Source organism: Serratia sp. 22264 (genome assembly GCF_052045345.1).
Classification (GTDB): Bacteria; Pseudomonadota; Gammaproteobacteria; order Enterobacterales; family Enterobacteriaceae; genus Serratia; species Serratia plymuthica.
Window position 1 is genome coordinate 1,358,266 of record NZ_JBQEOY010000001.1, and the last position, 230,686, is coordinate 1,588,951.

The 230,686-nt window shown below is 56.1% G+C and carries 199 protein-coding genes, 1 pseudogene and 1 riboswitch (2 of these 201 running past the window's edge); of the genes and pseudogenes, 90 read left to right on the plus strand and 110 right to left on the minus strand.

Annotated elements, in window-relative coordinates; all coding sequences use genetic code 11:
* From ACTJJ1_RS06315 to fabD (ACTJJ1_RS06335), 5 genes are all read left to right on the plus strand, one after another.
* Positions 1-2,932, plus strand: the final stretch of a protein-coding gene (locus ACTJJ1_RS06315; RefSeq protein ID WP_440832811.1) for an SDR family NAD(P)-dependent oxidoreductase. 13,190 nt of this gene lie to the left of the window's left edge; the window shows 2,932 of its 16,122 coding nt (coding positions 13,191-16,122); its start codon lies off the left edge, out of view; its stop codon occupies positions 2,930-2,932.
* 69 nt (positions 2,933-3,001) lie between these two features.
* On the plus strand, positions 3,002-3,835 hold the full coding sequence (locus tag ACTJJ1_RS06320; RefSeq protein ID WP_440832813.1) for a hypothetical protein: 834 nt from the start codon (positions 3,002-3,004) through the stop codon (positions 3,833-3,835).
* Between the two features lie 40 nt (positions 3,836-3,875).
* Positions 3,876-5,324: a PfaD family polyunsaturated fatty acid/polyketide biosynthesis protein gene (locus ACTJJ1_RS06325; RefSeq protein WP_409442629.1), complete on the plus strand. Its 1,449-nt coding sequence runs from the start codon at positions 3,876-3,878 to the stop codon at positions 5,322-5,324.
* 18 nt (positions 5,325-5,342) lie between these two features.
* Positions 5,343-7,217, plus strand: coding sequence for an ACP S-malonyltransferase (gene fabD / locus ACTJJ1_RS06330; RefSeq protein ID WP_440832815.1), 1,875 nt, complete (start codon positions 5,343-5,345; stop codon positions 7,215-7,217).
* Positions 7,218-7,261: 44 nt separating this feature from the next.
* Complete coding sequence (gene fabD / locus ACTJJ1_RS06335; RefSeq protein ID WP_440832817.1) at positions 7,262-8,398, plus strand: ACP S-malonyltransferase; 1,137 nt, start codon at positions 7,262-7,264, stop codon at positions 8,396-8,398.
* Positions 8,399-9,048: 650 nt separating this feature from the next.
* On the opposite strand, the gene ACTJJ1_RS06340 is transcribed toward fabD (ACTJJ1_RS06335), so the two are convergent.
* The 3 genes from ACTJJ1_RS06340 to ACTJJ1_RS06350 all read right to left on the minus strand — a co-directional run bounded on the left by ACTJJ1_RS06340 (position 9,049) and on the right by ACTJJ1_RS06350 (position 11,927).
* Complete coding sequence (locus ACTJJ1_RS06340) at positions 9,049-9,657, minus strand: class I SAM-dependent DNA methyltransferase (protein WP_440832819.1); 609 nt, start codon at positions 9,655-9,657, stop codon at positions 9,049-9,051.
* A 182-nt stretch (positions 9,658-9,839) separates the two neighbouring features.
* Positions 9,840-10,793, minus strand: a complete 954-nt coding sequence (locus ACTJJ1_RS06345) for a 2-hydroxyacid dehydrogenase (protein ID WP_440832821.1) — start codon at positions 10,791-10,793, stop codon at positions 9,840-9,842.
* 120 nt (positions 10,794-10,913) lie between these two features.
* Complete coding sequence (locus ACTJJ1_RS06350) at positions 10,914-11,927, minus strand: LacI family DNA-binding transcriptional regulator (protein WP_122289403.1); 1,014 nt, start codon at positions 11,925-11,927, stop codon at positions 10,914-10,916.
* Positions 11,928-12,272: 345 nt separating this feature from the next.
* Between ACTJJ1_RS06350 and ACTJJ1_RS06355 the strand changes: the two genes are divergently transcribed.
* The 3 genes from ACTJJ1_RS06355 to ACTJJ1_RS06365 all read left to right on the plus strand — a co-directional run bounded on the left by ACTJJ1_RS06355 (position 12,273) and on the right by ACTJJ1_RS06365 (position 15,409).
* Positions 12,273-13,196, plus strand: coding sequence for a substrate-binding domain-containing protein (locus tag ACTJJ1_RS06355; protein ID WP_064798828.1), 924 nt, complete (start codon positions 12,273-12,275; stop codon positions 13,194-13,196).
* 82 nt (positions 13,197-13,278) lie between these two features.
* A complete protein-coding gene (locus ACTJJ1_RS06360) occupies positions 13,279-14,457 on the plus strand; it encodes a Gfo/Idh/MocA family protein (RefSeq protein ID WP_006325413.1) in 1,179 nt (392 codons plus the stop codon).
* Positions 14,458-14,467: 10 nt separating this feature from the next.
* Positions 14,468-15,409 carry a sugar phosphate isomerase/epimerase family protein gene (locus ACTJJ1_RS06365; protein ID WP_440832823.1) on the plus strand — a complete coding sequence of 314 codons (942 nt, stop codon included), beginning with the start codon at positions 14,468-14,470 and terminating at the stop codon, positions 15,407-15,409.
* Between the two features lie 125 nt (positions 15,410-15,534).
* Here ACTJJ1_RS06365 and ACTJJ1_RS06370 read toward each other — a convergent pair whose 3' ends face one another.
* Positions 15,535-16,431, minus strand: a complete 897-nt coding sequence (locus ACTJJ1_RS06370; protein WP_004944631.1) for a LysR family transcriptional regulator — start codon at positions 16,429-16,431, stop codon at positions 15,535-15,537.
* Positions 16,432-16,515: 84 nt separating this feature from the next.
* Between ACTJJ1_RS06370 and ACTJJ1_RS06375 the strand changes: the two genes are divergently transcribed.
* A complete protein-coding gene (locus ACTJJ1_RS06375; protein ID WP_062790716.1) occupies positions 16,516-17,301 on the plus strand; it encodes an NAD(P)H-dependent oxidoreductase in 786 nt (261 codons plus the stop codon).
* 43 nt (positions 17,302-17,344) lie between these two features.
* Here the strand turns inward: ACTJJ1_RS06375 and ACTJJ1_RS06380 are convergent, their stop codons facing one another.
* On the minus strand, positions 17,345-17,899 hold the full coding sequence (locus ACTJJ1_RS06380; RefSeq protein WP_037432925.1) for an NAD(P)H-dependent oxidoreductase: 555 nt from the start codon (positions 17,897-17,899) through the stop codon (positions 17,345-17,347).
* Positions 17,900-18,004: 105 nt separating this feature from the next.
* Here ACTJJ1_RS06380 and ACTJJ1_RS06385 point away from each other — a divergent pair, with 105 nt between their 5' ends.
* Positions 18,005-18,373, plus strand: a complete 369-nt coding sequence (locus tag ACTJJ1_RS06385; RefSeq protein ID WP_004944639.1) for a winged helix-turn-helix transcriptional regulator — start codon at positions 18,005-18,007, stop codon at positions 18,371-18,373.
* 115 nt (positions 18,374-18,488) lie between these two features.
* Here the strand turns inward: ACTJJ1_RS06385 and ACTJJ1_RS06390 are convergent, their stop codons facing one another.
* The 6 genes from ACTJJ1_RS06390 to ACTJJ1_RS06415 form a co-directional block, all read right to left on the minus strand.
* Positions 18,489-18,914 (minus strand): WapI family immunity protein, encoded by a 426-nt coding sequence (locus ACTJJ1_RS06390; RefSeq protein ID WP_062790712.1) that lies wholly within the window; start codon positions 18,912-18,914, stop codon positions 18,489-18,491.
* Positions 18,915-18,926: 12 nt separating this feature from the next.
* Positions 18,927-19,601 (minus strand): hypothetical protein, encoded by a 675-nt coding sequence (locus tag ACTJJ1_RS06395; protein WP_440832827.1) that lies wholly within the window; start codon positions 19,599-19,601, stop codon positions 18,927-18,929.
* Between the two features lie 150 nt (positions 19,602-19,751).
* Positions 19,752-20,708: a bifunctional helix-turn-helix transcriptional regulator/GNAT family N-acetyltransferase gene (locus tag ACTJJ1_RS06400; protein WP_440833615.1), complete on the minus strand. Its 957-nt coding sequence runs from the start codon at positions 20,706-20,708 to the stop codon at positions 19,752-19,754.
* 71 nt (positions 20,709-20,779) lie between these two features.
* Positions 20,780-21,970: an MFS transporter gene (locus ACTJJ1_RS06405; protein WP_004944642.1), complete on the minus strand. Its 1,191-nt coding sequence runs from the start codon at positions 21,968-21,970 to the stop codon at positions 20,780-20,782.
* Positions 21,971-22,062: 92 nt separating this feature from the next.
* Positions 22,063-22,533: a cyclophilin-like fold protein gene (locus tag ACTJJ1_RS06410; RefSeq protein ID WP_041416955.1), complete on the minus strand. Its 471-nt coding sequence runs from the start codon at positions 22,531-22,533 to the stop codon at positions 22,063-22,065.
* Between the two features lie 96 nt (positions 22,534-22,629).
* Positions 22,630-23,658, minus strand: coding sequence for an alpha/beta hydrolase (locus ACTJJ1_RS06415; protein WP_020439063.1), 1,029 nt, complete (start codon positions 23,656-23,658; stop codon positions 22,630-22,632).
* Between the two features lie 306 nt (positions 23,659-23,964).
* On the opposite strand from ACTJJ1_RS06415, the gene ACTJJ1_RS06420 reads away from it, so the two are divergent.
* The gene (locus ACTJJ1_RS06420) at positions 23,965-24,855 is read left to right on the plus strand and encodes a LysR family transcriptional regulator (RefSeq protein WP_440832830.1); all 891 of its coding nucleotides are present in this window, start codon (positions 23,965-23,967) and stop codon (positions 24,853-24,855) included.
* Positions 24,856-24,963: 108 nt separating this feature from the next.
* Here ACTJJ1_RS06420 and ACTJJ1_RS06425 read toward each other — a convergent pair whose 3' ends face one another.
* A complete protein-coding gene (locus ACTJJ1_RS06425; RefSeq protein WP_004944649.1) occupies positions 24,964-25,596 on the minus strand; it encodes a helix-turn-helix transcriptional regulator in 633 nt (210 codons plus the stop codon).
* Between the two features lie 681 nt (positions 25,597-26,277).
* Between ACTJJ1_RS06425 and ACTJJ1_RS06430 the strand changes: the two genes are divergently transcribed.
* A complete protein-coding gene (locus ACTJJ1_RS06430) occupies positions 26,278-27,552 on the plus strand; it encodes a Glu/Leu/Phe/Val family dehydrogenase (RefSeq protein ID WP_004944650.1) in 1,275 nt (424 codons plus the stop codon).
* A 190-nt stretch (positions 27,553-27,742) separates the two neighbouring features.
* Here ACTJJ1_RS06430 and ACTJJ1_RS06435 read toward each other — a convergent pair whose 3' ends face one another.
* Both ACTJJ1_RS06435 and ACTJJ1_RS06440 read right to left on the minus strand, forming a co-directional pair.
* Positions 27,743-31,156 (minus strand): hypothetical protein, encoded by a 3,414-nt coding sequence (locus tag ACTJJ1_RS06435; RefSeq protein WP_004944652.1) that lies wholly within the window; start codon positions 31,154-31,156, stop codon positions 27,743-27,745.
* A 13-nt stretch (positions 31,157-31,169) separates the two neighbouring features.
* Positions 31,170-32,873 (minus strand): hypothetical protein, encoded by a 1,704-nt coding sequence (locus tag ACTJJ1_RS06440; RefSeq protein ID WP_004944654.1) that lies wholly within the window; start codon positions 32,871-32,873, stop codon positions 31,170-31,172.
* 730 nt (positions 32,874-33,603) lie between these two features.
* Between ACTJJ1_RS06440 and ACTJJ1_RS06445 the strand changes: the two genes are divergently transcribed.
* Positions 33,604-34,173 carry a DJ-1/PfpI family protein gene (locus tag ACTJJ1_RS06445; protein ID WP_440832833.1) on the plus strand — a complete coding sequence of 190 codons (570 nt, stop codon included), beginning with the start codon at positions 33,604-33,606 and terminating at the stop codon, positions 34,171-34,173.
* Between the two features lie 277 nt (positions 34,174-34,450).
* Here the strand turns inward: ACTJJ1_RS06445 and ACTJJ1_RS06450 are convergent, their stop codons facing one another.
* The 5 genes from ACTJJ1_RS06450 to ACTJJ1_RS06470 form a co-directional block, all read right to left on the minus strand.
* Positions 34,451-34,828, minus strand: coding sequence for a DUF1493 family protein (locus tag ACTJJ1_RS06450; RefSeq protein ID WP_004944660.1), 378 nt, complete (start codon positions 34,826-34,828; stop codon positions 34,451-34,453).
* Between the two features lie 181 nt (positions 34,829-35,009).
* Positions 35,010-36,464 carry an efflux transporter outer membrane subunit gene (locus tag ACTJJ1_RS06455; protein ID WP_440832835.1) on the minus strand — a complete coding sequence of 485 codons (1,455 nt, stop codon included), beginning with the start codon at positions 36,462-36,464 and terminating at the stop codon, positions 35,010-35,012.
* Position 36,465: 1 nt separating this feature from the next.
* Positions 36,466-39,636, minus strand: coding sequence for an efflux RND transporter permease subunit (locus ACTJJ1_RS06460; RefSeq protein WP_440832837.1), 3,171 nt, complete (start codon positions 39,634-39,636; stop codon positions 36,466-36,468).
* A 2-nt stretch (positions 39,637-39,638) separates the two neighbouring features.
* A complete protein-coding gene (locus tag ACTJJ1_RS06465; protein ID WP_440832839.1) occupies positions 39,639-40,793 on the minus strand; it encodes an efflux RND transporter periplasmic adaptor subunit in 1,155 nt (384 codons plus the stop codon).
* Positions 40,794-40,908: 115 nt separating this feature from the next.
* Complete coding sequence (locus ACTJJ1_RS06470; RefSeq protein WP_440832841.1) at positions 40,909-42,423, minus strand: MDR family MFS transporter; 1,515 nt, start codon at positions 42,421-42,423, stop codon at positions 40,909-40,911.
* Between the two features lie 82 nt (positions 42,424-42,505).
* Between ACTJJ1_RS06470 and ACTJJ1_RS06475 the strand changes: the two genes are divergently transcribed.
* On the plus strand, positions 42,506-43,174 hold the full coding sequence (locus ACTJJ1_RS06475; protein WP_440832843.1) for a TetR/AcrR family transcriptional regulator: 669 nt from the start codon (positions 42,506-42,508) through the stop codon (positions 43,172-43,174).
* Positions 43,175-43,335: 161 nt separating this feature from the next.
* Here the strand turns inward: ACTJJ1_RS06475 and ACTJJ1_RS06480 are convergent, their stop codons facing one another.
* Both ACTJJ1_RS06480 and ACTJJ1_RS06485 read right to left on the minus strand, forming a co-directional pair.
* Positions 43,336-43,812, minus strand: coding sequence for a DUF943 family protein (locus tag ACTJJ1_RS06480; RefSeq protein ID WP_440832845.1), 477 nt, complete (start codon positions 43,810-43,812; stop codon positions 43,336-43,338).
* Positions 43,809-44,663, minus strand: a complete 855-nt coding sequence (locus ACTJJ1_RS06485) for a YPO3983 family protein (protein WP_440832847.1) — start codon at positions 44,661-44,663, stop codon at positions 43,809-43,811. The genes ACTJJ1_RS06480 and ACTJJ1_RS06485 overlap by 4 nt, the downstream gene beginning before the upstream one ends.
* Positions 44,664-45,025: 362 nt before the next feature.
* Here ACTJJ1_RS06485 and ACTJJ1_RS06490 point away from each other — a divergent pair, with 362 nt between their 5' ends.
* Complete coding sequence (locus tag ACTJJ1_RS06490; protein ID WP_004944676.1) at positions 45,026-46,075, plus strand: type II asparaginase; 1,050 nt, start codon at positions 45,026-45,028, stop codon at positions 46,073-46,075.
* Positions 46,076-46,137: 62 nt separating this feature from the next.
* Here ACTJJ1_RS06490 and ACTJJ1_RS06495 read toward each other — a convergent pair whose 3' ends face one another.
* On the minus strand, positions 46,138-47,331 hold the full coding sequence (locus ACTJJ1_RS06495; RefSeq protein WP_440832849.1) for a benzoate/H(+) symporter BenE family transporter: 1,194 nt from the start codon (positions 47,329-47,331) through the stop codon (positions 46,138-46,140).
* Positions 47,332-47,629: 298 nt separating this feature from the next.
* Here ACTJJ1_RS06495 and ACTJJ1_RS06500 point away from each other — a divergent pair, with 298 nt between their 5' ends.
* Complete coding sequence (locus tag ACTJJ1_RS06500; RefSeq protein WP_440832851.1) at positions 47,630-49,024, plus strand: PLP-dependent aminotransferase family protein; 1,395 nt, start codon at positions 47,630-47,632, stop codon at positions 49,022-49,024.
* A 32-nt stretch (positions 49,025-49,056) separates the two neighbouring features.
* Here ACTJJ1_RS06500 and ACTJJ1_RS06505 read toward each other — a convergent pair whose 3' ends face one another.
* Entirely contained in the window at positions 49,057-49,626 is a 570-nt protein-coding gene (locus tag ACTJJ1_RS06505) for a helix-turn-helix domain-containing protein (RefSeq protein WP_004944689.1), read from the minus strand.
* 129 nt (positions 49,627-49,755) lie between these two features.
* Between ACTJJ1_RS06505 and ACTJJ1_RS06510 the strand changes: the two genes are divergently transcribed.
* Positions 49,756-50,661 carry a DMT family transporter gene (locus ACTJJ1_RS06510; protein ID WP_325986624.1) on the plus strand — a complete coding sequence of 302 codons (906 nt, stop codon included), beginning with the start codon at positions 49,756-49,758 and terminating at the stop codon, positions 50,659-50,661.
* 8 nt (positions 50,662-50,669) lie between these two features.
* Here the strand turns inward: ACTJJ1_RS06510 and ACTJJ1_RS06515 are convergent, their stop codons facing one another.
* Together ACTJJ1_RS06515 and ACTJJ1_RS06520 are read right to left on the minus strand one after the other, a co-directional pair.
* A complete protein-coding gene (locus tag ACTJJ1_RS06515; protein ID WP_440832854.1) occupies positions 50,670-51,584 on the minus strand; it encodes a LysR family transcriptional regulator in 915 nt (304 codons plus the stop codon).
* 72 nt (positions 51,585-51,656) lie between these two features.
* Entirely contained in the window at positions 51,657-52,781 is a 1,125-nt protein-coding gene (locus ACTJJ1_RS06520; RefSeq protein WP_004944697.1) for an ABC transporter substrate-binding protein, read from the minus strand.
* A gap of 645 nt (positions 52,782-53,426) precedes the next feature.
* Between ACTJJ1_RS06520 and ACTJJ1_RS06525 the strand changes: the two genes are divergently transcribed.
* The 7 genes from ACTJJ1_RS06525 to ACTJJ1_RS06555 are packed head-to-tail and all read left to right on the plus strand — an operon-like array spanning position 53,427 to position 60,803.
* Positions 53,427-54,665 (plus strand): SfnB family sulfur acquisition oxidoreductase, encoded by a 1,239-nt coding sequence (locus tag ACTJJ1_RS06525; RefSeq protein ID WP_004944699.1) that lies wholly within the window; start codon positions 53,427-53,429, stop codon positions 54,663-54,665.
* A gap of 11 nt (positions 54,666-54,676) precedes the next feature.
* Positions 54,677-55,882: an SfnB family sulfur acquisition oxidoreductase gene (locus ACTJJ1_RS06530; RefSeq protein WP_004944701.1), complete on the plus strand. Its 1,206-nt coding sequence runs from the start codon at positions 54,677-54,679 to the stop codon at positions 55,880-55,882.
* Positions 55,882-57,252 carry an LLM class flavin-dependent oxidoreductase gene (locus ACTJJ1_RS06535; RefSeq protein ID WP_062790675.1) on the plus strand — a complete coding sequence of 457 codons (1,371 nt, stop codon included), beginning with the start codon at positions 55,882-55,884 and terminating at the stop codon, positions 57,250-57,252. The genes ACTJJ1_RS06530 and ACTJJ1_RS06535 overlap by 1 nt, the downstream gene beginning before the upstream one ends.
* A gap of 32 nt (positions 57,253-57,284) precedes the next feature.
* The gene (locus tag ACTJJ1_RS06540) at positions 57,285-58,097 is read left to right on the plus strand and encodes a MetQ/NlpA family ABC transporter substrate-binding protein (RefSeq protein ID WP_006325453.1); all 813 of its coding nucleotides are present in this window, start codon (positions 57,285-57,287) and stop codon (positions 58,095-58,097) included.
* A gap of 3 nt (positions 58,098-58,100) precedes the next feature.
* Positions 58,101-59,192 carry a methionine ABC transporter ATP-binding protein gene (locus tag ACTJJ1_RS06545; RefSeq protein ID WP_440832857.1) on the plus strand — a complete coding sequence of 364 codons (1,092 nt, stop codon included), beginning with the start codon at positions 58,101-58,103 and terminating at the stop codon, positions 59,190-59,192.
* Entirely contained in the window at positions 59,176-59,829 is a 654-nt protein-coding gene (locus ACTJJ1_RS06550) for a methionine ABC transporter permease (RefSeq protein ID WP_020453854.1), read from the plus strand. Before ACTJJ1_RS06545 ends, ACTJJ1_RS06550 begins: the two co-directional genes overlap by 17 nt.
* Positions 59,830-59,852: 23 nt before the next feature.
* A complete protein-coding gene (locus tag ACTJJ1_RS06555) occupies positions 59,853-60,803 on the plus strand; it encodes a sulfonate ABC transporter substrate-binding protein (protein WP_122289124.1) in 951 nt (316 codons plus the stop codon).
* A 270-nt stretch (positions 60,804-61,073) separates the two neighbouring features.
* Here the strand turns inward: ACTJJ1_RS06555 and ACTJJ1_RS06560 are convergent, their stop codons facing one another.
* The 4 genes from ACTJJ1_RS06560 to ACTJJ1_RS06575 form a co-directional block, all read right to left on the minus strand.
* Positions 61,074-62,903 (minus strand): family 2A encapsulin nanocompartment cargo protein cysteine desulfurase, encoded by a 1,830-nt coding sequence (locus tag ACTJJ1_RS06560; protein ID WP_440832860.1) that lies wholly within the window; start codon positions 62,901-62,903, stop codon positions 61,074-61,076.
* A complete protein-coding gene (locus tag ACTJJ1_RS06565; RefSeq protein ID WP_004944722.1) occupies positions 62,878-63,810 on the minus strand; it encodes a family 2A encapsulin nanocompartment shell protein in 933 nt (310 codons plus the stop codon). The genes ACTJJ1_RS06560 and ACTJJ1_RS06565 overlap by 26 nt, the downstream gene beginning before the upstream one ends.
* 141 nt (positions 63,811-63,951) lie before the next feature.
* Positions 63,952-64,905, minus strand: coding sequence for a serine O-acetyltransferase EpsC (epsC, locus tag ACTJJ1_RS06570; protein WP_440832862.1), 954 nt, complete (start codon positions 64,903-64,905; stop codon positions 63,952-63,954).
* A gap of 53 nt (positions 64,906-64,958) precedes the next feature.
* Entirely contained in the window at positions 64,959-65,399 is a 441-nt protein-coding gene (locus ACTJJ1_RS06575) for a rhodanese-like domain-containing protein (RefSeq protein ID WP_172458730.1), read from the minus strand.
* A gap of 349 nt (positions 65,400-65,748) precedes the next feature.
* Here ACTJJ1_RS06575 and ACTJJ1_RS06580 point away from each other — a divergent pair, with 349 nt between their 5' ends.
* From ACTJJ1_RS06580 to ACTJJ1_RS06595, 4 genes are all read left to right on the plus strand, one after another.
* Positions 65,749-66,699, plus strand: coding sequence for a 2-hydroxyacid dehydrogenase (locus ACTJJ1_RS06580; RefSeq protein ID WP_440832864.1), 951 nt, complete (start codon positions 65,749-65,751; stop codon positions 66,697-66,699).
* Between the two features lie 191 nt (positions 66,700-66,890).
* Entirely contained in the window at positions 66,891-68,198 is a 1,308-nt protein-coding gene (locus ACTJJ1_RS06585; RefSeq protein WP_037432944.1) for an MFS transporter, read from the plus strand.
* An 88-nt stretch (positions 68,199-68,286) separates the two neighbouring features.
* A complete protein-coding gene (locus ACTJJ1_RS06590; protein WP_004944736.1) occupies positions 68,287-69,021 on the plus strand; it encodes a MurR/RpiR family transcriptional regulator in 735 nt (244 codons plus the stop codon).
* 136 nt (positions 69,022-69,157) lie between these two features.
* Entirely contained in the window at positions 69,158-70,594 is a 1,437-nt protein-coding gene (locus ACTJJ1_RS06595) for a 6-phospho-beta-glucosidase (protein WP_006325472.1), read from the plus strand.
* Between the two features lie 570 nt (positions 70,595-71,164).
* On the opposite strand, the gene ACTJJ1_RS06600 is transcribed toward ACTJJ1_RS06595, so the two are convergent.
* From ACTJJ1_RS06600 to ACTJJ1_RS06610, 3 genes are all read right to left on the minus strand, one after another.
* Complete coding sequence (locus tag ACTJJ1_RS06600) at positions 71,165-72,652, minus strand: PhoPQ-activated pathogenicity-related family protein (protein ID WP_440832867.1); 1,488 nt, start codon at positions 72,650-72,652, stop codon at positions 71,165-71,167.
* A gap of 264 nt (positions 72,653-72,916) precedes the next feature.
* Positions 72,917-73,669 (minus strand): hypothetical protein, encoded by a 753-nt coding sequence (locus tag ACTJJ1_RS06605; RefSeq protein ID WP_440832869.1) that lies wholly within the window; start codon positions 73,667-73,669, stop codon positions 72,917-72,919.
* 31 nt (positions 73,670-73,700) lie between these two features.
* Positions 73,701-74,465 (minus strand): N-acetylmuramoyl-L-alanine amidase, encoded by a 765-nt coding sequence (locus tag ACTJJ1_RS06610; RefSeq protein ID WP_440832871.1) that lies wholly within the window; start codon positions 74,463-74,465, stop codon positions 73,701-73,703.
* Between the two features lie 441 nt (positions 74,466-74,906).
* On the opposite strand from ACTJJ1_RS06610, the gene pcaH reads away from it, so the two are divergent.
* The 3 genes from pcaH to ACTJJ1_RS06625 all read left to right on the plus strand — a co-directional run bounded on the left by pcaH (position 74,907) and on the right by ACTJJ1_RS06625 (position 77,291).
* Positions 74,907-75,635 (plus strand): protocatechuate 3,4-dioxygenase subunit beta, encoded by a 729-nt coding sequence (pcaH, locus tag ACTJJ1_RS06615; protein WP_004944742.1) that lies wholly within the window; start codon positions 74,907-74,909, stop codon positions 75,633-75,635.
* Positions 75,635-76,258 carry a protocatechuate 3,4-dioxygenase subunit alpha gene (pcaG, locus tag ACTJJ1_RS06620; protein WP_006325474.1) on the plus strand — a complete coding sequence of 208 codons (624 nt, stop codon included), beginning with the start codon at positions 75,635-75,637 and terminating at the stop codon, positions 76,256-76,258. Before pcaH ends, pcaG begins: the two co-directional genes overlap by 1 nt.
* Before the next feature lie 97 nt (positions 76,259-76,355).
* The gene (locus ACTJJ1_RS06625) at positions 76,356-77,291 is read left to right on the plus strand and encodes a LysR substrate-binding domain-containing protein (protein ID WP_202290435.1); all 936 of its coding nucleotides are present in this window, start codon (positions 76,356-76,358) and stop codon (positions 77,289-77,291) included.
* Here the strand turns inward: ACTJJ1_RS06625 and pcaC are convergent.
* The 5 genes from pcaC to ACTJJ1_RS06650 form a co-directional block, all read right to left on the minus strand.
* Positions 77,288-77,677, minus strand: coding sequence for a 4-carboxymuconolactone decarboxylase (gene pcaC / locus ACTJJ1_RS06630; protein ID WP_440832874.1), 390 nt, complete (start codon positions 77,675-77,677; stop codon positions 77,288-77,290). The genes ACTJJ1_RS06625 and pcaC overlap by 4 nt on opposite strands.
* A complete protein-coding gene (locus ACTJJ1_RS06635; RefSeq protein WP_202290434.1) occupies positions 77,670-79,034 on the minus strand; it encodes a 3-carboxy-cis,cis-muconate cycloisomerase in 1,365 nt (454 codons plus the stop codon). The genes pcaC and ACTJJ1_RS06635 overlap by 8 nt, the downstream gene beginning before the upstream one ends.
* Positions 79,035-79,178: 144 nt before the next feature.
* Positions 79,179-80,357, minus strand: a complete 1,179-nt coding sequence (locus tag ACTJJ1_RS06640) for a 4-hydroxybenzoate 3-monooxygenase (RefSeq protein ID WP_004944749.1) — start codon at positions 80,355-80,357, stop codon at positions 79,179-79,181.
* A 10-nt stretch (positions 80,358-80,367) separates the two neighbouring features.
* Complete coding sequence (locus ACTJJ1_RS06645) at positions 80,368-81,723, minus strand: MFS transporter (RefSeq protein ID WP_440832876.1); 1,356 nt, start codon at positions 81,721-81,723, stop codon at positions 80,368-80,370.
* Between the two features lie 336 nt (positions 81,724-82,059).
* A complete protein-coding gene (locus ACTJJ1_RS06650; protein WP_375232561.1) occupies positions 82,060-83,421 on the minus strand; it encodes an MFS transporter in 1,362 nt (453 codons plus the stop codon).
* Positions 83,422-83,947: 526 nt separating this feature from the next.
* Here ACTJJ1_RS06650 and ACTJJ1_RS06655 point away from each other — a divergent pair.
* Positions 83,948-84,811, plus strand: coding sequence for a shikimate dehydrogenase (locus tag ACTJJ1_RS06655; protein ID WP_166729098.1), 864 nt, complete (start codon positions 83,948-83,950; stop codon positions 84,809-84,811).
* 38 nt (positions 84,812-84,849) lie between these two features.
* Here the strand turns inward: ACTJJ1_RS06655 and ACTJJ1_RS06660 are convergent, their stop codons facing one another.
* From ACTJJ1_RS06660 to ACTJJ1_RS06670, 3 genes are all read right to left on the minus strand, one after another.
* Complete coding sequence (locus tag ACTJJ1_RS06660) at positions 84,850-86,724, minus strand: bifunctional sugar phosphate isomerase/epimerase/4-hydroxyphenylpyruvate dioxygenase family protein (RefSeq protein ID WP_440832879.1); 1,875 nt, start codon at positions 86,722-86,724, stop codon at positions 84,850-84,852.
* A gap of 183 nt (positions 86,725-86,907) precedes the next feature.
* Entirely contained in the window at positions 86,908-87,786 is an 879-nt protein-coding gene (locus ACTJJ1_RS06665) for an ATP-grasp fold amidoligase family protein (protein WP_421417010.1), read from the minus strand.
* Between the two features lie 29 nt (positions 87,787-87,815).
* The gene (locus ACTJJ1_RS06670; protein ID WP_440832881.1) at positions 87,816-89,141 is read right to left on the minus strand and encodes a lysine N(6)-hydroxylase/L-ornithine N(5)-oxygenase family protein; all 1,326 of its coding nucleotides are present in this window, start codon (positions 89,139-89,141) and stop codon (positions 87,816-87,818) included.
* Between the two features lie 1,144 nt (positions 89,142-90,285).
* Between ACTJJ1_RS06670 and ACTJJ1_RS06675 the strand changes: the two genes are divergently transcribed.
* Both ACTJJ1_RS06675 and ACTJJ1_RS06680 read left to right on the plus strand, forming a co-directional pair.
* On the plus strand, positions 90,286-90,933 hold the full coding sequence (locus ACTJJ1_RS06675; protein ID WP_004944767.1) for a TetR family transcriptional regulator: 648 nt from the start codon (positions 90,286-90,288) through the stop codon (positions 90,931-90,933).
* 21 nt (positions 90,934-90,954) lie between these two features.
* Positions 90,955-91,788, plus strand: coding sequence for an IclR family transcriptional regulator domain-containing protein (locus ACTJJ1_RS06680; RefSeq protein ID WP_020439094.1), 834 nt, complete (start codon positions 90,955-90,957; stop codon positions 91,786-91,788).
* Here ACTJJ1_RS06680 and ACTJJ1_RS06685 read toward each other — a convergent pair.
* The 8 genes from ACTJJ1_RS06685 to ACTJJ1_RS06720 form a co-directional block, all read right to left on the minus strand.
* The gene (locus ACTJJ1_RS06685; RefSeq protein WP_440832883.1) at positions 91,785-93,122 is read right to left on the minus strand and encodes a D-serine ammonia-lyase; all 1,338 of its coding nucleotides are present in this window, start codon (positions 93,120-93,122) and stop codon (positions 91,785-91,787) included. The two genes, ACTJJ1_RS06680 and ACTJJ1_RS06685, sit on opposite strands and share 4 nt — an antisense overlap.
* Positions 93,123-93,257: 135 nt before the next feature.
* Positions 93,258-93,947 (minus strand): VIT1/CCC1 transporter family protein, encoded by a 690-nt coding sequence (locus ACTJJ1_RS06690; protein WP_440832885.1) that lies wholly within the window; start codon positions 93,945-93,947, stop codon positions 93,258-93,260.
* A gap of 28 nt (positions 93,948-93,975) precedes the next feature.
* Positions 93,976-94,446, minus strand: coding sequence for a VOC family protein (locus ACTJJ1_RS06695; RefSeq protein ID WP_004944778.1), 471 nt, complete (start codon positions 94,444-94,446; stop codon positions 93,976-93,978).
* Positions 94,447-94,459: 13 nt separating this feature from the next.
* Positions 94,460-94,813 (minus strand): DUF1428 domain-containing protein, encoded by a 354-nt coding sequence (locus ACTJJ1_RS06700; protein ID WP_006325515.1) that lies wholly within the window; start codon positions 94,811-94,813, stop codon positions 94,460-94,462.
* A 116-nt stretch (positions 94,814-94,929) separates the two neighbouring features.
* On the minus strand, positions 94,930-96,360 hold the full coding sequence (locus ACTJJ1_RS06705; RefSeq protein ID WP_440832887.1) for a diguanylate cyclase: 1,431 nt from the start codon (positions 96,358-96,360) through the stop codon (positions 94,930-94,932).
* A gap of 387 nt (positions 96,361-96,747) precedes the next feature.
* The gene (locus ACTJJ1_RS06710; RefSeq protein WP_004944784.1) at positions 96,748-97,419 is read right to left on the minus strand and encodes a methionine ABC transporter permease; all 672 of its coding nucleotides are present in this window, start codon (positions 97,417-97,419) and stop codon (positions 96,748-96,750) included.
* Positions 97,416-98,396, minus strand: coding sequence for a methionine ABC transporter ATP-binding protein (locus tag ACTJJ1_RS06715; RefSeq protein WP_440832890.1), 981 nt, complete (start codon positions 98,394-98,396; stop codon positions 97,416-97,418). The genes ACTJJ1_RS06710 and ACTJJ1_RS06715 overlap by 4 nt, the downstream gene beginning before the upstream one ends.
* Entirely contained in the window at positions 98,396-99,208 is an 813-nt protein-coding gene (locus tag ACTJJ1_RS06720; RefSeq protein ID WP_004944787.1) for a MetQ/NlpA family ABC transporter substrate-binding protein, read from the minus strand. The genes ACTJJ1_RS06715 and ACTJJ1_RS06720 overlap by 1 nt, the downstream gene beginning before the upstream one ends.
* 246 nt (positions 99,209-99,454) lie before the next feature.
* Between ACTJJ1_RS06720 and ACTJJ1_RS06725 the strand changes: the two genes are divergently transcribed.
* A complete protein-coding gene (locus ACTJJ1_RS06725) occupies positions 99,455-100,966 on the plus strand; it encodes an FGGY-family carbohydrate kinase (RefSeq protein ID WP_440832892.1) in 1,512 nt (503 codons plus the stop codon).
* Positions 100,963-101,991, plus strand: coding sequence for a 2-hydroxyacid dehydrogenase (locus ACTJJ1_RS06730; RefSeq protein ID WP_004944791.1), 1,029 nt, complete (start codon positions 100,963-100,965; stop codon positions 101,989-101,991). Before ACTJJ1_RS06725 ends, ACTJJ1_RS06730 begins: the two co-directional genes overlap by 4 nt.
* On the opposite strand, the gene ACTJJ1_RS06735 is transcribed toward ACTJJ1_RS06730, so the two are convergent.
* The 11 genes from ACTJJ1_RS06735 to ACTJJ1_RS06785 form a co-directional block, all read right to left on the minus strand.
* Positions 101,988-102,932, minus strand: coding sequence for a carbohydrate kinase family protein (locus tag ACTJJ1_RS06735; RefSeq protein ID WP_440832894.1), 945 nt, complete (start codon positions 102,930-102,932; stop codon positions 101,988-101,990). The two genes, ACTJJ1_RS06730 and ACTJJ1_RS06735, sit on opposite strands and share 4 nt — an antisense overlap.
* Positions 102,919-103,902 (minus strand): ABC transporter permease, encoded by a 984-nt coding sequence (locus ACTJJ1_RS06740; protein WP_122289135.1) that lies wholly within the window; start codon positions 103,900-103,902, stop codon positions 102,919-102,921. The genes ACTJJ1_RS06735 and ACTJJ1_RS06740 overlap by 14 nt, the downstream gene beginning before the upstream one ends.
* The gene (locus ACTJJ1_RS06745) at positions 103,899-104,915 is read right to left on the minus strand and encodes an ABC transporter permease (protein WP_122289136.1); all 1,017 of its coding nucleotides are present in this window, start codon (positions 104,913-104,915) and stop codon (positions 103,899-103,901) included. The genes ACTJJ1_RS06740 and ACTJJ1_RS06745 overlap by 4 nt, the downstream gene beginning before the upstream one ends.
* Positions 104,912-106,477, minus strand: coding sequence for a sugar ABC transporter ATP-binding protein (locus ACTJJ1_RS06750; protein WP_440832897.1), 1,566 nt, complete (start codon positions 106,475-106,477; stop codon positions 104,912-104,914). Before ACTJJ1_RS06750 ends, ACTJJ1_RS06745 begins: the two co-directional genes overlap by 4 nt.
* Before the next feature lie 4 nt (positions 106,478-106,481).
* Positions 106,482-107,453 carry a sugar ABC transporter substrate-binding protein gene (locus ACTJJ1_RS06755; RefSeq protein WP_006325526.1) on the minus strand — a complete coding sequence of 324 codons (972 nt, stop codon included), beginning with the start codon at positions 107,451-107,453 and terminating at the stop codon, positions 106,482-106,484.
* Between the two features lie 190 nt (positions 107,454-107,643).
* Positions 107,644-109,317, minus strand: coding sequence for a glycoside hydrolase family 13 protein (locus tag ACTJJ1_RS06760; protein WP_202290422.1), 1,674 nt, complete (start codon positions 109,315-109,317; stop codon positions 107,644-107,646).
* Between the two features lie 16 nt (positions 109,318-109,333).
* Entirely contained in the window at positions 109,334-110,449 is a 1,116-nt protein-coding gene (locus tag ACTJJ1_RS06765; RefSeq protein WP_325986651.1) for an ABC transporter ATP-binding protein, read from the minus strand.
* 61 nt (positions 110,450-110,510) lie between these two features.
* Positions 110,511-111,872 (minus strand): family 4 glycosyl hydrolase, encoded by a 1,362-nt coding sequence (locus ACTJJ1_RS06770; protein ID WP_004944823.1) that lies wholly within the window; start codon positions 111,870-111,872, stop codon positions 110,511-110,513.
* A gap of 32 nt (positions 111,873-111,904) precedes the next feature.
* On the minus strand, positions 111,905-112,750 hold the full coding sequence (locus tag ACTJJ1_RS06775; RefSeq protein ID WP_006325530.1) for a carbohydrate ABC transporter permease: 846 nt from the start codon (positions 112,748-112,750) through the stop codon (positions 111,905-111,907).
* Positions 112,747-113,739 carry a carbohydrate ABC transporter permease gene (locus ACTJJ1_RS06780; RefSeq protein WP_440832901.1) on the minus strand — a complete coding sequence of 331 codons (993 nt, stop codon included), beginning with the start codon at positions 113,737-113,739 and terminating at the stop codon, positions 112,747-112,749. The genes ACTJJ1_RS06775 and ACTJJ1_RS06780 overlap by 4 nt, the downstream gene beginning before the upstream one ends.
* A 42-nt stretch (positions 113,740-113,781) precedes the next feature.
* A complete protein-coding gene (locus tag ACTJJ1_RS06785) occupies positions 113,782-115,047 on the minus strand; it encodes an ABC transporter substrate-binding protein (protein ID WP_440832903.1) in 1,266 nt (421 codons plus the stop codon).
* Between the two features lie 315 nt (positions 115,048-115,362).
* On the opposite strand from ACTJJ1_RS06785, the gene ACTJJ1_RS06790 reads away from it, so the two are divergent.
* On the plus strand, positions 115,363-116,298 hold the full coding sequence (locus ACTJJ1_RS06790) for a LysR family transcriptional regulator (protein WP_006325535.1): 936 nt from the start codon (positions 115,363-115,365) through the stop codon (positions 116,296-116,298).
* Here the strand turns inward: ACTJJ1_RS06790 and ACTJJ1_RS06795 are convergent, their stop codons facing one another.
* Complete coding sequence (locus ACTJJ1_RS06795) at positions 116,299-116,568, minus strand: PTS transporter subunit EIIB (RefSeq protein ID WP_440832905.1); 270 nt, start codon at positions 116,566-116,568, stop codon at positions 116,299-116,301.
* 347 nt (positions 116,569-116,915) lie between these two features.
* On the opposite strand from ACTJJ1_RS06795, the gene ACTJJ1_RS06800 reads away from it, so the two are divergent.
* Positions 116,916-117,089 (plus strand): hypothetical protein, encoded by a 174-nt coding sequence (locus ACTJJ1_RS06800; RefSeq protein WP_004944847.1) that lies wholly within the window; start codon positions 116,916-116,918, stop codon positions 117,087-117,089.
* 56 nt (positions 117,090-117,145) lie between these two features.
* Here the strand turns inward: ACTJJ1_RS06800 and ACTJJ1_RS06805 are convergent, their stop codons facing one another.
* A complete protein-coding gene (locus tag ACTJJ1_RS06805; RefSeq protein WP_440832907.1) occupies positions 117,146-119,569 on the minus strand; it encodes a DUF3772 domain-containing protein in 2,424 nt (807 codons plus the stop codon).
* Positions 119,570-120,078: 509 nt separating this feature from the next.
* On the opposite strand from ACTJJ1_RS06805, the gene ACTJJ1_RS06810 reads away from it, so the two are divergent.
* Entirely contained in the window at positions 120,079-121,806 is a 1,728-nt protein-coding gene (locus ACTJJ1_RS06810; RefSeq protein WP_440832908.1) for an ABC-F family ATP-binding cassette domain-containing protein, read from the plus strand.
* Between the two features lie 68 nt (positions 121,807-121,874).
* Here the strand turns inward: ACTJJ1_RS06810 and ACTJJ1_RS06815 are convergent, their stop codons facing one another.
* Both ACTJJ1_RS06815 and ACTJJ1_RS06820 read right to left on the minus strand, forming a co-directional pair.
* Entirely contained in the window at positions 121,875-122,237 is a 363-nt protein-coding gene (locus ACTJJ1_RS06815) for a cupin domain-containing protein (RefSeq protein WP_440832910.1), read from the minus strand.
* 80 nt (positions 122,238-122,317) lie between these two features.
* Positions 122,318-123,130 carry an AraC family transcriptional regulator gene (locus tag ACTJJ1_RS06820; protein WP_006325544.1) on the minus strand — a complete coding sequence of 271 codons (813 nt, stop codon included), beginning with the start codon at positions 123,128-123,130 and terminating at the stop codon, positions 122,318-122,320.
* Positions 123,131-123,398: 268 nt separating this feature from the next.
* On the opposite strand from ACTJJ1_RS06820, the gene ACTJJ1_RS06825 reads away from it, so the two are divergent.
* Positions 123,399-124,625: a M24 family metallopeptidase gene (locus tag ACTJJ1_RS06825; RefSeq protein WP_440832912.1), complete on the plus strand. Its 1,227-nt coding sequence runs from the start codon at positions 123,399-123,401 to the stop codon at positions 124,623-124,625.
* 41 nt (positions 124,626-124,666) lie between these two features.
* On the opposite strand, the gene ACTJJ1_RS06830 is transcribed toward ACTJJ1_RS06825, so the two are convergent.
* The 6 genes from ACTJJ1_RS06830 to ACTJJ1_RS06855 form a co-directional block, all read right to left on the minus strand.
* Positions 124,667-126,043, minus strand: coding sequence for a cation diffusion facilitator family transporter (locus ACTJJ1_RS06830; protein ID WP_004944862.1), 1,377 nt, complete (start codon positions 126,041-126,043; stop codon positions 124,667-124,669).
* Positions 126,044-126,069: 26 nt separating this feature from the next.
* Positions 126,070-126,249 (minus strand): hypothetical protein, encoded by a 180-nt coding sequence (locus tag ACTJJ1_RS06835; protein WP_006325553.1) that lies wholly within the window; start codon positions 126,247-126,249, stop codon positions 126,070-126,072.
* 112 nt (positions 126,250-126,361) lie between these two features.
* On the minus strand, positions 126,362-126,454 hold the full coding sequence (gene mgtS / locus ACTJJ1_RS06840; RefSeq protein WP_013813036.1) for a protein MgtS: 93 nt from the start codon (positions 126,452-126,454) through the stop codon (positions 126,362-126,364).
* A gap of 143 nt (positions 126,455-126,597) precedes the next feature.
* Positions 126,598-127,617 carry a magnesium transporter gene (locus ACTJJ1_RS06845; protein WP_004944864.1) on the minus strand — a complete coding sequence of 340 codons (1,020 nt, stop codon included), beginning with the start codon at positions 127,615-127,617 and terminating at the stop codon, positions 126,598-126,600.
* Positions 127,618-127,692: 75 nt separating this feature from the next.
* A riboswitch (M-box (ykoK) riboswitch) is annotated at positions 127,693-127,866 on the minus strand.
* A gap of 149 nt (positions 127,867-128,015) precedes the next feature.
* Positions 128,016-129,680 (minus strand): ABC transporter substrate-binding protein, encoded by a 1,665-nt coding sequence (locus tag ACTJJ1_RS06850; RefSeq protein WP_440832915.1) that lies wholly within the window; start codon positions 129,678-129,680, stop codon positions 128,016-128,018.
* 109 nt (positions 129,681-129,789) lie between these two features.
* Positions 129,790-130,185 (minus strand): VOC family protein, encoded by a 396-nt coding sequence (locus ACTJJ1_RS06855; RefSeq protein ID WP_004944868.1) that lies wholly within the window; start codon positions 130,183-130,185, stop codon positions 129,790-129,792.
* Between the two features lie 121 nt (positions 130,186-130,306).
* On the opposite strand from ACTJJ1_RS06855, the gene ACTJJ1_RS06860 reads away from it, so the two are divergent.
* The 5 genes from ACTJJ1_RS06860 to fusA all read left to right on the plus strand — a co-directional run bounded on the left by ACTJJ1_RS06860 (position 130,307) and on the right by fusA (position 137,408).
* Positions 130,307-131,209, plus strand: coding sequence for a LysR substrate-binding domain-containing protein (locus tag ACTJJ1_RS06860; protein ID WP_440832917.1), 903 nt, complete (start codon positions 130,307-130,309; stop codon positions 131,207-131,209).
* A gap of 232 nt (positions 131,210-131,441) precedes the next feature.
* Positions 131,442-132,458 carry an iron ABC transporter substrate-binding protein gene (locus ACTJJ1_RS06865; RefSeq protein ID WP_004944876.1) on the plus strand — a complete coding sequence of 339 codons (1,017 nt, stop codon included), beginning with the start codon at positions 131,442-131,444 and terminating at the stop codon, positions 132,456-132,458.
* 25 nt (positions 132,459-132,483) lie between these two features.
* A complete protein-coding gene (locus ACTJJ1_RS06870) occupies positions 132,484-134,067 on the plus strand; it encodes an ABC transporter permease (RefSeq protein WP_004944879.1) in 1,584 nt (527 codons plus the stop codon).
* Entirely contained in the window at positions 134,064-135,101 is a 1,038-nt protein-coding gene (locus ACTJJ1_RS06875; protein WP_440832920.1) for an ABC transporter ATP-binding protein, read from the plus strand. Before ACTJJ1_RS06870 ends, ACTJJ1_RS06875 begins: the two co-directional genes overlap by 4 nt.
* Positions 135,102-135,302: 201 nt before the next feature.
* Positions 135,303-137,408: an elongation factor G gene (gene fusA, locus ACTJJ1_RS06880; protein ID WP_440832922.1), complete on the plus strand. Its 2,106-nt coding sequence runs from the start codon at positions 135,303-135,305 to the stop codon at positions 137,406-137,408.
* A 39-nt stretch (positions 137,409-137,447) separates the two neighbouring features.
* Here the strand turns inward: fusA and ACTJJ1_RS06885 are convergent, their stop codons facing one another.
* The gene (locus tag ACTJJ1_RS06885) at positions 137,448-138,410 is read right to left on the minus strand and encodes a DMT family transporter (protein ID WP_440832924.1); all 963 of its coding nucleotides are present in this window, start codon (positions 138,408-138,410) and stop codon (positions 137,448-137,450) included.
* Between the two features lie 132 nt (positions 138,411-138,542).
* Positions 138,543-139,205, minus strand: coding sequence for a DUF2239 family protein (locus tag ACTJJ1_RS06890; protein WP_440832926.1), 663 nt, complete (start codon positions 139,203-139,205; stop codon positions 138,543-138,545).
* Positions 139,206-139,506: 301 nt separating this feature from the next.
* Between ACTJJ1_RS06890 and ACTJJ1_RS06895 the strand changes: the two genes are divergently transcribed.
* Positions 139,507-139,929 carry a GIY-YIG nuclease family protein gene (locus ACTJJ1_RS06895; protein WP_259470204.1) on the plus strand — a complete coding sequence of 141 codons (423 nt, stop codon included), beginning with the start codon at positions 139,507-139,509 and terminating at the stop codon, positions 139,927-139,929.
* Complete coding sequence (locus ACTJJ1_RS06900; protein ID WP_440832929.1) at positions 139,929-140,345, plus strand: MarR family winged helix-turn-helix transcriptional regulator; 417 nt, start codon at positions 139,929-139,931, stop codon at positions 140,343-140,345. The genes ACTJJ1_RS06895 and ACTJJ1_RS06900 overlap by 1 nt, the downstream gene beginning before the upstream one ends.
* Positions 140,346-140,810: 465 nt before the next feature.
* Here the strand turns inward: ACTJJ1_RS06900 and ACTJJ1_RS06905 are convergent, their stop codons facing one another.
* Entirely contained in the window at positions 140,811-141,638 is an 828-nt protein-coding gene (locus tag ACTJJ1_RS06905; protein WP_004944894.1) for an AraC family transcriptional regulator, read from the minus strand.
* Positions 141,639-141,873: 235 nt separating this feature from the next.
* Here ACTJJ1_RS06905 and ACTJJ1_RS06910 point away from each other — a divergent pair, with 235 nt between their 5' ends.
* Entirely contained in the window at positions 141,874-143,307 is a 1,434-nt protein-coding gene (locus tag ACTJJ1_RS06910) for an NAD-dependent succinate-semialdehyde dehydrogenase (protein WP_004944896.1), read from the plus strand.
* Between the two features lie 89 nt (positions 143,308-143,396).
* Here the strand turns inward: ACTJJ1_RS06910 and ACTJJ1_RS06915 are convergent, their stop codons facing one another.
* From ACTJJ1_RS06915 to ACTJJ1_RS06925, 3 genes are read right to left on the minus strand one after another with little or no spacing between them, the layout of a single operon-like run.
* Positions 143,397-144,302, minus strand: a complete 906-nt coding sequence (locus tag ACTJJ1_RS06915) for an alpha/beta hydrolase (protein ID WP_440832932.1) — start codon at positions 144,300-144,302, stop codon at positions 143,397-143,399.
* Positions 144,292-145,188, minus strand: coding sequence for an alpha/beta fold hydrolase (locus ACTJJ1_RS06920; protein ID WP_004944901.1), 897 nt, complete (start codon positions 145,186-145,188; stop codon positions 144,292-144,294). Before ACTJJ1_RS06920 ends, ACTJJ1_RS06915 begins: the two co-directional genes overlap by 11 nt.
* A gap of 29 nt (positions 145,189-145,217) precedes the next feature.
* A complete protein-coding gene (locus ACTJJ1_RS06925; protein ID WP_004944905.1) occupies positions 145,218-146,273 on the minus strand; it encodes a sugar phosphate isomerase/epimerase family protein in 1,056 nt (351 codons plus the stop codon).
* 141 nt (positions 146,274-146,414) lie between these two features.
* Between ACTJJ1_RS06925 and ACTJJ1_RS06930 the strand changes: the two genes are divergently transcribed.
* Positions 146,415-147,008, plus strand: a complete 594-nt coding sequence (locus ACTJJ1_RS06930) for a TetR/AcrR family transcriptional regulator (RefSeq protein ID WP_440832935.1) — start codon at positions 146,415-146,417, stop codon at positions 147,006-147,008.
* Here the strand turns inward: ACTJJ1_RS06930 and ACTJJ1_RS06935 are convergent.
* From ACTJJ1_RS06935 to ACTJJ1_RS06945, 3 genes are all read right to left on the minus strand, one after another.
* Entirely contained in the window at positions 147,005-147,310 is a 306-nt protein-coding gene (locus ACTJJ1_RS06935; protein ID WP_004944912.1) for a cupin domain-containing protein, read from the minus strand. The genes ACTJJ1_RS06930 and ACTJJ1_RS06935 overlap by 4 nt on opposite strands.
* 99 nt (positions 147,311-147,409) lie before the next feature.
* Complete coding sequence (locus ACTJJ1_RS06940) at positions 147,410-149,290, minus strand: potassium transporter Kup (protein WP_004944914.1); 1,881 nt, start codon at positions 149,288-149,290, stop codon at positions 147,410-147,412.
* Positions 149,291-149,358: 68 nt separating this feature from the next.
* Positions 149,359-150,270: a LysR substrate-binding domain-containing protein gene (locus ACTJJ1_RS06945; RefSeq protein ID WP_440832938.1), complete on the minus strand. Its 912-nt coding sequence runs from the start codon at positions 150,268-150,270 to the stop codon at positions 149,359-149,361.
* A 170-nt stretch (positions 150,271-150,440) separates the two neighbouring features.
* Between ACTJJ1_RS06945 and ACTJJ1_RS06950 the strand changes: the two genes are divergently transcribed.
* The 9 genes from ACTJJ1_RS06950 (at position 150,441) to ACTJJ1_RS06990 (ending at position 157,893) form a co-directional block, all read left to right on the plus strand.
* Positions 150,441-151,391: a branched-chain amino acid ABC transporter permease gene (locus tag ACTJJ1_RS06950; protein ID WP_004944921.1), complete on the plus strand. Its 951-nt coding sequence runs from the start codon at positions 150,441-150,443 to the stop codon at positions 151,389-151,391.
* Positions 151,392-151,400: 9 nt separating this feature from the next.
* Positions 151,401-152,513 carry an ABC transporter permease subunit gene (locus ACTJJ1_RS06955; RefSeq protein ID WP_122289740.1) on the plus strand — a complete coding sequence of 371 codons (1,113 nt, stop codon included), beginning with the start codon at positions 151,401-151,403 and terminating at the stop codon, positions 152,511-152,513.
* On the plus strand, positions 152,510-153,280 hold the full coding sequence (locus tag ACTJJ1_RS06960) for an ABC transporter ATP-binding protein (RefSeq protein WP_062790563.1): 771 nt from the start codon (positions 152,510-152,512) through the stop codon (positions 153,278-153,280). The genes ACTJJ1_RS06955 and ACTJJ1_RS06960 overlap by 4 nt, the downstream gene beginning before the upstream one ends.
* Complete coding sequence (locus ACTJJ1_RS06965) at positions 153,273-153,986, plus strand: ABC transporter ATP-binding protein (RefSeq protein ID WP_062870964.1); 714 nt, start codon at positions 153,273-153,275, stop codon at positions 153,984-153,986. The genes ACTJJ1_RS06960 and ACTJJ1_RS06965 overlap by 8 nt, the downstream gene beginning before the upstream one ends.
* A gap of 34 nt (positions 153,987-154,020) precedes the next feature.
* Entirely contained in the window at positions 154,021-155,184 is a 1,164-nt protein-coding gene (locus ACTJJ1_RS06970; protein WP_006325586.1) for a branched-chain amino acid ABC transporter substrate-binding protein, read from the plus strand.
* Positions 155,185-155,202: 18 nt separating this feature from the next.
* On the plus strand, positions 155,203-155,694 hold the full coding sequence (locus tag ACTJJ1_RS06975) for an L-2-amino-thiazoline-4-carboxylic acid hydrolase (protein ID WP_020439122.1): 492 nt from the start codon (positions 155,203-155,205) through the stop codon (positions 155,692-155,694).
* Positions 155,691-156,917: a Zn-dependent hydrolase gene (locus ACTJJ1_RS06980; protein ID WP_440832943.1), complete on the plus strand. Its 1,227-nt coding sequence runs from the start codon at positions 155,691-155,693 to the stop codon at positions 156,915-156,917. Before ACTJJ1_RS06975 ends, ACTJJ1_RS06980 begins: the two co-directional genes overlap by 4 nt.
* A gap of 91 nt (positions 156,918-157,008) precedes the next feature.
* Positions 157,009-157,356 carry an ArsR/SmtB family transcription factor gene (locus ACTJJ1_RS06985; RefSeq protein ID WP_004944937.1) on the plus strand — a complete coding sequence of 116 codons (348 nt, stop codon included), beginning with the start codon at positions 157,009-157,011 and terminating at the stop codon, positions 157,354-157,356.
* Positions 157,357-157,359: 3 nt separating this feature from the next.
* Positions 157,360-157,893: an SRPBCC family protein gene (locus ACTJJ1_RS06990; protein WP_004944940.1), complete on the plus strand. Its 534-nt coding sequence runs from the start codon at positions 157,360-157,362 to the stop codon at positions 157,891-157,893.
* Here the strand turns inward: ACTJJ1_RS06990 and ACTJJ1_RS06995 are convergent, their stop codons facing one another.
* Positions 157,894-158,922, minus strand: coding sequence for a transporter (locus tag ACTJJ1_RS06995; RefSeq protein WP_004944943.1), 1,029 nt, complete (start codon positions 158,920-158,922; stop codon positions 157,894-157,896).
* Between the two features lie 204 nt (positions 158,923-159,126).
* On the opposite strand from ACTJJ1_RS06995, the gene ACTJJ1_RS07000 reads away from it, so the two are divergent.
* The 4 genes from ACTJJ1_RS07000 (at position 159,127) to ACTJJ1_RS07015 (ending at position 163,806) form a co-directional block, all read left to right on the plus strand.
* Positions 159,127-160,737, plus strand: coding sequence for an inorganic phosphate transporter (locus ACTJJ1_RS07000; protein ID WP_122288583.1), 1,611 nt, complete (start codon positions 159,127-159,129; stop codon positions 160,735-160,737).
* Positions 160,738-160,763: 26 nt separating this feature from the next.
* Complete coding sequence (gene ppk2 / locus ACTJJ1_RS07005) at positions 160,764-161,678, plus strand: polyphosphate kinase 2 (RefSeq protein WP_440832946.1); 915 nt, start codon at positions 160,764-160,766, stop codon at positions 161,676-161,678.
* A 162-nt stretch (positions 161,679-161,840) separates the two neighbouring features.
* Positions 161,841-162,674 carry a D-alanyl-D-alanine endopeptidase gene (pbpG, locus tag ACTJJ1_RS07010; protein WP_440832948.1) on the plus strand — a complete coding sequence of 278 codons (834 nt, stop codon included), beginning with the start codon at positions 161,841-161,843 and terminating at the stop codon, positions 162,672-162,674.
* Between the two features lie 145 nt (positions 162,675-162,819).
* Positions 162,820-163,806 (plus strand): LLM class flavin-dependent oxidoreductase, encoded by a 987-nt coding sequence (locus tag ACTJJ1_RS07015; RefSeq protein WP_440832950.1) that lies wholly within the window; start codon positions 162,820-162,822, stop codon positions 163,804-163,806.
* A 67-nt stretch (positions 163,807-163,873) separates the two neighbouring features.
* On the opposite strand, the gene ACTJJ1_RS07020 is transcribed toward ACTJJ1_RS07015, so the two are convergent.
* Entirely contained in the window at positions 163,874-165,178 is a 1,305-nt protein-coding gene (locus tag ACTJJ1_RS07020) for an aminotransferase class I/II-fold pyridoxal phosphate-dependent enzyme (RefSeq protein ID WP_440832952.1), read from the minus strand.
* 68 nt (positions 165,179-165,246) lie between these two features.
* On the opposite strand from ACTJJ1_RS07020, the gene ACTJJ1_RS07025 reads away from it, so the two are divergent.
* The 3 genes from ACTJJ1_RS07025 to ACTJJ1_RS07035 are packed head-to-tail and all read left to right on the plus strand — an operon-like array spanning position 165,247 to position 167,054.
* Positions 165,247-165,501, plus strand: a complete 255-nt coding sequence (locus ACTJJ1_RS07025; RefSeq protein ID WP_004944957.1) for a hypothetical protein — start codon at positions 165,247-165,249, stop codon at positions 165,499-165,501.
* The gene (locus ACTJJ1_RS07030; RefSeq protein ID WP_004944960.1) at positions 165,498-166,214 is read left to right on the plus strand and encodes a glutamine amidotransferase; all 717 of its coding nucleotides are present in this window, start codon (positions 165,498-165,500) and stop codon (positions 166,212-166,214) included. The genes ACTJJ1_RS07025 and ACTJJ1_RS07030 overlap by 4 nt, the downstream gene beginning before the upstream one ends.
* Entirely contained in the window at positions 166,215-167,054 is an 840-nt protein-coding gene (locus ACTJJ1_RS07035) for a PfkB family carbohydrate kinase (protein WP_202290403.1), read from the plus strand.
* A 44-nt stretch (positions 167,055-167,098) separates the two neighbouring features.
* Here the strand turns inward: ACTJJ1_RS07035 and ACTJJ1_RS07040 are convergent, their stop codons facing one another.
* The 4 genes from ACTJJ1_RS07040 to ACTJJ1_RS07055 form a co-directional block, all read right to left on the minus strand.
* Positions 167,099-167,812, minus strand: a complete 714-nt coding sequence (locus ACTJJ1_RS07040; RefSeq protein ID WP_004944964.1) for a flagellar brake protein — start codon at positions 167,810-167,812, stop codon at positions 167,099-167,101.
* A gap of 73 nt (positions 167,813-167,885) precedes the next feature.
* Positions 167,886-168,668, minus strand: a complete 783-nt coding sequence (locus tag ACTJJ1_RS07045; protein ID WP_004944967.1) for an N-formylglutamate amidohydrolase — start codon at positions 168,666-168,668, stop codon at positions 167,886-167,888.
* A 97-nt stretch (positions 168,669-168,765) separates the two neighbouring features.
* The gene (gene olsF / locus ACTJJ1_RS07050) at positions 168,766-170,487 is read right to left on the minus strand and encodes an ornithine lipid synthase OlsF (protein ID WP_004944970.1); all 1,722 of its coding nucleotides are present in this window, start codon (positions 170,485-170,487) and stop codon (positions 168,766-168,768) included.
* A 319-nt stretch (positions 170,488-170,806) separates the two neighbouring features.
* Positions 170,807-172,528, minus strand: coding sequence for a lysophospholipid acyltransferase family protein (locus tag ACTJJ1_RS07055; RefSeq protein WP_122288588.1), 1,722 nt, complete (start codon positions 172,526-172,528; stop codon positions 170,807-170,809).
* 1,029 nt (positions 172,529-173,557) lie between these two features.
* Here ACTJJ1_RS07055 and ogt point away from each other — a divergent pair.
* The 3 genes from ogt to uspE all read left to right on the plus strand — a co-directional run bounded on the left by ogt (position 173,558) and on the right by uspE (position 176,302).
* On the plus strand, positions 173,558-174,082 hold the full coding sequence (gene ogt, locus ACTJJ1_RS07060) for a methylated-DNA--[protein]-cysteine S-methyltransferase (protein WP_004944976.1): 525 nt from the start codon (positions 173,558-173,560) through the stop codon (positions 174,080-174,082).
* Positions 174,083-174,448: 366 nt separating this feature from the next.
* Positions 174,449-175,213, plus strand: a complete 765-nt coding sequence (locus tag ACTJJ1_RS07065) for an FNR family transcription factor (RefSeq protein WP_004944979.1) — start codon at positions 174,449-174,451, stop codon at positions 175,211-175,213.
* A gap of 126 nt (positions 175,214-175,339) precedes the next feature.
* Positions 175,340-176,302, plus strand: a complete 963-nt coding sequence (uspE, locus tag ACTJJ1_RS07070; protein ID WP_004944982.1) for a universal stress protein UspE — start codon at positions 175,340-175,342, stop codon at positions 176,300-176,302.
* A 57-nt stretch (positions 176,303-176,359) separates the two neighbouring features.
* Here the strand turns inward: uspE and pntB are convergent, their stop codons facing one another.
* Together pntB and pntA are read right to left on the minus strand one after the other, a co-directional pair.
* Positions 176,360-177,754 carry a Re/Si-specific NAD(P)(+) transhydrogenase subunit beta gene (gene pntB, locus ACTJJ1_RS07075; RefSeq protein ID WP_004944985.1) on the minus strand — a complete coding sequence of 465 codons (1,395 nt, stop codon included), beginning with the start codon at positions 177,752-177,754 and terminating at the stop codon, positions 176,360-176,362.
* 10 nt (positions 177,755-177,764) lie between these two features.
* Positions 177,765-179,294: a Re/Si-specific NAD(P)(+) transhydrogenase subunit alpha gene (gene pntA / locus ACTJJ1_RS07080; protein WP_004944990.1), complete on the minus strand. Its 1,530-nt coding sequence runs from the start codon at positions 179,292-179,294 to the stop codon at positions 177,765-177,767.
* Between the two features lie 586 nt (positions 179,295-179,880).
* Between pntA and ydgH the strand changes: the two genes are divergently transcribed.
* Together ydgH and ACTJJ1_RS07090 are read left to right on the plus strand one after the other, a co-directional pair.
* On the plus strand, positions 179,881-180,831 hold the full coding sequence (gene ydgH / locus ACTJJ1_RS07085; RefSeq protein WP_004944994.1) for a DUF1471 family protein YdgH: 951 nt from the start codon (positions 179,881-179,883) through the stop codon (positions 180,829-180,831).
* A gap of 245 nt (positions 180,832-181,076) precedes the next feature.
* Complete coding sequence (locus ACTJJ1_RS07090; RefSeq protein ID WP_006325624.1) at positions 181,077-182,468, plus strand: amino acid permease; 1,392 nt, start codon at positions 181,077-181,079, stop codon at positions 182,466-182,468.
* Between the two features lie 36 nt (positions 182,469-182,504).
* On the opposite strand, the gene ACTJJ1_RS07095 is transcribed toward ACTJJ1_RS07090, so the two are convergent.
* Positions 182,505-182,912 (minus strand): hypothetical protein, encoded by a 408-nt coding sequence (locus ACTJJ1_RS07095; RefSeq protein WP_062790533.1) that lies wholly within the window; start codon positions 182,910-182,912, stop codon positions 182,505-182,507.
* Positions 182,913-183,042: 130 nt separating this feature from the next.
* Between ACTJJ1_RS07095 and folM the strand changes: the two genes are divergently transcribed.
* From folM to ACTJJ1_RS07115, 4 genes are all read left to right on the plus strand, one after another.
* The gene (gene folM, locus ACTJJ1_RS07100) at positions 183,043-183,765 is read left to right on the plus strand and encodes a dihydromonapterin reductase (RefSeq protein ID WP_440832959.1); all 723 of its coding nucleotides are present in this window, start codon (positions 183,043-183,045) and stop codon (positions 183,763-183,765) included.
* A gap of 73 nt (positions 183,766-183,838) precedes the next feature.
* The gene (gene rstA / locus ACTJJ1_RS07105) at positions 183,839-184,564 is read left to right on the plus strand and encodes a two-component system response regulator RstA (protein ID WP_004945009.1); all 726 of its coding nucleotides are present in this window, start codon (positions 183,839-183,841) and stop codon (positions 184,562-184,564) included.
* Positions 184,561-185,865, plus strand: coding sequence for a two-component system sensor histidine kinase RstB (gene rstB, locus ACTJJ1_RS07110; RefSeq protein WP_004945012.1), 1,305 nt, complete (start codon positions 184,561-184,563; stop codon positions 185,863-185,865). Before rstA ends, rstB begins: the two co-directional genes overlap by 4 nt.
* 63 nt (positions 185,866-185,928) lie before the next feature.
* On the plus strand, positions 185,929-187,428 hold the full coding sequence (locus ACTJJ1_RS07115; protein ID WP_004945014.1) for a carboxypeptidase M32: 1,500 nt from the start codon (positions 185,929-185,931) through the stop codon (positions 187,426-187,428).
* A gap of 173 nt (positions 187,429-187,601) precedes the next feature.
* Here the strand turns inward: ACTJJ1_RS07115 and ACTJJ1_RS07120 are convergent, their stop codons facing one another.
* Positions 187,602-188,507 (minus strand): alpha/beta fold hydrolase, encoded by a 906-nt coding sequence (locus ACTJJ1_RS07120; protein ID WP_440832962.1) that lies wholly within the window; start codon positions 188,505-188,507, stop codon positions 187,602-187,604.
* A gap of 174 nt (positions 188,508-188,681) precedes the next feature.
* Between ACTJJ1_RS07120 and asr the strand changes: the two genes are divergently transcribed.
* Both asr and ACTJJ1_RS07130 read left to right on the plus strand, forming a co-directional pair.
* Positions 188,682-188,975: an acid resistance repetitive basic protein Asr gene (gene asr, locus ACTJJ1_RS07125; RefSeq protein ID WP_004945019.1), complete on the plus strand. Its 294-nt coding sequence runs from the start codon at positions 188,682-188,684 to the stop codon at positions 188,973-188,975.
* Positions 188,976-189,277: 302 nt separating this feature from the next.
* Entirely contained in the window at positions 189,278-190,099 is an 822-nt protein-coding gene (locus ACTJJ1_RS07130) for a trypsin-like serine peptidase (protein ID WP_006325633.1), read from the plus strand.
* A gap of 35 nt (positions 190,100-190,134) precedes the next feature.
* On the opposite strand, the gene hrpA is transcribed toward ACTJJ1_RS07130, so the two are convergent.
* Positions 190,135-194,022, minus strand: coding sequence for an ATP-dependent RNA helicase HrpA (gene hrpA / locus ACTJJ1_RS07135; RefSeq protein WP_440832964.1), 3,888 nt, complete (start codon positions 194,020-194,022; stop codon positions 190,135-190,137).
* A gap of 269 nt (positions 194,023-194,291) precedes the next feature.
* Here hrpA and azoR point away from each other — a divergent pair, with 269 nt between their 5' ends.
* Positions 194,292-194,897: an FMN-dependent NADH-azoreductase gene (gene azoR / locus ACTJJ1_RS07140; protein WP_004945026.1), complete on the plus strand. Its 606-nt coding sequence runs from the start codon at positions 194,292-194,294 to the stop codon at positions 194,895-194,897.
* A 127-nt stretch (positions 194,898-195,024) separates the two neighbouring features.
* Here the strand turns inward: azoR and ACTJJ1_RS07145 are convergent, their stop codons facing one another.
* Genes ACTJJ1_RS07145 through ACTJJ1_RS07155 form a run of 3 tightly spaced genes read right to left on the minus strand, consistent with a single transcriptional unit; the run spans position 195,025 to position 198,169 of the window.
* Complete coding sequence (locus ACTJJ1_RS07145) at positions 195,025-195,348, minus strand: YdbL family protein (RefSeq protein WP_004945028.1); 324 nt, start codon at positions 195,346-195,348, stop codon at positions 195,025-195,027.
* A 14-nt stretch (positions 195,349-195,362) separates the two neighbouring features.
* Positions 195,363-195,560 carry a YnbE family lipoprotein gene (locus ACTJJ1_RS07150; RefSeq protein ID WP_004945033.1) on the minus strand — a complete coding sequence of 66 codons (198 nt, stop codon included), beginning with the start codon at positions 195,558-195,560 and terminating at the stop codon, positions 195,363-195,365.
* Positions 195,557-198,169: a YdbH family protein gene (locus ACTJJ1_RS07155; protein ID WP_440832967.1), complete on the minus strand. Its 2,613-nt coding sequence runs from the start codon at positions 198,167-198,169 to the stop codon at positions 195,557-195,559. Before ACTJJ1_RS07155 ends, ACTJJ1_RS07150 begins: the two co-directional genes overlap by 4 nt.
* A 476-nt stretch (positions 198,170-198,645) precedes the next feature.
* On the opposite strand from ACTJJ1_RS07155, the gene ACTJJ1_RS07160 reads away from it, so the two are divergent.
* Positions 198,646-199,638, plus strand: a complete 993-nt coding sequence (locus ACTJJ1_RS07160) for a 2-hydroxyacid dehydrogenase (RefSeq protein ID WP_004945038.1) — start codon at positions 198,646-198,648, stop codon at positions 199,636-199,638.
* 20 nt (positions 199,639-199,658) lie between these two features.
* On the plus strand, positions 199,659-200,087 hold the full coding sequence (gene hslJ, locus ACTJJ1_RS07165; RefSeq protein WP_440832970.1) for a heat shock protein HslJ: 429 nt from the start codon (positions 199,659-199,661) through the stop codon (positions 200,085-200,087).
* A gap of 44 nt (positions 200,088-200,131) precedes the next feature.
* Here hslJ and ACTJJ1_RS07170 read toward each other — a convergent pair whose 3' ends face one another.
* Positions 200,132-200,392 (minus strand): DUF333 domain-containing protein, encoded by a 261-nt coding sequence (locus ACTJJ1_RS07170; protein ID WP_004945045.1) that lies wholly within the window; start codon positions 200,390-200,392, stop codon positions 200,132-200,134.
* 549 nt (positions 200,393-200,941) lie between these two features.
* Entirely contained in the window at positions 200,942-201,274 is a 333-nt protein-coding gene (locus ACTJJ1_RS07175; protein WP_004945049.1) for an SMR family transporter, read from the minus strand.
* 249 nt (positions 201,275-201,523) lie between these two features.
* On the opposite strand from ACTJJ1_RS07175, the gene nifJ reads away from it, so the two are divergent.
* Complete coding sequence (gene nifJ / locus ACTJJ1_RS07180; RefSeq protein WP_064798854.1) at positions 201,524-205,057, plus strand: pyruvate:ferredoxin (flavodoxin) oxidoreductase; 3,534 nt, start codon at positions 201,524-201,526, stop codon at positions 205,055-205,057.
* Positions 205,058-205,065: 8 nt separating this feature from the next.
* Here the strand turns inward: nifJ and ACTJJ1_RS07185 are convergent, their stop codons facing one another.
* Complete coding sequence (locus tag ACTJJ1_RS07185) at positions 205,066-206,307, minus strand: alginate lyase family protein (protein WP_440832973.1); 1,242 nt, start codon at positions 206,305-206,307, stop codon at positions 205,066-205,068.
* A 70-nt stretch (positions 206,308-206,377) separates the two neighbouring features.
* Positions 206,378-206,980 carry a helix-turn-helix domain-containing protein gene (locus ACTJJ1_RS07190; protein ID WP_006325641.1) on the minus strand — a complete coding sequence of 201 codons (603 nt, stop codon included), beginning with the start codon at positions 206,978-206,980 and terminating at the stop codon, positions 206,378-206,380.
* Positions 206,981-207,023: 43 nt separating this feature from the next.
* On the opposite strand from ACTJJ1_RS07190, the gene ACTJJ1_RS07195 reads away from it, so the two are divergent.
* From ACTJJ1_RS07195 to ACTJJ1_RS07210, 4 genes and pseudogenes are all read left to right on the plus strand, one after another.
* Positions 207,024-207,737, plus strand: a complete 714-nt coding sequence (locus ACTJJ1_RS07195; protein ID WP_004945063.1) for a B3/B4 domain-containing protein — start codon at positions 207,024-207,026, stop codon at positions 207,735-207,737.
* Positions 207,738-207,752: 15 nt separating this feature from the next.
* Positions 207,753-207,898, plus strand: a pseudogene (locus ACTJJ1_RS07200) (tyrosine-type recombinase/integrase); the annotation flags it as partial.
* A 138-nt stretch (positions 207,899-208,036) separates the two neighbouring features.
* The gene (gene ttcA, locus ACTJJ1_RS07205; protein ID WP_004945064.1) at positions 208,037-208,975 is read left to right on the plus strand and encodes a tRNA 2-thiocytidine(32) synthetase TtcA; all 939 of its coding nucleotides are present in this window, start codon (positions 208,037-208,039) and stop codon (positions 208,973-208,975) included.
* A 142-nt stretch (positions 208,976-209,117) separates the two neighbouring features.
* Positions 209,118-209,516, plus strand: a complete 399-nt coding sequence (locus ACTJJ1_RS07210) for a VOC family protein (protein ID WP_004945067.1) — start codon at positions 209,118-209,120, stop codon at positions 209,514-209,516.
* Positions 209,517-209,735: 219 nt separating this feature from the next.
* Here ACTJJ1_RS07210 and zntB read toward each other — a convergent pair whose 3' ends face one another.
* Positions 209,736-210,719: a zinc transporter ZntB gene (zntB, locus tag ACTJJ1_RS07215; RefSeq protein WP_004945070.1), complete on the minus strand. Its 984-nt coding sequence runs from the start codon at positions 210,717-210,719 to the stop codon at positions 209,736-209,738.
* Positions 210,720-210,864: 145 nt separating this feature from the next.
* On the opposite strand from zntB, the gene ACTJJ1_RS07220 reads away from it, so the two are divergent.
* Positions 210,865-211,926 (plus strand): hypothetical protein, encoded by a 1,062-nt coding sequence (locus ACTJJ1_RS07220; RefSeq protein WP_440832976.1) that lies wholly within the window; start codon positions 210,865-210,867, stop codon positions 211,924-211,926.
* A 76-nt stretch (positions 211,927-212,002) separates the two neighbouring features.
* On the opposite strand, the gene ACTJJ1_RS07225 is transcribed toward ACTJJ1_RS07220, so the two are convergent.
* A complete protein-coding gene (locus tag ACTJJ1_RS07225) occupies positions 212,003-213,637 on the minus strand; it encodes a peptide ABC transporter substrate-binding protein (protein WP_004945076.1) in 1,635 nt (544 codons plus the stop codon).
* Positions 213,638-213,795: 158 nt separating this feature from the next.
* Positions 213,796-214,146 (minus strand): hypothetical protein, encoded by a 351-nt coding sequence (locus tag ACTJJ1_RS07230; protein WP_004945080.1) that lies wholly within the window; start codon positions 214,144-214,146, stop codon positions 213,796-213,798.
* Positions 214,147-214,353: 207 nt separating this feature from the next.
* Here ACTJJ1_RS07230 and mpaA point away from each other — a divergent pair, with 207 nt between their 5' ends.
* Positions 214,354-215,061: a murein tripeptide amidase MpaA gene (mpaA, locus tag ACTJJ1_RS07235; RefSeq protein WP_004945083.1), complete on the plus strand. Its 708-nt coding sequence runs from the start codon at positions 214,354-214,356 to the stop codon at positions 215,059-215,061.
* Here the strand turns inward: mpaA and ycjG are convergent.
* The gene (ycjG, locus tag ACTJJ1_RS07240; RefSeq protein ID WP_004945086.1) at positions 215,058-216,038 is read right to left on the minus strand and encodes an L-Ala-D/L-Glu epimerase; all 981 of its coding nucleotides are present in this window, start codon (positions 216,036-216,038) and stop codon (positions 215,058-215,060) included. The genes mpaA and ycjG overlap by 4 nt on opposite strands.
* A 223-nt stretch (positions 216,039-216,261) precedes the next feature.
* Between ycjG and tpx the strand changes: the two genes are divergently transcribed.
* On the plus strand, positions 216,262-216,765 hold the full coding sequence (gene tpx / locus ACTJJ1_RS07245) for a thiol peroxidase (RefSeq protein ID WP_004945089.1): 504 nt from the start codon (positions 216,262-216,264) through the stop codon (positions 216,763-216,765).
* A gap of 63 nt (positions 216,766-216,828) precedes the next feature.
* Here tpx and tyrR read toward each other — a convergent pair whose 3' ends face one another.
* From tyrR to ACTJJ1_RS07260, 3 genes are all read right to left on the minus strand, one after another.
* Positions 216,829-218,400, minus strand: a complete 1,572-nt coding sequence (tyrR, locus tag ACTJJ1_RS07250; RefSeq protein WP_004945094.1) for a transcriptional regulator TyrR — start codon at positions 218,398-218,400, stop codon at positions 216,829-216,831.
* A 330-nt stretch (positions 218,401-218,730) separates the two neighbouring features.
* A complete protein-coding gene (locus tag ACTJJ1_RS07255; protein ID WP_421412524.1) occupies positions 218,731-219,792 on the minus strand; it encodes a TIGR01620 family protein in 1,062 nt (353 codons plus the stop codon).
* Positions 219,789-221,186, minus strand: coding sequence for a YcjX family protein (locus tag ACTJJ1_RS07260; protein WP_004945100.1), 1,398 nt, complete (start codon positions 221,184-221,186; stop codon positions 219,789-219,791). The genes ACTJJ1_RS07255 and ACTJJ1_RS07260 overlap by 4 nt, the downstream gene beginning before the upstream one ends.
* 316 nt (positions 221,187-221,502) lie before the next feature.
* Here ACTJJ1_RS07260 and ACTJJ1_RS07265 point away from each other — a divergent pair, with 316 nt between their 5' ends.
* Positions 221,503-223,347 (plus strand): hypothetical protein, encoded by a 1,845-nt coding sequence (locus ACTJJ1_RS07265; RefSeq protein WP_440832980.1) that lies wholly within the window; start codon positions 221,503-221,505, stop codon positions 223,345-223,347.
* Between the two features lie 13 nt (positions 223,348-223,360).
* Here ACTJJ1_RS07265 and pspD read toward each other — a convergent pair whose 3' ends face one another.
* The 4 genes from pspD to pspA form a co-directional block, all read right to left on the minus strand.
* On the minus strand, positions 223,361-223,624 hold the full coding sequence (pspD, locus tag ACTJJ1_RS07270; RefSeq protein WP_004945107.1) for a phage shock protein PspD: 264 nt from the start codon (positions 223,622-223,624) through the stop codon (positions 223,361-223,363).
* Positions 223,625-223,720: 96 nt separating this feature from the next.
* Entirely contained in the window at positions 223,721-224,080 is a 360-nt protein-coding gene (pspC, locus tag ACTJJ1_RS07275; RefSeq protein ID WP_004945110.1) for an envelope stress response membrane protein PspC, read from the minus strand.
* Positions 224,080-224,307: an envelope stress response membrane protein PspB gene (gene pspB, locus ACTJJ1_RS07280; RefSeq protein ID WP_004945113.1), complete on the minus strand. Its 228-nt coding sequence runs from the start codon at positions 224,305-224,307 to the stop codon at positions 224,080-224,082. The genes pspC and pspB overlap by 1 nt, the downstream gene beginning before the upstream one ends.
* Positions 224,308-224,366: 59 nt before the next feature.
* The gene (gene pspA, locus ACTJJ1_RS07285) at positions 224,367-225,032 is read right to left on the minus strand and encodes a phage shock protein PspA (protein ID WP_004945117.1); all 666 of its coding nucleotides are present in this window, start codon (positions 225,030-225,032) and stop codon (positions 224,367-224,369) included.
* 184 nt (positions 225,033-225,216) lie between these two features.
* On the opposite strand from pspA, the gene pspF reads away from it, so the two are divergent.
* Positions 225,217-226,224, plus strand: coding sequence for a phage shock protein operon transcriptional activator (gene pspF, locus ACTJJ1_RS07290; RefSeq protein WP_122288634.1), 1,008 nt, complete (start codon positions 225,217-225,219; stop codon positions 226,222-226,224).
* A gap of 192 nt (positions 226,225-226,416) precedes the next feature.
* On the opposite strand, the gene zigA is transcribed toward pspF, so the two are convergent.
* Genes zigA through folE2 form a run of 3 tightly spaced genes read right to left on the minus strand, consistent with a single transcriptional unit; the run spans position 226,417 to position 229,096 of the window.
* Complete coding sequence (gene zigA / locus ACTJJ1_RS07295) at positions 226,417-227,604, minus strand: zinc metallochaperone GTPase ZigA (RefSeq protein WP_006325661.1); 1,188 nt, start codon at positions 227,602-227,604, stop codon at positions 226,417-226,419.
* Positions 227,605-227,616: 12 nt separating this feature from the next.
* Positions 227,617-228,177 (minus strand): carbonate dehydratase, encoded by a 561-nt coding sequence (locus ACTJJ1_RS07300; protein ID WP_004945126.1) that lies wholly within the window; start codon positions 228,175-228,177, stop codon positions 227,617-227,619.
* Entirely contained in the window at positions 228,167-229,096 is a 930-nt protein-coding gene (gene folE2, locus ACTJJ1_RS07305) for a GTP cyclohydrolase FolE2 (protein WP_440832985.1), read from the minus strand. The genes ACTJJ1_RS07300 and folE2 overlap by 11 nt, the downstream gene beginning before the upstream one ends.
* Positions 229,097-229,302: 206 nt before the next feature.
* On the opposite strand from folE2, the gene sapA reads away from it, so the two are divergent.
* Positions 229,303-230,686, plus strand: the 5' portion of a protein-coding gene (sapA, locus tag ACTJJ1_RS07310; RefSeq protein WP_004945131.1) for an ABC transporter substrate-binding protein SapA. Its footprint extends 266 nt past the window's final position; the window shows 1,384 of its 1,650 coding nt (coding positions 1-1,384); it begins with the start codon at positions 229,303-229,305; the stop codon falls past the right edge of the window.

Below are 230,686 nucleotides of genomic sequence, written 5' to 3' on the forward strand. Positions count from 1 at the left end.
CCCGGAGAGCATTACGCTGGTGGAAGCCCATGCCGCGGGAATGCCCGCCGCAGATGCGGCGGAAATCGCCGCCCTGAACCAAGTGTTTCGAAGTCAGGAGCGCGCGCGTCAATCCTGCGCGCTGGGCAGCGTTGAAAACAACATTGGCCATGCGTTTCACAGTTCGGGAATGAATCACCTGTTCAAGGTGTTGCTGGCGCTCAAGCACCGGGCGATTCCCGGCACGCCGAATATCGAAGACCGGGAGGCGTTGCCTGCGCTGGAAGACGGCCCGTTTTATATCAATTCGACAACGGTTCCCTGGCAGCCGGAAGCAGGGCAAGCGCGTCGGGCCGCAATCAGTTCATTCGGGGCGACGGGGATCAATGTTCACCTTGTTGTCGCCGAGCCTGATTCAAACGGGGAAGCGCGTGAAGAGGGGGCGGATGGTCGTCTTTCGCCGGCCGCCTCGCGATTGGAAAGCGCCAGGCCTGTGTACATCGCACTGTCGGGAAAGAATGAAAGGGCTCTGCAGCAACGTTGTCGTGAGTTGCAAAAGTTTGTGCAGGCCAGGCCAGAATTGGATCTGCAACAGCTGGCGGCCAACTTGTTGTTGCGGCGAACGCATTTCGCCTACCGCTGCGCCTGCGCGGTTTCTGGCGTCGAAGAATTACGCCATTTTCTGGCTCAGGTGATAGCGGGTGCGGTTTTAACCCCGGCGGACCCAGGTTACCGGGGCAAAGCGGCTCCAGGTGGCCAACGATTGGCTGAGCATGCGGCCTCATCCGCCGTCGCGTGCGTTCGGCAAGCCATCCAGGATCCGAGCGATAACGGGAATTGGTTGAGGTTAGCCCGGCTTTATGTCGATGGCGTAGACTTCATGACCCAGGATTTCCACGCTGGGGCCGATATCGCTCAGGCGTTCTCTTCGGCGGAGAAATTCCCGTTGTCGTTGCCAACCTATCCGTTTGACGCGCGTTTATGCTGGGCCGGCAACGCCGAACCTGCGCCTGTCGGCAAATCATCGGCAGATCTTGCGCCCGAGCAGACGCCAGCGCCGGCGGCCGCCCAGCCGATCGTGCAAAAGCTGCTCGGTATCCTGGCGGAACTGGCTGGCCTCGCCCGTACAGAAATTGATCCAGATGAGCCGATAACGCACTACGGCATCGATTCATTGTTGGGGCTGCGTTTGCTTAACCGGATCAACTCAGCGTTTGTCACGGCGTTCGATGCCGAGCTGCTGACCCGCGGCACGCTTCGGGCGATTGCCGGGGAGATTGCCGCTCATCCGCTCTCCGCGCCGGTGGCGGCGCCGCAAGATGCCGGGAGCGCATCGCACCCAGCCTATATTCAATCGATCTCGCTGGCGATACGACGGGCGTCTGCCTTGACTGCCGATGAGTTGACCTTGGCGCGCGCCGAGTTGGGCCGGCTATTGCAGCAGGGCGTTGGCGTCTGGAAAGACTCAGCCAATCTGCATGTCGAGTTTAACCGCAATGCCCCATGCGCCCGACAGGCGCTGGAACACGCGAATCAGACGGATATTTTGGGGATGTATCTGGAAGAGGGAGTGCGTTACTACCCTACCAGCCACATCCAGGCATTCGTTCTGCATGAAACCGAGGTGAAAAAGCGCGCAACATTTAATATCGGCCAGGGCTTTTGGCTGGATATGCCCATCGATCTGGCGCTGTTGAATCAGGCGTTGAACGACATGGCGCGCCGCCACGCGATTTTGAGAACCGGCGCCGAACTCGTCGGGCAACAGTGGGCGCAGGTCGTGCATGAGGCGTTAACGCTGGAATGCCGGGAAATCTGTTGGCCTCATATCAACGATCGGGCAACGTTTGAACAGATATTCGCGCGATTCCAGCAGTCGGTGAACATAGCGCTGTTCCACGCGGATCGAATGCCGATGTTTGATGTGTATCTTGTCCATAACGGCGCAGATCTGGGCGCGATTTACTTGGCGACGCATCACTTCCATGCCGATGGTTTTACCTTGTTCATGCTGCTGCAAGAGCTCTATCTCCGCTATACCGCGCTGCTCGGCAACACCGAGTTTGTTTGCGATAAATCCACGGCTGAATATGCGCATTTCGCCTTGAGCCAGTTTGGCGAACATCGGGATAGCGCGACTGCATATTGGTTGAGCCAGTTACGCGACAAACGCGCGTCCTTTGCGCTGCGCGATAAATACATCGCACGCCAAGACCAGCCAAACAAAGCCGGGAACGTTGAAAAGGCGGGGGTTTATCATCTGCCAGTCTCGGATGAGATGCTTGGCCGATTGCAGGCATCAAATCGCCGCCATAAGACCACGCTCACACAGCTCGCGACCTGTGCCTTGGCGGTGCTGGCGTATCGCATCACCGGCGTGAACATACCGATCCAGATGGCGTACAACCTCAGAGACCGATATGAATTTGAGCCGGTATACGGTGACTTCTCATCGTCGGTTCCCCTGGTGTTAACGCTTCAACCTCATTTCAACCTGCAACAAGTGTGGCGTATCTATGAAGACGCCATCCTGCAGGTGCAAAAATATAAGCACTTTGATTTTGTCGCCTTGCATCAGCAACTCGCCCCTTCAGAGAGCGCCGCCCACGAACACACCCTGTTGGGCAGCCTGGCGGTCGACAGTAATGATCGGGACAGCTTCGTTGAAGTCACGGCTTTCGCCCGAAAATTGCTGCCGATGTCGCTGGAAGAAAGGGAGCCAGCAGCCCCCTTGTTAATGGGATTGTTGAAGACAAACGGCGTGCTGAGCCTGCCATTCGTCTATGACCGCAGGTATTTCTCGCCGGATCTGATACGGGTGCTTGCTGAGCACGTAGGCTTTTTGTTGACGCTGATGATGGAACAACCGGAATTGAAAGTGGAGGACATTCCCGTTCCCGAAATGCTGATCGATCGTTTATCGCCGGAGGAGGTAGTGGCTTTGGATGTTTAGCGCCAACGAAGGGCGCAAGGAAATGGAAGGCTAACCCGGTTAGCTATAAAACAACTGATGAGGATATCGATGTCATTGCACCTATTTAAAAGAAAGTTCGCCGCCGTCGCGGCTTTTTCTCTGCCATTGATGGCATTCAATACGTATGCAGATACCCCTTTGTCGAAACCAATGGGATTTAGCCAGGTGCTGACCTTTATGGGCTCCGGCGTCATTAATATCACCAAGAGTGAACCTTTCCCCGGGGTGACCGGGTGCCTGGGCACCTTATGCACCAGTGACTATTTCTACACGCATATTATGGGATTTAATGAGCAGCAGGTGGCGCAAAAAAGAGAAGACGCCATCGCTTATTTTAACCAGGAATTCGGCATTGATGTAAAAACGCTGGTCGCACAAAAACGCATTGAATTGAAACCTTATACCGGCAATCCAGATGGCGAGTATCGCTTGTACTCAGTCGCCGGAATGAATTTACCTGCCGCAGGGTGGATTGTGCGTGACGGCGGCTTCTACATTACGGTTCTCGATAAGGGGGGTATTCCGCTGGGCGGGCGCCATAGCGGCGAAACAGCCACGCCAAAAAATCAGATGTATTACGGGAACTACAATATTCTGGCGACCAGCCCCCCGCATCAGCTAAAAGAAATCGTGATTAGTTATGAGTCGAACGAAATGGCGGTGATCTCCCCGGATGGCCTGCGTACAACGTTTAATACCCGCACGCACAATGAGCGCTGGGGGGAAGGCCAGAGCTACGTGAGTTACGAGTTTAAATTGAATGGCGACAAAACGGTTTTGACAAATGGCCGGGAAGTCATGACGTTTGCCAAATATCCGGCGACAAGAGATTTTCCAGACTATCCATCCTTTGCCATGAAAGGGGATGCCTACCCGCATTAAGGCTTTCCTGACTGCCTGAGTAAGTGAATGAGAGGCAATAATGACCTATGTGAAAACTCTGGCGGAACGCCGCCAATACCCGCCTCATTCTGATGCCGGCGAAGGACGGCAGCTGGCTCAGGCTGAGCGGTTGGGAAGTGCGGCGTTCCGCCAGGACTATGGCGTTAAATACGCCTACTCCAGTGGCTCAATGTATCAAGGGATTGCATCCCGCAAGCTGGTCGTGGCGATGGCCCGGGCCAAGATGATGAGTTTCTTCGGTTCGGGTGGGCTGAGCCTGCCGCTTTTGCAAGAGGCCATTTTAGGCATTCAATCTGATCTGAACGGAGAGTCATTCGGCATGAATATGCTCGCTGACTATGAGTTTCCGGAAAAGGAAATGCGTCGGATTGAATTGTTCCTGGCCCATGATATTCGTTTTATTGAAGCCGCTGCTTATATTGCGATTACGCCTGCCTTGGTTCTTTACCGGCTGCGCGGTATTCACTTGGGGAAAGACCAACAGCTGGTCATTCCGCATACGCTGATGGCAAAAGTTTCACGCCCTGAAGTCGCCGAGGTTTTTGCCAATCCGGCGCCGCCTGATTTAGTTGCCGAGCTCTATGCGCAAGGGTTGCTGACGCCGCAAGAGGTGGAGCTGGCGCAACGGGTTCCCATGGCCCAGGATATTTGCGTCGAGTCAGATTCTGCCGGCCATACCGATCAAGGCAATGCGTATGTTCTTTTTCCGGCAATTGCCCGGCTTTGCCGGGATATTTCGGCCCGGCAAGACTATCAGAAACCGCTCAGGGTCGGGGCCGCCGGTGGCATAGGCACGCCGGAAGCCGTGATGGCGGCCTTTATGCTGGGGGCTGATTTTATCATCACCGGTTCGGTGAATCAGTGTTCAGTAGAGGCGGCGACCAGTGACGAAGTGAAAGACCTGCTGCAACACATCAATATTCAGGATACCGACTATGCACCTGCCGGCGATATGTTTGAGCAGGGTGCCAAAGTGCAAGTGCTTAGGCGTGGTGTGTTTTTCCCCGCTCGCGCCAATAAGCTTTACCAGCTTTATCAGCAATATAATTCATTGGATGAGCTGCCGCAGGCGATAAAAAACCAGCTTGAAGGTAAGTACTTTAAACGGCCGCTATCCGCCGTCTGGGAAGACGTGAAGCAATATTATCAAGCTCACCGCCCAGAAATGCTGGAAAAGATAGAAGGGCAGCCGCGGCGTAAAATGGTGGCGGTCTTCCGTTGGTATTTTGCTTACAGCTCGCGGTTGGCGCTAGCCGGCGATCCGGAAAACAAAGTTGACTACCAGGTACATTGCGGGCCGGCGTTGGGCGCCTTCAATCAATGGGTAAAAGGCTCCGCTTATGAAGACTGGCGTAACCGCCACGTGGATGAAATCGGGGAAATATTGATGCAGGAAGCCGCCTCGATGCTGTCGACAAAGATCAGTTTGCTCAAAAGCGATGTTTCACCCTCTTACTCATATTCTTAATCGGATGGCGCGGAATTTATGAAAACAGTCTATACCTTTCCTGGTCAGGGATCGCAATATCGCACGATGGGTTATGACCTCTTCGAACAATTCCCTGAGCTGGTGGCGCAAGCCAATCAGGTTCTCGGGTATGACATTGCCGAACTTTGCATCAAAGATTCGCTGCGCGTTTTAAACCAGACACAGTACACTCAACCGGCGCTCTATACCGTGAATGCGCTCAGCTACCTGGAGCGCAAAGCGCGCGGCGCGGCGCCGCCGGATATCCTGGCCGGGCACAGCCTGGGAGAATATAGCGCGCTGTTTGCCGCCGGCGCTTTTGACTTTATTACCGGACTTAAGCTGGTGCAAAAGCGCGGGCAGCTGATGAGCCTTGCCCCCAAGGGGGCCATGGCCGCCGTGCTGGAAATCAATGTCGCTGATATTGAACGCATCCTGGCCGAAAGCGGTTTTCAGCATGTTGACATCGCCAATATCAACTCCCTTCAGCAATGCATCATATCCGGCGCTTATGATGAAGTGCTGGCGTTAGAGCCTCGTTTTCTCGAGGCCGGCGCACGCTTTGTTCAATTAAATGTCAGTGCGGCGTTCCATTCACTGCTTATGTCGGATATCGAAAGGGAATTCGCCGATTATCTGACGCAGTTTACTTTCCAGCCCTTATCGATTCCCGTTCTGTCAAATGTTACGGCCCGGGCTTATCCCAGGACGGATTATCAGACGCTGCTGACCCGGCAAATATCCAGCCCGGTTCGCTGGTATGAGTCTATATCCTGGTTGCTGGCGCAAGGCTGTGATGACTTTGTCGAAGTGGGCCCCGGCGATGTGTTAACGAAACTGCACCAGCGCATTACCGAAGCGCCAATGCCGATAGCCCAACCTCAAGAGGCAACAATACGGCAGGCGCACCCCAACTGTTCGCCGCCGGCTACGCCGCACAAGTTCGTTTTTATGTTCGCGGGCCAAGGGAGCCAGTACTATCAGATGGGAAGGGCTTTTTATCATTCCGACGGCCATTTTCGCCAGACGATGGATCGCCTTTGCCACAAGGTTTATATGCTCAGCGGTGTGAACCTGCTGGAGCAACTCTACAGCGAACGTGATGTCTCAGCTGAGTTTGACGATATCCGCTATACCCACCCGGCGCTGTTTTGTTTTGGGTACAGCCTGGCTCAGATGTTGATAGCCAGGGGCATCCAACCTGCCGCCGTGGTCGGCCACAGTTTGGGGGAATACATCGCCGCCGTGGTCGCCGGGATGCTCCGGCTGGACGACGCGCTTCGGCTGGTCGTTGAACAGGCGCATTTACTGGAGCAACATGCGCCGGCAGGAGGATTGGCCGTCGTGTTGGCTTCGCCGGACATTTTTCATCGCGCCACAGATGTCTTTTCTCGCTGCACGCTGGCCGGTGTTAATTTCGGCAATAACTTCTTTATCTCAGGTGAACAGAGCGCTGTCGCCAGTGCGATACAGAAGCTGACGGAACAAAATATTTTGTCCTTGTCGCTGCCGGTCAGGTACGCATTCCATTCAGCCTCGATCGATGCGATCAAACCCTCATACCAGAAATTACTGGATAAAACGCCATGCTTCGCGCCAACGATGCCCGTTTATTCCTCGGTACTGGGGCGTTCCGTCGGCGCGATGCAACAAGCTGATGCCCAAGGTTATTTATGGCAAGTCATCCGAGACAAGGTCGATTTTTCCACCCTGGTCAACTCAGTATTTTCCACCTTGAGCGACCACTTTTTTATTGATGCCTCCGCCACTGGCAGCTTGTCCAACTTTTTAAAATATTCGCAGGATTTTACCTGTCGACACGGTTATGTCTTAAACCCGTTCAGTGACGGGATGACGTCGCTTGAAACCCTATTATCGCAGGTGAAGGCGTAACAGGGGTGGTGGCTAATAGATTCAATGAGAAGGAGTGTACGACTATGCCAATTCGAGTTTATATGTTCCCGGGACAGGGCTCCCAGCAGCCAGGGATGGGGCGAGAACTGTTCAGACAGTTCCCTGATTTAACCCGTATTGCCGACGATATATTAGGCTATTCTATCGAGCGCCTCTGTCTTGATGACCCTGATGGCGAGCTTAATAAGACCCAATACACTCAACCTGCCATTTATGTAGTCAATGCATTGTCTTATTACAAGAAACGGCAAGAGACCGGTATCCAACCTGATTTTGTTTTAGGGCATAGCCTGGGGGAGTTCAATGCGTTGCTGGCTGCAGAAGGCTTTGATTTCACCACCGGCCTGAAGCTGGTGAAGAAACGCGGCGAATTAATGGCGCAGGCGGCGGGCGGCGGCATGGCTGCGGTGCTGGGGGTAAGTGAAGCGAAACTGCGGGCATTCTTGACGGAAAAAAAACTGGATACCATTGATTTAGCAAACTTTAATACGCCCTCGCAGATCGTAATTTCTGGTCAACGTGACGATGTCACAAAAGCGTTAACGGAGTTCGAGCAGAGCGGAATGCGGTGTGTTCCTCTGAATACCAGCGGTGCTTTTCACTCCAGGTTGATGCGGGACTCAATGGATAAATTCGAAAGTTACCTGCAAAACTTTCAGTTCTCAGCATTGAAGATCCCTGTCATTGCCAATACAACGGCACGCCCCTATGACGATGACACGCTGTTAACCTGCCTGGCGCAACAAATCGCCAGCCCGGTGCGCTGGACCGCAAGCATTCAATATCTGATGAGCCTGGGCACACCTGAATTTACCGAACTGGGCCACAGCGAAGTGGTCAGTGGCCTGGTCGAAAAAATCAAAGCAGAAACGACAGAAGACGAGTTGCAGGCAATAAGGTTACAACGTCACGGAAATGACGCCATCAAGGAAGTGGCCGATGCGATTGACAGGGTTAAACACAGCGCTACGCTGGCGCCAGCCGAGAAAATTGCTCAATGGAATAGCCGGTTCCCGATCGGGCAAAAGGTTCATTCCACTATTTTGAACGCGGAAGCGGAAACCCGAACCGAGGCTTTGTTGCTGTTCCAACATCGCGCGGCGATATATCTGAAAGGTTACAACGGTTACTTTGAACTCGATGAGCTAAAGCCGCTTTGACGACATGGCGGCAACGTTTACGCGAAAACGGCCGCCGTGAACATTCCACGCGCAAAACAGGCCGTTTTTTAGTGCGTTTTGAGCAAATCTGTAGGTAACGAGGTGCCAAATGCTTTCAGATTTCACGTAGCGCGATCAAAAAAACTGAGGGCTTTAATCCAAAATCGGTGGCATTGCGTATTCTGGCGAAGATGAATGGTCGTTCCGGAGGAACGTGAACGCGTTATTTGCTAACGCGGCCTAACAGAAGAACTTGATAGCCTGGAGTGATGCTGACTGGATTGATAACGAACGAAAGCCGAGATGATCAACGCAGTAACGCAATGGATAGAGAAGAGGCAAGCAGGTTTACCATATCCATTAACATCCACTGGCGTCGGTGACCAGGCACATCGAGCTGGGTAAGTGAGAACATGAATGATCAGTCCTGACAACATAACAAACATGAACCAAAATCTACTATGAACATAACAACAAAAACGCGAACATCATCATAAAAGGTAACTGTCTGATTTGTAGCAGTGGTAGAGGTACTCATGAGTTATTAATCAATGCGTCTAATTTAACATAATATACATTATGCGCACCAAGATAAGGATACGTAGATTCTGAGGTTTTGGCCTTTGTCATGACCTTATCCGCATCTCGCCTCAGATCGTGCTTTGCGCTAGCCATACTGTTCTTCCTCCGCATTCAGGATCTTCGAAAACCATCTTCACAACGCGAAAGCCATTTTCATGCAGCAACTGCCGATACTCTGCTGGCGCCAGGCTCGAATGATACAATGGCTCGCCTTCAAATGTGCCAATCGCTTCGCCATCGCTTGTGCCACTGGTAAACATCAATGCTGCTTTGCTGCCTGCATGCTTGCGGAAAACGTTGAACATCTGACGTTGGTCATTACGAGTAAGATGAAAAAAACTGTCCCAGGCAATCAGCCCGCCAAAGGTTTCATCCAGTGCCAATTCTCGCATATCTGCCACTCGCCACTGCTGATGCGGAAATGTCTTCAAGCATGAGTCGATCATTGATCCTGAGCTATCAATCCCCAGTACGCCAAAACCTTGTCGAATGAAATATTCGGCGATCGGCGTTCCATTACCGCAACCGATATCCAGAAGCCTTGTATTTGTCGGTACCAAATTCAGAAATCTGTCCAACCAGGGGCGTTCAAACAGATCGGTTGTCCGCAACCTTTTCCAGGCTTCGGCATGCTGTTCGTATAGAGTGATGATCTTCGCGGCCGCAGAATGTGTCATTTGCCCTCTTCTTTTTGATCGCGCTACGTGAAATCTGATAAAAGTTGGCATACTTGGGCTTACAGAATGCGTCAATAATTAGTATTCAACACGTCACCTTTTGCTCTTTCAGCCATTTTTGGCCTGCAGATTTCACCAAAATACGTCGTTTAGATGCTGAAAATTAACACGTATGGTTCCCATTAAGTGACATTGTCACCCAGAGTCACCTGCGTAAGCAACGGTTCTGCCAGGAAATGTGCCGACAGATTATCAATAACCAGCTGAACCGTTGCGGCGATGGCCTCGGGAGAGCGCCCGGCGATATGCGGCGTTAAAATAACATTGGTCAACCGCGCAAGTTCCGGCGGTACGGCTGGTTCGCCCTCTACCACATCAAGAGCCGCACCGGCGATGCGTTGACGTTGCAGGGCGTTGATAAGCACCGGGGTATCCACCACGCTACCGCGCGCAATGTTGATCAAAAAGCCGTTTGGGCCCAGAGCGTCAAGCACCTCCGCGTTAACAATGCGGCTGGTTTGCCTGCCGCCAGGGGTTGCGATCACCATAAAATCGGCCCATTCGGCCAGGGCAACCGGGCTTGCACAATAGTGATAAGGCGTGCCGTTACGCGGCTGGCGGTTGTGGTAAGCCACGGGCATCTCAAAGCCCCTGGCCCCGCGCTGGGCAATCTGCATGCCGATATTACCGAGGCCGAGGATCCCCAGTTTTTTGCCGAAAACCATCGGGCGCGGTTGCCGTGCTTGCTTCCATTCCCCCCGGCGAACGGCTGCATCGGCCTGCGGGATCCCGCGGGCAATCGCCATCAGCAACGTTAACGCGTGGTCGGCAACCGAGGCATCATTGGTGCCAGGGCCATGCGTCACGACAATACCCCGCGCCTGTGCGGCCATAAGGTCGATATTTTCGTAGCCCGCACCGAGTGCGCAGATGATTTCAAGCGCCGGCAGCGCGGATATCTCGTTTGCGCTGAGCCCAATGGAACCGTTGGTCAGTACCGCCTGTACATCGACCCTTGGCTTTTGCGCCGTCCATGCCGCTACAGAACTGGCGATATGGACGGTAAAACCAGCCTGTTCGAGGCAGGCATGATGTTCGTGCGCAAGTTCAACCAGTATCAGAAGATGACGTTTCATAGAAAATGTTCCGGCGGCAAGAAAGGCTATCGCCAGAATACCGCGACGGTGCCCGGACCTTAAGCCGGAAAGTGCTGATTATGAATCTGCGCCTCAGTTCGCTGTGTTGAATGGCCACCCTTAGCTTGGCGTAAGCACTTTTTTCAGGTGTGACGCCCTTATGCGCAATTCTCCCTGACGCCACTCGCCTTCTGGCGTGGCGCGTTCATCGATAAGGCGATTCAGCGCTTCCGCGATAAGACGATCAAGCCGCTGGCTGTAACTGGTCAACGCCCAGCCTGGCGCACAGGCCTCGTCGATATCGTCAAAACCCACTACGGCGATTGCGGTTAACGGATCTTGCCTTAAGGCTTCGAGAGCGCCCAACGCGAGGACATCGTTTTCGCAAAATAGTGCATCGACCTGTTCGTTAATTGGGGTTGAATGCATGTAATCGATCATCAGCTGAAAACTGCACTGCCGATCATAATGTCCGGCGGTTAATACCTGATCCAGGTGCAGACCCGCAGCCACCAGCGTGTCTCGGTATCCTTCCATTCGCAGCAAATGGCTGCTGAGGGTGTCAGGTCCTTTCATATAGCCAAATCGCTGATGCCCTTGAGCGATCAACAGGTTGGCGATCTCTCTACCAGCCTGATAACCGTCAATGTTAACAATATCAATGTGTTTCCCTTCGGTGTTGCGGCACACTTGCACCAGGGGGATCTGATGTAAGTCTTTCGCGATCGCAGACCATTCTTCCGTCAGCGATGTGCCCAGAAACAAGATGCCATCTACCTGCAACTGGTCGGCCATGGACATTGCCGCCCGGTAGTTCTCCCCGGCGGTAATGTTAAGCAAAAGTGCCATATACCCCCGGGCTTGCAGTTGTTTCGTCACCACATCGAGCATCATCATCGAATGTGGGTTTTTCAACTCATCAATTGCCACCCCAATAATGTGGGTCTTTTTTTGAGACAAACTGCGCGCCAGGAGATTGGGCCGATAGCCCAGTTCTGTGGCCGCAGCCAATACGCTTTCACGCGCCTGCTCCGAAATGGAAGCGCCGGGGATGAAAGCGCGCGATACCGTCCATTTCGATACCCCCGCCTTTTGGGCAACGTCGCTGGCGGTGGCTTTATGGCGTTTTATCATTGTTTTTGTCATATACCTGTGTCCGAAGGTTGAAAGGTGCATCCTGCATTTGAGCATGGCTTTCTCGATTGTTTTTATTTTTGCACCCGATTGCAATTGCTATTTGCAATCGGGTGCAAAAAGTAACGGTTTTGTGACAAACCGCGCCCTTTCCGCTTTTGCTCTATTGACCAAATGTTGACTCTGTATGAAATTTAACTCGCCGTTCAGGATGGTTCTAAGATATTCGCAGCTTTTTTTTACCCCTGATTGCACCCGGGTGCAGAGGTGGTGAAAAAACAGAACGCGACTGCGCCATTCACTGTGCTTTGCCATAACAACAACCTTCCCTTACAGGATACTACGATGAAAAAAACAAGACTGCTGTTGATGTTATTGAGCTCGATGTTGGCGTGTACCGCTCAAGCAAAAACCAACCAGGTCGGCGTAGCTCTGGCTAATTTCGATTTAAATTTTATTTCGATATTACGGACTCAAATGGCCCAGGAGCTGGAAGCGCAGAAACTGAAAGGACAATTTTCTGATGCCAAAGGTGATGTGGCTTTACAGGTACAGCAAGTCGACGACCTAATCAATCAAGGAGTCGACGCCATCATTCTCAACCCTGTAGATACGCAAGGCGTTAAGTCGATGATCGTCGCCGCCAGACGCGCCAATATTCCCTTGATATTTGTAAACCGTAAACCGGAAGTGAAGCTGGAAGGCGCAACGGCTTACGTGGGTTCGGATGCGGCATTAAGCGGCACCCTCCAGATGGAAACGCTGGCGAAAAAAATGAACTACCGAGGCAATGTGGCAATACTCATGGGCGCCCTATCCAACGAAGAAACACGCGAGAGAACCCGGGCTGCGGAAGCTGTTATCGCCAAATACAAGGAAATGAAAGTGGTGGAAAAGCAAACGGCAAAATGGCAGCGCAACGAGGCTGTTGATGTGGTGTCCGGTTGGTTATTAAACGGCCTGCCTATTGACGCTATTGCCGCCAATAACGATGAAATGGCCATTGGCGCAATCATGGCGCTAAAGCAGGCCAAAAAGACCGGTGTTCTGGTTGCCGGTATTGATGGTACGCCCGACGGCCTGCAATTCATCAAGAATGGTGAAATGGCCGTCACCATTTTCCAGGATGCCAAAGCCCAGGCGACAGGTGCGGTAAAAGTGACAAAGGCTATGTTAGATCACGAAAAAACAGAGGCGTATAACTGGGTGCCTTACGAGATCGTCACCAAAGAAAATTTCCAAAAATTCGCACAGATTAGTCAGAAATAACTCCCGCACCAAAAGCATCAAACGTCCGTTTTTTTAACCTGCACTGCACCCGGGTGCAATAATGATAATTAAAGGAATCAATATGTTAAACGGTGAAAAAAGTATTACCCGCCCCCTGCGTTGGGCCATGATCGGCGGTGGTCGCCTCAGCCAGGTCGGTTACAAGCATCGTTCAGGCGCTCTACGCGATAACACCGCCTATCAACTTGTTGCCTGCGCCTTTGACATTGACGCGGCACGCGGGCGTGATTTTGGCGTCAATCTGGGTGTGCCATCCGAACGCTGTTATGACAACTACCAGCAACTGCTGACAGAAGAAGCCAAAAGAATCGATGGTATTGAGGTAGTGACCATCGCAACGCCCAATGGAACCCATTATGAAATTACCCGGGCGGCACTGAATGCCGGCATCCACGTTATCTGTGAAAAACCCTTGTTCTTCACCACTGCGGAGGCAAAAGAAATCAAAGCGTTGGCGGAAGAAAAAGGGCTCATCGTCGGGGTTACCTACGGGTTCTCCGGCCACCCTTTGCTGATGCAGATGCGGGCAATGATCGCCAAAGGCGACATTGGCGACGTGCGCATGGTTGAGCTGCAGTACACCCATGGTTTCAGCGCGAACGAAAGTGCGGACAAATTCAGCGACGCGCAGAAATGGCGTATTGACCCCAAAATTGCCGGCCCATCCTTTGTGCTGGGCGATATTTCCACCCATACCTTTTACATTTCGCAGCTGGTTTTGCCCGAGATGAAAATCAAGTCCCTGTTATGTGATCGGCAGAGTTTCATCCCCTCCCGCGCCCCTCTTGAAGATAATGCCATGGTGCTTATGCATTATGAAAACGGAGCCGTCGGCCGCATGTGGGCATCGTCTATCAATGCGGGCTCAATGGACAGCCAAAGCATTCGCATCGTGGGGTCGCTGGCCAGCCTGGAATGGAGCGATTACAACCCCGGCGAATTGAAATACGAGGTCCAGGGGCAACCCAACCAAACGCTGCATCATGGCATGCCGTATCTGGATGAAAGCGCGCTGGCTGATGAAAGACTCGGCGCTCTTCATACCGAGGGTCTGGCAGAATCCTGGGCCAACATCTACCTCAAATTCGCTATTGCCATCAGTGCCAGTCAGCGTGGCGACCGGCAAACGCTGGATTCGCTGATCTATCCGGACATCAACGCCGGGCTGGAAGGCGTGCGTTGGATTGAAAACTGTGTTCGTTCTGCCGATAACGGCGCCACCTGGGTTAACTACGAATAAGGAAATAACCATGAGACTTTCATTCTGTACCGACAGCCTTGGCCATCTGCCTTTTGAGCAAATGCTGGACAGGTTGCTGGAGTTGGGTGTGCACGGTGTCGAGATGACCACCGGGGGATGGTCTTCCGCCCCGCATATGCAGACCGACGAACTGTTGACCAACCCTGCCAAACGCCAGTATCTGCTCCAGGCATTGGCCAGTCGCGGCATGGAGATTGCTGCACTTAATGTTTCCGGCAATCCCCTAGACCCTGGCGAACTGGGGCAGCGTCATAAAAGCGACACCGATAAAGCGCTGGAACTTGCCGGCCTGCTGGGCGTAAAAAAGATCGTTATGATGAGCGGTCTGCCGCCGGCGAGTCCTCATGATACGATCCCGAATTGGATCACTTATACCGTCAGTTGGCCACCTACGCTGAAAAACTGCCTGGATTACCAATGGAATGAGGTGGCTATCCCCTATTGGCAAGGGCTTGTACGCCGGGCCAAGGAAAGCGGTGTCGAACGATTTGCTTTGGAGAACTTCAGCTCAATGCTGGTTTGGAACCCAGAAACGCTGTTCCGGCTACGTGATGCCGTCGGCCCGATGGTGGGTCTGAACCTCGACCCCAGTCACCTGATCTGGATGGGGGCGGATCCCATAGCGGCGGCGCGTGCCCTCGGCCCTGCCATCCATCACGTACATGGTAAGGATGTCAGGTTGGAACGTGGACTGGTTGATGTTAACGGGCTACTGGAAACCAAGCCGGTGGAAGATGTTGCCAACCGGGCCTGGAACTACGTAGCCGTCGGTTGTGGGCAGGACCTGCAATGGTGGAAAGAGTTCTTCTCCGTCGTGCGCATGATGGGTTACAACGACTGGGTATCGCTTGAAATGGAAGATTTAACCATGTCGGTGGACGCGGGCGTAACCTCGTCCATTCTTGCCCTGCAACACACTATCAGCAAATAAACATCATGCTTGATAAAGAGCAGTGGCGGCATATCTGTTTGCTTTATGTAGCCACTGCTATTTTTTGATATCAACGCGCTATTGATATTCAAAGTTAGATTTACCCAGAAGCCGGCTGGCATCCGCTAGCTCACTGCCGCGACGATATGCTCACGCAGCCATTGATGCGCCGGATCGCGGTGCGACCGTTCATGCCACAGCATCGCCATCTCGAATCCGGGGACTTCAATGGGCGCTTCAACCACCTGCAGCGCCCGGTTATTGCGCACCAGCCGCCAAGGCAGCATGGCCACCAGATCGGAGCTGGCCAGAACAGACATGATGAACAAGAAATGAGGAACCGAGAGCACCACCCGGCGCTGCAGGCCAGCCTCCGACAATACGCTGTCCGTATTGCCGAAAAATCCCCCACCGTCCGGTGATACCACCACGTGCTCCAGCCGGCAGAACTGTTCCAGCGTAGGGGTTACCGCCAGTTGAGGATGACCGGTGCGGCCTGCCAGGACGTAACGTTCGCTAAACAGGGTGCGCCGCCGCAGATTCTCTGGCGCCCCTTCATGAGTATGAAAAGCAAGATCAATTTCCCCTTGCTCCGCCTGCCGGGCGAGGCGAGCGGGCACGGCTTCGAACACCGCCAACCGGGTGCCCGGAGCCACAGAACGCAGGCCAATCAAGGCGGGCAAGACGATGGTCGATTCGCCATAGTCTGAGGCGGCCACTCGCCAGGTATTGCCGGCGCTGGCGGGATCAAAAGGGCTCGCGGGCGCCACGGCTTGCTCCAGCGCCTCAAGCGCCTGCCGCAAAGGCTCGCGTAACGCCTCGGCACGCGCGGTCGGCCGCATGCCTCGTGGCCCCGGCAGCAACAGAGGGTCGCCAAAAATCTCTCTCAGCTTGGCGAGATGCACGCTAACCGAGGGCTGCGAGAAATTAAGGCGTTGCGCCGCTCGCGTCACATTATGTTCGGCGAGCAAGGCATCCAGCGTCACCAGCAAATTGAGATCCAGCCGTCTGAGATTAGTCATGGTAATACCTGGAATATTAGAAATTCATTTCTACTATACCTGACAAAAACCTACCCTGCTTTTATCTTGCAACGGAGGTCTACCATGAATGTTCTTCTGGTCTACGCACACCCAGAACCGCAATCGCTGAACGGTTCGCTGAGGGATTTTTCAATCAAGCGGTTGGAGGATGCCGGGCATACCGTTCAGGTATCCGATCTTTACGCCATGCAGTGGAAAGCCGTGCTGGACGCGGATGACAGCACAGCAACACAAACGGGCGAGCGGTTCGATCCCGTACGCGATTCCCAACGTGCATTTGCCGATGGGTTGCAAAGCAAAGACATTGAACTCGAACAGCAAAAGCTGCTGTGGGCTGATGCGGTGATCCTGCAATTCCCGCTGTGGTGGTTCTCGATGCCGGCGATCCTCAAAGGCTGGGTTGAGCGGGTTTACGCCTACGGTTTCGCCTATGGTGTGGGGGAACACTCCGATACCCACTGGGGCGATCGCTATGGTGAAGGCACGCTGGCCGGCAAGCGCGCCATGCTGATGGTCACCGCCGGCGGTTGGGAAACGCATTACGGCCCGCGGGGCATCAACGGACCTATGGATGATATTTTATTCCCGATCCAGCATGGGATTTTGCATTACCCCGGTTTTGACGTACTGCCGCCGTTCGTGATCTACCGAACCGACAAGATAGACCCGGCGCGATTTGCCGTGGCCTGTGAGGTACTCGGGCAACGTTTGGACAGCCTGTGGGATACCCCGCCTATTCCGTTCCGGCGGCAAAATGCCGGGGAATACCATATTCCCGAGCTGTCCCTGAAAGAGCATATCGCGCCAGGCCGCTCGGGGTTCACCGTGCATAGCAGCGAGAATCAATAACTCTACCGCGCGCGCCATTTAATACGGCGCGCGCGGCACAGGGCTAGTTCAGATTGGCGATAAAGGCTCGATACTCTGACGCGCTGCGTTCAATATCATGATGATTTAAGGGTTCAACTTCGGCGTCCGGGGTATTTTCCTTGCCGTAGAATGCATGGAATGAACCGTATTTTGCCCGCACATAGTTAACCGTGATTTCAAAAGGCCGCAAAATTTCATCCAGTGAGTACTTATATCTGCCCTCCTGCGAGTACCCCTTCGCGCTGATCCCCGCCGTGACGGCCAGTGCCACCTTGCGATCTTTCATCTTATAGCCGCTGCTTGAACCATAGGCCCAGCCATAGGTCAGTACATCATCCAGCCACTTCTTCAGGAGCGGCGGCGAACTGAACCAGAATACCGGAAACTGCAGAACGATTTTTTCATGTTGTTCAATCAGTTGTTGCTCTTTTTCGACATCGAACCGCCAGTCTGGATAGGCTTTATATAATTCATGAATGGTATAAAGATCGGGATATTTCCTCAGCTCGGTCAGCCAGGCTTTATTTATCATCGAATTTTCGATATCAGGATGAGCGACCACCACCAGCGTTTTCATTCAGACTTCCCCTTTCAATGAGTTCACCGGGGCATCATATGCTATGCTTTATTAATGTAAAATACGCACACTGACTACATATACTAACCTTTAGGAAAGTATCAAATGAACGTTGAAGATATCTGCAGCCCAACGGGCATCGACCTCGAACAGACCGGATATGGCTATACGCTGTCGGTGATCAGCGGGAAATACAAAATGATTATTATGTACTGGTTGGCGCAATATAAACCGGTATTACGCTTCAACGAATTGCAGCGCTGCATCGGCACCATTTCTTATAAAACGCTAAGCTCGACGTTAAAAGAGCTGGAAAGAGACGGCATCGTCATCAGAAAGGAATATCCGCAGATCCCGCCCAAGGTCGAATACAGCCTCTCGGAGCGTGGCCGCACGCTGATCCCGGTCATAGATATGATGTGTGCCTGGGGGGAAACTCACCGCGCTGAAGCGCTCAGCCCTGCGGACGAATAAATAATTGTTCGTCCCCTACTTTCCAGAGCCGCCTGCGAGGATCAGATCCCGCAGGCGATTCTTCTACATAATCGGTGGCGGTAAGCACACCAATGTAGCGGAGAGCTAAAGCTAATCAGTTCTGCCAGTTAATCATCTCGTCAAGGCCAGACAACAACGCCGGAAAGTAGCTCTCATCTATACCAAAAGAATCTTTTATGATGACGCTTTCAGCCGGATTTTCAGGTCTGAGCGTTAACTCCACAGCAATAGAATTATCAGGCATAGGAATAAAATGAAGATTTAGCTGATTTTCTGTACTATCGAAGACCACATCATGTGGTTTATGCCCGCTGACCAAATCCTGATAAATAGAAACAACATCTCTCCTAAAATCAATCAGTTCCCCAACACTGAATGATGCCTGGTATTGCGCCTTCAACTCAGGAAGAGAATATTCAATATATGTTCTTATCCAGTCATATGCTGGTGCTTCTGGGGTGTTTTGCCTTTCAAATGGCGAAACACGTAATGTCCTTGAACCACTTACGATATCTATCATGATAATTTCCCGTCACTTGTATAAAAAATGAGTGACTGTCCAGTCTTTCTCGCGAACCACAACTTCAAGTGTAAAGCGTTTATAGTAGTAATATCCTTTTCGAGATTTATCCTCTACCAGACGGTACATTTCTGTTTCATAACGAAAAAGGCCTGGGGATTTTCGAGGGTCTGGCATTCTGCGCCCATAGCGAATCGCTTTTTCCTGAAGCTGCAAAGGCACATAGCGCCCGGGGTTATACATATGCTTCGCAGAGGTTTCTGTCATTTTAAGATTACGGGCTGACAGACCCACTTTTAACCGACCACGTAAGAAACTGACTGTACTCTGACTGAGTTTTACGGTGACAGCTGTTCTGGCCCCGCTTTGCAACAATGCCCTGCCGGCAACGAAGATACGAAAAACACCGGCTGCCAGTAATACAATATCGGTTGGATCAATCAGCGGTGATTCTAGCGGAGCTTCTTCCAGGCGGACAAAAGTGCCATCAGTATCATAAATTCGCCACAGACCGGGAGCCTGTGAAACGGAATAACCAATGCACATCCCGCTTTCGTCATCAGTTATTGGTTTGGCATTATGGGGTAAAAGTCGGGGACGGATTTCAAAAAATTCACCCGGTGGCAACCGGGACTGAAAGGTATAATAACGACCGAGTTCTTCTCTGACTGCAAATCCTGTTGCCATAATATGATCCCTTTTGATCTATCAGAAGGGATCATATAACACTTTTTGCAGTACTACTCCATCTTGGCAGGTGGGTGGGAACGGGCGACTGGGAACCAGGCCGCTGGAAGATGTTGCTAACCTGGCATGGAACTCACCGCGCTGAAGCGCTCAGCCCTGCGGACGAATAAATAATTGTTCGGTCATCGGTTGGCCCCACTGTTCACCCTGCTGCTCTTCTGCAAGGACAAAACCGACGCTTTCATACAGATGCCGGGCCGCATCCAGCCCTTTGAACGTCCACAGGTGCGTTTCACGGAATCCGCATTCGTCGCAAAAGGCCACCGCCCGGTTCAGCAATTTCCGGCCCACGCCACTGCCGCGCAGGCTGTCATCGATGATAAAGGCGCGCAGATGGGCGCGATTATCGCCCAGTGACTCGCCGTCGATGGAAACCGAACCGACAATTCGGCCGTCGCTGAGCGCAGACCAGGTCTCGTTCAGCGGATGAGACAGGCGCCCGGCGAGATCGGCCAGCGCCGCCCCTACCGTAGATTCAAAAAATGCGCCGAACCCAACTGTCCGCGAATAATACTGCATATGCATTTCCAGCGTTCTGGCGACAAAACCGGGGCGGTAACCACTGGCAATCTCTGCCTCAGGTCCCGGCAACGCCCCGTCACCGACCCGGTGTGCGCGCAATGCGGCAGCATAGGTTTGCAGACCGGCGGCAATGCCGGCGCCGGCCGCCGCCGGCAGAGTGTCCAGCGCATTCAGCACCTGCCGTTCGGCAAAGCGATTAATCCCCGCCAAGGTTTGCCGCCCTTGTTCCGTCAGCCGCAGCATTTTCTCCCGCGCGTCGCGCTCGCTGGGTTGCGTAACCAGTTCCCCCGCCTTGATTAACTTGTTCAGCATGCGGCTGACGCTGGATTTTTCCAGATTGAGCACCGTACACAACTGCGCGGCGGTATCAACCTGCCGATCGCCGATTTCGATCAACGCATGCACGGCGGAAGGCGGCAAATCTGTCCCCGCCAGAGTGCTGCCCATAAAACCCAGTTCGCGCACCAGATGGCGTGACGCATCCCTGATAGGCTGCAAATAAAGACGGCTCTCGGCGGTGGGCATCATAATGGCCTCTCCAATAAAGTTGTATAATACAACCATATCAGAGAGAACCGAAAATTCAAGAGTACGAATCAAAACCCCTGCTCTGGCCGTTGCAGGCGGCGTCCGCTTCCTATCACTCCCGCCGCCAGCATCAGTAAAACTGCGCCGCCGATCAACGGCGCGGCCACGCCGATGGCATCCAGCAAATGCCCGCCGACAGCCCCGCCCAGCATGATGGCTAACTGAATGGATGCCACCATCAGGCCGCCGCCGCTTTCCGGTTCGTCATTAATCTCTCTGGCAAGCCAGGTAGACCAGCACACCGGAATGGCCGCGTTCAGCATGCCCCATCCGACCATCATCAGCGCAACGCCCGTAAAGACATGGCCCGCGCCGACCATGCCGAGGGTCACCACCGCCAGGCCGACCGGCAACCAAACCAGCAGCCGATACAGGTGATTGCGCTGCAGCATGGCGCTGGCGAAATGCGTGCCTGCGAAACCTGCAGCCCCCAGGCCCAACAACAGCAAGGAGAGTTTGTTTGAGTCAACGCCGGTCGTGCCTTCCAGAAAAGGACGGAAATAGGTAAATGCGGCAAAGGCACCGGCAAAGGTCAGCATGACCGCGAGCATACCTATGGCGACATAGCGGCGTTTGAGCAAACCGAACAGGCGTGTGAGTGGAATGCTGGCCTGTGGCGGCATCGACGGCAGGCTTTTCGCCTGCCAGACGAGGTTGATCAAAACCAGAGGAACCAGGCTAGCAAACACCCAGCGCCATCCGAAGTGCCCCCCCATATAAGCGCCAATCGGCGCTGCAAACGCGGTGGCGACCGCATTACCCATGTAAATGGCGCCGAGCGCGTTGGGGACCCGGTGCGCAGGAACCAGGCGGATCACCGTGGCGGTAGCCAGCGACCAGAAACCGCCCACGGCCAAACCCAGCAGTGCGCGGGCGACCATTAGCAAGGAAAAGCTGGGTGCCAGAGCGATCAGAATCAGTGACAACAGCATAAGCACCGTCATGCTCATCAGTACATAGCGGCGATCAAAGCGGCCTGCTATCGGCCCGATAAACAAGCTGGCCAACACGGCGAACAAACCTGAGATGGAAATTGCCTGCCCGGCCATGCCCTGCGTAGCATGCAGATCGCCGGCGATAGGCGTCAGCAAGCTGACAGGCATAAACTCTGAGGCGATCAGTAGCGCAACGCACAGCGCCATGGAGCCGACGGCACTCGCCAGAGAACCTCCTGGTGAGGATCGGGTTGAGGTGGTCATGGGTTACTCCGAAATGAAAAATATCCCCGCTAAACCTCAGGGCATATTATGGGCGATGAAGATGAATGAACTCAGTCAAATACACATCAGATTCAATTCCCGAGAGAGATTGTGACGCGCACGATCCCCGGTCGGTTAAGGGCTTCAAGGCCTGAAGTGATTTTGCCAATTTTGATAACCCCTGCGGCTTCAGGTCCTGGGCCTCGGTAAAAAGCAATGTTCCCCCACGGGGCATAATAAGCAATATCCCCGGTGGCACCGGCATCAGACCTGGGGGCCGCGTCTTGCGAAAGACGATGTGGCAGTGCACCGCTGATTTTCTCCGCCTCACCGTAGTCTTTCAGCGTTAAGGTGAGTGGCAGCAGCTTGACGAAGCTCCGCGCCGTCGGATTATCCTCAAGCGTTGCCGTCAGAGAGGTGGAACCTATGGCTAGCCGAATATCATGCATTTTTACCTGCCTGGTAGCATTGGAACTGTCCTGGGCCGCTTGTAATGTGCCGACTGTCGACAGCATAAAGAGCAGTGCCGCATATTGGCTAACCCGCATAGAAGTCTTTTCCATGGCCTGTCCTTTTATAGTCGACGTTTTCTCCACGCGGTTAAGCTCAGGTTACAGGCCGCGCGGACTAACGCGGCCTGGGTTGCGGAGACGAAACGCTTACTTCAGATTGCTGTGGAAGAAGGAAGCCAGCTTGGCGAACGGGATCAGGTCGGTACGGTCGTACAGATCCACATGGCCGGCACCCGGCACTATGACCAGTTCTTTCGGTTGACCGGCCAGTTTATAGGCCTCTTCGCTGAACTCACGCGAGTGGGCTTCTGAGCCCGTGATGAACAGCATCGGACGAGGAGAGATCGTCTCAATGTCGTTGAACGGATAGAAGTTCAGGAACTTGACGATACTGGTCAGCGTCGGGTGGGTCGTCAGCGCCGGTGACGAACCTTTAGGGGTGAATTCACCGCGCGGCGTGCGGTAGAAGTCATAGAACTCACGTTGAATAGCCGGCGTGTCCGCTGTCAATTCATGCACAGTACCACTGACGTATTCGGTTTTTCCGCCCGCGAACTCCACATCACGCTGTTCGGATGCGGCGGCGATCATCTGCTTTCTCTGCTCCAGCGTTTGCGAATGTTTCAGTCCATTGCGCACTGCCGCGCCCATATCATACATACTGACCGTCGCAACGGCTTTGATGCGCGAGTCGATTTTCGCGGCACTGATGACGAAGCTGCCGCTTCCGCAAATGCCCAGCACGCCAATCTGCTCTTTATCAACCCAAGGTTGGGTTCTCAGGTAGTCAACCGCTGCGCTGAACGCTTCCGCATAGAGGTCTGGCGCGACGACGTTACGGGGTTGCCCCTCGCTTTCCCCCCAGAAAGACTGATCGATAGCCAGGGTGACAAAACCTTGCTCAGCGAGTTTCTGCGCATAAAGGTTCGAGCTCTGCTCTTTCACCGCCCCCATTGGATGCCCGATGACTATCGCGGGATAGTGGGTACCCTGCTTCCGATTTTTGGGCATGTAAAGGTTCCCTACAATCTTCATTTTGAATTGATTGTTAAAGGTGACCTTTTGCGTCGTTACCTTATCGCTCCGGTAAAAGTTATTTGCGCCGTTAGACATATCGGCTGCCATAGAAGTGAATGAACTGACCAGCAGGGCCAGGGATAACGCTATTTTCTTCATCGGATTACTCTCGGTTGAAATAGTGAAGTCAATTTCTTCGGTATTGGTATCAGTAAATCGGGGAATCAAAAATCAAACCTGAACGGGGGGCATTTATGTAAACGCCTGACTTCAAGTTTTATTTAAAGGGCCTGTCGACGCAGTCAATATAACAACAACGATTAGAACAATTAATGCCAAAAATCTTTACGCTTTTGTGAGAAAAATTCATCAATGGTTTTCCCTCAGCCTGCATTTGGGTAAGATGATACGCACCCAGGCACCCGTTCAATCAACACCTGAATCCAGTCCCAGAGGAGAAGCAAAGTGGATGATCTTAAAGCCTTTCTGTGCATTGCCAGATTGCGGAGCTTTACCAAAGCGGCGGCGGAGATTGGCGTTACCCCTTCAGCTCTGAGCCACACGATCAAAACGCTGGAGGAAAAACTGGGGTATCGGTTGCTGACCCGAACCACCCGCAGCGTAGCCCCCACCGAAGAAGGCGAAATGCTTATGCGTAGCCTGGGGCCCTTATTCGAGCAGATAAACGATGAGCTGGAAAAGTTGGGGGCGATGAGGGACACACCGAGCGGGACGATTCGCTTGACCGGTGCCGATGATTCCGTTCAGTACCTGATTCGGCCGGTGTTGGCAGATTTTCTAAAAAAATATCCTGATATTAATATTGAAATAGGTATCGATTACGGCTTTACCAATATCGTCCAGGAGCGCTTTGATGCGGGTATACGTCTGGGAGAATCTATTGACAAGGACATGGTGGCGGTAAGGATCAGCCGGGACTGGCGATTATGCGTCGTGGCGACGCCCGCTTATTTCCAGCAATATTCCGCCCCGAAAACCCCTAACGATCTTATCCGGCATAACTGCATTAATATCCGTCATTCAACCACCAGCGGCGTTTATGCCTGGGAATTTGAAAAAGGCAAACGTCAGTTCAGCGTAAAAGTTAAGGGGCAATTCACGGCAAACAGCACCCTGCATCAGTTAGACGCCGTGCTGGCGGGTATCGGCATTGCTTATCTACCCGATTACCTGGTTGCCCCTTATCTCCAAAGCGGGCAACTGACGGAAATTCTCTCTGAATGGTGCCCGTATTTTCAGGGGTATCATCTTTATTATCCCCATCGCCGCCACGGTTCGCCGGCCTTTATGGCCCTGGTTGACATCCTGAAGGAAAATTACCGCAATCATCTTTAGCCACTTGCAGAGGTTTTGCCTTCCTTATCCCCGCCAGAACTGGCGGGAAAGCACGGGTTTTATCGTTTACCCCTTTACTGAGCCTCCCGCTTTTTCGGCGCGGGTTTGTTAAACGGCGCCCTCGCCTTTTTTTAGCTCTTTCAGGTATTTGTAGACCGTCGCGCGCCCAAGGGATAACACGTTGGCGATATAATCGGCGGCGCTTTTGGCCTTGAATGCGCCTTCATTATAGAGATCGATCACCAATCGCTTTTTTTGCTCACGGCTCAATGATGCCAGCGAGGTGTTCTGAAGGCGGAGCCACTCATGCAGGAAGGTATTGATCTTTTCTTGCCAGTCATCCTTGAACAGCTGCTGCGGCTGTGGCTGCAAACGCGTCACCGACAAGAACATGTCCAGCGCGTTTCTGGCGTCCTCAAAGATGCTGGTGCTCAGGTTAATGCACAGCAGATAGCTCGGATTGCCCTGTTCATCGCGCGCGGGAATGCTCACCGAGCGCATTTTTTTGCCATCCCAGTTGAGCTTCTCGTAAGGGCCGGTGACCGGCGCGCCGCTGTTGATATCAAAATCGTCCAGGCCGGCATCGTCACCCGGTTTGCGTTTCGACAGATTATTGGCGAGGTAGGCGACTTTGTTGGTCGACAGATCGTGTATCACTACTTCCACATTAGGGAAAAACAGGGCTGCGATACCGTCGGCGACCGACTGCAATAATTCAAGTTGAGGCGTGGGTTTCAGCACTGGGCTGTTTCTCCGTAACGATAAGCATGATGATAATGGCCGATTCTCATCATCTGGACAGCCGCTTAGCATACCTTACTTGCCGTGTAATGCCGAGCGGGAGAGCGGCCGCCTTCCCTTGGTTCACCGCTGCGGTAATGGCACATGTTGAGCCTGAAGCGGCAATATGCCACCAGCCATTTTGTTAACGGAAAGTGAATATCGCCACAGGTCATAAAACGACGGTACGGACTGTGCTGTAGCCCACATTTTGCGTGAACAGTCCGTTAACGGCGTAAGATTTTCGATATATCAGCCAGTTGAAGCTGGTTTCGTTTAAGAAAAACACAATATCAGGCCGTTTTAACAGGGATTCCCCGCCGTCGTCAGGAAACGGCATTGTCAACATGGTGGTTAAATAAAATGAAACTTTTTGATCACATTCAAGCTTCTGACAAATAGATAAAGTCAAAATTTATGCGTTTTTTGTGCATAAAGCATGAATACCCCACGTAACCTCCCGACAAAAGTAATTAACTATTCATTTTTACCCGTCAAAACCCATTGGAAACCGGCCTGCAGCCCGATCAGGGGGGGCTAACAACCGGCAGGTTTAATGGTAAATTTAGCGTCGCAAAAGTGTTATGCACTTAGTAATCCACGGTTAAACAAAATAAATACCTAGATAAAAAAAGGTTGGTTATGGAAAAGCTATCCTACGCTTCAGAAAGCAGCACAACGGCCTGGGCCACCTACTTGCAACAAATCGACCGCGTTGCACCTTACCTCGGTGACCTGTCTCGTTGGGTTGATACCCTCCGTCATCCCAAGCGTGCGCTGATTGTCGATATCCCCCTGCAGATGGACGACGGTTCTATCCGCCACTTCGAAGGTTTCCGCGTTCAGCACAACCTGTCGCGCGGCCCGGGTAAAGGCGGCATCCGTTACCATCCGGATGTTGATCTCGATGAAGTCATGGCGTTGTCAGCATGGATGACCATCAAATGTGCGGCGGTCAACCTGCCTTACGGCGGTGCCAAAGGCGGTATCCGCGTCGATCCTTTCAAACTGTCTGAAGGCGAGCTGGAGCGACTGACCCGCCGCTACACCAGCGAAATCGGTTTTATCATCGGGCCGCAGAAAGATATCCCTGCGCCGGACGTCGGCACCAACTCGAAAGTCATGGCCTGGATGATGGATACCTACTCCATGAACCACGGCACCACTATCACCGGCGTGGTCACCGGCAAACCTATTCACCTTGGCGGTTCTCTGGGCCGTGAAAAAGCCACCGGTCGCGGCGTATTCGTCACCGGCAGCGAAGTGGCCAAGCGTCTTGGCGTTGAAATTGAAGGCGCTAAAGTCGCGGTACAGGGCTTTGGTAACGTAGGCAGCGAAGCCGCTCGCCTGTTCGTTGGCGTCGGTGCCCGCGTAGTGGTGATTCAGGACCACTCGGCCACCCTGTTCAACCCGGACGGCATCGATCTGGCCGCGCTGACCGAATGGCAGACCAAGAACAAGCAGATCGCGGGCTTCCCTGGTGCTAAAGAGATCGAAAGCGAAGCCTTCTGGTCGGTTGACATGGATATCCTTATCCCAGCGGCGCTGGAAGGCCAGATCACCCGCCAGCGCGCAGAAATCCTGAGTGCCAAGCTGGTACTGGAAGGCGCTAACGGCCCTACCTATCCGGATGCGGACGACGTGCTGCGTTCACGCAACATTACCGTAGTGCCTGACGTTATCTGTAACGCCGGTGGCGTGACCGTCAGTTACTTCGAATGGGTGCAGGATATGGCCAGCTACTTCTGGAGCGAGAGCGAAATCAACGAGCGTATGGACAAGATCATGACCGACGCTATGGTTCACGTCTGGAACAAGGCCGAAGAGAAAACGTGCAGCCTGCGCACAGCGGCTTATATCGTCGCCTGTGAGCGTATCCTGACCGCACGTAAAGAGCGTGGCATTTACCCAGGTTAATACGTTGTACTGCCCGGCCTGCTTTGCGGGCCGGGATATTTCCCTTCTCCCTCTGCCTTAAACCTTTCCAGTGCCGATCTTCGCTTCGGGCGAACAGCGTTTCTTCTTCACAGATTCATTCGCGCCCTGCACACGCCACCGACGATGCCAGCGCAACCGGGCAAAGCCGATTGCGCTGCGCCAGTTCGGTTCAATGTGAGGATTCGTTGATGCCACCGGCGATCACCGACATGCCGCCGTACCCGACCATCAGCGCGTATTGAATCACGCTTTCGATCAGTTTGGCCCGAGGATCCTTGGTCACGGCGATAGGAAACTCGAGTATGCCGCCGAAATTAAAGGCAAAGTTTGCGATAGACTCCGGGATCAATGATTGATAGCTGGTATTCCATTTGTCATGGTTTTCAACAATATTCATGATAACCGGCACGTTCCAGACCAGATTGATCACCGACTCCACGCCGGCAGATATCGTAGTGGCCAGATGCCCCGTTGGCAGCGTCGCAAGCGGGATGTTAACGAATCCTTTGACAATACTTATCCCGGTCAGCGTATTGTTCATTTGCTGCCACCAAGTGGCGGTCTGCGCATTGATCAACGTCGCCAGATTGGGGGAAACATAAGACACATTGGCAATCGCACCCACCAGAGCCAACGTTTTTGGCCAACTCCCCGCGAAACTGCCATCGCCTTCCTCAGCCACGCGTTGCAGTGAAAGGACCACCACCAGCCCTACGCTGCCTGCTAATGCAAAGAAAGCGGAGACCAGCCCAAACACTTTCAGACGCGCACCATCCAGGACCGGCGTTTCACCCGCGCGATATCGGTTGGCACCTGGCAGCGAAGAGGACGCCAGCGTGAAGAACTGTTGGCGAACCTGCTCAAAATCTTCGGCCTCCAGTAATCCTTGAGTGAATGCATCCCCTTGCGGAAAGGGAGTGGCGCCAAGGGTGATTTTACAGACCAGGGTGGCCGGGATGGCGGCGATAAAACAAAACAGATCGAGGAAGGAAAGTTCGTCGCCGGTCAATTCTTTGTATAGCCAGGAAATCACGGGGATATCAAGAGGCTCGTCCAGTAAGCTCAGAAAACCCTCGGCCAGTTGAACAAACACATCGATAGCAGCAAGCAGAATGTTCTCCGTGGTTTGCAGTAGGGTATCAACAATAATCGCGGTGAATTTCTGAATGATCTGAGTCACCGACAACGTATCGAACTGGCCGATAATATCCGTTTGGATCGCGTTATAGGCACCCACTAACGTGGCCTCTTCGCTATCCAGCAAGTTAAGCAGGTCCTGAAAAATCGCCTGGTCCACCGAAGGAGGGCTGAATGTCGAACTCGCGCTCGACATATTGCCTTGATAATGGTGTATACCGAGTTGAGCCGGCGCGCTGTTTTGCCCATTCAACGGCGGATTTAAGGCACTGGTGCCGGCCGGCGTTTGGTCAAACCCCGGAATGTCCGCCCATCTATTGATATCATTTTGCAACGCGAGAAAAACCGCAGACACTTCCGTCTTGAGGCCACTCAAGCTGTTCACGCTCTGCTTCACCCATTGGGTAAACACGTTTTTCATCACGCGATGGGTGACAAGGATATCTTTGAATTCGAACAGGAACTCCAGGAACTGGATCAAATCCGTAATCGCCGTTTTGATGGCGTTAAAGACCCAAACCGCAGCCTCAACCACTTTTTCAGCGGCGTCCAGTACCGCCGCGTAGACCTTCCCGGCAATCCTGGCAATGAAGTTCCACGTTTTGCTTGCGGCATCCTCAATGATTTGAATAACGGCTTCCACACCCGACGCCAACCAACTGAAAAGGTCACCGATGTCGACCCACAGGGCATCTATCCCATCAACGCTCAATGCGGACGATGCGGGCGACATTTGCGCCAATGCCGTTTTCTGCAAGGCGGCAGCGCCCAACGTGCCGTAAACCTCGCCTAACTGACTATTTGATGTGGCAACGCTTTGCAGCTCCGCATTGGAGACACCGGCGCCGATCAAGGGGCTGGACGAGCCGTCAGCATGGGTAATGGTGGCCTGCTTCAGGCTGTCGACGCTATTAAGTTGCGCAATTTTCCGCATTGGTTTGTCCATCGGATCCACCAACGTGGCTGGCCCATTGGCGGGCAATACGCTCAATCGGGTCCCGGTCAGGCCGTTTATCCATTCGATTACGGTTATGCTGCCAAACTCATCGGTATTTATCTGAATGCCGGCGGCATCAACAATATAATACAAATGATTGATATAGACGCCGACTCTGGATCCGGCGCTGATGGATACCCTTTCCCCTGCCAGCGGTTGGTTATTCTCATCGCTGACCTGGATCCGGGTGGTATAGGAGCTGTACTTTTGGGTATCTTTACTGTCCGGCGAAGGCAGCGTAATACTCTGTGACGTCCACAGCGTATTGTCGGTCGATTTCACCCATTTATTCAACAGATTGCCCGCTACCGTAAAGAAGGTATTGCCGTCGTCCACCCGGTTCAGATAAGGCGAGAACTGATCGACCGCCGTGACGATCGGCAATGGATAGCTCCATGCTGAAGGCGATGCCAGCTCTTGGCCCAATGGGCAACGAAGGTAAAAAATCTCGTCGTTGCCATTCAATCCCCAGACAACGGACATATTGTTGGATTGCGCAGCGTACATTTTTCTCACGCCGTTAAATAGGCTGCTTTGCGCCAGTAAAACACCAATGGCGCCATCCGTCTGATTATCACTCGCAAAGCAGTAAAGCCCACCGTTGCTGCAAACATACAGATCGCTGGACATATTGGGTTTACGGCAAGAGGCAATGCTGTCGGCAATCAGGTTGCCGGGGAGCAATAAACGGGCCGAAAGCGCCGGTATATCGGGGTTGAATACATTGTACAGCGGCTGGAAAATCAACTGCGGGTTGCCGTCGACCTGTCCGGCAGTATACAGCCCATCGATTGTCGGCTGGTGAGGGCTACCGGACAAATACTGGCGCCCCAAACAGCTACTGTAGCTGCCGGCCTCCAAATCTATCGACACGTCGTGCGGCATCCAGGCGGGCGTACCCTGGGTGTTGATGTAATAGCGGGAAATCAGATGTTCAGCGCTGCTGGGATCCCTTAATATATCGACAACGATATATTGTTTGTTGTTAAGGGTCTCGCTCAGATAAACGCCGGCAATGGTGATGTTCTTTGCCGGGTTATCGAACGGATACTGAACCCATACCGGTTTTTTTAACCAATCGGTATCGGCATTGGAATTGCCCAGATTCAGAAACAAATGATCGTTTACGCCGTCATTAAGCACCATCGCCAGGCCAACAGTGCCATCAACCACGCTTTGCCCTGCATCAAACATTTTACATACAATGTTACTCTGCCCGGGAAAACTCTGCGCAATCTGCCCGGCGCTGATATTGTGTTTTTCCCAACCGGTATCATGTTTTATCGACTCTTCGGTGGCGTAAAACGCGCCGTCCGAACCCACTGAAAACAACAGCGAGTTGCCACTGCGGGTTTGGAGAGCTTCAAACTGCTTCTCCGGCGACATCAGTAACGTCTGTTTGTAATTTTTCATCAACTCTACCGAGACTTCTACTTTTGGCGTAGTCATATTATTTACCTTCTTAGAATTTAGCCGGCTTAATCGACTTGGCTGTCAGTCCGGGTTGAACATAAGAAATATGTGAAACCAGGTCCTGATTGTTAGAGAAAACTACGTCTTTGAAGGTAAATGTTTTGCCTCCAGGGAAAACGAAACGTTGGGCGACGTTTAACGGCATGCTGTGAAACCCCGTCTGAGAAAAATCGCTGGCCCAGTCGGCAATATCGCCCACCAGATCATTAAGGCCGGTAAAGATTTCAATAAACCAGTTGGTGCTCGGCGTAGCATCGGAATTATCAACAGGTACTGAAATCAGACTGGCGGATAAATGCCCTTCCTGGTCGATAGCCAATGTGTAGGTGTCCGTAATGGTCTTGTTTATTGCGTTCCAGCTCTCCGAGGATTGCAGGGATCGGATATAGACCGAAACGACAAATTTTTGTTCGACGACAATGGTATTGCCGGTAAAGGTAACGGTGGCATTATACGTCGTACTCAATGTCATCTCGCCCATGTCGCCGCCAAGCCCTGCATCATCATTGTCTGAGGAGCTGTAGGAATAGGTTAAAATAGTATTCCCCGTTGCCGGAATATTCACGGTCGGCGTTTGATAAGGAGTCATTGACCAACTGTAATTGATCGTCGTATCAAGAAAGCCGGAAAGCCAAACTCTCACCCAGGCTTTATAACAGTTTGCTGATACGTAATTGGATAGCTGACTTTTAAAATAATCAGCGAAGGTATTTCTATTTATCGCAATAACGCCGTCAAAACTGGACTCTTCAGCAGGTTCGATCCAGTTCCAGGAGAAAGGCACCGCAGGTGGAAGGCTGTTACCATTGACTTCACACAGGTAATTAAGCGTATTTAAATCATTAGTGCTGGTACTGATCGGTGTATAGGGGCTGACCTCAAGCTCCATTTTAGTCAACTTGAGGGTCGACGGATTGTTGTCGGGCGTGTTCTGTACGATAGAGTAATTCAACACGGGTTGGGCATTGGCTTTCATTGCCGTGAAATAGGCCCCTAAAAACACTTCGGACAATACCGTGTAGGCCGGTGTGCCTGGTGTAACGCCACTGATGGTTGGCGTTGACTCCAGCGCTGCGTTATCTAAATCAAAAAACAGCTGCTGTACGCTGAAAGCATCCGGCCCCAAATTGTTAAGCTGTTCCTGAACGTCCGGCGGCAGATCGGCATTATCCGTAATTTGTTTTAATGAAACGATGGAGGTAAAAAGCCAGGGCGAATCGGTAGGCTGTGTGGCGCTGAAAAAACTGGTCAGGCCATGTCGGCCAAAGTTGCAGGTCACGACCGTAAACTGCGCGCAAATCAGATTGAAAATGACCGACTGGCTGGTGGGTTGCAACGTAACGATATCGGGAATGGCATTAGGCTCTATGTCGGCAGGGATGCCTATAGCAGCCTCGAAGGCAAAATAGAAATTGCTGTTATTAATATTTTCTATTTCAGGTGTCATAGGGTCGCCCTGATTCCAACTTGGCACGGTTAGCGGATCGGTCCCCTGAGTTTGCTGCAAGAGTTCATCTCGGGATATCGCTACCGGTTGGCCTTGATCATCTTGATTCCAATACATCCTTACCGTGGGAAAAACGGAATTATATAAATACTCTTTCATCGTTCCGTTAATACTGGCCTGAGAAGTGGCCACGACGAAGTCATAACCATAGTGAGAGTCTGATAAATTAGATTGATTTGCACTCATGATAAACGCCTCCTCGTTGCCTACCGAGTAAGCAACGATATCGTTAAGTTATATTTAGCTGCGCAATAAAACTCCTGATTTTAAAATTATCTAAAAAACACCCAAAGCCGTGTTAAATACCTGCAAGCACGAATGAACGAGCCAATATCATTGCTGATATTTAGCATGGCTCTTCCTGGTGGTATCATACACAGATAAATTGACAATATTTATCTACGGGGTGTTCTATGAACCCGTTACGCATCGATAAATATGGCTTGGCATACTCTTACCCGCTAATACATGCACGTAATATACATTGTTAGCAGGTTAATAATAATGTATTGCAATTGCTGGACGTTGTTTTGACACGGACGTTCCGCGAAAAATTAATACGCCATAAACCTATTCCAACAGAAACTTTAATATAGGATACCAGTAGGCATATGCAAGCAACCTGAAGGATATAACTATCCTGTATTAAGAATAACCACACTAACAATATGATTATGCTGTTAGATTTAATTTATTTATCATATCGGAAAAAATATTTCATCAAAAATGCCTTAATCAATACCCGTAAGATTGCTTTCATGGTGCGAGTAAAATATTACCTGTCACTACGGGGCGTTCTCCAGGCGTATCGACAGGGTATCGAAGAAAAGACAAGTCGCTGTCTTGATTCTGGTTCGCGCACCCTGCCCGCATAAGCTATATGTTAGGGATCCTTTCCCCTCCGGAGAACTTCCTCATGAGCAAGAAAAAGATCCTGATGCTGGTCGGCGACTATGCCGAAGATTACGAAACCATGGTGCCTTTTCAGGCATTGCAGATGATTGGTCACCAGGTGGATGCCGTCTGCCCCGATAAGATCAAAGGCGACTACATCATGACGGCGATCCATGATTTTGACGGTGCGCAGACCTACAGTGAGAAACCCGGCCACCGCTTTATCCTGAATGCCGATTTTGCCGCTGCACGGGAGGAGGATTATGACGCCCTGCTGATCCCCGGCGGCAGAGCGCCCGAATATCTGCGCCTCAACCCGCAGGTGATCAAGTTGGTGCAGGCGTTTGACGCCGCACGCAAACCGATAGCCGCCGTCTGCCACGGCCCGCAACTGCTGGCCGCCGCCAACGTGCTGAAAGGCCGAACCTGCAGCGCCTACCCGGCCTGCGCCCCTGAAGTGCAGTTAGCCGGCGGGCATTATGCGGATATCGGTATCGATCAGGCCCACGTCGACGGCAATCTGGTGACCGCCCCAGCCTGGCCGGCGCATCCGCAGTGGCTGGCGAAATTTGCCGAGGTGTTGGAACAATAAACCCGGCGCAAAAAAGGCCCGCAATCGGACATGCGGGCCAACAACACAGCACAAGACATCTATTCTGATGCTGCCTCTATACCCGTCGTCTTTCAAGCTGCAGCGTTGTTACCTGCACGCGTTCACCCCAGTCACTTACCGGAGTAAGCTCCTGCGGATGAACGAGCTGGGCGCCTAGCTGCAACTTGAAAGCCATAGGGTATTCATAAGAAATTCTCTTTTCCGCTGGCGTTAATTTAGCGTCAGGAAACAGAAAATAATCCGTACCGGTTTCGCATCATTTTAATTGTTCAATCAGAAAATGGATATCATAAAGCCAGCGCTTGGCCCGGGCGGAACGTACCAGCATGTAAACATACAGCGGCCGGATCCTGTCCATTTCCAGATCCCAGTCATTCACGCGGCGAGGCGACGCGGAGAATAATATCCCCGACTTTGCTTCTTGCCGAAAATACAGATCGTGATTGTAACTGCTGTTGTCTATGTTAAAGGTGTCGAAGTAGCCGCGCATCAGCGTCTCGGCCATCGGCAAGGTCAGGTTAAGCTCTTTGTTTATCTCGGTATTCAGAGTGACGGCGATGCCCTTTTTAAGAAATCCGGGCGTGTTATATCTGTCGATAACGGAAATCACTTGTTGCTGAATATCACTGTCCATTTCAACCTCAATATATTTGGCCGCGGGAAAGAAGCGATATTTCTCTGACCTTTCTTATTGTATCGAGTTCTGCGGGTCGGGGTTATTTTCCTTTTCTTTACATTTCTCTCACCGGATAAATATAAAAAACGCAGGGTGATAACCTCCCCCTGCGTAATAGGTTTATTGATTGCGAGTAAAGTTAACGGGTCAGGGTCGCGCTATTGGCGACCACGCTATCCCCCTGCTTCTCCGCCGTAATGCCGCCCCCCAGAACCTTATACAGCGTAATCAGGTTCTGGTACTCGGTTTGCTGCGCGCTGATCAACGATTGGCGAGCGGTGTACAGCGTCCGCTGCGCGTCCAGCATGTTCAGGTAGGTATCCACGCCGTGCCGATAACGCAGTTCAGCCAGGCGGTAATATTCCCGCGAGGCAGCCACGTAGCCGGTTTGCGCCGCCAGTTGCTCCCCAATGGTGCCTTTGCGCGCCAGCGCATCGGCCGTTTCCTGGAATGCCGTCTGCACCGCTTTTTCATAGGTGGCGACGTACAGATCCTTTTGCGCCTTGGTGTAGTTAAGCTGCGAGGTGTTATAACCGCCGGTGAAAATCGGCAGACTGATGCTTGGCGCAAAGGACCAGACGCCGGCGCCCTTGCTGAACAGGGACGACAGCTCCCCGCTGCCCACGCCGCCGCTGGCGGTCAGGCTGATCGACGGGAAGAACGCCGCGCGCGCGGAGCCGATGCTGGCATTGGCCGACTTCAGATTATGCTCGGCTTCCAGGATGTCCGGCCGGTTCAGCAGCACTTGCGACGACACATTGGCCGGCATGTCTTTCATGATGCCGGACAGCGCCTCGATCCCGTTCGGCAACAGGCTTTCGGGCACGCTTTGCCCCACCACCAGATCCAGCGCGTTTTTTGCCTGCGCGGCACTGGTGGTATAGCTGGCGACGTCCGAACGCGCCTGCTGATAAACCGTGTCCGCCGAAGCCACATCCACCATCGACAAAATGCCGTTTTGCTGGTTTTTACGCGTCACCTCCAGCGACAGCCTGGCGCTTTCCATCGTGTCTTTGGCGGCCGCCAACAGGCTGCGTTCCGCCGCCACGTTCACCCAGTCGGTGACGATATCGGCGATCAGCGTCAGGCGCGTACTTTTTGCCGCCTCGGACTCCGCCAGATAGGTCTCGAATTTTGCGCGCGACAGGCTGCGGTTTTTACCGAACAGATCCAACTCAAACGAACTGGTGCCGGCGCTGGCTTCGTAGCTCTGGCTGATCGCGGTCGCATTGCCGTTGCCGGTCAAAGAGCGTGAACGCGTGCCGTCCACCCCTGCGTTGATGGTTGGGAACAGTTCGGAACGTTGTTCGCCGTATAACGCTCGCGCCGACTCAATGTTGGCGATCGCTTCACGCAGATCACGGCTGCTGCTCAGCCCCATCGCCACCACCTGCCGCAGCCGGGCATCTACCACATAATCGTGCCACGGGATATCCGGATAGCTCAGCGAAAGCTTACCGCTCGGCGTGGCATAGGCGGCACCTTGCGGCAGGTTTGCCGGCACCGGCGCCTGCGGCCGCTGGTAGTCCGGATCCAGTGAAATACAGCCTGCCAGTAACAGGGGGAATGTCAGAGTTATCAAACGTTGCAGCACATTATTCTCCTGCCTGTGGCGTGGTGCTTTCTACCTGTTTGGCGGCGACCGGTTTACGTGCAAATACCCGGCGTACCAAAACGTAGAACAAAGGAACAAAGAAGATCGCCAATAGCGTCGCGGTAAGGGTGCCGCCGATAATCCCGGTGCCAATGGCTATGCGGCTGTTGGCGCCGGCGCCGGTGGAGATCGCCAGCGGCAACACCCCGGCGGTAAATGCCAGCGACGTCATCAGAATCGGCCGCAAGCGCATACGGGATGCTTCGACCGCCGAGGCGATCAGCGTTTCTCCGTGCTGGTACTTCTCTTCGGCAAACTCCACGATCAGAATGGCGTTCTTGGCCGACAGGCCAATAATGGTCAACAGCGCCACCTGGAAGTAGATATCGTTTTCCAGACCGCGCAGCGTGACCGCCAACAGAGAACCCACCACGCCCATCGGCACCACCATCATGACCGCGAACGGGATCGACCAGCTCTCGTACAACGCCGCCAGGCACAGGAACACCACCAAGAGCGCGATGGCATACAAGGATCCCGCCTGGCCGCTGGTCAGGCGCTCCTGATAAGACAGTCCGCTCCAGGAGTAGCTGCTGCCCGCGGAGAACTTCGCCGCCAGTTTTTCCATTTCATCCATCGCGGTGCCGGAGCTGGTGCCCGGAGCGCCTTCGCCGGTGATTTCGAACGACGAAAGCCCGTTATAACGCGACAGGTTTTCCGGCCCGTAGATCCAGTGCGATGAGGCAAAGGCCGAAAACGGCGTCATGCTGGTCGTGGTCGTGCCTGAACTGGTGCTGGTTGAGCTGCCGCGCACAAACCACTTATCCAGATCCTCCGGTTTTGAACGGAACTCCACATCCCCCTGCATATAGACCTTCTTCACCCGGTTACGGTCGATAAAGTCGTTAACATAGGTGCTGCCGAAAGAACTGGTGAGGGTGCTGCTGACGTCGCCGGGGCTCAGGCCCAACGCTTGCAGCTTGTCATTATCGATATCCACCTGCAGCTGCGGGGTGTCCGGCAAGGTGTTGGCGCGTACGGCGATCAGGCCCGGATTTTTGCCGGCGGCGGCAATAATCTGGTCACGCATCGCTTGCAACTCCGCACGGGTCGTTGCGCCTTTGGCCTGCAACTCGAAGGTGAACCCGTTGGACTGGCCAAAGCCGTCGATCGACGGCGGGCTCATCGAAAACACCTGAGCATCGCGAATGCCGGCGAAGTGCCCCATGGCGCGTTTGGCAATCGCGTCGGCGGTGTTCTCGCTGCCGCTGCGCAGGCTCCAGTCCTTGAGGCTGACGAAGGCCATGCCGGCGTTCTGGCCGCTGCCGCTAAAACCAAAGCCGTTGATGGTAAAAATGCTGTTGACGTTAGCCTTCTCATTGTTGAGGAAGTAATCCTTCACCTCGTCGCTGACCACCGAGGTACGAGCGTCGGTAGCGCCGGCCGGCAGCGTATATTGCACCATCACCATCCCCTGATCTTCGTTAGGCAGGAAGCCGGTCGGCAGGCGCATATACATGACGGCGGCCGCGATCAGCAACAGACCATACATCAGCAGATAACGCATTGGGCGGTGGATCACCCTGCCGACCTTGTCGGCATACTTCGCCTGCAGCCGGTCATAACCCCGGTTGAATTTGCCCAGCAGGCCTTTGTCGGTCAGTTCCTCATGCGCGGGTTTCAGCAACGTGGCGCACAGTGCCGGTGCCAGCGTCAGCGCCATGATCACCGAAAGCGCCATGGAAGAGACGATAGTGACGGAGAATTGGCGATAGATAACCCCGGTGGATCCGCCGAAGAACGCCATCGGCAGGAACACCGCAGACAGCACCATCGCAATGCCCACCAACGCGCCGGTGATCTCTTTCATCGACTTTTCCGTCGCTTCGCGCGGCGGCAGTTTTTCTTCGCGCATCACGCGCTCGACGTTCTCCACCACCACGATGGCGTCATCCACCAACAGCCCGATGGCCAGCACCATGCCAAACAGCGTCAGGGTGTTGATCGAATAACCGAACACCGCCAGCACGCCAAAGGTGCCGAGCAGCACCACCGGCACGGTAATGGTCGGGATCAGCGTCGTACGCAGGTTCTGCAGGAAGATGAACATCACGATCACCACCAGCACCACCGCTTCGAACAGCGTCTTCACCACTTCTTCAATCGAGATATTGATAAAGTCGGTGCTGTCTTTCGGGTAGGCGACCTTGTAGCCGTCAGGCATGGATGACTGGTATTCCCCCACCTTGGCCTTGACCAGCTTGGCGGTATTGAGCGCATTGGCCCCTGCGGCCAGCTTGACCGCGATACCCGCCGCAGGGTGACCGTTCAGGCGTGCGCTGGAAGAGTAATCCTCGTTGCCCAGCTCAACCCGCGCCACATCGCCCAGGCGAACCAGTGCCCCGCTGCTGTCGCTTTTCAGGATGATATTGCGAAATTGCTCCGGCGTTTGCAGCCGCGATTGCGCCTTGACCGTGGCGGTCAGTTGCTGATCGGCGCCGGCCGGCAGATCGCCGACCTTACCCGCAGAAACCTGGGTGTTCTGCGCCTCAATCGCCGTCTCCACATCGGACGGCATCAGCGAATAAGACGCCAGCTTGGTCGGGTTCAGCCAAATGCGCATGGCGTATTCCGAGCCGAACACCTGCACGTCGCCCACGCCGTTAATGCGCGACAGCGGGTCTTGCAGGTTACTGACCAGATAGTCGGCGATGTCTGCCATCGTCGCTTTATCGGTCTCATCGTACAGACCGACGATCAGCAAAAAGCTGCTCTGCGATTTCTTGACCGTTACCCCTTGCGAGGTGACCTCGGATGGCAAGCGGCTTTCCGCCTGCTGCACCTTGTTTTGCACCTGTACCTGGGCGATGTCCGGATCGGTACCCTGATCGAAGGTGACGTTGATGCTCACCGAACCGTCGGAACTGCTGGTCGACGAGAAATACAGCAGGCCGTCCAGGCCGGTGAGCTGCTGCTCAATGACCTGCGTCACGCTGTTTTCCAGGGTTTCCGCATCGGCGCCCGGATAGGTAGCCGAAATGGCGATCTGCGGTGGAGAGACGTCCGGGTATTGCGAAATAGGCAGCGAATTGATCGACATCAGGCCACACAGCATGATGATGATTGCGATCACCCAGGCAAACACCGGCCGCCGAATAAAGAACTGCGCCATAATTACTGCTCCCCACCGTTAGCCGTGCCGGTCGCCGTCTGTTTCGGCACTTCGACCGCGTTGACTTCGACGCCGGCGGCCACCTTATTGGTGCCTTCGACGATCAGACGATCGCCGTCGTTCAGCCCTTTGCTGACCAACCAGTTGCTGCCGATCACCCGTTCGGTGGTGACCGTGCGCTGCTCAACCTTGTTTTGCGCATTCACCACCAACGCAGTGGCTTCACCTTTGGCATTGCGGGTGATGCCCTGCTGCGGCGCAAGAATGCCTTTCGGATCGACGCCGTTATCGACTCTGGCGTGAACGTACATGCCCGGCAGCAATTCATGCTCCGGGTTAGGGAATACGGCGCGCAGCGTAACTGAGCCGGTAGACTCATCCACCGACACTTCCGTCAGTTCCAGTTTGCCGTCATGCACATAAGGCGTACCGTCTTCAAGCTTGATGGCGACCGGTGTGACGTCGTCACGTTTTAAGGACACCTGCAGTTTGCGCAACCTGAGCAGTTGGCTGCTGGACTGCGTGAGATCGACATAGATGGGGTCCAGCGCACGGATAGTGGCCAGCGCATCGGTCTGGCTGGCGGTAACCAGCGCACCCGGCGTCACCGAGGAAATACCGATACGGCCGGAAATAGGCGCGCGTACCTGGGTATAAGCGAGATTGATTTTGGTGGTTTCCAGCGCCGCCTGATACTGGTCGACAGCGGCGACCGCCTCCAGATAGGTCGCCATCGCATCGTCCGCATCCTGTTTGGAGACGCCATTCTCTTTCACCAGCGCGGCGTAGCGTTGCGCCTTCAGACGGCTGGATTTCACCGTCGCCTGCGCACTTTTCAACTGTGCGGCAGCCTGGTTATAACTGGCCTGATAGGTGGCGGGATCGATTTGATACAGTACCTGGCCGGCTTTTACCTCGGCCCCTTCGGTAAACAGGCGCTGTTTGATAATGCCGTCAACCTGCGGACGAACGTCCGAGGTCATGGTGGCGTTCACCCTGCCGCTCAAATCGCTGCTCAGCGTGACCGGTTGGCCGTGCAGCGTCACAACCCCCACCTCCGGCGTGCCGCCCGCTCCCATCGGGGCTCCGCCGGGTTTGCCATCACAGGCGGTCAGCAATAACGCCAGGCCGACAAGAAAAATCTTTTTGCTCTGCATCGAGTATCTATCCTATTGAGAACGTTTATTCTCAATATATAGATTCTGATCTTTTTAGTCTGACAGGGTTACGTAAGGATTCGGTAAAAGTCCTTCGCAAAGCATGAGAGACGCCCTATTTTTGCCGCAGCGGCACGTCTTTCAGCAACCAGGTCAGCGCAAAGGCCAGCACCATGACCCAGGCGGCAATCTGGTACACCGAGTGGATCGCCCCGCCGAAAGCCTGCAGATAGTCTTGCTGCAAGGCCGCCGGCAAATGGTGTACCGCCGCCGCGCCCAGAGAACGCGGCAGTTGCGTGCCCTCCGGCAACAACGCGGCCAGGCGGCTGTGCAGCACGTTGGTAAAAATAGCGCCAAACACCGCCACGCCTATCGAACCGCCAATCGAACGGAACAACGTAGCGCTGGAGGTAGCGACCCCCATATGCTGCGGCTCCACGCTGTTTTGCGCCGCCAGAATCATCACCTGCATCACCATGCCCAATCCCAGCCCCAACAGGCTGATATAGAGATACAACTGGTGTACCGGCGTCGAATTTGTCAGCGTGCCGAGCAGGATCATGCCCGCCAACGCGCACAGGGTGCCGATAATCGGGAAGATACGGTATTTGCCCCTTTTGCTGATCAGCCTGCCGCTGACGATCGAGCTGATCATAATGCCGCCCATCAGCGGCAGCAACTGCATCCCGGCCTGCGAAGGCGTCGAGTCTTTCACCACCTGCAAATACAGCGGCAGGAAGGTCACCGAACCAAACAGCGACATGCCGATGATAAAACCGATCAGGCTGCACAATACAAAGGTGCGATTACGAAACAGCCCCAGCGGAATGATCGGCTCGCTCGCCAGCCGCTCTTCGTAGATAAACCCAACCAGCGACACCAACCCGAAGGCCAGAATGCACCACAGCTGGCCATCCGACCAGGCCATGACCGTGCCGCCCTGGCTGGTAAAGAGGATGATGCAGGTCAGCGCCGAGGCGAGATAAGCCGCCCCCAAATAGTCGATTTCGTGTTTAACCCGGTTGACCCGCGACTGGAACACCGCGCCGATCACCAACAGGGCGAAAACCCCCAACGGCAGGTTGATATAGAAGATCCATCGCCAGGAGAAATGCTGCACCAGCAGCCCGCCGATCAGCGGCCCGACCACCGTCGCCAGGCCAAATACCCCACCGAACAACCCCTGATAGCGTCCGCGATCGGCCGGTGGGATCACGTCGCCCACCACCGCCATGGTCACCACCAATAAACCGCCGCCGCCCAGTCCTTGCAACGCGCGCATCAGGATCAATTGCGTCATGTTCTGTGCCAGTCCGCACAGCACCGAACCGAGCAAAAACACCACGATGGCGATTTGCAGCACGACCTTGCGGCCGAACAGATCGCCAAACTTGCCATACAGCGGCACCACAATAGTCGATGCCAGCAGATAGGCCGTCACGACCCAAGACAAATTCTCCAACCCGCCGAACTCGCCGACGATGGTCGGCAACGCGGTCGAGACGATGGTCTGATCGAGCGCCGCCAGCAGCATCACCAGCAGCAGCGCGGAGAACAGCAAACGGATCGAGGGCGCCTGTTCAGACGCCCTGCCGCTATCTTCGTGGCCTGCGGTGTTATCAATGCCCATTCGAGTGAGTCCGCTTGTAATTAATTAACTGAGTAATTAATATATGAGTTATTCTTTTCTCCGGTCAATGGATCTCGCCGCGATGACAGCACAAAACGTTAAAAAAACCGCCTCTCCACGCCGCCCTGGCAGGCCCAGCGGCGCGGCTAACGGGGCAGAGAAACGGGAGCACTTGCTCGACACGGCGCTGAACTTGTTCGCCCGCCAGGGCATTGCCGATACTTCGCTGAACGCCATTGCCCGCGAGGCCGGCGTTACCCCGGCGATGCTGCACTACTACTTTCACAACCGTGAACAGCTGCTCGATGTGCTGATAGACGAACGTTTCCTGCCGGTGAGAATCGCCGCCGGCGACGTTTTCGACGCCAACGAGGACGATCCGGTTGCGGCTTTCACTGAGTTGGCGCAGCGGTTTATCGATATTTCCATCGCGCATCCGTGGTTCGCCCCGCTGTGGTTACGCGAAGTGATGAGCGACAGCGGCGTATTGAAACAGCGAATGGACGAGCGCTTCGGCGACAAACAGCGCAAAACGGCGATGCAGTCCATCGTTCGTTGGCAGGAGGAAGGCAAGCTGCATGCCGATCTGGAGCCCTCTCTGCTGATTGTCACCCTGTTTGGCATGACGCTGTTGCCGTTGGCCACGGCGTCAAAATGGCAGCGCGATACCTCCCTCAACCCACTGCGTGCCGACGATATTGCCCGTCACGCCATTACGCTGCTCACCCACGGCCTGGGGCCGCAACGCTGAAGAGAGATCCATTCTGGTGCGGGCCGCTCCGCCCCCACACCGGGTATTTCTTTAATGGGAGTTAAGCTGGAGTGGTGTAAAGACGTTGTCGATAAGTGATTCTTAATGAACCCCTGAGTAGGTATATTTTCAATACTCTGTCAGGGGTTATTTCCTAAGGATTAGTCCTCTTTAACTATGTTCCCATCTTCTTTTTGATAATATACGGCATTGTTTGTAACATACTTCACAACGCCTCCAGATGTCTTATAAATCGTTATTATCTCATTCTTTTTTTCTAAGCAGGTTTTTTTAGCTTCATCAAAGCAATATAAGTCTTCAAGGCGGGAGGCAAAGAGTGAATCTTCCCTATAAATTTCATAGCCATCGCCAAAATCCCAAATACTTACAGAGTAAGAACCATTTCTCTCTGGCTTAGGTATTCCGTATTTCGTCTGAATGGTATGTTCATTTTTTCGCCACCATGTTATTTTTCCATCATCTGCAATGGGCGGGTTTTTTATTATTATGTCTCTATTATCATGCGTGAGTACAATATCAACGGGCCTGTCTTTTATCCACAAATAGAATGACAAGGAAGATAAGAAAAACAATCCACCTATGAGTAATATTCGTTTGTAGTTTGCTTTTTTTATCATGACTGCCTGTTCCCTTTTATTTCCACAGTAGCTTCCATATTTGTCATGAATGGTTTATAACCAAATTTATTATATCTCTGAAGGACAAACCATATACGGAACAAACGGTAATTACGAAACCCCGCAACATCTCTATTATCTAATCCAAAGTGGTCCTGAACAGTGTAGTGGACTATAGCATGATAGCGGTCTTTATCAATCTTTAGCGATTTTATAGTGATATGCGTTGCATAGGTATCATGTACAGTGATACCTAATCCGTTAACTCTATCTTGCCATCTATTGAACTTTGGTAGGATGGTTTTTTGCATATCGCCAAACAATGAAGTAAGGTCACCAGGAAAAATATTATGATTCCAATCAATCCCCCTCTCTATTATTTCTTTTATTTTCAACAATGAACTTTTATTTGTTCGATCTCCAAGAATGAGCTCTTTCAATGCTGTATTTAACGAAACATCCCTAAACGGAGTGCCATTGCTGTTTTGCATGTGGTCGATCATCTTTCCGACGAGGTTCTTATACGGACCGGAAAAAGAAAATGGTTTCGATAAGCTGCGAAATTCATCAAAGAGGATCTTTGCGCATTCTTTACGCGTCACTTTCTCGCTTTTATCGTTTGTCCCATAAGGCAAGGATTGCAGTTGCGTAAACGGCGATATCTTTGTCAACGTGTACGGGTTAACCTCGGCTGATACATCATTCATGTTAAAGTCTGTTTTTAATTGTGTTTCGCTTAGATCGCCACATCGCATATCATCGGCACCGTAATCATCCATACGTTTTTGGGTTCTGAATATAGAATAGGGAAAGCATAACGCGTGTGAATTTGATTGAGTGGTCTCTGACACAGTAAATTCCTTTTCGTTATTAATGGTTTCTAATCTTCCTTATCAGGTCGAGATATTACTTTAAACCTGTCGGGACAGAATAACCAGAAATGGACATTTATAAAGGTTTTATACTCAAAATAATTCAAGTTACGGGTGGAGGGAAACGTTAAGCCTTATGAAGATATCCCTAAACCTGCTCACTCACGGCCTGGGGCCGCAACGCTGAAGAGAGATCCATTCTGGTGCGGGCCGCTCCCGCACCGGGTGCAATACTCACCTTGACCCGCTCGCTTTCCCGCTATTTGCGCCCGTCGCTTAACTGGCACCCTTTTTGCTTTGGCTACTCCGCCTAATTTGGCTTTTTAATCAGGGGTAGCGCTATGTTTCAAATAATTAGAGTGGCATTTGTTTTATTGACCTTAGGTTGCGCCAACGCGGCGACCGCCGCCGGGGAGTTACCGCACATCGTTATTTTGGCCACTGGCGGCACCATCGCCGGCTCGGCAGCCTCCAATACCCAAACCACAGGCTACAAAGCCGGGGCGCTCGGGGTGGATACCTTGATCGCCGCGGTACCGGAAATGCAGAAAATCGCCCGGGTGGACGGCGAGCAGATTGCCAATATCGGCAGCGAAAACATGACCAGCGAGATCCTGCTCAAACTGTCAAAACGCGTCAACGAACTGCTGGCGCGCGATGATGTCGCCGGCGTAGTGATCACCCACGGCACCGACACGCTGGATGAATCGCCCTATTTCCTTAACCTGACGGTAAAAAGCAACAAACCGGTAGTGTTCACTGCAGCCATGCGCCCGGCGACGGCCATCAGCGCCGACGGCCCGATGAACCTGCTGGATGCGGTGACCGTCGCCGCCGATAAACAGGCAGCCGGCCGCGGCGTCATGGTGGTGCTGAACGATCGTATTGGTTCCGCCCGTTTCAGTACCAAAACCAACGCCACCACGCTGGACACCTTCAAAGCGCCGGAGGAAGGTTATTTGGGGGTGATTGTCGGCGGTAAACCTTACTTTGAAACCCGGGTGGATAAAATTCACACCACTCGCTCGGTCTTTGACGTGCGCAATGTCAGCGCGCTGCCGAAGGTCGACATTATTTACGGTTATCAGGACGATCCTGAATACATGTATGACGCAGCCATTCAGCACAAGGTAGACGGGATTGTTTATGCCGGCACCGGTGCCGGGTCGGTTTCAGTGCGTAGCTCGGCCGGGATCAAAAAAGCGGAAAAAGCCGGCGTGCTGGTCGTTCGCGCCAGCCGCACCGGCAGCGGTATTGTTTCTGAAGATGCGGGCCAGCCCGGCCTGGTTTCCGACTCGCTCAACCCGGCTAAATCACGCATTCTGTTGATGCTGGCGCTAACCAAAACCCATAATCCGCAGGTGATTCAGGACTATTTCCACACCTATTAATCTGCGCCCTTCCCTCAGAGCCGGGCGGCTCTGAGGGGATCTCTTTCATCCTCAATCGCGTTCTATCTGGCCAACAACGGACGGCGGCCAGAAAGCACAGTCAGGGAGAAGTGCGCGGCCAACCCGAAGATCAACCCCCAGAATACCGACGCCATGCCTAAAAAGTTCATGCCGGACGCCGTGACCAGGAAAGTGATTAACGCCGCTTCCCGCTGCTTCTCGTCGGCCATTGCGCCGGTCAACCCGGTGCTGATGGCGCCAAACAGCGCCAGCCCGGCCAGCGAGATAATCAGTTCTTTGGGTAATGCAGTAAACACCGAGGCCAGCGTCGCGCCGAAAATCCCCATCACAATGTAGAAAATCCCGCAGGCCACGCCGGCGATGTAGCGTTTGCTTTTCTCGCGGTCCGCCTCTTCGCTGGTGCAAATCGCTGCGGTAATGGCCGCCAGATTTACCCCGTGCGAGCCAAACGGCGCCAGCAACACTGAGGCAATCGCGGTCATCGAGACGATCGGCCGAGCCGGTGTGGCGTAACCGGAGGAGCGCAACACCGCCATGCCGGGCACATACTGACCGGTCAGCGTCACCAGCGTAAGCGGCAGTGCGATATTAATGATGGCGTGCCAGCTCCAGGCCGGGGTAATCAGAACCGGGTGGGCTACGCTGACGACGATATCCCCGCCGTTCAACATGCCGCTCATTCCCGCCACTGCGCCGCCGATCACCAACACGGCGACAATGGCATAGCGTGGCAACAGGCGTTTAAACAACAGGTAGGTCACGAACATGGCCATGACCAGCGTCGGTTGCAACTGAATGGACACAAACATCTCGGCGCCAAAGTGGAATAAAATCCCGGCCAGCATGGCGGCGGCGATCGACCGGGGTAATTTACCGATCAGTTTATCGAAAGCGCCGGACAGACCAATGACGGCGATAATGAGCGAAGAAACGATATAAGCCCCCACCGCCTCGTTGATCGTCACCCCTGGCAATAACCCGACCAGCAATGCCGCGCCGGGCGTAGACCAGGCGGTGATCACCGGCACCCGCAGATGCCAACTCAAAATCAGCCCGGTGATGCCGCTGCCGATGGAGATGGCCCAAATCCAGGAGGAGATCACCTCCGTGGGCAAGTGCGCCGCACTGGCGGCCTGAAACACGATGATCAACGGGCCGGCGTAAGACACTATCACCGCGATGGCGCCCGCCACTACCGCCGAAAGAGAAAAATCCTGTCGCAATCTGTCCATCATTACCCCTATCAATGCACATCGATTAAATCGATGTAATATGCCAAAAAAGAAAAACCCCGATAAATTAACTTAAAAACAACAAGTTGAAGATACAATAACAAACAACATTTCGAAAATAACATCGATTGAATCGAGTTAATTTAAGTCGATTGTATCTGTGTAATTCTTTCTGTGTTAATACTTATTACATCAATTTAATGGCTGGCTTATACTGTAATCGTCTTATCCCCACCCTGCGGCCAGCAATGCCAAAGCAGAAAGCCCGCGGGGATAGCCATTCAAAGCATACAGAGGGTCTATGTGGACACCGCGCTTCAGTGAGAAAAATGCCCCGGTGTATTTGCTGATTGCAGATGCGCTGCAAAATGACATCAACAACGGCGTGCTGCCTGCCGGTTCACGTTTGCCTACATTGAAAGAGCTGGCGCAGACGCTGGCCGTTACGCCGGGCACCGTTAATCGCGCTTATGAAGAAGCTGCGCGGCGCGGGCTGGTTCAGGGCGAAGTTGGCCGCGGAACCTTTGTGCTGGCTGCGCCTGAAAGGGCCATGGAAAGCGCGCGCCTGCCGCACTTTAGCCCTTCATCTTCCGCCCAGCGGGATCATATCGATCTGTCGGTGATCAAACCGGAGGTGCAGGCCCAGGAACAGGGGATCCGCACCGCGCTCGAGCATCTGGTCGCCAGCCCGGAGCTGGGGCTGGCGCTCGACTATTCGCCGGAAGGCGGACATCCGGCGCATCGCGACGCCGGCGCCAGTTGGCTGCGGCGTTTTTTGCCCGATGTGCATTGGCAGCAAGTGGTGTTGACCGCCGGCGCTCAGCACGGTTTGCTGGTCGCCATCAACGCATTGACGGCGCACCAGGACCTTATCCTGTGCGAAGCGCTGTGTTATCCGGGCATTATCTCGCTGGTTCATGGCAATGGACGGCGGTTGCGCGGGGTCGAAATGGATAGCGAGGGCATAGTGCCAGACTCGCTGAGAGCACTGTGCCGCCAGGAAAAACCGGCGATGCTGATCTGCGTGGCGAGCTGCCAAAACCCCACCACGGTGGTGATGTCGAACGCCAGACGGGCCGAAATCACGCAGATTGCCCGCGAGTTCGACTTTTACATTCTCGATGACGACATTTACGGTTTTCTTACCGCAGAGCCGGTTGAGGCGCTGTCTTCGTTTGCTCCTGAACGCTCGGTGTACCTGACCAGCCTGTCGAAAAGCATCTCACCGGCGTTACGTATCGGTTATCTGCATGCGCCGGCGGAAACCCTGTCGCGGTTGACGTCGATGGTGCGAACCAGCATCTGGATGCCTTCCCCGCTTATCGCGCAGTTGGCCAGCAATATCGTGACTTCCGGCATTGGGGCTGAAATGCTGCAAACCCAGAAGCAAGAAGCGGCGGCGCGCCAGGCCATCGCCGCAGAGGTTTTCCACGGGCTGGAGGTCGCTTCGCAACCCTATGGTTACCACATTTGGGTCACTCTGCCCGAGCCCTGGACCAGCGATGAGTTCGCCAATCTGGCGCGTGCCCAGGGGGTGAATATCTCCAGCGGCACGCAATTCTTGGCCGAACGCAGCGGCCACACGCGTGCCGTGCGCATCGTGCTGATGTCGCCAACCAGCCGCAGCGAATTGAAATTTGCCCTGACCAAGTTGCGCAGCATGATCGAATCCGCAGAACCCCGCCTGTATTACTGAGGCCCTGGCCCGGTGCGCTTTACCGCGCCGGGTTAGCCTTGTTCAATCAGCATCACCGCCGTGGTATCCGCCTCCAGGGCTTCAAAAATATGCTCCCGATCGGCGGAGTAACTGATGTAATCCCCCGCACTCAACTCCACCGGCTGCTCCGTCGGCCCGATTCGCGCCCTGCCGCTGCTGATAATCACGTGCTCAATGGTGCCCGGCATGTGCGGGCGTGAAACCCGCGTCTCGCCCGGCTGAACGCGCAAACGGTAAATATCGCGCTGTGCTCCCGGCGGGCAGGTTGCCAGCAACGTAGCGGCATAGTTGGCCTGTTCGGAAACCGTGGTGACCCCTTCGTTGGCGCGGATCACCTGTACGTGCTGACGCGGTTGAGAGATTAACCGGCTGACCGGCACGTCGAGGGCCATCGCCAGCGACCACAAGGTTTCCAGGCTTGGGTTGCCGCTGCCGGTTTCCAATTGCGAAAGCGTCGATTTTGCGATGCCGGCGCGGCGCGCCAGTTCTGTGACAGACAGCCCCAACCGCTCGCGTTCGCGGCGAATGGCGGCCGAAAGCAGGCCGATGGGCGTGCCGGTATTGCTGGAGTTATCGCTCATTGTTCACCATATCATCCATTTGTTCGACTTGACGAACAGGCATGCACTGTTCATCATAATGTTCAGTTGTTCATTTTAATGGTGTTCGTCGACGGCGGCAAGCACGGCACTCAATCAGGGAGAAGGCAAATGAAGGTAAACACCCGCGGCGTAGTACAGATGACCCTGGCGATGGTGATCTCCGGCACCGTCGGCTGGCCGGTGATCGCGCTAGGGCAACCGCCAACGACGGTCGTTTTCTGGCGTTGCGCGTTTGGCGCGCTGGCGATGTTGATCGCCTGTGCCCTGCTTGGCCTGTTGAAGAAAGGCATGCTGACCCGCCGTCAGGCCGCCGTGGCGGTATTGGGTGGCATGGCGTTGGTGCTGAACTGGACGCTGTTGTTTGGCGCTTATGCCCATGCCTCTATCGCCGTAGCCACGGTCACCTATCACGTCCAACCTTTTATGCTGGTCGGGCTGGGCGTACTGTTCTTTGGCGAAAAGCTGACGGCAAATAAGCTGGCTTGGCTGCTGCTGGCCTTCGGCGGCATGTTGCTGATCATTACCGGCCGCCCAGGCGCTGAGGCTTCGGAGTCGGATTACGTTATCGGCGTGCTGTTGGCATTGGGCGCGGCGTTTATGTATGCGGTGGCGGCGGCGATCGTCAAAGGGCTAAAAACCGTGCCGCCGCATTTGATCGTGTTGATCCAGCTCAGCGTCGGAGTGGTGGTGCTGGCGCCGTTCGCCGGCCTGGCCCACCTGCCCTCAACGGCCAATGCCTGGTTGCTGCTGGCGACCATCGGCCTGGTGCATACCGGGCTGATGTCTTCGCTGCTGTATGGCGCGATCCAGAAAATCCCCACCAGCCTGGTCGGCGCGTTGTCGTTCATCTACCCGCTGGTGGCGATCATCGTCGATTGGGCGGTCTTCGGGCACCGCCTCAGCCTGATGCAGCTCTTGGGCGCAGCCGCCATCCTGATTGCCGCTGCGGGCATGAACTTTGGCTGGCGGGTGATGCGCGCGGGTAAAACCGCCCGCGCGGCGGAGGGGCAGTAAGCGGCGGGTTATTTTTTCAAGGCGTGCAGGCTGGCGAGCACCTTCTGCAACGCCCTGCTCAGCGGCTTATCCTGGCGCAGTACGATGCCCAAAGTGCGCTCAAGCGCGGGCGTAAGAGCGTCTCCCCGGGTGCCGGACAGTGCCATGCGCGGCACAATGCTGTACCCAAGCCCGGCGGCAACCATCTCTTTGATCGCCTCTATGCTGCCCAGTTCCATTACCGGCGCGGGTTTAACCTCCGCGCCAAGGAACCAGTCATCAATCAAACGGCGGGTGCTGCTGCCGGATTCAAAAGCCACCCACGGGAGCGCACCCAGAGTTTGCGGGGTGAACGTGGCAGGCAAATCGGGGGAATCGGCCGGGAAAATGACGGCAAACTCGTCTTGCAGCAGCGGCGTTAACTGCAAACTGCGGCCATTGGCCGGAAAGGTCACCAATGCGATGTCGATGCGGTTTTCTTCCACCGCTTTCACCATGTCATCGGTGTTGCCGGTGCGCACCCCGACGTTCAACAAGGGATAAGCTTGTTTCAACTCCCGCAGCAGCGTCGGCAGCAAATGGATACAGGCTGTGGCGCCGGTGCCCAGAGTCACGGTGCCGGCAATCTCCTGCGCGTGGCCGGCCATGTCGCTCAGCGCATGATCCACCGCCGCATTGATGTGACTTATGTGTTCCAGCAGCGCCTCACCGGCGGATGTCGGCCGCACGCGCCTGGCGACCCGCTCCAGCAGCCGAACGTGCAGCCGCTGTTCCAACTGCCGGATTTGCAAGCTGACCGCGGGCTGGGTCAGCCCCAGCACTTCCCCTGCGGCGGAAAAACTCCCTTGCCTGACCACCAAAGCAAAAGTCTGAAGCTGGTCCAAATTAAGCTTACCCACCACACAATACCCCTTATGCAAAATGCCGATGCCGGTCCCCCACATGCGGAACCGGCATCGCTGAGTGTATCCTTGCGGGCGGCCTTTGTAATCAGGGCAAACCCGGAGCGAATGGCGTTATTGCGCCGGTAATGAAACCCAGTAGCCTGGCTGGTAAGGCAGCGGCAGGAACTTCTCGTGGAATTCTCTGAAGGTGCGATCCGGATCCAAATCGCGGAAGAGATCCGGGTGCAGCCATTTGGCCATTACCTGAATGGCGACAAACTGATACGGGCTGTCATAGAACTGATGCCAAATGGCGTGCGCATTGCCGTTATGGGCCACCGGCAGCGTGCGGAATGCCGGGCGCTCCATCAAACGTTGCAGCCGTTGCTGCGCCTGTTGGCTATCGGCCCCCGGACCAACGCCCACCCATTGCCCGATGGTATTGTAATTTTTCCAGTTGGCGCCGGTGACAATCGCCACCTCAGGCTTGCTGGCGATGATTTGCTCAGGGTTCAGCGTGCCGAAAGTGCCGGGGATCAGATCCTTGGCGATATTCTTTCCGCCGGCCACTTCCACCATGCGGCCAAAATTCTCATCGCCAAACGACATGCAGCACTCTTCGCTGTAACCGCCGGCGCGATCGATCATCACCGACGGACGGTGACCGGTGAAGTTCGCCAGGCGTGAGGTGACGCGGGCAATTTCACGCTGACGGAACTGAACAATGTCTTCGGCACGCTGTTGCTTGCCGAGCAACTGCCCCATAATGCGAATGCTTTTATCCGCATTTTCAAAAGGTTTCTCGCGAAAATCGATAAACACTACCGGTACGCCCACCGCTTTCAGTTTTTCGATCAACTGGCCTTCATCGGTAGCGGCCTTTGACTCCAGGTTCATCAGCACCAAATCGGGTTTCAGCGTCAGCGCCTGCTCAACGTTGAAGGTGCCGTCTTTAGCGCCGCCAAAGGTCGGTAATTTTTTGATTTCCGGGTAACGGGCTTCATAAGCCCTATAACCGTCATAATCTGCCTTGGGGAAGTCATCGCGCCAGCCCACCACCCGCTTGAAAGGGGCGTCGGTATCAAAGGCCGCCAGCAGATAAATCTGACGCCCCTCGCCCAAAATGATGCGTTTCACTTCGCCGGGAATTTCAACCTTCCGCCCGCTCACGTCCGTGATCACCGTGGACTGAGCCCCAGCGCAAAACATCATTCCCAGGCCGAGCAAACCGATGGCGGCGCGCAATTTTCGTAACATATTTCCTTCCCCACTAAAGATAATGATTATCGTTATCAAATTATTGGGCGTTAATATGTCTCAATTTGTTGCCTCATGAAAGCGATTGTTACGGCTCGGACCAAAGGTCAGAGCAGTTCGCCTTCGGCCTTCCGACCCGGCCATCTGGACAGCCCTTCATGGATAACAGGTTTTCCTTTCTCGTTAGCAGAAAGCCTGACGGCGGTGAACCTATTATCCCGAAAACCTCAAAAGCTAAGCGAAATAACGTATTCGACCCGTTTTAAAATAGCTGTTACCTCTATTAAGCAGACACGGAGGAGGAATTAACGATGACGCGTTATGTGTGGAATAACCGGCTGAAACAGCGCATCCGTTTCAGCTACTGGAATGAGCTGTGCGTCACTGGCTGCGCGGGCAGAGCCCTCTTGCCCGCGGGTATTCGTTATCGGTGCGGGAAAATCATCCCCCGCCTATCGCAAAGCTAATTAATCGCTAAGCAATGGACTATTTATAATAAGCCTTTGCTTTACACCGCAACCTGCAAATTATTATTATCACTTCGTACCCCACCCGTTGTAACAACTTAAATTTTAATTATATTTCATCGCGCTACGCCCGCGGCGGCGCGCTATTTACTGCCGTCTCCGTATTGAGGACATCGTTATGGTTGTTTCTGTTTTGCCTGCGCCGGATGCGGCCAATTTCCCTCCCGCAGAAGAATGGACCCACAGGATTGTCGACGACCAACAGGCGCTGGATGCAGCACGACAAGTCGCCGTGGCCGCCGCGCCTGAAGCCCAACTGCGTGACCGCCAGCGGCGCTATCCGTTGCAACAGTTGGCGCTGTTTACCCAGTCTGGCCTCGGTGGCATTTCCATTCCGCGCGAATACGGCGGACCGGAACTGTCCTTTACCACGCTGGCGGAGGTGTTTCGCCTGATTTCCGCCGTCGATCCGGCGCTGGGGCAAATTCCGCAAAACCATTTCGGCCTGATTCAGTTAATTCGTGATGCCGGCAGCGAAGAACAAAAACGGCGTATTTTCGCGGCGGTGCTGGCCGGCCAACGCATCGGGAACGGTGGCCCGGAGAAAAACAGCAAGCACACGCTGGATATGCAGAGCCGCTTACGGCAAACCGCAGACGGCCTGCGCTTTACCGGCGACAAATTTTATTCCACCGGCGCGCTGTTCGCCCATATCGTCGCCGCCAAGGCACTCGACGATCGGCAGCAGCCGGTACTGGCATTGATCCCCCACCCGGCGGCAGGTCTGGAGATCGTCGACGACTGGTCCGGCATGGGGCAGCGCACTACCGCCAGCGGCACGGTGCGCCTGCGCGAGGTTCTGGTCGATCCGGCCAATGTGATCCCGCTGCTGCCGCTGGCAGAAAAACCGACGATTCAGGGCGCCGTTTCCCAACTGATTCAGGCCGCCATCGATGCCGGCATTGCGCAGGGCGCGCTGGATGAGGCCACCCAGTTTATTCGCGAGCGTTCCCGCCCCTGGATCGACGCAGGCGTCGAACGCAACGCGGACGATCCCTACATTCTGGCCGACGTCGGCCGGCTCAGCATGGAGTTGAGCGCGGCGAACGCCCTGTTGCGCCGTGCGGCGCGGACGCTCGATGAGGTTGACCGCTGGCCGGTAACCGCCGAAAGCGCCGCAGCGGCGTCGATCGCGGTCGCCGAAGCCAAGGTGTTGACCACGGAAGTGGCGCTGTTGGCCAGCGAAAAGTTGTTCGAATGGTCCGGCAGCCGCGCCACGCTGGCGGAGCACGGCCTCGATCGCCACTGGCGCAACGCACGCACCCACACGTTGCACGATCCGGTGCGCTGGAAATACCACGCCATTGGCGAGTACTACCTCAACGGCCGCTTTCCGGCGCGCCATTCGTGGATTTAAAGGAGCAGAACATGACCACTCAGGTAGCCCCTCAACGCGTGGCGCAACGCATTACCAGCCCCGAACAGGCGCTGGAGACCGCACACCGGCTGGCGGAGCAATTCAGCCCGACCGCCGCCGAGCGTGATAGCCAACGGCGATTGCCGGTTGCCGAACTGGCAGACCTGTTCGCCTCTGGGCTCGGCGCGATTACCGTGCCGCAAGAATTTGGCGGCCCGGGGTTGTCGAACCGCGTGCTGGCGCAGGTCATCGCTATTCTCAGCCAGGGCGATGCGTCGATCGGTCAGGTGCCGCAAAACCACTATTACGCGCTGGAAGTGCTGCGGGTGAACGGTTCGCCGCAACAACAACGGCGGCTGTACCAGGAAGTGCTGGCCGGCGTGCATTTCGGCAATGCGCTGGCGGAGTTTGCCAGCAAGGCCGCCCACCACCGCAGCACCTCGCTGGCCAGGCATGAAGGCCAATGGCAGCTGTCGGGCCAAAAATTTTACGCTACCGGCGCGTTGTACGCCGGGCGCATCCCGACCGCCGCGCGGGGTGAAGACGGTAAAGAACAGTTGGTGTTTTTGCCGCGCAATACGCCAGGCCTGAGCATCACCGACGACTGGTCCGGCTTTGGTCAGCGCACCACCGGCAGCGGCAGCGTGACGCTGGAACAGTGCCCGGTCGATGAAGAGGATATCGTGCCCTTCCAGACGGCGTTTGAACGGCCGACGCCGGTTGGCCCGCTGGCGCAAATCATGCACGCCGCCATCGATCAGGGCATCGCCAAAGCCGCGTGGCAGGACATGCTGCAATTTGTTCGCAGCCGTTCGCGCCCGTGGATTGATGCCGGTGTCGAACACGCCAGCGAAGACCCGCTGACGCTGGACCGCATCGGCAAAATTTCCGCCCGCATTCAGGCCGGTGACGCCCTGCTGGCGGTAGCCGGTGAAGCCATCGATGTCGCTCAGCGCCACAGCGATGCCCTGTCGGTCGCACAAGCCTCGATCGAGGTCGCCACGGCGCGCGCCTGGACCACCGAGGTCGCGCTGGCCGCCGGCAATCTGCTGTTTGAACTGGCCGGTAGCCGTGCCACGCTGCAGGAATATAACCTCGATCGCCACTGGCGCAACGCCCGAACCCACACCTTGCACGACCCGGTGCGCTGGAAATACCCGGCGATCGGCAATTACGTGCTGAACGGGGTGCTGCCGCCGCGCCGGGGGACTCTGTAATGAGCGTCATCGCCAAAGAGGTTCTGCTGAACGCCTTCAACATGAACTGTGTCGGCCATATTCATCACGGCATGTGGACCCATCCGCAGGATCGCTCCACCGAGTTCAACCAGCTCGGCTACTGGACCGAGCTGGCGCAGTTGCTGGAGCGTGGGCTGTTCGACGGGCTGTTTATCGCCGATATCCTCGGCGTTTACGATGTCTATCAGCAAAACATCGCCCTGACCGCCCGCGAGTCGATACAGCTGCCGGTTAACGATCCGCTGTTGCTGGTGTCGGCGATGGCCGGAGTGACCCAACATCTGGGCTTCGGCATCACCGCCAACCTGAGTTACGAAGCGCCCTATCCCTTTGCCCGTCGCTTGTCGACGCTGGACCATCTGACCCAGGGCCGCATCGGCTGGAATATCGTCACCGGCTATCTGGACAGCGCCGCGCGTGCGATGGGGTTGAACGAACAGATCGGTCACGATCGCCGTTACGATCAGGCCGATGAGTTTCTCGACGTGGCCTATCAGTTATGGGAAGGCAGTTGGGAAGATGATGCCGTGTTGGCCGACCGCCAACGGCGGATTTACGCCGATGCGCAGAAGATCCACAAGGTTATCCACCGCGGCGAGTTTTATCAGGTGGAGGGCTATCACCTGTCTTCGCCTTCGCCGCAGCGCACCCCGCTGCTGTTCCAGGCCGGCAGCTCGGCACGCGGTATTCAGTTCGCCGCCCGCCACGCGGAGTGCACCTTCGTTAACCACGCCACCCCGGCGGTAATGAAGGCACAGGTGGACAAGCTGCGTAGCGCAGCGGTAGCGGCCGGCCGTCAGCGACAGGATTTGAAAGTGTTTATGGGGGTCGGCGTTATCGTTGCGCCAACCGCCGCCGAGGCGCAGGACAAATACCGTGAATATCTGCGTTACGCCAGCCCCGAAGCCGGTCTGGCGCATTTTTCCAGTTCGACCGGTATCGATCTTTCACGCTTTGGTCTGGACGACCCGATCCAGGCCGGGCCGACGCAGGCCATTGAGTCGGTAACCCAAACCTATAGCGGCTGGACCCGCCGCCAATTGCTGGAACAGCACGCCATGGGCGGGCGTTATCCGCTGGTGGTGGGCGACCCGCAACAGGTGGCGGATGCGTTGCTGCAATGGGTGGATCAGGCCGATATCGACGGGTTTAACCTGACGCGCATCGTTAACCCAGGCAGCTACCGCGATTTTATCGATCTGGTGGTGCCGGAGTTGCAAGCCCGTGGCCGCTACAAAACCGCCTACCGTGCCGGCAGCCTGCGGCAAAAGCTGTTTCGACAGCAGGATCGCTTGCCGCAAAGCCATCCGGCGGCCGGCTGGCGTCTGGGTGCGCCGTTACCCGTTTGAACCCTTATTTTTTCTTTTGAAGGAACAACCCTATGACAATACCCTCTCGGACAAAAACACTGCTGTTTTCGGCGTTGCTGGCACTCTCAGGCGCGGCGGCTGCGGCCAATGATTACAGCGGTGCGCTGAAAGTCGGCACCACCGCCGCCTTCGCCCCGCCGCTGGAGGTGGCGGCGGAAGAGGCTCGCAAACAGGGGCTGAAGGTCGACATCATCGAATTCAGCGACTGGACCGCGCCGAACGTCAGCCTGGAAAACGGCGATATCGACGTCAACCTGTTCCAGCACCTGCCGTTCCTGCACAACGCCAATAAAGAAGGCAATTTCCACCTGGTGGCCTATGCCCCGGCGATCATCAATAACGTCGGGCTGTACTCCAAAAAATACCAAAGCATCGCCGATCTGCCGGAGGGTGCCAAAGTGGCGATCGCCAACGACGTGATTAACGGTGGCCGCGGTCTGTTGCTGTTGCAAAAAGCCGGGCTGATTAAGCTCAAACCGGGATCCGGCCTGCAGGCCACCCAGGCAGACATCGTCAGTAACCCTAAACACATCAAAATTATCGAAGTGGAAGCGGTGCAACTGGCACGCACGCTGGAGGAAGTTGATTTGGCGCAGGGCTATCCGCACTATCTGCGGCTGTCCGGCACCGTCGATCCCAACAGCGCCCTGCTGTTCGACGGCCTGGAAAACCCGGAGTACGTGATCCAGTTCGTGGTCCGCGATGGCCATCAGGATGACCCGCGCCTGCGCAAGTTTGTCGACGTTTACCAGCATTCACCGGTCGTGCGCGCCAAACTCGACAGTTTCTACGGCAAGCTGTATCAGCCGGGCTGGAGCCAGTAGTCTATGTCGAGCCTGATTTTGCCTAACCCAGGCACCCTGATCGCCGAAGAGGTGGTGCGCCGCCAAGATGACACCCACCTGCGCTTTACCCGGCTCAGCAAGCGTTACCCCGGCCAACTGACCGAGGCGCTGAAGGAGATCTCCCTGGACATTCGCCGTGGGGAGATCTTCGGCATTATCGGCCGCAGCGGCGCCGGCAAGTCGTCCCTGATCCGCACCATCAACCGGCTGGAACGCCCCAGCGGCGGCAGCGTGGAGGTCGATGGCGTCGATATCGGCCAATTGGATGAGGATCAACTGGTGGCCTACCGGCGGCGCACCGGCATGATTTTCCAGCACTTCAACCTGCTGTCGGCCAAAACCGTCCGGCAGAATATCGAGTTGCCGCTGCGGGTGGCGGGCGTGCCGGTCGCCGAGCGGCGCGGCAGAGTGGACGCATTGCTGGAGCTGGTCGGGCTGAGCGACTACCCGGACGCCTATCCGGCGCAGCTTTCCGGCGGGCAGAAACAGCGGGTCGGCATCGCCAGGGCGCTGGTGCATAACCCCGAATTGCTGTTGTGTGATGAAGCCACCTCCGCGCTCGATCCGGAAACCACCCGCGCCATTCTGGCGTTGTTACAGCGCATCAACCGTGAGTTCAACATCACCATAGTGCTGATTACCCATGAAATGGAGGTGATCCATGATATCTGCCACCGGGTGGCGGTGCTGGAACGGGGGGAGATTATCGAATGCGGCCCGGTGTGGCAGGTGTACGGCAACCCGCAGCAGGAAACGACCCGTATCCTGCTGACCCCCTCACACGATCGCTTGCCGGAGGAATGGGTTGGGCGGATCGCCGCCACGCCCCCCACGCCGGATGCACCGCAATTGATCCGGCTACGCTACCGCGGCCAAGGTGCATCGCTGGAGCTAAACCACGTGCTGGCGGCTTTTCAGGGCAGCGTGACGCTGGTGGAAAGCGCCATTGAGCATATTCAGGGGCGCGCCATCGGTTATCTGTTGTTAACCGTGACGCCGTCACCGAATAATCGAACCATTCCGCAGACGCTGGCCGACAGCGTGGAGGTCCTGGGCTATGTCACTGTTGCTTGAACGGCTGTGGGCCGGATTTCTCGATACGTTGCTGATGGTGGGCGTTTCGTCCCTGTTGGCGTTGATTCTGGGATTGCCGCTGGCGATCCTGTTGGTGGTCAGCGAACGCGGTGGATTGTATGAGCAGGTTGGCGTTCAGCGGGTGCTCGGCTGGCTGGTGAATCTGTTCCGCTCGATCCCCTTTCTGATCCTGATGGTGGCGCTGATCCCCTTCACCCGCATGATTGTCGGCACCTCTTACGGCGTATGGGCCGCCGTGGTGCCGCTGACCATCGCCGCCATGCCGTTTTTCGCGCGTATCGCCGAAGTCAGCCTGCGAGAGGTGGATCACGGCCTGGTTGAAGCGGCGCAGGCAATGGGCTGCCGCCGTGGGCATATCATTCGCCATGTGCTGCTGCCGGAAGCCATGCCCGGTATTGTCAGCGGCTTTACCATCACCCTGGTGACCATGATTAACGCCTCCGCGATGGCCGGAGCCATAGGCGCAGGCGGCCTGGGTGACCTGGCTTACCGTTATGGTTACCAGCGTTTCGACACCCAGGTGATGCTCACCGTCATCGTGGTGTTGGTGGCGCTGGTGACCCTGCTGCAATTTTTTGGCGATCGGCTTTCCCGCCGGTTAAATCACCGTCATTAACCTTTACTGACTGGATATGTGTAATGAAAAAACTGAAAGCCACGCTGATCGCCGCTTCGCTGCTGTTGGGTGCATTTGCCCTGCCGACCGTTGCGGCGCAGGAAAAACCGCAGCAAATCACCATCGGTTACCAGAAAGCCAATATCTTCGCCCTGTTGAAATATCGCGGTACGCTGGAGCAAACCCTGACGCCGCAGGGCATCAAGGTGCGCTGGATTGAGTTTCCCGCCGGGCCGCAAATGCTCGAAGGGCTGAACGTCGGCAGCATTGATCTGGCGGCTACCGGCGATGCGCCACCGGCTTTTGCCCAGGCTGCCAAAGCCGATTTGATCTATCTGGGGCATTCGCCGGCCAGCCCGAAAACCGAAGCCATAGTGGTGCCGCAGGATTCGCCGATCAAAACCGTTGCCGACCTCAAAGGCAAACGCGTTGCGCTGAACAAAGGCTCCGACGTCAACTACCTGTTGGTCAGCGCGCTTGAACAGGCCGGGCTGAGCTACAAAGACGTGACGCCGGTGTATTTGCCGCCGAGTGACGCCCGCGCTGCCTTCCAGCGCGGCAGCGTAGACGCCTGGGTGATTTGGGACCCTTACTACGCCGAGGTGGAAACCCACGCCAACGCCCGTCTGCTGAAGGATGCCGAAGGTCTGGTGCCGCATTACACCTTCTATCTCGCCAGCCGCCACTTTGCCGAAACCTACCCGGACAGCGCAAAATTGGTGATCGACCAGCTAAGTGAACTGAGCGCCTGGGCCAATGCCCATCAGGACGACGCGGCGAAGATCCTGGCGCAAAGCACCGGGTTGGAGCAGGCCATTTGGGCCAGAGCCCTCGCCCGCATGCCGTTCGGCAGCCAACGCATGACGCCGGCGGTATTTGCCGAACAGCAGCAATTAGCCGACAAGTTCACCGCGATTGGCCTGCTGCCGGTCAAGGTGGACGTCAGCGCCGCACGCTGGTCTGAGGATAAGTAACTTGCTGAATATATTTGCATTAATTCAGCAAAGCAAAGCGATATTCGGCATTTAACCTACGGGGATATTTTTATTATTATCGGGATATGTCTCTGGGAGCATTTTCTTTCAGGGCCTGTCTACCGGAGTTTTTGTCCTTGTTTCGTTCGTCGCGAACTTTATTTTGGCCGCACTTTTGTGCGGCTTTTCTTTTTGTGGCATTGGTCCACTGAGGGGATAAAAAAACCGGCGCAGAATGCTCTGCGCCGGCCAGGTTATCACGTCTCGTTGCTAGCGCCCTTTCACCAGTTTGTGCAAGGTTGCCGCCAACAGATCCACTTCCTCGTAGGTATTGTAAAACGCCAGCGATGGCCGCACCGTCGCCTCGACGCCAAAGCGCCGCAGGATCGGTTGGGCACAGTGATGGCCGGAACGCACCGCAATGCCTTCACGGTTAAGCGCGTTGCCCACTTCTTCGGTACGGTAGCCGCTCAGCACAAACGACAGCACGCTGGCCTTATTGGCTGCGGTGCCAATCAGGCGCAGGCCGGGAATGCGGATCAACTGCTCGGTGGCGTACTCCAGCAATTCATGCTCATAACGGTTGATGTTATCGAGCCCCAGGCGTTCGACATAGTCCAGCGCTGCCCCCAACCCCACCGCGTCTGCGATGTTGCCGGTGCCGGCTTCAAACCTGGCCGGTGCCGGCTGGTACAGCGTTTTCTCAAAGGTGACATCGGCAATCATATTGCCGCCACCCTGCCACGGCGGCAGGGTTTCCAGCAGCTCCGCCTTGCCGTACACCGCGCCGATGCCGGTTGGGCCAAACACCTTGTGGCCGGAGAACACGTAAAAGTCCGCGTCCAGCGCCTGCACGTTAACCTTCAGGTGCGATACCGCCTGTGCGCCGTCTACCAGCACCCGCGCTCCGGCCTGATGAGCCAGCGCAATCACCTGCTCGACCGGCGTCACCGTGCCCAGCGCATTGGATACCTGGGTGATCGACACCAAACGGGTACGCGGCGACAAGAGCTTGCGGTATTCATCCAGCAGAATCTGCCCGCTGTCATCCACCGGAATCACCCGAATTTTAGCCCCCACGCTGGCGGCAAGCTGCTGCCAGGGCACGATGTTGGCGTGGTGTTCCAACTGGGAAACCACGATTTCATCGCCTTCACCGATGTGTTGCCGGCCAAAGGTGTTGGCAATCAGGTTAATGGCTTCCGTTGCGCCTCGGGTAAAGATAATTTCCGCCGGTGATTTGGCCCCCAGAAAACGAGCAACGCTGTTTCTGGCCCCTTCATAGGCATCCGTTGCCCTGGCGGCCAGCTCATGCGCCGCGCGGTGGATATTCGAGTTTTCATGGGCGTAGAAATACGCCAGCCGATCGATAACCACTTGCGGTTTATGGGTGGTGGCGGCGTTATCCAGCCACACCAGGGGTTTGCCGTTAACCCGTTCCGAAAGAATGGGAAAGTCGCGGCGTACGGCATGCACATCAAAACTGCTGCGCGGCCGTTGCTGCGGTGCGGCTTCTCGCCGTGGTTGCCCCTGTTCCAGGAAATAATACTGCCCGCTGGTCGCCTCTTGCGCTACGCCGCTAACCGGTGCCGCGACGGCAGGAAACAGCGATCCGATAACCGACTCCAGCCCGCCGTTGACCGCCCCGGCGAAGGGTTGGTCACTAAGATGGGCCTGACCGGTGAGCGCCTGTTCCGCCAGGCCGTCCAGCCCGGTATCCTGCGGCAAGCGTTTTTGCCGGGCCTGATTTTCGCTCAGAAAATAGAACCCCGCCGTCGCCGCCGGATCCCGTGGCTGAGGCAGTGTCGGCGGAGCCAAAAAGGCTTGCCGCTCTGCGCCCTGCTGCCAGCCGGACAACCTTTGCGCCTCCAGGCCGTCGGTGGCCAGCGCCGGTTCTAGAGCCGGCGTAAAGGTCTGCGGCAACACCGTCGTGGCGCGCTCGCCGCCTGCGGCCGGTTGCAGCCCTGCACCAGCTTCACGTCCAGGCAAGGCACTGAAGATCTGATTAGCCAGGTTAGCCAGCGCGTTAACGTCCGGCAATCCGGCTGGCGGCTGCGCCTCGTGAGGCAATGAACTACTTGTAACTGTCTGGATAGTCATGATATTTGCTCACATCAACATCGTCTAAAACGGCAACGGCATCTTCAGTCAGAACCGCCAATGAGCAGTAAAGGGAGATCAGGTAGGAGGCTATCGCATTGCGGTTAATCCCCATAAAGCGCACAGACAGCCCCGGGCTTTGCTCACCCGCGACGCCCGGCTGGTAAAGGCCAATGACGCCCTGACGTTTTTCCCCGGTACGCAGCAGGATAATTTTGGTTTTGCCTTCTTCGTCGATGGGCAGCTTGTCCGAGGGGATCAGCGGCAAGCCACGCCAGGTGAGAAACTGCGAACCGAACAGACTGACGGTTGGCGGCGGCACGCCACGGCGAGTGCACTCGCGGCCAAAGGCGGCGATGGCTAACGGATGAGCGAGGAAGAAACCGGGTTCTTTCCATACTTTGGTGATCAGTTCGTCCAGATCGTCCGGCGTCGGCGCCCCGGTCAGCGTTGAAATACGCTGGGCGTCATCGACGCTGGCCAATAAACCGTACTCAGGGTTATTGATCAGCTCGTTTTCCTGGCGCTCTTTAATGGTTTCAATGGTCAGGCGCAGCTGTTCGCGAATTTGATCGTGCGGGCTGCTGTATAAATCGGAGACGCGGGTATGCACGTCCAGAATGGTGGTAACGGCATTGAGAAAATACTCGCGCGGCGCTTCTTCGTAATCCACATAGGTCTGGGGTAACAATCCTTCATCGCGCTGCGAGCAGGCAACCTGAACATTTAACGGGTTCTTGACCTTGTTCAGGCGGAATATCCCGGCCTCGACCGGTGTCCATTGCAGTAAATGCACCAACCAACGCGGGGTGATAATGGATAATTGCGGGACGGTTTTTGTCGCGTTAGCCAATTGCCGTGCTGCATTATCCCCTAATGCAAGCCGGGCGTCATTGTGTTGAGACATGGTTGTTTCTCCTGAAAAAATAGGCTGGTGATAAATAATTAATAATTACCGGTTAAATAGCGCGTCAAATAAAATATCGATTTATTGATTCCGTTTCGCAGACCTCACTGCGGGTTATTAACATTGTTGAAATGCGCCACATTAAATACCTGAGCCAAATTCATGACTGTCGCTCTGGATATTTGCCTGGCGAATATTACTGCCCGGTTTGACGCTGCGCGTCAGCCATACGTTGCCGCCAATGGACGATCCCTTGCCAATGGTAATCCTGCCCAGCAAAGTGGCGCCAGCGTAGATCACCACATCGTCTTCAATAATCGGATGGCGTGGCTGCCCTTTTTGCAAAATGCCGGACTCTTCGGTGACAAAGCGTTTGGCGCCCAGCGTGACCGCCTGATAGAGGCGTACCCGCTTGCCGATAATGGCGGTTTCGCCAATCACTACGCCAGTGCCGTGGTCGATAAAGAAGCCGTCATCGATTTGTGCACCGGGATGAATATCGATACCGGTTTCACCGTGAGCCTTTTCGGCGATGATGCGTGCCAGCAAAGGAACGCCCGCGAGATAGAAATAGTGCGCCAGCCGGTGGTGGATAATGGCGTTGACGCCGGGGAAACACAGTAGCACCTCGTCCACGCTGCGCGCCGAAGGATCGCCGTGATAAGCGGCCAGAATGTCGCTGTCCAGCCGGCGGCGAATGGTCGGCAGCACGGCGGCGAATTGCCGCACCAGCGTCACCGCCTGCGCATTGAGCGAGTCCCCTCGCTCAGCGTCGTCGTCCTCGGAACGGCTAAACCCCAAAGCAAGGCGCACCTGAATCAGCAATGCATTCAGCACCGCGTCCAGCGTATGGCCAACGAAGTAGTCTTCGCTTTCATGGCGCAGATCGTCCGGCCCCAAGCGCATCGGGAATAAAATCGCTCGCAGCGATTCGGTTATTTCGCTGACCGCACTTTTCGACGGCAGCTCCTTTTGCCCGGAAAGCGACGCCTGGCCGCTGCGCTCGCGCCAGGAGAGCCGCGCTGAGCGCAGCTCATTAACGATATCGGCAAGTTGCCAGTTGGTGTTTTCTTGCGGCTGTGAAAAGCGAGTCATAATTCCCTCTGTTTATGTGATAACGCCCAATGACCCACTCGGTTCGAGCGCCGTCAGGCTGTCTTTAGCCAGGGTAAGTGTCGTGCGCCCTCGATCCCGCCTTGTACGCCGTAAGCCTGCGTATAACCGGCTTTAAGGGCCGCCAGCACCGCATCGGCGGAGCGTTTGCCGGTTTGGCACAGCAGGATGACCTGCTGTTGTTTGTCGACGACTTTGCTTAACTCAAGGAAAAAACGCGGGTTGCGGATTTTGTTCGAGCCGGTTAACCAGGGAACCCGCGCGGATTCCTCAACGTAGCCAAAGGTTTTGCGCTCTTCCGGGGTACGGATGTCCACCAACACCGCCGCCCCGCTGTTGACCAATTGCCAACTGGCTTCCGGCGTGAGATCGCGTTCAAAAGCGGCGGTATTTTGGGCGACGTAGTTATCCCTGCCTGGGTTATCCGCATTCACGTTGGAATGGGTTTTAAACGTTTGTGCAGATGCGTAGGACATATTCACCTCCGGCATATTCTCTATTTTTCAGTAGGGTTGTTTTCGTTCATTAACTTCAATTTATTACCCTTTCCGACCAGCAATAAATAACTTTTCATTAGGGCTTATAGTAAAAGCATCTAGCCCGACTTAGCTAAAATCAGGCTAATGAAAACCAATTATTGGCTTATGAATTTCGATTTTCGCGTGGCTATGTTACAGCGCGCTGTTACCCGTTTTCTCCCGTCGATCACATTACGGGTAACACAGTTTATTAACACTCTTCAGCGTGATATCTGTCGCAAAACCGCCGTCTGAAAACCGCTTTGATAACAACAACGAAACCATGGTGTTTTCTGAACAGGTAAAAATGATGACCGATATCCCCAATGACGTATTGTTGATCGCCCCGCTAATGGACAGCCTGCTTGCCCGCCTTGAGGCCAACTTTGTCGTGCACCGTCTCTACGAACAGGCCGACCCGGCCGCTTTCCTGGCGGCCAATGGCGGAACCCTCACCGCGCTGGTCACCCGTGGCGATATTGGCGTTGCTACGTCGGTACTGGAACAACTGCCGAACCTGGGGCTGATTGCCGTTTTCGGCGTGGGCACCGACGCCATTGACCTGAGTTATACCCGGCAGCGCGGCATCGCGGTCACCATTACCTCCGGCGCACTGACGGAGGACGTGGCGGATATGGCGCTGGGGCTGCTGCTGGCAACCGCGCGCCAGCTGTGTCACTACGACCGTTTTGTGCGTGAAGGCCGCTGGCTGCAGGAAGCGCCGGGCCTGTCGGTGCAGGTCAGCGGCAAGCGCCTCGGCATTTTTGGCATGGGCAACATCGGCCGCGCCATTGCCCAGCGCGCTGCCGGTTTCAACATGCATATTCAATACGCCAGCCACCAACAGGATGGCGCACTACCCTATGCCTACTTCCCCGATCCCCTCTCCCTGGCGCGGGAAAGCGACTTCTTTGTTATCGCCATTTCCGGCGGCAAAGACAGCATCGGCCTGGTGGACAAGACGATCTTCGACGCGCTGCCGCCGCACGCGCTGGTGATTAACATTGCCCGCGGCAGCATCGTTAATGAACAGGATCTGATCGATGCCCTGCGCAGCGGCGCCATCGCTGGCGCCGGGTTAGATGTCTACGCCGACGAACCCAGGGTGCCCGCCGCCTTGATTGGCATGAACAACGTGGTGCTGCAACCCCACGTCGCCAGTGGCACGCACGAAACCCGGCAAAAGATGAGCGACATCGTGTTCGCCAACGTCAGTGCCTATTTCAGGCACCAGCCTCTGCCCAACGCTATCGAATAATTAACAGGTTTTACTCATTTTGAACGACAGAACCTTATTTATACCCTATGAATTTCAAGCTGCAGCTAGGCGGCCAGCTCGCTCATCCCCAGGCGCTTACTCCGGTAAGTAACTGGGGTGAACGAGTGCAGCCAACAACGCTGCGGCTTGAAAGGCGACGGGTATACCCACGCCCGCAAAGAGAGATCGCTATGGATAATAAAATCCCCAACACCCGCTGGCTGCGGGTTATTGCCCCGATCCTGATCGCCTGCATTATTTCTTTTATGGACCGGGTTAATATCAGTTTTGCGCTGCCCGGCGGCATGGAAAGTGATTTGGGCATCACCAGCCAGATGGCCGGCCTGGCCAGCGGCATTTTCTTTATCGGTTACCTGTTTTTGCAGGTGCCCGGTGGGCGCATCGCGGTTAACGGCAGCGGCAAACGTTTTATCGCCTGGTCTTTGTGCGCGTGGGCGGTAGTTTCGGTAGCCACCGGATTTGTCACCAATCACTATCAATTGCTGGTGCTGCGCTTTGTTCTGGGCATTTCCGAAGGGGGCATGTTGCCGGTGGTGCTGACCATGATCAGTAACTGGTTCCCGGAGAAAGAACTGGGGCGCGCCAACGCTTTCGTCATGATGTTCGCCCCTCTTGGCGGCATGCTTACCGCGCCTATCTCCGGTGCCATCATCAATCAGCTCGACTGGCGCTGGCTGTTTATTCTCGAGGGGGTGCTGTCGCTGCTGGTGCTGGCCGTCTGGTGGCTGTTGATCAGCGATCGACCGCAGGAGGCGCGTTGGTTGCCGGCACGCGAGCGTGAATATCTGATAACCGAATTGGCGCGTGAACGCCAGGCACGCAGTAAAGCGCAGCCGGTCAGTAATGCCCCGCTGAGAGATGTGTTTCGCAATAAAGGGTTGATGAAGTTGGTGCTGCTGAACTTCTTTTATCAAACCGGCGATTACGGCTACACCCTGTGGCTGCCCACCATCCTGAAAAATCTCACCGGCGGCAATATGGCCTCGGTCGGATTTCTGGCCATTTTGCCCTTCGTCGCCACGCTGCTGGGGATTTACCTGATTTCGGTACTCACCGACAAAACCGGCAAGCGCCGCCTGTGGGTGATGGTTTCACTGTTCTGCTTCGCCGCCGCGCTGTTGGCTTCGGTAGTACTGCGCCATAACGTGGTGGCGGCCTATATCGCTCTGGTGGTCTGCGGATTCTTCCTCAAGGCCGCTACCAGCCCGTTCTGGTCGATGCCTGGCCGCATCGCCTCGGCGGAGGTAGCCGGCGGCGCACGCGGCGTGATCAACGGTCTGGGCAATCTGGGCGGTTTCTGCGGGCCTTATCTGGTGGGCGTGATGATTTATCTGTACGGCCAGAACGTCGCCGTTTGCGGGCTGGCCGTCTCGCTGATTATCGCCGGTATTATCGCCTGGCGGCTGCCGAAGGAGTGCGATCTGACCGGGTCCGAACCGGCACATGACGCCCTGCTGGAAAAGGCTAAACGCGCCTGAAAAGCAACGGAAACCACGAGCGGGCTACGGCAAAATTTGCTATGTTAGCCCGCTGATTAAGCTCTGTTGCCACTAGCCGGATAAGTCTATGTTTACCCATAAAGCAATCGCCGAACTCAACGCGCTGGAAATGATGGTTTATAACTACGTCATCAAAAACAAGAACCCGGTGATGTACATGACGATCCGCGAACTGGCCGAGGCCGCTGGGGTGTCGACCACCACCGTGTTGCGCTTTTGCAAGAAAATGGGGTGCGAGGGGTATTCCGAATTCCGTATCCGTTTCAAGCTGTATCTGGAACAGGCGGAAGTGGCGCCGATGGATTTTGGCACCAGCGAAATCATCAGCTTTTTTAAAAGCATCAACAACGACGAATTTAATCAGCAAATCGATCAGGCGGTGCAGCATATCGCCGCGGCGGAACGCATTATTTTCGTCGGCGTAAGCACCTCGGGCGCGTTGGGCAGATACGGTGCGCGTTTTTTTTCCAACGTCGGGAAATTCAGCACCCATATTGACGATCCTTATTACCCGATCAACAGCGATATGTATAAAAGCGCGGTGGCGATTATGCTTTCGGTCTCCGGCGAAACCGAAGAGATCCTGCGTCTCGCCAGCCAGTTCAGCCTGCATCATTGCAAAATTGTCAGCATCACCAACAACGAAACCTCGTCGCTGGCAAAAATTGCGGACTTCAACCTCTCCTATCACGTCCCCCAACAGCTCATTGCCGGCCAACATAATATCACCACCCAGATCCCGGTCATTTACATTATTGAAACCATCGGCAAGCGGCTGGGGAATATTAACGCCGCAAAATAAAACAGCCTGTTTTTTTAATGTGACAAGTTACCGAAGCGGTAATTTGTTATATCGTGACATTTAATTCCAACTTGCTACTCTATTCTCAGACGCTAACAAAATAGCCTTTCATTAATAAACGAATGAGAATCCAACAATGAAACAGCAACAGTTACCGAAAGATTTTCTGTGGGGTGGCGCCGTCGCCGCGCACCAGGTTGAAGGCGGTTGGGATCAGGGCGGTAAAGGCCCAAGCATCGCCGACGTACTGTCGGGCGGCTCGCACGGCGTGGATCGCGTGATGACCGATGGCGTGTTGGAAGGCTATAGCTACCCGAACCATGAAGCGGTGGATTTCTACGGCCGCTATAAGCAGGACGTGGCGCTGTTTGCCGAAATGGGCTTCAAATGCTTCCGCACCTCAATAGCCTGGACGCGCATCTTCCCTAAAGGGGATGAGCTGGAGCCGAACGAAGCCGGCCTGCAATTCTACGACGATCTGTTTGATGAACTGCTGAAATACAACATTCAGCCGGTGATCACCCTGTCCCACTTTGAAATGCCTTATCACCTGGTGAAGGAATACGGCGGCTGGAAAAACCGTCAGGTGGTGGATTTCTTCGTGCGTTTCAGCGAAGTGGTGCTGCGCCGCTATCAGCACAAAGTGAAATACTGGATGACCTTTAACGAGATCAACAACCAGAGCAACTACCAGTATCCGCTGTTTGGCTACTGTTGCTCGGGCGTGGTGTACGGCGAAGAACAAAATCCGGAGCAAACGCTTTATCAGGTATTGCACCATCAGTTCGTCGCCAGTGCGCAGGTAGTGAAACTCGGTCACCAGATTAACCCGGAGTTCAAGATCGGCTGCATGCTGGCCTGCGTGCCCTTCTATCCGTTCTCCTGCAAGCCGGACGACGTCATGTACAGCGTCGAGGCGATGCACCAGCGCTACCTGTTTACCGACGTACAGGTGCGCGGTTACTACCCGTCTTACCTGCTGCGCGACTGGCAGCGCAAGGGCTTCCAGATTGAAATGCAGCCGCAGGACGAGCAAACCCTGCGCGAAGGTTGCGCGGACTACATCGGTTTCAGCTACTACATGAGCAATGCTTTGCAGGCGGATGCGCCAAGCAGCAGCGACGCCATGTTCGGCTTCCCGGGCAACGTGCCGAACCCGTACGTTAAAGCCTCCGACTGGGGCTGGCAGATTGACCCGGTTGGGCTGCGTTATTCGCTGAACGTGTTGTATGAACGCTACCAGAAACCGCTGTTTATCGTTGAGAACGGTTTTGGCGCCTTTGACAAAGTAGAAGCCGACGGCCAAATCAACGACGACTACCGCATCGACTACCTGAGCGCGCATATCGAGCAGATGAAGAAAGCGGTGATCGAAGACGGCGTAGATCTGATCGGTTACACCCCGTGGGGCTGTATCGACTGCGTGTCCTTCACTACCGGTGAGTACGGCAAGCGTTACGGATTTATCTACGTCGACAAACATGACGACGGCACCGGCACCCTCGAGCGTTCGCGCAAAAAGAGCTTTGACTGGTACCGCAACGTGATCGCCAGCAACGGCGAGCAGCTTTAAAAATCACGGTTTTTTTATGAAAATGCGAATGAGCCACAGCGATGTGGCTCATTTTTATTGGAGTTTTGTGTAGTTAGTTCTCCCTTTTTCAGGTGGTCTTTAAAATATACAGATAGCCTTTGCCCCTGAATAATCATCTAAAACTGACTTTACTTAAAGTCAGTGTATGATTGTCCTTATCTATGGATATATAGAAATAAGGTAAAACTTCATCTTTCCTCGTCCATTTTTCAGACGCCCCATCATGCGATGATACTTTGTACCCTAAAGTGATTAGGTGTTTTTTGACATCTGACAAAATTGCATTATCACTGTAGATAATACTACTTTCTCTTGATTGACCACCATCCTGAGCTATAAATGTAAAATAATACGATACATCCCATTTTGGCGCTGATCAGATATCTTTGTCTGTGTATAGATAATATGCCCATATATTTGACTTTGTATATAAGCTGTTTACCGTACCGTTATAACCTGTTACCCATGTGCCCGGTTTAAAGTGTTACCTATGTGACCGGTTCATACAACTCCGCCCCCTTTTTACGCCATTAGCTGTCGCAAGCGAAGCTACTGCTTAACTAAAGCAGGAATCAGTCCTCGTCCGGGAAGAGTCTGACAGGCTGCACCTTTCGACGGAGGCGCTGTTTCCGGATATTTCCCATCCGGTGTAATATAGACTTGGGTTGTAGCCACATAGCCATCGCTGAACGTTGCCTCAAGGTAGGTTGCCTGCCATCCGCTGTCTGGTGACGTCAGCGGAATGCTAAGCGTCTCACCGCCGCTGGCCAGACTGACAGGAGCTGAACTGTATTTCACATCACAGGCATAGCGAAAATCCCTTGCTGCGGGGTTCCTGGCTGTCCAACGTAAAATGCTTGTTGGCTTTTCTGAAAAACTCACCGTCAGCACTTTTTCCTCATCGTCGTTGCCCTGCACTTTTTCTGTGATTTCAGGAAGCTTTCGTTGTTCCTGAAAACGGTTAACAAAGGTAGTCAGCGACTGTTCCGCAACCGATAGAACTCCGTTATGCGTTGAATTTGGCACAACCCGCAGGGATTTTGAGCCAGGTAACTGGTTATAGTAAAAACGACTGTTGTCCGGGACATAGAAATCATCACCGCTGGCATTAATAATATATTTATCAATATTCAGACGGCTGCCCAGATCGGTATTCCGATAAGCCAGCGGGTCTTCCAGCGTCATCAGTCTGGCAAATTCATTCGTACCAATCTGCTGGTCAATCTCCTGTTTATAGTAGGGATAAAAGGCTATCGGCCAGTTTTTTCCATATGACTGATACATGTGTTCAAGAGATTTCTTGGTACCCAGTAGATCCAGAACAAAAGGAACAATGGCATTGACATCCGGGTCCGACAGTGCTGCCAGCCATGTGGCCCAGCCACGTTTAGAGGCGCCGGTGACAATAAATTTTTCTATATTCTGTTGTCCAAGTTCTTTCTTCGCCAACCGGAAAACCTGCGATATCGACGCGGACATAGGAATATGCAGGGATGCGTCCTGATATTTTTGCGTGTCGCCGATAAATAGTTTCCAGGAATGCGCCACACTGTCATCTTCAGCCAGCGGTTTGTTAACGCCCTGATAATTAAGCGTCTGATTAGGAACGTTACTGACAGATATCACAATAGTTCGAGTGGCGGCCGCAATACGTGTAAGTTCTTCCCCATTAAAATCTGTCGGCTCCACAGAGTTGCCTGAACCATCATTGTTGCTGCCATTATTAACAACAACAAGGGCATTTTTTTCCCTGGCTGAATCAGGAATATAGATATCTACCTCATGCTCCCAGCGTGGCGGAGACACGATGCCTTGTGGAGACCATGACTGTGAGCTCAGCTTATATTTCTGTAGCATAACCCCGTCGAGTTGTTTTTTCTCCTGAAGAGAATACTCGAGAGGAAGCGAGGCAAGTAATATCCGATAATCAGAAATAACATGCGTCAGATCTGCATTTTTACACTTTCCTGCCGAGGATAATGCCAGGCAGGCCGGTGAGATAAACAACATTGCAAGATATAATGCTTTAACTTTCATCAGAAAAATCCTTTTAAGGGATGCGTAAAAACAAAGTTACCATTCATCCGGAACCGGTTCACGTGGTTCCTTGATATTTGTCAACCCGCGCCCGAACAATGGCTTCGATTTCTGCGTCGACATTACCCTGATATCGTCCGCATTGCACAGCAAGCGCTTTTCGTGTATATCATCACGTCACCGGGTCTGGTGAGCATTTTAATGCACGCCAGACCCATAGTTTTTTCATTTTTCATATAACAACGGCTAAGCATTTCTTAATGCCTATTTCCACAACCTATCTTTTATTATTTTATAATTCTCGGCAGTTAACGCATCATACTTCCAGATAAATAAGCCGCCAAGATTAAAGTCCAACACCTGATCGATAAAGTAATTTAAATTCCAGTCAGTCAGACCTCTTGTTGTCAGAGCGAGAATACATCTTTTATTTTCCGCACCATGCTTTAGCGTTCGTTTTAAAGCAGGTATAACATTGTCGATAATATCATCCTTACTCCACATTGCGGAGGCATAACAATAGTGGATAATTCTGTCGCATTGTCCAGACAGAATAACTTTCTTTACCTTATCGTTTAGATTAGCACCATTAGTTGTTTCGGGATGGTTGTAAGAATACCCAGAAATAAAACCAAAGCTCGTCTCTTTCTGACATGTCTTTAGTTGTTTCATTGCATCAACGACTAAATCAATGTTCATATTACATTCATCGTCAAAATCCACGCCGTCCCAACCCTGACTTTTTGTAGCTTCCGCGATCCTTAATACTTCCTCTTTATTTGAAGGCTTCCCTTCAGGGGAGCATCCCCCTCCTCCATATACCCATAGAGTTTTTCCTTTAAAATCGGGGGAATTTTCAGGCTTGCTTTTCTTCTCCGGACTCCATCCGGGATTAGTCGATGTTCCTGTCGTTAATCCGTCAAGGTTGGTCACCATTCCATACATCATCACTTCGAATTCAGGAAGTGGCTTATCAGATAGTGACTGGCTCCAACCGCCAACAATAAATTTATTCATAATGTTTGTCTCCTTGTAAACTATCTGATCTTCATGGTTTGTATTTTTCTACCAGCGCATAAATGACCGCAGCAGTTTCAGCATCCATCTTCCCGCTGTAATTGCAGGGACGAAAATGCAGTTGAAATGCCCGAATTAACTGGGCATAACCTGCTTCACTTCCCGAACCTGAGGTGTCGTAGCCATATCGTTTCAACTTTTCTATAATGTCATCTTTCGGAGGTAAAGTTTTGCAAAACTGCTTAACGTATTTATCTTTTGTTTCTTCATCAAACCACGCTCCAATTCCGGAATCGTAAAGCTCTTTCCAGGGAAAGGCTGAGCCCGGGTCGCTTTTTCTTCCCGGGGAAATATCACTGTGCCCGACGACATTGACAGGAGTAATATCCGGATAGCGTTGCAGAATGTTTGCTGCCAGCGCCTTTATTGCCTCAATTTGTATTGGATTATAGGGCGGGAATGTAAATACCCCGTTATGATCTGTGGCTAAATTAACAGTCTCAATCCCGATGGCTGTATCATTAATATTACTACGCCCAGCCCATGAACTGACCCCGGCATGCCATGCGCGTTCATTCTCATCAACCAGGTTAAAAATACGCATATCTTTAAAACCAGCGTCAATATACGTTTTATCCGAAGGGTCTGGGACAAGATAGTGGGCACTGACAGAGGGGCCAGTCAACGCCAGGATCGACTCACTGAAATTAAGCGCGGTATAATGCATTACCAGAAAACGGACTCGGCGATTAAATCCTTTCACAGAACGATAGCTATTATAGTCAACCTGATACATATAGACTCCTTTCATATGATAAAATTATGAATTCCAATTTATTGGACGGCATAACCAGAAACGCTAATTAAATCCGCCCTGGTCGTTATTTATACAGCGGCTTGCGTATGCTTATGTAAATCGCTTCGTAAAGTTGTCTAATTTTTACTTGCGTGAGCTCTGTTCTTACTGCCCAGCAAGAACTTTGATTGGCACCGCTGAGTGATCGCCAACAACAGCGAGCCTTTGTCACCATACATTCCCGCTTGGGGCCACTCTCCGTCTCTTTATTATGCTCATCACATAACCTCAGGTTATGTAAAACACCGCTAAATTTCACTTTATCGTAACACTTCGGCTTGCGTAGACTCAGTGTGGGGACAGGGTTTCTCCCCTTCGCGCTGACATAACAACAAAACAGATCAGCCCTTTGTATCCTGCCTATGCCATGAGGATTTCCGCATGAGCCAGATAAATGAACTGTACCATCGCAACTACGATCGGCACCCGCCGGCGCTGGTGCCGGAATATAAAACCAGCGTGCTGCGTTCGCCGAAGAACGCATTGATCTCGCTGCAAAATTCGCTATCAGAAATCACCGGCCCGGTGTTCGGCCAGCATGAACTGGGGGCGCTGGATAACGATCTTATCCTTAATTACGCCAAACAGGGTCTGCCTATCGGCGAGCGTATTATCGTGCACGGCTATGTGCGCGACGAAAACGGCCTGCCGTTGCGCAATGCGTTGGTAGAAGTGTGGCAGGCCAACGCCGGCGGGCGTTACCGCCATAAAAAGGATCAGTATCTGGCACCGATAGACCCTAATTTCGGCGGTTGCGGCCGTATGCTGACCGACGATAACGGCTATTACTTCTTCCGCACCATCAAGCCCGGCCCCTATCCGTGGCGCAACCAGGTCAACGACTGGCGCCCCGCCCATATTCATTTCTCGCTGTCCGGCGACGCCTTCGCCCAGCGGCTGATCACCCAAATGTACTTTGAGGGCGATCCGCTGATTGCCAGTTGCCCAATCGTCCGCGCCATCAAAAATGACGATGCGGTGCGCACGCTGATCGCCGGGTTGGATAAAACCGCCTCGATTCAACTGGACAGCCTGGCTTATCGCTTCGATCTGGTGCTGCGCGGCCACCGCGCTACGCTGTTTGAAAACCGTCTGCAGGGGAAAGCATAATGCCGCAACAGTATCTGCCGGAAACGCCGTCGCAAACCGCCGGGCCTTATGTGCACATCGGCCTGGCCCCCTTTGCCGCCGGCTTCGATATCTTTGAAAACAACTTTAATCACGTGCTGACCCAGCCGGAAACCCAGGGCGAACGTATTACCCTCGAAGGCCGAGTGTTCGACGGCAGCGGTTCGCCGATCCGCGATGTGCTGCTGGAAATCTGGCAGGCCAATGCGCACGGCCGCTACAACCACCCGGGTGATCAGCAGCACGAGAAGCCGCTGGACAGCGCTTTTCGCGGTTGGGGGCGCAGTTGTTCGGATTTTGAAACCGGCCACTATCGCTTTGAAACCATCAAACCCGGCGCAGTTTGCGGGCGTGACGGCCGCCTGATGGCGCCGCACGTTAATCTTTGGATCGTCGCGCGCGGCATCAATCTTGGTCTGCACACCCGGGTGTATTTTGCCGACGAAGATGCCGCCAACCAGCAAGATCCGGTGCTGAATCTGATCGAACTGGAAGTCCGCCGTAAAACGCTGATTGCCCATCCCGAGCGCCGTGGCGACGAGTTGGTGTACCGTTTTGACATTGTTATTCAGGGCGACCGCGAAACGGTATTCTTCGACCTGTAATTCCCGCCACCGCTGCGGCCGCAAAAATCTGCACATCAGTGTAAATATGCGGCCGCCGTCACTTGTTGCCACAGGGGAAAACTCCCTACACTGGGGCATGAAAAAAGCCAATTTATTTATGCAGCGCATGCGTTTGCGCCACATCAACGGGTTCGTCGCGGTGGCACAGGAGCGATCGCTGAGCCGTGCCGCCGACAAACTGAGCCTGAGCCAACCGGCCCTGTCGAAAACGCTGAGCGAACTGGAAGCCTTGACCGGTAATCGCCTGCTGATACGCAGCCGGCAAGGAACCCGCTTGACCGAACAAGGCGAACAATTTTTGGGGTATGCCAGCCGGGTGCTGGAGGCGTTGACCGCCGCCGGACACGCGCTGGACAGGTTGGATGACGCACCGGCGCGGGTGCTGCGCATCGGCGCACTGCCGACTACCGCGCTGGGCATGCTGCCGCAGTCGATTGGCCAGTATCAGCAGGCGCACCCTTATTCGCGTATTCAGGTGATCACCGCCAAAAATACCGAATTGCTGACGCAGCTCAAAGCCGGCGACATTGACGTGGCGATTGGCCGCATGGCCGAACCGGAAATGATGAGTGGGATTGCCTTCGAACTGCTGCTGTTGGAATCCTTGCTGATGGTGACACGCCCTGGGCATCCTCTGTTGAGCGAGACCATTACCCTTGAGCAGGCGCTGAGCTATCCGGCCATTTTGTCGCCCAAAGGCACGGTGCCGCGCCACAATACCGAGAACCTGTTATCCACCCAGGGATTCAGCCTGCCAGGCCAATATATCGAAACGCTATCCGCTTCTTTGGCGCGCCAGATGACGTTGCAATTTGACTATGTGTGGTTTGTGCCTTCGAGCGCGGTTAAAACCGATATCGCCGCCGGACAGCTTATCCCCTTGCCGCTGCCTACTCAGGGTATGGAGGAAGCGGTGGGCATTTTGAGCCGTAACGACGGCGAACTCAGCGATGCGGCGCTGGCGTTTATCGCCACCGTGCGCCGTCTCGCCAACGCCACGCGTTCCGCTTAGCCCGCTTCGCGGTCCTGTTCGGCGAATACCTCTTCCGCCAGGTGGAACGCCGAGTTTGCCGCCGGCAGGCCGCAGTACAGCGCGCTTTGCATCAATACTTCTTTGATCTCCTCGCGGGTCACGCCATTATTCGCCGCCGCTTTCAGGTGCATGCGCAGTTCGGCTTCGCGGTTAAGGGCGATCAACATGGAAATGGTGATCAAGCTGCGGGTGTGGCGTGCCAGCCCTCGCCGGGTCCAGATTTCACCCCAGGCGTAGCGGCTGATAAAGTGCTGAAACTCCTCGTTTAACGGGCTGAGCCGGTCAAGACTGCGATCAACGTGTGCATCTCCCAGCACGGCCCGCCGCACCTCAATGCCCTGCTGATAACGTTGCTCATCATTCATATCGTTTTGCTCCTGCGGTTAACGGGGATGCCTGTTCCAGCACCCGTTGAGTAAATGTCTGCGCGCTGCCGAGGTAATGCTGCGGATCCAGCAACACGGCCAGCCGCTGCGGGGTTAAATGGGCCATTACCCTGCTGTCTTCCAGCAAGACGTCGAGCAACGTCCGTTGCTGCGCCAGCGCCAGATGGCACTGTTTTTCAATAAGCTGATGCGCCTGCTGGCGGCCGATAGCTTCGCCCAACGCCATCGTCACGGCTTCGGCCATGATCAACCCACCGGTTAACTTCAGGTTATGTTGCATCTGCTGCGGGAACACCTGCAAACCGGCGATCAGATCGCCCGCCGTGTGCAATGCGCCCGCCGCCAACATCACCAACTCCGGCAAGCTTTCCCACTCGGCGTGCCAACCGCCCAGGCCACGTTCATGTTCCTGCACCATAGCGGCATGCAACCCGCCGACCAGCGCCGGAACCCGGTTGGCCGCCGCGAGGATCACCGCGCAGGCCACCGGATTGCGCTTATGTGGCATGGTGGAGGAACCACCGCGCCCTTCTGCCGCCGGTTCGGCGAGCTCCGCCACTTCGGTTTGCATCAGCAAAGAGATGTCTCGCGCCAGTTTGCCCAGCGTGCCGGTTAAACCGGCGTACCAACCGGCAATCTCCAGCAGCCGATCGCGCTGGCTGTGCCAGGGCGTATCCGCCGCGCTCAGTTGCAACCGCACGGCCAATGCGGTCACCAGCAGATCACCTTCTTCACCCAGTGACGCCAACGTCCCCGCCGCGCCGCCCAGTTGCAGCGCCAGCACCCGCGAGCGCATTTCATCGAGCCGCTGCCGGTAACGCAGCAAAGCATCCAGCGTACCGGCCAACTTTAGCCCCAGCGTGGTCGGCAGCGCGTGTTGCATCCAGGTGCGCCCAACCAGCACGCAATCCTGATGCAGAGTAATTTGTTGTACCAGCGCCGCCATCAACCGGTTCAGATCCTCTTGCGTGAGGGTGATAGCCTGCCGCAGTTGCAGCATCAAACCGCTGTCGATAGCGTCCTGACTGGTCGCTCCCCAATGAACAAAGCGTGCGGCGCCGGCATCGCGCTGCGCGACCAAGGCCGTGAGTTGCTTCACCAGCGGGATGGCCAGATTGCCGGCCTGCGCCGCCGCCTGCGCCAGCGCGGCGCTGTCTACTAAATGACTGTGGCAACAGGCGGCGATATGCTGCGCAGCCTCTGGCGGAATGATCCCCAGCCCGGCTTGCGCCGTAGCCAGCGCCGCTTCGAAATCCAGCATGCCCTGCAACGTGGCGGCATCGCTGAAACATTCGCTAACCGCTGAAGACCGCAACAACGGCGTCAGTAATTCCATAAATTCTCCGACCTAAAAGGGGCTTTTTCCGATGATGGCGCGGCCCAAGGCAGGGTGCAAGAGCGATAAACGCTGCTTTGGGCGATAATCGAAACATTGGGCATCTTTCTGCTGCCTGCTGCGTTTTTTGTGATCCCGGTGGGGTCAGTTCATCTGAAAAGGCGAGCCGACGTAATTTTCCGCCAGCACCGTCATGGCGCTGCGCGACTTGACCGTATATTGCAGTTCCGACAGCTGCAGCCGCTGCTGGAATGGGCTGCCGTCAGGATGGGTGTGCAGCATGTTGGTCATCCACCAGGAAAAATGCTCGGCGCGCCATACCCGCTTGAGGGCATCGTCGCTGTAGCTGTCCAGCCGCCGCCAGCTTTTGCGCAGATAAAACGCCTCCAACGCTTGCGACAGCAGGCAGACGTCCGCCATCGCCAGGTTTAACCCCTTCGCCCCGGTCGGCGGCACGATATGTGCGGCATCCCCCGCCAGCAGCAGGCGTTTGCAGCGCATGGGCTCGGTGACAAAGCTGCGCATGCCGACCACGTTTTTCTGGAAAATACGGCCCTTTTTCAGCGACCAGCCGTCGTGATTTTCCAGCCGGGTTTCCAGTTCATTCCAGATTCGATCGTCCGACCATTGATCGACGTTTTCGGTCGGATCGCACTGGAAATACATCCGCTGCACGCCTGCCGACCGGGTGCTGATCAGCGCAAAGCCCCGCGCGTGCCGGGCGTAGATTAATTCATCACTGGAAGGCGGCGCCTCCACCAGAATGCCGAACCAGCCGAAGGGATAAATCCGAGTGTAATCCTGGCGCAACCCACCGGGCATCGCCGCCCGGCTGATACCGTGAAACCCGTCGCAACCGATAACGAAATCGCAGCTTAGCTGCCGTTGTTCGCCGGCGTGGCGGTAATGAACCTGCGGCCGTTCGCTGTCCAGCGCCTGCAATGATACCTGCTCGACCTCAAAATAGAGCTGGGCCTGCGCCGCTTGTCGTGCGGCTATCATGTCCTTCAGCACCTCGTGCTGGGCGTAAACGGTGATCGCCCGGTCAGTGAGCTCGGTGAGGTCTATCCGGTGCTGTTGCCCGCCAAACGCCAGCCGAATGCCGTGGTGCTGCACGCCTTCTTTGCGCATCCGTTCGCCGAGCCCGGTTTGGTTCAGTAAATCTACCGTGCCCTGCTCGAGCACCCCGGCACGAATAGTGGATTCCACCGCCTGCCGGCTGCGAGTCTCCAGGACCACGGACTCAATACCCTGCAGATGCAGCAGGTGCGATAACATCAATCCGGCGGGGCCTGCGCCGATAATGGCGACCTGTGTACGCATGCTTATCTCCTTACAGCGCTTTGTTGAGCGAGCCGGACAGCTCCGGCGTTCGGCTGGAAAAGTGTTTGATCATCAATGCCACTGCGGCAACCAATGCGGGAATGGCCAGCAGAGTGAAAATGGTGCTGAACGACAGGTGCATTTGCATCAGCACCCCGCCGCTCATGGCGCCTAGGATGCCGCCGAAGCGCCCCAACCCCAGCATCCAGGCCACGCCGGTCGCCCGCCCCTGGGTCGGATAAAAACCGGCGGCCAGCGCCGGCATTGAGGACTGCGCCCCGTTCATGCAGGTACCGGCGATAAATACCGTCACCGCCATCAGCACCGGATGGGTATAAACGTAACCAATCGCGCAGACAAACAGCCCGGTCAGCAGATAGCCTACCGCCACCACCTTGTGGGGGTTCATTCGGTCCATCAGCCAGCCGATGATCAGCACGCCAATGCCGCCGCCCAAAGGAAACAGTGCGGTAATCAGCGAAGCCTGGCGGATGGAGGCGCCGGTTTCGCGGATCAGCAGCGGCAACCAACTGGTCAGCAAATAGAAAATCATCAGGCCCATAAAGTAGGTCAGACACAGCATCAGCGTGCCCATCAGATAGCGTGGGGAGAAAATCACGCCCAGCGCCGATTTCGCCTTCACCTGGCCGCTTTCACTCAGGGTAAAACGCAGCGATTCCGGCAAATTGACCGGTGCTATGCGCTTGAGCACCGCAGCGATACGTTCGCGCGGGTAACCGTGCACCACCATGAAACGGGCGGATTCCGGCAAGGCGACAATCAATACTACCGCCAGTAGCAGCGGCATTACGCCGCCCAGCACCATCACGCTCTGCCAGCCAAAGTGCGGGATCAACCAGGCGGAAACGAAACCGCCCATGGAGGAACCGAGCGGGAAGCCGCAGAACATCAGGTTCACCAGCAGCGCACGTTTACGTTCGGGCGCATATTCCGACATCAGGGTGGCGGCATTCGGCATCGCCGCCCCCAGGCCCAGTCCGGTTAAAAAACGCAGCAACGTCAATATGGGCAGTGAGGTGGCAAACGCTGTCAGCAGGCTGAAACCGCCAAACAGGATCAGCGACATCACCAGCACCTTTTTGCGGCCAATGCGGTCCGCCAGCGGCCCGGCGGTCAGCGCGCCCACCGCCAGCCCCACCAGTGCGGCACTCATCACCGGCCCCAGCGAGGTTTTCTCAATCCCCCAGTCCTGCACCAGCGAAGTGGCGATGAAACCGATGATCGCAGTATCGAATCCGTCCAGCGCCACCGTTAAAAAACACAGTATCAGGATCATCCACTGATAACGGGAAAAGGGCTTGGCATTGATAAACGACTGAATTTCTAAGGTGTTGTGATCGGACATTGGCGTTTCCTAAGTTGGCCTGGCGACATAAGCCCGGCGGGAACGGCCAGACGCGACGCTGGCATAATCGCTTTTTGTGCGATTATCGAAACTTAGTTCGTTAATCGACGTTTAAATCAAAACACCGCCAACAATAAGTTTCAATATTGTTAAATTAATTAGCGTGCGATTACCGAACGAGAAAACGCCAGTATTTCTATAAAGATTTTATTTTCAAATGGATAAGTGGGTTTTTCGCAAAAAGGAATGAATGGTTTTCTGTGAACTGATTAACATTGATGAAACATAATTTTCAGCCGCGCACCGGCCTGATTAACCGGCGCGCTGCCTCAAGGATCAAATGCTCTTGGCGATTTCGCCTGTAGGTAACTGGGCCTGGCGATTATAACCCCGGATGCCCTTAAGGAAGATGGCGCACGCGGTGATCACCGCAGGAATGGCGATAATGGCGAAGATGCGCTCGAACCCCCACCCCAACGCCAGCATCTCTGCGCCGGCAAAGGCGCTGAGAATAGCGCCAATGCGCCCGACGCCATGCATCCAACTGGACCCGGTCGCCCGCGCCTCGGTCGGGTAATAGTGCGCTGACAGCGCATTCATGCCGGTGTTGGCGCCGTTCAGGCAAAAACCGCAGGCCAACGCCAGCGCGCCGAGCATCACGCTGCTGTGAGAAGCCAACCCTATCATCACCGTGAAACAGGCGCCCAGCAGGTAGATCACACCCAGCGCCCGATGGGGATTAACCCGATCCATCAGCCAGCCGGCAAACAGCGAGCCTGCGGTGCCGCCGGCCTGATACAACGCCGTAATCACCGCCGCTTGCGCCACGCTCATCCCAATGCCTTTTACCAGCGTCGGCAGCCAACTGCCCAGCAGATAGACCAGGAACAGTGCCATAAAATACCCCAGCCATAGCATGATGCTGCCAAAACGGTACTGAGGCGATACCACAATCTGCATCGAGCCTTTACCGGGGGCAACCAGCGGCGGCAAAGTGTAACGCGTGTTGGCGTCGGTACTCCCCGGCGCCAGTTTTTCCACAATTTTGCCAATGCGTTCAGGGCTGGCGCGCTTGGTCACCAGGAATCGCACCGATTCCGGCAGCCTGGCGAGCAACAGCGGCACGCTAAGCAACGGCAGTATGCCCCCCAGCAGCAACAGCGCATGCCAGCCCATCTGCGGAATAATCCATGAGGCGGCAAATCCCCCCAGCGCAGCGCCGAAGGTAAATCCACAGAACACGACGGTGATAATGAACGATCGTTTCTTTTCCGGCGCATATTCGGATATCAGGGTGCCGACGTTCGGCATCGCCGCCCCCAGCCCCAGCCCGGTCATGAAGCGGAAGAAAATCATTTGCTCGATATTCTGCGAAAATGCGGTGATCAGCGTCCACAAACCAAAAAAGAACACGCTGTTGATGATAATCACCCTGCGGCCCATCCAATCAGCCAGCGGTCCGGACAGCAGCGCGCCTATCGTCAGGCCGATCAACGCCGCACTGATCACCATGCCAAGCTGATGATTGCCAACGCCCCACTCGCTTTTCAGCTCCGGCGCGATAAAGCCCATCAGGGTAATGTCGAAACCGTCCAGTGCAATAACGATAAATCCAAGCAAAACGATCAATTTTTGATACCCGGATAACGGGCGATCGTTAATCAGTGTGCGAACATCAATTTCGTTTGAAGCCACAATGTTTTCCTCCGTACAGTCGGCTCAGGCCGCAAATGTCGTTATAAGCGTCGGGACTGTCTCCGCGTCGCTGTGTTATTCGCTTTACGGCCACCAGGGCTACAGGCGCAGATGAATGCAGATGTTCGATAATCGCACCAACATTCAAATATCGCACTTCCAATGTAAGAACTCTCAAGCGAGTCGGCAACGGAGGGTATCGATAATCTGGGCGGTTATCGAACCCATTGGTACGTTTGTCGCCAAGTTAAAACACCGCTCTACCGAGAGCCGATACTACAAAACGCTGAAAACTAATGTAATTAATAACCTTATTGCTGGGTGAAACACCAGCGCAGCGGCGAAAAATAATGTTGTTGAAGTGTGAGGAAGATCATTATGGCGATGCCAATACCCGCGAATTGCTTAACATTCAGGCAACATGATGTCGATCACAAATCAAAAATAGCCGGTTTACATAAAGTACCAAATGGTTCATTTTTCCTTCATGCCGTCATCCACGGCGACCCAGCCCAGACACGGAGAAACCATGAAGAATGATCCACAACGCCGCCCGCTCTATTTGCTCGCCCTGCTGGGCAAGGGCATTCAGGGTTCGCTGTCACCGCAACTGTACGAGCAGGAGGCCCGTCGTCAGGGGCTTCGTTGCGCCTATCAACTGCTGGATTTCACCCAGCGCGGCTGGGCCGACGACCGCCTGCCGGAGGTGCTCGACAGCCTGGCGCTGTTGGGTTTCACCGGCTGCAATGTCACGCATCCGTTCAAGCAACAGGTCATTCCCTGGCTGGATGAGCTGTCGCCGCAGGCCAGCGCCATCGGCGCAGTCAATACCGTGCTGTTCCAGCATGGCAAACGCATTGGCCACAACACCGATTGCGACGGGTTTATCACCCACTTCAGCCAAGGATTGGCTGGCGAAAATATCCATCGCGTAGTTCAGGTGGGTGCGGGCGGCGCGGGCTATGCGGTAGCTTATGGCCTGCTGGCGCACGGCGTCGACCATTTGATGCTGCACGACCGTGATCCGGCGCGCAGCCACAGCCTGCAACAGCAGTTGGCGCGGCATTTTGGCGAGCAGCGGATTAGCGTGACGGAAAACGTAGCCGGGGCACTGGCCGACAGCGACGGCCTGGTGCAGGCTACGCCGATCGGCATGACAGGCCACCCCGGCATGCCGGTGGATATCGACTGGCTGCAACCGCGCCACTGGCTGGCGGACGTGATTTACGTTCCCCGGGAAACCGAACTGGTGAAAAAGGCCCGCGCCAAAGGCTGCCGGGCTATCGTGGGCGACGGCATGGTGGTGCACCAGGCCGCGCTGGCGTTTCAGCTGTATACCGGGCACGCGCCGGATACCGCAAGCATGAGCCAGGTATTCCAGCAGGTCGGTTAACCAGAACGGGCGCGGTCAATGTGAACCGCGCCCTGCTATCACCGCAATTGCCTCATCGCCGCCAAACGCGCCGCACCATTCACCGCACCATACTGGGCGTACCCGCCAAGCCTTTGCAGCAATTCAAAGAAGAAGCGCCCTTCGGCAAAAGGTTGGCTGTAAACGTGCAGCAGTTCACCGCCCTGCGCATCGCGATCGTAGAGGATATGGTGCTGCGCCAGCCGGGCGATAAAGGCGTCGTCGAGATCAAAGCGGGCAGCCAGATCTTCGTAGTAGTTATCGGCGATGGTCAACAGCCGCATCCCCTTGGCTTTGGCTTGTTCAACCGCCTGAAAAATATCCCCGGTCGAGAACGCAACGTGTTGTAACCCTGCGCCGTGGTAAGTTTCCACCGTTCTGGCGCTGAGCGTCGCGCTGCTCTGCGAAACGTTAAGCGGCAGCCGGATACCGTTACAGCGGCTGTGCATTACCCGGCTGTGCACCAGCCCGTAAGGATCCGGCAGCAGTTGTTCGCCGTCCGGTTCGAAACCCGGCACACAGCGCAAAAACATCACCCAGTTTTTTAAGGCGCTTTCAGGCATCGCCACCGCCAGATGATCGATACTCTCAAGTTCACAAACAGAGTGCGATGGCCGTTCGCATAGATGGAAGTCATCCTGATAAATCGCCGCCTCGCCGCCGTTTACCGGGGTCTCGACCAAATAAATCAGGCTGCCGTCGGGCGCGCACAGCGCCGGAATACGGTGTTCGTTAGGGCCAACCTGCCCCTGATAGACCGGATAACCGAAGTCATGCGCCCGCTGCAGCAAAGCGGACGGATCCGCCACCCGCCAGGCCACTGCGCACAGCGAAGCGCCATGCCGTTCACGGTAGTCATCGGCGAAAGAGTCGTTTTGCTGGTTAAGGATGATGCGAACCGCGCCGTTCTGATACAGCGTCACCGCCTTGGAACGGTGTTCACCGCGCAGGCTGAACCCCATTTGCCGCAGCCAACCGGCCAGACTTTCCGCTTCCTGCCGGTTTACCGCAAACTCGATAAACTCGATCTGTTGGCTTTCGGGCAAAGGCGTGCTGCGGAACAGGTCCGGCGTGGGCGGCTGAGTGGCGGCCACCTGTTCTTCCAGATACAGCAGCGAGCGCAGGCCGTCCTGCGCCGTTGGCGCGCTCGGCGTTGCGCGAAAACCGTCGTTGAAAATCTCCAGCGACCAGGGGCCGGCGTAACCTTTTTCGACCAGGCGGCGGACGAACTCGACCAGCGGTAATTCCCCCTGGCCGGGGAAGCAGCGGAAATGCCGGCTCCATTCGATCACGTCCATGTTCATCAACGGCGCATCGGCCAATTGCAGGAAACTGATTTTCTCTGCCGGGATATCGTCCAGTTGGTCGAGGTTGTCGCCCAAGGCCAGAATATGAAAACTGTCCAGCACCAGCCCCAATGCCGGGCTGTCGACGGCGCGAACCCGTTCCCAGGCCTGGCGATAGCGATTCACATGCCGCCCCCAGGCGAGCGCCTCGTACCCCACCACGATGCCCTGTTGCTGCGCCAGGTTTGCCAGACGCCCAAGATCCTCAATCTGCAGATCAATATCGGCAGAGCAGTCAGGCGCCACATTGCTGCAAAGCAGCATGCGATCGCAGCCCAGCTCCTGCATCAGCGCAAACTTGCGCCGCACGCGCTCAAGGTTGGCCGCCAGGCGATCGCGCGGGCCGCCCTCAAAGTCGCGGAACGGCTGGAACAGCGTAATCGCCAGGCCAAGATCCTGCGCCAGCCGACGGATATCCGCCGGTTTGCCGGGATAATACAGCAGGTCGTTTTCAAAAATCTCCACGCCGTCAAAACCGGCGGCGGCAATCGCTTCCAGCTTTTCCGGCAGGGTTCCTGCAATGGATACGGTGGCTATAGAACGAAACATGACTTTTCCCCTTTGCGACAGTGGTTACAAATCGGCTCGCCGCCGTTAAAGGGGGAAACGGGCGGCGGCATATGCAACTATAAATGAACCATAAGGTTCATTGTGTCAATGTGCCGCCCGCGAACATTAACAACTCTTTAACCAGGATCACAAAAGCGCCGTCACTGCGCAGGAGATAAGATGTTATTTCAGCTTAAGCATCTTCCCGAGCAGGATATCCGTGGGTTCGAGTATGTCCGTATCAATCCCTGCCGAGGGTGTGAAGGTCAATTCACCAAAGATGACTTTGCCATTGGTGATATAGAAATCAACGCGGACAAATTCAAAGGGCGCAGACAGTTTCCTGGCGTACTCAAACAGCTCATCGTAGCCTTCGGGTTTCACAAAAGCGTCGATCTCTTCCTGGCTGAGCGCCAGGCAATCTTGGCTATAACAAAGAAACTTGAAGTCTTTATCGAAAAAATAATATTTAGGCATGCCGGTTTCTCTGCCGACACACAGTAACGTGCAGTAAGGAACACCATGGAAACAGTATATTTTGTAATCATCAGGGCCGGCGCCATTTGATGACTCTATGAATTTCTCACCTATTATTTTTTTATCGATGTTCTTATAATTTAACTCGGCATAGACCTTCCAATAGTCCTCGCGCATCCAGTTTTCGATGGTTTTCGATGTCTGCACCCGATCCAATGAACTTTTATCCTGACAAATCAGGTTGTAACCCGAACCGTGGTTACCCTTAATCACGAACTTGTCAGGTAAAGACTCCCACGGGATCTCCTGAACCGAATCGCAGGCGAAGTAAAGTTCATTGAGAATTTCTTCACATCCCTGCGCTTTCAAATACTCCCTAACGGCGTATTTATCCGCGCATTGCGTGACCAGTGCGTTGTTGCTGTAATTGTTAAGTTTAAGATAATTTATCTTCTCGTTCCATGTCGAAGGCGGCTTTAAATTTAACGCTTTCCCGAATGCCTTTTTATATATAAGTTTGGTCTTGAACGTCGGCGCGAAAGTAGCCAATTGATTCATGATGAATTTATTAATGTGTTTTCTCATACAACCTGTCTTATCATTTGATAACAATATTAAAGGGGTGACCAAGCGGCCATCAAGGGATTTAAAGCGACGGGTTGTTCTTGCTCACTGCGCCATTGAATCATCGCCGGAGTGGTGCTCAAATCAAATTGGTTGTGGCCTAAAGTTCGATTGAGAATGCGTGCCGATCGCCAGGCCACCAGGCTAAGCTGCGGATCGGCAATGCCGTGGTGATGCATGCTGGCGTTAACGGCAAACAAGCAATTCTCATGTTCCCCTTCCCGCTCAAGGGTAAAATCAGAAGCGATACGGTATTGCCCATCGGGGGTGGTCAACAAACGATCAGCCAGGGAGTCAAGAAATGCCGGGCGGACCTGTTCATAGCCGGTCGCAAAAATGACCACGTCTGCATCAAAGCTTTCTCGCCCTTGATCAAGGTGATGAAGCGTCTCTAACCGATAAGCATTATCTTTGGCATTAAGGGCCGTAACTGAACGGCTGGGCAGCAGGCTCACCCATCGTTTCTCGCGGAGTACGTCGAAGTGGTGATACATGGCGCGGTAAATTGCCAACAGAGACTCGCTGGTGATCCCATCGGAAGTCATCTTTTGTTCTTGCAGCATGTGTTCTTTGGCTGTGTGGCCGAGCGTGTAGAAGTTGTCGACATAATCCGGCGTAAAATACTCGTTGGCAAAGGCGGCTTCATCAAGTGCGTTGTAGTTGTTGCGTCGAGATATCCAGCCAAGGTGTTCTGGTCGGCCCCATTCCCCTTGGAAAATATTCAAGAACAGGTCGGCACCGCTTTGACCGCCGCCCACAATGACCACGCGTTTTCCGGCAAGGTTTGGCTGGCGCAACATCATTTCGCTGGCGTGAAAGCATTGATCGTTTTGTTCGGTCACGCAGTTCGGCAGTTTGATTTGCTTGCCTATGCCCACACACAGGTGTTTAGCGTAAAGCACGTCATTCTGGGTGGTGACGACAAACTGCCGCTGTTCGTCATCAAAGTCCACGCGGCGAACCTCTTGATTGAACATCAGCGAATCCAACCCCGTTGCCGCCCAGTTGAGATAATCGGCAAACTCTTCGCGCGACGCAGTACGCTGTTCAGTCGTCAGGAAGCGGTAGAACTTTTTACTCTTCACCAGATAGTTGAGAAAACTATAAGGGTTGGTTGGCGAAACGGCGGTGACCAGATCCTTCAAAAAATGGGTCTGCATATTGCTATCTGCCAGGATCATGCCGGGGTGCCAGGAAAAGTGCGGTTTGCGTTCGAGGAATTTGCAATTGAAACCTTCGATTTCGCTTCCAAGCGCAGCAAGACTGAGGTTGGACGGGCCGATACCAATGCCGATAAAGTCCAAACGCTGGTTCATTGTGTGTGCTCCTGTGTGAATATATCTATTTCCCAAAAATACATCATGTGGCTGGATAAAATAACGCAACGAGCATGTCCCAATGACATTGGGATCATTGACGCCATCAGAATCACGCCCTGCATTATTGTTGCCAAACCCGAACGCCTGCCATTGACGACTGCAAGATAAAAATAACGGATCCATTGCGTCGTTTTGTTTCAATTGAAATTATCACTCATCGTACTTTGACAAATGAATCTCAAATTAAATAAAAACAATTTGCAGCGCTATGAAAAGAGAATGCTTTAGGAGACACTGTCGAGTTGATGGAATTCGACGGATTGACCGAGGAATTCATAACATCTCCCTATGTTAATTTGCATATTCCGCATAGCATCATCCTTAATGAGACATTGCCGAATCAGAGTATCGCTAAAGCCGAAGTCTGGCATGTGAAAAAGCATAAAATTAAAGTCAACACACAGGTTATCAATGTGAAATTAAAAGTGAAATCGTCAATATTCATGAAATTTCACTTTGGTTTGGCCTGTTTCGCACCTAAAACCTGGGTTGTTACGCCGACAAGAAATCAATAAAACATAAAAATTCAATGCATTACAAACAACTGATTGTAAATTGGCCGTTGCGCCGGACCTTGCGCAACACCTGTGCAATTTCTATCCATTTACATCGTCGCTGACGACATTGTGAGCAATTTGAAATCCAAAATCGGATTCTTCATCCTGAATTCGTAATTTTTTACCCGAGAAAAGGCGTAATCAGAGTCGCTGAAAATTTGGAAAAAACACTTTTCCGTACGCAATGCCGTCAGTTTGTGTACAATACTTTTTAAATCCGGCTTAGGGTGCCATCTCAAATTCAACTTCTGTTCAGATTGATATATTCTAGGCACCGTGATTATAAGCAAGAAAGTCATCTCTTATTAATGTCATTCCCTTTTCGACTCAGGTTCTTTCTCTACACAGCCTATTCCCCCCTTGCATTAACGCCTATTCGGCGATCGTCGCTCAACATCCCGACACCCCGCCATGCCTCTTTGAGCAACATGATGGTGCTCACAAAAGCGCTGACGTGGCAGATTGTATTACCGGGTTACCCCGGTTACTCTTAACCGGTGTCCCCAAAACGATAAGTGACTGATGTGTTGAATAATGATGAGATCCCCGCGACCAAACGCAAAAATGACCCCGTTGGTCTGAAGCAGCGAATTTTCGCCGGGGCGCTGTGTGAGTTTGCCGAGGCGGGCCTGAAAGGGGCTCGCATGGAGAATATTGCCGAGCACGCGTCCACCACCAAACGCATGGTGGTTTATCATTTCAAGAACAAGGAGTCGCTCTATCTGGAGGTGCTCGAGCACGTATATCAGCATATCCGCGCGCACGAATCTGCGTTGGATCTGCAAGCGTTGCCGCCGGTAGAAGCGATGACCCGGCTGGTTGAAGAAAGCTTCAATTACCATGCGGAGCACCCTGACTTTATCCGTGTGATTTGCATGGAAAACATGCTGCGTGGCCAGTACATCCGCCAGTCACCGCGCATCAAGGCACTGAATCAGAGCGCCTTGACCTTGCTGGAAGATATTTTGCAACGCGGCAAGCAAAGCCGGGAGTTTACTGCAGATGCCAGCGCCGCCGACGTGCACCGCTTGATCAGCAGCCTGTGTTTCCACTATGTTGCCAACCAGTACACCTTTAATACGCTATTCGAAAGTCATGAACCGCCGGAGGATCAGGTTATCCATAACCGGCGGCTGGCCGTCGTGGCGACCCTGCGCTATCTGGCGCTGTAGTCTTTGAAACCGGGAGCCTGAATGGCCAAGACCTCTGCCGGCGACAACATCGCCACCCATGACATTTCGCTGTCCGCCGCCAGCGGCGACCCTTTCAAGGGCGATCCCAACTTTATGGCCTCGTTGGCGCGGGGGTTGGAGGTGATCCAGGCCTTTACCCCGCAACGCCGCCTGATGTCGATTTCGCAAATCAGCCAGAAAACCGGCATTCCACGCGCGGCGGTGCGCCGTTGCCTGTACACCCTGAACAAGCTGGGGTTTGTCTACGCGCAGGACGGCAAAAACTTCGAGCTGCGTCCGCGTATTCTGACGCTGGCTCACGCCTATCTCGGCTCGACGCCGTTAGCCAAGGCTACCCAGCCGGTGCTGAAACACATCAGCCAGTTGCTGAATGAATCCTGTTCCATCGCCACGTTGGACGGCGACAACATTTTGTATATCGCCCGCGCCTCCGCCGAGCGCATCATGACTATCGATCTGAACATAGGCAGCCGGTTGCCCGCGTTCGCCACCTCGATGGGGCGCGTGCTGCTGAGCCATCTGCCGGCGGATAAACGGGATGATTACCTGCAACGCATCACCCTGATGCGCTATACGCAATACACCATCGGCTCCATCGACAAACTGCGCGAGGAGCTGGATAAAGTCCGCGCGCAGGGGTATGCGATTAACGATCAGGAACTGGAGATCGGGCTGCGTTCCATTGCCGTGCCGATCATGTCGGCCAACGGCAGCGTCACCGCCGCGTTAAACGTCGGCGTACAGGCCGGCCACGTTCCGGTAAGCGAATTGACCGAACGCATCCTGCCCATCCTGCTGGAAGGCGCGCAAGAGCTTTCGCTGCTGACGCACTAACCGGCCTCGCGTGCGTTGGCCAGGTATTTCGCCATCTCCGCCTCCGGCACCATGCCGCCGCCGGTCGCCCACACCAGGTGAGTGGCCTGGTTCATCTGCCGTTCATCCAGCCCGCGTTCGGCCAGCCATTCGGGGCTAGCCGCCACCCGCCACGGCCCCGCCATGCCCGCCAGCGCCGAAGGCTCCAACTGAATGTGCTCCTGACGATCCAACAACCCCAGCAACGCGAACATCTCGCTATCGCTTAAGGTGTAAAAACCGCTGAGCAGGCGCTCCATGGCGCGGCCGACAAAACCGGAGGCACGCCCAACCGCCAGCCCGTCCGCAGCGGTTTGATTATCTATGCCCAGATCCTGCACGGCGATCCGGTCATGCAGCCCGGTATAAACCCCAAGCAGCATGCACGGCGAGTGCGTCGGCTCGGCAAAGATGCAATGAACGTGATCGCCAAAGGCCAGTTTCAGCCCAAAGGCCACACCGCCTGGCCCGCCGCCGACACCACATGGCAAATAGACAAACAGCGGATGCTGCGCGTCAACCTCAATCCCATGCTCGGCGAACTGCCGCTTCAGGCGACCGCCGGCCACCGCATAGCCCAGAAACAGCGTTTGCGAGTTTTCGTCATCGATAAAAAAACAGCTCGGATCGTTCGCCGCTTGCAGCCGGCCCTGCTCAACGGCAACGCCATAATCTTGCTCGTACTCGACCACGTTGACGCCATTGTCACGCAGCTTTTGCTTTTTCCATTCGCGAGCGTCCGCCGACATGTGCACGCTAACGCTGAAACCCAATCTGGCGCTGATGATGCCGATCGACATCCCCAGATTGCCGGTTGAGCCTACGGCAATACGATAACGGCTGAAAAACTGGCGGAACTCTTCCGAAAACAGCTTGCTGTAGTCGTCCGTAAGCTGCAACAACCCTGCCGCCAGCGCCAACTTTTCCGCATGTGCCAGCACCTCATAGATGCCTCCGCGCGCCTTGATTGAACCGGAAATCGGCAGGTGGCTGTCTTTTTTCAACAGCAGATGGCCGCCGAGCGTCACACCATAGCGCTGGTCGAGCGCAGTTTGCATCGCCGGAATGCCAACAACCTCGGATTCGATCACGCCGTTGGCGGCCCGAGTTTCCGGAAAAGCGGCACTCAGATAGGGGGCGAAACGCGCCAGCCGCTGCTCCGCGTCGGCGACGTCGTCAGCGCCCAATCCTACGTACGGCAACCCCGCCTGCAAAGTCGTTGCACGCGGGTTGAACCAGGTTATCGGTTTGAGGTCGATCAGGTCCTGCACCAAAGGGAATTGCGTAACCCACTGCTGAATCTGTGATTTATCCATTATTATTCTCTACGCTACGTAACGATTTCCCCTAGGGTGCAGCGATTCGCCGGCGCTGACAAATGATAAAAACTCAGCCTTGCGTGAGCGGCATTAATGCAAAAGCTGATTTTTGTTGTGGGGCGAGCCTGACGATTACCCCAGCGCAGATCCAAACAACAGGCCGACGCCAGAAGAGACCGCCATCGCCAGAGCGCTCCAGAACAGGATACGCACTACGCCCGGGCGGATCGGTGCGCCGCCTGCCCTGGCGGCAATACCCCCGAGAATGCCCAAAGACACCAGTGCGGAAACCACGATGGCCGCAATGGTCCATGCGACCGGGGCCAGCACCGCGACCAGTAACGGCAGCAGCGCCCCGACGGAAAAACTCAGCGCCGAGGCCAGCGCCGCCTGCAATGGCCGCGACGTGGTAATGGACGAAATCCCCAATTCATCGCGGGCATGCGCGCCCAGTGCATCATGAGCCATCAGTTTTTCCGCCACCTGTTTGGCCAGCGCCAAATCCAACCCGCGATGCACATAGATAGAGGTCAGTTCACGGTATTCGCCCGGATAATCGCTGAGCAATTCCGACTGCTCTTCCGCCAACGCGGCCTTTTCCGTATCCGCTTGCGATGACACCGAAACATATTCGCCGGTCGCCATCGACATCGCTCCGGCAACCAGCCCGGCAATGCCGGCGAGCAAGATGCCGCCGTGCGCCGCATTGGCCGCCGCCACGCCAAGCAACAGGCTGGCCGTGGAGACAATTCCGTCGTTTGCGCCCAGCACCGCCGCGCGGAGCCAACCTATATTCTCAATGCTGTGCCGTTCTTTGTGCATCGGGTGCGTCCTTGTTGTGGGGATAACGTTAGCCGCGAGCCGCCGCTTCCAGCCCGGCGATATCCAGTTTGACCATCTGCAGCATAGCTTCAGTCACCCGTTTCACCTTCGCGCTGTCGGGGTCGCTCATCAACTCCCCCAGCCGCCGGGGGACAATTTGCCAGCTCAGCCCCCAGCGATCGCGCAACCAGCCGCACTGCTCTACGACGCCGTCTTCGCTTAACGCCTCCCACAGCCGATCCACTTCCGCCTGATCCGCGCATTCGACCATAATCGAAAAGCTGTGATTGAAAGCATCGAGCGGGCCGGCTTCAATCGCCGCATAGCGCTGATCGCCGAGAGTAAACGTCGCCAATTTTACGCTGCCTGCGGGGCCGCTCGGGGTATCGGCGGGCAAGGTGGCGCTCCAGGTCAGGGAAGAGCCGGGGATCAGCGCTATGTAGCAGCGCAGCGCCGCGTCCATGTCTTTTTCAAACCACAGGTGTTGTGTGATCTTCATCGCCCCCTCCCCGCTACTCGTCAAGGATTGGTTCGAAACCGCCGAAAATCATGCGTTTGCCGTCAAACGGCATCTGCTCGCCCAGTGTCTTCATGCGCGGGTCATTCATCATTTTCTCGTTGGCGGCATCGCGCGCCGCTTTTGAGGGATATTCGATCCAGCTGAAAACCACCACTTCATCGGCTTCGGCCTTCACCGCACCGCGAAAATCGGTGAGTTTACCTTCGGGCACGTCGTTGCCCCAACATTCGACAATCCGCGTCGCGCCGAACTCTTTAAATAAGGGGGCGGCCGCGGCGGCCAGCTTAAGGTACGCCTCCTTATTGGCGGCAGGCACCGCCACAACAAAGCCATCAACATAGTTCATGAGATGATTCCTCTTGTCCATTCGGACATCAGGTAGGGCGCAAGCGACATTGCTTGCGCTCCCTTCCATTTTAGACCCCCTGACCGGGGTCAACCATGAACGACAAGCGGCAGATTTCAGCGGTCGCGGTAAATCAGTGGGGATATTTCTGGCGTGGCGACACGGTTGCGGCCGCTGTTTTTGGCTTTGTAGACTGCCATGTCGGCGATTTTCAACAGATTATCAAGATTTTGCTCTGTACCGCCGATGCAGGTAACCATCCCGATGCTGACGGTGATTTGCAGATGATTGCCGGCAGGCATGGCGATCGATTCGATTTCCACCCGCCGGCGCAGACGTTCGGCCAAATACACCGCATCTTCCTGACGTTCGATAAGCGCAACGATAGCGAACTCCTCCCCGCCCATGCGGCCAAACAGATCGGAATCGCGCAGGTCGCCGGCAATGGCGCGGGTAAAGGAAATCAGTGCGGCGTCACCGCCGGAGTGCCCAAAGCGATCGTTGATGGATTTGAAGTAGTCGATGTCCAGCATCATGATGCAGACCTGCTCGCCTTTTTGGGTGAGCAACCGCGAGCCGCGTTGCATAAAGGCATTACGCGTCAGCACGTGGGTCAGAGCGTCATGGTTCGCCACGTGCTCCAGTTGTCGCAGCAGCGCATTGCGTGCGAAATTCATGCTGGCGATCGCAATCGGCCCCAGTGCCAACAGCGCTACCCCGAGCCGCATCGACACGGTGTTCTGCAACGCCTTCATATCGACGTTAATGGCGATCAGACCCAAATCAATAGCCAGATGGCACCATAAAACGTAGATCAGCACCACCACCAGGGTGGTGAACAGTGAAAACGACATCGCCAGCCACAGCAGGATCGGCACGGGGAAAATCACGGCGCCAGGCCCGCCAATCAAGATACTGCCAATGCAGGCCAGCGCTAACAGCGCCAGAACCGCCAGTTTTCTGCCGCTGCCAGGCCGGATAATGCCGTGAACGACGCTGCGCAGGTAGCCCCGCCAATCCGCAGGCAAGGCCAGGATAAACGGCATCAGCGTAATGTAATTGGTAAACTCCGAAGACATCCACAGCGCCAGTGCGGGGAAATACTCGCGATCAAACAGCAGCACCGAGGCCCCGGCACCGATCACCCCGGTGGTGCCGGCGCTGGCCAGACAAATGGCAAACAGATAAACGCTGGCTGACGTGCGCTCCAGCGTTTTGACCTGCGGGGGCACAAGTTTAAACAACTGATACCCCACCACGACGCCGGCAATATTGGCGCCGTTCAGCAACAGGGCTTTGTCGAGTGGGCTACCGGTGATCAGATCTGCCGTCAAATACCCCAATATCGCCATCACCCAGCCTAAACGGCTGACAAGCTCCGGATAACGAACGAACACCGCCAGCAACACCGCATTGCTTGGCCAAAAGGCCGCCAGAAAGCCAATGGGCCGGCTCTCAATGCCGAAGATACAGGTGGTGAACACCAGCATAAAGACGGTGAGCGCAGGCTGTAATTTTGTGGTGTCAGGTGACTGGGTGGTGTGCATCTTGCTTCCAGAGCGTTCGAAGAATACGGATAAATCCTGCCAACATGATGAGGGGCGACAACCGATTCATCATACCTGACGATGCGCGTGAAAATTGGGCGACCAGAGTGGCATTATTGCTACTTTCACAGGTCCGATCACCTGTTAATTGAAGGCTTGGCAATATATTTATAAATTAACTGTAGCGCCAAAGGGTGCAATGCACCTGCCTTCCGGAATGCATGCCGCAAACCAGGATCAAGTCAGAAAGCGTTGACATGAATAACGCGCGGATTATTGAAGGGGGGCCACACAGCCTGAGCCTGTGGCCATGGTGATTATCAGCATGTAGCTTAGTCCGTACCGCAATATTGCGCCAAGCCGGCACGTACCCAATGACAAAGCCTCCTAACGCCGATGCGCCAGCGAGCGGACCAGGCGATCGCCCAGGGTTTGCACGCCCTGAACCAGGAGCACCAAAATAATCACCGTCGCGATCATCACCTGATTGTTGAAACGTTGATAACCGTAACGGATTGCCAGATCGCCTAATCCGCCTCCGCCGATCACGCCGGCCATGGAAGAAAAACCAATCAACATCACCACCGTCAGCGTCAGCCCGGCCAACAGCGTCGGCAAGGCCTCCGGCAGCAGCACTTTAAAAATGACGTGGCGCACATTGCCGCCCATCGACAAAATTGCCTCGATCCGCCCTTTTTCCACCTCATCCAAGGCAGATTCGACGATGCGAGCAAAGAACGGAAAAGCGCCGATGGTAATCGGCACTACCGCCGCGGAACTGCCTAACGTGGTGCCGATAATCAGCCGGGTTAACGGGATCAAGGCTATCAACAGCACCACAAACGGCAGCGAGCGCCCCAAATTGACGATGGCGCCCAGCGCCCCGTTGATGCGCGGTGCGGGCAAGATGCCCTGCTTGCGGGTAATAAACAGCACCACGCCAAGCGGTAAACCGATCAATAAGGTAAACAGCGATGCCAGCGCCACCATATACAAGGTTTCGCCGGTGGCGTTCAGCACCAGCGCCAGAAGATCTTCCCAGGACAATTGATTTCTCATAGCAGTTCGGCCCTCACGCCCCGTTGATTGAGGAACGCCACCACTTCCGCCAGCGGTAAGCCACCCTGCGGCGATCGCAAGCCCACCCGGAAACGGCCGACGCTCTGGCCGGCAATCAGTTCAACGCCCCCACCCAGCAGCGTAACGTCCACCGCATGGCGCTGCGCCAGTTCGCTGAGCACCGGCGAGGCGCGCACGCTGTCGAAAAATGTCAGTTCCGCCACCTGGGTCTCCGGCGCCGCCGGCGTCAGGCAGCCCGGCAACAACGCCTGCCCCAACGGCGATGTCGGGTTCGCCAGCAATTCGCCAATCGGCCCCCATTCAACCACACGCCCGGCGGCCAATAGCGCCGCATGGTCACAAATGGCCTTGACCACGTCCAGTTCGTGGGTGATCAACACAACGGTTAATCCCAACTGGCGGTTGATGTCTTTCAACAAGGCAAGAATAGAGGCGGTGGTTTCCGGATCCAGCGCGCTGGTCGCTTCATCGGAAAGCAAATAATCCGGCCGGGCCGCCAGCGCCCGGGCGATGCCGACGCGCTGTTTCTGCCCGCCTGAAAGCTGAGAAGGAAAGGCTCGCGCCTTGTCGTTCAGCCCGACCAGATCGAGCAGTTCACCGGCACGGCGAATACGTTCCGCACGAGGTACGCCGGCGATCTCCAGCGGCACCGTGATGTTATCTCGCACGTTGCGGGCATGCAGAAGATTGAACCCCTGAAATATCATGCCGATACGTTGGCGCTGGCGCCGCAGTTCCGCCTCGCTCAGTTGGGTCAGATCGCGGCCGTCCATCAAAATGCGGCCCTTGCTGGGCCGCTCCAGTAAATTAAGGCAGCGGATCAGAGTACTCTTGCCCGCACCGCTGCGGCCGATAATGCCGAACACCGAGCCGTCGTTAATGGTAAGCGACACCTGCTCCAGCGCCGGCGGTTCACCGGCGCCGTAGGTTTTACCCAGCCCTTCTACGACAATCATCAGCCGGCGTCCGCAGCTGTCACGGGGATCACCGAACCCTGATATTTTTGCTGAATGAATTTGGCCACCTCTGGCGACTGCAAATCTTTGGCCAGCTGTTTGATGCGCGGATCGTTCTCCAGTTGCGGCGTCGTGACCAGAATATTGGCATACGGGTTATTTTTCGGGCTTTCCAGCCCCAGCGCGTCCTTGGCTGGCGTAAGCCCGGCCTCCAGCGCATAGTTGCCGTTAATCACCGCCAAATCGACGTCATCCAAGGCACGCGGGATCTGCGGCGATTCAATCTCCAGTATCTTGAGATGTTTGGGGTTGTTGGCAATGTCTTTTGGCGTTGCCTGATCCTTGGCCGGATCGTTAAAGCCGGCTTTCAGGGTAATCAGCTCTTGCGCCTGCAGCAGGTACAGCGCCCGGCTGAGGTTAGTGACGTTATTGGGCACCGCCACCTTGGCGTTGTCCGGCACCTCGCTCAGCTTTTTATACTTGCTCGAATAGATGCCCAACGGCTCGATATGCACGCTGGCCGCCACGGCAAATTTTGTGCCCAGCGCCTGCTCTTGCGAATGCAGATAAGGCAGGTGCTGGAAGTAGTTGGCATCCACGTCGCCGTGCGCCAACAGCTCATTGGAATTCACGCCGTTACTGATCTCAATCACCTTCAGTTTCAGCTGCGGGTCAATTTTCTGCACGTAGGCCAGGATCTCCGCATGGGGCACCGGATCGGCCGCCACCCGCAGCGGTTCCGCCGCCAACAGAGAGGCCGGTAGCGCGAGCGCCGTCAGCAGAGCCAAACGGGAAATTGTCGTTTTAAACATGGTCACCCCCAATGAAAGATCAAAACTCTGCGCCGGTTAAGAACCGCACGTTCTTATTTATGGTTATTTGATGCCATAAAGTAATAAAAAACTAGCACCAAGCCTTCGCGCGCCACCAATATCATTCCGTTATAAGGTATTAATAATCATAATCTTATTAATGAATTAGCTTTCCCGGAAATGGCATATGGGATCCGTTCCTTCATTGCTACGCTGACAGCCCGTTCCCCGCAGGCTGGCGCTCTCATGGATTATTATCTCGGCATCGACATAGGCACTTCGAAGATCAAATCGGTTTTATTCGACGAGCAGTTTAATCAATGTCAGGTTGCCAGCGCCGACAACCTGACCGAAGTACCGTTCCCCGGCTATGCCGAGCAGGATATGGAACAGCTGTGGCGCAATGTGGTCGCGACATTGCGCGTGCTGGCCGACTCGCCGTTGTTGCAGCAAGGGCGCATCCGCGCCATTGGCCTCTCGGGCCAGGGCGAAGGTGCCTGGCTGGTCGATGCCGCAGGGCAAGCGGTTCGCAAGGCCATTTTATGGAGCGACACCCGCTGCGCGCCTTTAGTGGCGCTTCTCAAGCAACAGCCGGAACGGGAAGAAAGGCTGTTTCGGGCAACCGGTACCCGCCTGCTGCCGTGCAACAGTTCGCTGATCCTGACATGGTTGGCGGAAAATCAACCCGAAACGCTAAGTAATGCACGCTATTTCTTCTTCGCCAAAGACTGGATCCGTTATCGCCTGACCGGTGCGGCCAATCTTGAGCTGACGGATACCGGCACCTCACTGCTCGATCTTCACAGCGAAACGCTTTCCGATGAGGTCTTGACGGAGCTGGGTCTGCAGGCCCTTCGGCCGCTGTTCCCGCCGCTGTTGCGCCCCGGCCAACGCGCAGGAGAAATCACGGTGCAAGCGGCGGCTGTCACCGGGCTGGCGGCGGGCATTCCGGTGTGCGCCGGTGCGCTGGATGTGTCGGCGGCAGCGCTGGGCATTGGCGCCGTGCATCACGACGACGTTTACACTCTGTTGGGCACCACCTGCTGCACCGGCATTGTCTGCGACAGCCTGGCGCAGGTCAGCCCGAAGACGCGCTTTGTCGCCCATGCGCAGCAAGGGCGTTATATCAACCTGTTCGCCATGCAGGCGGGCACGCCGAACCTGGACTGGGCAGTACGTGAGCTGGGTGGCGATGGCGATCTCGAGCGTATTGGCGAGCAGATCGCCGCCATTCCCGCCGGCAGCGGCGGCGTGCTCTATCAGCCCTATTTGAACGGGGAACGCGCACCTTTCTACAGCCAGGCGGCCCGCGCAGGTTTTTTTGGCATCGGTCAGCATACCGGCAATCTGCACCTGCTGCGGGCGGTGTTTGAAGGGCTGGCGTTCGCCATTAAAGACTCGCTGCATGATTACCCGCCGCAGGGCGATCTTTACCTTGCCGGCGGCGGGGCCGCTTCGGCCGTCTGGTTGCAGATCATCGCCGACTGCACTGGCCGGCGGGTGATCACCAGCCGGGTGAAAGAGCTGAGCGCCCGAGGCGTGGCGATTTTGGCGGCGCAAAGCATTGGCGTGACGGTGTCACATGAAACGCTTGTTCAGGCCGAAAACCGCCGGCTATTTGTCCCCGACCCCGCCAACCAACGGATCTATCAGGCGCTCTATCCACTGTTCCGCCAGTTACGCCTTCAGCTTGAACCGCTGTGGCAAAACCGGGAGCAAATTCTCAATGCCCTTAACGCAGGAACCCCCGCACCATGAAAACCCTCTTTACCGCCGAATACGCCGGTTCGCTTGAAGATTTCCGCCAACTGGGCGAGCTGGTCATCCGCGGTTGGGCGGCCGGCGAAAGCAAGCTGACCGAAGACGCGCTGATTGATCTGGCCCATGACGCCAGCTTTATCATCACCAGCTACGACGATATTACCGCCCGGGTGATCGACGCTTGCCCGCAGTTGAAACTGATTGCCTGTACCCGTGCCAATCCGGTCAATATTGACCTGCAGGCTGCCGCACGGCGCAATATTCCGGTGATCTACACCCCAGGCCGCAATTCGGACGCCGCAGCGGAACTGACGCTGGCGTTGATGCTGAACCTGGCCCGCCATATTCCCCAGGCCCACGCAGCGCTCAAGCGCGGTGAGTTCACCCGCGAGCAACCGCAAGCGGCGGCGGCCAAAGAGGGTCTGCGCAGCGATGTGGTATGGGACGTGGATAAATCCAGCCCCTATGAAGTGTTTAAAGGCAGCGAACTGCGCAACAAAACGCTGGGCATCGTCGGTTACGGCAGCATTGGCCAACGCGTCGGCCGTATTGCCCGGGCTTTCGGCATGCGGCTGTTGGTGGCGGATCCTTACGTTTCCGGGGTAGAAATTAACGAGCCGGGTATTGAGAAAACCACGCTGGAACAGCTGTTCAGCGACGCCGATTTTATCAGCCTGCACCTGAAAGCGACGCCGCAAACTGATGGGCTGATTGGCCGTGAATTGTTTAACCGCATGAAACCCCACGCGCTGTTTATCAATACCTCGCGCGCGGCGGTGGTGATTGAAGAAGATCTGATTGCCGCCCTGCGGGAGAAACGCTTGGCCGGCGCGGCGCTGGACGTGTACGCCAGCGAACCTATTTACCGCCGGCATCCGTTTATCACCGAATTCGACAACGTGGTGATTACGCCGCACATCGCCGGTGCCACGCGGGAGACGCTGGTCAAACATACCGAAATGATCGCCCAGGACATCCAACGCTATCTCAAAGGCGAGCCGTTGCTGTACGCCTGGCGCTAAGCGCTGCGCGGCGTCTGCTGCATAAACCGCCGGGTGTGTTCCCAGTCGATCACCCCGGCGTCCGATCCCAACCCGCCTGCAACCAACCCCGCCACCGCCGTCGCCAGCAGGCAAGCTTCCGGCACCGCCAGCCCACGGCTTAGCCCGGCGATAAACCCACCGCAGTAGCTGTCGCCACAGCCGGTAGTGTCCACGACCTCAACCTGATAGGCCGGAATGCGCACGCAGGCATCGCGGGTGACGATAAAGGATCCCTGCTCACCGGCTTTGAAAATACAGCTCCCCACCCCATGGTCGAGGAAGAACGCGCCGATCTCCTGCGGCGTTTGCCGGCCGGACAGGTAAGCGGCCTCCTCCAGCGACGGCATAAAGTAATCGACGCTGGGCAACAGCGGCAGCAACAACGCCAGGGTATGCGGGCCTGGCGCAATCAGGTCGAAACTGGTGGTAACGCCGAGTCTTTTGGCATGGCGCAACAATTTGGCGCTTTGACCCTCGTCCATCGCCGCCAGCAGCCCGGTGCCGCCATGATGCAAGAAACGGGTATCGCACAGCGCGTCAAAGTCGGCATCGTCAACGAACAGAAAATCCGAGGCCCCACGATAATGCAGCGCCGGGCGCTCGCCGTTGGGCCTGATCGGCAAAATGGTGGCGGACGTTTCCGCCCGCGCCGTGCGCTGGATCAGCGAGCAATCGATGCCCAGCCGACGGTAGGTATTGAGGATAAACTCCGCCTTTTCATCCTCGCCGAGACAGGCCGAGGTGGCGGTGCGTATCCCCAGCTTGGCGGCATTCATCACCGCGCCGCTGGCGGTGCCCGCCGGGTTCAGCCGAATCTGCTCGATAAACTGCACGCCGCCGCCTGCCGGGATAGCGCTGACCGGCCGCCCCGCGATATCGAGCAAGGTTAAACCGACAAATACCGCATCATATTGACTCACTGCCGGCCTCCGCCTGTTGCGTTTGTTTTAACCGGCTCTGGATAAAGGACAGCGCCAGCGCCACCACCAGGATCACGCCGGTCAGCGCGTCTTTCACCATAAAATTCAGCCCCATCAGGTTCAGGCCGTTCGCCACCATGCCCAGGAACAGCACGCCAACCAGCGTGCCCAGCACGTTGGGTCGCCCCTGCGGATGAAACGCGGTGCCGATAAACACCGCCGCGATGGCGTCCAACAAATAGGCCTGCCCGGCCAGTGGGGTAAACTGGCGCAGGTTGGCCGAAAGGATCACGCCGCCCAGCGCGCAGGTCATGCCTGAGACGATCAACAGCCAGCACAGGTAACGACCATTGCGGATCCCCACCGCACGGGCCGCCTGCGGGTTCAGACCGATGGCATGAATCCGCTTGCCGAAGATGGTGCGCTCGAAAAACAGAAAATAGCCCAGCAGCAGTACGGCCGCGATAACTATCGGTAACGGCACGCCACCAAGGTTGCCTACTGCCAGATCGTGATACTGCTGCGCCATGCGGCGGTAGGCTATCGACCCCCCGCCATCGGTATAAATGCGTTCGATGCTGCTGCCGATGAAAAAGGTGCCCAGCGTCGCCAAAAAGGGCTTAACCTGAAAGTAAACGATCAGCAACGCATTGAGTGCACCGATCAGTGCGCCGCCCGCCAGCGCGGCGACTACCGCCATTTGCCAACTGAGCTGATATTGCTTCAGGGCGATCAGCGCAAAAGCCGCGCCAAAATCCAGCGCGACGCCCACCGACAGGTCAACGCCACCGGCGGTCACTACCAGCGTCATGGCCAGCGCGACAATCAGCAATATTGCGTTACCCTGTAACAGATTACTGAGGTTGTCCAGGCTGTAAAACACGCTATTGCCCCAGGAGAAGAACAGGAAAAAGGCGATAACAATCAGCATAAAGCCGTAGCGAATCAAAAGTTTGCTCAACGCCGTCATGGGTTTCCCCCCCGGTTTTGCCTGGCAGCGGCGGCCAATACCAGCAGGATCAGCCCGCCTTTGATCGCCCCGACCCAAAAGATGTCTACCCGCAACAGCGCCAGCCCGTTCGACAACGCATTGACCAGCAAGGCCCCCAGCAGCGCCCCCCAGACGGTCACGACTCGCCGGCGCGAGAAAGCCGCGCCGATAAAGGTCGCCAGTACCATTTCCAGCAGCAGCGGTTCTTCACTGCCGGGTGAGCTGCCTGAGCCGCGAGCCACCAGGGCAAAGGCCGCCAACCCGGCCGCGGCCGCCGCCAGCAGGTAAGAGCCAATCACCAGCGGTTTGACGCGCAAACCGGAGATCTCCGCCGCCTCGCGATTGCCGCCCGCCGCCTGCAACTGCATGCCCCAACGGGTGTGATGCAATGCCCAGCCAAACAACGCCAGCGCAGCGAGCATTAACCAAACCATCAGCGGCAACCCCAGCCAGGTGTCGTCACGCAGCGCGACAATGGCCGCGTCACTGACGCTGATGCGCCGCTGTTGGGTGATCAGGTTGGCGATACCCACCACCGCCACCGAACTGGCCAGCGTTGCCAGCAACGGCGGCAACCCGACGGCCACCACCAGCAAAGCGTTGACGCCCCCCGCCAGCAGCGCCGCGCCAAACGCCAGCGCCGCCAGCCACAGATAACCGTCACCGTCGTGAGTCAGGCCGTTACTGATGATGGCCGCCCCCAACACGGCGATCGCCGGCAGGGAAATATCGATGCCACCAGAAACCACGTCATCGCCGCCGCCGCTGATCACGCAGGTCAGGCCAAAACACAGTATCGCCAGCGGCACGCTTTGTTTGAGGATAGTGCTCAGATTCTGCCAACTGGTGAAGTACGGCGCCTGCAAACAGAAAAACAGCAACAGCGCGGCAAACAGCAACAGCGGAATTTTATTGGCGATCCGCTCTCCGGACGGCAAAAAACGACGCCAGGAGGAGCGTGCCGCCACATTGCCTTCGGTCAATAGGCTCATAGAACCGGCTCCTGTACTAAAGGGGACGCCGTTGAACCGCCGCTGGTCAACGCCAGCAGCGCGTCCTGCGTCAGCCCGGCGGTACGGACATTCGCGACAATCTCGCCGCGCAACATCACCAGAATGCGATCGCACAGCCCAATCAACTCGCTGCCGTCGCTGGACGACACCAGCACGCAGCGCCCTTCAGCCGCCTGGGCGGCAACCAGTTGGTAAATCTCGGCCTTGGCGCCGATGTCTACGCCCAGGGTAGGTTCGTCGAGGATCAAAAGTTGCGGGTTAGTCGCCAGCCAGCGCGCCAGAATCGCCTTTTGCTGATTGCCGCCGCTTAACAAACGCACCGGCAATTGCAGATTGCGCGGGCGGATATCCAACTGTTCCGCCAGCGCTTTGGCATGCAGCCGAGCCTTTTTGCGCAGTTCCCACCCCGCACGCGCCAATGTGCCAAGCGACGCCAGGTTGATGTTGTCCGCCACCGGCATGGGCAACACCAGACCGGTATGCCGCCGATCGCGAGGCACCAACGCCATCCCCGCGGCAGTGGCCTGCGCCGGGGAAGCGATGCGCACCGGCTTGCCGGCTATGCGCAGTTGTCCCTGCTGAAGCGGGCGTAATCCATACAGAGCGTCGATCAACGCTTCGCGGCCGGAACCCAACAGCCCGGCGATGCCGACGATCTCCCCCGGCGCCAGTTGCAAGCTGACATCGCGCAGCTGTGCACCGTCCGACAGACTTTCTGCGCTAAGCCAGGGCTCCGCCGCCGCCCGTCGTGCCGGGCGCGGGGCAAACAGGTGGGTGATTTCGCGGCCGACCATCATCGGGATCATGCGCGCGATATCCCCATCGCCCAGTTGTTGCAAGGTGCCAACGTCGCGGCCATTGCGAAACACCGTGACACGGTCACAAATCTGGGCGATTTCCGCGAGATAATGAGAGACGTAAATAATGGCGATGCCGCGCTGTTTCAGCCGGGCAATCGCGTTAAACAGCAATTGCGACTCTCTGGCTTCCAGCGGCGCAGTAGGCTCGTCAAACACCACCAGTTGCGCCTGCCCGTCGATTAACGCCCGGGCTATCTGCACCAGCTTGCTCTCGGCAATGCTGAGATCGCGGATCAGTCGGTTACCGTCCAGGTGGGTGTCCAGCACCTCTGACAAAAACCGTTCTGCGTCATGACGCATGCCGCGCTTGTCCAATCCCAGCCAACGGTTACGCCGCTCCTGGCCGACATACACGGACTCCGCCACGGTGAAGTGCGGGATCAAATGCAGTTCCTGATGGATAAATCGCACCCCGGCCGCCCGTATCGCCGCCGGGGTGACGGAAACCAGCCGCCGGCCACCGATGCTGATCTCCCCGCCGTCTTGCGCATAAACTCCGGCGAGGATCTTGATCAAAGTGGATTTGCCGGCGCCATTTTCGCCAATCAGGCCGTGGACTTCGCCCGGCAGCACCCGCAGTGAGGCACCGCTGAGCGCCCGAGTACCGGGAAAACGTTTCTCGATGCCAATCATTTCCAGGCCGCCCACGGCGGGAGCGGCCTGCGTTTCCTGCTGGCCCATGGCGTTATTTCAGCTCGCCGTAGCCGAGCTGTTTGTACACCGCCTTCGCCTCTTCCGGCCCTTTCACCGGCAATACCGGCACAAAGGTTTGCGGTTGCAACTTCTCGCCGGCGAAATAACGCGCCACGTTATCCGCTGAAGTGGTGCCGATTAACCGCGGCTGTTGCGCCACGTTGGCAACCAGCGGGCTGCCCTTTTCCGCCATGATTTCCAGGGTTTCCGGCCCGGCGTCGATCGCCGTGACCTTAACGTCGCCGGCGCGGCCGCTCTCTTCCAGCGCCTGCACGATACCGATCGCCGGCTGGTCCCAGCAGGCGACGTGAATTGCGTCCAGCGTGCCTTTCGGATGCTGGCTTAACAGTTCGAGGGTTTTCTTGCGCGCATCTTCCGGCGAATTGGCGTATTGCTCGGCCAGCTCCGGTTGAATGATTTTGATGTCCGGGTAATCTTTCAACACGTATTTCCACAGATCGTAGCGAATGCCGCAGATACGCAGTGAGTTGGAGAAGGCGTTGAACACCGCCACATTGCCTTTGCCGCCCAGCGCCTCGGCGGTATAGCGGCCAATGGTGCTGCCGATGCTGTAGTTGTCCGAGGTGGTGTTGTTGATGGAATACGGTGATACATGGTCGACGGTGAATACCGGGATCCCGGCGGCGCGCAGCGCTTTGAATTTAGGCTCGACGGCGCTGTCGCCCAAAATGCTGATCACCGCATCCACCTTGCGCGCCAGCAGGATATCGTGATTGTCGGCATGTACCTGGTTATCGCGGCCGCCATCGACCGCCACCACTTTGCCACCCAGATGTTCCACTTCGTCGCTGGCGCCTTTGAACGCTTCGCGATCCCAAAAGTGCTGCGTGCCGACCACCGCCACGCCAATGGTTTTCCCCTGCAATGAAAGCGCCGCCTGGGCGCCGTGAGCAGCGAAAACTGACAGTGCCAGCGCTGTGATTTTAATAAGTTTTTTTGTCATTTCTGTTATTACCCTGTTATTCATCCCCTGATGGAACGAACAAAAGCTAGCAACAGGCTATGCCAAAGCGAAATAACAATACCGGTTATGGTTAGTTAAAAAGCGGGATTGTTCCGTGGGATGAAAATGCGGCCGGTGCGGCTCTCCGTTCACACAAAGGCCCCGGCCGCAAAGCGGGTTGAATCAGCCCCTATGCCTGATAAATCCGTGCTTCATAAGGGCGCAGCGTCTGTGGCTCTCCGCCGTGTGGATAATTGCCCAACCGCAGTTGCCAACTGTCCAGCGCCAAAGATTGGGGATCAACCTGTTGCGGTTCGCCGCTCAGGTTGCACAGCACCAGCAGTTGCCGGTCATCCAGCGTGCGGGTATAGGCGTAAATATGCAGATGTTCGGCCAGCAGCAATCGGTAACGGCCATACAGCAGCGCCGGGGTCTGCTTGCGTAACCGGATCAGCGCACGGTAGAAATTCAACACCGAGTCCGGCTCCCCACTCTGGCGTGCCACGTTGATATCGCGGTAGTTGGCGTTAAGCGCAAACCACGGCGTTGCGGCGCTAAAGCCGCCGTTAGGCCCGTCGTTCCACGGCATCGGCGTGCGCGAGTTATCGCGCGAACTGCGGCGCAGCGTCGCCAGGATCCGCTCTTCATCCATTCCCTGCCGGCGCAGGTCGGCGGCACGATTTTTGGTGGCGACGTCGTTAAAGTCATCCAGGCCGGCAAAATGGGTATTGGTCATGCCCAGTTCCTGCCCCTGATAAATAAACGGCGTTCCCTGCATCAGAAAATACAGTGCGGCAATGGCGGTGGCGCTTTCGCGTTGGTAGCGCCCGTCGTCCCCCCATTTCGACACCACGCGCGGAATATCGTGGTTCTCTACGTACAGCGCGTTCCAGCCCTTGCCCTCCAATAGCGTCTGCCAGCGGGTGAAAATGCTCTTCAGGCCGAGCAGATCCAGCCCGGCATCCGGCGCCTGCTGGTTGGCGGTTTCCCACAGCTTGACGTGTTCGAACTGGAAAATCATGTTCAAGCGGCCATGCCGTTCTCCCACCCAGTCCTCCCCCTGTTCCGCCGAAGCGCCGTTCATTTCCCCCACTGTCATGATGTCGTAGCGGTTAAACACCTGTTCGCACATCTCATCGACGTAATCCAGCAGCCCATCGTAGTTGAGATGCCGCTCGAACGACGGTACGTAACGCAACCCTTGCGGATTCGGCATGTCGCTCAGCCCCGGCTGTTTTTTCATATGGCAAATGGCGTCGATACGGAAACCGTCGATGCCCTTGTCCAGCCACCAACGCATCATGTCATACAGCGCCGCGCGCACCTGCGGGTTCTCCCAGTTCAGATCCGGCTGGCGCTCGGAGAACAGATGCAGAAAGTACTGTTCGCTGCCGGGATGGTACTTCCAGGCCGAGCCGTTGAAAATGCTCTCCCAGTTATTGGGCTCCGCGCCGTTTTTGCCGTCGCGCCAGATATACCAATCTCGCCTGGCGCTGGATTTTGATGAACAGGATTCAATAAACCACGGATGTTCGTCCGACGTATGGTTCACTACCAGATCAAGTATTAGCCGCATGCCGCGCGCATGGGCCTCCGCCAATAGGCGATCAAAGTCCGCCATGGTGCCAAACTCGGTCATGATCGCCTGATAGTCGCTGATATCGTAGCCATTGTCGTCGTTCGGCGAACGGTACATCGGGCAGATCCAGAGGGCGTCAACGCCCAGCCACTGCAAATAGTCCAGCCGCGCGGTAATGCCGTTCAGATCGCCAATGCCGTCGCCGTTGGAATCCATAAAGCTGCGCGGGTAGATTTGATAAACCACCGCCTCTTTCCACCACCGCGCCGTTTGCGCACCGCTCATGTCATGCTTCCTTATGTCAATGCGTCTGTTCCGACGCCAAAATGCGCGGGAACGCGCGGCCCTGGCGGTCAAACAGATAACAACACTCTACCGGCAGGCGCACGCCCACGGTTTCTCCGGCCTGAATGGTCGAGCGTTCGGGATTGCGCAGCACCCAGGGCTCCGCCGCGTTGCCGTTATCCAGATAGAGGTAGGTTTCGTTGCCCATATGCTCGACGAACATCACCTCGCCATGAAACTCGCACTGCGCCTGTTCGCCGCCGCGAATATGCTCTGGACGAATGCCGACGTTGACGCTCTGGCCTTCCGCCGCCACCGGCGTGGCGATCGGCAACACCAGTGCCTTGCCGTTGTCCAGTTCCACCACGCTCTGCCGTTCGCCGGCGCGACGCAAAATGGCCGGGATCAGGTTCATCTTCGGCGAGCCGATAAACTGGGCGACAAATTCGTTGGCCGGCTGATCGTAAAGCTCCAGCGGCGTCCCAACCTGCTCGACATGCCCTTTGTTAAGCACCACGATACGGTCGGCCAGCGTCATGGCTTCGACCTGATCGTGAGTCACGTAAATAATGGTCGAACCCAGCCGTTTATGCAGTGAAGCCACCTCCATACGCATTTGTACGCGCAGCGAGGCATCGAGGTTGGACAAGGGTTCATCGAACAAAAACAGCTTAGGTTCGCGCACTATGGCGCGGCCAATCGCCACCCGCTGGCGTTGCCCGCCGGACAAATCCTTCGGGCGCCGCTCCAGCAAGGGCTCAAGTTGCAAAATGCGGGCGCTTTCGCGCACCCGGCGGTCGATCTCCTCCGCCGAATGGCCGGCAAGTTCCAGCGCAAACGCCATGTTTTTGTATACGCTCATGTGCGGATAGAGCGCGTAGGACTGGAACACCATGCCGATACCGCGCTCGGCCGGCGTATCGTCATTGACGTAGTTGCCATCGATATACATGCCGCCGCTGCTGATCTCCTCCAGCCCGGCGATCATGCGCAGCAACGTCGATTTGCCGCAGCCGGAGGGCCCGACGATCACCACGAACTCCCCGCTGTTGATCTGCAGATCCAGCGACTTGATAACCTCTGCGTTAGCGCCATAGCGTTTTTGCAGTTTTTCCAGCGTTAATTGCGCCATATTCCTCCCGAACTCCAGGTTGTTGCATTCAAGGGGGCGCAAGCGCGCCCCGCCATCCGGCTTATTTCAGGTAATCGAGCCACGGCCCCTGGCGTGAAATCATCACGTCCACCAGTTCCGGGATCGCACGGCATTTATCGTTGACCGAGTCCACCAGCAGCGCCTGGATAACCAGGTCGCGCGAACCTTCAATCACTGCGTCGGCGGTCAGATCGTGAATCGCAATCTGGTTGCTCAACAGGCCACCGATGCCCGCAGGCATGTCGACCTTGATGCCGTGCACGCCCTTGCGGTCGATAATGGCCGGGACTTCGACGGCAATAAACGCCGGCAACTGCTTGATAAACCCTTGGTTCGGAATGTTGACCGCGGATTCTTCATAACCGGAATCGGTGAGGATCCCTTCCATGATCGGCACCACGCGTTCTTTCAGCTTCAGTTCGATTTTTGGCTGCACATGCCCCAGATAGTTGCGGTAGAAGGTGTAGAAATCGAGAATGCCGCGATGATCGCTGACTTCGCTGGCCCAGCGGATGTACTCGCCAAAGTGGCTGTCGCCGGTGATCGGCAAATGGTGAAACTTCTCCAGAATTTCTTTGAACAGCGTGCGGTCCGCCCACGGGTAGGCGCTGTCTTTGCCGCCCAGCGCATCGCGTTCGGTGCTGCCTTCTGTCTCCACCAGTTTGCCGTGATTGCGGGTGTACGCCAGAATGTCGCTGTAGCCCGGCAGGCGGGAGAAATAGTCCGGTGCCTTGGCGCGTACGTCGGCGTAAGCGTCTTTGCCGCTGTCTTTATAGCTGGCCTCCAGCAACACGCTGAAGTGGTTCAGCCCGGCGGCGCGTAGACTGAGGTTGTCGAAGGAGGTGCCGAGCATTTCCGGCAGATAGCGCTCAAGTGAGGCGATTTCATGGCACATGCCGACAAAATTGAGCTGCGGGAAACGACGATGCACGGTGGTGCAAATGCGGCTCATCGGGTTCGAGTAGTTGAACACCCAGGCATTCGGGCAAATGTCCGCCACGTCGGCGCAGATGTCGAGGATCGGCGGAATGATGCGCAGCGAGTGGAACAGCCCGCCGGGGCCACCGTTTTCACCATACACCTGCTGAATGCCGTACTGCTGCGGGATCTGCCAGTCGAGATCCCACAGCGCAAAACGGTCGCCCACTTCAATGGAGATAATCACGAACTCCGCTCCGCTCAACGCGGTTTTGCGATCGGTGGTGGCGCTGACGGTAAACGGCAGATCTTCCGCCGCCAGGAAATCACGGGCGGTTTTCTCGGTCACGGCCAGCGAGGCCGGGTTGATGTCATGCAGCACTATTTCACTGCCGTACAGCGTCTTGCTCTGGAAGATGTCGCCCAGGGTGCCGTAGCCGAATTGCGCGCTGCCTGCGCCCACTAAAACGATTTTTGTAGCCATTGCATTTCTCCTGCTTCAGGGTTAATCGAAAATCAGCCTTTTACTGCGCCGTTGGTTAATCCGCTGACGATGCGACGCTGGAAAATCAGAACCAGCACGATGATCGGCAGTGTGACGATGACCGAGGCCGCCATGATGGTGCCCCAGGGAAGTTCGAACTGAGAGGCGCCCTGCAGCATGCCGATCGCCACCGGCACGGTACGCTTGCCGCTGGAGATGACAAACGTCAGGGCGAACATGAATTCATTCCAGGCGCCGATAAACGCCAGCAGCCCGGTGGTCACCAACGACGGCCCCATGATGGGCGCGAAGATGCGGGTAATGATGGTCCAGGTGTTGGCGCCGTCGACGATCGCCGCCTCTTCCAGTTCCGCCGGGATCGCCTTCATAAAGGTGGTCAGCACCCAGACGGTAAACGGCAGAGAAAAGGTGGTGTAGGACAGTACCAATGCGCCCAGCGAATCGTACAACCCCATAAAACGCACCAGTTCGAACATGCCGGACAGCACCGCCACCTGGGGGAACATCGAGACGCACAAAATGGTGAACAGCAGATATTTGCGGCCGCGAAAACTGATGCGCGCCAGAGCGAAAGCGGCGGTAATCGACACCAGCAGGCAGATACCCACCGTTAGCGTTGCCACGACGATCGAGTTAAACAAGCTGCGGGCGATGCCGTTATCCATCAACGCCGTCAGGTAATTGCCCCAGTGCGGCGCACCCGGCAGGTAAGCGACCTGAAACAGGCTGCCCCCCGAACGCAGCGAGGTGATCAGCGCGTAGTAAAAGGGAAACAAACAGATGACGCTGGCCAGCGCGGCACCGGCGAAAATCAGCGCCTTGTGGCCGTATTTGTGCTGTTGGCGAGTCAGTTTCATGCGCGTTTATCCTTGTCATTCAAGCGACCCAGCGTGAGGAAGCAGGCGGCGATACCCGCCACCATCATGAACACCAGCACCGAAGCGGCCGAGCCGGAGCCCATTTCCTGATAGCTGACCATGCGGTCGCGGGCATAACCGGACACCGAGATGGTGGCTTCACTGTTGGAGGTCAACACATAGATCAGGTCGAATACTCTCAGCGCATCCATCACCCGGAAAATCAGCGCGACGATCATCGCCGGCATAATCAGCGGTAACGTGATGCGCCGGAACCGTTGCCAGGCGTTAGCCCCGTCCACCCGTGCGGCTTCGTACAGATCGCCCGGGATAAGCTGCAACGCGGCCAGCAGCATCAGCGCCATAAACGGCGTGGTTTTCCAGACGTCCGCAATCACCACCGCCCACATCGACAGCCCCGGCTCCGCGACCCAGGCCAGCGGCGCGGCGATAATCCCCGATCTGAGCAGCAGATCGTTCACCACGCCGTACTGATCGTGGAACATCCAACCCCACATCTTGGCGGAGACAATGGTCGGGATCGCCCAGGGCACCAAAATGGCGGTGCGCACCAGGCCCTGTCCGCGAAATTTCTGGTTCATCAGCAGCGCCAGCAACATGCCGAACACCAGTTCCAGCGATACCGACAGCAGGCTGAAACGCAGCGTATTGCCCACCGCCTGCCACCACTGCGGATCCGCCAGTACGCCGTACGAGTGGCCGCCCCCGGTCAGGTCCAGATAGTTGGCGAAGCCGACAAAGCGGTATTCATCCGGCGCATCCAGCATGGCGTCGGTAAAGCTGTAAAACAGGGTGCGCAGCAGCGGCCAGCCGGCAACCGCCGCCAGCAGCAACATTGCCGGCGCCACCAACAGCCAGGCGATACGGCTGCGGCGCTGCCGATGATTAAGCTTGCTGCGCCTGGCCGGCTGCACTGCCGCCGGGACGGGCGTGGCCGTCAGGGTTAACCTGTGTGTATCGCGTTTCATGCATCAGACTCCGGGCCGTTAATGGGGGGAATTGCACTGCCTTCAACGCCATCCTCTGGCTTTAATCCGCTCCAGCCGTTGCTGTAAATCCGCCACCGCCGTGACACCGTCACTGTCACCGCGCAACACATTGAAAGTGGCGTTGTAGATGGCTTTCGAGACCTGCGCATACTGCCTTTTGGTCTGCGTCGCCGGGCGCGGCATCGCCTGCGAGAAAATACCCTTGAAATCCGCCAGATATGGCGCCTGCGCCAACACCTTGGGATCGTCATACAGCGCGGTACGCGATGGCGCCCACCCCATCAGCGCCAGCGCTTTTTTCTGCGATTCGGCGTCGCTGACGATTTTCAGCAGCGCTATCGCCGCCGTGGGGTTTTTGGTGTAGGCGCTGATCGCCCACTGCCAACCGCCCAGCGCGCTGACCGATTTGCCGTCCGCGCCCTTTGGCAGCGGCAGCACGCCGATCTTGCCTTTGATTGCGCTGCTGTTGTCCTGCGCCAGCACATAGGCGTAGGGCCAGTTGCGCATAAACAACGCGTCGCCGTTCTGGAAGAGCGCGCGGGACTCCTCCTCCATGTAACCCAGCACACCCTTCGGCGAGATAGTGCCGATCCAGCCGGCAGCCCTGTTCAACGCCTGCGCCGCCTGCGGGTTATTGATGGTGATGTTGCCGTTGGCGTCGATAAAGCCGCCGCCGTTCTGCGAGGCTACCCATTCCAGCGCGTTGCAGGTCAGCCCTTCGTAGGATTTACCCTGGAACACCAGGCCCCAGAAGTTCTTATGGCCCGCCTGCCGTTCACCCTGCTGAATGCGGGTAGCGATGCGCGTCAGTTCATCCCAGGTGACCGGCGGCTGTTCGCCGTACTTTGCCAACAGATCTTTGCGGTAATAGAGCGCACCGGTGTCCAGATAAGCCGGTACCGCCTTTACCCGCCCATTGACTACGTTGTTCTGCCAGGCGGCGGGGAAAAAATCCTGCCGGATATCGCCCACGCTGTCGGTCAGATCCAACAGGTGTTTGTTCAGCACGCCGATCCACACGGTATCGGCCTGAAACAAATCAATGGCGCTGGAATCTTTGGCGGCAAACAGCTGCTGAAACAGCGACAGCTTTTCGTCGGAGGCGCGGGGAAGATCGATAAACTCCAGGGTATGGCCGGTCTGCGCCTCGAAGCGCTGCTTAATCTCATTGCAGAACTGACGGCCCTCTTTGCTGGGCGCGCATTCCATCCGCAAGGTATCGGCCAGCGCCTGGCCGGACATCAGCGCCAGCGCGGTGGCGACCATACTCGGTATCAATCTTCTCATTGCGTCCTCTCTGGTGGCGGCTGGGAATACCGGCATATCCCCGTCATACTTGAAGCTGCATCTGTGTTGGCTGCACCCGCGCACCCCAGTCACTTAGTTGACTAAGCTCCTGGGGATTTACGGCCTTGCCGCGTTACTCGGCAAAGCCTCGCCCCGTTGGGGCCAGCGCAAGCGCTGTTCAACAAACCGTTGGTTTTGTTGTGATGCAACTCCAATTATTTTGGGCATAGGAGCAAACTATCGAAGGCGGGCTATTGGCGGAAATCGTTTTTTGCCACTAAGATATAGAAACTTTCTATACCACTAGCGGAAAACATGATCGTGGACAAAATTCTGCGGCAGTTTATCGAAGTAGCGATGTTCAAAAATGTGAGTCATGCAGCAAACAAGCTTTGCCTGAGCCAGCCGACGCTGACCCACAACATGAAGAAACTGGAAGAGAACCTGGGGGTGCAACTGCTGGAGCGCACCTCAACCGGGGTCAACACCACCGAATACGGCGATCTGCTGCTGGAACAGGCGCAGATGATGCAGCGCATTTATGACAACACGCTGATCAAGCTGGCGTTCATCAAGGCGCGCCAGGAGCAGAGCCTGCGCATGGGTACCGGTCACGCCTGGTGGTATATGTTCGTGCGCGACAGCTTTAATGCCTACCGCAACCTGCACCCTACGGTGAATATTCATATCGATCTGGGTAACCACCTACGCCTGATGGATCTGCTGCTGGGCGGAGATATCGATATGTTTATCGGCCATGAAATTCAGGGGTTGAACCCCAAGGCCGGCATCAGTTTTTTGCCGCTGTTCAGCACCACCGACAGCATGTTCGTCCGCAGCGGGCATCCGCTGGCAGGGCGGCAGGTTGGGCCGGACGAATTATTGGATTACCCCTGCGTGGAACTGACGCCGGATGAAAGCCGCTATCAGCATATGGTGGAAGACATGCAGCCGAAGAAATTGGCGCGTAATCGGCTGCATCTGGCGGAACGGGTGATTTGCTCGACTAACTCGATGATGTCGGCGGTGGACATGATCAACGATTCTGACGCGGTGATGCTGGCTTATCCCACCTGCATGGCGGGTTATTTCGCCGACTACGGCATTGTGCCGCTGAAAACGACGCAGGAAAGCCTGCGTTGCACGGTGGGCATTTACCTGATGCGCGAAAAGGCGGATGCGCCCCACGTGGTGCAGATGCAGGCGTTAATGCATCAGCATCTGGAGCAGATCCGCCCTCTGTTGCTGTAGTTATTTCTCGCCGGTCACTGCGATCAACGCCTGATACAACGGCCGAGCGTTGCCTGGCCCCACCACCAATTGAAACTCGGGGGTGTGGCGCGACGTTTCTACCTCCAGCAACGCCTTGACCCCATCCAGAGCCTCCATCCCCGGCCGATCCAAGCGGCTGCCATCGCGCAGTTCCGCCCTGACGCGGCTGGCGCAGTATCGCAGTTTGATCAGATTGTCCGCCCCGCCGAATGCCGCCAACACCGATGCCGCCAGCTCATGCTTTTCCATTTTGCCTCCTGAGAGAGTTTGCCACATGCCGCTGCAGCATAGGGCCGGTCGCCGGGCAAAGTGAAATTGATTTCGGCCGGGAGGATATAGAGTGAATCTATGGCGGACAAAAAAACGGCAATCATTGATATCCCTGCGCCACCGGCAGCGCTATGGTAGGCCCTGAGTTCACAGAATAACCAGGGACCGCAGATGAACCGATTAATCTGGGCTATCGTTATATCATTACTGATCGTTTGCATGCTGCTCTACATAATGACCGGCGCCAAGGTCTGAAGCCCGACACGACGATCAAAAAGGGTATCCGCGGTAATGCACGGCAGTGACATTGACTTCAGGAGAGTGAAATGAAAGCGATAATCCCTGCGCTGCTGATTCTTGTCCTTTCCGGTTGTATTGGCAGAGGCGGCCCACAAGACGTGCCGCCACCGCCGGTACATAATGATCCGCAGACCTGCAACAACTCATCCGCCAGTGCCAACAGCGACTGTTCGCAATCGGTAGTGCCGGCGATGCACTAATCGGCGGACTGGCGGGCCACCGAGAAACGCGCCGGCCCGCCGCCCTGCGGCAAAGGTTAAGAGGACTGCTCTTCTTCGTTGGCCAGATTCTTCGCCTGCTGTTTCATAAACACCACTTCCTGCGGGCTGGACATATTGACCCGCTGCGCGCGCAGCAGTTTGAGGATGTTAAACAACAGCTCGCTCTTGGTGGCGCCGACCATGCGCGGGCTGGCAACGTAGCCGGTGACGCTGAGGATGATGCCTTCAGGGCCGAGCTGGCTGAAACGGACATAAGGCGCCGGCGTTTCCTGAATGGCGTCATAATCCTGATAGGCGCTCAGTAGAATATTGCGCACCTGCTCAGGATCGATATCCGTCGGGAAGGTCAACGCAATGGTCACCACGCCCTGGGCGTTGCCCATGGTGGCGTTACGTACGTTCTGCGAGATCAGCTGCGAGTTGGGCACGATCATCGTCGAACGGTCGCTGAGTTGGATTTCGGTGGCGCGGATGTTAATCCGGCGCACGTCACCCTCTACGCCGCCGATGCCGATCATATCGCCGACTTTCACCGGCCGCTCCGTCAGCAGGATCATGCCGGAAATAAAGTTCTTCACGATCTCCTGCAAGCCAAAACCGATACCGACCGACAACGCACTGACAATCCACGCCAGATTATTCCACTGGATGCCCAGCGCCGCCAGGGTGATCAGGATCAGCAGCACATAGCCCACGTTGCTGAACAGCGTGACCAAGGATGCACGGATACCGATATCTGAAATGGTTTTCGGCAGCAGTTCATGGCTCAGCCAACGCTGGGTCACCCGCATGATATAGATGCCGATGGCCAGGCATATCACCGCGTTGATCAGGTTGCCGGGCACGATGTTCAGGCTCTTCAACCCTTCGCCACTCAGAATGGCGATAATCTTGTCCAACAGCGAGTTAGGCGTGGTGGTACCGAACGTGCCGTTAAACAGCGCGACAATCATCAGTAACAGCAAAGAACATTTGGCGACGGCGGTCAGAATAATCGCCATCTGCTCCAGGTGACGGTCCTTGAAGTTAAAGGATTTCTTGAGCATTTTGCCGCTGGCGGTTTGCGGCGAGAAAATCGCGCCGCACAGATCGACGGCAAACAGCAGCAGGAAATAGAACGCCATCAGCACCAGAGCGATCCAGATCACCTGATAGGTCAGGAAACGGGCGAAAGCGATATAGCCAATCAGCAGCGAGAGCAGGATGACCAGCGAGCCCACCAACGTGCCCATGTGCAGCAACCCGCTGATGGTGGAGCGTTTCTCGACGTGTTCGCCCTGCTGTTCCAGCTTGCGGCGGATACGTTGGGCGCGCAGCGGCATCGCCAGCAGCACCATGCCGATCAACCCGGCCACCAGACCATTGCCGAAAATGGTCGCGGCCAGGCTGGCGCTCACCACGTTATTGATCTGTTCAACGGTGCCGAACGCCAGCGCCAACCCCGCCAGCAACGGCGAGAAGAAACGCAGGCCGGAGGCGACGGCGTCGTCCAGCGAGGCCAAACGCCATGACGGGCGGTTAAGCGAAAGCGTGGCGCGGCCCAGTCCTGCGATCAGCGCGCAGAAGATCCCCAGCCGATTAAACCCCTCGGCGAAATCCTCCAGCATGGCCGGCAGCGGCTGCACGCGGGTAAAGGTGAGATACAGCAGATTCAGCGCGATGCCGGTGGTGATGACTGTGACGCTGACGATCGCCATCGCCATAAAACTGCGGCGCAAACGCCCGTCCGGCAGATAACGAATGCTCACCCAGGCCAGGAAACGCTCGGATAAATAACGCCCCCATGACCAGATAACGACCGCCAATAGCAGCAGGCCAAGGGTGCCGTAGCGCCACTCCTCCTGCCAACTGGCATCCCACGCCTCTTTCATGGCGACATGGAACTGATCCAGCCGCTGTGCGTCATCGGCCGTAGGTTCCGCGATCGGCGACCAGAACTTGGCCCCCAACACGCTGCCGGTATTTAGCGCCAACTGGGTTTTGAACGCCACACGACGCATATCGCCGATTTGCTGCCCCAGATCGAGCACGCCGGTTCTCATCTCCTGCGCGCGTTTTACCGCATCATCCAGCTGCTTCTTGCTGTTGTTCAACGCGTTGCGCTGTTGTACCACGGCAGCGGTTTCAGGCATCGCGCCGGGGGCGGGTTGCGGGCCCAGGACGTCCAGCTGTCCCTGCAGCTTTTCCTGCGCCGGTTGCAGATCGGTTGCCAGTTTTTCCAGTTCTGCGGCCAGCTCGTCGGTGGCCTGCCTCAGCTTACTGAGCTGGGTATCTGTGCTGGCCTTGGAGACCTGCTGTTTGATGCTGTCCAACTGCTTTTGGTAGTTTTTCAGCGCGGCGGCGGCATCCGGCGCGCTGATGGCAACAGGGTCATCCTCTGCGGCGACGCTGGCCAACGGCGTCAACTGCAACCCAAACAGCAGGAACAGGAAAAGAAGGATCTGACGGGGTTTTAACATAAATTCAGTGCTCGGCAATGGCATGATAGACAGACGAAACAAACGGGCCGGTATTGACTATTTACCGGCCCGTTTGGCTAATCATAAACTGAGATTATGATAGCTGCTTAATCTCAGCTTAAATATCAGTATTATTCCCATTCAGCACGATTATTTATGCTGCAGCATCGCCGCGAACGGCTCGACCTGAAGCAACGTTGCTTTTGGTCGTTAGCCTACTGATAAGCTGAGTTATTTGGCAGTGGTATAACCCGAAGAATCGCCCTATACTCAGCTCACCTATTAACCAACATTATAAAAGGAGGATTACTATGCCGATGTGTGAATTGTTTTTTTACTCACACTTCTATAGTAATTGCCGCCGCTCAAGCATTACCGGTATCGTGCTGCGATAACCCAGGCTTGAGCGAAGCTTACTAAAAATTGAGTCCCTTCCCTCCGGCTTACCGGGTTGTCGTCAGCGATGTTTGACGATAGGCATTTGCATGCCTGTAACTCTTGAGTAAGCAATGAGCACATTATTATCTGCACAATCCGTCGGTTACGACAACGCGTTCGGCCCACTGCTGGCTGAGGTTTCCTTCAGCCTGAAAAAAGGCGATCGCATCGGTTTAATCGGCCACAACGGCTGCGGCAAAAGCACCCTGCTTAAAATCCTCAGCGGCGCTCTGCCCGCCAGTACCGGCAGCGTTACCCTCTCTCACCAATGCCTGATGGCGCGAGTGGAACAACATCTTCCCCCCGAACTGCACGGCAGCACTTTGCTGGAGGCGGTACTGGCGCGCCTGCCGGAAAACCTGCGCGTCAGCGAAAGTTGGCAGGGTGAAGTCCTGTTGACCAGCCTGGGGTTTGCCGCGTCCTCCTGGACACTGACCGCCGGCACCCTGAGCGGCGGCCAGCATACCCGCCTGCTGCTGGCGCGCGCGCTGATCCGCCGGCCGGACCTGCTGTTGCTGGATGAACCCAGCAACCATCTGGATCTGCCGACGCTGTTGTGGCTCGAACGGTTCCTGCAAAGCTGGCCGGGCAGCTTCGTGCTGGTTTCCCACGACCGCTACCTGCTGGATAAGGTGACCAACTGTACCTGGATCCTGCGCGATAAAACCTTGCAGTTCTTCCGCTTGCCCTGCTCTGCGGCGCGTCAGGCGCTGGTGGATAAGGACGCGGCGGATGCGCATCGCCGGCAGGCGGAGCAAAAGGAGATCGAACGGGTGGAAAAAAGCGCCCAGCGGCTGGCGGTCTGGGGACGGGTGTACGACAACGAGGATCTGGCCCGCAAGGCCAAACAGATGGAAAAACGGGTCGACCGTCTGAAAGAAGATCAAACCCAGCTGACGGCCGCTACCCAGTGGCGGCTCCGGCTGCGGGGCGAAGCCCTGGATGCCGATCGCCTGTTGGCCCTGCCGCAACTGGAGGTACGCCCGGCAGCCGATGCGCCGGTGCTGTTTCGCCTCGCGCACCTGCGGGTGAAAAGCGGCGATCGCATCGCCATCGTTGGCCGTAACGGCTGCGGCAAATCCTCGCTGTTGCGGCATCTGTGGCGGGAATACCAAAGCGCCGTTTCCGGTGAAGTGGTATTCCACCCCAGGGTGCGTATCGGGTATTACGATCAGAGCCTTCAGCAGTTGCAGGATGGCGATACGCTGAGCGAGGCGTTGACGCACTTCGCTCCGCTGACCGAAGAGCAGCGCAAAATGGCGCTGATTGGTGCCGGTTTCCCTTACCTGCGCCATCAGCAGCGGATCGGCACCCTGAGCGGCGGCGAGCGTTCGCGCCTGCTGTTTGTCGGCCTGACGCTGGCCAACCATTCGCTGTTGCTGCTCGACGAACCGACCAACCATCTGGACATGGAAGGCAAAGAGGAGTTGGCGGAAACCCTACGCGAGTTTGCAGGCGCGGTGATGCTGGTCACTCACGATCGGATGTTGATAGAAAACAGCTGTAACCGCTTCTGGCTGATTGACCATCAACAGTTGGAAGAGTGGCAGGATCTGGAACCGGTCTATGCCCGGCTGGCGGAAGAGCCCGGTGCCGAGCCACAAGCGGCCAGGCAAACCGCCTCCGGCGACAGCGAGAGGCTACACCATGACGAAGAGCGGCTGCTGGCCTGCTTGTTCGAGCTGGAGGCTAAACTGCAGGAGGATTTGGCACGTAAAACCAGGCACCAGAAACCGGCGTTGCAACGGCAATGGCGCAATGAAATTGCTGAAATCACTGCCCGGCTGAAGCTGGACTGACCTTCACAGGCCGCCTGTTCTGGCGGCCTTTCTATTACCCCCGGTGCAGACCTGCCGGGCGAGCTTGATCAAATCCAGACATCGTTGACCGCAGTACGTTCTCCCCGTTCGTCACCGGTGTTCAGCACGCCGCGAGGTTCGATAAGCATCAGTTGGGTTTCGATCTCGGCAGAGGTTTTGTGTTCGATGCCGCGTGGGACCACATACATCTCGCCCGCATTGACCAGCACATGGCCATCGCGAAAATCAATGCGCAAAACGCCATCCAACACGATAAGGGTTTCATCGGTTTCGGCATGCGTATGCCAGACGAAGTCACCGTGAATTCTGACCACTTTAAACTGGTAATCATTCATCTCGGCAATCACTTTCGGCTGCCATTGTTCAGAAAACAGAGAAAGTTTATAAGCAAAATTAATAGGTTGGTACATTTTTAGGCTCCTTGGTTAACAGGAGCCCAGCATAGTGGACCCGGCGGGCGGCAATCTTGAATGATTGTGCAACTTCGCGCTTAACCTCCGTTGATAAACTTCAGCCAGCGGCCAGGAGAAACGCCAAAATTGCTGACAAATTGGCGCGTCATGTGGCTTTGATCCGCAAATCCCGCATCGATTGAAATATCTGCCAGATTATGGCCCGCCAACATCCGCCGTCTGCAATGTTCAAGACGACGCATAGTGACGTAGCGGTAGGGGCTGGTGCCAAACAGCGCCCGAAAATCCCGGCTCAGACTCCAGCGATCTCGGCCGCTGATCAAAGAAAGCTCATCCAGGGTAATATTTTTATCGAAACAGGAATGGATATATTCCCTTGCCCTTTCAGCCGCCTGGTAGTCAAACGCCCGCCGCTGATAGCGTTGCCCCCCGACAGCGGCAAGGGTTTGCGCCAGGTCATAAAGCGCATCCTCTTCCTCAAGCGTTTCAAACGGATCCTCCATGGCCTTGAGCAAGGGTTGAGCCGCAGCAAAGAGTCTTGGGTCATCGGAAAGACCGCCCGGAATAAAGGGCAACGGCTTGCCGCCGAGTATCTTTTGGATTAATGCCGGCTCGATATAAACCATGCGGTATTGAAATCCCTCCTCCGTACCTGCCTCTCCGTCATGGACCTCATCCGGATGCAATACCAGGGTGCCGCCGGGCAGGCTATGACGCCTGCCGCCACGATAGTTGAAACTTTGCACACCGGACAACGTGCGGCCAATGGCGTAGGTGTCGTGGCGATGGAGCTCATAACCGTGGCCACCGAAAAAAGCTTCGATACGCTCAATTTGCATTGGGGACCGGGCCGGTTTTACCCAGTCTTGCAGGTCTTTACTTCGTGACATGGGGAGATACCTGCGTCTGTCGAGACAACGAGACTCTATTGATAATCGTTAAAGCTCACGTTGGCTAGTAGTCCCCGTTAAAAATGACCATTTTAAGACAACAACAATCGCAATATCGGCATTGAGGGCATTGGGGAAAAGCATTGTGCCGTAATCGCTATCTTTCCTGTCTATTGGAGCCAAGTATTGTCGCCGCATTTTATTTATCATGGGACTAAGCACGCTGGGATATTGGCCCTGATATTGAACATTCCGCGAGGAGAAAAACATGGCTACAGGTATTGGCGGTTGCACGCCACAACAGGCCTTGGAACAGTTGCAACCGTTAACGGACAACCCGCCTGCAATCGCCAGCGGCGAGTATCGACAACGCATTCAGCACGCACAGCGTCTGATGCGCGAAAACGACATTGATGCCTGCTATATCAATGCCGGCAACAATCTACTCTATTTTACCGGTACCTCTTGGTCGCCCAGCGAACGTATGGTGGGTGCAGTGATCCCGGCCGAAGGTGAAATCGCTTATATTGCGCCCTGGTTTGAAATAGGCACCTTCAAAGATGCGCAAGTCATCGAAGCCGAAATATTTAGCTGGCATGAGGAGGAAGACCCCTACCAGCTGTTCTTCACCTTGCTGGCATCTCGCGGGGTGACGGGTGCGGGCAGGCGGCGCAAGGTGGCGATTTGCGAAACGGCTTCGGTAACGCTGTTCCTCGGCCTGCAGCAGTACGCCGGCGATATTGAACTGATCGGCGCACAAGCCGTCACCGGTTACTGCCGCAGCCGTAAATCGCCGATGGAAATCGCACTGATGCAGACGGCTAATAACATTACCTTGAGAGTACAGCAGGCGGCAGCCAGCATTTTGCACCCAGGTATCACCGCCGGCGAACTCACCGATTTCGTTGATAAAGCCCACCGCAAAATGGGCACCACCGGCTCTTACTTCTGTATTGCACTCTTCGGATCCGACAGCGCATTTCCGCATGGCGTGAAGGAACCCAAGCCTCTGCAGGACAACGATATCGTGCTACTGGATACCGGTTGCCGATATAAGGGATATTTGTCCGATATCACCCGTACTTATGTGTACGGCGAACCCAGCGCGCGACAACGTTTCGCCTGGCAAGCGGAGCATGAGGCACAGGCTGCGGCGTTTTCAGTTATCGCGCCTGGCGTGCCCTGTCATAAAGTGGATGACGCGGCACGCCAAGTCCTGGCCTCTTATGGCTTCGGACCGGATTATCAGTTGCCTGGCTTGCCGCATCGCACCGGACACGGTATCGGGCTGGACATTCATGAGGCACCGTATCTGGTCCGCAAACGGCAGGAACAGCTCGATGTTGGCATGTGTGCCAGCATCGAACCCATGCTATGTCTACCTGGCGAGTTCGGTATCCGCCTTGAGGATCATTTTTACGTTACTGAAGGCGGAGCATACTGGTTTACCCCGCCGGCAAAATCCCTGGATGATCCTTTCGATCTAGCATCCTGACCCCCTTTCATGGCGGCCACCCACGGTCGCCGCATGCAGGCTCACAAAGCGGGTTTGATCGGTTCCACGTGCCCCACTGCCCGCGAAATGGTGGGGTAAAGTGCCCGCAGTTGGCGTTCTATGTGGTCCACTGCGTCGTGAGCCGCCACAATGGACGCGGCCGGCGACACCCGGCAATGGAAATTGACGATAATGCCATCTGCCGTTTTCCGCGCCCGAATGTTATGTACGTCCTGCACCATTTCCCCCTTTTCCACCGCAATTCGCAAGATCTGGCGGATATTTGCCAGTTCATCCGGCTCTACGTCCTCACTGGCGATCCAATGAGGCATCTGCGGTTCAAGATGAGTTTCGATCTCCGTGTCTTCGCCGATAGCCTGGCGCAGAAGGTTTTCAATCTCGCTGGCGATATCGTGCGCCTGCGCCACGCTGGCGCTGGCCGGCACCGCCAGATCCATGCTGATCGACATGCGTTCCGGCAGTTGCTGCAACGCCACATTTTGCACCACCGCACCGTGATTGGCGGCAATCACCCGGATGCGGGTCGCCATGTCTTCATCGCTGCGGGTTTGCGGGTTGGCAATCACCGTGGCTTCGGCGTGGGCATACTGCCGCTCCAACCGCTCGGCGATGGACTGCTTCAGCGCGTTGATGCGCTCCAGCGGCAAGGTGCGGCAGACGGCGACGGTCACCTCGATAAACAGGGCCGCACCGGCGTTGCGAATGCGGATATTCTCGGTCGCCAATATCGCCGGAAAACTATCCAGTAACGTGCCGATCTCCTCTTTGGCACCGGCAGGCGCTGTGTCCATCAGCGAATCGAACGAACGTTTGCCTAACTTCAAGGCAGCGACCACGATAAAACCGGCAACGATCAACGCCGCAATCGCATCTGCGCGGGTGAACCCCAGCAACACGAATACCATCCCCAGCAGCACCACGGCGGAGGACAACATATCGGAGAAGAAGTGCAGCGCGTCGGCTTCCAACGCCGCGCTGTCGGTGGCTTTCGCCACGCGATTCAGCGCCTTGACGCGGAAATAGTCGACCACAATCGAGATCAACAGCACGGCAATCACCACTGGCGCGGCGATAATCTCATGCGGCTGCCCCAGCAGGCTGGTGCCGGCCTCATAAACGATCCAACCCGCAGCGCCCAACAGCAGCAGCACTTCAAACAACGCCGCCAGATTTTCGACTTTGCCGTGACCAAAATGGTGGTCCTCATCGGCCGGTTTGTCGCTGATGCGCACCGCCAGCCAGGTAATGCTGGTGGCGACAAAATCGGTGAAAGAGTGTATCCCTTCGGAAATAAGGCCAATACTGCCGGTAAAAATACCCGCAGCAAATTTGCCGGTCGCCAATAACCCACTGGCTATCATCGAGTTTCTGGCCACGGACTGTTTTTCATTTTGCATAGTACGGCTCACATTCGCATTGGAATTTATTTTTTAATTTTTGCAGACAATTGCCAGACAAAAGCAACCAGCAGCATACTACCCGAGAATGTCAGCATTAAACTAGACAGGAATTCTGATTTTCCGGTTGAATAAAAATAAATCTCATTAACACCCACAGAGATCATTAAAATGGCATAAAGCAAACCAAGAATAAAAATAATCATTATCGTTTCACTCGTTAAAACCGCAGGCGGCGGTCAGAGTTTTATCGGTATCCTCCCCGTCGTAAATAAAACACTTCGGGGAGGATGCATTGCGGCGGTTCTTCAACGTTCATTAATCATCCCATTTGGTGCTCATATAGGCGGCTAACAGGCCCAGTGAGCTGATGATGCTCAGGAATCCTACAAAAATTGTCATGTTTCCCATTATTATTTCCTCAGTTAGCGGTTATCGATAAAAACCTCTTTAATTAAAAAGTGGGTTAAAAGATTATTCATTGCGATTAACGTGCCTCCTTATTGAGTGAGGTAAAATGTCCGCTCCGGCAGCGGCACGAAGCGGATCCCGGTTTAAATATTCAGAATGTACTGGGCAATTTTGAAATAAATAATCAGGCCAGTACCATCAATAAAGGTGGCGATAAATGGCGCGGACACCACCGCCGGATCGATCCCCACTCTTTTCAGCAACATAGGGATAATCGAGGACACAATCGCGCTCCAGACGGTGATCGCCACCAGCGACAGGCTGACGACCATCGTCACGTCCATTCCCACCCCCATGATCCAGGCGCGAACCCAGGCGGCGACGCCAATAGTGACGGCTATCAGCAGCGAGGTGGACACCTCTTTGCGGATCACCGCGCCCAGGTTGCGCAGGCTGACTTCGCCAAGCGCCATGGCGCGTACCAGCGTGGAAGTGATCTGCGTACCGCTGTTACCGCCGGTGCCAATCAGCAGCGGGATAAAAAACGCCAGAGCGATCGCCGCTTCCAACTGGTCTTCAAACGCCTTCAGTACGTTGCCGGTGTAAGCTTCGGCGACGAACAGCATCAGCAACCACGCCGAGCGTTTGCGCCATAGCGCCCAAGGGCTGGTTTCCAGATAGGGCTTGTCCAGCGGCAGGCTGGCGCCCTGTCGTTGTGCATCCTCGGTGTTTTCATCCTCAATCAGTTGGGCGATTTCTTTTTCCCCCAACACCCCAACCAGGGTTTTATTCACCACCACCGGCACTACATCCAGCCCGCCCTTACCCAATAAATGGGCGACGTCATTACGATCGTCGTCGGGCGATACCTGGAAATAGCTGTGGTTAATCATTACCCCAACGGCTTTATCATCGTCCGTGCACTGCAACAATTTTTTAACCGACAACGTGCCGCGCAATTGATAATCGTCTGCGGTGACAAAAAGTTGAGCCGGAATTTCATCCGTTTTAAGTTGCGAAAGAAAATATTCTTTGGCTTTATTGACCGTCATATTACCGGGAACGGTAATAAAATCGGCGTTCATATAGTTTGCTATCGAGGACTCATCCAGCACGTCAGCATTGGCCAGCGCCGGAGATGAGTAATTTTGATGTGACTTCATTATGTTAGTCCCTATTTCTGTTTAAACTTCAACAGCGAATCGCATAGGGGCGTTAACCACAGAGGGAGTGCAGACAGCCTATCTCCGCGTCCAGGTTTTAGCACTATACAACGTATCTGATGTATTTATCAGAAGTTACCTTGGGCTAAACCTTAATCCGATAAAGCCTGTCTTAACCTTGGGCATCTCTCGATGTCGTCAGATCAGTAACCTGTGTTTGTATAGGAGCCTCGCCAAACGAGATACTGCATATAAACTACGGGAGGCATTATAGACGCGGTTTTTTGGCGGCGGGCGTAAATCTGGCCGGCCGTTTATGAAACATTTAGAAAAAAAATTTTTAACCGTAAAGATAATAAAAAGGGGGCAGAAAATTTCCACCCCCCATTATTGCGACATCAGTGAGCGATAATATAGGCGTTCTTGTCGTACAGCGGCCCCTGTCGGGTAAAATCGATGCCTTTCACATAGGGTTTGACCAGCGTGGCGTTGGCTTCGTAATAAACCGGCGCCACCGGCGTATCCACCGCCAACCTCTCCTCGGCCTGTTGGAAATAGTGCTGTACCTGCTGCGGCGTCTTCGCCGCAGTGGCCTGATGCAACAACCGATCGTAATTCTCGTTGGCATATTTGGCGGAGTTTTCACTGCTGGTAGATCGGAAGACATTCAGGAAGGTGGACGGATCGTTGTAGTCTGCCAGCCATCGAGAAAAAGCAACGCTGTAATGCCCATTGTTGATGTTATCCAGCGTCACCTTACGCTCCTGGCTTTGCAACGTAGCATTAACTCCCAGGTTCTTTTTCCACATCGCGCTGCTGGCGATGACAATCTTCTTGACGGTGGCGTCATTGCTGTACAACACATTGAACTGCAACGGGCGCTCGGCGTTGAATCCGGCCTCCGCCAGCAGCTTTTTCGCCTGGGCGACCCGCTGCTCCTGCGTCCACCCCGCCGCCTCACCGGCCTTCAGCGTAAAACCACCGGCCCCGGAGGGGGTGAAGGTCCAGGCCGCTTGCTGGCCGTAGCCCAACACCTTGGTGGCGATGACCTCTTTGTCCAGCGCCAGATTTAACGCCTGCCGCACCCGTACGTCATTAAAAGGGGCCTGCCGGGTGTTAAAGGCAAAATAGCTGGTGGACAGTAACGGATAAGTCACCAGTTGTTCCTCACCCAGGCTCTTTTTCAACTGCTGATAGAGTTCCGGCGGGGTGCTATAGCCCAGCTCGATCTCCCCAGCCCGGAAGCGCGCCACCTCGGGGAATCCTTGCAGCGGCAGGAAAGTCACTTTGTTAAGCGCCGTATGGGCGTTGTCCCAATACTGAGTGTTACGCTCCACCACCACTTTTTCGTTCACCACCCACTGCGTTAACCTGAAAGCGCCGTTGCTGACGAAATTCTGCGGTTGCGTCCAGTTTTTGCCGTATTTTTCCACCGCCTTGCGGTTCACCGGCAACACAGGGAAATGCACCAACTGTTTGAGCAGATAGGAGTTCGGCTCAGACAGTGTGACCTGCAGGGTATTGGCATCCAGCGCCTTCACCCCCAACTCCGTCGGCGGTTTGCTGCCGGCATTAATCTCCGCAGCGTTAAGCACATAGGCCGAGGCCAGGTAGCTGCCGTACGGCGAGGCGGTTTTGGGATCGGTCAGGCGACGCCAACTGAAGACGAAATCCTCGGCGGTAACCGGATCGCCGTTCGACCATTTGGCTGCCGGGCGCAGATGGAAGGTCCAGACATTGCCCTGGTTTTCCCAATGGGTGGCCAGCGCGGGAATAACCTCGCCGTTTTTCCCCACCCGCAACAATCCTTCGAACAGGTCATTGAAGATATTAAACTCCACGTTGCTTTCAGCCAGATTGGGATCCAGCGTCGCAGGCTCATAGCCATTGGCCCGCACCAGTTCCTGCGTGGCCGCTAGCTTGACGCCCACCGGCACTTCGGCAGCATGAGCCGGTGAAGTGGCTTGCAATGAAAGGAAGATTAGACTGGCTAGTCCGTTAAATCTGAATGAATATTTCACGCCTTTATCCCTTATTGGTGTTTTGTCGACGCTCATATTCATTGAAGCAGCTGAATAAATTAAATGATTAATCGCTATGACTCATAACCAAAAGCCGTGATGAATTTCTTTCATTATCAAATGAATACCCGCCAACATGGCGGGTTTCGGTTTACAGCGCTTGAAACAGCGTCAGTTGCAATCCGGCCGGCGCTTCCAGCCGGTTATTGATTGAATTGAAGGGCGTAACCCGCGGCTCGGACAACACCTGCGCGCCGCCCTGCGCCAGACTGGCCGTGGTTGCGGCAATATCGGTCACCTCAAATGCCACCCGGATCCAACCGGAGACGCGCTCTCCCACCTCTACCTGGTCGATATAAGCGGCGGTTGAGGGCTCCACCAGCTCCAGCGTGGCCTTGCCCGCCTCGAGGATCGCCACCCTGCCGCTGTCTGGCGGCACCGCATCGGCCTGGGTCAACCCCAGTCGATCGCGGTAGAAAGCCAAGGCGTTATCAAAATCTTCGGTGGTGATCACCAGACGTAGCTGTTTTACCGATGATGCAGACATGGTTATCTCCTGGTTATTTGGCTGAGTAATTTTCATCTGTTAACCTGCATACAGAAAATAACCTGCCACCAAATGGCAATTCAAAGTCATAGTTCTCAGCCAAAGATGAAAATAGCTCATCATGAAAAGAAAACTGCCGCCCCTGGGGTCACTACGGGCTTTTGACGCGGTCGCCAGACTGCAGAGTTTTAAACTGGCTGCGGAAGAAATTGGCGTTTCGCCGACGGCCATCAGCCACCAAATTCGGCTGCTGGAGAGCCTGCTGGGCGTCAGCGTGTTCGAAAGAACGCCGCGCAAGGTGGAATTGACCGCCGACGGCAAGATCCTGCAACAGGCCAGCGCGCAGGCGTTCAACCTGTTGCAGACGGCGGTGGAGAATATCGGTGAACGCCAGCGGCCGGCGGTGTTGACGTTATCCGCTACCACGGCGCTGATCACCCACTGGCTGGTGCCGCGTTTGCCGGCGTTGATGCGGCAGTTTCCCGCCATAGACCTGCGGTTGCACGCCGATGATCGCATTGTGGATTTGCGCAGCAAACAGATTGATGTGGCGATCCGCTACGGCAACAGGCCGGATGACCCGCTGTCGCCGCGATTGCTGCAACAGGACCGCTTCGTGCTGGTCGTCAGCCCGCGGTTGAATGTCGCTTCAATCGCGGATCTGTTGCAAACCACGCTGATACACATCGATGGCCGCCAGGTGCCGCAACCCTCCCCCGACTGGCCGCGTTGGCGCAGCGAGTTTGGCCCGGCGGCGCTGACGGTCGACGCCGGCCCGCGCTTTACCGACGAAGCCCACGCCATTCAGGCGGCAATCGCCGGCCAGGGCGCGGTTATCGCCAGCCGACTGATGGTGCAGCATGCGCTGGAGAGTGGCGTGCTGATAGCGCCGTTCGAGCACTCGCTGCCGGGCGCTGCGCATTATTTTGTCAGCAACCCCGACGGCAAGCACAGCCGCGCCGTAGCGCAACTGGCAGACTGGTTTGCGGTTGAGATGGCGGCTCCTGAGAAGGCGAACGCATGAGGAGATATTTTCAACTGCATGAATTCTGTCGACATTAGGCAATCAGTTCAGAGTATTCAGGCTGAAGCTTAATTTTTCCTTAGGGCGAGTTAATTTATGAGCGAATGCAAAAAATAATTTAATACGAATCGTTTTCACTATCATTATGACTGTTCTTGGCTACAATCGGGCCTGCTTGCGCTCGCCAGGCGATATTCGCTTTTCTTCTTCGACCTCTAAAAAGGATAACAGTATGAAGCTGCGTCTTTCTTCTCTAGGCCCCGTTGCCCTGCTCGCCTCATCAATGATGCTGGCGTTTTCCGCTCATGCGGCCCCTGCCGATGACGGCATCGTTATTTATAACGCCCAGCACGAAAACCTGGTGAAATCCTGGGTGGATGGCTTTACCAAAGACACCGGCATCAAGGTGACTCTGCGCAACGGCGGTGACAGCGAGTTGGGTAACCAACTGGTGCAAGAAGGCAGCGCATCCCCCGCCGACGTTTTCCTGACGGAGAACTCCCCGGCGATGGTGTTGGTGGACAACGCCAAACTGTTTGCCCCGCTGGATGCCGCGACGCTGGCGCAGGTTGAACCGCAGTACCGCCCGCAGCATGGCCGCTGGATCGGCATCGCCGCCCGTTCAACCGTATTCGTCTACAACCCGGCCAAACTGACCGAAGCGCAATTGCCTAAATCGCTGCTGGATCTGGCCAAGCCGGAATGGAAAGGCCGTTGGGCCGCTTCGCCATCCGGTGCGGATTTCCAGGCGATCGTCAGCGCGCTGTTGGAGCTGAAAGGCGAAAAGGCCACGCTGGAATGGCTGAAAGCGATGAAAACCAACTTTACCGCCTATAAGGGTAACAGCACGGTGATGAAAGCGGTCAATGCCGGCCAAATCGACAGCGGCGTGATCTATCACTATTATCCGTTCGTCGACGGTGCCAAGACCGGCGAAAACAGCAAAAACGTCAAACTTTATTACTTCAAACACCAGGATCCGGGCGCGTTCGTCAGCACCTCCGGCGGTGGCGTGCTGGCTTCCAGCAAACACCAACAACAGGCTCAGGCCTTCGTGAAGTGGATCACCGGCAAGAACGGCCAGGACATTCTGCGTACCAATAACGCCTTCGAATATGCGGTAGGCGTGAACGCGGCTTCCAATCCTAAACTGGTGCCGCTGAAAGAGCTGGACGCGCCGAAAATCGACGCTTCGCAGCTGAACGGTAAAAAAGTAGTTGAACTGATGACCGAGGCCGGGCTGCTGTAAGCCGGTTGTAGAGAGTTTTTACCTTATGTCGAATATTGGCCTTAACGCCACCGGCGCAACGCCGCGTTACACCACCACCCGGCTGCATCAGCGGCCGGGATTGTTTATCGTGGCGGCTGCCCTTTTGCTCTCCCTGTTGGCCCTGTTGCCGCTGGGATTTGTCGTCAGCGTGGCGTTTGAAACCGGCTGGCAGACGGTAAAAGCTCTGGTATTCCGCCCCCGGGTGGCCGAACTGTTGCTCAATACCCTGCTACTGGTGGTATTCACGCTGCCAATTTGCGCCATTCTGGGGGTCACGCTGGCCTGGCTCACGGAGCGCACCACGCTGCCGGGCCGCCGCATCTGGTCGCTGCTGGCGACCGCGCCGCTGGCGGTTCCGGCATTTGTGCAAAGCTATGCCTGGATCAGCCTGGTGCCCTCGATGCATGGGCTGGGCGCCGGGGTATTCATTTCAGTCCTCGCCTACTTTCCGTTTATTTATCTGCCGGCCGCAGCGGTGCTGCGCCGCCTGGATCCCGGCATTGAAGACGTCGCCACTTCGCTAGGCACCCGACCCTTGGCGGTGTTTTTCCGCGTGGTGTTACCGCAGCTCAAACTGGCGACCTGGGGCGGATCGTTACTGATCGCGCTGCATCTACTGGCGGAATACGGCCTGTACGCCATGATCCGTTTTGACACCTTCACCACCGCCATTTTCGATCAGTTCCAGTCCACCTTCAACGGCCCGGCAGCCAACATGCTGGCCGGGGTGCTGGTGCTGTGTTGCCTGGGTTTACTGCTGCTGGAAGCCGCCAGCCGAGGCCGCGCGCGTTATGCCCGAGTAGGCTCCGGCAGTGCCCGCAGCCAAACCCCCTACCGCCTGGGGCCGGTGACGACGCTGCTTGCCCTGCTACTGCCGTTGAGCCTTAGCGCGCTGGCATTGGGCGTGCCCTTTATCACTCTGGCCCGCTGGCTGACGCTGGGCGGGATCGAGGTCTGGCGCAATGCGGATTTACTGCCCGCGTTGCTGCAAACGCTGTCGCTGGCCGCCAGCGGTGCGTTGCTGATCACGCTGTGCGCCATCCCGATGGCCTGGCTGTCGGTTCGTTATCCGGCACGGCTGTATCGGCTGCTGGAAGGCTGCAATTACGTCACCAGTTCGCTGCCCGGCATCGTGGTGGCGCTGGCGCTGGTGACCATTACCATTCACAGTTTCCGGCCGATTTATCAGACGGAAATCACCCTGCTGTTGGCCTACTTGCTGATGTTTATGCCACGGGCATTGATCAACCTGCGTGCAGGCATTGCCCAGGCACCGGTGGAGTTGGAAAACGTGGCGCGCAGCCTTGGCCGTTCGCCGGCGCAGGCGCTGTGGAGCACCACTTTGCGACTGGCCGCACCCGGCGCGGCTGCCGGTGCAGCCTTGGTGTTTCTGGCGATAGCCAATGAGCTGACCGCGACGCTGCTGCTGGCGCCGAACGGTACCCGCACGCTGGCGACCGGCTTCTGGGCGCTGACCAGCGAGATCGACTACGTGGCGGCTGCACCTTACGCACTGATTATGGTGGCGTTATCGCTGCCATTGACCTGGCTTCTTTATTCTCAATCTAAACGCACGGCGGGATTATGAGTACGCTTCAACTGCAGGCTATCGGTAAGTCCTATAATTCGGTCAAGGTGCTGGAGCACGTGGATTTGCAGGTGGCACAGGGCAGCCGCACCGCGATTGTCGGCCCTTCCGGCTCGGGAAAAACCACCTTGCTGCGCATTATCGCCGGCTTTGAAATACCGGACAGCGGCCAGGTTATCTTGCAGGGACTGCCGATGGCCAACGGCAGCGGCTGGGTGCCGGCGCACCTGCGCGGCATTGGCTTTGTACCGCAAGACGGCGCGCTGTTTCCGCACTTTACCGTGGCCGGGAATATCGGTTTCGGCCTGAAGGGCAGCAAGCGTGACAAGCAGCGACGCATTGATGCGTTGATGGACATGGTGGCGCTGGATCGGCGGCTGGGCGCGCTGTGGCCGCATGAGCTTTCCGGCGGACAACAGCAGCGGGTGGCGCTGGCGCGCGCGCTGTCCCAGCAACCCAAGCTGATGCTGTTGGACGAGCCCTTCTCCGCCCTGGATACCGGCCTGCGCGCCGCCACCCGTAAAGCGGTGGCGGAGCTGCTGGCGGAAGCCAAGGTGGCGTCAATTCTGGTGACCCACGATCAGACGGAAGCGCTGTCGTTTGCCGATCAGGTCGCGGTGATGCGCAATGGCCGGCTGGCGCAGGTGGGCCCGCCGCAGGATCTCTATCTGCGACCGGTGGATGAGCCGACCGCCACCTTCCTGGGGGAAACCCTGGTACTTTCGGCCAAACTTGAACACGGCTGGGCCGATTGCGTTCTGGGCCGGATTGCGGTGGACGATCGCCAGCGCCAGGGGCCTGCCCGCATCATGCTGCGCCCGGAACAGATCCAAATCAGCCTGTCCGAGCCGACGCAACAGGGCCAGGCGGTGGTCACCAGCATCGATTTCGCCGGTTTTGTCTCGACCCTCAACCTGCGCATGAACGGCAGCGACGCCGCTATCGAAATAAAAACCGTCAGCCGTGAAGGCATCCGCGCCGGTTCCCAAGTCAGCCTGAATATCATCGGGCAGGCGCATATCTTTGCCGGGTAACGTTATGGGGCGGCTCGCCGCCCCAAACATTCAGGCTTCACCTATCGCAGCCATTGCTTAGTAAATCGCCCTTCATCAACTACGATTATTCTGTGACCGATTCATTCACGTGAAGGTCCAGAAGGTAACCCATTGAGGATTATCATAATTACTCATGCTATTTAAGCCGCCCTTCTTTAACGCGGCTAAGAAAGGTTAATTATGGCACGTACTACCCCTATCGAACGCTACCGCAATATCGGCATCTCGGCGCACATTGATGCCGGCAAAACCACCACCACCGAGCGGATTCTGTTTTACACCGGGGTCAGTCACAAGCTGGGCGAAGTGCACGATGGCGCGGCCACCATGGATTGGATGGCGCAAGAACAAGAGCGCGGCATCACCATTACCTCGGCGGCGACCACCTGCTTCTGGAACGGCATGCAGCATAATTATCCGCAGCACCGCATCAATATTATCGATACCCCAGGGCACGTTGATTTTACCATCGAGGTCGAGCGCTCTATGCGCGTGCTGGATGGCGCAGTCATGGTCTACGACTCGGTGGGCGGCGTGCAGCCGCAGTCAGAAACCGTCTGGCGGCAGGCCAATAAATATAAAGTGCCGCGGCTGGCGTTCGTCAACAAAATGGACCGCGTCGGCGCCGACTTCTTCCGCGTGCGCAAAATGATGATCGAACGTTTGAAAGCCAATCCGGTGCCGATCGTCATCCCGATTGGCGCCGAAGACCACTTCACCGGCGTGGTGGATTTGGTGCGCATGAAGGCCATTCTGTGGGACGAAGCCTCGCAGGGCATGAGTTTCAGTTTTGAAGAGATCCCGGCTGAGCTGCGCGATTTCGCGCAAGAATGGCGGGATAAAATGATTGAAGCCGCCGCCGAAGGCTCGGAAGAGCTGATGGACAAATACCTCAACCAGCAACCGCTGAGCGAAGAAGAGATTGTTCGCGGCCTGCGCCTGCGCACCATAGCCGGTGAAATCCAGCCGATGCTGTGCGGCTCGGCCTTCCGCAACAAAGGCGTGCAGCGCATGCTCGACGCGGTGATCGAACTCATGCCCTCGCCGCTCGACGTGCCGCCGATGGAAGGCCATGACGAGCACGACAATATCATCATCCGCCGGGCTGCCGACGACGAAAAATTCTCGGCGCTGGCGTTCAAGCTGATGACCGATCCCTTCGTGGGCCAACTGACCTTCATTCGGGTGTATTCCGGCGTGCTGGCCAAAGGCAACAGCGTCTATAACCCGATCAAAGACAAAAAAGAGCGCATTGGCCGTATCGTGCAGATGCACGCCAACGACCGCAAAGAGGTCGAAGAACTGCACGCCGGTGATATCGCCGCCTGCGTGGGGCTGAAAGACGTCACCACCGGCGACACCCTGTGCGACCCTAGCGCCATCATCACGCTGGAGAAAATGGTGTTCCCGGAACCGGTAATTGCGCAGGCGATTGAACCGAAAACCAAAGCCGACCAGGAAAAAATGGGCATCGCGCTGCAGCGCCTCACCTCCGAGGATCCGTCGTTCCGCGTACGCACCGACGAAGATTCCGGTCAAACCATTATTTACGGCATGGGCGAGCTGCATCTGGAAATTATCGTCGATCGCATGCGCCGTGAATTTGGCGTGGCGACCACCACCGGCAAACCGCAGGTTTCTTACCGCGAAACCATCCGCAAACGCGTGGTCGACGTGGAGGGCAAATTTGTGCGGCAGTCCGGCGGTAAAGGCCAATATGGCCACGTGGTGTTGACGGTGGAACCGAACGAACCGGGCAAAGGCTTCGAGTTCTTCGATGAAATCAAGGGCGGCGTGATCCCGGGCGAGTATATTCCTGCGGTGAAAAAAGGCGTGCTGGAAGCGCTGAATAACGGCGTGCTGGCCGGTTATCAGATGGTTGACGTCAAAGTGCATCTGACCTTCGGCTCATACCACGACGTCGATTCCTCTGAGCAAGCCTTCCGCATGGCGGCGATCTTTGGCTTTAGAGAAGCCTGCCGCGCGGCTGATCCGGTGATCCTGGAGCCGATCATGGCGGTAGAAGTGGAAACGCCGGAAGACTATGCCGGCAGCGTGATGGGCGACCTGTCGTCGCGGCGCGGTCTGGTGCAAGGCATGGAGGATATCCCCGGCGGCGGCGGCAAGGAGATCCGCGCCAAGGTACCGCTGTCCGAGATGTTTGGTTACTCAACCACCCTGCGTTCGATGTCGCAAGGCCGCGCGACTTACACCATGGAGTTCAGCCACTACGCCGAAGCGCCGCGCAACGTGGCCGAAGAGATCATTAACCACAGTAAACGTTAAGCGGTTCACCGCCTGCCGCCTTCGCGGCAGGCGTGGCGCTTATCGTTCTGCCAACCGCACTACCACCGGCTCCGGCTTGATGCGCATCGCGGACACCACCCCGATCATCAGACAGGCGATACCGCACAGCGTCAACAGCGGCGGCCAAGCCTGGCGCAATATGAAAGTGTAGGCCAGCCCCGCCAAAATTTCGAAGACAATCAGCGGCCCCACCAGCACCGTCGGCAAGCGCTGGCTCGCCTCATTCCAGCACAACGCACCTATCCACGAGCAGAATATACCGATGACAATCATCAAGGGGACGAACACACCCGGCCTTGGCCCGAACGGCAGCGCAAACGCCGGCTGAGTGAGAGCCAACTGGCCGCAAACCAACAGGTAACCTGCCAACGCCAGCGGCAAAGTGACTACCCCCTGCGCCGTCGCCCAGGTGGCCGGTCTTTGGTCTGGATTTTCCCGCAGCCAGCGGGCATTGCGCAGGGGGAACCAGGTCCAGCAAGCCACCGCCAACAGCGCCAGCCCCAATCCGCTGATATAGCGCCAGAGATCGAGCGGTGCCGTATTGCCCTTCAGTTCGGCGACGTTGACGAACGCCAGCCCACAGGCGATCAACACCAGCGCCGGCGTTAACTTCCGCCAGGAAAGCCGCCCGTCATGCCGGCTGTAGAACAGGTTGGCGGTCACCGAAATCACCACCGGTAACGTGCCGATAATCATGGTGGACACCGGCGCCCCGGTGCGTTGAATGGCGCTTGCCAGGCACAGGTAATACAGCAGATTGCCGATCGCCGTCAGTTTGAGCGCCTCGAGCCAGTCTTTACGCTTCAGCTTTCGCAACCGGCGGCGATCGAGCCAGGCCAACGGCAAAGCGATCAGGCCAAAGGCCAGGTAGCGCCCGGTGGACTGTAACGCCGCAGGATATTCCGGGATCAATACCGGGCCGACAAAAATCAGCCCCCACATCAGCCCGGCAGAGAGGGCAAATAACACGCCAACAAACATAGTGACTCCAGCAACCCGTGAATGAATTTCAGGAGCAGCCTAGCCTAATTCCTCATGGCAATATTGTAGCAGGTTGCTGTTTTAGCGAGTCGACCTGGGAAACTGCGTTAAGCCTGTTTTTATGGTGATATTTTAGCCGGCCTTAGTAGCTCTCTTGGTTGGTTGATCTGATAAACCGAAAGCCAGGCGTAGAGTATGAGTTTTGATGTCGACAGGCCATGCTGCAATGCATTGTTCAAGTTTGGTACGATTGTCTGCGAAGAGTGCGCGAATTCCCTCCTCGTAGCCAGGCAAGTCTCCGGCGATCGCCTGCATGAACTGATAAGCAGCCTCATGAGCTGCCCGTTTTTGTTCACGCGCCCCCGCCGAGTGCATGGCTTCGTCTACCAGACGCCTGAGTATAGCGGATGCGCTGCCGGGTCGGGTGGTTAACCAGTCCCATTGACTGGGCAATAAGGTTACCTCGCGAGCAACGACACCTAATTTTGGTCTACCCCGTCCTTTCGATTCTGCAGAATCGTCTTCCACCGTCTCTGCCGACTTGTCCCGGCGGGTGGCATAACGCCCCGTGAATTGCTGGGGAGGACAGGAAAGCCTCTCTACAACGTCGGCATCAGACCCTCGCAGGTCCAAGTCGATCACGCTGCCTGTCATATCATCAAAAACAAGAAATGTTCTTAACGATCCCTTTTCGAGCTCATTTTTAACGGCAAGTGCAACTTCGACCAACGGACCTGAGAACAGCAAATGTTGGTCACCAAAGGCTGTCGAAGCCTTCGACAGGTATTCAGACATGCATTTAACCTCAATGGGATGTTAAGGGACCTTAATATACCCGGATAAAATTAATAGTAAATATTATGAAGACAGCTTCATTCTGATTAGTCACCTTTTTGACGACATCCGCGAAACTTGCAACCACCGGTGACTCATAACAACAGTAAATTCAGACTATAACCCCATTTAGCGATGATGACAGACCCTCTTCCGGGGGCTGTCTGCCCCATTCGCCATCAACCCCAAATTTTCATGCGGTATAGCGATAGGCATATTTACCCGGGTATTATTGACAGAGAATATTATCCGGGTATTATTCGTGAAAACGCATACCGCTGACAACAACGCCATGACTTACCTGAAACGAAGAGGAGGGATGATGACAGACAAACAAGCGCTGAAACGGCAGTACCTGGACACGAAAACCCGAGCCGGGGTGTATGCGATCCGTAACAAGATTACGGGGCGAGTATTGGTTGCAGGCAGTGCTAACGTTCAAGGAACACTCAACCGGCATCGTTTTGAACTGCGATATGCACAACATCGGAACATGAGACTTGCGCAGGATTGGGTTGAGCATGGTGAGAGTAACTTTCTCTTTGAGGTACTCGACAGGGTTAAAGCCAGTGAAGATCCCGCTTTCGATGCCGCGCGGGAATTGGAAATGTTGGTGAGCCTGTGGCGCCAGGAAATCCGCAGCCCCGACGAACTTAGCTACGACGAACCCAGGAAGAAGCCTTGATGAACACAAATCTCGATTTTTGTTTGGCGTTATATCGTGCTCAGGCCAGTCTGCAACTTAAGCTTGACGATGAATTGGGCACATATCATGGCATCAGCTTCAGTGACTTTACGCTACTGAATGTTATCGCGCGATCGGACGGCGATCGGGTCAATATATCAGCACTCGGGGAACAGATTGGTAAACCGCAATCAGCCGTAGTGCGTCAATTGATCGTTCTCGAAAAAATTGGCCTCGTAGCACGCGACAGCACCAATGGGCTTCGTCAGGTCGTGCTTCGCGCCCCCGGCCGTGTATTGGTGAACGTGGCGCGTGAAACTGCAGCGAGTGTTGGCACAAAAGCTCTCGAGTCATTTACCCCGGCAATGGTTGCAACTGTTTTCGCCGCAATGGTAACGCTGGCAAATGCGTCTTAATGCTCTAATGAGCAACGCCGTCAGTATCGAAAAGTTGGGCATACCATTGCAGTACGACGACAACATACAAATGTGACGAGAAAAATTCAGGTGTCGCTTTTGATTTTAACGGTTTAGGTGTGCTGTTCTTGTTAGATGTACTCAGTTTTGCTATTTCGGCATAGCAGGTTGCTGTTTTAGCGGGGCGTGGCACGATCTGGTGATGGGGGGTTATCAATGCCGGTCAAAGCGTAAACAACAGCCTCTGTACCCACGATACAGAGGCTGTTGTGATAGTGATAAAATTTCACCTACCTAAATGGAACCCCACGATCTCTACCAGAGCTGTTATTGCAGGTTCCGCCAATACCAATGGCTGCGGAACCTTAATCCTGTAATGCTCCAACAGTCAGAGAATTGAATGTCACCTTCCCTTGGCATTCTCAAAAGAAGAGCATTCTTACTTGCATACATTAATGGCGATACTTAGCGGGCCATGACCTGTTTTTGATAGCGCACTGGCGTGACGCCGTAACGGTTGGCGAAAGCGCGGGTTAAATGCGCCTGATCGGTTAGCCCCGCCGCCGCGGCTACCTGCGCGGCAGGCATGCCACGCCCCAGCATCAACTTGGCTTGCGCAAGGCGGATCGCCATCAGCATCTGCTGAGGCGACACATGGTATTCGGCTTTGAATTTGCGCAAAAAATGGTACGGGCTGAGCGACACCAGCGCCGCCAACTGATCCAGCGTGATGGCAGCGGAAAAGTTATCGCGCAGGTAGGTTTTGACGATGTCAAAACGGTGCGCCGGCTCATCTTTCAGCGGCCGGGCGATACGTGCGTGGGGGCGGAAGATCGCCACCACTTGCAGCAGCAGGTCATCAATCGTCATCGGATCCCGGGCTTGCCACAGTGCGGCCAGCGTCGCCGAAAGTTGCCGCGCCGCCTGCGGATCCTGGCGTACCGCATCGGTAAACCAAAACCCCTGCTCGCCGGACAGCAACTCCAGCGCCCCGGGTTCAAGGTAGAGCATCCGGTAATTCCAGCCGCCGGCCGTTTCCGCCTCGCCGGTGTGCAGTTCATCCGGGTTCATCAATACCAGCGAACCCGGCGCCGCCAGATGCTGTGCCCCCCGGTAACGGAAGCGCTCGGCACCGACATCGACGGTGCCGATGGCGAAAGCGTCGTGGGTATGCGGTTCGAAGACATAGCGTTCGATATGGGCGTGGTAAAGCTCGACGCCTGGCAATTGCGGCAATTGCCGGAACTGCGCGCAATCTTTTTCGAAGGGGAACTGCTGTGGAACACCCTGCACTCTACCTCCATCGCCTGCACCCTACCGCCTTGCATCAAGGCCGAATCTGGCTTGTATGATAGTCAAACCAACGCCGTTTGAGTAGTGCGCATTGCGGTTCCCTGGACGATCGCGCTCATTCGGCGTAGGGTATTTTACCCATCGACTGGCGTCTGTTGATCGGCGTCAGCGGGTTTGATTATCCTGCCGCAGAGCGGGAAAACGGTGTTTAACTCCCTGAAAGTAAGAGGCAACAATGTATCCAGATACTCAACTCTATATTGACGGACAATGGCGCAGCGCAATCGCCGGCAACACCATGCCGGTCACCAACCCCGCTACCGATGAGGTCATTGGCAACGTGGCGCACGCCGCACAGGCCGATCTCGATCTGGCGCTGGCCGCTACCGAACGCGGTTTTAAACTCTGGCGCGACACCTCCGCCTATCAGCGCGCCATCCTGATGCGTAAAGCCGCCGCCTTGCTGCGCGAACGCGCAGAATCTATCGCCGCCATCATGACGCAGGAACAAGGCAAACCGGTGGCGCAGGCCAAGGTTGAGATCCTTAACTCGGCGGACGTCATTGACTGGTTTGCCGGCGAAGCCAGCCGCACCTACGGCCAAATCATCCCTGCCCGCAGCCGCGATGTTCAACAGCAAACGCTTAAGCTGCCGGTCGGCCCGGTTGCCGCCTTTACGCCGTGGAACTTCCCGATCAACCAGATCGTGCGCAAGCTGTCCGCCGCGTTGGCCGCCGGTTGCTCGATCATCATCAAGGGCCCGGAAGAAACACCCGCCTCGCCGGCAGAGCTGATCAGAGCCTTTGCCGACGCCGGCATCCCGGCCGGCGTGATCGCATTGGTGTACGGCACCCCGGCGGACATCTCCGAATACCTGATCCCGCACCCTACCATTCGCAAGATCTCGTTCACCGGCTCCACCCGCGTGGGCAAACATCTGGCAGCGCTGGCCGGGCAGCATATGAAAAAGGCCACCATGGAACTGGGTGGCCACGCGCCGGTGTTGATTTTCGACGATGCCGATCTCGACGCCGCCGCCAAAGAGCTGGCACTGGCCAAGTTCCGCAACGCCGGCCAGGTCTGTATCGCCCCGACCCGTTTTCTGATCCAGCAAGGCGTCTATGAAGCCTTTGTAGAGAAATTCACCGCAGCGGTGCGCGACATCAAGCTGGGCAACGGGTTGGATGAAGGCGTGACCATGGGGCCGATGGTGCTGGAGCGCAGTGTCACAGCCATCGATGCCTTCGTGAAGGACGCCATCGACCAGGGCGCCAAGGTCAGCACCGGCGGCAACCGTCTGCCGGGCAGCGGCAACTTCTTTGAGCCAACGGTGCTGCGCGACGTCCCGCTGAGCGCGCGGGCGATGTCTGAGGAGCCGTTTGGCCCGGTCGCCCTGCTGCGTCCGTTCGCCACCTATGAGGAAGCGATAGCCGAGGCTAACCGCCTACCTTACGGGCTGGCGGCCTACGCCTACAGCCGCAGCATCGCCACGGTAACCGCACTGGGCCGCGATGTGGAAAGTGGCATGCTCAGCATCAACCATATCGGTTTCGGCCTGCCTGAAACGCCGTTTGGCGGGGTGAAAGACTCCGGTCACGGCACCGAAGGCGGCAGCGAGGCGATCGAATCCTATCTGGAGACCCGCTTCGTCACCGTCGCCGGCCGTTAGACACCCATAGCTGGAAACGCCAATGCCCCGCAATTCCAATGCGGGGCATTAGTCACACCGGGTGCAGCTTTCAGCACACTAACAAAAGGTTAGACGGCCTTGTCGAACAGCACCCGCGCCGCCGGAGTTAACCCCAGCATATGGATGCAGGCATGCACCATGCCCGGCAACCGTTCGCAGCGCACCGCCACCCCGCTTTCACGCAACCGTTGCGCATACTGCTCGGCCTCATCGCGTAACGGATCGTACTCGCAGCTCAGAATGGTCGCCGGTGGCAACTGCCGCAAGGTTTCGGCATGCAATGGCTCGGCGTAAGGATTACGCGTTTTCCCCTCTTTACCCCGATACGTCTCCCAGCAAAACGCCATCACTTCCCGGGTCAAGAAATACCCCTGCGCGTAGTCGTCATAACTGGCGGTATTCATTGCACCGCTCAGCGCCGGATACAGCAACAGCTGATGCTCGATTTGCGGCCCTTCGCGGTCGCGGGCCAGCAAGGCCACGGCCGCCGCCAGATTGCCGCCTGCGCTGTCGCCGCCAACCGCGATGCGCCCGGCGAGAATCCCCAACTCATCCGCCCGCTCAACCACTGCGCACAGTGCCTGGTAAAAATCCTCCAGCGGCCGAGGGAACTGATGCTCCGGCGCCAGCCGGTAATCGACCGACAGGATCAATCGGCCCGTGGCATTGGCCAGCGCCTGGCAAGGCCGGTCATACAGCGCCAACGACCCCAGGCACCAGCCGCCGCCGTGGGCGTACAGCATGGCCGGCATGGGTCCTTCCTCCGCGCTCAGCGGTAGATAAGCGCGAATGGCGATCTCATGACCGTCGTTGGCGGTGACCGTAAAATCCCTCACGCCGCCGCTGGCTTCCGCTTCGCCCTGCAGTTGCATCAGCCCGGCCTCGGCGGCGGCGCGCATCTCGGCCAGGGAACCGGGTGCCGCCGCACCTGCCGTTTCCGCCAGAAAACGGGCAATCAGCGTATCAAGCGGCATAGGTCTGCGCCTCCGACAGGAATGGCACCACCAGGGCGATAAACGCCTCGTGACACTCTTCGGTAATAAAATGGCCGCAGCCGGCGACCGTCTCGCCCCGCAGATCCACGGCGTTATCCCGCAACGTGACAAAAGGCGCATCGCCAGTGGCGTGTTCTGCGCCGATGGTCATCACCGGCATTTCGAGTCGGCTCTCGGCACGCCGCTGGTTTTGCCGCACGGTCTCGGGAATGGCGCGGTAGTAATCAAAACCGGCGCGCAGGCTGCCCGGTGCAGAATAAGCGGCAATATAGGTTTCTGCTGCCACCCGATCGCGGCGATAGGACCAGCGGTTAAAGATGTAGCCGAGATACTCTCTCTCGCGCCCCAGCGTCAACGCCTCCGGCAGGTCCGCCAGTTGGTTGAACATGAAATGCCACAGAAAGATGTTTTGGTCCGGCGACACAAAAATCGGCGGTGCCGGCGCCAGCCCAGGGATCACCGCTTCGGTCAGCACCAGTCTTTCCACCGCCTGCGGATAGTCGCTGGCCATCGCATAGCCGATCCACATGCCAATATCGTGGCCGACCAATGAATAACTCGGGTGCCCAAGCTGCTGCATGGTCTCGTGCAGCACGGCAGCGACGCTGCCGGTGTCATAACCGCCGGTGGGTTTATCAGAATCGCCGATGCCCGGCGGATCCACCGCAATCGCCTTAAAACCGGCCGCTGCCAGCGCCTGCATCACATAGCGCCAGGTATACCAGGTCTGCGGCCAACCTGGGATCAGCAACACCGGCCGGCCTTCGCCGAGGGTGACGCAGTGAATACGGTTGCCGTTGACCCGTGCATAGACGTGTTCGGGTTCAGGTCCATTCAGCATGGACCCGTTATTTTGCATTTTCATGGGTGTTCTCCGTGGTGGAATAACGTGGCTCAGCGCAGGCCGAGCAAGGTATTGATCTGTTGCTGGTCGACCGGCGCGCCGGCAAAATCATCAAACACCTTGTCGGTGACGTTGATGATATGGTCGCGGATGAACGCTGCCCCTTCGCGGGCGCCGTCCTGCGGGTGCTTGAGGCAACATTCCCATTCCAGCGTCGCCCAACCGGCGTAGCCGTGCTGCGTCAACCGGGAGAAAATGCCTTTGAAATCCACCTGGCCGTCGCCCAGCGAACGGAAACGCCCGGCGCGTTCGGTCCACGACTGGTAACCGCCATAGATGCCCTGCCGCCCGGTCGGGTTGAACTCGGCGTCCTTGACGTGGAACATTCGGATAAAGTCTTTATAAATATCGATGTAATCCAGGTAGTTCAGCTGTTGCAGCACGAAGTGACTCGGATCGAACAGGATCTGGCAGCGCGGGTGACCGCCGACGCGCTGATGAAACATTTCAAACGTCACGCCGTCGTGCAGGTCTTCACTGGGGTGAATTTCATAACACAGGTTCACGCCCTGCTCGTCGCAGGCATTCAGCACCGGCAACCAGCGTTTCGCCAACTCATCGAACGCCGTTTCTATCAACCCGGCCGGGCGCTGCGGGAACGGAAACAGGTAGGGCCACGCCAGCGAGCCGGAAAAGGTGCCCATCTCGCTCAGCCCCAGCCGCGCGGAGGCTTTGGCCGCCAACAGCAGCTGTTGCCGCGCCCATTCGCCGCGTGCCTGCGGGTTGCCGTGCAGCGCCGGCGGCGCAAAGCTGTCGCACAACGCGTCATAAGCCGGGTGCACCGCCATCAACTGACCAAAAATGTGGGTGGTCAGTTCGCTGACTACCAACCCCTTGTCTGCCAGCATGCCGACCAGTTCATCGCAGTAAGTCTGGCTTTCCGCTGCGGTAGCCAAATCGAACAGGCGGCGATCCCACGCGGGGATTTGCAGCGCTTTAAAACCGGTGTCCGCAGCCCATTGCGCAATGGCGGGCAGACTGTTAAAGGGGGCGGCATCGTCACTGAATTGGGCAAGATGCAGGCTTGGACCTTTCAAGGTTTTCATCGTAAACTCCTATTGGTTGTCGATTGACAAACAATAGGCTTAAATGAATCCCGCGGCAAGCAGATTTTAGAAATTCGTTGGCGTCAGGGGCGATTTAAGCGATCCTATCTCACTGAATGACAGGCAAACAGGAGCCGACCGATGGCAGGCAGACCACGCGAATTCGACCGCGAACAGGCATTACTGAAAGCACGGGATCTCTTCTGGCGCCAGGGATACGAAGGCACTTCGATGTCGGATCTGGTGGCCGAACTGGGCATCGCCTCAGCGCGCATATACAAGGCGTTCGGTTCGAAGGAATTGCTGTTCCGCGAAGCCATCGCCAGCTACGAAAACCATGAAGGCGGTTTTGCCGAGCGGGCGTTCAGTGAGGAAACCGGCGTGCGAGTGGCGATAAAGCGCTTGTTGGAAGACGCGGTGACGCTCTACAGCCGTACCGATCTGCCACAGGGCTGCATGGTGGTCTCTTCCGCCGCCAGCGTCAGCGCTGAAAACAGCGGCATTAAAACCTGGCTGGCGGAACACCGCCTGCTGCGCACCCAGGGCATTATTGAGCGGCTGCGGCTGGCGGTGAAAAACGGGGAGCTACCGGCGGATACCGACGCCGACAGCCTCGGTGATTACTTCGCGGTCTTTTTGCACGGTTTATCGATACAAGCGCGTGACGGCGTCACAAAAGAACGGTTGTTAGCGGCGGTTGACGTGGCGTTGTCCGCGCTGGGCGACCGGCATTAATTCTCGGGCAAATCAACAATCACCAGCGTGCCGTGGCTGCCCGCCAACACGCGGTGCGGCACGCCGGCTGCGGCCTGATACAGTTGCCCGGCGTTCACCGTAATTTCCTCGCCCTGCACTGCCAATCGCAGTTGGCCTTCGATCACCAGCAGCGTCTCATGGTATTCGTGAACCTCATCGTCAATGGCGCGCTGATCCATTCGCAGCACTTTGATATTGGCGGAACCGACGCGCCCCAGAATGCTGGAACGCCATGCTTGCGGCAAATCGGCAGCCAGCGCAGTAAGATCGAACAGTGACATAAACCCTCAGAGCAAAGCCGCGCACATCGCGCCACCGCACTATAGCCTGCGCCATGCCTGCGGCTAAATAACCGTTGCTTTTAACCTATAGCCAGACCGTCACACCGGCACCCGGCGGCTGATCTCCACCACCTGATCGCTGGGGAGATAGTAGTAATCCGTCACGTGCATGCCGTTACGCACCATCAGCGCAAAGATGCTGCGCTGCCACGCCGGTAACCTGTCGTTTTCTTCGCGGCGCACCACGGTTTCATGTCCCAGATAATAGGTGGCGTCGTCAAAATTCAACCCGGTTTTTTGCGCCTCGGCGTGGTGCAATAGCCGGGGAATGTTCGGCCGTTCCATAAAACCGTAGCTGGCCACGCCGCACCAGAAGCCCGGTGACTGCTGCCGCATAACCAACCGCTCGGCATTCGCCACCCGTGGTTCGTTCACAATCATGATGTTCAGCGCCAACACATCGGCATGCAGCGAGCCGTTACGTTTGACGTGCCATTTCATCACCGGCGGCGTGCCGTTCAGCGTGCGAGTAAGAAATATTGCCGTGCCCGGCACCCGAGGAATGTCCTGCGCTTCGATCTGCGCCAGGAAATCCGCCAGCGGCAGGCTCTTTTCACCCAAGGTACGGGAGGCGGCGAGCACTCCGCGATGCCAGATCAGCATCACGCCATAAACCAGGCTGGCCAGCAGCAACGGCACATACCCCCCTTGCAGCACCTTGCTGAGGTTAGCCACCAAAAAGCTGAGATCGACGATGAAAAATCCGCCGGCAACCAGCAGGCTGGCGGTGAATCCCCAGCGCCACACCTCGCGCATCGCCACAAACAGCAAGCCGCTGGTCATGATCATGGTGAGCGAAACGGCGATGCCGTAAGCGGCGGCAAGGTTATCGGAGGATTTGAAGAATACCGTCAGAAAGACCGTCACCGCCATCAGCAGCCAGTTGATGGCACCGATGTAAATTTGGCCGTAGCTCTCCTCGGTGGTTTGCTTCACCCGCAAGCGCGGCAACCAGCCAAGCTGGATCGCCTGACGGGTCATGGAAAAGGCCCCGCTGATGATCGCCTGGCTGGCGATGATGGTGGCAAGGGTAGCCAGGATCACCAAGGGTATTTGCATTATCGGCGGGCACAGGCGGAAGAAAATATTCTGGGTCACGTCGGCGCCGGAGAGGATCAGCGCGGCCTGCCCGGCATAGTTCAGCAACAAACTGGGGAACACGATGCCGAACCAGGCGAGCCAGATAGGTTTTTTGCCAAAGTGCCCCATATCGGCATACAGCGCCTCCGCACCGGTTACGCAAAGGAACACCCCGCCCAACACCAGAAAGCTGGTTAATCCATTGGAGAACAAAAACGCCACGCCGTACTCTGGGTTGATGGCCATCAGCACCGCCGGATGCTGGATGATACCCCAGACGCCCAGGGCGGCGATCGAGAAAAACCACAGCGCCATAATCGGGCCAAACACCTTGCCGATGCGCGCCGTGCCCAGCGGTTGAATGGCGAACAGACTGACCAGAATCACTACCGCCGCCGGTAAAATGAAGGGTTTGGATTCGGGCAAGACGATGTTTAACCCCTCCAGCGCCGAAAGCACTGAAATCGCCGGGGTGATCGCGCCGTCGCCGTAAATCAGCGCCGCACCGAACAGGCCGGCAAATACCACCATAGGTCGGGCGCTCTTCTTGCTGACCAGCAGCGACATCAGCGCCATGATACCGCCCTCGCCGCGGTTATCGATCCGCATGGCGAACATGGCGTATTTGAGCGAGGTCACTATCACCAGCGTCCAGAAAATCAATGACAACAAACCGAGGATCACCGGCGCGGACGGCGCATCACCGGACAGATAAAGCACGGTTTTCAGCGTATACAGCGGGCTGGTACCGATATCGCCGAACACCACGCCCAACGCGCCACCGGCCAGCAGCGGCAGGCTCATTTTTGGCGTTTGTTCCAGCTCGTTTTCTGCAGTCATCAAACACTCCGGTTAACCCATTGCACTCTATTCAGGATAGCCAATTCAGGCAGTTAACGCGTGTCTGTTTATTGACCTGCGGCCTCGCGCAGCAACCACTGCTGCAGATTCTGCCCCTCTTGCGACAACTCGCTGTCTGCCCGCACGCACAGGTAATAATCGCGGCCATCGTCAATCGGTCGGTCAAACAACTTAACCAGTTCGCCGCTGTTAAGATAGGGCTCGATCAGCGGTTCGCGCATCAGGGCGCAGCCCAGCCCCGACTGCACCGCCGCCAGCGTCAGCAGGCCATCCTCGAACATCGGCCCGGTGCTGCGCAGCGGCCGCCTGACGCCGGCCTGCTGGAACCACTGCATCCAGGTATTGCGTTCTTCGTCGTGCAACAACGGCAGCGGCGAAAGCTGATCCGGCGTATCCAGCAGCCCATGCAGCCTGATAAAACTGCGGCTGCACACCGGCACCATTTTGCCGGACATCAGTTTTTCGCTGCGATAGCCGGTCCATTGCCCCACGCCAAAGCGAATCGAAATATCTGCGGCGTCGCTGAGATAGTTACGGTGGTTGGCATACACCACGTTGATGTCGATATCGGGATTTTCGCGCAAAAAGCCGTGCAAACGCGGAATAAACCAGCCCATGCCGAACAGCGGGATCAGGCTGATGGTCACCTGCCGGGAGGCCGATTGCTCACGCACATGCTCCGTCGCCTGGCGCAACACGTTAAACGCCGAACGGATCGAGCGGTAATACTCGCGTCCTTCGCTGCGCAGGATCAGGTTGCGGCCCTGCCGCTCGGTGAGCGGCATTTGCAGAAAAGCCTCCAGCGTTTTGAGCTGATGGCTGACCGCCGAGGGAGATATCGCCAGCTCGTTCGCCGCAGCGGTAATGCTGCCCAGGCGGGCGATAGCCTCGAACGCCCGTACGGCGCGCAGCGGCGGATCGTTCGGCAATAGGGCGTCATATTCTTCTGTTTTTTTCATATATTGACTATTTTGGCAAAAAATCGGTTGTGGGGATAAATTAATATACAAATAAATCAATAAATTAAAAACACGCATTTTTTATATAAGAAATTATTTTTCCGTATTTTACAATTTTTTTTAATTCTCTACTCTGAGCCTCCTGAATCATTATTTTCGGGACTCTCCCTATGGATACGCTGGTACAGCAGACCGTCAACGGACTGATGCTCGGCAGTATTTATGCGCTGATCGCTCTGGGTTACACCATGGTGTACGGCATTCTGCGCATTATCAATTTCGCCCACGGCGATGTGCTGATGGTCGGCGCGCTGAGCGCCCTGTCGGCTATCGGCGTGTTGCAGCATCATTTCCCTACTCTGTCGCCGTACACAGTGCTGTTGCTGGCGACGACGATCGCCATGGCGGTCTGCGCGCTGGTGTCGATGAGCATCGAACGCCTGGCCTATCGCCGCCTGCGCAATGCCCCGCGCCTGGCGCCGTTGATCAGCGGTATTGGCGTCTCGCTGCTGCTGCAAACGTTGGCGATGCTGATCTGGTCGCGCAATCCGTTGATGTTCCCGCAACTGCTGCCCATGTCCCCCATTGCCTTGACCCAGGGCAGCGCCGGGCATGCGCCGGCGGTGATCACCGGCACCGGTATCGCCACGCTGGTTGTCGCCGTACTGGTGATGGCCGGGCTGCTGTTGCTGGTCGAACACTCGCGTTTTGGCCGCGCGATGCGTGCCACGGCGGAAAACCCGCAGGTCGCCGGTCTGATGGGTATCGATCCCAACCGGGTGATCCTGTTGACCTTCGCCCTCGGCGGTGCGCTGGCGGCGGTGGCGGGCGTCATGATGGCCAGCAACTACGGCAACGCCGGCTTCTCCATGGGCTTCCTGCCGGGCATCAAGGCTTTTACCGCCGCGGTGCTGGGCGGCATTGGCAACCTGCGCGGCGCCATGCTCGGCGGACTATTGCTGGGGCTATTCGAATCGCTGGGTACCGGTTATCTCGGCGAACTGACCGGCGGCACCTTCGGCAGCAATTATCAGGACGTTTTCGCCTTCCTGATTCTGATTGCGGTGCTGGTATTACGCCCATCCGGGTTGCTGGGCGAGCGCGTCGCCACCCGCGCCTGAGGAGATAAAATGACCGTTCTGACCCCCTCCCTGCAAACCGCCACCCCAGGCCGCGCCAGGCTCGGCGTCGCGCTGTTTATGCTCGGCCTGCTGCTGGCCCCCTGGCTGGCCGGGGCCGCCGGCGGCAACTATTGGGTGCGAGTGATCGACTTCGCGCTGCTGTACCTGATGCTGGCGCTGGGGCTGAATATCGTCGTTGGCCTGACCGGCCTGCTGGACATGGGATTTATCGCCTTTTACGCAGTCGGCGCCTACCTGACCGCGCTGCTGTCCTCGCCACACCTGACCGAACAGTTTCCGTTGCTGTTGCACTGGTTCCCGGATGGCTTGCATCTGTCCATCCTGCTGTTGATACCGCTGTCCGCCGTGCTGGCGGCGCTGTGCGGCATCCTGCTCGGCGCGCCGACGCTGCGCCTGCGCGGCGACTATCTGGCGATCGTCACGCTGGGTTTCGGCGAAATCGTGCGCATTCTGATGCGCAACCTCGATCGCCCGGTCAATATCACCAACGGCCCAAAGGGCATTTCCGGCATCGACCCGGTCAGCCTGTTCGGCCTGAAGTTTTCCGGCATGCATGAGTGGTTCGGCATCCGTTTTTCCTCACTGTATTTGTATTACTACCTGTTCGCTGCCCTGCTGCTGGCGATCCTGTTTATCTGCCTGCGCCTGCAACATTCACGGGTCGGTCGCGCCTGGACCGCCATCCGCGAAGATGAGGACGCAGCGCGGGCGATGGGCATCAATACCCGTAACTTCAAACTGCTGGCGTTCGCCATCGGCGCCACGTTCGGCGGTATCGCCGGCGCGCTGTTCGCCGCGTTCCAGGGATTTGTCTCACCGGAGTCCTTCACCTTGCAAGAGTCGATAGCCGTACTGGCGATGGTGGTGCTGGGCGGTATGGGCCACATTCCCGGCGTGATCCTCGGCGCGTTGCTGCTGGCGGCGCTGCCGGAGCTGTTGCGCAGCACCATGGGGCCGCTGCAACAGGCCCTGTTCGGCCAAGTGTGGATCGATCCGGAAATTATCCGCCAACTTTTCTACGGCCTGGCGCTGATTCTGGTGATGTTGTATCGCCCTGCGGGCCTGTGGCCGGCGCGTCATCAATCGGGAGCCGCATCATGACGCCATTACTTACCCTAAACCATGTCAGTAAACGCTTTGGCGGGCTGACCGCCGTGGATGACGTCAGCATGAGTATCCGCCGGGGGGAAATCTATGGGTTGATCGGGCCGAACGGCGCCGGTAAAACCACCTGTTTCAATCTGATCACCGGCCTGTACCGCGCCGATAGCGGTGAGTTCCACCTGTTGGATCGTCGCTACAAACCGCAGGCGATCGACAAAGTCGTACAGGCAGGCATCGCCCGCACCTTCCAGAACCTGCGGCTGTTCAACGAGATGAGCGTGCTGGAAAACGTGATGGTGGGCTGCCATGTACGCACCCGCAACGGCCTGTGGGCGGCTATTTCACGCCACCGCCGTGCCCGCGAGGAAGAACAGGCGACGCGGGAGAAATCTCACGCGCTGCTGGAGTACGTCGGCATCAGTCAGTTCGCCCATTACCGCGCCGGCGATCTTTCCTACGGCCACCAGCGGCGGCTGGAAATTGCCCGCGCGTTGGCTACCGACCCGCAGTTATTGGCGCTGGATGAACCGGCCGCCGGCATGAATGCCGCAGAGAAAGTGGCGCTGCGCGAGCTGCTGCAACGCATCCGCGAAAGCGGCAAAACCCTGCTGCTGATCGAGCACGACGTCAAGCTGGTGATGGGATTGTGCGACCGTCTGACGGTGCTCGACTACGGCAAAGTCATCGCCGAAGGCGAACCCGCGCAGGTAAGGCGCGAACCGGCGGTGATCCGGGCTTATCTGGGAGGCGCTGCGCATGTCTGAACCCTTACTGTCCGTCAAACGGCTAAAAGTATCTTACGGCGGCATTCATGCGGTGAAAGGCATCGATTTTACGGTTAACCACGGCGAACAGGTGACATTGATCGGCGCCAACGGCGCGGGCAAAACCTCCAGCCTGCGCGCGTTGACCGGCTTGCAACCCTTCGAAGGAGACATCCTGTTCGACGGCCAGTCCATCCGCGGTGTTCCTCCACATCGGTTGCTGCAACAGGGGCTGGTGATGGTGCCGGAAGGCCGCGGCATTTTCGCCCGCATGACGGTGCTGGAAAATTTGCAGCTTGGCGCCTACTCCCGCCGCGATAAACCGGCGATCCAGCAGGATCTGGAGCGGGTTTGCGCCCTTTTCCCACGCCTGCGCGAGCGGTTGCGGCAACAAGCCGGGCTGCTCTCCGGCGGCGAACAACAGATGGTGGCGATGGGCCGTGCACTGCTCAGCCGGCCACGTCTGCTGGTGCTGGATGAACCCTCAATGGGCCTGGCGCCGATCGTGGTCGAGGCCATTTTTGACGTGATCAAAACCCTTGCCAGTGACGGCGTCACGCTATTGCTGGTGGAACAGAATGCCCGGCTGGCGCTGGAATCGACCGATCGCGCCTACGTGCTGGACAGCGGCAGCCTGAGCCACAGCGGCCGGTCTGCCGGTATGCTCGACGATGAAAAAATCAAACAAGCCTATCTGGGCGAATAACCGTTTTTACTTTTAACCGCACCGGGAGTTTTACATGAACAAGATAACTCGCTTTAAGCCGCTGGCCCTGGCCGCCGCCGTTCTGGCTACCCTTGGCGCTGCCGCGCCTGCGCAGGCCGCCGACACCATTCTGATCGGTCTGGCCGGCCCGCTGACCGGCCCTTCCGCCCGTATCGGCAAGGATCTGGAAAACGGCGCTCAGTTGGCGATCGCCGACGCCAACGCCCAGAAGCCGACGCTGAACGGCAAACCTGTCACCTTTAAACTGCTTTCCGAAGACGACCAGTCCGACCCGCGCACCGCCGTTGCAGTAGCACAGCGCCTGGTGGACGAAGGCGTCGCCGGCGTGGTCGGCCACTGGAATACCGGCACCAGCATCCCGGCGGCCCGCATTTATCACGATGCCGGCATTGCCCAGGTGGCACCGGTCGCCACAGGTCATGCCTATACTCAACAGGGGTTTGATACCAGTTTTCGCGTGATGGGTCATGATGACGACGGCGGTAATTACGCCGGCGAATATGCCGTCAAGGTGCTGAAAGCCAAACGCATTGCGGTCATCGACGATCGCACCGCATTCGGCCAGGGGCTGGCGGACGAGTTTATCAAGTCGCTGGCGGCGCAGGGCATACAACCGGTAGCCCGTGAATACGTCGATGACAAAACCGTCGATTTCAGCGCGGTGCTGACCACCGTTCGCAGCAAGAATGCCGATCTGATCTTCTTCGGCGGCGTGGATTCGCAGGCGGCGCCGCTGGCCCGCCGCATCAAACAGCTGGGCATGAACACTCAACTGATGGGTGCCGGCGGCTTCGTCAGCCAAACCTTCCTGACGCTGGCGCAGAAGGAAGGCGAAGGCGTGGTGGCGCTGGAACCGGGCCTGCCGCTGGAGCAGATGCCGGGTGGCAAAGCCTTTGAGCAGGCTTACCGCGACCGTTACAAGACCCACATCGAACTGCATGCGCCGTTCGCCTATGACGCCACCCGGGTATTGATTGCCGCCATTGAGCAGGCAGGATCCGCCAATCCGGCCGATTATCTGCCGAAACTGCGCGCCATTCATTATCAGGGCGTCACCGGCAACATCGCATTCGATCCGCAGGGCAACCTGCAACAGCCAAGCTTCACCCTCTACAAGGTGGTCGACGGCAAATGGCAGCCGCAGAGCGTGTTGGGCGGCGCTAAAACACAACAATAAAGCAAGGGGAGCAAGGTGATGAGCTGTGCAAAAAACGAATTGGGCATTCTGGCCCGCCGGCGTATAGAGGCCGAGATCATCAAGCCGATCTACCAGATTCTGGTGCGTGAGATCGGCAAGGAGCGCGCGCAGGCGGTGATTGGCGAAGCCATTGAAAACGCCGCCATCGATGCGGGCAAGCAGTTTGCCGCGCAGGAGCCGAATGGCGCCGATTTGCAGAGTTTCGCCGCCTTGCAGTATCTGTGGGAAAAAGACGATGCGCTGCAAGTGAAGGTGATCCATCAAGACGAGCAGCAGTTCGACTATAACGTCACCCGCTGCCGCTATGCCGAGATGTATCACGAGATGGGGTTGGGCGAGATTGGCCATCTGCTGTCCTGCGCCCGCGACAGCCAGTTTATCGTCGGTTATGCGCCGGACGTCGAGCTGCAACGCACCCAAACCATTATGTCCGGCGCGCCCTGCTGCGATTTCCGCTATGCCGTAAAACCGTCGGGAGAGAAAAAATGACCCAACAGGTTAACGGCGAACGTCTGTGGCAAAGCCTGCGCGATATGGCGCAGTTCGGCGCCATCCCGAAAGACGGCGTCACCCGGCTGGCGCTGAGCGAGGAAGATCGTCAGGCGCGCGACCAATTGCGGGCCTGGGCGCTGGAAGCGGGATGCAGCGTGCGGGTCGATCGCATGGGCAACATGTTTTTGCGCCGCGAAGGAACCCGCCCTGAACTGGCACCGGTCGTCACCGGCTCCCACGTCGATTCCCAACCCAACGGCGGGCGCTTTGACGGCATTTATGGCGTGCTGGCCGGGTTGGAAGTGATCCGCACCCTGAACGATCGTCAGATTGCCACCGAACGCGCGCTGGAGGTGGTTAACTGGACTAACGAGGAAGGTGCCCGCTTCGCCCCGGCGATGATCGCCTCCGGCGTGTTTGCCGGTGTGTTCGATGAAGAATACGGCCTGTCGCGCCGCGATGCGCAGGGCATCAGTATCGGCGAAGCGTTGAAGCAAATCGGCTATGACGGTGAAGACCCGGTCGGCGGCAGCCCCATCCACGCCGCCTTTGAGCTGCATATCGAGCAAGGCCCGATCCTCGAGGCGGAAAACGTCGAGATTAGCGTGGTGACCAGCGCACAGGGCCAACGCTGGTACGAGCTGGAGATCCTCGGTTTCAGCGCCCATGCGGGCACCACGCCGATGGAACGGCGCCGCGACGCCCTGCTCGGCTTTGCCGCTATGGTCACGGCGGTCAATCAGATCGGCCTGGATTTCATGCCGGACGCCCGCGCCACGGTCGGCATGGCGCAAATCACCCCCAACTCGCGCAATGTGGTGCCGGGCAAGGTGTTTTTCAGCGTCGAGTTCCGTCATCCGCAGGAGGCGGTGCTGGAACAGATGGAACGGCGGTTGCTGGCGGCGGTCGCGGAGGTGGATGCCGGCACGTTGAGCGCTCGCGCCGAACGCATCTTCCAGTATCAGCCGATACGCTTTGATCAAGGCTGTATCGACAGCGTGCGCCAGGCCGCGCAGGCGCTGGGGTATTCGCACCGAGATATGGTTTCCGGCGCGGGTCACGATGCCTGTTATCTGAGCCGGGTAGCGCCCACGGCGATGATTTTTATTCCCTGCGTGGACGGCATCAGCCACAACGAGCTGGAAGATATTTCGCCCGCCTGGGCCACCGCCGGCGCCAATGTGCTGCTCAACGCGCTGCTGGCGCAAACGGCTAGCTGATCTCCTCGCCCCGGTTAGCCGACCGGGGCAATAGCAAAAAATATTCAACAAACTGGTTGAATATTCATCGCGCTGTTCTATATTCAACCATATGGTTAAATTATCTTCCTCACAGCTGGACGCCATTTTCCACGCGCTTTCCGACCCGACGCGCCGCGCTATTTTGCGTGCGTTGGCCGACGGCGAGCACAGCATTGGTGAACTGGCCGCGCCGTTGCAGATGTCGTTTGCCGGCGCCTCCAAGCATATCAAAGCACTGGAGCTTGCAGGCCTGGTGCAGCGAACCGTGCAGGGAAGAAACCATATCTGCCGGCTTGAGCCCGGGCCAATGGCACAGGCCATGCAATGGCTGCAAACCTACGAGCATTTCTGGACAGAACGGCTGGACGCGCTGGAAATAGCGCTGCGGCAGCCCGAACAGTATCCTCCCAAGGAGTGAACCATGAACGACTACGGTATGATTATTGAAACCGGCACGCTGCGCATTCAGCGGCTGCTGCCCGGCCCGATCGAGCGGGTCTGGGCCTACCTGACGGAATCCGACAAGCGCGCCACCTGGCTGGCCGCCGGCGAAATGACGCTGGAAAAAGGCGCTGTGGTGGAGTTGGTATTTCGCAATTCCGATCTGACGGGCGAACACGAGCAGGCCCCGGCCAAATACAAACAAAGCGACTGCAACGGCAAACACCTCGGCCATATCACCTGCCTTTTCCCGCCGCGGCTACTGAGCTTCACCTGGGAGGAAAAGGATCAGAACCGCCCTTCCGAAGTGACCTTTGAGCTGACCGAACAGGACAACGCGGTGTTGCTGACGGTCACCCACCGCCGCCTGGCCAACCGTGACGAAATGCTCAGCGTGGCCGGCGGATGGCACACCCATCTGGATATTCTGCTCGACCGCCTGCACGATCGCCAGCCACGCCCGTTCTGGAGCACCCACGCCAAGCTGGAAGAAGAGTACCGGGCAAGACTGTAATCAGCTTTCATCCCGGCGTCTGAACGCCAGATAGCCGGTGATCAGCGTAAAACCGCCGACCAGCAACACCAGCAGAATAAAACCGTGGTGATTGCTGGCCAGCGGGATCCCTCCCACGTTCATGCCGAAGAAACCGGCGACGATGTTAATCGGCAGCGCCAGCACGGTGATCACCGTCAGGGTGTACAGCGTACGGTTGTTCTGCTCCATCTGCTTGGCGCCAATCTCCTCTTGCAGCAGGCGAATGCGCTCGGTCAGGCTGGCCAGATCGTTCAGCACCACGGTGAACTCTTCAGTGAACTGCCGCAGATCCTGCACCACGTCCCGGCTTAACCAGGCCGGTGGCCGGTTCAGCAGGCGAAACAGTGCGGCGGGTTCCGGCGCCAGCAGGCGCTGAAAGCGCAGCAACATGCGGCGCATGCGCCCCAGTTCGGTGCGGTTGCGTTTCACATGATTGCTCAGCAGGCGATCTTCAATGGTGTCGACATACTGGTTGGCCTGTCGCACCACCTGTTCCAGTACATCTTCCTGTTCTTCCAGCAAGTGCGCCAACAGCTCGGTGGACGACGCCAGTTGCAATGGCCCCAGACGCCCCAGCAGCCGTTCGATCAACCGCAGCGGCTTGTGCCGCACGGTAACCACCAGCCCGCTGCGGCAATACAGCCACAGCGTGGCGATTTCCGGGTTATTTTCTTTGGGATGGAAAATCACGTCGTTGAGCACCGCAAACAGGTCATCCCCTTGCCGTTCAATGCGCGTGGTGTGGGAGCCGTGACGGATTTCGTCGAAGAAAAAATCGGAAATCGCGAAGTGATTTTTCAGCCATTTCTCTGCCGCCGCATGGTTCAGATTAAGGTGCAACCAGATAAACCCTTCGCCCGGCGACAGAGCCTGGTAAGCCTGGCAGGCCTGCTGCGAAGAAACCCGCAGCGGCGCTTCTCCCGTGCGGAACACGTGGCCGTAAATAAGCCCGGTCACTTCATCATCAAAATCGAGTTTGTGCATTTTATCCGCAACCGTCTGAACCATAAATCTTTATCCCGAATAACCGCATTAATCAATAAACCAGACTCAGCCTTTATATCAATCTTTAAATACCAACGTTAATTATTTTCACTTTTCCAGATGATTAATATTACCGTCATAAAAAAGTCACATTAATTCCCAATACTTTCCTGGCAACGCCGTTCAACACCGTCAGTATTCTAATGAAGTTTATCGGGAAGGTCCTTTATGAGCGATAACAGCGCCGTTCAAGCGGGTGTGCCCTCTGCATCCAGCCTGCCAAAGATCTACCAAAAGAACAGTCGACTCACTGTTCTTTTTTTTGTTTTTTTATTAGTACTGGGGATCGCTTTTGCCGGAGTAAATCTATTTAACGACGTGACCGACGCCGGTGCAGTATATACCAGCTATCTCCCTTTTCTTTTATTGGGGTTAGCGCTGCTGATTGCGCTGGGCTTTGAATTCGTTAACGGTTTTCACGATACCGCCAATGCGGTGGCCACCGTTATTTACACCCATTCCCTGTCGCCGATGGTGGCGGTGGTCTGGTCGGGATTTTTCAACTTCCTCGGCGTTTTGCTCTCCAGTGGCGTGGTGGCGTTCGGCATCATTTCGCTGCTGCCGGTTGAATTGATTCTGCAAGCCGGCACCGGTAACGGCTTTGCCATGGTTTACGCCCTGCTGTTCTCGGCGATTATCTGGAACCTGGGCACCTGGTGGCTCGGGCTGCCGGCCTCCTCGTCGCATACGCTGATTGGTTCCATCATCGGCGTGGGCGTGGCTAACGCCCTGATCCACGGGCGCACCGGCACCAGCGGCGTGGACTGGGGACAGGCGATTAAAGTGGGTTATGCGTTGCTGCTTTCACCGGTGATCGGTTTTGTGTTTGCCGCCCTGCTGCTGCTGGCGTTGAAGGTGTTCGTTAAAAACCGCCAGCTGTACACCGCACCCAAAAATGATGCGCCGCCACCGCTGTGGATCCGGGGTTTGCTGATCCTCACCTGTACCGGCGTCTCCTTCGCCCACGGCTCCAACGACGGGCAAAAAGGCATGGGCCTGATCATGCTGATCCTGGTCGGCACCATGCCGATCGCCTATGCCCTGAACCGCTCAATGTCGCCGGAGCAAATCCCGCGCGTGGCGGCACTGGCGGAAGTCACCAAAAACGATCTGTTGCGCCAATTCCCGGCGGTCAGCCAGGTGCCGCCGCGCGAGGTGCTTACCGGCTATGTGCGTACCAATGAGCTGACGCCGGACGTAGTGCCCGCGCTGGCGCAGCTGACCGGCGCCATCGGCGATCAAGTCCGCCAGTACGGTTCCGTCGACAAGATCCCGGCGCAGGCGGTGTCCAACACCCGTAACGATATGTATCTGGCATCGGAAACCATCAAGCACCTGAAAGCGGAAAAACAGCTTCAGTTTTCCGCCGACTCGCAGCGCAATCTGGATGCGTTGAAAGGCGATCTGGACAGCGCCACCCGCTTTATCCCGTTCTGGGTCAAGGTGGTGGTGGCGATTGCCCTCGGCCTTGGCACCATGGTCGGCTGGCGGCGCATCGTGGTTACCGTCGGTGAGAAGATCGGTAAAAGCCACCTCACCTATGCCCAGGGTGCCAGCGCCGAACTGGTGGCGATGACCACCATAGGAGCGGCGGACGCCTTCGGCCTGCCGGTTTCGACCACCCACGTGCTGTCCTCCGGCATCGCCGGCACCATGGCGGCCAACCGCTCCGGCCTGCAAATGTCGACCCTGCGCAACCTGCTGATGGCCTGGGTTCTGACGCTGCCGGCCTCGATACTGCTTTCCGCCGGGCTGTACTGGGTTTTCACTCATTTCTAAAACCGGGTTAACACGGAGAATCAATTATGGCTATGCATGAATTTAACCGCGACGATACCTTCAACCAGCGCCTGCTGCAGGAGTTTTATGACAGCTATGACGAGGAACTGGAAATGGAGCTCGATGACCTGCGGTTTGACGACACCGAAGTGGACAGCGATCAGAAAAAAGCCTGGCGCAAACAGTATTTCCGCGAGCTGCTGCGCCTGCAAGGCGAGCTGGTGAAACTGCAAGACTGGGTAATGCGCACCGGCTACCGCGTGGTGATCTTGTTTGAAGGCCGCGACGCCGCCGGCAAAGGCGGGGTGATCAAACGCATCACCCAACGCCTGAACCCGCGCACCTGCCGCGTGGCGGCGTTGCCTGCACCGAACGACCGCGAGCGCACCCAGTGGTATTTCCAGCGCTACATCGCCCACCTGCCGGCGGCGGGTGAAATCGTGCTGTTCGACCGTAGCTGGTATAACCGCGCCGGGGTGGAAAAAGTGATGGGGTTTTGCAACGACGAGGAATACGAAGAATTTTTCCGCAGCGTGCCTGAATTTGAGAAAATGTTGACGCGCAGCGGCATCAAAATCATCAAATACTGGTTCTCGATCACCGATGACGAGCAGGAACTGCGCTTCCTCAGCCGCATTCACGATCCGCTGAAACAGTGGAAGCTCAGCCCGATGGACTTGGAGAGCCGTCGCCGCTGGGAAGACTACACCGAGGCCAAAGAAGTCATGTTAGCGCGCACTAACATTCCGGAAGCCCCCTGGTGGGTAGTTCAGGGCGTCGACAAGAAAAAGGCGCGGCTGAACTGCATCAGCCACCTGCTCCAGCAGTTGCCTTACGAAGAGACCGAAGGCAACGTGATCACTCTGCCGCCGCGCAAGCGCAGCCCGGACTATAACCGCCATCCGGTGCCTGACGATATGGTAGTCCCTGAAGTGTATTGATTTTCAATCGGGGGATGGGTTGCCATCCCCCTGTCTGACACCATGATGGATACTCTGGCCTTTTGCCTGCATATTCATCGCCTTCACCCTATTTTCTCCACATTTGCTATGCAGACTCTTACCGATATTTTTTAGTCGCTTAGAGTAAGAGCCTCGCTTGTCATGTCATTCTTGAATTGTGTTATCCCTTTTTCCCTTCGGCGTTTTCGCGCCGTTATCGCGCTCAGCCTGCTGTTTGTTATCGCTCCTGCACAGGCCGCCGCGCCGCTGGTATTGCATTCAAAAGCCGTGTTGGTCGTCAATCAGCGTACCGGCAAAACGCTGTTCCAGAAACAGGCTGATCGCGTGCTGCCCATCGCTTCGCTGACCAAGCTGATGACCGCTATGGTGGCGCTGGACAGCCGCCGTCCGCTGGGCAATAAAATGAGGGTGACCGCCGCCGATCGCGATTTATTGAAGAAAACCCACTCACGGTTGACCCTGGGGTCGTCACTCAGCCGCCGCGATATGTTGCACATTGCGCTGATGTCATCCGAGAACCGCGCGGCAGCCGCCCTAAGCCGTAATTACCCCGGCGGCCGCAAGGCGTTTGTGGCGAAAATGAATAGGAAGGCGCGCAGCATCGGCATGAAACACGCCCGTTTCTATGACCCTACCGGGCTGACGCCGCGCAATGTCGCCAGCGCCAACGATCTGCTTAAAATGGTCAATCACGCTTATCGCTATCAAACCATTCGCCGTTTCAGTACCGATAAGCAGCATGTCGTTTACCCCGGCCGTGGCCAACTGGTGTACCGCAGTTCCAACGGCCTGATCAATAACCGCAACTGGAACATTCAACTGCAAAAAACCGGCTATACCAACGAGGCCGGCCACTGTCTGGTGATGAGAACCCTGATAAAAGGGCAGCCGGTAGTGATCATCCTGCTGGGTTCCCAACAGCGCTACGGCCATTATGACGATGCGCTGCGCCTGAAAACCTGGCTGGAGTCCTGAGCGCTTGCGCAGTGCGCCTTTAACCGCCCTGCGCATAACTAAATCCGTTTTTTATCAATGGAATATCCTATCCACAATCAGTATTACGCCCTTGGCGCCCTGCATGGTATTTGTCATAAATAATTGATGATAAAGGAGCAGGAAAATGGCTTATGCCTTGAGCGTGTTGGATAAAAGTCCGATTGCCGAAGGAGAAAGCGCCGCCCAGGCGCTGGCGCGTACGCTGCATCTGGCGCAGCAGGCGGAAATCTGGGGTTACCGCCGTTTCTGGTTGGCGGAGCATCACAATACCCCGCAGCTCGCCTGCCCTTCACCCGAGGTGTTGATCGCCTATTTGCTTGGGCAAACCTCACGCATTCGCATCGGTTCCGGCGGCGTAATGCTGCAACACTACAGCGCTTATAAGGTTGCGGAAAACTTCAACCTGCTGGCGACGCTTGCACCGGGCCGGGTCGATCTGGGCGTGGGGAAAGCCCCCGGCGGGCTGCCGCTTTCTACCCAGGCGTTGCAGGCCGCGCACGACCAGCAGCATAAACCGGATTTCCCGCAACAATTGGCCCAGCTCAATGCTTATCTGAATGACGATGCACAACCTGGTCTGAGCGCCACCCCCCAACCTGAGCAATCCGCCCAACGCTTTCTGCTGGGTGCCAGTAGCGAAAGTGCCCAACTTGCCGCCGAACACGGCTGGGCGTTTGTTTATGCCGCACAGCTCAATGGCAATCCAGACGATATTCAGCGGGCGTTGGCGCACTACTCCGTGCAAAGCGGTGGCCGCAAAGCCCTGCTGGCGGTAGCGGCGATCGTCGCAGACACGGCTGCGCAGGCCAAAGAGTTGGCAGCCGGGATCCAGCAATACCGCGTGCACGTGGCCGGCGGGCAGAGCGTGACCGTTGGCAGCCTGGAGCAGGCGGAGAGTTTTGTTCAGCAGGCCGGCGCGACCGATTACCGCATCGAGCCGCGCGAAAGCCATATTCTGCTCGGCACTGCGCAGCAGGTACGCCGGCAGTTGGACCAACTGCACCAGCAATATGGCGTGGAGGAGTTTGTCATTGATACGCCGGTTAGCCAACCCACCGCCCGCCTGGCCTCTTTGCAACTGCTGGCGCAGGAGAGCCTGGCGTTGGCTTGATCGGGGAACGGGGCCATAGGCGTTAAATCGGCATTGACCATTGGCCATACCGATTTGATGCCCACATTCAGTTAACCAGGGTGCCGGCGACCATCGCCACAGCCAAATCCTGCGCCAGCCGCTCACGTTCTTCCGTAAGCAGGTTGGCCAGGCTGATGCGGACAGCCGGGCCACTTTTCAGTCGGAACGGCTCACCGCTTTGCACCAACCAGCCGCGCTGCGCCATGATTTGGCTGGCGGCGGCTTCTGAGCGCACCGGCAACCAGATATGCACGCCTTCCCCCGCAGGCAACGGCATGCCGGTCAGAGCGCCCAATTGCGCTGCCAGCGCATCGCGCCGCGTCTGATAGGTTTCCTGTGCCCGCAACAGCAAGCCATCGCCCTGCACCTGCGTCCATAATTTGACGGCAATCTGCTGCAAGATATGGCTGACCCAACGCTCGCGGATGTATTGATCGGCACGCATCGCCAGCAACAGCGACGGTTTGCCGCAGGCCAACGCAATGCGCAGGTCCGGGCTGAGGAACTTGCTCAGCGACAGCACATACAGACCGTTGCCGGCACCGCAGGGTAAATACAGCGGTTGCTGCGACAGCGGCCCCCAGAAATCATCGACAATCGCCAGGCAACCGGGCTGTTGCGCCAGGAACTCGCGCCAACACTTGGCGCGGGCGGCGCTGAGCGACATACCGGTCGGGTTCTGCGCGCGCGGCGTGAGGATCACCGCGCAACCCAAGGTTGCGACATCCTTCTCCGGCAGTTGGCACCCTTGATCATCGACCGCCAGCGGCAGCGGTTTCAGGCGAAGGTGCCGTAACAACGTCAGCAGCGGCGGCCAACAAGGATCTTCCACCCATACCGCAGCCCCCGGTGCCGCATGGCAGCGCAGCGCCTTTTCAATGGCGTCCAGCGCGCCGGAAAACACCGCCGGTTCGCCCAACGCGGCACCTTGTTCGGTGAGCCACTCGCGGCCCAGCGTGCACAATGCCGGTAAATCGCCGCTGACGTCATAGCCATTTTGCTGCGGGAAGACGTCATCCTTACCCAGCGACAGTGCCGGTAGCAGCGCCGCATCCAGATTGCCACTGGCTAAATCGCGCATGCCTTCAGGCACCTGGCGTACGCTGCGCACCGCCCTTAACGGCTGGTCAAGCACCTGGGTACCGGCGCGGCCGCGGGTGGCCACCAAACCGGCATCCCGCAGTTTGCCGTACGCACTGGCGACCGTGTTAGGGTTCACCCCCAGTTCCCCGGCCAACTGGCGCACCGGCGGCAACAGGTCACCCGGTTGCAAATCGCCCCGTTTTATCTGCGCGCCGATCTGTTCAGCAATCTGGACAGCGCTGCCGCCTTTTGCATACAATGAACCCATACATAAAACCTTTTTGTATTAGTTCAAAATAGCTTACCCGTTTCGAACGCAAAAGTTAAGGGGTCAAAATGGAAAAACATTACGTACTCGACATTCAGCACGCCGGCAAAGCCTTCGCCCGCATGCAGATGTTCACGCCCTGGGCTGCCGATCAACTGCAACAGGCCATGTCCCTGTTTCCCGCCGAGCAGGGCTACCAATTGCACATCAGCCAGGTCAAAGAGCGGCGGATCCTTTATCAGAGCGGTGCAAAAGGTATTACCGTGCTCGGCGATGCGTTGGAACTGGCGCCTTATCACCACCCGAGGGAGGTAGAGCAATGAAAAAAGTTGTCGCTATCAGGCATGTAAATTTTGAAAACCTCGGTATTCTGGGATCATTGCTTTCACTGCGTGGCTATCAGATTGATTATTACGATGCTGGCCGTGACGATATCCGCGCCATCAACAATGAAGATACCGATTTGCTGGTAGTGCTCGGCGGGCCGATCAGCGCCGCGCAGCATTTTGCCGGACAGCAACACTATCCGTTTCTTAACGACGAACTGGCGCTGGTCACCCAACGGTTACAGCAACGTCAGCCCACGCTCGGCATTTGCCTGGGCGCGCAGGTGATGGCTCAGGCTTTGGGCGCCGGTGTAGTGTCGCTGGGCGTGAAAGAGATCGGTTACGCGCCGCTGACGCTGGCGGAAAATGAAGACTCCGTACTGGCGCCGCTGGCGGCAACGCCGGTGCTGCACTGGCACGGGGATATGTTTACCCTCCCGGAGGGGGCAACCTGCATGGCCAGCACCGAGGCTTGCCGTTATCAGGCGTTTGAATATCAGGATTTCGCGCTTGGGTTGCAGTTCCACCTGGAAGCCGATCATCGAGATATTGAACGCTGGTTGGTTGGCCACGCCTGTGAGTTGGAGTTAGCCGGCATCGACCCGCAGCAATTGCGCGACCAGGCCGCACGCCATGGCGCAGAACTGGAACAGCGCGCCCGCCAGGTATTTGCGCGGTGGCTGGATAAAAACGAACAAAGGACGCGTTAGATGCAACAAGCTTCTCAATTGCAATCGCCGCTGATTGATGTGATCAGCATTCAATCGCAGGTCGTGTACGGCAGCGTCGGCAACGGTATCGCCTATCGCACCCTGCTGAAAAAGGGACTGGAAGCGCTGCAGGTGCCCAGCGTGCTGTTCGGCTGCCCGCCCTATTACGGTGCCCCCAGCGGCGGCGTGATTTCAGCCGAATGGTTCAGCGGTTTTCTGGAGGATTTGATCGCTCGCGGTGTGATGAAACGCACGCGGGCGGTGATCGTCGGCTATCTGGGTGATGTCGCCCAGTGTCATATTCTGGATGCTTGGTTGCAACGGGTTCGCGCTATCAATCCGCAGATAAAAATCTATATCGACCCGGTGATGGGCGATTACGGTGAAGGCGTGTACGTGGACCCGCGTATCGTCAGTTGTTATCGTTCGCCGTTCCTGAGCCTTGCCAACGGCCTGACGCCCAATGGGTTTGAACTGGAGCAACTTTGCGGGCACGGCCTGGCTACGCGGGAACAGACGCAACACGCTGCGCAGGCGCTGTTAAATGACACGACCGAGTGGGTGTTGGTGACCAGCGCACCGGGCATTGCGGAAAACGACGATGAGTTAGGGTTATTGCTGGTCAGCCACAATCAGGTGCAAAGCTATACCCACCCTAAAATCAAATCAAAGGTGAAAGGCACCGGTGACATGTTTACCGCGCTGCTGGTCAGCCATTTGCTGCACGGCAGAAGCCTCAACGACGCCATAGTTACCGCCGGCGGCGAGGTGTGTGACGTGTTGGCGGAAGCGGAGCATTTCGGTTGGGAAGAGATTGGCAGCCTGCGCGCCTTGAGATAGGACAGATCCATCGAGGGGCAGCCCGCTGCCCCTGTTCGTCTGATTCAGCGTTTCTTCTTTTTATTGAAATCCAATTCAAACGCAAACACCGCGCTCTGGATTTTTCTTTCCATTGCCAGGCCGAGATTGATAAAGCGGCACGACAAACGCGAGAAATGCACCGGTTTGTCATTGTCATCCAACTCCTGATCTTCGTTGATCACCATCAGTTCCATATTGACCTTGAAACTGCCGTAACTGCCAAGATCCAACAGCGCCTTTTTGAACTGGAGGCCCGGTTGAAGTTTGTCCGGCAGCGGGCCATCGAAGCGCAAGCCCACACCGCCGGCAGAGAGATCGTGGATCCTTAATTGGTACGAGGTGCCGTCGGCATATTCTCCGCTGCAGAGAAACTGACGCCAGTGTGGCGTGGTGACACGGAATTGACGGCGGCGCTGGATGTAAACCAGCTCCTTTGGCAGGCGGGTTGAACAGGCTTGAACGCCCAGATGGTCGGTAAATTCTGGTTGGCCAACGGCAAATTCGATCTTCGCATCATTGTTTTCAATCACGATGGTAAATTCGCCATCCGCCCGTGTATCCGCATCGTCGCCGCTGAAAACGATATTGTCGGGCCCTACGCTCAATAATAAACTCTGAAACTGCTGCTGCTGGTTAACGACCCGCAGCGGAGTGCGTTGTTTACAAATGTCACGCAATATCGCCAGAACCTCAAAACGCTCCCGTTTGATAAACAATCCGTTATCATTGTGCTCCACACGTCTCTCCTGACTCTTCCCAATGGCGATTACATATTCCTTACAGTTATCATCACTGGGAATATTCCTAAAGTCAAATTTGCCAGCGATGCCAGGCCTGTGGGAGCAGCCTTGCGAAGCGTTTTGCCCAGGCCCGCTGGCCAGGTTCATCGGCGATCAGATCCTGGCGGATCTCGATGCCAACGTAAGGTAACCCGCGTCGTTCCGCATGCACCGGCAGGGTGTAATCCGTCGCGTCGGTCATCGCATAAGGTTCGTTGACTCCCACCAGCAAATCCCCCTCCTCCCGCAGCAGCTCTGCCAGCAGGTGGGCAAACGCCGGTTGGCGGTTAAACAACAGCCCAACCTGCCAGGGGCGGGAATGGCCTTTGAACACCGGCGTAAAACTGTGCATCGCGATAATGGCGGTGGGTTTTTCGCGCAGTTGCCGCTCGCCCAGCGTATCGTCGATGCGGTGGTGATACGGCAGGAAAATTTCCCGCTCGCGGGCCAGCGCGTGCTCGGCATCAATGCCGATATTGCCGGGAATAGGCGTCAGCTCCGACAGATGCGGGATCGAGCTGGCGATGCCCGGAGCCCGGTTGCAGTCGATCACCAAACGTGAGTAACGCTGATGAATCAGCGTGGCATCCAGATGGCGGCTGAGGTGACGCGAAACCTCCAACGCGCCAATATCCCAACCGATATGACGATCGATTTCACCGGGCGGCAGCCCCAGATCGCCCAAGCGTTGCGGTATCGCCTGGCCGGCATGATCGCACAGCAATAAAAAGGGGGCGGTACCCTTGGGCGTTTCAACCGCAACGGCGGGAGGCTCATCGGCGGATAACAATTGCGGAACAAAGGACTGTGGCATGCAAGACTCCGGGGTGGGATAAACCCTCATCCTAGCGCTATCCCACCGCTGGCCCCAAGCCGGGGCTTAGATCAAAAACGCATGATTGCGTGACCGATCACTCTATGCAGGCTTCCTGCGGCTGATGAACCGCAATATAACGCTGGAAGCGCGACGGTTTTAGCCGGGTGAGATCAACCAACACCAATCCGTCGATGCAGTTGTTGAACGCCGGATCGGTGCCAAAATCAATAAACTGCACCCCGCCCGGCTCACACAGCTCGGTATATTGTTTATACAAGGTCGGGATCGAGCAGCCGATGTTGCTCAGCAGGCTTTTCAGCCGCACCAGATCTTCTTGATAATTATCGCCGGCAAATTGCGCCAAGACCTGCGGCAGCGAAGCCGGATAAGGCTGGCGTGACTGCGCCAACGCGCTTCCCGGAGAGAAATACAGCCGGTAGAAAGCGATCAACAGGTCACGCGCCGCCACCGGCATGCCGCCGGATATGGAGACCGGACCAAACAGATAGCGATACTGCGGGTATTTTGCCAGGTAGGCGCCAATGCCCAGCCACAGGTAATCCAGCCCACGTTTGCCCCAGTAGGCCGGTTGGATAAAGCTGCGGCCCAGTTCGATGCCCTGCGCCAGGATCGGTGCCATATCGCGGTCATAATGGAACAGGCTGTTGCTGTAGATACTTTCCAGGCCCTTGCGCTCCAACTGCTCGGCGGTGGGAATAAAACGGTAGGCGCCGACAATTTCCAGTTCGTCCGCATCCCATAACACCAGGTGATAATAGTCGTCGTCGTAGCTGTCCAGATCGCGCCGACGGCCGGAACCTTCGCCCACCGCACGGAAAGCGATCTCGCGCAGGCGACCTAGTTCACGCAGGATAGGCGTACGAGCCTCATCCTGGCGGCGATACAGGTAAATGATTTTGCCGTCCGGCGTTACGCCCAGTTGTTCGCAATTTGCCAACGCCTTCTTCAGCTCAAGCCGATCTTCAGGCAGGGCGATGGCCGATTCGCTGGCGAACAGCCCTTCCTTGCCCTGGCCCAAACGATAAACGTGACGACGAAAGCGTTCGGCCAAATCTTTGGCGCTGGTGTGGCCATCGTGCCAGTTGGCGAACGGAATGCGGCCGCCAACGCGGATTTTGATACGGCCGCCCTGCTGCTGGAACATTTCACGCACCAGCAACAAGGTGGATAACGGGCGGTAGACCAGCGAGGTGAAGTAAAACAGGTTGCTGTTACGCGCGCTGATGTGGATCGGCACAATCGGCGCCCGCGCCTTGGCCGCCAGGCGCAAGAAGCCGGTATGCCAGTGGCCGTCGCGAATGCCTTTCGGACTCATGCGCGACACTTCGCCGGCAGGGAACAAGATCAGCGCACCCTGTTTGTCCAGTTGCGCCTGCATGCCTTCAATTTGCTTGCGGCTGGTTTTATAACCCACGTTGTCCACCGGCACGAACAGGCTGCGCAGCGGTTCGATATAGGTCAGCAGTTGGCTGGCGACCACCTTCACATCCGGTCGCACCGCCGCGACCGCACGCAGCAACACCAGACCGTCCAGCGAGCCGATGGGATGATTCGCGACCAGCACCACCGGCCCCTGGCTTGGAATATTTTCCAGATCGCCATCCACCAGCTCACAGCTGAGGTTGAAGTAATCGACCACTTGCTCGATCAAATCCAGGCCCTTCAGGTGCGGATAATCGGCGGCAAACTGTTTGAATTCTTTTTCGAAGAGTAAAGTTCTGAGCAGGCTACGCTGCCAGGCAGGGGTATTGCGGTGTGGAAATGCATCTTGCAACAGAGAATCCAAGCTGAACATCGCGTTATCTCCTGGCTTAGTCGCTGCAAACTTATGCCAGCGCCATGACCCTAACATGTCAGTTACATGACAAAAAAATGAAATCCCTCGCCTATCAGGTATAGCAAATTATTGAAGAAATGGCGGCGCCGGTTTTTCCATCACCGCCGATGCCGCATTTTAAGCTACTGACACAGATGCCCAGCGGGGCTGATTGCCGGCATGCCGTTACTGCTCCTATCAACCCCCTGCGGTATTAATATGCCGCCGTACACTGCGCCAGGACAGGCTATCCCCCACCGCCGGCCCCAAACCGAAGCTTAGATGAACACGTGGTCGATCACTCTACGCAAGCCTCCTGCGGCTGATGAACCGCAATATAGCGTTGGTAGCGCGACGCTTTAATCCGGGTGAGGTCGACCAGCACCAGCCCGTCGATACAGTTACTGAACGCAGGATCGGTGCCAAAATCAATAAACTGTACCCCGTCCGGCTCGCACAGCTCGGTATACTGTTTATACAAGGTGGGGATCGAGCAACCGATATTGCTCAGCAAGCTTTTCAGCCGCACCAGATCTTCTTGATAATTATCGCCGACAAACTGTGCCAGGACCTGCGGCGACGAAACCGGGTAAGGTTGACGCGACTGCGCCCGCGCGCTCCCCCGTGAGAAATACAGCCGATAGAAAGCAATCAACAGATCATGTGCCTCTCCCGGCATCTTGCCGGAGATGGAGACCGGACCAAACAGATAGCGGAGCTGCGGATATTTGGCCAGATAGGCACCAATGCCCAACCACAGGTAATCCAGCCCACGCTTGCCCCAATAGGCCGGTTGGATAAAGCTGCGGTCCAGCTCGAGGGCCTGCGCCAGGATCGGCGCCATCTCGCGGCCAAAGTGGAACAGGCTGTTGCTGTAGATACTTTCCAGGCCCTTGCGCTCCAACTGCTCGGCGGTAGGAATAAAACGGTAGGCACCGACAATTTCCAGCTCGTCCGCATCCCACAGCACCAGGTGATAATAGTCGTCGTCATAGCTGTCCAGATCGCGCCGACGGCCGGAACCTTCGCCCACCGCGCGGAAAGCAATCTCGCGCAGGCGACCTAGTTCACGCAGGATAGGCGTACGAGCCTCATCCTGGCGGCGATACAGGTAAATGATTTTGCCGTCCGGCGTTACGCCCAGTTGTTCGCAATTTGCCAGCGCCTTCTTCAGCTCCAGCCGATCCTCAGGCAGGGCGATAGCCGATTCGCTGGCGAACAGCCCTTCCTTGCCCTGGCCCAGACGATAAACGTGACGACGGAAGCGCTCGGCCAAATCTTTGGCGTTGGTGTGGCCGTCGTGCCAATTGGCAAACGAAATGCGGCCGCCAACGCGGATTTTGATATGGCCGCCCTGCTGCTGGAACATTTCACGTACCAGCAACAAGGTGGATAACGGGCGATAAACCAGCGAGGTGAAGTAAAACAGGTTGCTGTTACGCGCACTGATGTGGATCGGCACAATCGGCGCCCGCGCCTTGGCCGCCAGGCGCAAGAAGCCGGTATGCCAGTGGCCGTCGCGAATGCCTTTCGGGCTCATGCGCGACACTTCACCGGCGGGGAACAGGATCAGCGCGCCCTGTTTATCGAGTTGCGCCTGCATGCCTTCAATTTGCTTGCGGCTGGTTTTATAGCCTACGTTGTCCACCGGCACGAACAGGCTGCGCAGCGGTTCGATATAGGTCAGCAGTTGGCTGGCAACCACTTTCACATCCGGCCGCACCGCCGCGACTGCACGCAGCAGCACCAGCCCGTCCAGGGATCCGATTGGGTGGTTTGCCACCAGCACCACCGGCCCCTGGCTTGGAATGTTTTCCAGGTCACCGTCGACCAGTTCACAGCTGAGGTTGAAATAGTCCACCACTTGCTCGATCAAATCCAGCCCCTTCAGGTGCGGGTAATCGGCGGCAAACTGTTTGAGCTCTTTTTCGAAGAGTAAGGTTCTCAGCAGGCTGCGCTGCCAGGCAGGGGTATTGCGGTGTGGAAATGCATCTTGCAACAGAGAATCCAAGCTGAACATCACGTTATCTCCTGGCTTTGCCGCTGCAAACCTATGGCAGCGCCATGGCCCTAACATGTCAGTTACATGACAAAACAATGAAGCCCAGCGACCTGTCAGGCGCATCACATTCTTGAAGATGCGGCGGCGATGTTTTTTTCCATCATCGCCGCCGCAGCATTTTTATGCGCCTGAAACGATCGCTCATAGGTACTAAATCTGCGGTAAACATGCCATCGCACACGGCTCCAGGGCGGGCCATATGCGAACATTGCGCACTATACCTGCAACCCTCACCACCCACCACAAAAACATTAATTAATCTTCACTATAATCCAGATTATGGCATTAATTCATCCTCTTCACCATTATTCAAGTCAATCAACGAATAGAATAATGGCATGCCTTAAAACGTTTTTATATATGACGATTTTTTAATTGGCCATCTTGTTTTAAATCAATGCATCCCACTTAATTTTTTGTTAATTACATATATTTTACATTTCCCATGATAGGGATTGGTGATATCCATCCCACCCATGATACTGGCGTTGCCACTACTTGATAACAACAAAATAAAACAATAAAAATAAATTAAGTAACATCAATAACTTCGTAACAAGAATAGTCAACTCTATTTATTAAATACACAAAAACGCCGGTATTCACGTTTCAATTTTCTATAAGGTAATCACCTAAAATTATTTTACCCCTATCGTCACGCCGCTAAATAAAATATCATCTGAATTAATTTCAGTCACAACCATTGATGGTGAAAATAATAACCACAAGATACAAGGAGTCGTCATCAACTATAACCAACCTTGCAATAACAGTGTGCTGACAATGAAAAACCATTAAAAATCACCAAAAAAAACATAAAATTAACTTATGAATATGCATATTCATTAATGGCATGTCTCTATCCGACACCTTCTACTCTTGCGATTAGCAAAGTTTCAGCCCCCTCCATCTTCATGTCCGAAATCCGCCATCGCACCGCCGCATTTCGTGCAATAATCTCCCCATCAAACGAGAGGAGTAATCAAAATGCAGACCTTTTTTATTGATCGTATGGCGACCCCCGTTGGCGAACTGGTGCTGATTGCCGACGAACAGGACCGCTTGCGCGCTATCGACTGGACCGAGCACGAAGTGCGTCTGATGAAACTGCTGAATACCCATTACCGCGCCGACCGTTTCCAATTGCAGGAAAAAGCTAACCCCGGCGGTCTGACCGACATCATGCAACGCTATTTTGCCGGTGAGCTGGCGGTGATTGACAGCCTGCCAGTCATGACCGCGGGCACGGAGTTCCAGCGTACCGTCTGGCAGCAACTGCGCCGGATACCCTGCGGCGAGATCATTACCTATGGCGAATTGGCGAAACGCATCGGGCGCCCGACCGCCTCCCGCGCGGTCGGTATGGCCAATGGCTCCAATCCGATCAGCATCGTGGTACCTTGTCATCGGGTGATTGGCTCGCAAGGAGCGTTGACCGGTTATGCCGGGGGTGTGCAACGTAAACAGTGGCTGTTGAAACACGAAGGCTATTTGCAGAACGATCTGCTTTAATTCGCGTCGCCAGCCACGTCGGCGCGCTTCTGCGCTGGTGCGGAAAAGGGGTCGGCCGGAACGCGTCAGGCAATATCACCAGGTTCCGGCCATAAATGCGCACCTCAGGATGGCAAACACCGATAGTGAAATAGTGCTTACCCTAAAAAACTTGCCTGATCCGGGGTTACAGACGGCTGTCGCGCGGGCAAAGCATTTGCATAAGTTATGAGAAAATCAAAAATATTCAGTCAGCTACAGGATAATCAGCGGCATAACAGAACAAAATTCGCACACAATGCCCCTGTTCATGTTAATGCTACTCTTATCACCTGCGGCAAAAGATGTTAAAATTGACGCATATCAATTATTGAATGAGCGTAATCTATGATCCCGGAAAAACGCGTGATTCGTCGTATCCAGTCTGGTGGTTGTGCGATCCATTGTCAGGACTGCAGCATCAGCCAGCTGTGCATTCCTTTTACTCTTAATGCTCATGAGCTGGACCAGCTCGACAACATTATCGAAAGGAAAAAGCCTATCCAGAAGGGGCAGACCCTGTTTAAGGCCGGCGATGAACTGAAATCCTTATACGCTATCCGCTCCGGGACCATCAAGAGCTACACCATTACCGAACAGGGTGACGAACAAATCACCGGCTTCCATCTGGCAGGCGATCTGGTCGGTTTTGACGCCATTGGCGGCCTGAAGCATCCAAGCTTCGCTCAGGCTCTGGAAACCGCAATGGTCTGCGAGATCCCGTTTGAAACCCTGGACGACCTTTCCGGTAAAATGCCTAATCTGCGCCAGCAAATTATGCGGTTGATGAGCGGCGAGATTAAAGGCGATCAGGATATGATTCTGCTGCTGTCGAAGAAAAATGCCGAAGAGCGCCTGGCGGCGTTCGTCTACAACCTGTCGCGCCGCTTTGCGGAACGGGGCTTCTCACCACGTGAGTTCCGCCTGACCATGACCCGTGGCGACATCGGCAACTATCTTGGTCTGACCGTTGAGACCATCAGCCGCCTGCTGGGCCGCTTCCAGAAAAGCGAAATCCTCAGCGTCAAAGGCAAATACATCACCATCGAAAACGTCGACGCCCTGTCGGTGTTGGCCGGCACGCCTCGCATCAACGTGACCGTAAACGCCTGATCCCATGCCGGGTCAATAATTCCGCAGAATTATTGACCCGACTCATCTCTGCCGCTGTTCTGATTTTCAATGTTGGGTTACTCTGTAAATTAACAGACTGTTGATTTTCAGCTGTAAGGAGGCCCTATGGCGAAGTATCAGAATCTTCTGGTGGCTATTGACCCCAATCAGGACGATCAACCGGCGCTGCGTCGGGCGGTTTACCTGATAAAACGGAACGGCGGGCGTATCAAAGCCTTTCTTCCTATCTATGACTTCTCTTACGAGATGACGACCCTGCTCTCCCCCGACGAACGGACGGCGATGCGGCAAGGCGTTATCAGCCAACGCGCCGCGTGGATTAACGAGCAATGCCGTTTTTACCTCGACGAAGGCGTTCCTATTGAAATCAAAGTGGTCTGGCATAACCGCCCTTTTGAGGCAATCATTCAGGAAGTGATCTCCGCCAAGCATGATTTGCTGCTGAAAATGGCACATCAGCACGACCGGCTGGAATCGGTTATTTTCACCCCGACCGACTGGCATCTGTTACGCAAATGTCCGTGCCCGGTGTGGATGGTCAAAGATCAACCCTGGCCGGAAGGCGGCAAGGCGGTGGTCGCCGTCAATCTGGCCAGCGAAGAACCCTATCACGATCCGCTGAACATCAAGCTGGTGCAGGAAACCGTCGAACTGGCGCAAAACGTCAACCAGACGGAAGTGCATCTGGTCGGAGCCTACCCTGTTACCCCTATCAATATCGCCATTGAACTGCCTGATTTTGATCCCAGCGTCTATAACGACGCCATTCGCGGGCAGCATCTGATCGCCATGAAGGCATTAAGGCAGAAGTTCTGTATTAACGAAGAGTTCACCCACGTTGAAAAAGGCCTGCCGGAAGAGGTGATCCCGGATTTGGCCGAACACTTGCAGGCGGGCGTGGTTGTATTGGGGACATTAGGCCGCACCGGTATTTCGGCGGCGTTTATCGGCAACACGGCAGAACATGTGATCGACCATCTGAAATGTGATCTTCTGGTGATTAAGCCGGAAAACTTCAACTGCCCCATCGAAGTCGATGAAGACGATGAACACGACGACGAGGACTGATTTTCGGGCATAAAAAAACACGGGCCAATTAAGGCCCGTGTTTTTTATTGGCTGCGGTTAAGCCTGCAACGCTCTCAGTATCGCTTCCACACTCTCTTTGGCATCGCCAAACAGCATCTGGGTGTTCTCTTTGAAGAACAGCGGGTTCTGCACGCCGGCGTAACCGGTGTTCATCGAACGTTTAAAAGCAATCACGTTTTGCGCTTTCCACACTTCCAGCACCGGCATGCCGGCGATCGGGCTGCGCGGATCCTCCAGCGCGGCCGGGTTCACCGTGTCGTTGGCGCCGATCACCAGCACGGTATCGGTATCCGGGAAGTCTTCGTTGATTTCGTCCATCTCCAGCACCACGTCGTACGGCACCCTGGCTTCCGCCAGCAGCACGTTCATGTGGCCCGGTAAACGCCCGGCAACCGGGTGAATGCCGAAACGCACTTTGATGCCGCGCGCGCGCAGTTTTTCGGTGATTTCCGCCACCGGATATTGTGCCTGCGCGACCGCCATGCCATAGCCTGGGGTGATGATCACCGAAGTGGAATTCTTCAGTTGCTCGGCCACCTCTTCCGCCGTGGTTTCACGATATTCGCCCATTTCTTCCGCATTGCCGGTCGAGGAGCCATCGGTACCGAAACCGCCGGCGATCACGCTGATAAACGAACGGTTCATCGCCTTACACATAATGTAAGACAGGATGGCGCCCGAGGAACCCACCAACGCGCCGGTAACGATCAGCAGATCGTTGCTCAACATAAAGCCCGCAGCGGCGGCGGCCCAGCCCGAATAGGAGTTGAGCATCGACACGACTACCGGCATGTCGGCACCGCCGATAGAGGCAACCAGATGCCAACCGAAGGCCAGCGCAATCGCGGTCATCAGCACCAACGCCACCGCCTGCCAGCCCACGCTGTCAGTACGAACGAAAACGACCAACAGCAGGAAGGAGATTACCAGCGCCGCCAGGTTCATCTTGTGGCGATTCGGCAATGCCAGCGGTTTGGATGAGATGATGCCACGCAGTTTACCGAAAGCGACAATCGAACCGGTGAAGGTGACCGCACCGATAAAGATGCCGAGGAACACTTCGGTCAGATGGATATTCTCCATCACCGGCTCCATCGGCGCGCCGTGATCCAGGTAGCTGTTCAGGCCCACCAATACCGCCGCCAGGCCAACGAAACTGTGCAACACCGCCACCAACTCCGGCATTTCGGTCATTTCGACTTTTTTCGCCAGATAGACGCCGATGGAACCACCGATAATCATCGCAATGATGATCCAACCCACGTTGCCGGAATCCGGCCCGAGGATGGTGGCAATCAACGCAATTGCCATCCCGGCGATGCCAAACAGGTTGCCCTGCTTCGACGTTTCATGGCGCGACAGACCGGCCAGGCTGCAAATAAACAAAATAGCGGCAACAATGTATGCAGCTGTAACTAATCCTCCAGACATGTGCTACCCCTTAGTTCTTGCGGAACATCTTCAGCATGCGCTGAGTGACGGTGAATCCACCAAAAATATTGATGCTGGCAATCAGCACGGCGATGAAGGAGAGGAAACTCACCCAGCCGCCGTGACCAATTTGCAATAACGCACCGACCACGATAATCCCTGAGATCGCATTAGTGACCGACATCAACGGGGTATGCAATGCATGGCTGACGTTCCAAACCACGTAGTAACCCACCACGCAGGCCAGCGCAAACACGGTAAAGTGAGACAGGAACTCTTTTGGCGCGGCGTTAGCCAACCAGCCGAACAGAATAATCGCCAGCGCGATCAGCCCGTATTTCAGCCAAGGTGAAATCGGTTTCGCCGCCGGTTTAGCGATCGGTGCCGCCGCTTGCGCCTGCTTCGGCTGTGCGGAAACCTGGATTGGCGGAGCAGGCCAGGTCACCTCGCCGCTGCGCACCACGGTGACGCCGCGGATCACGGTGTCCTCGAAATCGATATCGATTTCGCCGTTTTTCTCTTTCGTCAGCAATTTCAGCAAATTAACCAGGTTAGTGCCGTAAAGCTGTGAAGACTGGGTCGGCAAGCGGCTTGGCAGATCGGTATAGCCAATGATTTTTACGCCATTGTCAGTGACGGTCACGCGGTCGGCCACGGTCAACTCGCAGTTGCCGCCGTTTTGCGCCGCCAGATCGACGATCACGCTGCCCGGCTTCATCGAAGCCACCATCTCTTTAGTGATAAGCTTTGGCGCAGGTTTACCCGGTATCAGCGCGGTGGTGACAATAATGTCGACCTCTGCCGCCTGGGCGGCAAACAACGCCATCTCAGCCTTGATAAAGGCTTCCGACATCACTTTGGCGTAACCGTCGCCGCTGCCCGCCTCTTCCTCAAAGTCCAACTCGAGGAACTCTGCGCCCATGCTCTGCACTTGCTCTTTTACTTCCGGGCGGGTGTCGAAGGCACGTACGATCGCCCCCAAGCTACCTGCCGCGCCAATCGCCGCCAAACCCGCGACGCCAGCACCGATGATCATCACTTTCGCCGGTGGAACCTTGCCGGCTGCGGTGATCTGGCCGGTGAAGAAACGGCCAAACTCATGTGCCGCTTCAACAATCGCGCGGTAACCGGCGATATTGGCCATCGAGCTGAGCGCATCCATCGACTGCGCGCGGGAAATACGCGGCACCGAATCCATCGCTATCGCGGTGACGTTGCGCGCAGCCAGTTTTTCGATAAGCTCCGGGTTTTGCGCCGGCCAGATAAAACTGACCAACGTACTGCCCTCACGCATTAACGCGATCTCGTCCTCTTGTGGCGCGTTAACTTTCAAAATCAGATCCGATTGCCAAACGTCGGCAGTATCGGTAATCGTCGCTCCTGCGGTTTCATAAGCCGCATTGTCAAAGCTTGCCAGTTTACCCGCGTCGCTTTCGACAGCGACGGTAAAGCCCAGCTTCAGCAGTTGTTCCACCGTTTTCGGCGTTGCTGCAACCCGGGCTTCATTGGCCAACCGTTCTCTTGGTACACCAATACGCATAATGTTCCCTTCTCACCTGTCTTTGATGATGTTTATTATCTTCCTACCCATAGCAGTAGCGCCGGCTGACATCTCGCCCCGTCGTCTTTCAAGACTGTGCGTTATTGGCTGCAATTTGAAAGCCACAGAGTGACTTGTCGGCATCGAATTAAGGCACCATCTATAACCTACTGAAAATATGATCGATGATCCATAATTGCTTACGCATTCACGCCTGTTTTTACATAAAAATTCAGACAACGACATGACAAATCGCAATTTTAAGTTAAAAAGCCGTGCGCACCGCCGTTTTTGCTGCAGATTCGTGACGAACGCTTACCTGAAGATATCCGCCCCACGCGGCCAGAATGAATGAAAGTTATAAAATTGTGAATAATTAACACTTATGTCATCAAAGGCTTTATTATTGAAACTTATGGCGATTACGCAGCAAATGGCGTAAACAATCCTTCATGGGATTTGTCTCATGCGATGACATAAAATGCTGAGACACTTGTCGAGATTACATGTAATAATCGGCGGCTGAATTACCCATAAACAGTTCAGCACGTTATAAACGTTAATGCGCTTGGCGAAAGGATTTTTTATGAAGCTGAAGAACACGATCATCGCATCAGCCTTGTTATCACTCACTGCGCTGTCTGCTCATGCGGCACTTGAGTTAACTCCTGAAAAAGCAGCGGCGCTGAAGCCGTTTGATCGCATCACTATTACCGGCCGCTTTAATGCCATCAATGAAGCCGTTGAGGCCGTATCCCGCCGTGCAGACAAACTGGGCGCAGATTCCTTCTACATCCAGGACAGCAATAACAGCAACAATGGCGGCAACTGGCGCGTCACCGCAGATCTTTATCATAAAGACGCGGCAGAAGTGAGCAAAGAGCCGAAGTACCGCGTCATTAACGGCGTGACCGAATTACCGAAAGAACAGGCGTACCTGCTTGAGCCTTACGATACGGTAACCGTCAGCGGTTTCTACCGCAGCCAGCCGGACATCAACGACGCCATCACCAAAGAAGCGAAAAAGAAAGGCGCTGCCTCATTCTTTATTGTCCGTCAGGTTGATGCTAACCAGGGTGGTAACCAGTTCATCACCGCCTACATCTATAAAGCCGATGCGCCTAAGCGCGTGGTCCAGAGCCCGGATGCCATTCCTGCCGACTCTGAAGCCGGCAAAGCTGCATTGGCCGCCGGTGGCGCTGCCGCCGCCCAAGTTGAAATCCCGGGCGTGGCTTCTTCAGGTTCGCCAAGCCGTGACGTAGGCCGTTTCTTCGAAACCCAGTCTTCTACCGGCCAACGCTATACCGTCACGCTGCCGAACGGCACCAAAATCCAGGAAGTGAACAACGTCACCGCCGCGCAGATGGTGCCGTTTGATTCCGTGACCTTCACCGGTCACTTCAACAGCATGACGGATATTTCCACCGAAGTGGCGAAGCGTGCCGCTGCGAAAGGTGCCAAGTTCTACCACGTGACTCGTCAGTGGCAGAACAAGAGTGGCGGCAACCTGACCGTGAGCGCCGATCTGTTCAAATAAGTTTCACTTCGCGGTTTACTCTCGGGCAGCCATTGGGCTGCCCGTTTTTTTGCCGATTAGCCCCCCGCGCCGGTTGAATAATTTTTTGTAAATTCCGCATATTCAATCATTGCATCGGCAACGATCCATCCGTAGAATTTGCGCCTGTTTTTAGGGCTATTATCTATTTGTTCAGTAATTGTCATTACGTTGTTACTGCCAATCAGTTACCTAACAGTTGTTTATTCTGCGCTCAGGATCCGTCATTGGAAAAAAAACTAGGTCTTACCGCGTTAACCGCATTGGTGCTCAGTTCCATGCTGGGCGCCGGGGTTTTCAGCCTGCCGCAAAACATGGCGCAAGTCGCCAGCCCGGCCGCACTGCTGCTGGGTTGGGCGATCACCGGCGTCGGCATCCTGTTTCTGGCTTTTGCCATGCTGTTGCTCACCCGCCTGCGACCCGATCTGGACGGCGGGATTTTCACCTATGCGAAAGAAGGCTTTGGCGAGCTGGTGGGCTTCTGCTCCGCATGGGGATATTGGCTATGTGCGGTGATCGCCAACGTCTCCTATCTGGTAATCGTGTTTGCCGCACTGAGCTTGTTTACCGATCGCGGCGGCGATGTCATTTTGGGTGACGGCAATACCTGGCAGGCGCTATTGGCGGAATCGTTGCTGCTGTGGATCGTGCATGCGCTGGTGCTGCGTGGGGTGCAAACCGCGGCCAGTATCAACCTGGCGGCAACATTGGCCAAGCTTTTGCCGCTTGGCCTGTTTGCCGTCTTGGCGGCTATCGCGTTCAAAATGGACGTATTTACCCTGGATTTCCACGGCGTCGCGCTCGGCAAACCGGTGTGGGAACAGGTAAAAAACACCATGCTGATTACTCTGTGGGTGTTTATCGGCGTGGAAGGCGCGGTGGTGGTTTCCGCGCGAGCACGCAATAAAAAAGATGTGGGCCGCGCAACCATGTTGGCGGTGCTCTCCGCGCTGGCGGTTTACCTGATGGTGACGCTGCTGTCGCTGGGGGTGGTGCCGCGCAGTGAAGTGGCCGGGATGCGTAACCCCTCGATGGCAGTGCTGATGGTCGATCTGATTGGCCCCTGGGGGGATGTGATTATCGCCGCCGGCCTGATCGTGTCCGTATGCGGCGCTTATTTGAGCTGGACGATTATGGCCGCTGAAGTGCCGCTGCTGGCCGCCCAGCACGGCGCTTTTCCTAAAATATTCCGCAAGCAGAACAAGAATCATGCGCCTTCGGCTTCGCTATGGCTGACCAATATCGCGGTACAATTCGCGCTGGTGGTGATCTGGCTGACCGGCAGCAACTATAACTCGTTGCTGACTATCGCCTCGGAAATGATTCTGGTGCCTTACTTCCTGGTCGGTGCCTTCCTGTTCAAGGTCGCGCTGCGCCGCCAGGACAAACGGCTGATGTTCGCCGCCACCGGTGCCTGCCTGTACGGTATTTGGCTGCTGTACGCATCAGGGTTGATGCATCTGTTGATGTCGGTGTTGCTGTATGCGCCGGGGTTGCTGGTGTTTATCTATGCTCGACGCGGGCACGAGAATGTCAAATTGCTGAATCAGCTGGAGAAAAGCAGCATCTTGCTGTTGCTGGTGGCTACGGTGCCGGCGGGTTGGTTTATGCTGCAGTAGTGAAGGACGGCCGGGTGAAATCACCCGGTCAATACCTTAAGATGCGCGCAAGGTAATGGTCATGCGTTCCCCTACCTGAGAGATGATAATCCCCTCAACGCACTCTTGCTGAATGGCCGCCAACTGCTGTTGGTCCAACGCATACGGCAGTTTAATGTCGAACACTGCCAGCCCCTGCTGCTGCGCCAGATCGATCAGACGCACGATATTGGTTTCGTCGCTGACCTGGGTGGATACCACCTGCAGCGCCAGTTCCTTCAACTGCTCTTTTCGCGTTTGCGAGGCGCAAGCCTGAGATTTCAATACCATGCCGAAAAATGGCATCACACCATAGATTGCATCAACAAAGCGCCAGTGCTTCTTGCACGATGCGGACAGAAAATCCATGTAATCAAAACAGATTTTCTCACTGCGCGCGACGGATGCAAGGTGACTGCTGTTCATCCCTTCCTCCCTCTCATTGCCAGTGTATTACATCCTGAAATGGATAATCGATGCGAAGCTTTAACGAATTTCCGACGTATAATGGCATAATTCCCCTATTGTTTGCCAGTCTGTCCAGGAGCTTTAATCAATGGAACATCACAACTCCGCACCGGTGCTGATCACCGGCGGCGCACGCCGGATTGGGCTGGCGTTGGCCAGGTCATTCTTGCAGCGTGACATCCCCGTGATCATTGCCTATCGCAGTGATTACCCGGCACTGAACGAGCTGAAAAGACTGGGAGCAACGTGCATTCAGGGCGATTTCTCGACTCACGACGGTATTTACCGCTTTGCCGAGCGGGTGCGACAGGTCGCACCGAAATTGCGCGCAGTGATCCACAACGCCAGCGCTTGGTTGGCCGAATCTGCGGAGGTGCCACCGGAGCAGGTTATGGCAGCGATGCTGCAAATCCACGTTTATACCCCTTACCTGCTCAATCAGTTGCTGGAGTCCTGTCTGCTTGGCCAAGGGCAGGCAGGCGCAGATATTATCCACCTGACCGATTATGTGGTGGAGAAAGGCAGCGACAAGCATATCGCTTATGCTGCCAGTAAAGCCGCGCTGGACAACATGACACGCTCTTTCGCCCGTAAACTGGCGCCGGAGGTCAAGGTCAACGCCATCGCACCGGCGTTGATTATTTTCAATCCGGGCGATGATGAGCCTTATCGTCAGCAGGCTCTGGCAAAGTCGCTGATGAAAATCGCCCCTGGCGAAAGCGAAGTGGTCAACCTGGTCAATTATTTGCTGGACAGCCGTTATGTCACCGGCCGCACCCATGGTGTGGACGGAGGACGACCTCTGCGCTAGGCAAAGATGTGCATGGCGTATCGCTGACCCCCGCGTTATGCTGAACTCCGTTATTCTTATAAAACCGCTGAATATGCATAAAATTGTTTTTGTGGAAGACGATCCTGAAGTCGGCAAGTTGATTGCCGCCTATTTGGGCAAGCACGATATAGAAGTGTTGATTGAGCCGCGTGGCGACAGTGCGCAAGCGCGCATAGAGCAAGAACTGCCGGACCTGGTGCTGCTCGACATTATGCTGCCCGGGAAAGACGGCATGACGCTGTGCCGCGATTTGCGTCCGACCTTCCCCGGGCCGATCGTGCTGCTCACTTCGCTCGACAGCGATATGAACCATATCCTTTCATTGGAAATGGGTGCCAACGATTACATTCTGAAAACCACGCCGCCGGCGGTTTTGCTGGCACGGCTGCGTTTACACCTGCGCCAGCATGGCAATCACCCCAAGGAAGAGTCAACGCAACCGATCACCCAGCACAATGCGCTGCACTTCGGGTTGTTGTGCATCGATCCGGTTAACCGCCAGGTGACGCTGGGTGAAGAAGTGATCACCCTTTCCACCTCGGATTTCGATCTGCTGTGGGAACTGGCCACCCACGCCGGGCAGATCATGGACCGCGAGGCACTGTTGCAGAATTTGCGCGGCGTGAGCTACGACGGCCTTGATCGAAGCATCGACGTAGCGATTTCCCGTCTGCGCCGCAAGCTGTACGACAATGCGCTGGAGCCTTTTCGCGTCAAAACCGTGCGCAATAAAGGTTATCTGTTCGCACCAAATGCCTGGGAGTTCGTACAGCAATGAGAAAGCTTTTCGTGCAGTTCTTCCTGCTGCTGTTCGTCTGCTTTCTGGTGATGGCGATGTTGGTGGGCCTGGTGTACAAGGTCACAGCCGAACGCGCCGGTCGCCAGTCAATGGACGACCTGATGAAAAGCTCGCTGTACCTGATGCGCAGCGAACTGCGGGAAATTCCATTGAAAGACTGGAATAAGACCATCGCGACGCTGGACTTGAACCTGTCGTTTAAGCTGCATATCGAACCGCTCGGCAAACAGGATCTGAGTGAAGATCTGAAAAAACGTCTGCGCCTCGGTGAAATCATCGCTCTCGACGATCAATACACCTTTATGCAACGCATCCCGCGCAGCCATTACGTGTTGGTGGTCGGCCCCATTCCGTACCTGTTCTACCTGCATCAGATGCGGCTGCTGGATCTGGCGCTGCTGGTGTTTATCGGCATGTCGCTGGCGTTGCCGGTATTTTTATGGATGCGTCCGCACTGGCAAGATTTGCTCAAACTGGAGAACGCCGCCCAACGACTCGGCGCAGGCCATCTGGATGAGCGCACCCATTTTGACCCGACCTCGAGCCTGAATCGGCTCGGGGTGGCTTTCAACCAGATGGCAGACAACGTCAATACGCTGATTGCCAGTAAAAAACAGTTGATTGACGGTATCGCCCATGAATTACGTACCCCTCTGGTGCGGCTGCGCTACCGGTTAGCGATGAGCGATAACCTTTCAGATAGCGAACAACAGGCGCTCAACCGCGATATCGGTCAGTTGGAATCGCTGATAGACGAGCTGCTGACCTACGCGCGGCTGGATCGTCCACAGGTGGCGCTGAACATAGAACCGCTCGACCTGCCCAACTGGCTGGAAGACAAAGTAGAGGATATGCGCCTGATTCACCCGGAGCGCGAGATCCAGCTGGATATTCCGCATGCCGGCGATTTTGGCGGCGTCGATTTACGGCTGATGGAGCGGGTACTGGATAATCTGGTGAACAATGCCTTGCGCTACAGCGAACAACGCCTGCGCATCGGCCTGTGGTTTGACGGCGACGCAGCCTGCCTGCAGGTAGAAGACGACGGGCCAGGCATTCCACCTGAAGAACGCGAACGCGTGTTCGAACCCTTCGTGCGCCTCGATCCCAGCCGCGATCGCGCCACCGGCGGTTGCGGGCTGGGCCTGGCGATTGTTCACTCTATCGCCGTCGCCTATCAGGGCCAGGTTTACGTAGACGCCAGCTCACTCGGCGGCGCCAGCTTCCGCTTCTGCTGGCCAGTGAAGCCCACTTTCAATTTAAAAGCAGACCCGGTGTAACCCCGTCAGCGCTACAGTCTGAACGATCAGGTTATCCGGCTCACAATAATAGGGAGCCAAACAATGACATCTGCACATTCGCCTTCATCCGCCTACCGCGAACTGCGCGCCATTTTCACCCGACTATCGCGATTCGGCCACCTGTCCGCCATTGCCGGCTGGGATATGCAGACCATGATGCCGCCGGGCGGAAACAAAGCGCGCTCGGAAGCACTGGCCGAACTGAGCGTGCTGCAACACCAGATTTTGACGGCGGAAAATACCGGTCGCCTCTTTGAACGCGCGCAGCAGGAAACGCTGGATGGTTTTGACCAGGCCAATTTGCTGGAAATGCGCCGCCAATATGACAACGCCGTACTGGTGCCGGAGTCGCTGGTTGAGGCTAAATCGCTGGCTGGTGCGCGTTGTGAACACGCCTGGCGCTCCCAGCGCCCCGCCAACGATTGGGAAGGGTTTTCGGAGAACCTGCGTGAAGTGGTCAAACTGACCCGTCAGGAAGCGCAGATCCGTGCTGAAGCTGCAGGTTCAAGCCGCTATGATGCCCTGCTCAACCTGTATGAGCCAGGCATGCGCAGCAGCGATATTGACCGTATTTTTGGCGATCTCAAAACCTGGCTGCCCGATCTCCTGCAAAAAGTGGTGGCCAGACAGGCCCAAGAGCCTTGCCTCATTCCCGAGGGACCGTTCAAGGTCGATACCCAGCGTCAACTGGGCCTGAGCGTGATGAAACTGCTCGGTTTCAACTTCGACGGTGGCCGCGTGGACGTCAGCGCTCACCCCTTCTGCGGCGGTGTGCCGGAAGATGTTCGTATCACCACCCGCTACAATGAGAAAGAATTCCATACCGCATTGCTCGGCATTATCCACGAAACAGGACATGCACGTTACGAGCAGAACCTGCCGCGTGATTGGCTGGGCCAACCGGTAGCTCAGGCGCGTTCTACCGCGATCCACGAATCGCAAAGCCTGCTGTTTGAAATGCAGTTGGCGCGTGGCAGCGATTTCCTGAAAATTCTGCGCCCGTTGATTATCAAGCAGTTCGGTGAGCAACCGGCGCTGGAAGAAAGTAACTTCATCCGCCTGAATCAACGCGTTAAACCTGGCCTGATCCGCGTGGATGCGGACGAAGTGAGTTACCCGGCGCATGTGATTCTGCGTTATGAAATCGAGAAAGCCCTGGTCGAAGGCGCTATTGAAGTGGAAGACATCCCGGCGCTGTGGAACGAAAAAATGCGCGATTACCTTGGCCTGGATACGGTCGGTAACTACCGCAATGGCTGCATGCAGGATATTCATTGGACCGACGGCGCTTTCGGTTACTTCCCGACTTATACGTTGGGCGCGATGTACGCTGCGCAACTGTTCCACAGTGTCCGTGAAGCGCTGCCTTCGCTGACCAGCGACATCGCCGAAGGTAACCTGACCCCGTTATTCCAATGGCTGAAACAGAATATCTGGCGTCACGGTAGCCGTTTCTCTACTGATGAGCTGATCACCAAGGCTACCGGTGAAACGCTCAACCCGCGCTATTTCCGTCAACACCTGGAAAACCGCTATCTGTAATGCCCCCAGGCACGGGTAAAACCGTGCCTTTTCCCTCCTGCCTCGCCTACGCCCTCCCATAGAGCACTCTCCTCGCTTACGACACCTTGGCCACAGAGTGGCGGTTGGCGGCACGCTATATGTATGTTGTAACTAAAAAACGCCTGCTGGCCAGCGCATTTCTGCCGGCCAGGCTACCGCGCGGCATGTGCGCTGATCATCTCTATCAATTGCGGCCGCAATTGAGGCGGCAGATCGTGGCCCATCTTCGGGATGACCTGCAGTTGCGAATGGGCTATCGCTCTGGCGACGGCAACGCCACCGGCTTTGCGCACCAGACGATCGGCACTGCCGTGGATCACCAGCGTCGGTGCCGTGATCCGGTGGCTGTAACGACGCAAGTCACCACTGCCGAGTAACGCCGACAACTGCCGTTGCAGGCCTTCGGCATCCATCCCCCGCTTTAATAAGCGCCTGACCAGCATATCCAGTTCCACCTCCTCGAGCGGATAAGCCGGGCTACCCAACGCGCGCAATCCGTCTTTCAAAGACTGGCATCGCTGCTGCGGCGTCGCATTTGCCGGCGGGCGCCGCAGCAACAGTTTCAGTAATGAAGGCGCCGGCGGCGGCAATAACGGTTGGTTGGTGCTGGAAAACAAGATGGTCAGCGACTTTACCCGCTGCGGGTATTCCGCCGCCAGCACCTGAGCAATCATGCCGCCCATTGAGGCGCCCAGCACGTGAGCCTGCGCTATTTGCAGGTGATCCAGCAAATGCACCGCGTCTTGCGCCATGTCCTCCAACGTATACGGCACCTGGGTTTGCCAGCCCAGTTGAGCGCGCAATATCAATAGCCACAAGGGTTGCAACCTCTTGCCCTGCGTCTTGCCGGACAGGCCGACATCGCGGTTATCGAAGCGGATCACCCGAAAGCCTTTGTCCACCAACTCGCGACAGAAATCGTCCGGCCACAGCAGCATCTGCGCGCCAATGCCCATAATCAACAGCAACGGTGGATGTGCGATATTGCCCCAATCCTCATAGGCTATAGGTACTTCGCCCTGCTCTGTAAGCCCGCGACGAATCGCGATATCTTTCATTTGCCGTTCCTTTTTGCGTTATGGCACACCGCTTCAGTCTACCTCCCGCGGCTTGTACATTAGGTTACACGCCGAAACCAATCACTCACGGAAAGCATTCCGCCATTTGCCTACTATCTTAACACCGGCCCCGCAGTGGGCTTGATACATGACGAGTAATTTGAGGATTCTTTTATGAAAAAAGTATTAGCTCTGGTTGTTGCCGCTGCAATGGGTCTGTCTTCTGTTGCCTTCGCTGCTGACGCTGCCACCACCACTACCGCACCTGCGGCGACGGCGACCACCACTACTACTGCTGCACCGGCTAAAACCACTCACGTGAAAAAACATCACGCGAAGAAAGCGGCAGTTCAAAAAGCGCAGTCGGCTAAAAAGCATCACAAAGCCACCGCTAAAAAAGCCCCGGCTCAGAAAGCTCAGGCAGCAAAAAAACACCACAAAAAAACCAGCCATAAAAAAGCTGCGTAACAGCAATCTGATGTGAGGCTCCCCTCACCAGTCCAGAATTGATTTGTCCAACACCCGGTTCGCCGGGTGTTTTTTCATCGGGGGTTCTCATCAATGCTGCGCCGCTACTTATTTGAAATCATTCTGGTCGCCCTGATCCTGTGCGGGTTGGTCGCCACCTTCTTTTATTTGTAGCCGCAGATGTCCTCCGGTTATAAATTATCGAAAAATCAATCACTGCCCATCCACACAATAGCTAAATCAGTCTATAGTTAGCATTCCGTGTGTTTATGGATGATTCGTATTTGCCAGGCAAGAGATCTATGCGCATAACCGTTTTGCTGTTGCTGTGCTCATTCCCGCTCGCATTCTCCCTCTCAGCCCGGGCCGACAGCCCATCCGACGCGTCGATGGCTGAGCAAACCCGCTTATTTTTCGGTAAGGATGATCGGATAAAAGTCACAGAAACCGAGGGGTGGCCCTGGCAGGCAATTGGCCAGGTGGAAACCGCCAGCGGCAACTTGTGCACCGCCACACTGATTTCCCCCCATCTGGCGCTTACCGCCGGCCATTGCGTACTGGCGCCGCCAGGCCAATTGGATAAGGCCATCGCCCTGCGTTTTGTTGCCGGCAATAAGAGCTGGAAATACCAGACCGACAATATCGAAACGCTGGTCGACCGCAAGTTGGGGAAAAAGCTCAAGCCTGACGGCGAGGGATGGATTGTGCCGCCGGCTGCCGCAGCCTATGACTTCGCGCTGATCCGCCTGAAGGATAAAAAACCGCTGCCGATTAAACCTCTGCCCCTGTGGCAAGGCGACAGCAAAGCGCTAACTCTGGCGATGAAACAGACCAAACGACTGATTACCCAAGCGGGTTACCCGGGAGATCATCTGGACGATCTCTACAGCCACCAGAACTGTAAAGTGACGGGTTGGGCGCAACAGGGGGTGCTATCGCACCAGTGCGATACCCTTCCTGGAGACAGCGGTTCGCCCCTGCTGCTGAAAACCAACGACGGTTGGTCGTTGATCGCCATTCAAAGCTCCGCGCCGGCAGCCAAAGACCGTTACCGCGCCGATAACCGCGCGTTGGCAGTGACCGGCATACGCGATGCGCTGGACGCGCTGGCTGCAGGAAAATAACGACGGGGGTTCAGCATGCTGAACCCCTCGCTTAGTCAGGCCGAAAGCTGCTCGATAGTCTGCAAGATACGTTTGTCCGAAATCGGATAAGGCGTGCCGAGTTGCTGGGCGAACAGGCTGACGCGCAGCTCTTCGATCATCCAGCGCACTTCTTTCACCTCGTCATCCTGCCGACGTTTCGGCGGCAGCTTGTTCAGCCACTGTTGCCACGCCTGCTGCACCTGATCCACCCGCAGCATCTGCGCGCGATCGCGGTGCGGATCGATCGCCAGCTTCTCCAGCCGGCGTTCAATCGCCTGCAAATAACGCAGCGTATCCGGCAGGCGCTTCCAGCCGTTGTTGGTGACGAACCCGCGATAAATCAGGCCACCAAGCTGGGTTTTGATATCCGAGAGCGCCAGCGCCAACGACATGTCCACCCGGCCCTTCAGCCGCTTGTTGATGTTGAATACCGTGGTCAGGATCTGCTCGACCTGCTTGGCTACCCCCACCACGGTTTCATTCAGCTCGCCTCGCACCAACTCTTGCAAGCGTGCGAAGTTATCTTCCTGCCATACCGGCCCGCCATGTTCGGCGATCAGCTTGTCGATACCGCACGAGATGCAATCGTCGATCAGATCCAACACCTTGCCATAAGGGTTAAAATACAGCCCCAGCTTGGCTTTGTTGGGCAGTTTTTCATGCAGATACTTGATTGGCGATGGGATATTCAGCAACAACAGGCGGCGCGTACCCTGCCACATCGCCTGTTGCTGCTCTTGCTCGCTGTCGAACAGGCGGATCGCCACGCTGTCTTTTTCATCCACCAGCGCCGGGTAGGCTTTCATCGAGTAGCCGCCGCGTTTCTGCTCATAAAACTCGGGCAGTTTGCCGAAGCTCCAGATATGCAAATTGCTTTGTTCCAGCCCATCATCCGCCACCGCCGACAGCGTCTCCTGCACTTTGTCCTTCAATTGCAGCTTCAGCGCCGTCAGATCTTTGCCTTCGAGCAAGGTTTTGTGATTTTCACCCACCACGCGGAACGTCATTTTAAGATGATCGGGCACCTGATCCCAGTGCCAGTCGTCTCGTGACACCGTCACGCCAGTCATGCGCCGCAATTCACGCTCCAGCGCATCCAGCAGCGGCAGCTCCAGCGCGGTCACCCGCCCGAGGAACGCCTCGGCGTAGTTCGGCGCCGGCACAAAATTTCGGCGAACCGGCTTCGGTAGCGACTTGATCAGCGCAATCACCAACTCACGGCGAATCCCCGGGATCTGCCATTCGAAACCCTGATCTTCAATCTGGTTGAGAATAGGCAGAGGAATATGGACCGTGACGCCATCGGCATCGGTGCCAGGTTCAAACTGGTAAGTCAGGCGCAGTTTGAGATTGCCCTGGTGCCAGGCATTCGGGTAGTCCAGCGCGCTAACCTTGTTGGCGCCGTCCTTGATCAGCATCTCTTTTTCAAAACTGAGCAGGTCCGGCTTTTGTTTACCGGCGGTTTTCCACCAGTTGTCAAAATGACGCCCGGACACCACATCGCTCGGAATGCGCTGGTCGTAGAAACTGAACAAAGTCTCGTCATCCACCAGAATGTCACGGCGGCGCGATTTATGTTCCAGCTCTTCCACCTCGGCGCGCAGCTTCAGGTTGGCGCTGAAGAATGCATGCCGCGTCTGCCAGTCGCCTTCCACCAGTGCATGACGGATAAACAGCTCACGGCACAGCAGCGGATCAATAGTGCTGTAATTGACCGGCCGCGCGGCGACAATCGGCAGCCCAAACAGCGTCACTTTTTCGCTGGCCATCACCGCGCCCTGGGATTTGGACCAGTGAGGCTCGCTGTAACTGTGCTTCACCAGATGCTGGGCCAGCGGTTCAATCCACTCAGGCTCGATGCGCGCGGCGATGCGGCCCCACAGGCGGCTGGTTTCCACCAGTTCTGCTACCATCGTCCATTTCGGCGGCTTCTTGAACAGACCGGAGCCTGGGAAGATCGAGAAACGGGCGTTGCGGGCCCCGGTGAACTCTTGCTTGTCGGCATCCTTCTGGCCAATGTGCGACAGCAACCCGGTGAGCAACGCGGTATGCACGCTGCGGTAATCGGAAGGCTCGCTGTTAACCGGCAGCCCCAGCTCTTTCACCACCTGGCGCAGTTGGGTGTAGATATCCTGCCATTCACGCACCCGCAGGTAGTTAAGGAAATCATTGCGGCACAGCCGGCGGAACTGGCCGGAGGAGTGCTCTTTTTGCTGCTCTTTCAGGTAGTCCCACAGGTTAACGTAGGCCAGGAAGTCCGAGTCTTTATCGGCGAAGCGACGGTGTTTCTCGTCCGACGCCTGCTGCTTGTCCATCGGCCGCTCGCGCGGATCCTGGATCGACAGCGCGGCAGTGATGATCATCACCTCACGCACGCTGCCGCTCTTTTGCGCTTCCAGCACCATGCGCGCCAGGCGCGGATCGATAGGCAACTGCGCCAGTTGGCGGCCCTGCGGGGTGAGCTGATAATGGCCGTTTTCAGCCGTTTTAATCGCTCCCAACTCCTCCAAAAGGCGCACGCCATCCAGAATATTGCGCTTGTCCGGCGCTTCGACAAACGGGAATGCGGCGATATCCCCCAGCCCGAGCGACGTCATCTGCAAGATAACCGACGCCAGGTTGGTGCGCAGGATTTCCGGATCGGTAAACTCCGGCCGCGACAGGAAATCCTGTTCGGAGTACAGGCGGATACAGATACCGTCCGACACGCGGCCACAGCGGCCCTTACGCTGGTTGGCGGAAGCCTGCGACACCGGCTCGATCGGCAGGCGTTGGACCTTGGTGCGGAAACTGTAGCGGCTGATGCGTGCGGTGCCCGGATCGATGACATACTTGATGCCCGGCACCGTCAGCGAGGTTTCCGCCACGTTGGTCGCCAACACAATGCGGCGGCCATGATGCGACTGGAACACCCGGTTTTGTTCGCTGTTCGATAACCGCGCATACAGCGGCAATACTTCGGTATGCGGTAAATCAAGACGGTTCAACGCATCGGCGGTATCGCGAATTTCACGCTCGCCGCTCATAAAGATCAGGATATCCCCGGGCCCTTCGCGACCAAGTTCATCCACCGCGTCGAAAATCGCCTGCAGTTGATCGCGATCGGTATCCTCGGCGTCGTCCACCACCGGGCGATAACGCACCTCGACCGGATAAGTGCGGCCGGAAACTTCGATAATCGGCGCGTGATTGAAATGGCGCGAAAAACGCTGCGGATCGATGGTTGCCGAGGTAATGATGACTTTCAGATCCGGGCGCTTCGGCAACAGTTCGCGCAGATAACCGAGGATAAAGTCGATGTTCAGGCTGCGTTCGTGCGCTTCATCGATAATCAACGTGTCGTACTGCATCAGCAGCCTGTCCTGCTGGATTTCCGCCAGCAAAATACCGTCGGTCATCAGCTTGACCAGCGTATTTTCCCCGACCTGATCGTTAAAGCGCACCTTATAACCGACGCTGCCGCCGAGCGGCGTTTCCAGCTCATCGGCAATGCGGTTTGCTACGGTGCGCGCCGCCAGGCGCCGTGGCTGGGTATGGCCGATCAGCCCCTTCACCCCACGCCCCAGTTCCAGGCAGATCTTCGGCAACTGGGTGGTTTTCCCCGAACCGGTTTCCCCGGCGACAATCACTACCTGATGGTCACGGATCGCGTTCAGGATATCCTGCTTTTTCTGGCTGACCGGCAGGTTTTCCGGATAGGTGATTTTCGGGCAAGAGGCGGCGCGCGCCTGCACTTTCTGCAATGCAGCCGCAATGTCACTTTCTACTTCAGCGACGGTCGCCTGCTGAGCATCGGGATTTTTGATTTTTCGTGCGCCCTGCAACCGACGTTGCAGGCGTTGTTGATCACGGAGCATCAGTTCGCCCAGTTGGGCAGAGGATGCCGCGAGCGGAGATTTCACGTTCGGTATTCCTTGTCTCATCGCTGCCGTATCAAGGTTTAGCAACGGTTTAATGATGTGTAAGCACATTTTCAGCTTTAGCCGCTCAGAATATCACAAGCCGCTTTTTCCCCATAATCCATCTGCTTAAGCGGCATTGGGTCATTCAATAAAATCGAACAAAGATCTCGAAATATTGCGCTATCACTGTTGGAAGAATGTGAATAGAGTGTACTGCATGCAAGGGACGCGTTGTCCTGATGTCACTGTCATAACGTAAGGAATTACCGATGAGCAAAGTATTGGTTCTCAAATCAAGCATCCTGGCGGGTTATTCTCAGTCCAACCAACTGGCCGATTTCTTCGTGGAACAGTGGGCCAACACCCACGGCAACGACACCATTACCGTTCGCGATCTGGCCGCACAGCCAATCCCGGTGCTCGACGGCGAGCTGGTTGGCGCACTGCGTCCTTCCGATACGCCACTGACCCCACGTCAGCAAGAAGCGCTGGCGCTGTCGGACGAACTGATTGCCGAGCTGCAGGCCAATGACACCATCGTTATGGCGGCGCCGATGTATAACTTCAACATCCCGACTCAGCTGAAAAACTATTTCGACCTGATTGCCCGTGCCGGCGTGACCTTCCGTTACACCGAAAACGGCCCGGAAGGTCTGGTGAAAGGCAAACGCGCCATCATCCTGACCAGCCGCGGCGGCATTCATAAAGGCACGCCAACCGATCTGGTTGAACCTTACCTGCGTCTGTTCCTGGGCTTCATCGGCATTACCGACGTTGAGTTCGTCTTCGCCGAAGGCATCGCCTATGGCCCGGACGTTGCAACCAAAGCGCAGGCCGATGCCAAAGCCGTGCTGGCGCAAGTTGTCGCCGCCTGATGCTTTTCGCAGGGGCAATGTGCCCCTGCCGAACCCTACCGATCTGCGTTAATACCTTTCAGACCTGCACTGCCCTCATAAAAATTCCAGATTTGTATTGCCGCTGCGCGCCAAACGACGCGCTTTTTTATTTCTTCAACCACTGACCGTTAATGCCACGTACGTACTCTCCCGCGGGCGCACGCGTCACCAGCTTCTGCCCGGCCATGCGCGCCACTTCATCGATGGCGATATGGTTGCCGTCCGCCACTTCCTGATATTTTTCGGTACGTCCGGCGTTAATATTTTTCACCAGCGCCAGGGTTTCGGCGTCCTGCTTGACCGGGGCAATATAGCCGCTGAGCGTCTCGCCCACCCGGCCCTGCTGTTTGGCTTCGTCCAACGTCAGCGCCATCGCCATACTGCTGAATAACCAAGCGACCCCCACCAAGCCTAAATAACGTTTTTTCATTTTTGGTTTGGCTCCTAGAACAGACCGCTTTGGGTTTTCAGCAGATTATCGACGTCCTTATCCACCTTGATGTGTATTTCATGTTCGATCTTCACGTTCATATTGATGGTAATCGGGTCTTTGGGCGTCGCGACCTCAATGCGCGGCACGCAGCCGCTCAGCAAAGAAGTGCCCAATACGGCGACCAGCAAGGGCCCGCTGATGATTTTCATGGTTGTTCCCCGGGTTTTGAGAGGGCCTGCTCTAGCCACTCCTGTAAATTGTCGCCAAAGCGCAGACTGCGCCATAGCTGAAACACGTTTTCCTGATGGGTATAGTTCAGGATAACCTCACGTTTGGCACTTTTTTGCGGGTTAAGCCCGTCAATGTGCGCTTTTAGCGTCAGTTCGCCCAAATTGTCGAGATCGACACTGGCCCGCGAACGGTTGATCTCCATGTAGCGCAGCCAGTCTATCGCCGCCCCGGTCGCCAGATTATTGCTGCCGATAGCATCAGCCATGTCTTTGTCCAGCCGCAGCGTCAGCATGCCGGCATTGGCGATCCACCCATTGCGCACCAGCCATTTGGGGTGATTGAGGTACAGAGGCAGCTCACCGTCGACCTTGCCGGACATGGCAAGCTGTTTTGGTTTCAAGGCGGTAAACAGCGCGCTCAGATCCACTTTATCCAGCTTCAGCACCGCAGCATCATGTTGCGGCATCCGCAACGCCGACAGGCTGATATGCCCGTTCAGCACATCCAGGCCGACATTGCTCAACGTTAACGGCGCCGGCTCGCTGTAGGGATAAAAGCCCTGAAGATCGGCCGTGATATTCTGCATTTCGAACAGATTGCTGAATGACTTGATACGCAGCGTCACCGGCCCTTTGGCGCCCAACTGCCACAAATGATTTTTCAATCGGTAGGACATGACAAAATCCAGACCGCTCATCTCACCGTCTTTCAGCCACATGCCGCCATTGTTCACGACCCAGTGGCCACCGGCTTCAAAGCCCTGTACGCGGGCGGCGGAAAAGGCCGACTGAGCATAAAACTCGCCGTCGCGCAGTTTGATATTGAGATCCGGCGAGATCAACGGCTGGAATACTTTCAGCGATTGTTTCGGCCACCAGCCTTCGCCGCGCAGCCGCTCGCCGTCCCAACGGCCATGCAAGGCGATGGGCCCAATCTGTTCCGCCTGCAATTTGCCCTGCCACTGGAAGCTGTCCGGCGTCGTACCTTTAAGCTGCAACGCCAGCACCGGCGCGGGTAAGTGACCACCGTCCGTGAAACTGACCTTGCCGGCCACCAGTTGTATATCGGCATTGAACGCCGGGTTCTGCTCGCCACGCTGCCAGCGCAGTGGCTGGCCAAGGCTGAGACGCGGCCCATCCACCGTCACCAGGCCGTACTTCAGCTTGTCAAAACCGGTGGAAAGACGATCGAGAACAATCGTCGTGTCCTGCCAACTGCCGCTGCCGGCAACGTCCCAGGCCGCCTGCAACGGCGGTAACTGTCCCTTCCCCCAATAGCGCCATTGCCAATTGCCGTGGTCCGGCCAAAAATCCTGCGCTTTACCGTCCAGATGCAGTTTAAAGCGGCCCCAGTAGCTGTCGCTGGCGTTGATGATGGCCTGCAGGCGGCCGGTAATGCCGCCGGCGGTAACCTTGACGCCGGCCAGCGGCAGGCGCGCCTCTTCCAGTTTCATTTCCGGCGAGGCGTTGCCCCACAGGCGTAGCAACGACCCTGGCTGCAAAACCAGAGTGGGATTAAGGATAGTGCCACTGAGAATGCCGGGAATAGAGGCGGTCATGGAAAAATCGGCCAGATTCGCCTGGCCGGTCAGTTGGAAACGCAGATCGCTGTCGATCAATCCGACCTTGCCCGGCCCCAGCGTCAACACCGCATTGCCTTTACCATTGTGGCCGGCGGTAATCACATTCAAACGAGCGCTGATTTGGGTTTCATCAAGCCCCTTGCTCCAGTCGTGCAACGCCACATTCAGCCCGCCGTTAAGCGGCTGCTGGCTGTAGGGCCAACGCCACTCGCCTTGATTGATGCTGACCTGCTGCGGGGTGATTTCCCAGGGTAACGTCACCAGCGGCTTATCGTCGCCCTTTTCCGTCAGCGTCAACACGCCTTGCTGCTGTTGCCAACGCATATCGAGCAGCAACGGCTTTTCGAGATAACCGGTTTGCATCTCGCCCTGCAACGCGCCCTGCGCAGGCAGGCTGTCCAAATCCAGCGGAATGGCAATCTTGCCGGTCAAATGCAGGGGTTGCGGGCTGTTGGGCGGGGTAAGTGTCATGCTGTTCAGCGTCAACTGCTGATGTTTATCCAGCACGGCTTCGACGCTGAGGTTCTTCCCCTGGTACAGCAGGTGCTGGCCGCCAGCAGAAGCTTGCAATTGCAGCTTTCCGGCGTAGTGTTGCCACGGGATTACCGTGAAATCATTGATGGTGACATCCAGCAACGGCAGCTGTTTTTGCAACTTATCAAGCGCCAGAGGAGCGCTGTTGGCGTCGCCGGCAGGCAACTTTGATAAACAGGCGCTATCAATGCTGAGTTTGTCGCCGATCAGTTGCCAGCGCCCCTGCCGATAAGTCAACCGGGTCGGCCCGACGGCGGCCAGCAAACAATCCTGTGCGGTAAACCGGGCGCCATCCAGTTGCAAAGCACCCTGCTGCCACCGCGGTTTACCCTGCAAAACCAACTGACTGCCCAGCGGCAGCCAATGAGCAAGCACGCGCGGCAGCCAGCGCGGCAGGGTTTGCCACAGCGCCAGCAGCAGGATCATAATACCTGTCACAATCCCTATGAATACTTTCAATCGCTTAGTCATTAAATGATTGCTTCATTCCTGAGTTAGGCATTATCCCCCCAAACCGAACGCCGTTTAAGGGTAAGTCTATGCCTGAATTGGCAATAATGATGGCACGAATTTAACATAGGGTGAAGTCGATAGCACCGGTAACGCCTGTTCAGGCGGTTTTCCAGTCATCGATGCTACCCTTGTAGACTTTAGTTACATATTCATAATGTGAATAATATATGTTTCAGACTTTTGTTATTGTAGTTGCGGTTGTTCATTAATAGTCTTGCAAGCATTCTAACAAAAGTCAGCCGCGAGCTTACTGTACTTGAGAAGCCATTCCCCACCCCCCGTGGGGATTTTTTTACCTCGCCCCCCGCGCCCTTCCGCTACTCTTAATCCTGCCCCCAACAAAGCGTTTTACCCATACCGAACATAAGCTAACCAATTGTAGAATTTACTAAAATCTGTTAAATTCGTCACAAAATCACGCGGGAGAAACCACGATGAAATTGGCGATATACAGCACCAAACAGTACGACCGTAAATATCTCGAACTGGTGAATCAACAGTTTGGTTATGAACTGGAGTTCTTCGACTTCCTGCTCAGCAAGAAAACCGCCAAAACTGCCGCCGGTTGCAAAGCGGTGTGCATTTTCGTCAATGACGACGGCAGCCGTGAAGTGCTTGAAGAGCTGGCGGCGCTGGGGGTTGAAATCCTGGCCCTGCGTTGCGCCGGTTTCAACAATGTGGACCTGGACGCCGCCAAAGAATTGGGCATCAAAGTGGTCCGCGTACCGGCTTATTCTCCGGAGGCGGTGGCGGAGCACGCCGTGGGGATGATGATGTGTCTTAACCGACGCATTCACCGCGCCTACCAACGTACCCGCGACGCCAACTTCTCGCTCGAGGGGCTGATCGGCTTCAACATGCATAATCGCACCGCTGGGGTGATCGGCACCGGTAAAATTGGCGTGGCAGCCATGCGTATCCTGAAAGGGTTCGGCATGAAACTGTTGGCTTACGATCCCTATCCAAGCGAGCAAGCGCTGGAGTTGGGCGCAGAATATGTCGATCTGAAAACGCTGTACGCGCAATCGGACGTGATCACCCTGCACTGCCCGCTGACGCCGGAAAACCATCACCTGCTGAATACCGACGCTTTTGCGATGATGAAGGACGGTGTCATGATCATCAACACCAGCCGTGGCGGCCTGATTGACTCCTCGGCGGCAATTGACGCGCTGAAGCAACAGAAAATCGGCGCGCTGGGGATGGACGTATATGAAAATGAACGCGACTTGTTCTTCGAAGACAAATCCAATGACGTGATTCAAGATGACGTATTCCGTCGCCTGTCAGCCTGCCACAATGTGTTGTTCACCGGTCACCAGGCTTTCCTGACAGAAGAGGCGCTGACCAGCATCTCGGAAACCACGCTGAAAAACGTCAATCAGTTGGATCGCGGTGAAAATTGCCCTAATCAGCTTAACGCCTGATTTTTTAGTGAGGGAAACGCATGAAAAAGTGCCTGCCGATGGCGTTAGCAGCGCTGTTATTAACGGGGTGTGGAATGAGCCAGAGCGGTAAAACGGTCACGGAAGACGACCTGTTACATCACAATTTCGTGCTGCAAAGCGTGGACGGCGTTGCGGTGAAGCCGCAGCCCGGTAACGCCCCGAGCATTGAGTTCGGTGAAAAAATGCATGTTTCCGGCGCGATGTGTAACCACTTCTTTGGCAGCGGTCAGTTGCAAAACGGCGTGCTGACGGTGAAAAACCTGGCCTCAACGCGGATGCTGTGCACCGATGCGCAACGCAATCAGTGGGATCAGACTCTCAGCGCAGTGCTGGAAAAAGGGGCAAAAATCAGCCTCAACGCTCAGCAGTTAACGCTGAGCGGCGGCGACCATGTCCTGGTATATACCCTGCGAGACTGGGTGCAGTGATCCCTGTTCACCAGGCTGTGTGATCGGCCTGGTGTTCTTTCTTGTTAACCGGCGGTCGAGCAAGCCCCTTTACCCAGGGTCCACTCCTCACACTGCTTACCGTTCGGCATCTGGCACATTCTTACCGCTTCACCGTTTAAATTATGAGCCACGGTAGTGATGCCGCCAACGCTGGCGCAGTTGGCGCTGGTCTGTAACGTATTGATTCTTGCGCTGTTGCCCTGCTGAACTGGTTCTTCACTCTTGCTGCTACATGCGGCCAAAAGCAGTACGGCGCCGGCAAGCAGCCACGTTGATTTTTGCATTATTTCACTCCTGAACCCGGAACTGCGCTGTGTAAAATCGCCATTGCTGATAACCCGCGTCACTTTAAATGCGGACACGTTCAGTTATCTTTGATGCAAACCTGTTTAATTTAGCCTGATAAATTAATTATGGAAATATATTCCTGCAATTATTTGGCGTTTATTTGAACAAAATCGCCATTATTATCGTTACGGAATTTCTTTAGCTCCGATGCCATGCCGGCACCGAGGGTCGGTGACGTACTACGGGTTTGCAGGCAACGGCGTCGCGGTGGCGAGGCGCAGTGACAACCAAAGTTTAAAATCTTGCTGGCGAGCAAGGCGGAGGTGGGGATCTTGGGCTGCTGCGAATTTTTAGCTACCGGAGCGGGAGATATTACCGGCCTCTGCTACGGGTTAATACATCCGCGACATTCGTGCTTTAACTGCGTTGGCCTTAATTTGAAATTGGCTGGGTACAACAGCCCCTTATTTTTCGTTATTTGTTCCTGAATGATTCAGCCAGCGTCACTGAATGTCACGCTGGCTATTTTTACATTAAAATAACAATCAATGCGCCGCCGTTTTCGACAGTAAATTAATCACCAGGACGCCGGCAATAATTAATACCATGCCGATCACCGCAGGCAGATCCAGCTTTTGCTGATAGACGAATACGGCCGCTATCGACACCAGAACAATGCCCATGCCCGACCAGATAGCATAGACTATCCCCAGCGGCATGGTTTTCACCACCATTGACAACCCCCAGAACGCCACGGCGTAGCCCACGACAACCACCAGCGAGGGCCACAGTCGGGTAAAGCCTTCAGAGGCTTTCAACATGGTGGTGGCGATCACTTCCGCAACAATCGCCATGGTCAAATAGATAAATCCGCTCATCGTTTTTTCTTCTGTAAGTGAACACGTTCACCAGTATGGCGCGTCGCGAATAAATTGTCGTTAAACCACCCGGCTAATTCTCCGTTTGAAAACAATTTTTACCGAAAATATTACCTCGTGCGTGCGCTCTGTTGTTTTTTCGCCCGCCACACAAACGCGATAAAGGGCCAATATATCCCTCTGCTAGACTTTGTTAATTACTGCGAGAGGCAACTTTTGCAGCTTTTTGAGCAATGAAAGGTAAAGTCGATGATTACTACAGATGGTAATAATGCAGTCGCTTCCGTCGCCTATCGCACCAGCGAAGTGATTGCCATCTACCCGATCACCCCCAGTTCAACCATGGCGGAACAGGCGGATGCCTGGTCCGGCGACGGCCGCCCAAACATCTGGGGAGACGTGCCGCGCGTGATGGAAATGCAGTCCGAAGGCGGGGCCATCGCCACCGTGCACGGTGCGCTGCAAACCGGCGCGTTGTCGACCTCATTCACCTCATCGCAGGGCCTGCTGCTGATGATCCCGACGCTGTACAAGCTGGCCGGTGAACTGACGCCGTTTGTGTTGCACGTCGCCGCGCGTACCGTGGCGACCCATGCGCTGTCGATCTTCGGCGACCATTCCGACGTAATGGCCATACGCCAGACCGGCTGCGCCATGCTGTGCGCCAGTAGCGTCCAGGAAGCGCAAGACTTTGCGTTGATATCCCAAACGGCGTCCCTCAACAGCCGCCTGCCGTTTATTCATTTTTTCGATGGTTTCCGCACCTCGCACGAAATCAACAAAATCGTGCCGTTAAGCGACGATACCCTGCGCCAGATGCTGCCGCAGGAAGCGATTGACGCCCACCGCAGCCGTGCCTTGTCACCGGACCACCCGGTGGTGCGCGGTACTTCCGCTAACCCGGATACTTATTTCCAGTCGCGTGAAGCCACTAATCCCTGGTACGACAGCGCCTGCCAGCATGTGATTGATGCGATGGACAAATTCGCGCAGGTCACCGGGCGGGCATATCAACCCTTTGAATATTACGGCCACCCGCAGGCCGAACGCGTAGTGATCCTGATGGGTTCCGCTATCGGCACCTGCGAAGAAGCGATTGACGCCCTGTTAACGCGCGGTGAAAAGGTCGGCGTGCTGAAAGTACGGCTGTTCAGGCCCTTCTCCGCTCGGCATCTGCTCAGCGTGCTGCCGGAAAGTGCCCGGAAAATCGCCGTACTGGACCGCACCAAAGAGCCGGGCGCGCTGGCGGAACCGCTGTATCTGGATGTGATGACCGCACTGGCCGAGGCCTTCAGCCGTGGTGAACGCGCGGACATGCCAATGGTGATCGGTGGCCGTTACGGCTTGTCCTCGAAGGAGTTTGGGCCGGACTGTGCGTTGGCGGTATTCAACGAACTGCAACTTGCCAGGCCGCGCCCGCGCTTCACCGTCGGCATTTTCGACGATGTGACCGGACTTTCCCTGCCGCTCAGCGAAGAAACCCTACCGCCGCGCGCTTCGCTGGAAGCGTTGTTCTACGGTCTGGGCAGCGACGGCTCCGTATCCGCCACCAAGAACAATATCAAAATCATCGGCAACAGCACGCCGATGTACGCGCAAGGGTATTTCGTCTACGACTCGAAGAAGGCCGGCGGCCTGACGGTTTCTCACCTGCGCGTCAGCGAACAGCCCATCAATTCGGCCTATTTGGTCAGCCGCGCAGACTTCGTCGGTTGCCATCAACTGCAGTTTATCGATACCTACCAGATGGCGGAACGGCTGAAACCCGGCGGCATCTTCCTGCTCAATACGCCGTACGGGGCCGATGAGGCATGGTCACGGCTGCCGCAGGAGGTTCAGGCGGTGCTGCAACAGCGCCAGGCGCGTTTCTATATTATCAACGCGGCAAAACTGGCGCGCGAGTGCCAACTCGGCGCGCGCATCAATACCGTTATGCAGATGGCGTTTTTCCAACTGACGCAAATTCTGCCTGGCGACGTGGCGCTGCAGCAACTGCGGGACGCTATCGCCCGCAGCTACAGCAGCAAGGGCCAGGAGATCGTCGAACGCAACTGGCAGGCACTGGATGCCACGCTGGATGCGCTGATTGAGATCCCGCTGCAACCGGTCAACGCCGGCAGCCCGCTGCGCCCGCCGGTAGTCTCGGATGCCGCCCCCGATTTTGTCAAAACCGTTACCGCCGCGATGCTGGCCGGGCTGGGCGATGCGCTGCCGGTCTCGGCCTTCCCGCCGGACGGCACCTGGCCGGTCGGCACCACCCAATGGGAAAAACGCAATATCGCCGAGACGATCCCGCTCTGGCAGCCGGATCTCTGCACCCAATGCAACCACTGCGTCGCCGCTTGCCCGCACTCTGCCATCCGCGCCAAAGTGGTGCAACCGCAGGCGATGGAGCACGCCCCCGCCAGCTTGCAGTCGCTGGATGTCAAAGCGCGTGACATGCGCGGGCAGAAGTATGTGCTGCAAGTCGCGCCGGAAGATTGTACCGGCTGTAACCTGTGCGTAGAGGTGTGCCCGGCGAAAGACCGCCAGAACCCGGACATCAAGGCGATCAACATGGCTTCGCGCCTCGATAATCTTGAGGTGGAAAAGCAGCATTACGATTTCTTCCTGCAGTTGCCGGAGATTGACCCAGCGCAGATAGAACGCATCGACATCCGCACTTCGCAGTTGATCTCGCCGCTGTTCGAATACTCCGGCGCCTGTTCCGGCTGTGGCGAAACACCCTACATCAAGCTGCTGACCCAGCTCTATGGCGACCGGTTGCTGATTGCCAACGCCACCGGCTGTTCATCCATCTACGGCGGCAATCTGCCGACCACGCCTTACACCACCAACGCCGAAGGCCGCGGCCCGGCGTGGGCCAACTCGCTGTTCGAAGATAACGCCGAATTTGGCCTGGGCTTCAGGTTGACGGTCGATCAGCACCGTAGCCGCGTACTGCGGTTGCTGAATACGCTGGCGCCGCAACTGCCTGAGCCGTTGGTCAACGCGTTGCAGATGATCGACGTCGCACCGGAACCGCGCCGCCGACAGATCGCTGAATTGCGCGGCTTGTTGACGCAAATCGAGGGTAACGACGCCCGCCAGTTGGCGACCGACGCCGATTATCTGGTGGATAAATCCATCTGGCTGATTGGCGGCGACGGCTGGGCCTACGATATTGGTTTTGGCGGATTGGACCACGTCCTTAGCCTGACCGAGAACGTCAACGTGCTGGTGCTGGATACCCAGTGTTACTCCAACACCGGCGGCCAACAGTCGAAAGCCACGCCGCTCGGGGCAGTCACCAAGTTCGGCGAGCACGGCAAACGCAAGGCACGCAAGGATCTGGGTGTCAGCATGATGATGTATGGCCATGTGTATGTGGCGCAGATCTCCCTGGGTGCGCAGCTCAACCAGACGGTGAAGGCCATTCAGGAAGCGGAGGCCTATCCGGGCCCGTCACTGATTATCGCCTACAGCCCCTGCGAAGAGCACGGTTACGATCTGGCGCTTAGCCACGATCAGATGAAACAGCTGACCGCTACCGGTTTCTGGCCGCTGTACCGTTTCGATCCCCGCCGCGCCGACCAGGGTAAACCCGCGCTGGCGCTGGACTCTCGACCGCCAAACAGCGATCTGACCGAAACCCTGCTGAAAGAGCAGCGCTTTCGCCGCCTGAACTCGCAGCAACCGGAGGTCGCCAGCGCGTTGTACCAGGCCGCCGAGAAAGAACTGAAAGAGAAGTACGACTTCCTCAGTATGTTGGCCGGCAAGACGGAACAATCGTCCGCCGAGTAAGTTCCCCTTCAGGGCGCGATCGGTTCGCGCCCTGCTTCCAGCCAGCTTTGCCGCTGCGCTTCTTTTACCGCACCGCGCACATAGTTTTCTTTTCCCTGCCATTGCGCAACATCGAACCGCACCTTCTCGATCACCGGCTGGTAACGATCTGTTTTCATTAGGCTATCCGCCTGAATCAACAGCGGCACGATGCGCACCCCAACCCGATCAAGTCTTGGATAGGGCCATTTCCGCCCTGCATCAGCGTAAGGTGCCATAAAATCCAACGCCGCCAACAACGAACTGCCTTGCGTCGAGCGGTAATGCCACAAGTCAATGCCCTGGCGCTGCGCCACCCCGGCCATCAGCACCAACGCCTGCAGATTGAAATAGCTGTAATGGAACGAACGGGTGCGCAACAATTCTTGCGGCTGTGAACCGTTAACGGCGAGTTGTAAATCAAGCTTATGCTGCGTCAGCGCCGCCATCTCCCGCACCACGTCATCACGCCCGAGCCAGGCGGCAATCCCCGCCACCTGAACGGCGTACCAACTGCCGTGGTTATTCTTCGCGGCGGCTTCCTGTTTACCGGCGGGGCTGTGCAGTAGCCAATCGAGGTAGCGGCCAAACCATTGCCGCGTCCGACTTTCATCGTCCAGCGTCCAGCCTGGCGTCTGGCGCAACAGCAGCAGGCTGTCGACAATCCGGGTGGCGAAATAACGCCCGTCCAGAATTCCGTTACCGCGGCCGCTGTCGCGCCCTGGAATACCCTGTGCGTAGTTGAGGTTCGGGTTCATCCGCGTTTGCGGGTTGATAAACCAGGCGCGGATCAACGCGATCGCCCTGTCGCTATAGCGTTGTTGCCCGGAGAAATAACCTGCCAACGTCAGAATCTGTACCCGCTGAGTGAACTCCGCCAGCCGCACGCCATCACTCTGCTCGTTTTTACTGGCCGGATTCACAAGCCCATCGCGGCGCACCCAGGGCAACCCGTTCGCTTTGCCGGCATCCGGCCACCAGTAGGCACCGAGACTCAGGTAATCGTGCTTGTCGCCGCTGGGGGGAGTCAAACCTTTGTCGGTGACGCTGAGCAAGGGTTTTTGCATCGCGCTGTCGGCGTCCTGCAGCAGCCGCTTATAGTTAGCGTCACCGCTGAGATGGGTTTTTACCTGTAACAACGACGGTTGCTGCAAGAAAATGCAGCACTCTGCGGCGTGGGCCGCAAACGACGCAAAACAAAGCAATAACCCGGCCTGCAAGAATTTACGCATAATCCCCCCTGCCATATGACCCCTTACACGGACGCGCTCTTGGGATAACACCCGGCAAACCGGCAATCTGTCAGGAGTGAAGTTCGGCCACGGTCATGGTGAAGATCAATTTCCCCTCACCCTGATTTGAATAATGATGCGGCACATCGGTGCTGGCGACGGCAGAAGCACCCTCAGGAACAATCATCTCGGTACTCCCCACCTTCAGGTGGAGAACGCCCTGCTCAACATGCAACAGCTCGAAGGTACCTTGAGGGTGGCCCGAGGAGGCAAACAGCTCATCAGGAAACATCTCCCAGCGCCACAGCTCAATCATATTCGGCCCACGCGTCCCCGCCAGCAAACGGGCCGTTCCGCCCGAGTCACCCGTCCACAATGTAGGTATATCTTTTTTATCGATAAGATAAGCGGAGGGCGCATCGGTGACATTAACGATATCGGCGACAGACAGGCCCAGCGCCGCCGCTATTTTGCACAATATGGCAATGCTCGGATTCGCGGTTCCTTTCTCGATTTCCACCAGCATCCCTTTGCTGACGCCCGCCTTGCGTGATAGCTCATCAAGCGTCAATTTCTTGTCTTTGCGGTGCTGTTTGATGGTGCTTGAAACCGCTTCATTGACAGTTTGAATGTCCGCGCCGTGCTCGGTCGATATATTGACTTTATTGGTCATTAGTCATTACCATGAAATAAATTAGTCATTATAGGATTATCAGATGTTTTCAGTTCTTCCGTCAATCGATCCCAAAGTCTCCTCCGTGGCACCCGGCTTCAGAGCCTTAAGCATTGCGGTTGAAGCCGCACCCATTATCAACCCGAGGATTGCCGGCCAGGCTTTGGAACAGGCTTGTCATTCTATTTCTGCGGGTGATGCCCCCTGGGCTGAGGCTCATCTTGCCGCCTGGGGAGAGGTATTTACCCGATTCGGCGCCAAACCCAAACGCACCCCCTGCTCTGCAGAAGCATTGCGCAAACGGGTCATGCGAGACGGCTCGCTACCCAGTATCGACCCCGTAGTTGACCTCTATAATGCCATCAGCATTCGCTATGCCATTCCCGTCGGAGGGGAAAATATTGAAGCCTATGTCGGGCAACCCAGGTTGGTGGTTGCCGATGGAAGCGAACTGTTTGATACGGTGAAAGACGGTGAAGTGGCACATGAATCACCGGAACCGGGAGAAGTCGTCTGGCGCGACGATCTGGGCGTAACTTGCCGTCGCTGGAACTGGCGCCAAGGGGTAAGAACCCGGCTGAACGCAGATGCCGACAAGATGTGGTTTATTCTGGAGAGCCTGCCGGCCATGCCGTTACAGGCGTTGTTTGATGCCGGTGAAGAGTTGATCAAGGGGCTGCATCAGATGATGCCGGGCGTAAAAACCGAGCAGACACTGATTGGTTTCGATCTGGCTGAAGAACATCAAACGAAGTAAAAAGACGGCTTTTGCTCCTCATTGGGCCATCCCTGGAGCTCATACATAAAACTCGCTGGCATTCGGCGGCGTAATCCGTACCATACGCGACATACTTTTGCCTGCTGGTTGTTGTCTGCGGGCGCGAACCCATTTTTATCGCAAACCAGATGGGGCATGATATGCACATCGGGTCTTCAGGCCTCGGGTGCAAACAGGGAAGAAATGAATAATGACCCAAACCGCCTGTTGAATGTTAAACTCGCGGTCTATATGTCATGCCCCCATAGTGCCCCCAATTGAAAACGAGCACGATTTAAATGTCAGAAAAACAAACCGTTAGTCAAAAAGAGCAGTACAACCTCAACAAATTGCAAAAACGTCTGCGTCGCAACGTAGGCCAGGCGATCGCCGATTTCAACATGGTTGAAGAAGGCGACCGCATCATGGTCTGCCTGTCCGGCGGCAAAGACAGCTACACCATGCTGGAAATCCTGCGCAACCTGCAACAAAGCGCGCCAGTGAACTTCTCGCTGGTGGCGGTCAACCTCGACCAGAAACAGCCGGGCTTCCCCGAGCATATTTTGCCCGCTTATCTGGAAAGTCTGGGGGTGGAATACAAGATTGTCGAGGAAAACACCTACAGCATCGTCAAGGACAAGATCCCTGAAGGCAAAACGACCTGCTCACTGTGTTCACGCCTGCGCCGCGGTATTCTTTACCGGACCGCCACCGAGCTGGGCGCGACCAAGATTGCCCTTGGCCACCACCGTGACGACATTCTGCAAACGCTGTTCCTCAATATGTTCTACGGCGGCAAGCTGAAAGGCATGCCACCCAAGCTGATGAGCGACGATGGCAAACATGTGGTGATCCGCCCACTGGCCTATTGCCGTGAAAAGGATATCGAGCGTTTCTCTGTGGCCAAAGAATTCCCCATTATTCCGTGTAACCTGTGCGGTTCACAGCCCAACCTGCAGCGTCAGGTGATTGGCGACATGCTGCGAGATTGGGATAAACGCTATCCGGGCCGTCTGGAAACCATGTTCAGCGCAATGCAAAACGTGGTGCCTTCACACCTGAGCGATTACAACCTTTTTGATTTCAAAGGCATTCACCACGGCAGCGAAGTGGTGGGCGGTGGCGATCTGGCCTTTGATCGCGAAGATATTCCGATGCAACCGATCGGTTGGCAGCCGGAGGATGCAGACGAAACTGCACCGGCGCTGGAGCGTTTAAACGTCCTCGAAATCAAGTAAGCCCTGCCGCCGCCCGTTATCTGCGGGCGGCGTTCTTTCCTCCCGACAGTTTTCGATCCTGCTCACAATTTCAGCATAATTTATCGGACAGCGCCGCCTTTCCTCTATACTGTGTATTCATACAGTCATAAGGAGATTGCCGATGAACATTACCCCCTGCTTATCCCACGTTTCCCTGGGTACCAATCATTTCGATGCCGCCGCAGAGTTTTACGATAGTACGCTCTCCGCATTGGGCTGCCGGCGAGTGCTGGAGCACCCCGGCGCTATTGGCTATGGCCGTGATTACCCGGAGTTCTGGTTGCAGGTGCCGATCGATAACCAACCCGCCTCTACCGGTAACGGCGTGCACGTAGGCTTTTTCGCCACCAGCAAGCAGCAGGTCGATGAGTTTTACCGGCTGGCGCTGCAGGCCGGCGCGAAAGATGAAGGAGCCCCAGGATCACGACCACACTATGGCGAAGCCTATTACGGGTGCTTTGTTCGCGATCTGGACGGGCATAAAATCGAAGCCAGTTTCTGGGACGAAAGCGCGGCCTGAAGACGGTAAACTGCAGACAAAAAAATGCCGGTGGTTAGACCGGCATCGTATGAATCAATGTGCTATGCAGCAATTCTAAATAATAAGAAAGTAAGACAATTATGGAGCGCAACGCCCATCGCTTGACGTTGCATTCACCTGCGAGAGAGATCATGCCCCATTTCCGCCCGGCAAAAGTTGATATCGCTCAATGTTAACCGGGTTTTCGTGCTCTTTTGGCTACAGCCAGCGGCTGCGTTTCAACCACCAGGCCACGCCGAGCACCAACCCCGTCAGCATCAGGCAAAACGTGGCAAAACCAAAGGGATTGCCCCCGCCGGGAATGCCGCCCAGGTTAACGCCGAACAGTCCGGTCAAAAACGTGGTGGGCAAAAATACCATTGCCAGTAGCGACATGGTGTAAGTTCGGCGGTTCATGGCATCAGCCATCACGGTGGTAATTTCATCGGAAAGGATCGCGGTACGCGCAATGCTGCCATCCAGATCGTCCAGACCGCGCCCCAGCCGGTCGGCAACATCTTGCATACGGCGTCGATCGTCATCGTTCATCCAGGGCAACCGCTCGCTTGCCAGCCGGGAAAATACGTCGCGCTGCGGCGCCATGTAACGGCGCAACACAATCAGTTGTTTACGGATCAACGCCAACTGCCCGCGCTCCGGGATTTGCTGCTCCAAAAGCGCATCTTCCAGATCGATGATCTTATCGTGCAGATCCTCGATAAAATCGCTGGTGTGATCGTTCAACGCATCGGAAACCTCCACCAGCCAGTTGCCGCTGTTGGTCGGCCCGGCGCCGCTTTGCAGATCGTTCACCACCTGATCGATAGAGTACACCTTACGGTGCCGAGTGGAGACGATCAGTTTATCGGTCAAGTAAACGCGGATGGTCACCAACTGATCCGGCCGTGAGTTGGCGTTGAAATTAATACTGCGCAACGTGATCATGGTGCCATCGCCCAGACGGCTGACCCGCGGGCGTGAGCTTTCCCCTGATAACGCTTCTCTTACCGCATCCGGCAACAGCGGCGTAGTGTTCAGCCATTCGGCGCTGGCCGGGTGCGCATAATCCAGATGCAGCCAGCAAGGCTCATCGCAGGTGATTTTATCATCGTAGTCAATCGATGTTACGCCACCTTTGCCGTCTAGCTGGTAGGCATACACCGCATCAGGAACCTGTAACTCGCGCCCCTCAATGACATCCATTCCTTATCCCCTTCGCTTTTCAGTTACACCAGAGTCTAGCGTTAATGTTGTGCGACTCAAAGATAAAGCCGCTTGATGCTTACCCCTGACTCGCACCTTATGCGCTAACATGGGTGAATAACGACCAACGTTCAGCCTGGTACCCATGAAATACGCATCGACATTACTGTTGGCCTCTATTTTGACGCTTGCTCCTGCGCCATTCTATCCGCTGTTTGCCGCACAGGGCCCGCTCGAGGGTATAGCTGATGCCTATCAACTCAAGCTCAGCGACTCGGCGGGTAATTTGCCTTACTACGTCGCAAAAACCCACGGCCGAACACCGAATTCCGCTTTAATCGTGCTGCATGGCCACCCCAGAGATGCCGGGAAAACGCTGGCTGCGGCGCTAAAAGCGGCACGACTGGCAGGTAAAATCGACGATACTTTACTGGTTGCGCCGCTTTATCCGGTTCCCGCCGCTCAGGCCCGGCGCTGCCACTCACCCGGACTCCCTCCGGCGCAGCCGGGTGATGCCTTGTGGAGTTGCAGTTCCTGGATAGACGGCGGATTAAGTTTGCAGTCAAACGTCAGCTCATTTTCCGCACTTGACCAATTGATCGCCGAACTGAAAATCAAATGGCCGCAGTTGCGGCAGGTCACTGTCGCTGGGTTTTCCGCCGGCGCGCAGTTCGTGCAGCATTATGTCGGGTTTGCGGAACCGCCCACCGGCGTGAGCGTGCGCTATGTCGTTTCCGACCCCGGCAGTTGGCTTTACTTCGATCGCCTGCGCCCGCAGCCGGTTATCGACTGGCTCAGTTGCAGTCAGGAAAAAGGTTGCGACTTTACCTGGACGGAAGTTAACACCGACTCGTGCCCAATCCTAAACCACTGGAAATACGGTATGGAAGATATCCCCGCTTTTCATGACCAAACTCGCGAGACGGTGCGTCAGCGCTATGCCGCGGCGGACATCACTTATATTGAGGGAGGAAAAGATACCGGCAACGCGCCCGGCACCTTCTACAAAATACTCGACAAATCCTGCGCCGCGCAGGCTCAGGGACCCTACCGTCTGCAACGCGGCATCGCCTATGCGGCTTACGATCGGCGTTTTATCGCACCTGGCGCCAAACGTCAGTTACTGATCGTCCCCGGCTGCGCGCACGATGTGTCTTGCGTATTTCCATCCGCCATTGCGCGTAGGGCGTTGTTTGTGGCGCCATAACCGCCATAGTTCCGCCACAAAAATAAAACCCCGCCATTAGCGGGGTCTGGTGAAAATACGTAGCAAACACGGCTGATCAATGCTGCAAAATATACATTGTCTGGCTGTAGGCCACGTCCTCCGGGTTGGTGATCGGGTAGCCTTTTACCCAGGGCTTGATCAGGCGACCGTTGGTGTACTGGTAAATTGGCGCGATCGGCGCCTGTTCCGCAATGATCTGTTCCGCTTTATTGTAATCCGCCGTCAGGGCCTTTGCGTTGGTTTCCCGGCTGGCCTGTACCAGCAGGTTGTCATACCTGGCGCTCTTGAATTTGGCGATGTTGCCGCTGTGGGAAGAGCTCAGCAGCGACAGGAAGGTCGATGCCTCGTTGTAATCGCCCACCCAGGACGCGCGCACTACGTCGAAATTACCGGTGTTGCGGCTGTCGATATAGGTTTTCCATTCCTGGTTTTGCAGCTTGACGTCAATCCCGAGCGTTTTCTTCCACATCGACGCCACGGCAATCGCGATTTTCTGATGGCTTTCCGAAGTGTTGTACAACAGCGTCAGTTTCAGCGGATTATTTGGGCCGTAGCCGGCAGCCTGCATCAACGCCTTGGCCTGCGCATTCAGTTCCGCCTGCGATTGCTGCTGCATCAGGCTCACTTCCGGTTTGAACCCGGCGGTGACGTCCGGCGTGAAGTGATAGGCCGGCTTCTCACCGGTGCCCAGCACTTTTTCGGCGATAATTTTACGGTCGATCGCATACGACAGCGCTTTACGCACTCGCACATCGTTGGTCGGCGCACGTTGGGTATTGAAGGCGTAATAATAGGTACCGAGCTGATCCGGGGTATAAACCTGGTCCGGGATATCTTTCAGCAACTTCTGGTACATGTTTTTCGGGAAGGACTCAGTGATATCGATGTCGCCGGCCAGATAACGCTTGGTGGCGTTGGACTCCTGGTTGATCGGCACAAAGGTCACTTTGGTCAGCACGGTATGCGCGTGATCCCAATAGTGTTCATTTGGCGTCAGCACCAGTTTCTCATTGACCACCCGCTCTTGCAGTTTAAACGCACCGTTACCCACCAGGTTGCCGACTTTGGTCCAGTCATTGCCGAATTTCTCCACCACCGACCGGTTCACCGGGAACAGGCTGAAGTTGGCGGTCAGGCTGACAAAGTACGGTACCGGTTTGTTCAACTGCACTTTAAAGGTGTAGTCATCCAACGCCGTTACACCCAGCTTATCGGCAGGCAGCTTGCCGGCGATGATCTCGTCGGCGTTCTGAATGCCGGCCAGTTGGGCGAACCAGGCAAAGGGTGACAGGTTCTTCGGCTCAACCAGGCGTTGCCAGCTATAAACGAAATCCTTCGCCGTTACAGGGTCACCGTTTGACCAGCGCGCATCTTTGCGCAGCGTGAAGATATAAGTTTGATTATCAGTCGTCTGCCAACGGGTGGCGACGCCAGGGATCACCTTGCCGTTGGCATCCTGATTCACCAGCCCTTCGAACAGGTCACGCGCCAATTGCGCCTCCGGCAAGCCCACGGCCTTGATCGGATCCAGTGAGGCCGGCTCATCTTTAATATGGCGAACGATTTCCTGTTTTTCCGCCAGAGTGGTGCCTGGGGGAACCTGCGCAGCCATCGCGCTGCTCAATCCTGCGCCGATAGCCACTGCACACAACGCCAAACGAAAACCTTGCTGAATTTTTCTTCTCGTCATTCTGATTCATCCCCGTTAACCATCTGAATTTTTTATCATATAGCACAAGATCCCTCTCACCTATAGCCCAGGAAGGACAAGATGCAAAAACTGAGGGCCAGACAATAAAAAATGCCCGTGCGACAACGTCGACACGGGCATTTTTGTCTCAGGGAGAGTTAGTCGTAAAGGTGAATGCTGTTGATGCGATAGCTGAACTCTTCGCCCTCTTCCTCGTCGAAAATGGTGAAGAAGCTTTGTTCGGCGAGCGGTTTAGAATATATATCGGTTTTTTGCATCTGGCGCGACTCGGCATCGTCATAACCATAGTCGAGATAGAAGGTGTTTTTCTGGTAGTCGACGTGCAGAGTAAAGGGATAATTGGACTCATCGCCACGCCCGTCATCATTTTTCACCACGCCGAACCATTCCCCCTGACGGATCTGATTTTCCTCATCCACGCCGCACAGCAGCGTGATGGTATCCTTTTCATTTTCGCTATAGCTGGCAACTATTCTGGCTACTGGCATGTTAAATCCCCTGCTTGGTTATTGGGTTAGCTTTGCCGATAGTATAACAACAGCGAAATGACCGGCGCGGTTTTATTGTTGCCTGCGCCAACGCACAGCTCACATATCAGGCAAAGGTGAAACAATAGCTCTGGGAAAGATAAGCCAAAGCGTAATACACTGAATAAAATGATAATGACTCTCGACATTTAACCCAGGGACAACACCATGATCCAGCATCGACCGCGCAGTGAACGTGGCCAATTGGCCGTTGCAGGAGAGAATTACGGCAGTTCGCTGTTAGGGGCGCCGCTGCTTTATTTCCCCGCAGCCATCAGCGGGCCGGAAACCGGGCTGATCATCGCCGGTACCCACGGTGACGAGGGAGCAGCTATCGTCACCCTTTCTTGTGCGCTACGCAGCATTGCGCCAAACCGGCTGCGCCATCACGTGATACTGGCGGTCAATCCCGACGGGTGCCAACTGGGGTTGCGCGCCAACGCCAACGGCGTTGACCTGAACCGTAACTTCCCCGCCGCCAACTGGCGATCCGGCGATACGGTTTATCGTTGGAACAGCGCAGCGGAGGCGCGGGATGTGAAGCTGTCAACCGGCGGCCGCCCCGGTTCAGAACCGGAAACCCAGGCGCTGTGCCACTTGATTCACCGGTTGAAACCGCGCTGGGTGGTGTCGTTTCATGAACCCTTGGCCTGCATTGAAGATCCCGCCAGTTCCCAACTCGGTGTCTGGCTTTCACATAAGTTTGCTTTGCCGCTGGTCACCAGCGTGGGTTACGAGACGCCGGGTTCGTTCGGCAGTTGGTGCGCAGATTTGTCGCTGCCCTGCATTACCGCCGAATTCCCGCCGATCTCCGCCGATGCCGCCAGCGAGAGCTATCTCGATGCAATGGTAGAGCTGTTGACCTACCAGGGTTAATTCTGCCGTGGGGCGAGATTGATCGCCCCATAGTCAAAATCCAGCCCCGCGTCGACGTCCTTCGCCAGCCAGGTCGGGCCATCCAAATCCACAAAACGCGCCCCTGGGGCCAGGGGTAACGCCGCGTTGATCGCCCGTGAAGTACACAACATGCAGCCGAGCATAATGGCGAACCCCTGCTCGCGCGCTTGCTTAGCCAAAATCAGCGCTTCCGTCAGGCCGCCTGTTTTATCCAACTTGATATTGACCATCTGATAGCGGCCGATAAGTGCCGGTAGATCGCGGCTGGTATGGCAACTCTCATCGGCACAGATAGGCAGCGGGTGGATAAAGTTCTCCAGCGCACCGTCATCGGCGGCCGGCAGCGGTTGCTCCAACATTGCCACCCCCAGATCTGCCAACAGTTGGCAACGCGCAGCCAGGCCTTCCGCCTGCCAAGACTCGTTGGCATCGACGATCAGCGTCGCTTCCGGCACCGCTGCGCGGATGGCTACCAACCGTTCGCTGATCAGGTGATTATCCAGCTTGATTTTCAACAGCCGTGCGCCCTGCTGGTCGAGTTCGCGTGCGGCGAACGCCATTGCTTCCGGCGAGCCGATGCTGACGGTTTGCGCCATCAGGATGCGTTCCGGCGCCGTGACACCGCTGCGCTGCCAGCGGCTCTGGCCGCTGAGACGGCACTCCAGATCCCATAGCGCCGAATCCACCGCATTGCGCGCCGCGCCTGCGGGCATCAACTGCTGCAACTGCTCACGCGTCACTCCCCGTTCGATAGCCGGTGCCACCTCCGCCAATTGCGCCAGCACCGAGGCTTCGCTTTCGTCATAGCGCGCATACGGCGTGCATTCGCCGATGCCGCGCACGCCCTGCAGTTCAATCTCGACCACCACCACTTTCGCTTCGGTGCGGCTGCCGCGGGCAATGACAAAGGCGGTATGCAATGGCCAGGCTTCTGGGTAAAAACGCATGCTTCTCATAACGGCTCCTGAGCGGAAATAGCGTATAAAAACGAGCTAACGGGCGGATAATTTTTGGACACAACCTAATATATACAACTATTTAGCAAACTTTATATATCCAACCCACAATTGTTGACTTAAACTGACGCCAGGGCGTGAACCTAATGGCAAACCCAGCCATAGCGGCTATTTTATTAGGTTCATCCCCTTTGTATAAACACCTGTAAAAGGAACCAAGCCAATGACTCAGACAGTACATTTCCAAGGCAACCCGGTCAGCGTTGCAGGCCATCTGCCACAGTCAGGCGAACAAGCCAAAGCGTTCTCGCTGGTTGCCAAAGACCTGTCAGACGTAGCGCTAAGCAGCTTCGCGGGTAAACGCAAAGTCCTGAACATTTTCCCAAGTATTGATACCGGCGTTTGCGCTGCCTCGGTACGTAAATTCAACCAACTGGCCAGCGGTCTGGATAATACCGTGGTGCTGTGCATCTCCTCCGATTTGCCGTTCGCCCAGTCACGCTTCTGCGGTGCGGAAGGTCTGAGCAACGTAGTGACGCTGTCTACCCTGCGTGGTTCAGAATTCAAACAGGCTTACGGCGTCGAAATCGCAGAAGGCCCGTTGGCGGGTCTGACTGCGCGTGCGGTCGTGGTGCTGGATGGCCAGGACAATGTGCTGTACAGCGAGCTGGTGAATGAGATCACCAACGAGCCGGATTACGATGCTGCGCTGGCTGCACTGAAGTGATGTCACCAGAGCCGGCTTTCGCGGGCTCTGATAAACGAAACGGGCGCCGCGGCGCCCGTTTTTTTATTCTTCGCTTTCCCCCGCCGCCTTGCGGCTGCTGAGGCCATACTCGCGCAGCTTGTTGGCAATCGCGGTATGCGAAACCCCCAGGCGTTTCGCCAGTTTTCGCGTGCTAGGGTAAGTGCGGTATAACCGCGTCAGCACCGAACGCTCGAAGCGCTTGCTGATATCGTCCAGCGAGCCGTCCAGCACTTCGTCGCCCAGCGACATCTCGACCTCAAATTCCGGCAGCACGATATCCTGCGGGCGCAGCTCAAAGCCTTCCGTTTGCGTCAACGCACGGTAGATGGCGTTTTTCAACTGCCGCACATTGCCCGGCCAGCCATACTTGCTGAGGAAACTCCCCAGATCGTTCGCCAACTTCGGCCGTGCCACACCCTGTTCGTCGGCAAAGCGCGCCACAAACAGCTCGGTCAACGGCATGATGTCCTGCGGACGCTCGCGCAGCGGCGGAATAGTGATGGTCAGCACGTTAAGGCGATAGTAGAGATCCTCGCGGAATTCACCGCGTTGCACCAGCTCCGTCAAGTTTTTCTGGGTGGCGCAGATGACCCGCACATCCACGTGTACTTCGTGTTCTTCCCCTACGCGACGGAAAGTGCCGTCGTTAATGAAACGCAGCAGTTTGGTTTGCATGCGCGGCGACATTTCACCGATCTCATCCAGCAGCACCGAGCCGCCGTGCGCCTGTTCGAAGAAGCCTTTCTTGCCCTCCAGCGCATTGGGGTAAGCGCCGGGCGCATGGCCGAACAGCTCGCTTTCCACCACGTCATCCGGCAGTGCGGCGCAATTCAGCGCCAGGAACGGCTGTTTGCCGCGCGGGCTGCGCAGGTGGCAGGCGCGAGCCAGAATGTCTTTGCCAGTACCGGTATCGCCGACCAGCAGCAACGGCGCATCCAGCATCGCCAGTTTACGCGCCTGTTCCAGCACCTGACGCATTTTCGGGCTGACGGCCACGATATGATCGAATTCGGTGTCGTCGTTCACCGACAGGTTCTGTAGCTGGCGCCCCATGCGTGCAGTCGACTTGAGCATGACCACCGCGCCAACGGTGGCGTTCTGCTGGTTTTCGTCTTCCAGGTAGATGGGCGTGATATCCATCAGGAAATCCTGGCTGCGGATCACGACCCGTTCGGAGTGCGGCGCCGTTTGTTCGCTCTCCAGCCAGCGGCTGAAGTTATAGCCGCCAATCAGAGCCGTAGCCGTTTGATTGCGGATTTTATCTTCGCTGAAGCTGAACAGCACCTGTGCCGCCGGGTTGGCCAACTCGACCTTGCCCCGCATATCAATCGAAAATACCGGCTCCGGCATCGACTCAAGCAGCGCCCGCAACGCACGGTGTTCACGCTCGGACGGCATGAAGTTAACGGTGCGCACGTCAGTCACGCCGGCAATGCGGCGGATCTCCGCCATCAGAGCGCGGAAGGTGTCAAAATCCAGTTGAGAAAAATTGAGGTAAATGCGGCCGATGGGATCGATTTCGATACCCCGTAAATCGATGCTGCGCGATACCAAAAGATCGAGTAATTCTCGAGTCAGACCGAGCCGGTCTTCGCAAAATACTTCCAAACGCATCAGTGTTGGCCTTATCTCTGCAGGTGCGGGGATGACTGACGATGATGATACTCTCTCACCCCGAGCGGTAGAAGCAATCTGTCAGCAAAAGTTGACAGAACTCTGATTTATCGCCGTTGTTGATGATTTTAAACGCAAGTAAATAACACCATCGGCGTCATTTTAGTTCATTTGCAGAGAGTTATCATAACCGGCAATAATTTTTTAGATAAATATAATGTGATTGCAGGGGGATCGTCTTTCGTCAACCAGGGGTTACGTACTGAGTTGTGCAGTGGCTATTGATGCGGAAACAAACAACTGCGCCCAGGGCGGGCGCAGTTGGTGGAGTTACTTGGCTTTATTGTCGTTTTTTTTCATGGCGTCTTTCAGTTGACCAACCAACTGGCTGCGGAAATCTCCGAGTTTGGGCTTCTCACCGTCCAGCCACGGAAGCGGGCGGCACAGCTCCATCGCCTTGATGCCCAGCCTGGCGGTCAGCAAACCGGCGCCAATGCCTTGGGCTGCGCGGGCGGACAACCGTGCAGCCAGATCCTGTGACATCCAATCCATCCCCACCTCACGTACCAGTTCGGACGCACCGGCAAAGGCGATATTCAACAGCACCAAACGGAACAGCCGCAGACGGCTGAAATAACCCAGTTCAATGCCGTACAACGCCGCAATGCGGTTGATCAGCCGAATGTTACGCCAGGCGATAAATGCCATATCCACCAGCGCCAGCGGGCTGACGGCGATCATTAATGTAGATTCTGCCGCCGAACGGCTGATTTCACGACGCGCCTGATTATCCAATACCGGTTGCACCAGCTTGGCATAAAGCGCTACCACTTCGCGGTCATTTTGAGTTTCATGCAAGGAAGCCTGCCAGCGCTGTAACGCCGGGTGCCCCTGATCGAGGCCGGCCTGCCGCGCCAGCTTCTCGCAGAATTCGCGCCCCTTGCCCAACCCGTGGCTGTGCAACAGTTCCCGCGCTACGTCGCGCTCTTCCGCACGCTGGCGCAGACGATACAACCGGCGCCATTCGGTCACGACCGACCCCACCCCGGCAAACACGATCAAGCCGCCAGCCACGCCGCCGCCCATGGCAATCCAATCCTGCTGCACCCACGCGGTATGCACCCACTGCACGCCCTGCGCCACCACGCTGACGCCGAACAACGCCAACCCGGCAGTAACCATTTTGCGCCACAGGCTGCGTTTGGGTTTCAAGGCGGCATTGATAATGCCTTCGGCTCGCCCTTCCTCCTCTTCTTGTTCCAACTCAGGCGCGGCCGGGAAAAAACGCTCCGCCTGCTGTTCATCAAAGGCGACGTTGGCGCGCAATATCGGTTCTTGCGGCGGCTGCAACGGCTCTTCAAAATCGATACGCGGCTTTATCGGTTCGCTCATCGCAATTTATCTCCCAGTAAAAATTCCATCACCGCGTCCAGACGGATGTGCGGCAACGGGCTGTCTACGCTCATGGCGCGGGGACGAAACTCATCAAAGTGGAACCCCTGGTTTTGCCAGAAAGCCGGCCCCGGCAAACGCGCCGGTACTTCGCCGGGGAACACCGTCAACGGCGCGCCATCGACGAGGCGATTGCCCTTCAAGGCCGGGATCCTCTGCCCCTGGTGATCGACGATGCCGCTTTCGGTCGCCTGTACGGAGGCCAACCCCACGCAATCCATGCTGATGCCCTCAAACGCCGCGTTCTGCCACGCTTCCTGCACCAACTGCTGCAACAACGACACCAGATTGGCGTGCTGGTCGGCGGTAATGTGATCCGCCTTGGTGGCGGCAAACATCAACTTGTCGATGGTCGGCGAGAACAAGCGACGGAACAGCGTGCGCTTACCGTAGTGGAAACTTTGCATCAATTGGGTCAGCGCCAGGCGCATATCGTTGAACGCCTGTGGACCGCTGTTGAGCGGTTGCAGACAGTCAACCAGCACAATTTGCCGATCGAAACGGACGAAATGTTCTTTATAGAAGTTTTTGACGATTGATTGGCAGTAGTAATTGAAACGCGCCCGCAGCATACCGATGTTGGTGTGCTTGTCAGCTTGCGCCAGCTTCGATTCGCCGAGGCTGTCGACATTGGGCCACGGGAAGAACTGCAGTGCCGGCGCGCCGGCCAGATCGCCCGGCAGCACGAAGCGGCCCGGCTGGATAAAGTGCAAGCCTTCGCTTTTGCAACGCAACAGATAATCGGTGTAGGCCTGAGCAATGGCCGCCAACCTGTTTTCGTCGGCCGGCGCGAGCGGATCGCAACCTTTGCACAGTTCTAGCCAGGGTTTGGCCCACTCGGCACGATCGCCCTGCAACAGACCGGCCATCTGGCGCGACCAGGCCAGATAGTCCTGTTCCAGCATGGGCAAATCCAGCAACCATTCACCGGGATAATCGACGATTTCCAGATACAGCGTCGATGTATCTTTAAAATGCCGCAGCAACGAGTCGTTGGAACGGTAGCGCAGCGCCAAGCGAATTTCGCTGACGCCGCGCGTCGGGGTCGGCCAGCTTGGCGGGGTGCCATAAAGTTGCGCCAACCCTTCATCATAGGTAAAACGCTGAATGCCAAGATCGCGCTGCGGAATGCGTTTCACGCCCAGAAGCCGCTCTTCGCGCACTGGCGAAAACAGCGGCATGCGCGCACCGCTGTGAACGTGCAGCAACTGATTGACGAAGGCGGTGATAAAGGCGGTTTTGCCGCTGCGGCTCAGGCCGGTCACCGCCAGACGCAAATGGCGATCCATCCCGCGGTTGACCAGCGAGGTTAACTCATTTTGCAGTCGTTTCATTTTGCGTAGAGTGACTTCCTTTTGTTATATAAAACATGTATTTATATAAAATTCGTTAATCTCGGCAGCCTATGAGCATTATTATAGTCATAAGCCAGCTTATTTTATGTCATGGATAAGGTCTTTCGCGCCTGCACCGCTTGGCATACATGTTATTCGTTGTGTGGTATATAGCAGAACGACCTAATATCGCACCTCATAAAAAACCAAGATAGCATTATCTTGCTGGGAATAATCTCAATATTTCACCTTCAATCCGACAAAATTTGGCGTCGAAGATGCTTTCTCTAACATTTAATACTACCCGGAGAACTCTATGAGTGCAATTAATTTAGAACAAAACACAGCCGCAGCAAGCACTATGAATGCATTAAGAAACACCTTGCCAGAATATGATGGGCAACGTATTTTTTTAACAGAGTACTATGCGGGAAAAGGCAAAGGCGGTGGCGTATTTACAGGTTATCTTAACATTGCCAATGCAATTGATGACGGAGGATACTCCACTGTTATAGTTAATCAATCAACAGCAGTGTGGCGACGAAACGATTTAACGCAACTTTCTTTATATGATGGCGGTTGCGATCCTACCCTAAGTGATAACAGCTCATTTATTCAAAACATTTCACTGATACAAGGCGAACGCTCGGTAAAAATCCCAAGCGGTTACTGGAATATTGCAAAACCGGTCATTTTCCCAGCTAACAGAGGGATCGCGCTCTACGGCGAAAACAGTTTTAACGGGCGTGCAGTGTTAACCTACTCCGGGCCAGATCTAACTGATATTTCAGATTTTAGTGGAGTTATTACCGTTTCTGCCAACGCAGGGGAAATGACGTATAGTGGGATCAACTTCAGAAACTTTCAAATACGTGGCAATAATAAAATCATTAGTGGATTAAGCATAAAATACGCTGGTTACGTGCAAGTACAGAATGTAAGCATCCTCTATTGCAAAGGTGCAGGTCTCTATCTTGATAAAGTTCAGGATAGTTACTTTAAATTCCTTGAGGTCCAAGGTTGCGGCAGAACTTCCGGCGATTATAACAGTTATGCCGACATTACAGATTATGAGAAAATGCTACTGGCCCCCGTTCATTTAACCTCAACCATCAAGGACGATGATTGTAACATGTTGCGCTTTGAAGATTGCCAATGGGAAGCCAACCTGATCAGCCCGACTATTTACATTCATGGCGGCATTGGATTGTGGTTCACGAAATTGCATATGGAACATCGTAGCGGCCCATTGAAAACATTAATTGGAGAGAATACCAATGCCAGCCGATTATTACATATGAACTCTGGGGAAGTTTATCTTAATGAAATTCAGGCGTCGGAAGTAAATGATTTGGTTTACAGTACGGGGTATGGTGTTTTGTATGTAACCAATATTAACCGTGCGGGGAATATTACGCATGCTGCATCCGGGAAACGGTTCAATATTTTCATGAGCGGATGCTGGTTACAAGACATGAACTTTTCCTCCAGCGTAAAGGCCATGATCAGCAACAGTTGGTTAGCGAATCTGACGTGGAGCCACCCTTCTTATCCGAGTACTATTTCTGACACCTATTTCTCCGGCAACGTTGCCCTCACCGGAGATGGCGCAAATACCCGGATCGATCTGGCCGACTGTCAGTACGGCAGCGTAAGCTGTAACACCAGTAATCTGCGCTTCCTTGGCGGCCGCTGCCTGGGCGACTTTCGTTATGCCTCACTGTCTGGCGCAGGTTCGGTCATCGATGTCGATGTCGAAGGCGCGACAACTATCAGTACTAGCTATGGCAGTTCATATCAACCAGGAAAAAGCAGCTATAGCGTGGCGCGTGTCGCCGATGTTCCCAAAGAGCTAGGGAGTGTAATGCGCCCTATCGGCTCCGAATGGTTCAATACAGCGGTAACAGGGGACCAGGAAGGCGCGATTTACAGTTGGGTGAAAACCGCTACCGGCTGGCGGCCTAACAGTCGCATCAGTCGCTTTGGTACCCATTTGTCGTCAATGACGTTTTCTCAGCTTCCCGCTGCGATCTCCTGCAAAGGCACCGTTATTTTCTGTACCAATACTGCAGCCTCTCCTGCGGCTCAGGCCATTATCAGCGACGGCGCAGACTGGGTCTATCTGGCAACACCGGGGACGAAAGCGACCGCCGCCAATTAAAGTTTATGCCACCCTATCTGGGTGGCATTTTTGCACCCGCTACGTAACGCCCAAATACCTTGTTCAGGCCTTTGCGGAACAGGGGTTCCAGCACCAGCGCCAGCACAAAGCGAATCGGTTTGCGGCCAACGGTCCGCAGCAGCCAGCCCGCCGCGCCGGCAGGGCCGTAATTCAGTAACGCTATGATGATCACTTTAGACAATGTCTTCAACACTGTACCTGCTCCTTGTTTGATTCCAGCGGATTTAACGGCTTTTGCGGCATAGGTTTTATTCATTTATCAATGCCCTCCGGCACGGTTGCTTGCAACAAGATGATGGCAGGCGCAATGCCTGACCTGCGCCACGCGCAGGTCATTGCACGCGAGGCAGGGTTACAGCTTGCGGAAACGGCTCTGTACGCCGAAGGTGTCCGACGTGACATAACGTTCAACCTGACGCAGTTGCTGTTCGCCGCTGCCCAACTCATACTCCAGTTGATCGAGCAATTGGCGCGGCGTCTTGTAGTTCTCGCCTTCGAAACGGCTGGCCGGCGCTTCATCCAGCACGAAAACCAGCGCGAAATAGGCCACCAGCGTGAAGAAAAACAGGCCGAAAATCATCGACAGCACCACTATTACGCGGATCAGACGCACCGGCACGTCGAAATAATGGGCCAGCCCGGCGCAGACGCCCTTCACCATGCCTTCCTCAGGTACGCGATAAAGTTTTTTACTGCCCAGAGTATTGCTCATCAAGACTGTCTCCAGTTCGGGTGTTCCGCATCGAGGATTTCTTCCAGCGCCTGAATGCGTTCACGCATGCGCTTGGCATCGTCGGCCAACTGAGCCAGACGCTGCATTTCCTGATGGCTCAGTTGAATGCCGCTTTGTTGCCGATTGCTGTAATGCAGCCAAAGCCAAATCGGTGCGACAAACAACACGAAGATTGTCAACGGAATGGCAAGTAGTAGAGCACTCATTTCTTTTCCTTCTTATTGCGTCTTTAATAGGCGGCCACCTCGCCGTGGCCGCTGTCGCCTTACTCAGTGCGGTTCATTTTGGCTTTCAGCGCCGCCAGTTGTTCGCTGATGGCATCGTCGGCTTTCAGTTCGGCAAATTCCTGGTCCAGAGACTTCTTTTTACCGATGATGACGCTTTCCGCTTCGGCTTCCATATGATCGATTCGGCGCTCAAACTGTTCGAAACGCGCCATCGCCTCATCCAGTTTGCCGCTGTCGAGCTGGCGGCGCACGTCGCGGGAAGAGGATGCTGCCTGATGGCGCAGCGTTAACGCCTGCTGGCGCGCACGGGTTTCGGTCAGCTTGTTTTCCAGCTCGCCGATTTCGCTTTTCATCCGGGCCAATGTCTCTTCCACGGTAGACACTTCGTGGGTCAGCGTGGAGATCAGGTCAGCCACCTTCTGTTTTTCGATCAGCGCCGCACGGGCCAGGTCTTCCTTATCTTTGCGCAGCGCCAGTTCGGCCTTGTCCTGCCAATCGTTGAGCTGATTTTCACCCTGCTCAATGCGGCGCAGCAGTTGCTTTTTCTCCGCCAGCGCACGCGCCGAGGTGGAACGAACTTCAACCAGCGTGTCTTCCATCTCCTGGATCATCAGGCGCACCAGTTTTTGCGGATCTTCCGCCTTATCCAGCAGCGTATTGATGTTGGCGTTCACGATGTCGGCAAAACGAGAAAAAATACCCATAATTCACTTCCTCTTGGTTCTGATGGCGTCTGAAGCGCCGCGTTAAATAATACAGCTTGCCCAAAGACTTAATCAAAACTCGTGCCAACTTTTATTTTATTGAATAATAAGGATTATTTATTTTTGACACTCCGTCAACTTGCTGTAGAGTGATTATTTTCACCAAACATTGGCGAATTTCATCATGAGCGAACAGTTAGAAAACCTGCTGGGCGAAGCGAACGCCTTTGTCGAAGTATTGGAGCAAGTCTCGCAACTGGCAAAGTTGAACAAGCCGGTGTTGGTGATCGGCGAACGCGGCACCGGCAAAGAGCTGATCGCCCACCGTCTGCACTACCTTTCCAACCGCTGGCAAGGGCCGTTTATCTCGCTTAACTGCGCGGCTTTGAATGAAAACTTGCTGGATTCCGAGCTGTTCGGCCATGAAGCGGGAGCCTTTACCGGCGCGCAGAAACGCCACCTGGGCCGCTTTGAACGCGCCGACGGTGGCACGCTGTTTCTGGACGAACTGGCCACTGCCCCCATGCTGGTGCAGGAAAAACTGCTGCGGGTGATTGAATACGGGCATCTGGAGCGCGTAGGCGGCAGCCAACCGCTGCAGGTCGATGTGCGGTTGGTTTGCGCCACCAACGATGACTTGCCTGCGCTGGCGGCAGCGGGGAAATTCCGCGCCGATCTGTTGGACCGGCTGGCGTTCGACGTCGTTCAACTGCCGCCGCTGCGCCAGCGGCAGCAAGACATCATGTTGCTGGCTGAACACTTTGCGATTCAGATGTGCCGCGAGCTGTCGCTGCAGCTGTTCCCCGGCTTTACCGAACGCGCCAGGGATACGCTGCTCGCCTATAGCTGGCCGGGCAACGTGCGGGAATTGAAAAACGTGGTGGAACGTTCCGTATACCGGCACGGCACCAGCGCCAACGCGCTCGATGAGATCGTTATCAATCCCTTTGCCCAACGGGAAAGCCCCTTCCCGCTGCCGGAGCGCGAAACGCGCAGTGACCGACCGACACTACCGCTGGATTTAAAAACCTGGCAGTTGGAACAGGAAAAGTCGTTGATCGAAGCGGCGCTGCAACAAGGGAAATTTAACCAACGCAAGGCGGCGGACCTGCTGGGGCTGACCTATCATCAATTGCGGGGGATGCTGAAAAAACATGCTCTCCTGCAAAATGGGGGTGCGGAAGAAGACTAATGGGCAAAAAAAAGCCAGCACCCGAGCTGGCTTAAAAAACACTGGAAGCAATGTGAGCAATGTCGTGCCTTTCACAGCAGAGCCACTGAGCGTGGCCTTCCGTGAACGGCAAACAAATGATAATGGTTATCACTATCACCTGTAAAGCAATTTGTTGAGAATTTTTCTCATCACCACACTGATGTTGTGTACTTACCACTCAGGGAAGGGATCGGCCATCCTCCGCCAATAGTCCACACCGGCCACCATTTCGTCATCGGTCAGTAAGCAGGCATCCAGCAAGCGGGTAATCTCCGCCTGTCGCAGATTCTGGCCGATAAACACCAGCTCCTGACGCATATCGCCAAACGGCTCCACCCATTTCGCCTGAATCTGCGCCCGGGTTTCTTCATCTTGTGGCCAGCTCTCCTGCGACAGCGCGCGCCAGAAGGTACCCGCCAGTCCATAATGAGCGATGCCACCGGCCTGACTCCACTGCCCCGCTTGTCTCGGACGCGTAGCCAGCCAGAAGAACCCCTTTGAACGCAACAGCTTACCGCCCCCCCAGTCGCCGTTGATCATCCGATAAAATTTATCCGGCGCAAACGGCCGCCGCGCCTGATAAACAAAGCTGCTGATGCCATAGTTTTCCGTCTCCGGAACATGCTCGCCCCGCAACTCCTTCAGCCAGCCCGGTGCCTGTTGGGCCTTTTCGAAGCTGAAACTGCCGGTGTTCAATACCGCCTCCAGCGGCAATTTACCGGGGGAGATGGGGATAATATTGGCATCCGGGTTAAGGCTCGCGAGCAGCGCCATCACTTCCCCCTGCTGTTCTGGCGTCAGCAAGTCGGTTTTACTCACCAGCATCACATCGCAAAATTCGATTTGCTCGATAAGCAGGTCCGCCACGCTGCGCAGATCGTCCTCGCCCAGGCTTTGCCCGGCCTCCTGCAACGTTTGAGCCTGCTGGTATTGCTGCATAAAATTCACGCCATCCACCACAGTGACCAGCGTATCCAGCCGGGCGAACTGCGACAGGCTTTCACCCTGTTCATCTTCAAAGGTGAAGGTTTCCGCCACCGGCAGCGGTTCTGAGATCCCACTGGATTCAATCAGCAGATAATCGAAGCGACCGGCCTGCGCCAGTTCGCGCACCGAGATCAACAGATCTTCGCGCAGCGTGCAGCAGATACAGCCATTGCTCATTTCCACCAGCTTTTCCTGTCGGCGATCGAGCTGGACCTGGTTTTCGATCAGCGCAGCATCAATGTTCACTTCGCTCATGTCATTAACGATCACCGCCACGCGCATGCCCTGGCGGTTATTCAGAATATGGTTGAGCACCGTGGTTTTACCGGCGCCGAGAAAACCGGAAAGTACGGTAACGGGTAACGGATTCATCAGGTTCCTCACTTAAAACTCATTACGTAATGCCTGGTAGCCGCGAACCAGTTCGACGTTAGTGGCGGCCACTTCTTCAGAAAATTGCAGCGCGCCGCGATCAACCTGGCGATACAGCGACAGATCGCTGTCGGCGCCGACGCGCTCGGTCGATGGGATATACAGGTTCTCCGGCAGCGTGACGCCATCCACCACCGCGTTGTACCGCACCACGCAGCCGGAACGGATATGGCAGTTGAACAGCACGCTGTTGAACCCGATAAACACCCGATCCCCGATGCGGCACGGGCCGTGAACAATCGCGCGATGCGCGATGGAGCTGTAGCTGCCGATGGTGACCGCCGCGCCGCTTTTCGAGTGGATCACCACGCCGTCCTGAATATTCGAGTGAGAACCGATAACGATCGGCTCCATATCGCCGGCCGCATTCAGTTCATCGGCGCGGATCACCGCATAGGGGCCAACGTAGACAAAATCTTCGACAATCACCCGACCACAGATAATGGCGGTAGGATCGATATAGGCCTTTGGCGATACCTGCGGCAGGTGGCCACTGGGGTTTTTACGCAGCATCGCCTTCCTCCCGCCAGCTCAGTTCGGCCACCGCATTGTGGGCGTGCAGGCTTTCCTGATGCTCCACCCGCAACGAGAATCCTCGCAGGCCGCATTGGCTGCGCAGCATCCGGTACAGACGGCGAGCGGCGTCCTCGCAAAACATCAGATTTTGGCCATTAGCCAAGGCGAAGGCCTGCTCATCGCGACGCTTTACCAACGTTTGCGACGGCGTACCCAGCGCATGCTCAATGCGATCGATTAAATTGACCACCGGTAACGCCGGTTCACTGCCACCGAGCGTCAGCGTCACCCAGGCCCAACTGCGCTGGCTGTGCGGGGTCGCGGGCATTCCCTGCTCACCCAGCCAATCGATCACCTGCTGCCGATCGACCCTGTCCGGTTCCTGTTCAAAATCAAACTGAAACTGCTGTTGCGCCAGTTGACGGCTGAGCGCCGCCGAGCTGGGACAGGTGGAGGAATAGGGTACGCCGATCGTCAACGACAGCGTCAGAGCCTGGGTTAACGTGGCGTCAATGCGCAACGGGTAGGCTTTCCAGCCGCGGTGCGGCGAGAGTAGCGCCGGACGTGACACCAGCAGTTCGCCGCGGATACTCAGGCTGGCATGGTCGCTGTGTTCAGGCTGCGAAGCCAAAAAAGCATCCAGCGTTCGCCCGATGCGCTGCGGCGTCAGTTCGCCTTGCGTCAATTCATCCAGCGCGAGATACAGCCGCGACATGTGTATTCCCCGCGCGCCCTGCCGACCGGCACGCAGATTGATCCCGGCATTAACCTTCGCCATCAGCGGTTTGCCCGCAAGCTCCAGCGGCAGCGCTATCTCTTGCATCCCGACCCAATCGAGCCCGACGTCACTCATCTCACCCCGCCAGGCCTGCGCATCCGGCAACGGCTGGCGGGGTGGAAGTGCAATCTTGTTCATACGTCCCCTTGCTGTTATTGATATCGTGCCTGGGGACGGTAGCATGAAATTGTTATGTTATAACATATCATTTTAAAGATTTTTTGCCTGTGGCGGCAAAGTGTTCAATCAAGTCGCAGAAAACTCTGCCATTTTGCTCAATGGATTGGGCAGTTCGCCAGAGTGCGATACACTAACGCTATTGCTTATTAACCCATGAAGCGTCTATGCGTGGTTTACCCCTTTGGATACTGTCATTGTGCCTTACGAGTTCTGCCCTGGCCTCAACACCGCCCGCGCCTACCGCGGCGCCGCCGTTGCCGGACATCCGCCAGAGCGGCTTTGTCTATTGCGTCAGCGGCATACTGAACACCTTTAATCCGCAGATGGCCAGCAGCGGGCTGACGGTCGATACCCTGGCCGCCCAGCTGTACGATCGCCTGCTGGATGTCGACCCTTATACCTACCGACTGATCCCCGAACTGGCGCAAAGTTGGGAAGTGCTGGATAACGGCGCAACCTACCGCTTCCACCTGCGCAAGGACGTGCCGTTCCAGACCACCGCCTGGTTTACGCCAACCCGCAAATTGAACGCCGACGACGTGGTGTTCAGCTTTGAACGCATGTTTAACCAAAAGCATCCGTATCATGACGTCAACGGCGGCGAGTATCCGTACTTCGACAGTCTGCAGTTTGGCGACTCGGTGCAAAGCGTGAAGAAGCTCGACGACTACACCGTCGAGATCCGTCTGCAGGCGCCTGACGCCTCGTTTTTGTGGCATATCGCGACCCATTACGCCCCGGTGATGTCGGCAGAATATGCGGAAAACCTGACGCGTGAAGGCCATCAGGAAATGATCGATCGCGAGCCGGTCGGCACCGGGCCCTTCCTGTTGAATGAATATCGTTCGGGGCAATATATCCGTCTGGCGCGCAATGACGTTTACTGGAAAGGTCAACCGCGCATGCCACAGGTGGTGATCGATCTGGGCGCCGGCGGCACCGGCCGGCTGTCGAAGTTGTTGACCGGTGAGTGCGACGTGCTCGCTTATCCCGCGGCCAGCCAGCTCTCGATTCTGCGCGACGATCCGCGCCTGCGCCTCACGCTGCGGCCGGGCATGAACATCGCCTATCTGGCCTTTAACACCCGCAAACCGCCACTGAACAATTTAAAAGTGCGTCAGGCCATTTCGCTGGCAATCAACAACCAGCGCCTGATGCAGTCGATTTACTACGGCACGGCGGAAACCGCCGCCTCCATTCTGCCACGCGCGTCGTGGGCCTATGACAACGAAGCGCACGTTACCGAATTTGATCCCGCAAAATCGCGCGAAATGCTCAAGCAAGCGGGTATTGAATCGTTGAATCTGAAGCTGTGGGTACCAACCGCCTCGCAATCTTATAACCCCAGCCCGCTGAAGACCGCCGAACTGATCCAGGCCGATTTGGGCCAGGTTGGTATTAACGTCACTATCGTGCCGGTCGAAGGCCGCTTCCAGGAGGCGCGACTGATGGAGATGAACCACGATCTCACACTCACCGGCTGGGCCACCGACAGTAACGACCCGGACAGTTTCTTCCGGCCGCTATTGAGTTGCGCGGCAATCCGCT

What these genes read in the sequence shown, in the direction of transcription:
- ACTJJ1_RS06320 (WP_440832813.1), top strand. Translation starts at nt 3,002, where the DNA reads ATGTCATTGCACCTATTTAAAAGAAAGTTCGCCGCCGTCGCGGCTTTT.
- ACTJJ1_RS06325 (WP_409442629.1), top strand. Translation starts at nt 3,876, where the DNA reads ATGACCTATGTGAAAACTCTGGCGGAACGCCGCCAATACCCGCCTCAT.
- fabD (WP_440832815.1), top strand. Translation starts at nt 5,343, where the DNA reads ATGAAAACAGTCTATACCTTTCCTGGTCAGGGATCGCAATATCGCACG.
- fabD (WP_440832817.1), top strand. Translation starts at nt 7,262, where the DNA reads ATGCCAATTCGAGTTTATATGTTCCCGGGACAGGGCTCCCAGCAGCCA.
- ACTJJ1_RS06340 (WP_440832819.1), bottom strand. Translation starts at nt 9,657, where the DNA reads ATGACACATTCTGCGGCCGCGAAGATCATCACTCTATACGAACAGCAT.
- ACTJJ1_RS06345 (WP_440832821.1), bottom strand. Translation starts at nt 10,793, where the DNA reads ATGAAACGTCATCTTCTGATACTGGTTGAACTTGCGCACGAACATCAT.
- ACTJJ1_RS06350 (WP_122289403.1), bottom strand. Translation starts at nt 11,927, where the DNA reads ATGATAAAACGCCATAAAGCCACCGCCAGCGACGTTGCCCAAAAGGCG.
- ACTJJ1_RS06355 (WP_064798828.1), top strand. Translation starts at nt 12,273, where the DNA reads ATGAAAAAAACAAGACTGCTGTTGATGTTATTGAGCTCGATGTTGGCG.
- ACTJJ1_RS06360 (WP_006325413.1), top strand. Translation starts at nt 13,279, where the DNA reads ATGTTAAACGGTGAAAAAAGTATTACCCGCCCCCTGCGTTGGGCCATG.
- ACTJJ1_RS06365 (WP_440832823.1), top strand. Translation starts at nt 14,468, where the DNA reads ATGAGACTTTCATTCTGTACCGACAGCCTTGGCCATCTGCCTTTTGAG.
- ACTJJ1_RS06370 (WP_004944631.1), bottom strand. Translation starts at nt 16,431, where the DNA reads ATGACTAATCTCAGACGGCTGGATCTCAATTTGCTGGTGACGCTGGAT.
- ACTJJ1_RS06375 (WP_062790716.1), top strand. Translation starts at nt 16,516, where the DNA reads ATGAATGTTCTTCTGGTCTACGCACACCCAGAACCGCAATCGCTGAAC.
- ACTJJ1_RS06380 (WP_037432925.1), bottom strand. Translation starts at nt 17,899, where the DNA reads ATGAAAACGCTGGTGGTGGTCGCTCATCCTGATATCGAAAATTCGATG.
- ACTJJ1_RS06385 (WP_004944639.1), top strand. Translation starts at nt 18,005, where the DNA reads ATGAACGTTGAAGATATCTGCAGCCCAACGGGCATCGACCTCGAACAG.
- ACTJJ1_RS06390 (WP_062790712.1), bottom strand. Translation starts at nt 18,914, where the DNA reads ATGATAGATATCGTAAGTGGTTCAAGGACATTACGTGTTTCGCCATTT.
- ACTJJ1_RS06395 (WP_440832827.1), bottom strand. Translation starts at nt 19,601, where the DNA reads ATGGCAACAGGATTTGCAGTCAGAGAAGAACTCGGTCGTTATTATACC.
- ACTJJ1_RS06400 (WP_440833615.1), bottom strand. Translation starts at nt 20,708, where the DNA reads ATGCCCACCGCCGAGAGCCGTCTTTATTTGCAGCCTATCAGGGATGCG.
- ACTJJ1_RS06405 (WP_004944642.1), bottom strand. Translation starts at nt 21,970, where the DNA reads ATGACCACCTCAACCCGATCCTCACCAGGAGGTTCTCTGGCGAGTGCC.
- ACTJJ1_RS06410 (WP_041416955.1), bottom strand. Translation starts at nt 22,533, where the DNA reads ATGGAAAAGACTTCTATGCGGGTTAGCCAATATGCGGCACTGCTCTTT.
- ACTJJ1_RS06415 (WP_020439063.1), bottom strand. Translation starts at nt 23,658, where the DNA reads ATGAAGAAAATAGCGTTATCCCTGGCCCTGCTGGTCAGTTCATTCACT.
- ACTJJ1_RS06430 (WP_004944650.1), top strand. Translation starts at nt 26,278, where the DNA reads ATGGAAAAGCTATCCTACGCTTCAGAAAGCAGCACAACGGCCTGGGCC.
- ACTJJ1_RS06435 (WP_004944652.1), bottom strand. Translation starts at nt 31,156, where the DNA reads ATGACTACGCCAAAAGTAGAAGTCTCGGTAGAGTTGATGAAAAATTAC.
- ACTJJ1_RS06440 (WP_004944654.1), bottom strand. Translation starts at nt 32,873, where the DNA reads ATGAGTGCAAATCAATCTAATTTATCAGACTCTCACTATGGTTATGAC.
- ACTJJ1_RS06445 (WP_440832833.1), top strand. Translation starts at nt 33,604, where the DNA reads ATGAGCAAGAAAAAGATCCTGATGCTGGTCGGCGACTATGCCGAAGAT.
- ACTJJ1_RS06450 (WP_004944660.1), bottom strand. Translation starts at nt 34,828, where the DNA reads ATGGACAGTGATATTCAGCAACAAGTGATTTCCGTTATCGACAGATAT.
- ACTJJ1_RS06460 (WP_440832837.1), bottom strand. Translation starts at nt 39,636, where the DNA reads ATGGCGCAGTTCTTTATTCGGCGGCCGGTGTTTGCCTGGGTGATCGCA.
- ACTJJ1_RS06465 (WP_440832839.1), bottom strand. Translation starts at nt 40,793, where the DNA reads ATGCAGAGCAAAAAGATTTTTCTTGTCGGCCTGGCGTTATTGCTGACC.
- ACTJJ1_RS06470 (WP_440832841.1), bottom strand. Translation starts at nt 42,423, where the DNA reads ATGGGCATTGATAACACCGCAGGCCACGAAGATAGCGGCAGGGCGTCT.
- ACTJJ1_RS06475 (WP_440832843.1), top strand. Translation starts at nt 42,506, where the DNA reads ATGACAGCACAAAACGTTAAAAAAACCGCCTCTCCACGCCGCCCTGGC.
- ACTJJ1_RS06480 (WP_440832845.1), bottom strand. Translation starts at nt 43,812, where the DNA reads ATGATAAAAAAAGCAAACTACAAACGAATATTACTCATAGGTGGATTG.
- ACTJJ1_RS06490 (WP_004944676.1), top strand. Translation starts at nt 45,026, where the DNA reads ATGTTTCAAATAATTAGAGTGGCATTTGTTTTATTGACCTTAGGTTGC.
- ACTJJ1_RS06495 (WP_440832849.1), bottom strand. Translation starts at nt 47,331, where the DNA reads ATGATGGACAGATTGCGACAGGATTTTTCTCTTTCGGCGGTAGTGGCG.
- ACTJJ1_RS06500 (WP_440832851.1), top strand. Translation starts at nt 47,630, where the DNA reads ATGTGGACACCGCGCTTCAGTGAGAAAAATGCCCCGGTGTATTTGCTG.
- ACTJJ1_RS06505 (WP_004944689.1), bottom strand. Translation starts at nt 49,626, where the DNA reads ATGAGCGATAACTCCAGCAATACCGGCACGCCCATCGGCCTGCTTTCG.
- ACTJJ1_RS06510 (WP_325986624.1), top strand. Translation starts at nt 49,756, where the DNA reads ATGAAGGTAAACACCCGCGGCGTAGTACAGATGACCCTGGCGATGGTG.
- ACTJJ1_RS06515 (WP_440832854.1), bottom strand. Translation starts at nt 51,584, where the DNA reads ATGTGGGGGACCGGCATCGGCATTTTGCATAAGGGGTATTGTGTGGTG.
- ACTJJ1_RS06520 (WP_004944697.1), bottom strand. Translation starts at nt 52,781, where the DNA reads ATGTTACGAAAATTGCGCGCCGCCATCGGTTTGCTCGGCCTGGGAATG.
- ACTJJ1_RS06525 (WP_004944699.1), top strand. Translation starts at nt 53,427, where the DNA reads ATGGTTGTTTCTGTTTTGCCTGCGCCGGATGCGGCCAATTTCCCTCCC.
- ACTJJ1_RS06530 (WP_004944701.1), top strand. Translation starts at nt 54,677, where the DNA reads ATGACCACTCAGGTAGCCCCTCAACGCGTGGCGCAACGCATTACCAGC.
- ACTJJ1_RS06535 (WP_062790675.1), top strand. Translation starts at nt 55,882, where the DNA reads ATGAGCGTCATCGCCAAAGAGGTTCTGCTGAACGCCTTCAACATGAAC.
- ACTJJ1_RS06540 (WP_006325453.1), top strand. Translation starts at nt 57,285, where the DNA reads ATGACAATACCCTCTCGGACAAAAACACTGCTGTTTTCGGCGTTGCTG.
- ACTJJ1_RS06545 (WP_440832857.1), top strand. Translation starts at nt 58,101, where the DNA reads ATGTCGAGCCTGATTTTGCCTAACCCAGGCACCCTGATCGCCGAAGAG.
- ACTJJ1_RS06550 (WP_020453854.1), top strand. Translation starts at nt 59,176, where the DNA reads ATGTCACTGTTGCTTGAACGGCTGTGGGCCGGATTTCTCGATACGTTG.
- ACTJJ1_RS06555 (WP_122289124.1), top strand. Translation starts at nt 59,853, where the DNA reads ATGAAAAAACTGAAAGCCACGCTGATCGCCGCTTCGCTGCTGTTGGGT.
- ACTJJ1_RS06560 (WP_440832860.1), bottom strand. Translation starts at nt 62,903, where the DNA reads ATGACTATCCAGACAGTTACAAGTAGTTCATTGCCTCACGAGGCGCAG.
- ACTJJ1_RS06565 (WP_004944722.1), bottom strand. Translation starts at nt 63,810, where the DNA reads ATGTCTCAACACAATGACGCCCGGCTTGCATTAGGGGATAATGCAGCA.
- epsC (WP_440832862.1), bottom strand. Translation starts at nt 64,905, where the DNA reads ATGACTCGCTTTTCACAGCCGCAAGAAAACACCAACTGGCAACTTGCC.
- ACTJJ1_RS06575 (WP_172458730.1), bottom strand. Translation starts at nt 65,399, where the DNA reads ATGTCCTACGCATCTGCACAAACGTTTAAAACCCATTCCAACGTGAAT.
- ACTJJ1_RS06580 (WP_440832864.1), top strand. Translation starts at nt 65,749, where the DNA reads ATGATGACCGATATCCCCAATGACGTATTGTTGATCGCCCCGCTAATG.
- ACTJJ1_RS06585 (WP_037432944.1), top strand. Translation starts at nt 66,891, where the DNA reads ATGGATAATAAAATCCCCAACACCCGCTGGCTGCGGGTTATTGCCCCG.
- ACTJJ1_RS06590 (WP_004944736.1), top strand. Translation starts at nt 68,287, where the DNA reads ATGTTTACCCATAAAGCAATCGCCGAACTCAACGCGCTGGAAATGATG.
- ACTJJ1_RS06595 (WP_006325472.1), top strand. Translation starts at nt 69,158, where the DNA reads ATGAAACAGCAACAGTTACCGAAAGATTTTCTGTGGGGTGGCGCCGTC.
- ACTJJ1_RS06600 (WP_440832867.1), bottom strand. Translation starts at nt 72,652, where the DNA reads ATGAAAGTTAAAGCATTATATCTTGCAATGTTGTTTATCTCACCGGCC.
- ACTJJ1_RS06605 (WP_440832869.1), bottom strand. Translation starts at nt 73,669, where the DNA reads ATGAATAAATTTATTGTTGGCGGTTGGAGCCAGTCACTATCTGATAAG.
- ACTJJ1_RS06610 (WP_440832871.1), bottom strand. Translation starts at nt 74,465, where the DNA reads ATGTATCAGGTTGACTATAATAGCTATCGTTCTGTGAAAGGATTTAAT.
- pcaH (WP_004944742.1), top strand. Translation starts at nt 74,907, where the DNA reads ATGAGCCAGATAAATGAACTGTACCATCGCAACTACGATCGGCACCCG.
- pcaG (WP_006325474.1), top strand. Translation starts at nt 75,635, where the DNA reads ATGCCGCAACAGTATCTGCCGGAAACGCCGTCGCAAACCGCCGGGCCT.
- ACTJJ1_RS06625 (WP_202290435.1), top strand. Translation starts at nt 76,356, where the DNA reads ATGAAAAAAGCCAATTTATTTATGCAGCGCATGCGTTTGCGCCACATC.
- pcaC (WP_440832874.1), bottom strand. Translation starts at nt 77,677, where the DNA reads ATGAATGATGAGCAACGTTATCAGCAGGGCATTGAGGTGCGGCGGGCC.
- ACTJJ1_RS06635 (WP_202290434.1), bottom strand. Translation starts at nt 79,034, where the DNA reads ATGGAATTACTGACGCCGTTGTTGCGGTCTTCAGCGGTTAGCGAATGT.
- ACTJJ1_RS06640 (WP_004944749.1), bottom strand. Translation starts at nt 80,357, where the DNA reads ATGCGTACACAGGTCGCCATTATCGGCGCAGGCCCCGCCGGATTGATG.
- ACTJJ1_RS06645 (WP_440832876.1), bottom strand. Translation starts at nt 81,723, where the DNA reads ATGTCCGATCACAACACCTTAGAAATTCAGTCGTTTATCAATGCCAAG.
- ACTJJ1_RS06655 (WP_166729098.1), top strand. Translation starts at nt 83,948, where the DNA reads ATGAAGAATGATCCACAACGCCGCCCGCTCTATTTGCTCGCCCTGCTG.
- ACTJJ1_RS06660 (WP_440832879.1), bottom strand. Translation starts at nt 86,724, where the DNA reads ATGTTTCGTTCTATAGCCACCGTATCCATTGCAGGAACCCTGCCGGAA.
- ACTJJ1_RS06665 (WP_421417010.1), bottom strand. Translation starts at nt 87,786, where the DNA reads ATGAGAAAACACATTAATAAATTCATCATGAATCAATTGGCTACTTTC.
- ACTJJ1_RS06670 (WP_440832881.1), bottom strand. Translation starts at nt 89,141, where the DNA reads ATGAACCAGCGTTTGGACTTTATCGGCATTGGTATCGGCCCGTCCAAC.
- ACTJJ1_RS06680 (WP_020439094.1), top strand. Translation starts at nt 90,955, where the DNA reads ATGGCCAAGACCTCTGCCGGCGACAACATCGCCACCCATGACATTTCG.
- ACTJJ1_RS06685 (WP_440832883.1), bottom strand. Translation starts at nt 93,122, where the DNA reads ATGGATAAATCACAGATTCAGCAGTGGGTTACGCAATTCCCTTTGGTG.
- ACTJJ1_RS06690 (WP_440832885.1), bottom strand. Translation starts at nt 93,947, where the DNA reads ATGCACAAAGAACGGCACAGCATTGAGAATATAGGTTGGCTCCGCGCG.
- ACTJJ1_RS06695 (WP_004944778.1), bottom strand. Translation starts at nt 94,446, where the DNA reads ATGAAGATCACACAACACCTGTGGTTTGAAAAAGACATGGACGCGGCG.
- ACTJJ1_RS06700 (WP_006325515.1), bottom strand. Translation starts at nt 94,813, where the DNA reads ATGAACTATGTTGATGGCTTTGTTGTGGCGGTGCCTGCCGCCAATAAG.
- ACTJJ1_RS06705 (WP_440832887.1), bottom strand. Translation starts at nt 96,360, where the DNA reads ATGCACACCACCCAGTCACCTGACACCACAAAATTACAGCCTGCGCTC.
- ACTJJ1_RS06710 (WP_004944784.1), bottom strand. Translation starts at nt 97,419, where the DNA reads ATGAGAAATCAATTGTCCTGGGAAGATCTTCTGGCGCTGGTGCTGAAC.
- ACTJJ1_RS06715 (WP_440832890.1), bottom strand. Translation starts at nt 98,396, where the DNA reads ATGATTGTCGTAGAAGGGCTGGGTAAAACCTACGGCGCCGGTGAACCG.
- ACTJJ1_RS06720 (WP_004944787.1), bottom strand. Translation starts at nt 99,208, where the DNA reads ATGTTTAAAACGACAATTTCCCGTTTGGCTCTGCTGACGGCGCTCGCG.
- ACTJJ1_RS06725 (WP_440832892.1), top strand. Translation starts at nt 99,455, where the DNA reads ATGGATTATTATCTCGGCATCGACATAGGCACTTCGAAGATCAAATCG.
- ACTJJ1_RS06730 (WP_004944791.1), top strand. Translation starts at nt 100,963, where the DNA reads ATGAAAACCCTCTTTACCGCCGAATACGCCGGTTCGCTTGAAGATTTC.
- ACTJJ1_RS06740 (WP_122289135.1), bottom strand. Translation starts at nt 103,902, where the DNA reads ATGACGGCGTTGAGCAAACTTTTGATTCGCTACGGCTTTATGCTGATT.
- ACTJJ1_RS06745 (WP_122289136.1), bottom strand. Translation starts at nt 104,915, where the DNA reads ATGAGCCTATTGACCGAAGGCAATGTGGCGGCACGCTCCTCCTGGCGT.
- ACTJJ1_RS06750 (WP_440832897.1), bottom strand. Translation starts at nt 106,477, where the DNA reads ATGGGCCAGCAGGAAACGCAGGCCGCTCCCGCCGTGGGCGGCCTGGAA.
- ACTJJ1_RS06755 (WP_006325526.1), bottom strand. Translation starts at nt 107,453, where the DNA reads ATGACAAAAAAACTTATTAAAATCACAGCGCTGGCACTGTCAGTTTTC.
- ACTJJ1_RS06760 (WP_202290422.1), bottom strand. Translation starts at nt 109,317, where the DNA reads ATGAGCGGTGCGCAAACGGCGCGGTGGTGGAAAGAGGCGGTGGTTTAT.
- ACTJJ1_RS06765 (WP_325986651.1), bottom strand. Translation starts at nt 110,449, where the DNA reads ATGGCGCAATTAACGCTGGAAAAACTGCAAAAACGCTATGGCGCTAAC.
- ACTJJ1_RS06770 (WP_004944823.1), bottom strand. Translation starts at nt 111,872, where the DNA reads ATGGCTACAAAAATCGTTTTAGTGGGCGCAGGCAGCGCGCAATTCGGC.
- ACTJJ1_RS06775 (WP_006325530.1), bottom strand. Translation starts at nt 112,750, where the DNA reads ATGAAACTGACTCGCCAACAGCACAAATACGGCCACAAGGCGCTGATT.
- ACTJJ1_RS06780 (WP_440832901.1), bottom strand. Translation starts at nt 113,739, where the DNA reads ATGAAACGCGATACACACAGGTTAACCCTGACGGCCACGCCCGTCCCG.
- ACTJJ1_RS06785 (WP_440832903.1), bottom strand. Translation starts at nt 115,047, where the DNA reads ATGAGAAGATTGATACCGAGTATGGTCGCCACCGCGCTGGCGCTGATG.
- ACTJJ1_RS06790 (WP_006325535.1), top strand. Translation starts at nt 115,363, where the DNA reads ATGATCGTGGACAAAATTCTGCGGCAGTTTATCGAAGTAGCGATGTTC.
- ACTJJ1_RS06795 (WP_440832905.1), bottom strand. Translation starts at nt 116,568, where the DNA reads ATGGAAAAGCATGAGCTGGCGGCATCGGTGTTGGCGGCATTCGGCGGG.
- ACTJJ1_RS06800 (WP_004944847.1), top strand. Translation starts at nt 116,916, where the DNA reads ATGAAAGCGATAATCCCTGCGCTGCTGATTCTTGTCCTTTCCGGTTGT.
- ACTJJ1_RS06805 (WP_440832907.1), bottom strand. Translation starts at nt 119,569, where the DNA reads ATGTTAAAACCCCGTCAGATCCTTCTTTTCCTGTTCCTGCTGTTTGGG.
- ACTJJ1_RS06810 (WP_440832908.1), top strand. Translation starts at nt 120,079, where the DNA reads ATGAGCACATTATTATCTGCACAATCCGTCGGTTACGACAACGCGTTC.
- ACTJJ1_RS06815 (WP_440832910.1), bottom strand. Translation starts at nt 122,237, where the DNA reads ATGTACCAACCTATTAATTTTGCTTATAAACTTTCTCTGTTTTCTGAA.
- ACTJJ1_RS06820 (WP_006325544.1), bottom strand. Translation starts at nt 123,130, where the DNA reads ATGTCACGAAGTAAAGACCTGCAAGACTGGGTAAAACCGGCCCGGTCC.
- ACTJJ1_RS06825 (WP_440832912.1), top strand. Translation starts at nt 123,399, where the DNA reads ATGGCTACAGGTATTGGCGGTTGCACGCCACAACAGGCCTTGGAACAG.
- ACTJJ1_RS06830 (WP_004944862.1), bottom strand. Translation starts at nt 126,043, where the DNA reads ATGCAAAATGAAAAACAGTCCGTGGCCAGAAACTCGATGATAGCCAGT.
- ACTJJ1_RS06835 (WP_006325553.1), bottom strand. Translation starts at nt 126,249, where the DNA reads ATGATTATTTTTATTCTTGGTTTGCTTTATGCCATTTTAATGATCTCT.
- mgtS (WP_013813036.1), bottom strand. Translation starts at nt 126,454, where the DNA reads ATGGGAAACATGACAATTTTTGTAGGATTCCTGAGCATCATCAGCTCA.
- ACTJJ1_RS06845 (WP_004944864.1), bottom strand. Translation starts at nt 127,617, where the DNA reads ATGAAGTCACATCAAAATTACTCATCTCCGGCGCTGGCCAATGCTGAC.
- ACTJJ1_RS06850 (WP_440832915.1), bottom strand. Translation starts at nt 129,680, where the DNA reads ATGAATATGAGCGTCGACAAAACACCAATAAGGGATAAAGGCGTGAAA.
- ACTJJ1_RS06855 (WP_004944868.1), bottom strand. Translation starts at nt 130,185, where the DNA reads ATGTCTGCATCATCGGTAAAACAGCTACGTCTGGTGATCACCACCGAA.
- ACTJJ1_RS06860 (WP_440832917.1), top strand. Translation starts at nt 130,307, where the DNA reads ATGAAAAGAAAACTGCCGCCCCTGGGGTCACTACGGGCTTTTGACGCG.
- ACTJJ1_RS06865 (WP_004944876.1), top strand. Translation starts at nt 131,442, where the DNA reads ATGAAGCTGCGTCTTTCTTCTCTAGGCCCCGTTGCCCTGCTCGCCTCA.
- ACTJJ1_RS06870 (WP_004944879.1), top strand. Translation starts at nt 132,484, where the DNA reads ATGTCGAATATTGGCCTTAACGCCACCGGCGCAACGCCGCGTTACACC.
- ACTJJ1_RS06875 (WP_440832920.1), top strand. Translation starts at nt 134,064, where the DNA reads ATGAGTACGCTTCAACTGCAGGCTATCGGTAAGTCCTATAATTCGGTC.
- fusA (WP_440832922.1), top strand. Translation starts at nt 135,303, where the DNA reads ATGGCACGTACTACCCCTATCGAACGCTACCGCAATATCGGCATCTCG.
- ACTJJ1_RS06885 (WP_440832924.1), bottom strand. Translation starts at nt 138,410, where the DNA reads ATGTTTGTTGGCGTGTTATTTGCCCTCTCTGCCGGGCTGATGTGGGGG.
- ACTJJ1_RS06890 (WP_440832926.1), bottom strand. Translation starts at nt 139,205, where the DNA reads ATGTCTGAATACCTGTCGAAGGCTTCGACAGCCTTTGGTGACCAACAT.
- ACTJJ1_RS06900 (WP_440832929.1), top strand. Translation starts at nt 139,929, where the DNA reads ATGAACACAAATCTCGATTTTTGTTTGGCGTTATATCGTGCTCAGGCC.
- ACTJJ1_RS06910 (WP_004944896.1), top strand. Translation starts at nt 141,874, where the DNA reads ATGTATCCAGATACTCAACTCTATATTGACGGACAATGGCGCAGCGCA.
- ACTJJ1_RS06915 (WP_440832932.1), bottom strand. Translation starts at nt 144,302, where the DNA reads ATGCCGCTTGATACGCTGATTGCCCGTTTTCTGGCGGAAACGGCAGGT.
- ACTJJ1_RS06920 (WP_004944901.1), bottom strand. Translation starts at nt 145,188, where the DNA reads ATGAAAATGCAAAATAACGGGTCCATGCTGAATGGACCTGAACCCGAA.
- ACTJJ1_RS06925 (WP_004944905.1), bottom strand. Translation starts at nt 146,273, where the DNA reads ATGAAAACCTTGAAAGGTCCAAGCCTGCATCTTGCCCAATTCAGTGAC.
- ACTJJ1_RS06930 (WP_440832935.1), top strand. Translation starts at nt 146,415, where the DNA reads ATGGCAGGCAGACCACGCGAATTCGACCGCGAACAGGCATTACTGAAA.
- ACTJJ1_RS06935 (WP_004944912.1), bottom strand. Translation starts at nt 147,310, where the DNA reads ATGTCACTGTTCGATCTTACTGCGCTGGCTGCCGATTTGCCGCAAGCA.
- ACTJJ1_RS06940 (WP_004944914.1), bottom strand. Translation starts at nt 149,290, where the DNA reads ATGACTGCAGAAAACGAGCTGGAACAAACGCCAAAAATGAGCCTGCCG.
- ACTJJ1_RS06945 (WP_440832938.1), bottom strand. Translation starts at nt 150,270, where the DNA reads ATGAAAAAAACAGAAGAATATGACGCCCTATTGCCGAACGATCCGCCG.
- ACTJJ1_RS06950 (WP_004944921.1), top strand. Translation starts at nt 150,441, where the DNA reads ATGGATACGCTGGTACAGCAGACCGTCAACGGACTGATGCTCGGCAGT.
- ACTJJ1_RS06955 (WP_122289740.1), top strand. Translation starts at nt 151,401, where the DNA reads ATGACCGTTCTGACCCCCTCCCTGCAAACCGCCACCCCAGGCCGCGCC.
- ACTJJ1_RS06960 (WP_062790563.1), top strand. Translation starts at nt 152,510, where the DNA reads ATGACGCCATTACTTACCCTAAACCATGTCAGTAAACGCTTTGGCGGG.
- ACTJJ1_RS06965 (WP_062870964.1), top strand. Translation starts at nt 153,273, where the DNA reads ATGTCTGAACCCTTACTGTCCGTCAAACGGCTAAAAGTATCTTACGGC.
- ACTJJ1_RS06970 (WP_006325586.1), top strand. Translation starts at nt 154,021, where the DNA reads ATGAACAAGATAACTCGCTTTAAGCCGCTGGCCCTGGCCGCCGCCGTT.
- ACTJJ1_RS06975 (WP_020439122.1), top strand. Translation starts at nt 155,203, where the DNA reads ATGAGCTGTGCAAAAAACGAATTGGGCATTCTGGCCCGCCGGCGTATA.
- ACTJJ1_RS06980 (WP_440832943.1), top strand. Translation starts at nt 155,691, where the DNA reads ATGACCCAACAGGTTAACGGCGAACGTCTGTGGCAAAGCCTGCGCGAT.
- ACTJJ1_RS06985 (WP_004944937.1), top strand. Translation starts at nt 157,009, where the DNA reads ATGGTTAAATTATCTTCCTCACAGCTGGACGCCATTTTCCACGCGCTT.
- ACTJJ1_RS06990 (WP_004944940.1), top strand. Translation starts at nt 157,360, where the DNA reads ATGAACGACTACGGTATGATTATTGAAACCGGCACGCTGCGCATTCAG.
- ACTJJ1_RS06995 (WP_004944943.1), bottom strand. Translation starts at nt 158,922, where the DNA reads ATGGTTCAGACGGTTGCGGATAAAATGCACAAACTCGATTTTGATGAT.
- ACTJJ1_RS07000 (WP_122288583.1), top strand. Translation starts at nt 159,127, where the DNA reads ATGAGCGATAACAGCGCCGTTCAAGCGGGTGTGCCCTCTGCATCCAGC.
- ppk2 (WP_440832946.1), top strand. Translation starts at nt 160,764, where the DNA reads ATGGCTATGCATGAATTTAACCGCGACGATACCTTCAACCAGCGCCTG.
- pbpG (WP_440832948.1), top strand. Translation starts at nt 161,841, where the DNA reads ATGTCATTCTTGAATTGTGTTATCCCTTTTTCCCTTCGGCGTTTTCGC.
- ACTJJ1_RS07015 (WP_440832950.1), top strand. Translation starts at nt 162,820, where the DNA reads ATGGCTTATGCCTTGAGCGTGTTGGATAAAAGTCCGATTGCCGAAGGA.
- ACTJJ1_RS07020 (WP_440832952.1), bottom strand. Translation starts at nt 165,178, where the DNA reads ATGGGTTCATTGTATGCAAAAGGCGGCAGCGCTGTCCAGATTGCTGAA.
- ACTJJ1_RS07025 (WP_004944957.1), top strand. Translation starts at nt 165,247, where the DNA reads ATGGAAAAACATTACGTACTCGACATTCAGCACGCCGGCAAAGCCTTC.
- ACTJJ1_RS07030 (WP_004944960.1), top strand. Translation starts at nt 165,498, where the DNA reads ATGAAAAAAGTTGTCGCTATCAGGCATGTAAATTTTGAAAACCTCGGT.
- ACTJJ1_RS07035 (WP_202290403.1), top strand. Translation starts at nt 166,215, where the DNA reads ATGCAACAAGCTTCTCAATTGCAATCGCCGCTGATTGATGTGATCAGC.
- ACTJJ1_RS07045 (WP_004944967.1), bottom strand. Translation starts at nt 168,668, where the DNA reads ATGCCACAGTCCTTTGTTCCGCAATTGTTATCCGCCGATGAGCCTCCC.
- olsF (WP_004944970.1), bottom strand. Translation starts at nt 170,487, where the DNA reads ATGTTCAGCTTGGATTCTCTGTTGCAAGATGCATTTCCACACCGCAAT.
- ACTJJ1_RS07055 (WP_122288588.1), bottom strand. Translation starts at nt 172,528, where the DNA reads ATGTTCAGCTTGGATTCTCTGTTGCAAGATGCATTTCCACACCGCAAT.
- ogt (WP_004944976.1), top strand. Translation starts at nt 173,558, where the DNA reads ATGCAGACCTTTTTTATTGATCGTATGGCGACCCCCGTTGGCGAACTG.
- ACTJJ1_RS07065 (WP_004944979.1), top strand. Translation starts at nt 174,449, where the DNA reads ATGATCCCGGAAAAACGCGTGATTCGTCGTATCCAGTCTGGTGGTTGT.
- uspE (WP_004944982.1), top strand. Translation starts at nt 175,340, where the DNA reads ATGGCGAAGTATCAGAATCTTCTGGTGGCTATTGACCCCAATCAGGAC.
- pntB (WP_004944985.1), bottom strand. Translation starts at nt 177,754, where the DNA reads ATGTCTGGAGGATTAGTTACAGCTGCATACATTGTTGCCGCTATTTTG.
- pntA (WP_004944990.1), bottom strand. Translation starts at nt 179,294, where the DNA reads ATGCGTATTGGTGTACCAAGAGAACGGTTGGCCAATGAAGCCCGGGTT.
- ydgH (WP_004944994.1), top strand. Translation starts at nt 179,881, where the DNA reads ATGAAGCTGAAGAACACGATCATCGCATCAGCCTTGTTATCACTCACT.
- ACTJJ1_RS07095 (WP_062790533.1), bottom strand. Translation starts at nt 182,912, where the DNA reads ATGAACAGCAGTCACCTTGCATCCGTCGCGCGCAGTGAGAAAATCTGT.
- folM (WP_440832959.1), top strand. Translation starts at nt 183,043, where the DNA reads ATGGAACATCACAACTCCGCACCGGTGCTGATCACCGGCGGCGCACGC.
- rstA (WP_004945009.1), top strand. Translation starts at nt 183,839, where the DNA reads ATGCATAAAATTGTTTTTGTGGAAGACGATCCTGAAGTCGGCAAGTTG.
- rstB (WP_004945012.1), top strand. Translation starts at nt 184,561, where the DNA reads ATGAGAAAGCTTTTCGTGCAGTTCTTCCTGCTGCTGTTCGTCTGCTTT.
- ACTJJ1_RS07115 (WP_004945014.1), top strand. Translation starts at nt 185,929, where the DNA reads ATGACATCTGCACATTCGCCTTCATCCGCCTACCGCGAACTGCGCGCC.
- ACTJJ1_RS07120 (WP_440832962.1), bottom strand. Translation starts at nt 188,507, where the DNA reads ATGAAAGATATCGCGATTCGTCGCGGGCTTACAGAGCAGGGCGAAGTA.
- asr (WP_004945019.1), top strand. Translation starts at nt 188,682, where the DNA reads ATGAAAAAAGTATTAGCTCTGGTTGTTGCCGCTGCAATGGGTCTGTCT.
- ACTJJ1_RS07130 (WP_006325633.1), top strand. Translation starts at nt 189,278, where the DNA reads ATGCGCATAACCGTTTTGCTGTTGCTGTGCTCATTCCCGCTCGCATTC.
- azoR (WP_004945026.1), top strand. Translation starts at nt 194,292, where the DNA reads ATGAGCAAAGTATTGGTTCTCAAATCAAGCATCCTGGCGGGTTATTCT.
- ACTJJ1_RS07145 (WP_004945028.1), bottom strand. Translation starts at nt 195,348, where the DNA reads ATGAAAAAACGTTATTTAGGCTTGGTGGGGGTCGCTTGGTTATTCAGC.
- ACTJJ1_RS07150 (WP_004945033.1), bottom strand. Translation starts at nt 195,560, where the DNA reads ATGAAAATCATCAGCGGGCCCTTGCTGGTCGCCGTATTGGGCACTTCT.
- ACTJJ1_RS07155 (WP_440832967.1), bottom strand. Translation starts at nt 198,169, where the DNA reads ATGACTAAGCGATTGAAAGTATTCATAGGGATTGTGACAGGTATTATG.
- ACTJJ1_RS07160 (WP_004945038.1), top strand. Translation starts at nt 198,646, where the DNA reads ATGAAATTGGCGATATACAGCACCAAACAGTACGACCGTAAATATCTC.
- hslJ (WP_440832970.1), top strand. Translation starts at nt 199,659, where the DNA reads ATGAAAAAGTGCCTGCCGATGGCGTTAGCAGCGCTGTTATTAACGGGG.
- ACTJJ1_RS07170 (WP_004945045.1), bottom strand. Translation starts at nt 200,392, where the DNA reads ATGCAAAAATCAACGTGGCTGCTTGCCGGCGCCGTACTGCTTTTGGCC.
- ACTJJ1_RS07175 (WP_004945049.1), bottom strand. Translation starts at nt 201,274, where the DNA reads ATGAGCGGATTTATCTATTTGACCATGGCGATTGTTGCGGAAGTGATC.
- nifJ (WP_064798854.1), top strand. Translation starts at nt 201,524, where the DNA reads ATGATTACTACAGATGGTAATAATGCAGTCGCTTCCGTCGCCTATCGC.
- ACTJJ1_RS07185 (WP_440832973.1), bottom strand. Translation starts at nt 206,307, where the DNA reads ATGCGTAAATTCTTGCAGGCCGGGTTATTGCTTTGTTTTGCGTCGTTT.
- ACTJJ1_RS07190 (WP_006325641.1), bottom strand. Translation starts at nt 206,980, where the DNA reads ATGACCAATAAAGTCAATATATCGACCGAGCACGGCGCGGACATTCAA.
- ACTJJ1_RS07195 (WP_004945063.1), top strand. Translation starts at nt 207,024, where the DNA reads ATGTTTTCAGTTCTTCCGTCAATCGATCCCAAAGTCTCCTCCGTGGCA.
- ttcA (WP_004945064.1), top strand. Translation starts at nt 208,037, where the DNA reads ATGTCAGAAAAACAAACCGTTAGTCAAAAAGAGCAGTACAACCTCAAC.
- ACTJJ1_RS07210 (WP_004945067.1), top strand. Translation starts at nt 209,118, where the DNA reads ATGAACATTACCCCCTGCTTATCCCACGTTTCCCTGGGTACCAATCAT.
- zntB (WP_004945070.1), bottom strand. Translation starts at nt 210,719, where the DNA reads ATGGATGTCATTGAGGGGCGCGAGTTACAGGTTCCTGATGCGGTGTAT.
- ACTJJ1_RS07220 (WP_440832976.1), top strand. Translation starts at nt 210,865, where the DNA reads ATGAAATACGCATCGACATTACTGTTGGCCTCTATTTTGACGCTTGCT.
- ACTJJ1_RS07225 (WP_004945076.1), bottom strand. Translation starts at nt 213,637, where the DNA reads ATGACGAGAAGAAAAATTCAGCAAGGTTTTCGTTTGGCGTTGTGTGCA.
- ACTJJ1_RS07230 (WP_004945080.1), bottom strand. Translation starts at nt 214,146, where the DNA reads ATGCCAGTAGCCAGAATAGTTGCCAGCTATAGCGAAAATGAAAAGGAT.
- mpaA (WP_004945083.1), top strand. Translation starts at nt 214,354, where the DNA reads ATGATCCAGCATCGACCGCGCAGTGAACGTGGCCAATTGGCCGTTGCA.
- ycjG (WP_004945086.1), bottom strand. Translation starts at nt 216,038, where the DNA reads ATGAGAAGCATGCGTTTTTACCCAGAAGCCTGGCCATTGCATACCGCC.
- tpx (WP_004945089.1), top strand. Translation starts at nt 216,262, where the DNA reads ATGACTCAGACAGTACATTTCCAAGGCAACCCGGTCAGCGTTGCAGGC.
- tyrR (WP_004945094.1), bottom strand. Translation starts at nt 218,400, where the DNA reads ATGCGTTTGGAAGTATTTTGCGAAGACCGGCTCGGTCTGACTCGAGAA.
- ACTJJ1_RS07255 (WP_421412524.1), bottom strand. Translation starts at nt 219,792, where the DNA reads ATGAGCGAACCGATAAAGCCGCGTATCGATTTTGAAGAGCCGTTGCAG.
- ACTJJ1_RS07260 (WP_004945100.1), bottom strand. Translation starts at nt 221,186, where the DNA reads ATGAAACGACTGCAAAATGAGTTAACCTCGCTGGTCAACCGCGGGATG.
- ACTJJ1_RS07265 (WP_440832980.1), top strand. Translation starts at nt 221,503, where the DNA reads ATGAGTGCAATTAATTTAGAACAAAACACAGCCGCAGCAAGCACTATG.
- pspD (WP_004945107.1), bottom strand. Translation starts at nt 223,624, where the DNA reads ATGAATAAAACCTATGCCGCAAAAGCCGTTAAATCCGCTGGAATCAAA.
- pspC (WP_004945110.1), bottom strand. Translation starts at nt 224,080, where the DNA reads ATGAGCAATACTCTGGGCAGTAAAAAACTTTATCGCGTACCTGAGGAA.
- pspB (WP_004945113.1), bottom strand. Translation starts at nt 224,307, where the DNA reads ATGAGTGCTCTACTACTTGCCATTCCGTTGACAATCTTCGTGTTGTTT.
- pspA (WP_004945117.1), bottom strand. Translation starts at nt 225,032, where the DNA reads ATGGGTATTTTTTCTCGTTTTGCCGACATCGTGAACGCCAACATCAAT.
- pspF (WP_122288634.1), top strand. Translation starts at nt 225,217, where the DNA reads ATGAGCGAACAGTTAGAAAACCTGCTGGGCGAAGCGAACGCCTTTGTC.
- zigA (WP_006325661.1), bottom strand. Translation starts at nt 227,604, where the DNA reads ATGAATCCGTTACCCGTTACCGTACTTTCCGGTTTTCTCGGCGCCGGT.
- ACTJJ1_RS07300 (WP_004945126.1), bottom strand. Translation starts at nt 228,177, where the DNA reads ATGCTGCGTAAAAACCCCAGTGGCCACCTGCCGCAGGTATCGCCAAAG.
- folE2 (WP_440832985.1), bottom strand. Translation starts at nt 229,096, where the DNA reads ATGAACAAGATTGCACTTCCACCCCGCCAGCCGTTGCCGGATGCGCAG.